Below are 226929 nucleotides of genomic sequence, written 5' to 3' on the forward strand. Positions count from 1 at the left end.
AAAGAGTTTCATCGCGTCCGGTGAGTACATCAGCGGCAATAGTTCGCTGCGGGCGCGGCCGTCCCCGTGCTCACCGGACAGCGATCCGCCGTAGCCGGCGACGAGTGTGCTCGCCGCGACCAGGAAGTCCCGGAAGATGCCGTCGCCGCCGGGCTTGTCGAGCGGCCAATCGATGCGCACGTGCATGCATCCGTCACCGAAGTGCCCGTACGGCAGGCCGGTGACGCCGAATTCGTCCATCAGGGCGTCGAAGTCGCGTAGGTAGTCGCCCAGCATGGCCGGTGGCACGGCCGCATCCTCCCATCCTGCGTGCGCGGGCAGGCCGGCAGGACTGCGGCCGGCCAGTCCGGCACCATCGGCGCGAATCCGCCACAGCTGGGCGGTACGGCCCTCGTCGGTGACCACGAGGCTGTCCACGGCTCCGCAGTCCCGTCCGACCTGCCGGGCCCTGGCGATCGTCTCGTCCAGGTCGTCGCCGACGACCTCGACGAACAACCAGGCCGCCCCCGCAGGCAACGGCGGAACCGCATCCGGGCCGCGGCGCTCACGCACCACCTCGACGATCCGGGAATCGATACCCTCGCAGGCGGTCGGATCGAACTTCAGCACCAGCGGGGTCGCGTCACCCGCCGACGCGATGTCGGCGTACCCCAGCACGACCAGGACGCGGTGGGCGGGCTCGGACACCAAGCGGACCGTCGCGCGGGTTGCCACCGCGAGGGTGCCCTCCGTGCCGACCAGCATGCGGGTCACGTCGAACCGATTTTCCGGCAGCAGGTGTTCCAGGGCGTATCCGGACACCTGACGGCCGAATTGCCCGAGCTCGGTGCGAATGGTCGCCAAACCGGCGCGGGTGACCTGCTGTAGTGCACTCAGCGCCGGGGAGGCCGTCACCTCGCCGGCCGAACCCAGTTGCAACGACTCCCCGGTCCCGGTCAGAACGTGCAGGCCCTTCACGTTGTCTGAGGTCCGGCCGTATCCGAGCGTGCGCGAACCGCAGGCATTGTTTCCGATCATGCCGCCGATGGTGCAGCGAGTGAACGTCGATGGGTCGGGCCCGAATCGTAGGCCGTGCGGTGCAACGGCCTGCTGCAGCACCGTCTGAATCGTGCCCGGCTCGACGGTGGCGGTCTGTGCGTCCCTGTCGATCGACAGCACCCGGTTCATGTGCCGGCTGAAGTCGAGAATCAGTCCCGTCCCGACGGCGTTACCTGCAACGGAGGTGCCGCCACCGCGAGAGGTCAGCGGCACGCCCTCTCTGCGGCACACCGCGAGGGCGGCAGCGACCTCGTCGGCGTGGCGCGGCCGCGCGACGACCAGCGGTCGCACCCGGTACAGGGACGCATCGGACGAATAGGCAGCGCGGGTGGTGCCGTCGGAGAGAACGTCGCTCACTCCCGAACTGCGCAGCTCAGCGGCCAGTGATTCAGCGGAGATCATTCGTAGCATGCTACATGCACCTAGCATGCTACGAACAGCCCCGTGTTGTTACAGTGATCGGGTGGCAGACGAAGCGCTCGAACTCGAACCGCTCACCCCGTTCGCGGGACGACGGATGGAGCAGGCGATCGCGGCGGTGCGGGCGGCCATCGACGACGGCCGCATGAAACCGGGAGTGAAGTACTCGGTCTACCAACTCGCCGAGGGTCTGGGCATCTCCCGAACCCCGGTGCGGGACGCTTTGCTGCGCCTGGAAGAAGTGGGAGTCATCAAGTTCGAAGCACGCCAGGGCTTCCGCATTCTTCTCCCCCAGCCGAAGGAGATCGCGGAGATCTTCGCAGTCCGGTTGGCCCTGGAACTACCCGCGGTCCGCAAGGCCGCAGCCGTGGCCGACCCCACGCTCTCGGATGCACTGCAGCGGCAACGACGCCTGATGCAGGACGCCGCCGCCGGCGGCGACGAACACGAGTTCGCCCATCATGATCTCGGGCTTCACGACCTGATTCTCGACGCCGCCGACAACGCCCGAGCCCGCGCGATCGTCAAGACCCTTCGCGAGACCACCCGGCTGCTCGGGGCCAATACCGCCGACAAGACCAGAACACTCACCGACATCGACGACGAGCATGCACCCATCATCGATGCCATCATCGCCGGCAATCCAGTCGAGGCAGAGGCGGCAATGCGGGCACATCTGGAGAACACAGGAAGACTGCTGGTGACACAATCTATCCGCAGCGTTGGCGACCCGGGCCTGTCCACGGAAGAGATCTGGGCTACCGTCAATTCCTGACGGTAGCCGTCCCCAGACGGGGCCTACCGTCCCGCGACCGTGCCCGGTCTGGCGCATGATCGCGTGCGCGGCGGCGCCGGTGCGGAAGGCCTGGGTGACGAAACCCGGCCCGCAGCGAGTGCCCACCGAGTTGGGCGACGATGTTCTCGTCGTACCCGGCCTGGGCGGCGCGGCGGCGGATTGCCGCATGCAACGACGCCCGGACAGGGCGGTGCCCCCGAGGCTGCCATTCTTGCGGATCGACCGGAACAACGGCGACCGGGCCCTCATCCGCGGCAGCGCGCCGCGGCAGACTTGGTTGTCGAACGGCGGTGCGGTGCGCAGCAACCGGATCACCCCGGGACGGTTGGCGGTGTCGAAGGCGGCCCGACCTGCGCCCACCGGAAGTGTGCGCACGGTGGGCCACTGGGGCGCGAGGTGGTGAACGGCAGCGCCTTGACCGCTCCGGCGCCCTCCTGGTCGGTCTTCGATTGGCGCAGGCGGATGTCGATACCGTCGAGCCGGTGCACGCTGATGTCGCCGCAGTTCAGGGCGACGAGTTCGCTGCGCCAGAAGGCGCCTTCGAACCCCACCAAAATCAGGGCACTGTCACGCCGCTCGTACACCTCGGCCGCCCAGCCGGTAACAGCCCGCCGGACCGCGGAGACGATGGTGACGATGTCGTCGCCCAGCAGCGGCGCCCGCGGAATAGGTTGTGAGCGTATTGATTCGAGGATGCGCTCCTGCGCGACGAGCACGGGAGAGGGGCGCACACTCGCTTCACCGGGGATGCCTACCGCAGAAGCCGGTGAGCGCGACCTCTCGGACTGCGTATCGGATCGTCGGACCTCAGTTTCCTACTTTCGGCAGGGGGAGCGCGATGCGCAGTTTCGAGTCGATCGTCTGGCTGAGGGCGAGTGATTGGTCGAGCAACGGGCCCAAGGCTTGAACCTTCGTATCGGCCGCGGTCAGGGTGTTCACGATGTCCGCGGCCGGGGCGGCCGCCGCGTTCGCCTGATCGGTCGCGGACTGGCCGGCATCGATGATCCCGCCGAGCGGGGCGTCCGCGGACTTCAAGGCGTCCCCCAGAGACTGCAAGTGATCACCGAGCGAACCCAGAGTCTGGTCGGCTCTGGCGAGGGAGTCGAGTACCCCCACCACCTGGGGTAAACCCTCGTGGAGGGCCTGATCAGCGGGGGGCAACTGCTGCGCACCGTCCAGTGCCTGGTCGGTGGTGCCATCGACGATCTTCGCTTGTACCACTCCTTCTTTGAAGATGTCGTTCGAGATACTCAGATCGCGCGTCACGATCAGAATGCCAGCGAGAACCGCAATGGTAAAGGACAGGGCGATCGCCCAGGAGAGCCGAAACATCAAGTTCTACCTTTCACTCGCTCAGTGGTCGGCCACAAGCCGGTGCGGGCGGTCATGAGGGCGGTGCGGGTGCGACACCAAGGGCGGGGAGGTTCAGGTCATTGACCGGGGGGCCGATTACCGCGAGGAGGGGGCCGAACTCCTGCACGTGTGCGGCCTCTTCCCGAACGATTGCGAGGGTCGCAGAGATGGCGGAGGCTTTCGGGCCGAGCGCACCGAGGGATCCCTGGACGGTGGTCAGTCCGTGGTTGATCGCCTCCAGCTGGGTGGTCACCGATCCCACCGCAGTGGACAATCCGGCCACCGTCGGGCTCGCGGTGTCGGCACGACCGGTCACCTTCACGATGAGGTCGGGCAGAGGCGCCGCGATCTCGCTGACGGTACCGGTGGAGGCGTTCAGTGTCTTGGCTTGACCGGAGAGTTCGCTGGCCTTGTCGGTGAGTCCTTCGAGATCGTTCGCGAGCGGCGTCAGGGTCTGGATGTCGGAGGCCAGACGCGCGTGCTTGGGGACGAGAATCCCGGTCAGGGTGTCGAATTGGCCTGCGGAATCGATCAGCTCGAGACTGAGTTTCGACGGCCGCCCCAGCGGATCGCTCACATCACGCAGCGCGGGAAAGAACCCGTTGAGGGCGCACAGAACGACCGCCGACCCCGCACCCAGCACGAGTACGATCGCGGTCCACAACTTTTTGGTGATCATCGGTTCCCTCCGGGGGCAGGAATGAAGGCGTCGGTGGCGGGAACGAGCGCGAGCTTGTTCGTCGTGCGGGTGAGTTCCGCGTTGAGCTGGTTCACCAGGTCGAGTGCCTGGGTGAGTTCGTTGTCGACGCCGGTCACGGTCGTGTTCGCGCCTGCCGATATCTGGTGCAGGGAGGCCGCCGAGCCCTGCAATGTGGTGGCGACCCCCTCGAGCTGGCCGGCGATCTGTGTGTCACCTTGGCCGGCGGCGAGCAACGTGCGCGCGTTCGGCAGGAGGGCGTCGAGGTGGTCGACGTCGGTCGCGGTCGCAATGTTGAGCTGGGTCAAGACTCCTGTCAGTTCGTCGAGTTGTTTGCGGGCGGTGGCGGGCGCGGTCAGGTCCGCGCGTTGGGCGAAGAAGTCGTTGGTGAGGCGGAAGTTGTCCACGACGGTGCGCGCGCTGTGTTGCACCTGCAGCCCCTTGTGGATGGAGGCCACCACCAGTGCGAACAGGACGACGGCGATGACCGCGGCGAGGCGGCCCAGCCACTCGGTTGCCACCGAGAACCCGGTCGCGTCGGGGATCGCGGGCACCAGCACATCCGGCCGATGCGGCTTGGTGCCTTTCCGGTAGGGCAGCGCCGCCGCGGGCACATCGAATCGCTGATATCTGGTCAGGCCTCGGGGTGGGAAGGCGTCGGGAGGTAAATCGTTGCGCTGCTGCATATCACGTCCAGTGGAAGTAGTGTCGGATCGTCGACGGTGAAAGGGTGCTCAGCCGGGAAGTGGAAGCATCTGGTTGATCGTTTTCGCCGCCTCGACCGAGACCCTCAGGTCACTCACCAGCCCCTGCACGATCACCAGCAGCTGGTTGCCTTGCTCCCCGAACGCTTCCGCGGAGGACACCAACGGGAGCACGGTGTTCTGGACCTCGCCGAGGATGGACTGGATGTTGGTGAGCTGATCGTTGGTCATCTGGGCACCCGAGGTGCTGCTGGCCAGCATCGCCGCCGCCGGGGCGATCGCCTCATCCAACTTCGTCAGCAGTGGACCGAGCGCGGAGGTGGCATCGAGCGCGGTCTGTGCCGTGTGGGTGAGCTCGGTCAGTTGCCGGAGTTGGCCGGTCACTTTGTCGTTGACGTCGACGATGTCCTGGGAAGCGGCGATGCTCGTCACGTTGGCGCGCTGCTGGTTGTCGAGGCGGGTGTTCAGGTTGAACACCACGAACGTGAGCAGGCCGAGTACACCGACCGCCACGATCGCCAGAACCATCCGGGCGGGACCGCCGCGGCGTCCGAAGAAAATCACAGAACTTCTCCTATTTTCCTGACAGGTCGTTCGCGGATTCCTCCGCGGAGACCCGGGCATCGTGCACCTTCGCCGCTGTCGAACGGGCGTCGTCGAGGATTGCCCCCAACGTGGCGCTGTCGGCCGCGAGGGCCGCGGTAGCGCCGTCGACGGGAGGCTGCAACGAGTTGATGTGCGTTGTCAGAGTGTCGAGGGAGGCGACGAGGTCGGTCACGTTCGCGCCGGCCTGATCGAGCGTCGCCTGCACATCGCCGCTGATCTGACCGGTCAAGGTATGGAGCTCGGTAGTGACGGTCGCATCGGTGATGAGAACACTCGCGAGCGCGGTCTTCATCTTCTCCAGCGACGCGAACGCGGACAGGGTCACCTTCTCGTGCTCGACGATCTTGTCCAGCGCAGGGTTGTAGTTGCCGGCGGATACCACCGCCTGGTCCAGGCGGTAGGGGGTGGCGGTCAGGTTGTAGATCCGCGGGCCCAGGTAGAACACCGAGACCGGGATCAGGGCGAGCAGGAGCAACCCTCTGACGATGTTCGTGGCCTTCGACGCCCGAGGCGGTCCCCCGCCCTGCACGACGTCGTCGTCCGCATAGGGCAATTCGAACTGCATCGTCCGGTCCTCGGAGGCGTGACTGGCCGGGCGGCTGCGGCCCGAGAGCGAGGTCATGGTTCGATCACCGAGACCAACGCAATGGTGCGCAGCGCGGTCACGGTGTGGGTGAGCAGACCCTTCACGACGAGCTTGTGCTTCAAGATTTCCCCGAGCACCGTCATGCCCCGGCCGGTGAAGAAGCCCACCGGGATGAGCCCGCCGGCCTTCATCGGCAACTGTGACACATCCAGGATCTGATCGACGGTGGCGATGACGGTCACGGCTGGTTTCCCGACGACGTCGTTGTAGACGACCGCCTCGTCGGTGCCGAACACGATTGTGCAGGCGCTGTCGGTGTCCGTGCTGATAATGGAGACCGGTCGAGCGATCTTGCGTGCGAACTTGATTCGCGACGGAAAGTTCTCGAGGTTCTGCCCGAGCAGCATCCCGACGATGTTGGCGACGCCATTCGCGTCCTCACCATCGAACAAACTGACTGGGTACGTGCCGGATTTAACAGTAGTCATGAGGTGGGCCTTTCAGAGCAGGGTGACGGCGTTTCGTGCGGTCCTGCACGGACGACTCACCCGGATGAGGGGTCGGGCGCGTGCCCCGTGCGAGAGTTTCGTGGGATCAGACGTCCCAGTCGGTGGGGACCTGACCCCAGGTAAGCAGGAAGTTGTTGAGTGCTCCCGCGTTCTCGATCGCCGCGGACATCGGGCCCTTGGCGAACTTGATCTGCCCCTTCATCAGCAGCTTTCCGCCTTCTTCCTTACCCGCGGCGGCGGCCTGCCAGGTCTCGAGGCTGCCGTTGATGATCAGCCACAGCTCACTCTCGTCGAACGTCCGCGGCGTAAACGAGACGACCTTGCCCTCTTTGAATTCGAGATGGCAGGCGACATCGTCCCGGCCGATGACGCCGAATTCCAACTTGTTGGTGAACGTGTCAGGATCCTTGAAACCCTCGTACACCGCATCGTTGGCATTGACCGCGTCGAGTGCTGCGTCACACCACTCCTGTGAGAAGAGCTTCAGCTTGTCGGTCATCGATCCAATCTCCTTGTCCTTGATGGCCAGCGCGGCAATTACGCTGGTCGTGCTGCGCGGATTGTGCGGACCTGCCGTGCCACCGAAGGGGAACACGGCGCCTCCCTGGACCCACCGTTCAATCACCCTGAGACCGTTCATACCAGCGGAGGCATCACGGCCTCGACCTTCTCCGTCCAGCTTGAGCATCGCCGACCAATTGTCGCGATCCAGGCAGTGGTCGGCGTACTGGGTCGTGCTGTTCGAACTCGGAAGGTCTATCTCTCAATCGACGATGGACACAGGGCCCTCCTGCTGTTCGCTCGCAGCCATGGCCACCCATCTCGTAGTGGCCTGCGCGATCGCGATATTCGTGAGCATGCGTTGGATCGTCTCCGTGAAACGGCGGGGCGTCAGCAGTCTGGCGCATGCGATCGCAGCATGAAGGATGAGTACGGGCATCTATCGAACCTTCCAGGCTTTCGGCGAGGTCCCGAGTCGAGGCATCGGTTACGTCGCGAACGCGGTATCTGCTGGGGGAAGCTGGACCAGGCGTACCATTAAAGAACCTCTAGCACGGGCCGCTAGTTCGTGGTGGTGATTTCGTCGACGAGACGGCGCCACCGACGTCCGTTTTCGCGCGCCCCCTCGGCATAGGCCTCGGGTGCTGTCAGAAATGGGGGACGGGCGGGCCCGGCGTTGATGTAGCCAGCCTCGTCGAAGCGGAGCTTCTCCAGGGTGACGTTGTACTTGGAGAACTCGGGGAAGTTGGTACGGGCGAGGAACGGCTCGTAGGTCCAGTCGATCCGATGGGTCAGATGTCGCGCCTCATCGAGGTTTCCGGACGCGAGTGCGTCCCGGAGGGCGAGCACGGGCTCCGGGCCGCACAGCGCGCTGCTGCTCCAGCAACCAAGCGCCTCGTCCGGGTAGAGGGTGTGGGTCGCCAGCCAGTCGCTTTCGAGCGGCAGCAGCCGCATCTTGCCGTCGACCGCGGCGATGTCCACCGCGAATTTCGGGGTGACCGCAATGTATTTCGCGCCGATGACCTGGGGCAGCGTGGCGAGCTCGGCGTAGACCGGTGATGGGATCGGCCCTTTGAATGCTTCAGGGTTGTCGTAGAGCACGATCGCCATGTCGGGGAACGTGTCGGCGATATCGCGGTAGAAGGCGGCCATCGTGTCGGCGCCGAGTCCGCCCCACATCGGACGACCGAGGAACACCCCCTGGATCCCGAGACCTTCCAGGAAGCGGATCCGGTCGACGGTGTCACGGGTGTTCAGTGTGGTCGCCCCGATGAACAGCGGCAGGTCGGGGGCGACCTCGGACACGACTTCGGACACGCGCCGTGTGAATGCCTGCCACTCGGTGAGGGTCAGGGTTGCCATCTCGCCGAGCGTGCCGTTGGTGATGATGCCGTCGACGCCGTCGGCGATCAGCCGCCGGATCATCCGGTCCGTCTCCTCGAGGTCGACCGTGTCGCGCCCGGTGAGCTCCCCCGCGCCGGGGAGGGCCGGGGTCGGCGTGACCGCGACGACGCCGCGCAGGTCATTGACTCCGAACTTTTGTGCCATGCCATCTCCGATGTGAAGGTGTCGTTTCCAATGTCGTCGTTGACGTCCTAACGGTTCGGGACGCGCCCCTCCACGGTGGCCGCTGAAGGTCAGGAACGGCCGGGCTGGGCAGGAATGATCGCAGCGGACACCAGCCCGACGGCGGGGACCGTCGCCGGGCTGGTGGACGTCCGAACCCGTCACGGCGCGTGGGAGGAGTGGCCCGCCCACGCGCCGACCCTCACGGCGCGAGACCCGCCATCCGCGTCATACCGCGGACCCCGAGACCGCCGTCGCTGTTGATGATGGTGCCGGTCACCGCCGGGGTACGCTCCCGCGAGGCGAGAAGCGCGTATGCCCATGAGTGATCCTCAGGCTGGGCGACGATGCCCAGCGGATTGATGCCCTCGATCAAACCCTCGATGTCCGGCACGTCCTTGAGACGTTGGCCCTCGTTGGCCAGAGCGGGGATGCCGCGCAGCTCGGTGATGGTGCCGCCTGGTGCCACGCCGTTGACGCGCACCTTCGGCGCCAGCTCGTACGCGAGCTCGGTCACGAGGCCGCGGACGGCGAACTTCGACGACACATACAGCGGGCCGCCGCCACCGGGGTAGAACGCAGCGTTGGAGAGGGTGAGGATGATGTCGCCCTCGTTCTCGATCAGCTCGTCGAGCGCCGCCTTCACGCTGAGCAGGTTGCTCTTGACGTTGACGCCGAAGAGTTGATCGAACGCCTCGCTGATCTTGTCCTTGGGCAGTTGCGGAATCTCGGTGAAGTAGTCGAATACGCCGACGACGCAGACGAGCGTGGTGAGCGGCCCGAACGCGTCCACGACGTCGGCGACGGCGCGTTCGTTGTCGGCCATCGACGTGGCGTCGCCTTCCGTCACCACGACGGCGTCGACGGGCAGTGCGTTACGCAGGTCCTTCACCTTCTCCGGGGAGATCTCGAGGATCCCCACTTTTGCGCCCTGTTGCACGTAGAGCTCGACCACAGCGCGGCCGATACCCGATCCGCCGCCGGTGACGAGCGCCACCTTGCCGTCCAGGAATCCCAAGGGAATCAGTCCTTTCTGAATAGAGCCGACAGGGGGCTCGCTTTGAGTTCCGAGCCCGGTCCGTAGGGCGTGTCGAGCAGCGCCGAGTACATGTCCGGCGTCTGCCAGGTGAGGCTCTCGAGTTGCAGCGGATCCAGATGGGTCTGGAATCCGAGGCGCGGCGAGGTGATGACGAGACGCTCACCACTGCCGGTGCGGGTGTAGCCGACCTGGATCACCGTGAACTCGTTGGCGATCTGGATTATCGGTTCTCCGCGGTCGTTGTGGATGATGCTCATGTAGGCTCCTCCGTCACATGATCAGGGCGAGGTTGTGTGTCATTATCGTGGTCTGATCAAGCAGCACAACACGTTTGGCGAGACGGAAGCCGTCGCCCGCGCGCCGGAGCACGTCCTTACGCTCGCCCGAGAGGACGTCGTAGGTAGCAACGTCACCGCGGGTGCGGTAGAGCAGCAGGTTCGAGGTGACCTCGAACTCGTCCTCGCTATCGCCCGGCGCGACTTGAACGTTGGTGACGAAGTGCCGTGAGCGCGACGGCGGGTCCTCTGCCCACGCGTACTCGGTCTCGAGGCGCAGCACCCGCATCTCCATCGAGTCCGCGTCGTCGTCCATGTGGGCCATTCCCTCGACGACGTCGGTCACGGCCTCACGCTCCCGGGTGACCCTCAGGGGCACAATGTAGCTCAGGTCCTCGGCGACGAGGTCCAGCCATTCCCGGTACTTACCGGCGTCGAGCAGCCCGGCCTCCATGTAGAGCCATTCGGTGATCTCACGGACGGTGGTGTCCGAGATCTGTGTCTGCGTACTCATGGCCTACGCCTCCGCTTTCGCTGGGGTCTTGGGGGCGGCCGGCGCCGACGTCTCCGCCTTGCCGTTGCTGTTGCTGTTGCCGGCGTGCAGCGGTGTGTCCGCGAGCATGAGCTGCATCCAGTATTCGAGGAAGTTGCGCTGGTTGGCCTCGGCGTAGTCCAGCGGGTAGGCCTCCCCGGGTCCGGGCCAGTTCGGGTCGGGCTCGAGAACGCCGCGCCCCATCTGGTAGTTGAGCTCCCCTGTCTTGGCGAACTGACCACCCAGAACACGGGTGATACTGCGCCAGTTCTCGGCGTCGTCCTGTTCGAAGGCGCCGGAGATCCCGAAGGTGCGCAGGTAGGCCTTGTAGCTCTCGTCCTTGAACCAGTCGGGCGCCTCCTTTTCGACGAGGAAGAACGACATCACCTCCATCTTGTCCGGTCCGAGCGGGTGCCACAGGCGCAGCGTCAGGAACGGCGTCGGCGGGGAGAGGTGATCCTTGGCCATCAGGAAGTTGCCGATCGACAGATTCGGGAACACGGTGCCATGGATGAAGGCATTGGGCCGGAAGATCTCGACCTGCTCCGGCGTGAGCCGACGCCCCATTTCCTCGACGATGTTCTCCGGCATGCCCATGAACTCCGGCAGCGGCATACCCGGCGGCGGACCGATGATGCCCAGGCCGTGACCGTGCTCGGTGTGGACGTGCTCTCCGTAGAGCGCGAACTGCGGGTCGGGCGGGGCGAGCCCCAGCTCGACCATCGAGCGGTGGGTCATCATGGTGTGGTAGGCGTCGCCGACGAAGTTGTCTGCGCCGAGCTTCCAGTTCGCGTCGACCACCCACCGCTGCGGGGCGCCGACGACCTGCAGCCCGGCGTCACTGCGGTCCAGAACAATATCGAGGTAGAACTTCATATCGCCGAGGTAGTCCTCCAGCGAATCGGCGTTCGGGTCCAGCGAGCCGAAGATCAGGCCCTTGTAGGTGGCCAGGTTCGGCATCGGCCGCAGGTTCCAGTCGGACTTCTTCAGCTGATTGCCGTACGCGTCCTTGCCGGCCGGCACGCCGACCAGACTTCCCGTGTTGCTGTAGGTCCAGCCGTGGTACGGGCACCGGAAGTGCGAGGCGTTCCCCATCTCCGCGCGGCACACCTGCATACCGCGGTGGCGGCAAGCGTTGAGGTGCCCGCGGATTTCGCCGTCCTCGTCGCGGCAGACGATGAACTGATCCTCGGAGATGTACCGCACGACGTAATCGCCGCGCTCGGGGATCTCACTCTCGTGCGCGAGAAAGACCCACGCGTGACCGAAGACCCGCTCGCGCTCGACGTCGTGCACCTCGGGATCGTTGATGATCGAGGCGGGGACGGTCCAGTCGGACTTCACGTCGTGCAAACCCTTCTGGAGGGTCTGCCGGAGTTCGTTGCTCAGCATGCTTTCGGCTTTCTCGAGTCAGACATTCTCTTTCTCCTTCTGGAAGTGCAGGCCTACGAACCCTGAAAGTGCGAGCCTGCGAAGCTAATTCGATCCCGCGCAAAGCCAGCTACTTGACTGACGTTCTAACATGTTAGTATCTTTGCTCACATCGGTCAACATAATTTTGTGTCGCAGGTCACCGACGACCGGATTGTGTGTCGTGGGCCACCAACAAGGAGAGCGCAACATGACAACACCCGTCCTTTCACCCGAGTGGATGCAGACATATGGCGAGCTGTGGAACAACACCGAGGCGACACGCCAGGGACTCAAGAAACTGAGCATGGTCATCGAGTACCGACTCGCCGAGGACGAGAGCCGCGCAGGTCAGATCCAGGTGGTCCTCGGCGAGGTCGTCCGGGCGGGCGCCCCGGCTGACGGCGTCAAGCCCGAGTTCGTGCTGACAGCCAATACGGACACCTGGCAGCGCCTCGGCCTGGGCGAACTCCCGGCAGCCAAGGCGATGGTCACCCGCGAGGTCAAGTTCCGCGGCCCCATGGCGGTCGCTATGGCGAACCTTCCCTCCCTGGAAGCAGCGATGAAGATGATGGGCCAGATCGACGGCACCGACTGGTCGGTGTAACCGGAAAGCCTCGCGCACGAGGGTGAATGTCCGCCCTGCATCGAGCATCCGACGCCGCCGCGGAACAACAGATGAGGACCGTCCCGGTCGACGTGCGACCGGGACGCCGCCCTGGGCTTGGTCACATCATCAGCATTGGACATGCGCGGGTCGTGTACGGACGGCACTCCACCGATGATGCCGAGGGCGCGTTTCCTCGCCCTGCCGCAGCGAGATTGGGACCCGCTGCCGCCCTTGATCATTCCAACCTGAAGCGACGGGCGGGCCGTGCGGACCTCTCGTGGCGTAGCGCGTGCCCGTGCTCGTCGGCTGTCCACATCGTTCGTCTTTCCCTGGCGCGCGCCGCGGTTGGACGCTGCTGCGTCAGGGTGAAAGGGGTGTGGTCAGCGCAGTACTCAGGGCTCGCATGAACTGTGGCGCACGCAAGGGGGGCGCCGCTCGTCGGCCGGCGACCTTGCCGAACTCGTCGTCAGGCGGACGAGGCGCGGGGCATACTGGCCGGCATCACTTTGTACTGCTTGGTCGGGCGGTGCAGGCGCGGATCGCGCATCCACAGCGACACACGATCGCGGTGGGCCATCGCGAAGCGGCAGTACGACACACCCTCTGCCCGACAGGCGATCTCTTGCACATCGATTGGGAGCCCTGTCGCCTCCGAGGCCCAGCCCGCCGCGTATCCCGCCTGGAGATGGCAGGCCCGGCCGCGGTGCCCGTCGTTCAGCACCTCCCGCGCACTGAACGAGTTGTCCGACTCCCACAGCACGAGGAAGTCCTCGTCGAGCTTGGGCTCCCATAGCAGCAGTTGCACGTCTCCGTAGCCCGCCCATGCGAAGTGAAACGGGCCGGTAAGCACGCGATACTGCGGTTCGGTCATGCCGATCTTGCGGTCCGCGAAGAACGCCGCCGCGTGGCTGAGCCCGATGAGACGACCGAACCGGTACATCACCGCGGGTGCCAGCTCGGCACCGAGGATCTCGACCAGCTCGCGCGGCAGGTCGCTGGCCACGACGTGGGTCGGGACCAGGGCGTGTGGAACGCCGGCGAGCGACACCTGGGCATGGCCCGGGTCGCGCGTGAAGCGCTCCTGGTATTCACACATGTCGTCGAGGGCACGAGCGATCAATGCCGACAGCTGTGTCATGGCTTCTCTCCTCCTCGCTGCGGGGCGGCACCCTCCAGGTAGACGACGAAGCGGTCGCCGCACCGACGGGTGTGCTGCTCTGCGAGGGTCCGGGCACGCTTGGCGGTACGTCGCTCGAGCGCCTCGAAGATGGCCCGATGCTCGGTTCTGGATTCCGTCATCGACTCCCCCATCTGGTCGCCCGTGAACGGAAGCCGCGCAAGCTGATAGCGCAGCAGTGACCACACGCCCTCGACGGTCTGGATGAGCCGCGGCATGCCGCTACCCTCGATGATCTTCAGGTGGAACTCGTAGTTGAGGTCACCGTAGGCCACTTCGTCCCCATGATCAATGGCCGCTTCCATCCGCTCGAGCACGCCACCGAGCTCAGCGAGCTGCTTGGCGCTCATCGCTTTGGCGGCCACCTCGGCGGCAAGGCCCTCGAGCACGCCACGTATCGCGAACAGCTCGGTGACGGTCGTGGAACTCGGCCGAACAACGCGACACCCGACCTGGGGGATGATCTCCACGAGTCCCTCTGACTCCAGCCGCTTGAGGGCCTCGGACACCGGCGTGCGACTGATCTGCAGCTCCTCGGACAGAGCGTAAGTCGAGAGCGTGTCGCCCGGCTGCCAGCGACCGCGGAGGATCTCCGCGGTGAGCTGCTCATACGCTTGACCGCTTCGATTGAGGCGCTGACTGACCATGGGATCCTAGGTGTGCGAAGTGATCGATTCACTCCAGTGTATTGCACCGGTGGACGCGCAGCCGATCCGACTGGAATGTTACTACGCTAGTTGGGTACGGTTGATGCCACTGCGGTGTGGTGGATTACCCGAACCCATGCCGACGGCTTGGCCGACACCATGAACGGAACACGCGCCGGAACATCAAGCTCTGCAACGCTTCTTCGATAGGCCGCGCCGCTACGGACAACCGAGCCGAGGGTGCGTGGCGGGGTGTGATCTCGCCGAGGCCAGGTGATCGAGGGCCCCCCGGGTGATCGACGTCCGCGAGCAAGCATCCGTGCGCCCGCCGGCACCGCCGCACGATGCCTGCCGAGTCCCCACCCCCGATCCGTGGACCAGCCGTGTCCACCGATGGGGAGGTCTGTGGCAAACCGCCTTCCACTATGTCCAATAGCGCGCTAGCATACTAGTATCAAACGCACCGTGGAGGGTTCATGAAGATTCTGATCGCGACGGACGAGACACAGGCGGACCCGGCAACCGAGCTCTGGATCTGCGAGGTCTGTGAAGACGTGTACGACCCCCAGCTGGGTGACCCGGACGGTGGCATCCCCCCGGGAACTGCCTTCCAGGACATCCCCGACGACTGGGTCTGTCCGGTCTGTGGGGCGCGCAAGAAGGAATTCCGGAAGCTCAGGCCGGGCGAGGAATACCAGGATGTGAGCGAAGACCTCGTGACGGGAGAGCAGGGATGAGCACTTCCGGCCGCGTCCTCGTCTGCCTCAAGCAGGTACCCGCCCCGGGGGTGGTCGCCTTCGACGAACGCACCAAGCGCATTCGCCGCGATTCCGGCGCCGCGATCACCAACCCCGCCGATCTGTGTGCTCTCGCGCACGCGCTGTCGCTTCGCGACGCGCTCGGCTGGGAGGTGGCCGTCGTCACCATGGGGCCGCCCGCCGCCCAGGCCACCCTCGTCGACGCACTCCGCCGAGGCGCCGACCGCGCCGTCCATCTTCTCGACCGGCGTTTCGCTGGCGCCGACACGCTGGCGACGGCGCGCGCGATCACCCGGCTCGTCGAACGTGAAGCGCCGGACCTCGTCCTCACCGGCCGCTGGACGCTTGACGGCGCCACCGCACAGGTCGGGCCGCAGGTCGCCGAACTGGCCGGGCTGCCGCAACTCACGCAAGTCGTGGCGCTGCACACCGGCGACGACGGTCGCCTCCGGGCCGAGGTGGAAACCGACGTCGGCACGGAGGACTGGGCCATCGAGCTGCCGGCGTTGGTGTCGGTCGGACGTGGAATCGAGCCGCCCTGGGTCGTCGACGCCGCCGACGCCACGGCCATCGAGACGGTCACCGCCGATGATCTCGGAGGAGGGCCCCGCGACTTCGGGACCCGCGGCTCGCCGACCTTCGTCGTCGAGATCCGTCCCGGCCGCAGCATGCGCTCCACGGAGCACGGCGCCGACGCCCCCGCCGCCGCCAGCATGCTGGCCGCCGCGTTCGCGGCGGCCCGCGAGGACCTCTGGCCCGCGACCTACGCTGCCGGTCCGGCATCCCCGGCGCGGGAGATCTGGGCGGTCGCCGAGCCGCTGCCGGGTGGCGGGCTGCACCCCACCAGCCTCGAGGCCCTCGCCTGCGCCCGCTCGATCGCTGCCGAGCTGCACTCCACGACCGTTGCCGTCCTCCCCGGTGCGCACAGCAGCGACGCGCCGCGCGTCCTGCACGCGCACGGGGCGGACCGGGTGATCGTGCTCGGTGACGCCGGGCTCGAGGAGTACGCCACGGAGCCGTTCACGAGCGCCCTCAGTGCGGCGATCATCGCCGGCTCGCCGTTCGCGGTGATCGCCCCGTTCAGCGCCCGGGGGCGCGACTACGCGCCGCGCGTCGCGGCCCGGTTGGGCCTCGGGCTCACCGGGGATTTCGTCGCGCTCGAGGTACGCGGCGCGGACAGCGACGACCCGGACCTGCTCTGGCTCAAGCCGGCGCTCGCGGGGAGCGTGCTCGCGCCTGTCATCGCGCACACCACCCCATCGATGGGCACACTGCGCCCCGGATCCTTCCCGGTCGCCGCCGTCCGAGACGAGGGCGATCCGCAGGTCGAGGTCCTCGAGCCGGCCGCCAAGGCCGCCGACGACCGGTGCACGCCGATCGAGCGGCGCGTCGAGAATCCCGACGCTCCCCATCTGACAGCGGCGCGGGTGGTCATCGGCCTGGGCCCCGGGCTCGACGCGGCGACGCGCCGGGCGGCCGAGCGGTTGGCTCAGGCGACTGGCGGCGCGGTGGCGGCCACCCCAGCGGCGGTGGCCGCGGGCGACGCACCGCGGCAGATCGAGATCGGGCCACTCGCCCGCACGATCGCCCCCTCGATCTATCTGGGCCTGGGGAGACACGACCCCGGGACCCTCCGTGCGGTGACCGGAGCCGGGCAGATCGTCGTGGTGGACCCCGACGCCAAGCTCGACGAACTGTCCGGCCTCGCCGACGCAGTCGTCACCGCGGATATCGAACCGGTACTTGGTGATCTGTTGGAGCTTGTCGCGGCGGTGCACTAATCCCTCCTCCGGAACTGGCTCACCGTCCCGGTCGGCGCCGGTGAACGGATCGGGCAGCATCGCCAGCCACTTGCGCAGCAGCGCGTCGAGCCGTGCCCCGGTGAGCCGGTCGCAGATCGCCTGCAGCGCGGCCGGGTCGTCGACCGCGGCGAACGCGTTGTCGAGTGCAAGTGCGGTGAACCCGAGCCCGGCCCTCGCGGCCTGACGCTGGGCCCAGTGGCGGCCGTTGATACAGAGTTTGGCGTTGCAGGGGAAGGACGAGCAGAACTCGAGGAAGAACGGGCCGAAGTCGGCGGCGACGCAGTAGAAGTAGTAGTGGTTGACCATGCCGGTGGACCTGACGATCCACGGATAGCTCCGACCGTCGGCGTCGCGGCTTTTCTCGGTGATGGTGGGCTCCGGTGGGTCGGGCGGCCAGTAGGCCCACCAACCGCTACGACGATTCATACACCCAGATCGCCACTACGACCAGGGTCACCACCCCGACCCGCCGGTGCCCCTGAGCGCAGCCGCCATCACACGACTCGTCGGGCGGGCGAAGCCCCGTTAGGTCCAGGCCGAGAGGTCGAGTGCGATGTCGACGATCATGTCTTCTTCACCGCCGACGAGTCCGCGCCGCCCGACCTCGACGAGGATTTCGCGGGTGTCGAGTACGTAGGTGGTGGCCGCACGCTCCGCGTGCCGGAGGAAGCTGGAGTAAACGCCCGAGTAGCCCAAAGTGAGTGTCTCCCTGCCCACTTGCACCGGACGGTCCTGCAGCGGCCGGACGATGTCGTCAGCCGTGTCCTGCAACTTGAACAGGTCGCCGGTGTGCTTCCATCCGGTCAGGTCTGCGACGGCGATGAACGCTTCGATGGGGGTGTTGCCCGCTTCGAACTCCTTGCCCGGCCAGGGATGCGTCGACCCTGGCAGCTCCTTCCTCGACCGCAACCACGGAGTTAGCCACGGACAGTGTCAGATTCTGGTGTGCGTGGATTCCGATCTCCGTCTCGGGATCGAGGACCTCTCGGTAGGCGCGCATCCGCGCTCGTATGTCGTTCATGGTCAGACGGCCACCCGAGTCGGTGATGTACACGCAGTGCACGCCGTAGGCTTCCATCAGCTTGGCTTGCTCGGCGAGGTGCGTCGGTGACGCCCTGTGGCTCATCATCAGAAACCCGGAAACGACCATGCCCAATTCTCGTGCCGCGCTGATGTGCTGCGCGGAGACGTCCGCCTCGGTGGCGTGTCTGGCGACGCGGACCGATCTCACGCCGAGTGAATGCACGAGCTTCAGATCGTCGATGTTCCGATACCAGGCAGCAACAGTGTGGTCAGCCGCGCCGTCGTGACAGCTTATTCCCGTACCCGGCGAGTCTTTCTGCGTTCGCGATGTGCGCTACAGCTGAGGTGACGTCGAAGACGATGTCGATGTCTTCGAAGCCGGGCATGCCGATGAGACCGTCGACACCGGCAGCGGTAGCGGGCACTCCGAGACGGGTAGCCCGGGCCAGTCCGCCGGATCCGGCCCACGGCGGCTGCAGCATCCTCGATGGTGAGGCCCGGGCCCGCACGATCCTCCTGGAGGATGCTGGAGGATGAATGCCTCCTCGGGTTCCACACGTGGGGTGATGAATCGGTCCGCAGGAACGCACCGATCGGACTCGACGATCATCTCGTCGAGCAGGAATCCGAAGTCCGGCTGGTCGACCCCGAGCTGACGCTGCATCACCTGCGAGGTCAGCCCCACTTTGTGCCCGCGCAGCACGCTGCCCGAGCCGAGCAGGTGAGCGCGCAAGCTGGTCTGGATCCAGGTAGGCCCCGTCGATGGTCAGCCCGGACAGCGTTCGGAGAGCGGGGAGATCGGGATACGCCTGCTTGCGGCAGCGAGGAGATCGCGGCGAGAGCGCCGAGGTCGGCTGGCTGCGCCTGGTCGATGGTGTTCCGGCGTGTCGGCGTCATTCAAGCGCGCACCGTTCCGGCAGTGACCGCTGTTTACGTGAGGCCGGCGGTCGTGTGAACGGGTACGGCCGTGGTCACGGCGAACCCGGCGATGTACTCGGGAATGGGCCGGTAGTACTCGGAGGTCACCGTGTACTGGCCGGCGGCCGCTTTCAGGGCATTGTGGGCCGCGACCCAGGTGCGCACTTCGTGGGCGGAGTTGCCTGCCGTGGCGGCCATCTCCTTGGCGGTCCACGCATCGAGCCGTTCCAGCTCCCCGGAGGCCAGGATGTCAAGAAGTTGCCGGTCCCACTCCGGGGCGAGGTCCATGATGCCGGCCTCACCCCTGGTGAAGGCCTTGGCGGTGTCGATAACCCGCTGCTGGCGGACCGCTCGCGCCGCGGCGGTGGGGTGGCGGCCACCCAGCAACATCTTCCTTTGTTCCCCGGTCGCTGCCTCGAGCCGCGGTACCGGCGGGTCGTGGGACAGACCACCGGACCCGAGGAGCAGAACGTTCCCGTCGAAATTCTTCAGGAATGTGCCCACGGCCTCGCCGAGCAGGCGGATTCGCTTCATGGGCGCGAACGGTTCCGCCACGGAATTGACAAAGATCGGGATCACCGGCTTCGTCGCGATGCCCCCGAGCAGGATTTCCAAGGGCTGGACCGCACCGTGGTCGACTTCCATCGCCAGGGAGACTGCAATGTCCACGCCCTGGTCCAGCACCGACTGCGCCATCTGCTCGGCAAGCGCCGAGGGCACGTCGAGCCGGCCGGCGGAGCTGCCGAAGTCACCCACGCCCGAAGCCTCGAAGCCGATGCAAAATGACGGCATGAGCTTGTAGAAGAACCCGTTGTAGTGATCGGGGGCGAAGGAAACGACGAGGTCGGGGTCGTAGTCTTCGATGAACTTCCGGGCCTGCGCGAAGGCCCTGTCCACCTCTGTGCGGACCTCGGGCGGGGGGTCGTTGAACTCCAGCAGCGGACTGTGTGACGTGCAGACTAGCGCGAGCGTCATTATTGGTTCCCTTCGGTGAACAATATGGTCTTCGCCTCAGCGGCGGGCCAGCACTCAGCTGGCGAGGGTGAGCGGGCCGGTCGGTTCGAGGCAGAAGCCGGACCAGGCGTCGGAGTATTCGGTGTCGTGCGCTGCGCGCAGTAGGTGCCGGTAGCCGCCGGAGTAGAAAACGAGTGGGTCGCCCGGGGTGTCGTCCAAATGGTGGACCTTCCCGATGAAGAGGGTGTGGTCCCCGGCGCGGTGGGCGTCGACCACCTCGACACTGATGCGAGCCAGGGCGCCCCGTACCAGGGGGGCACCGGCGATCTCGTCGAAGCTGAAATCTGGAAGGAGGTCGGGGCGCCCGCTGAAGTGCCGGCTAACGGTTTCCTGGTCGGCACCGAGAAAGCTCACGCCGTAGCGGCCACTGGCGAGCAGCATCTCGTGCATCTTCGCCTTGGTAGCAATGGACACCATCGCCAGAGCGGGGTCCAAAGACACCGACATGAATCCGTTGGCGGTCATGGCGTGGATGCCATCGGCGTGTTTGGTACCGATGATCGTCACTCCGGTGGTGAAGCGCCCCATGACATTACGGAAACGCCGGGGTTCCACAGGGGGCGCCGCGTCCGGGCCGGTAGTCGTCGATGTGCTCATTGCTCCGCCTCTCGTACTGAGATCTTAGTATGTCAGCTTAGGGGTGTGTGATCGACCTGACAAGCCTCTCCGTCAAAGGCGACCGGATAGCTGTTCCAGTCCACCGGCGATCTACGTCGTCGTCGACCGCCGGTAAGGCAGCCCCACGGCCGGCCGCATTCACATAGCCCAGAGGGCGTTTTGATGGATCCCTCTGGGCGCCATCTGTTCCGTCGCCGCGCTCGGTCGGACCGCATCATCGAGCGCCTCGAGTAAGATCGTTTGAGCCGTATTCTCGAGCGAGATATGGTATTGAAATACTAGAATCTAACAGGGTCAATCCTCATCGGTTTGGTCCCGTGCAGTGATCGTCGAGAGGCTGGATGTTCCATGACCATGACCGCGTCGGGGAGCAAGACGGACCAGATCTACGACGCCCTCCGCACCCGGCTGATGCAAGGGCATTATCAGTTCGGGGAGGTCCTGAGCACCTACGAACTCGCTCAGGAGTTCGGCGTGAGCCGCCGGCCGGTCATGGACGCTGCGATGCGGCTGGCGTCCGAGGGATTCATTTCCATCATCCCCCAGGTGGGGTGCCGGGTGATCATCCCCGACGAAGACAGGGTCCGTGAGCATTTCGCCCTGGCCGGAATCCTCGAAGGTGCGGGCGCCAAGCTGGCAGCCCTCAACGCCACCGAGGTGCAACTGGCCGACATCGATGCTGCACTTGGCCGCTGCGCCGGCCCAGCCGAGGCGGACGATGCGGCGGCCTTCGCGGCCGCGAACCGCGACTTCCACTCCGCCGTGCTGGCAGCCAGCGGCAACCAGCGACTGACCGAGCTCGCCAAACACGCCTGGGATCTGAGCGATTTTTACATCCAGAAGAACCGAGTCAGCACGGACCTGCGCAGATCTCAGAGTGAACACTCCGACATTGCAGGGGCGATCTCGCGCCGGGAACCAGGGCTTGCGCGAGAGCTCATGGAAGGGCATCTCTCGCGATTCTGGATGGGCGTTCACATCTAGCCACTCGCCGGTCACGTCCCGGCAGGCGAGGCAGCGGGTCACCCTCGACAGGGTGTAAGCCCGCGGCCCAGCCGTAGCCGGGCGGCGAAGCGCCATCAGGCTCCGGGGTGCCCGAGAAAGACCGACCCGAGCGGCGTCCCCGCCCCGTGAGTTGAATCCGGCCCCAATGGCGCGTGCCCGTCAGGGCGAACACGGGGAGATCGACGGCGATGATCTCTGAGGCGACCGCGTAGATCGTTTCGAGAGCAGGACGCGAGTAGCGCGCACACTGCCCCGTGCGCCGCATCCGCCCGCGGACACCGAGCCGGGGCAGGGCACGGAGCCGCTCCGCTCTCTGCACCAGCATGTTTGGGGCATCGCTATGTCGGTCACCGCATCCGCCTGGCGGCTCCACGCGACACTGCGGCGGAAAAACAGCATCTTGTCATTGAGATCTTAGTATGCCAGCATGTTACGTGTGATCGCAGTCACTGGTCGGATATCAGTCAGGTACCGGGGATAGGCATCCGGCCGGCGAAATGTATCGAGGCGGCATGACTGCCGCCGAGCCGGCTGCAACAGGAAGGATTGCCGTGGAAGAGCATGTGAGCATCTGGGGAGACCTCGCGGGTGTCGACCTGGTTCAACGAACGGTCGATGTCGACGGAGTCGCCACGCGGGTCGTGGAGGCCGGGAGCGGACCGAGCCTGATCCTGGTGCACGGGACGGGCGGGCACCTGGAGGCGTACGCGCGCAACGTGCGGGATCTGGCCAAGGATTTCCATCTGGTCCTGTACGACATGCCCGGGCACGGTTACTCGGACAAGCCCGACCGGCCGTACACCATCGACTATCTCAGCGATCATCTCGTGGCGTTGATGGACGCGCTGTCCATCGACCGGGCCGACCTCTCGGGCGAGTCCCTTGGCGGCTGGGTCGCGGCCTGGACGGCCGCGCACCACCCCACTCGCGTCCGCGGGATGGTCCTCAACACACCCGGGAACATCACCAACAAGCCCGAGGTTATGGCCGGCCTGAAGGAATCGAGCATGAAGGCGGTTCGTGAGGCCAGCCCGCAGACCGTGCGAGCCAGGGTCGAGTGGCTCTTCCACGACACGTCCCTGGTCACCGACGAACTCGTGGGCCTGCGGCTGCGGATCTATTCCCAGTCCGGCTTCGAGACGGCGATGGCCAACATCCTTGCGGTGCAGGACTGGGAGTACCGGCGCCCCTTCGTGTGGTCACCGGCATGGTGTGACCGCATCCTCGCCCCGACCTTGCTGCTGTGGACCGACCACGACCCGACCGCCGCCGTCGAAGAGGCCTCCCTGCTCGAAACACTCATCTCGGGAAGTCGACTGGAAGTCATCGAGGGGGCCGGGCATTGGCCGCAGTGGGAGAAACCGGACGAGTTCAACGAGGCACACATTCGATTCTTGAAAGGAAAGTCATGACCGCACGAAACGGCGGAGCGTACCTCGAGAGGTTGCGCACGCACAGTCCCGAGTTGTGGGTGGGATCCGAGAAGATCGTCGATGTCGTCGGGCACCCGGCCACGGCCGGTGCCGCCGCCGAGATCGCCCGCCTGTACGACCTCCAGTTCGAGGACGGCAACGAGGACATGCTCTTCGAACCCGCCGACGGCGACGGCCCGGTCGGAGTGCAGTTCCTCGAGCCGCGCTCCCGCGAGGACCTGGAGCAACGACACGCCATGCACAAGAAGTGGGCGGATTCCACCCTGGGCATGATGGGTCGCACCACGGATTTCGTGAGCGCCATGCTGATGGCCTGGAACGCCAATGCCGACTTCTTCGGCGACAACGCCGACAAGGTACGCGACTACTTCCGGCACGTGCGGGACAACGACCTGTTCCTGTCCCACGCGATCGCGGACCCGCCTGTGGACCGGTCCAAGCCGGCGTCACGGCAGCCCGACCCCTACACCTATCTCGGGGTCAAGGAGCAGACCGCGGAGGGCCTGATCGTCAGCGGCGCAAAGATGCTGGCGACGGCCGCACCCTACTCCGACGAGATCCTCGTCTGGCCGTTCTCGCTGCGCAAGTTCGCCCCGGAGGAGAAGCCCTACGCCATCGCCTTCGCCATCCCGACCGACGCACCCGGCGTGCGGCTGATCTGCCGGGAGCCGTTCGGCGGCGGCAACGCGTTCGACCAGCCGCTGTCGAGCCGGTTCGACGAGATGGACGCGGTGGTCGTCTTCGACGACGTGCTCGTGCCCTGGGACCGGGTCTTCATCAACCAGGACTACGAGCGGGTCAACCGGATCTGGGAGATCAACTCCAACGCTTTCACCGGAGCCCAGACCTCGGTCCGCCTGATGGCGAAGCTGCAGTTCGTCGCCGGGCTGGCGAAGCGGGCCACCGAGGTCGTCAAGACGGACCAGTTCCCGCAGGTCCGGGACGCCCTCGGGGAGATCAGCACCTACATCGAACTGACAAGGGCCGCGATCCTCGCATCCGAGGCCGGCGCCACGCCCAACCAGGACGGTGTCCTCTTCCCCGACCTCCGGCCGCTGTACGCCATCCGCAACTCCGGAAACCGCTGGTATCCACGGGTGCGCGAGATCCTCCAACAGATCCTCGCCGGCGGACTGCTCTATCAGCCAGCCGACGTCAGTGCGTTCGACTCCCCCATCGCGTCGGACCTGGCCAAGTTCTACCGCGGCCCCGACAACAGCAGCGTCGAACGCATTTCCGTCTTCAAGGTGGCAGCGGATCTGGCGGTCTCCGCCTTCGGCGGACGCCATGAACTCTATGAACGCTTCTACGCCGGCGATCCGATGTTCCTGCGCATCAACACCCAGTTCAACCAGTACGACTGGACGGAACCGCTGGGACTGATCGACGGCCTGCTGGCCACCTCGGCCGAACACGCACGGACCGCCGGCTCCGCAGAGCCGGACCGCACCGATGGGGGCGCCGCGGCATGACCGTCACGGGCAAGCGGGCGCTGGTGACCGCCGGGTCGAGCGGGATCGGTGCCGCCGTCGCGGCATCGCTGCGGGCGGGCGGCGCGGAAGTCTTCATCACCGGAACCCGACCGCACACGGCCGACGTCGCCCGGGACCTCGGGGCGGCGGGCTGGGCGATCGCGGACTTCACCATGCCCGGCGCCGCCACCGGCGCGGTCCGGTCTGCCCTCGACACTCTCGGCGGTGTGGACATCCTCGTCTCCAACACCGGCGGCTCGCGGGCCGCTCCGGCCACCGAACTCGCACAAGCGGACTGGGAGTCGGCCTACCGGTTGATCCTCGACAGTGCCATCTCGCTGACCAACGCGGTCCTGCCGGGCATGTTGGCCTCGGAGTGGGGTCGGCTGATCTACCTCACCTCGGTTGGTGTGGTGCGGCCACTGCCCCGCCTGCACACGTCCAACGTGATGCGTGCCGGCGTGGCGGCGCTGGCTCGGTCCCTCGCGGGTGAGGTTGCGCCGAACGGGATCACTACCCACGTCATCGCCCCGGCGCACGTCGATACCGCGCGGCGGAGGGCGTTGGTGGCGGCGGCCGCCACGTCGGCGGGTACCTCAGTGGAGGAAACGGAGCGGCGGCAGCTCGCCGCCGAGCTCCCCGTCGGCCGCTGGGGGCGTCCGGAGGAGGTCGGTGAGCTCGTGGCCTATCTCTGCTCGGAGCGCGCCAGCTTCCAGACCGGGTCGACGCACGTCGTCGATGGCGGAATGACCTCGATCTAAGGCGGAAAGAATGACGAATTTCGACGTGTGGATGGAAAAGCTGCACGACATGAAGGATTTCGACCCGGAGCGTTCGCTGCCGGACGGCCTGGTCACCGGCCCGGACAGCGCGCGCTGGCTCGAGGAGGAGATCACCGGCAACCCCTGCCGGGTCGGGGTACTCGCGGACGTGCCGGCGAAGTCCATGGAGTTCTACCTCCAGGAGATTCCGGCCGGAACCGCGACCGACCTTCAGCGGCACTTGCACGAATCCGTGCACTGCGTCGTTGACGGCAGCGGCTACTCCGAGATCGGCGGGAAGACCCTGCGCTGGACGGCAGGGGACTTCGTCTACACCCCGCCCTGGGTCTGGCACCGGCACTACAACGACGGCACGACGAACGTCCGAATGATCCTCGTAGAGAACTCGCGGATGCTCGACAGCCTCGGCATCAACCGGCGGGAGAGCGCCGGAAACATCCCCTACCACGACAACATCGACAGGAGTTGATCCAATCATGGGAATCTCACAGGTGTCCCACGCCGAACTCGCCGTAGGCGACCTCGAAGTAGCTGTCGGCCTTCACGTCGACGTGCTCGGTATGAAGGAACTCGGCCGGTCCGACGGTTCCGTCCGCCTCACCGCGGGCGTCGACGAAAGGTGCGACCTGGTACTGACCTCGGGTGGCACCGGCGTTCGCCGGTTCGCGCTGAGGGTGGACTCGCGCGACGATCTCGAGTACTACGGCAAACGCCTCGCCAACGCCGGCGTCGAACACAGCACCCGCAGCGACGAGGATCCCGGCGTGAGCCAGTCCTTGCAGTTCCGGACGCCGACCGGCCACGTGATGGAGCTGTCACTGCTCACCGACGCTGAGGGGCCGCAGTACATTCATCCGGCGCGAGCCGCCCATCGCGGCGGGATCCGGGCACTGGACTTCGACCACATCACGCTCCAGGCGCAGGACCCGAAACCGTTGGTCGAGTTCATGGTCGACATCCTGGACTTCCAGATCTCCGACATCTTCGCTCCCGCACCCGGCGTGATGGGTGCTGCCTGGCTCCGTGCCAGCGACCTGCACCACGACGTGGCAATCATCTCCACACCCGAGCCCGGAAAGTCGCTGCACCACTACGCCCTGGGAATGGAGTCCTTCGACCACCTCAAGGTTGCCGCTGACGAACTCGCACGACACGGTGTGCCGATCGAGACCGGACCCGGCCGTCACGGTGTGGGCGCCAACCTCTACACATATTTCTGGGTCGCGGGAAACCGTTACGAACTGTCCGCCGAAATGCCCCGGGTGCGCCCCGGTGCACCCGGAATGTGGGACAACTTCCCGAAGGCGTTCAGCCCCTGGGCCTGACCCCACCCGAATCGTTCGGACACGCCTCCTAGGCCCAGGGAACCGGTGCCGCCGTTGACCTTCCCTGTCAGCGGCGGCACCGGCACCAATGCCTTATACAGGTCAATCAATACATCAATGGGCGGATCCCGATCCGCCCATTCCACGGTGAGGAGACCTGCGAGCTGGCGGACTTCTCGATCCAAGGATTATTTACCGCGGTAAACCACTACTAACGATATCCGACCGACGTGCTGGATCGCGTCAAACAACTATTCACGGTGCACGCGTCCGGCCATGATGGCCCGTAAATCTCCAGCCGGTCGACCATCTGGGCCCACTGATCGGGGCGACGATGCCACCGTCAGGCTGCAATAGATTTCCCTACTCGCTCATGTGGTGGTGCCAGCGCACAAAGCGCTGCCGCCTGTAGGTCACCGACCACGGAGCGAATCAGTTCTGCGATCTCGAACGAAGTACGGTCCACCTCTCAACAGTGAACGCACCTGACCCCGGCCTGGACCTGGCGATGCTCCGCGGCCTGCGGGCACCGTCGGCGAAGGCCGGCCCGGGCGCCGTCGCAGACATCCTGACCCGGATCGAGGCGCACCTCGCACGGCACGACGGCTACGTCGCGTTCTCCGGTGGCAAGGACTCCCTGATCGTCCTCGCCCTCGCCCGCCGCGTCGAACCGGATGTGCCGGTGGTGTTCTTCGACTCCGACCTCGACTACCCCGAAACCTACGACTACCTCACCGAACTCGCCCGCACCAGGAAGCGCGTCTGAATAGTTGGTTCGGTGAGGTCGAGGGACTGCAGACCAGTCTCAACGCCGCGGCCGCGCAGCTCACGGCGGTTGACCGATCCGCCTTCCCAACGGCTGAACTGGGCATTCCAATCCTCGGCGGAAAGGAGTGAAGAGTCCGGCCGCGAGGAAATGATGGGGTCCACGCCGATCATGTGGGTGACCGCCATGCGACCTCGCTATGCCACGGTGCCGCCCGGCCGAGGTATGGGTGCCAAGTGCACCGAACACAGCGGACGCGGTCGGCCCGGGGATCACTCAGCTCGCCGCACTATCCGAGTTCGTGGCGAGGAGGTCGAGTGTGATGTCGACGATGAGGTCCTCCTGTCCGCCGACGAGGCCGCGGCGGCCGACCTCGAGGAGGATGGTGCGCACGCCGATGCCGTACCGCTGGGATGCGGCTTCGGCGTGCCGGAGGAAGGACGAGTACACGCCGGCGTAGCCGAGGGTGAGGGTTTCCCGGTCGACGCGCACGGGCCGGTCCTGGAGCGGCCGGACGAGGTCGTCGGCGGCATCCTGGAGGGCGAACAGGTCGCTGTTGTGCTTCCAGCCCTGCAGGTCCGCGACCGCGATGAACGGTTCGATCGGGCAGTTGCCGGCGCCGGCGCCGTGCCCGGCCAGCGAGGCGTCGACCCGGGTGACGCCCTCCTCCACGGCAACAACGGAATTGGCGACCGACAGCGACAGGTTCTCGTGGGCGTGGATGCCGATCTCGGTGGCCTCGTCGAGCACGTCCCGGTAGGCGCGGACCCGGTCGCGGACGCCGTCCATGGTCAACCGGCCACCGGAGTCGGTGACGTAGACGCAGTGCGCGCCGTAGGACTCCATGAGCTTGGCCTGGGCGGCGAGCTCGGGTGCGGTGGTCATGTGGCTCATCATGAGGAAGCCGGAGACGTCCATGCCGAGTTCCCGGGCTTTGCCGATGTGCTGGGCGGCGACGTCGGCTTCGGTGCAGTGGGTGGCCACCCGCACGGACCGCACGCCCAGTTGGTAGGCGTGTTCGAGTTCGGCGATGGTGCCGATGCCGGGCAGCAGCAGGGTGGTCAGCCGGGCGTGGGTGAGGTTGGCGGCGGCGGCTTCGATCCATTCCCAGTCGGTGTTGGAGCCGGGACCGTAGTTCAGCGATCCGCCGGCGAGTCCGTCGCCGTGAGCGACCTCGATGCCGTCGACACCGGCGGCGTCGAGCGCGGCCACGATGCGGCCGACGTCGTCGGGGGTGATGCGGTGGCGGACGGCGTGCATGCCGTCGCGGAGGGTGACGTCTTGGATGAACAGCCTGGTGGTCATCGGGTGGCTCCCTGGGTTGCCGTCGGCGCGGCGATCGTGTCGGCGACAGACTCGGCGTAGCGCACTGCGGCCGAGGTCATGATGTCGAGGTTTCCGGCGTAGGCCGGAAGGTAGTGGGCGGCGCCTTCGACTTCGAGGAACACCGTCACCTGGTGGGTGGGGGCCGCCGTGTCCCCGGAGGCGAGCAGGGTGTGGACGGGTTGGCCGTCCGGGACGGGGGTGATCTGGACGTGTTGCTTGAGTCGGTAGCCGGGCACGTAGGTTGCGACATGGTCGACCATGGTCTGGATCGAGTCGCGCACCTTGTCGTGGGTGGCCGGGTCGGGGGCCGAGATCAGGCACAGGACGGTATCGCGCATGATCAGCGGCGGGTCGGCCGGGTTGAGGATGATGATGGCCTTGCCGCGGCGGGCGCCGCCGACGGTTTCGATGGCGTGGGAGGTGGTTTCGGTGAACTCGTCGATGTTCGCGCGGGTGCCCGGGCCCGCGGACTTCGAGGCGATGGAGGCGACGATTTCGGCGTAGGCGACCGGTGTCACGCGGGAGACGGCGGCGACGATCGGGATGGTGGCCTGACCGCCGCAGGTGACCATGTTGACGTTGGTGGCGTCCCGGTGTTCGTCGAGGTTGACCGCCGGCACCACGAACGGCCCGAGGGCGGCCGGGGTGAGATCGATCAGCCGTTTGCCGAGCGGTTCGAGCAGGGCGGCGTTGGCGGCGTGTGCCTTGGCGGAGGTGGCGTCGAAGATCACGTCGATGTCGTCGAAGTTCGGCAGCTGAAGCAGGCCCTGGACGCCGTCCGAGGTAGTGGGGACGCCGAGGCGGCGGGCGCGGGCGAGCCCGTCGGAGTCGGGGTCGATGCCGACCATCGCGCCCATCTGCAGGACGTCGGAGTGGCGGATCACCTTGATCATCAGGTCGGTGCCGATGTTGCCGGATCCGATCACCGCGACGGTGACCTTACGGGTGTTCTCGCTCATGGTGCTCACTCCTGGGTGAAGGTTGCGGTGACCGATCCGAGACCGGTGATGTCGGCGCGGACGGTGCCGGTGGTGCCGATGACGGCCATCGGCCCGAGGGCCCCGGACAGGATCACCTGTCCGGCCAGCAGTGGTTGGCCGAACTCGCGTGCCGTGCGCGCGAGCCAGGCCAGTGCTCGCAACGGGTCACCGAGGCAGGCGGTGCCGGTTCCGGTCGACACCTCGGTATCGTCGATGAACATCTGCATCTGCGCGGCGACCGGGTCGAAGGAGTCGAGGGTGCGACGATCGGCGCCGAGGACGAACAGCCCACTCGACCCGTTGTCGGCGACCGTGTCTCCGAAGGTGATGTCCCACCCGGCGATTCGGCTGTCGACGATCTCGAGGGCGGCCACCGCGTAGTCCACAGCGGCGCGAATCTGGGCGTCGTCGAGCGGCCCGTCCACCAGATCGCGGCCGAGGACGAACGCGATCTCCGCCTCCACCTTCGGCTGCAGCAGCCGAGACAGCGGAATCGGGCCGACCTCCTGGCAGCGCATGTCGTCGAACAGCACCCCGAAGTCCGGTTGGTCGACGCCGAGCTGCTTCTGGACCGCCGGCGAGGTCAGCCCAATTTTGCGTCCCACCACCGTCGCTCCGCCGGCGACCCGGTCTGCCACGATCCGCTCCTGCACAGCATATGCAGCCTCTACGTCATCGGAGCCAATCAGGTCTCGAACCGGAGCGCAGGGCGTCCGGGTGTACGCGGCGGTGCTCAACCGCTCAGCGGCGGCCACACGATTAGCCGCGGTGACGGGCGGCGCGCTAGTGCTATTCGATGGACTCATCTGACTTCCCGACTGGTTGGAGAGGAAACGAATGAGATCCACTGTCGTCCGCGGGTCGATCCATCACCAAGCACAGCGTTCCACTGAGCCGAACGCGACGCAGTATCGTGGATCCTGCCGCTAGAAGAGAGCGGAGGAGGCATCTGCAGTGTCAGATCGAGAGTTCGACCAAACAACAGTCCTGGGCAAGGTGATGGCGGTGCTACACGCCTTCACCATCGACGACGCCACTCTTCCTCTGGCCGAGTTGGCGCGACGCACGTCTATTCCCAAAGGAACCCTGCACCGAATCCTTTCCGACATGGCGGCTGTGCGGCTGTTGGACCGGAGTGGCACCAACTACCGGCTCGGCGGCGACCTCTTCGAACTGGGCATGCGGGCATCGGTCGAGCGGAGCCTGCTCGAGGTGGCGATCCCGTTCATGGAGGACCTCTATGTGCGCACTCACGAGACGGTGCACCTGGGGGTCCTCGACGGTACCGAGGTGGTGTACCTGTCGAAAATCGGGGGGCACCGGCAAGCGACCGCACCGTCAAGAATCGGCGGCCGTATGCCGGTGCACTGCACCGCCATAGGAAAAGTGCTGTTGGCTCACGGCGACAACACATTGCGGGAGAAAGTGCTGTCCGGTTCACTCCCCCGCCACACCCCGCGCACCGTCGTCCTACCCGGCCCGTTGCGCACTCAGCTCGACCGGATCGCCACCGAAGGCGTCGGTTACGAGTACGAGGAATCGGCCGCCGGTATCGTGTGCGTGGCCGCACCAGTCCGCGAAGGCGACGACGTTGTCGCCGCGATCAGCGTCACCGGCCCCTCGCACCGCTTCCGGCCCGACACCCACGCCGCATCCGTTCGCGCAGCGGCAGAGGGGATAGGGGTCACCCTCGCTCGACGAAATCGCCTCCTAGTCAAATGAATGACGAGCCCACCACCAAGCCCCTTCGTTCGCCACACACCGACGATGTCGGTCAGTAGGGAGTCGAGGTCGGGCCATCGCGATGTCGGGTAATACTGTGACGTACGCGAAATGCACGTACGCCCCGAACTCCTCAGCGCCAACCACGACCAAACGCTGCCAAACTTGGCCACCTGGCGTCTCGACGGATCCGCACATCATCACAGCTGCGGCGCGCACCGGAACGGACATCGAGCTGCGGAATCACACGTCCGTCGCACCGTTCGACGTTGCGGTCGAGGAGTGGTTTCCCGCGGCTGCCGAGTTCGCCGTCACGGTCGATGCTGCCTCTTTGCACACCCTGATGCATGCATGGGCGGGGCCTCCCGCTCCACATGTTCCCGGCGAATGTTGGGATCTCAAGGTCCATCCTGGCGTAGGAGCACCTCGGGACGATTAGTGGGAAATCAGATCGTCGAGAATCGATCTGCACGGGCAATAGGTGATTGCCACGGGTAGAGCGGTTCCGCGTTCGCCGGCACCGGAACCGCCATTGCGAGGACGAGGACACCGAGCACCGCCGCCATCAAGACCCGCACACCACGATCGACGGGTCCGCGGCCCGTGCCCGTGTCTCGGCAGTGTGGGGTGCGGTCGCTTCGCATGCCATCCGGCCACCACTCGAACAGTGCGGCCATGGCCGCATCCGAGGAGCTCGTCCTGCAGGTTCGATCACTACCGCCCGGTAATGTGACACACGCCACAGCTAGGGTTGCGGAGATGCCTTACCCTGCTGAGAAACACGCCCCCACAGGTTGCCCCCACGAATCGACACACAGAGTGAGTCGGAACCCGCGCCCACTCGAGGAGGTGCGGTCGCCATGACCACAGAACAGCTGGTCCGCAACACCATCATCGCGGGCCAGGTCGCTGCCGATATCGCCAGCCAGTCGCCCCGAGACATTGTCGGGGCGCTGTTCTCGTTCGGCCTCGACGACGGGAACGTCGACCTCGACGCGGTCGAGCGGATCCGAGCGGGCGACTTCGACGATTGGGTTCTCGCCGCCACCCGGTCCGGCCTTTTTGCTCCGCGTGAGATCGACGCGCTGGCCAGGTCATGGCACGCCAACCCCCGGTCACTGTTCGAGGCGCTCCTCGCCGACGCCGACGACCTGACCCGCAGGCGCTACGAGAACGTCTGGGACTCGCTCGACGAGGCAGACTCACGCGAATACGCCTGGCGGTGGCCACCGACGGTGCAACGCCTGACAGTCAACGCACCCGCCCGCAATGAGCAACAAAGCGGAAGAGAGCAGCATGGGAGGACGACACCCGATGACGAACTCGACCGTTCCAGACCAGTTGCTGCACGCCGTACAGGACCGCACCACCGAGATGCGCCGATGGTTGGACACCGACAACAACAGCGAAACGCTGATGGCGCACCTCCAACACGAGCCGGTCGACGCAGCGTGGCTGCGCACCTATCAGCGCCTGGGTCGCGACCTCATGTCGGCCGTCGGAAACGCGCAGGAGCAGTTGCCGCGCCGTCGATGAACGCCGACCAGGCCTGTGCGCTCGAACGGGTACGGGACACGCGCGCGGTCTGTCGAACTGTCACGCCCGCCGAGCACACAACGGTTTTCAGTTGGGCCGACTGACAACCACCCCTCAGCAACGGCCGAGACCTGAAGTCCCGTTCATCAATCCATCGGGAGTCGGGCGACCACTGCTCAAACTCTGTCAAGGCGAGGGTGTCGTGTTCGTCGTAGTCGGCGAGCAGTGTGATGAAGTCCCACTCCCGGCCCTCGCGTCTCCCGGAACTAGTGGTGTGTCTCTGATTTAGCTGATCTTTTCCAGTGCGACGCGGCCGCGCGCAACCTTGGCGAGGATGGATTCGGCGGTCGCGGTCCATTCGTACGGTCGGGGGCTTTCATTGTGGGCATCGAGGTATTCCTCAATGGAGACGATGAGGTGCGGTACGGAGTGAAAGACCCCGCGCCGCAGAGCTTTATCAGTCAGCTCTCGGAACCAACGTTCGACGAGATTAAGCCACGAGGAGGAGGTGGGAGTGAAGTGCAGGTGGAACCGTGGATGCTTATCGAGCCAAGCCCGGACCTTCTCGTGCTTGTGGGTGGCGTAGTTGTCCAGGATCAGATGGATCTCCAAGTCCTTGGGCACCTCACGGTCGATGGTGCGCAGAAATCTCAAGAACTCCTGGTGACGGTGGCGCGGCAGGCACTGGCCGATCACCTTGCCGGTAAGGACGTCGAGCGCGGCAAACAAGGTGGTGGTGCCGTGACGCTTGTAGTCGTGGGTCATCGTCTCGCCGCGGCCCTTGATCATCGGGAGCGAGGCCTGGGTCCGGTCGAGGGCTTGCACCGACGACTTCTCGTCCGCGCACAACACGATCGCCCGCTCGGGCGGGTTCAGATACAGACCGACGACGTCGACGAGCTTGTCCTCGAATCGCGGATCATTCGACAGTTTGAACGTCTCGACCCGGTGCGGCTTGAGTCCGCGAGCAGACCACACGCGCTGGACGGTGTCCTTGGAGACCCCGACATACTCTGCCATCGTCCGGCAACTCCAATGAGTCTCGCCTTTCGGGCGGTAGTTCTGCGTCAGGTCCACGATCTCCTCGATCTTCTCCTGCGGGATCGAGGGCTTGCGACCACGACCCTTGCGCACCTCACCCAACCGCGCCATGCCGTCCTCGGCGAACCGCACCCGCCAGTTCGCCACCGATCCCGGCGATACCGACAACGCCTGCGCGATAGCAGTGTTAGCCATGCCCTCGGCCGCCATCAACAACGCCTTGGCCCGCACCACCTCCCGATGTGCACCCGACTGCGAGCGCGCCAACGACTCGAGTACAACGCGCTGCCCATCGGAAATCTCCAAAGCTGGTACCGGGTTCCTCATGTACGGATTCTATCGAATCGATCAAGAATTATTTGCGAGACACACCACTAGCGGGGCGGGTCATCGGTGAGCCCTCCGATGTCGGGGCGCCGACACCTTGCGCCTGAATCCCCCGTTCCTGGGGTGCGCTGGGGACGACGTCCTGGGGCCAGTCGGCCTCAGAGGGGGCCACGCCGAACATCATGCGACGAACCTCCACATCGGGTATGCATATGCAGGGCGTCGTTCAATCCCATTCAGGACGGTTCACGACAGCCGTCCCGTCGATGATCTCGGTACTCGAAGGGCAGGCGAATGGCCACCCAGAAGCGGGCGGAAGTCACTCGTCGCGCATTGCTGTACGCCGCGGCCGAGGTGTTCACCCGCCACGGCTACGCAGACACGAAGCTGAGCGAGATCCTCACCCAGGCCGTGGCCACCAAGGGGGCGCTGTACTTTCACTACGCCTCCAAGGAAGAACTCGTCCGCGCCGTCATCGAGGAAGGCACGAGGCGGTTCACTGCCGTGTGCACCCCGTATCTCGACTCCGCCACGCCGGCATTCGAGGCCATGCTCGGGATCTCCTTCGTCACGGTCGACGCCGCCCTCAACGACGCGGTGATGGGGGCAACCTTCCGCCTCATCACCGAAATGGGCGACTACCGCAGTTCCGAGACGGACACCTTCGCGACCTGGATATCCACCTACCAACTCCTGGCCCGCCGAGCAATCGACGAGGGTGACCTGCGCGAGGACACTGATCCGGACGCTGTCGGTCAGCTCCTGGTGGAACTCTTCGCCGGGGCACGCCTCCTGGCGACGGCCACCGACAACCCCGCCGCCCTGCCGACGCGGACGGCGATGGCGTGGGATCTGCTGCTCCCGGTGCTGGTGACCACCCCGAAAGTCGACTACTTCCGACAATTCCTCACCCGGAGGCTGCCCACGGTAGGCCTGCCATGAAGGGTGCTGCGGCAGGAAGCTTCGTCTGAAATGCGGCCTGACCGCCACCGAACGCAGCCACGGCAACCGCAGACCGGACCTCGCGCACTGGTCCGCGCCACCCGACGCGGGGTCAGTGGCCGCGTTCGCATTGATCCGATTTTCTCCCCACCGCGATCACTCGGATATTCCTGTGGCACACCACCGTCTAACAAAGTCCTACTGGGAAGGCACGCCGGGTCCCGCATGTGGTCGGCTACATCCCGAACCGGCCTGCCGGCAAACTAGTGGAATTGGATCGCTTCCACGACATCGCCGAACTGTTCTTCGACATCGTCGAAGGTGAAGAACAGGCCTGGATTTCCGAGCCCTGGACAACCTCCCTCGCTTCCGATGCGCACTACCTACTCGCCGTGGACAAGGGCGGTCCTCCATCGTCGACTCGTGGTCACGTCCGTCCGCGACGGCCGGCAGCTCGACTATCGTGTGGTCGCCTTCGGGGACAATCCCCAGAATCTTCCGGAGCGGACCGGTTCGGCATCGGTCCGACACCCGGCAGAGGCCGCGGCGATCCTCGTCGACCCGCCGCTCCCAACGCACGGTCGGGACGACGCCGCGTGAGCCACGGAGATGCACCGTGACCCACGCGCCCACACTTCGGTCAGTTCGTCTCGAAGGCGGCGTAGCCGTTGGCCTTGATCTTGTCCCACCGCGCGAAGTACTGGGGAACACCGCCCGAGTAGTTGAGCATCTGCGCAGGCTTACCGGGCACATTCGCGCCCCAGTACCACGAGCGGGCTTTCGTGAACATCGAGTTGACGAACAGTTCGTCGACGTGTGCACGCCACTGCTTCTCCGATTCTTCGGTGTTCTCGAATCGTGTAATGCCGTTGTCGCGCAGGTGCTGGAGGAACTCGACGACGATCTCACCTTGGTACTCGGCGGAGGTCGGGCCGTTGCAGAAGCCGGATGGACTCTGGGGGCCGTAGAGGAACATCATGTTCGGGAACCCGCGGGTGGACAGGCCCATGCAGGTGTCGACGCCGGACTTCCACTTGTCCTGGATACTCAATCCGTCGACGCCGGTGATGTCGATGGCCATGATGCCGCCGCTGTTGTTGTCGAAGCCCGTGGCCAGTACGAGCAGGTCGCATTCGATGACGCCGTCGTCGGTCTCGATCCCGTGGGGCAGCACCCGGCGGATCGGGGTCAGGTTGGAGTCGATTACCTCGACGTTGCTCTGGTTGATGACGTCGAAGTAGTCCTGCTCGAGGGAGGGGCGCTTGACGCCGTAGGGGTGCGGCGGTGTCTCGGGCGCCACGATCGCGGCCTTCTTCGGATCGGTGACCCGCTCGAGGACCTTATTGCGCCAGAAGTCGTAGAACGTGCGGTTGGCGTCCTCGTCGACGAGGATGTCCTGGAAGTTTCCGAGCCACATCTCGAAACCACCCTCCGCCCACATCTTCTCGTAGATCGCGTCGCGTTCCTCCATGCTCAGGTCGGCGGCGTTCTGCGGCAGAAAGTCGAAGTCGAATCCAGCAAAGGCCTTGTAACGTGCCTCGAACCGCTCGGGCAGTCCCTTCCGGAACTGTTCGTTGTCGTCGTGCGTGAGTGCACGTTGTTGCATAGGAATCGCCAGGTTCGGGGTGCGTTGGAACACCGTGACGTGTTCGGCGACGTGACCGGCTTCCTGGACGACCTGCACGCCGCTGGACCCGGTGCCCATGACGACGACCTTGCGGCCCGTCATGTCGACGCCCTCCTGCGGCCAGCGAGCGGTGTGGTAGCAGTCGCCGGCGAACGAGTCGAGCCCCTCGAGGTTCGGATACAGCGGCTTGGCACCGAATCCGGTCGCGACGATCACCTGACGCGCATTCTGCACCTTGCCGTCCGCGGACCGCGCGGTCCACTGCCGGGTCTCCTCGTCCCATGTGCAGGACTCGGCGAAGGTGTCGAACACGACGTCGCGGGTGAGATCCAGTTGTGAATCGACATATTCGAAGTAATTTCGGACTCCGTCGTGCCCTGGATACAGTTCAGCGAAGTCGTACTTCTTCCACAGGTCTTTGTGCGAGAACTGGTAGATCTGCCCGGTGCTGTCGGTGCGCGCGCCGGGATAGCAGTTCCACCACCAGATTCCGCCGAGTCCGCCAGCGGCGTCCCAGACCTTGGCGGTGAAGCCGAGGTCACGAATCCGGTCCAGCGCATACAGGCCGGAGAAGCCTCCACCGATGATCAGGACGTCGAGCACGTCGTTGTTCGAGTGTTTGCCGGTGCGGGTGGCCGTGTCGGCCTGGGATGCCGTCATGTCGTTCCTCCTCGAGATTTCCCGGGACGTGTATTCCCGCCCGGACACTTAAGACGTTAGAAGCGATCGTGTGATGTGAAGTGTCCGAAATCGAATCACGGACACACGCCAGGTTGCATCCACATATTCAGTGCCAGAACGTTATCCGGGTTCAGAATCCGAGATCGCGGCCGATCAGTTCCTTCATGATCTCGTTCGAACCCGCCCAGATCCTCGAGACGCGCGCATCCCGCCACGCCCGCGCCACCCGATACTCATTCATGTAGCCATAGCCACCGTGCAGCTGCACGCAGTGGTCAATCACCCGGTTCTGCACGTCGGCGGTCCACCACTTCGCCTTCGCCGCATCGACGGAGGTGAGCTCACCGGCCGCGTGCGCCGCGACGCACTGATCGACATACGCCTGCGTGACCTCGATCTGCGTCACCAGGTCGGCGATCAGGAACTTGTTGTGCTGGAAGGTTCCAATCGATTGGCCGAACGCCGTTCTCTCCCGGCAGTAGTCGACGGTCTCGACGAGGATCTGCGCAGCATGCGCGAGGTTGGAGACGGCACATCCCAATCGTTCCTGGGGTAGGAACGACATCATGTGAATGAACCCGCGATCGAGCTCACCGATCACGTGGGCGTCGGTGACCCGCACGTTGTCGAGGAACAATTCTGCGGTGTCCGCTTCGTCCTGGCCGACCTTGTCGAGTTTACGGCCACGCTCGAATCCGGGCAGGGACGTCTCAACGCCGAAGAGAGTGATGCCCTTGGCCTTCTTCTCCGGCGAGGTCCGCGCCGCGATCACCACCAGATCCGCCGAATACCCATTGGTGATGAACGTCTTCGCACCCGACAGCAACCAGCCGTCGCCGTCGCGAACTGCAGTGGTCTTGAGCGCAGCCAGGTCCGAACCTCCGGCGGGCTCGGTCATGCCGATTGCAGTGAGCACCTCACCCGAGCACACTCCCGGCAGCCACCGAACCTTCTGCTCGTCGGTGGTCAGCTGCACCAGATATGGCGCCACGACGTCACAGTGGATACTGACACTCGACGCCAGAGCTGCGTTGACCTTGGCCAACTCCTCGATGAGCACCGCGTTGAAGCGGTAGTCGCCCGCGTCGCCACCTGTGTACTCGGCCGGGACTTCGAGACCGAGCAGATCGTGTTTGCCGGCTTCGAGCCAGAAGTCCCGGGGCAGCGCTTTATCGGCCCGGATGTCCTCGGCGCGCGGTTCGAAATACCGCACCAGGAACTGACGGACGGAGTCCCGGTAGGCCTCGTGGTCGTCGCCGTAGACTGTGCGTTTCATCGTTGATCATCCCTTCGGGTCGGTCCGACGTCACCGCCTGATGAGGTGGCGCGAGGAGCCGGGTAACCGAGGGTCGCCCGTCCTGCGCCCATCGTGTCCGCTCCGAGCCGGACTGGGATGTCCCGATATGCGACAGGGGCTCCCGAGGTCAGGATCCGAAGCGTTCGTTCTCCAGACCGAGCGCGCGAATCTCGCGGTACAGCGTCGACCGCGCGACCCCGAGCCGATCTGCGGCGAGGGACTTGTTGCCGTCGGCTTCGTCGAGGGCACGCACGATCGTTTCCCGCTCGCTGCGTTCGAGGGAGGTGAGCTGTCGACCCGACCCGAGTGCGCGATAGTCGTCAGGGAGGTGCTCGAGTCTGATGTCGAACCCCATCGACCTCGAGACAGCCGTCGACAGCACGGCATCGAGCTCGCGGACGTTGCCCGGCCAGTGGTGGGCGATCAGCGCTCGATGCGCGGCCGGCTGCAGTTGCGGCGTGGGACGCTCTGGGAGCTGGGCGGTGAGGAGCTCCCGCGCGAGGTCGTCGAGGTCCTCGATCCGCTGCCGCAATGGCAGCACGGACACGCTCCGGCGCACGTGGGTGTGGAGCTGGTGGCCACCGCCCGGTGCGGTCGCGGTCGCAGTCGCGACCGGCGGCGCGGCCATCTCGGCGGCGGCGTCCAGCAGCCGGCGCGTGGGAGCGACCGCGTCGCCCGATACCTCGTCCACGTGCTCGACGATCCACGGGGCATTGTTTGACAGGCGTGCGCGCAGGTCCGCGACAGCGGTCGGAGTCAACGTGGAACCGTCGATCACGAAGACATCGCCACCGCGCCCCTACCGCTGCTGGATGTGCCGGGCGACATGCGACTTGCCGACCCCGGACTCGCCGGTCACCAGGACCGGACCCACCGTGCCCGCGATCTCGCCGATGCGGCTTTGCAGCCGGTGGCCAGACTACGGCCGACGATCCGCCCCACGGGCTCGACGGAAGGACCCCGATGCGACGCGGGAGCTACGGCCGTCCGAGGGCGGAAGTGCGCGGAGGAAGCCATCGGACGCAGTTCGAGAATCGCACTGAGCGAATCTCCCGATTCGCCTACCCGACGGGCATGAACCCGCACGTCGATGCCCTCAGCGAAGCGCAGTGGGCCCTCCCATTCCTGCCTGGTGCCCAGGTGGCTGCTGATCCAGTCCCAGATCATCATCTGGTCGGTCGAGTCCATCAGCCGCGACGCCGTCGGAGTCGCGATCACGGTGTCGCGGCCATCGCCACCACCGCGGCGTTGCCGCGCACCCGGAAGGCTTTGCGTTCCTCGAGCGCGGTGCCGATGCCGTTGGTACCCGCGTACTGTTCGGAGAACATGAAACCCGGCGCGACCTGGGCGCGGTCGAGACGCCCGAGCAGGGACCTCACCCCCGTGCGCCGGTCGACGATGGTGGCGTCCTGATCGGCCAACAGAATCGTCACCGGCACATCCGCGAGCTGCTCGGCCAACCGATCCACCACGGGGCGTGCAGCACGGACGAGCTTCGAGTCGGTGCGCGTGTCGTCGACGAACCGCAACCGAGAGCCGTCCGCCGCCGCCCCGATCGCACGGCACCGGCGCCACGACTGCTCGATCTCCGGCCGCAACCCCAATGGAGCACCCTCGTGCGCGTCGATGTCACGATCATCCACCAGCGCGCGGATCCAGTCGGTCACCACACATCACCATCTCGGAACACATCACAGCCAGTAGACCCATCATGTAACCGAGGTCACATCAGTTGTGAGTGTCCCAGACCGCTACACGTCGACGTCCGCGCACCACATTTGCCGCATCCGCGTCTTGTTGAGCTTGCCCACCGACGTCTTGGGGACCTCGTCCACCCGTACGAACATGTCCGGAAGCCAGAATTTCGGCAGGGTCGCCGCCAGATGTGCCCGCAGTCCGTCGTCGGAAACGTCGTCGGTCAGCCGGACCCACGCGACGGGACGTTCCTGCCACGTCTCGTGCGGCACCGCGATGACCGCGGCCTCGAGCACGGCCGGGTGCAGCAGCAGCTTGTTCTCCAGCTCGACGGAGGAGATCCACTCCCCGCCGCTCTTGATGAGGTCCTTGACTCGATCGCGGATCTCGACCTGACCGTCGGGGTGGATCACAGCGACGTCGCCGGTCCGCAACCAACCGTCGTCGAACGCGTCGCCGGCATGGTCGTCGTCGAGGTACGTGCCGGTTACCCAGGGTGAGCGAGATTCGAGCTCACCGGTGGTGAATCCGTTCCACGGCAGACTTCGACCCTCCTCGTCGACGATGCGCACCTGGAACAGCGGCAGGGGCCGCCCCTGGCTCGCCGGGACGTGACCGAAGGTCCCCATCGGCGAGGTCTCGGTCATACCCCACCCGTTGACGGTCGAGACTCCGTGCCCGGCCCACCAGTTCACCAGCCCCGACGGCGGTACCTGACCGCCCAGCCACAGAGTGCGCACGCTCCCAAGGTCGTAGCGGCCGGGATCGGCGTCGAACCGCTCGCGCATGAGCGCGGCAACGGCCGGTGCACCGACGACCACATCCGGGGTCTGCTCCGTCGTGATCCGCAGCAGCTCGGCCGGCGAGGGGTGCGGCCCGGGAAGGACGAGACGGGCGCCCTGCAGCACCCCCGCGTGTGGAACACCCCAGCTGTGGACGTGGGACATCTGCGTGGCCAGCAGATACGAGCGTGACCCCTCGATCGCGACACCACCGGACGCACTGATCGCCAGGGCATGCAGCACGGTGCTGCGGTGGCTGTACACCACTCCCTTAGCTTGTCGTTTAACCTCTGCCGTGGCGTGGGGCAGTTGGTGCTGGTGTTGTTCGGCGTGTCGCAGCGGCATGAGGCGACCACCGCCTGATCATCTTGAAGTTCCTTCCAGAGAACTTTCGAGACGAAGACAGGCGGTGGCCGTGAGTATCAGTGTGCCCGATCGGCGGGCGGTCGGGGAAGAATCGGTCCCCGATCCGCGTGTCGACCTGGTGTCGTTCCGCGAAGAGTTCTACCGGTCCCTGCCGGCCCGAGGTGATGCTTTGTTCGAGTTGACCGATGCGCTGCTGTGTTCCGGCACCGCGGTTCGCACCCTGGTCGAGTTGTCACTGGCCGCCGAGCATCGGCGCGGTCACGGCGCCTTGTACGACGCAATCAACTGCGGCCGAATAGATTACACTCGGCTGCGCCGCGCCCTCGGCGGGCTGACAATCCCGCGTGATCGCGGCGGCCGGATCGTGTTGGCCGTCGACATCAGTGCCTGGTTGCGCCCGGATGCACCGACGAGTCCGCAGCGGGGGTTCTGCCACGTCTACGGCCGCGGGAAGAATCAGGCACAGCTGATCCCGGGGTGGCCGTACTCGTTCGTCGCCGCCCTCGAGACCGGCCGTACCTCGTGGACGACGGTGCTCGACGCGGTCCGCCTACGCCCCGACGACGACGAAACCGCTGTGACGGCCACCCAGGTGCGTGAAGTGATCACGCGGTTGCGCGACGCCGGGCACCACCGCGACGGCGACCCGGACATTCTGCTGGTGTTCGACGCCGGGTACGAGCTGGCCCGGCTGGCGTTCGTGCTCGCCGATCTCCCGGTGCAGGTGCTGGGTCGGATGCGTTCGGACCGGGTGCTGTGCTTCCCGGCGCCGCCACCGGGCCGTACCGGGCGCCCACCCCGGCACGGTTCCGACTTCAAATTCGCCGACCCCCAGACCTGGCCCGAACCCGAGACCACCACCAGCACCGACACCGATCGCTACGGAACAGCCACCGCTGCGGCGTGGAATCGGTTGCACCCGAGGCTCGTCCATCGTGGCTCGTGGGCGGACCACCCGGGACCGCCACCGATCGTCGAAGGCACGGTGATCCGGCTGACGGTCGATCACCTGCCCGGGGACCGGCATCCCAAACCGGTGTGGCTCTGGTACTCACATCCTGGTGCGGGAACCGCCGATATCGACCGATTGTGGCAGATGTTTCTGCGGCGCTTCGACCTCGAACACACCTTCCGTTTCTTCAAGCAGACGTTGGGGTGGACCGCCCCCGAAGCTCCGCAGTCCCGAGGCGGCCGACCGCTGGACCTGGATCGTGCTGGTGGCCTACGCCCAACTCCGGCTCGCCCGTCCTCTGGCCGAGGACCTACGCCGCCCGTGGGAACGACCCGTCCCACCAACACGATTGACGCCGGCACAGGTTCGTCGAGGGTTTTCGCGCACCCGCGCGACGATGCCTGTTCCGGCCAGTGCACCGAAACCCAGTCGACCCGGACCCGGACGCCCACCCGGATCGAAAAACACCCACCGCGCACCGCATCACCACGTGGGCAAACGCGCCGAAACCAAAGCTAGAAAACCCGTCGGGGGCCGCCTGCCCAGGTTAAAGATCAAGCTAAGAAACATGGCCCAAGTGGATCACCGAGGATGCCCTATGGCCCGGTCTGCCGGGCCGCCTCAGAAGTGCCTGCACGGCCACGGTGCCGCCGATTCCTCCGGCGAGCAACCCCAGCAGCAGTGCCACGTTGGTGTACATGTCAACCTCCCTTCGGGTGTGGTGATGGTCGGACACTGTTTCGGCGGGCTTGACCCCGTGCTCACGTACGCATAGTCAGATGACGGGCGGAGCCGTCTCTACTTCGTTGTACCCGCTGTCGTCACGGATGCCTCTGCAAAAGAGGGCGGGCGTCGGCGCGACTTAGCTTCGCGAGCGTCGGCGTTGGACCGCAGGGGGTTGCCTGTCTTGGCCACACGATGTCCGACAAGAGTCAGTATCGGTCGTGGAATCCCGAGACCCTTCACCGGCATGCCTGTCACATAGCCTTCCGTGAAGAGATAGTTCGCGGCGTCGTACACCTCGTCGTCGCTGAGCGCCGACGCGGCCCACCCGACTTCTCCTCCGATGGCATCCGCGTCCAAGATCGGGCTGCGATAACCCTCCGTTGTCTTTGCAAGAAGCCAACGCAGGACAGCGTCACGAACCGCCCACTGACGATCGGTAGCTGCACTCACATTTCAGTCCTCCGGTAGATGCCGTTGATGCCTCCATGCACCATAGCCGTCGGCAAGGAATAGACAAGTATCGAACTATTCTGCGCGTCTTAGGATTTCAGAACAGCCCCGGTCGATGCCGCAAGCTCGTCGGCGCGGGCGCGACTGAGGCGCAGGGCATCTCGCGCGGCAAACAGACCCGTGACAACGTTCTAGCCGATCCCGTCGTCACCATCGACGCACTCCGAACCGGCCCTTTTGCGCGTGACTCGGTAGACGTGCCCTTCCCCGAATATACCACTGAACTGGACTTATTTCTTTATTTGGGTATGGTCGAGGTCAGTTCGCGGTTGCCGATTCGGAAAGGACCGACAATGGCCGACAAGTCCGCCGTCAAGAGTTCAAAACAGTCTGCACGTGCTCTCAAGGAGCGCCGGGCGGAGAAGAGAGCGAAGGCCCTCGAATCGACTCAGTTCATTCGAAAGCGTAAGAGCTGACGTCATCCTGGAGCATCGCCACCTACCTGCCATCCTCGTCACTGCCTGAGGGTTGGAATGTCGCACCCGACGCTCGGCCAAGAGAAAAGCCGACTCGCCCCATCACGGACTAGCAAATTTCGGGTTCCAGCTACGTGGGGTGAGGACCTCGCCGGGCTTCCCTCCTTTCCGCTCATAAACAGAATCGGAAAAGGCTCACGGAGCGCTGAAGAGTGTTCTGGAAACACGGCGAATGTCATCGGCCTGCATCCGCGTGAGACCTAACGGGGGGCCAACTTCCGGCGCAGTTTAGTGCTGGGTGCCGGATCGACTGAAACGAGTGGTGACGATGCGAGTGTTGAACGTGATGCAGCGACCGGTTCGAGTGGTGCGCCAATCCGACAGTATGCGCACGGCCGCAGTGCTACTGGCCGAGTACGGGTTCGCGGCGGTGCCGGTGGTCGACGACCACGACCGGTTGGTCGGGATGTTGAACAGCGGAGACGTGTTGCGGGCCGGACAAACGTGCTCGGAGACGGTGGGCGAGGTGATGACTGCACCCGCCGTCGCTGCGCCGATGTACCACTATTTGGCCGATGTGAGCCAGATGCTGCTTCAGCAGGGACTACGCAGTCTACCGGTCGTGGATATCGACGGGCGGGTAGTGGGCATCCTCAGCCGCAGTGACGTGGTGCGGTTGATGCTCAAACCGGACGAGACGATCGCCGTGGGCGCGCAACGCTGCCTCGACGACTATACCGGGGACGGACGCTGGCGCGTGACGGTCGAGGAGGGCCGCGTCACCCTCGCAGGCCCCTTCGCAGACGAATCCGAACGCCGCATCGCGATCGCGTTGAGCAAGACCGTACCGGGCACCCGCACAGTGTCCATTGCCACTGAAGAATAGGTGGTGGTCGATCAGGCACAAGCTGTTGGCAACAGCGCGCCACGGTGATCACTGCACCGCCGCGACTCAGTGCGCGATGAGGGTGTTTCGGCATCGCCCCGACGGCCCGAGTGATCAGTCCGCGGCCACGCCACCTGGCTGTGGCCGAAGGCACTCTGATCGCGTCCCCCGTCGTGACGCTGCGCCGCACGCACGGCCACCCTGCGCCGGTAGCGGCCCGGAGGCCGAGAAAGAGAGAGAAGAGGAATGTACCGATCGCGCACGCCCGCCGCGGCAATCCATCGATCCTTCGCCCACGGCGGATCGATGAGCACGCGCCAGATCAAGGCCCATCTCGAGGTGATGTTCGCCCCCGAGACCGATCACGGCGCCCCGGGAGGAAACGCCGGTTCAGTGCTCGCACACCGGCTCAGCGAGGTTGAGGAGAACACGGTTCCGCTTCTCGCAGGCAGTGCCTGAGAGCGCAGAGCGCCGGACACCCCGCAGCACACGTGAGTACCGAACTCACCGACGGGCACGATCCCCCACCACGCCGACAGCACAATCGGGACAACATCGGCCTGGACGACCACACCAAGGACCCCGACACCGACCTACGAAAACGTCAGGAGCAACCATGACCCCTACCCCCATCACCACCGCCCTCGACGCCGAGCAGCAACGGATCGCCGGCAAGGCACTGCAGGGCACCGTCGTCGACCTGATCGACCTGAGCCTGATCGCCAAACAGGCCCACTGGAATGTCATCGGACCCCACTTCCTGGCGGTCCACCCCTCCCTCGACGAGCTAGCCACCGTCACACGCAATTTCACCGATGAGGCCGCCGAGCGCGCCACCGCGATCGGTGTCAGCCCGGACGGCCGCGGGGCCACCGTGGCCGCGGACGCGGGTACCACGGGATCCGCCGCAGGGTGGACACCCGACACCGAGGTGGTCGAGACGATCGTCGCGAACCTGGCCGCCGTCATCGAGCGGTTCCGGGCTCGCATCGAGTCCACCGAGAAGGCGGACCCGGTCACCCAGGACCTGCTGATCGGCATCACCGCCCGACTCGAGCAACTGCACTGGATGTGGCAGGCCCAGAGCGCACAACCATCTGCCCAGCGCCGTCGACTCGGACAGTTGCTCAGCGGATAGCTCCACCAGACGGTGAGCAAAAGAGGAGGCGGCCGCGCCGAACGATCGGCACCGGCGGTCTCGGCCATCAATGCCATAACGATCGCGTTTGCATGCCGCACTCCAATCGCCCCAGCACGGGAAGCCCGAGTGCGACGACAGTCCATGCCGCCCAATGATCGGTTGCGGGTCATTCCAAGCGGCTGCGCCACAGTGTGTGTGAGAACTCGAACTGGCACGCTTTGTGCCTCGCCGAGAATCGAAGAAAGTGGGCTCCTGGCTGGGTCGGTGATCACCAGATCACCGACCCAACAGGAGCCCACAATCTCATCATCGCCGATTTCGTTGTGCCCGGGGGGACATGGTTGCGCGGTGTACTCGTCGTCGGTCACCGACGCAGAGTGGGCGCCCCTCGAATCGCGATTGCCTGCACCGGTGGCACGGCAGGTCGCGGGAGGCGACCCGAGAAGAATGCCGCCGTGGATAGTGGATGTCACCCTGTACATCGTGCGCGGTGGTACCGCGTGGCGGGAAACCGCTGGTGGAGTTCCGGTCAACCGGGACGGTGTACGCGGTCTTCGCCCGCAAAATACCTGTGCACGAAACTCACCCAGAAACTCATCGCAATGGTCTGCAGATCTGGATTTCGACGAACACCGTCTGCACTCCACAGGACACCGGAATCCACACGATCAAGTGCAGCCTGCGGTACCCGTTCGGCTCTGTCGACGATGCGTGAAAACTCGATCTCGAGCCGTCATCTGACTGACCTTCGGGCCGCCAGGACGATGCCGGGGTCATGCCCACGGTGCTTCCGTGCCTCGCCGAAGCGTCCGACGGTACGAATCGGCCCGGTCCAGGTCGGCGTGGCTGTCACCCGGTGGTGGGGCGACCCCTCGACGCCCCACCGGTGTACGCACGGTCGAACGACCCGGTGAACGCGGCCCGGCGTACCCCCGACGCAGCGCCAACAGGCCGCTCATGGAAAGACCCGAGCGGTCGACGCTCACCGCGGCGGGCACGGTGGGTGTGCTTTCGTCGGTCCGACTCGGTCATGCCACCCCACACGCCATAGGATTCACCCACCGTCAGCGCGTGATCGCGACACCGCACCAGCACGGGGCACACCTGACAAATCTGCCGGGCCCGCGCTCCACGCCGATCGCGAGCGCCGCGCCGTTCGCCGTCGGGGGAGAAGAACACCGACAGATCGGCGCCGCGACACGCGGCACGCACCCGCCACTCACCAGAATCAACGGTGACCGCCACCAAGGGCGGATCCTTCGGGATCGACAACGGCGGATTCCTATCCATTGACACCACCGCCGCCGTCGCGGCGCGGCAGATGCGCTGTTGCACGGGGATGTTGCTCACGGCCACCGCGATCCGCAGACGGCCGCGACAGGACTCGTACAGCTGCGGTGGTGACGCTGACGTGGCTACGGCGCGCCACATCGAGGAGAGCATCGAAGCCGGCGTCATGGCTGCAGGCGCGCTGCTCGGCCAGAACTGCAGCCGCGGCGGACAGCAACTGTGCGTCCGCGGCCTGCGGCGAAGGCCCTCGTCCGGGTACTGCGGAGGTGTCGGTCGGCATGAGAGTCCTTTCGCTACATCGGGCGGTACTGCGATACAGGTGACGTCGGCGCGGTGGGGCGATGTCTCGCGTCTCACTGTTGACGGCCCGGTATCGTCCGTGGCTCCAGCTTCCATGAAGGGACATCCAGAGACCACCGGCCTTTACCTAGTCCTTACCTAGGTAAAGCACGGGTGTCGTGGGTGAGACCGTTGATGGGGTGCTCGGTCTTGTGTCGCGGACCACGCACGGCGGCGTGGCCGATCTGCGACCCGACACCGATACGCGGCGTGTACGCGCGGTTCAATTCGGCGAATGGTGCGGATGACTCTGGCTGTGCAGGGGTAAATCCGATGAGGCCTCCGGCCTCTGTGATAGCTGACACCACTAGCGAACGATCCATCGCACGCCTTTCGCCGAGCGGTGCCTGATTTGACAGTGTTCGTCGCAGTGGTCGACTCCTGCGCGCGGCACCCACTCCGAACGGTGCGATGCACCCCCTGCCGGGTCGATCGGGACGCTCTCGACCCGAGGAAGGAACCGGATTCAGCCTCCGGCCGACAGATCTCAGCCGCGATAGCATGCACCACAGCCATCGACGACGAATGGGCAGCTGAGTCATCCTGCGTCTCTCATACTCTCAAGGTGAGCGTGCGGTGATGCACCAGGATCGAGGTTGATGTGGTCGAGGTTGCGGTGCGCATAGACATCGGGTGTGCGGCGGATCTGGTGCCCGTCGTCGCGGCGAACATCCAGCGGGGCGTAGACCAGGTGTACCGCGCACACCAGGGTGCATCAGCGTCGACGGTGCGGGCAGCTCTCAAACGCAAGTTCGGCAGGGCGATCGGGACAACCGCAATCGAGGACCTCGCCGGATGCATCTCGGACGGGAACACTCCGGTGATCACACCCTCGTCCCCGTGGCGATCGGGCCGGCAGACGAAAGGAGGACCCGAGCGATCCGAACGTCCTGGTCTCCATCACCGCCACTCACAGCCGCAGCCTGCACCGGCGGTCACACGGGACGCCCCCATGCGGCTGCATCCGGAAGACCAATCCAAGAGCGGACTGGCGCCGAGGGTAGTGATCAAACGGTCGTCGGCGACTGGCCACCGCCGAAAACTTCGGGCGCCGGCACCCTCGATATCGTCGCCATAGACGACGTCGCCAGGGATCGGCCTGATCGTGCACCTCGACGTCGTGCAGGGCCCTTTCGACACCACGGCGCCACTCTCCGCGCAAGCCGTGTTCGCCATCCTGGTGGGATCCGCAGTGCCGTGGGTTGACGAAGTCGGCCAGGCATCTGCCCGGGCCCACACGCACCCGGCGGCACGGACATGCGAATGAAAGTGGGCCGGCACGGGATGCGCGGCAGCGCCCGTATCAGACCCACCCCCCATCGCGGGATCGCTCATCCTCTTCCCTTCGCGGCCCCCGGGGGCCCGGCGCCGAGAAGGATTGGTCAGCCGTTGACGTGGAACACCGCACGCCGGCCGCGATCGGCGCCGCGGCGCAACGCGGCCTGGACGGCGGCGGTGCCACCGATTCCGCCGGCGAGGACAAGTAGCAGCAGGGCGACATTGAGGTTCACGGGACAGGTCCTCCTCGGGGCGGGCCAAATGCGGCGGCCGGTGCGGATCGTAATGTGGTGGGGCTCAGTTCACTCGCAGCCCGCGGGGTCGGTACTGATCGACCCGGCACCGGCGAGGATCGACGGAATCCTGTGGTCGGGTCTCACACTCATGATGAACGCCACGAGAAGGCCGCGAAGTCATTGCCGACCGTTACACCCTCACCAGCGAACAACGTGCCCGCCGCCGCGCGAACGGCGACGGGCAGGCGAAACTGTAGCTCGCCCTGCGCACCTTGGCCGATCCTTCCAGCGCCCACGCTACGATATTCGGAGCACCCTGTCATCCAGTAGGACCGCAATGAATTCTGCTATCCTTCCGAAGTTTTCGGTGATGCACCCTGGCCGCCCGGCGCCGACATACGGTCCAGGCCGTACCGATCGCTAACCAATGAAATAGTCGACCGATGGGTCGGTCCTTCGCGACGGAGTGTGCGTACGCGGATACGACACATACCTCGCGGCGCGACCGGACTGGGTAACCTCGTCGGTGCCGGCGTGGTCTGCGCCGACGACGGCGCGGACCGCACAGGTTCCGCGCTCAACCCCGTGCTCACGTACTCATCGTCGAGTGACCGGTCGAGTCATTCTCTCTTTCACTTCACTGCCGCCGTTGTCGCGGATGTCTCTGCGAGCGGTGCCGCCAGACGCCGGCGCACCTTCGCCTCGTGAGCGTCGACCTTGTACCTCAGCGGTTTGCCGGTCTTGGCCACCCGACGTCCCGCGACAGTCAGCATCGGTCGTGGAATCCCGATCCCCATCACCGGCACGCCTGTCACATAGTTCTCCTTGAACAGGAACATCGAGGCGTCGACGACTTCGTCGCGGGTGAGCGGCGAGGCCACCCACCCGACCTCTGATCCGATGGCATCCGCGTCCAGAATCGGGCTGCGATAACCCTCCGTTGTCTTCGCAAGAAGCCAACGCAGAACAGCGTCACGAACCGCCCACTGACGATCGGTAGCTGCACTCACATTTCAGTCCTCCAAATAGATGCCACTAATGCTGCCCTGCACCATAGCCATCGGGAAGAAATAAGCAAGTCCGTGAAATTTCCTGCGCGCCTTGCACCTCGGAAACTCCCGGCGGACGTCGCACGCGACCGGATCGGACGCCACAGGGGGTGAGAGTACCTCGGATCGGGGAACAGCCCGCCGACGCACCAACCGACGCCGTCGTCACGGCCCGCGCATCATCGAACCGCCTCTAATCGGCCGCTGAACTGGACTTATTTCTTTTGTTGGGTATGGTCGAGGTCAGTTCGCGGTTGCCGATTCGGAAAGGACCGACAATGGCTGACAAGTCCGCCGTCAAGAGTTCGAAACAGTCCGCACGAGCCCTCAAGGAGCGCCGGGCGGAGAAGCGAGAGAAGGCGATCGCGTCCATTCTACTCACCCGAAAGCGGAAGAGCTGATGCGACACTGGCGTCAACACCGCACCCCGCCACCCTCCTCGCTGCCTGAGGATCGATGATATTCCCCCGGGAACTCGGCCAACAGCCCTGACCCGCGCCCACATCAGATGTAGCAGCTTCGGAAGAGAACGGCTCGGAGCGTGGAAATATCAGCGACTGCACTCTCTTCCAATTTTCTACAACGGTGAAAGCGGCTCACAAAACCCTGCCGAGTTCAATGGAAGCACACCGCAGTCTTATTGGTCCGCCCCGCGTGTGACCACCCGATCGGGGGGCCAACTTCCGGCCTCTGACACGCCCGTCCCGGCCCCTCCACGGCCGGGACGACGTGTTTCCCAAAGAGTTCAGGGTGAGCGAGACAGGGGCACTCCCACAACATCCGGTGAGATGACCGTCTCCCCTGCCGACCTATGGGGTCGGTGCAGGAGTACCGGATGTGTCGAGAATTGATGGAACAGAAATGAATCGTCCTGGACTCGTTACCCGTCGGCCGAACCAGGCTTCGCTGTCGTCGAGGAGACGCCGGGCACTGTTGCGGGTCATCCTGCTGCCCTTGGACATCGTCGAAAGCGCCGACCCGGTCCCGGTACCCGCGGTCGACGAGGTCGAACCGTTCCTGCCGGCCCGCATCAGCGCCCCCTCCGCCACCGGGGACGATGGACCGCACGCACAGTTGCTGGCGTTCCGGCACATCGTCGATCGCAGCAGTCCGCCGGTTACCTTCGGCCTCGCACTCGATGGACAGCGCGCACCTAACGGCCCGCAACGCCGCTACGTCGGCCCCCCGGCGACGTGCCTGTCACTGTGGGAGGTTCCCGGCAACGGGCTGGTGCTGGCCTGCGAGGAACTCACCCCCGACCGCACCGGCAGCCTGATCGACCGGCACAATGACCCGCTCCGCGGCGGCGGTAGCCCCGAATTCTGGGCCGCTATCGAAGCATTTCTTCGTCCCTTCGGGCTGACGACCGAGGCGAGCCCGATCGACGTCTTCCCGCGGCTGGACACCCGACTGCCCAGATCTGAGGTCTACCGGCCGCTACGCAGCCTGACAATCCACGGCCCTAATTGGACCGGGCGGGACACCCTCGAGGGCCTGATCATCGAGGTCCACACCGACGGGGTCGATACGGTACAGCGACTGGTCGACGAACCGGGCACTACACCCAGCGCAGGGGCCGCGTCCCGCTCCTACCGTGGACTCTTGGGCTGGCACCGGGTCCCGCTGATCGACAGGGCGTCACGTCTCGGATCGGGGATCGCGATTCGCGAGGACGCCCGAGCCCTTGCCGTCGACCTCGGTTCCCCCGCCACCGGTCCCGGCCATCTCGATCGGGGCACCCGTGAGATGGTCTACTGCCTCATCGGCTGGGTCGCCCTCCGCGCACAGCACTCGGCGGACCACCGACGAGTACTGTCGCTCCTGCGCAACCGCCGCCAACTGAGCGAACGCGGCGCCCTCGCGGGCCTCGGCGACATCGCGGCGGCCCGCAGACGGATGATCGAGACACGGCTTCTGCAAACACACCCCGCGGGTGCTCACCGGCCTCCGCGGATCGAATCGACACACCTTCGATCAACGCTGGCGAACCGCACCGCCGACGAGATCGCCGTCCTGCATACCGAACTCGGTAAGCTCTGTGACAGTGCTGAAAGCTGTCTGCTGCCCCACACGCTCGCCTCCGCCCGAGACCGGCGGTCCACGCTCGTATCGGTCGCGGCCGCCGGTGCGCTGTTCGCCACCTCGCTCCACGCGGCCGTCGCGGCATCACCGGAGTACCTCCAGCGCTGGGGGTTCACCGTGGCGGTTACCGCCGCGATCGGCGCTGTCGCCCTACTCGACGTTGGGGCACGTCGTCGCCCCGGCGGGACACTGACGAAACCGACACCGGTCGCGCCGCCGCGGGCCTCGCCCGCCGTGACACCTGTCAGGGACCTCGAACGTCGACGGCGGGAGTCGATCTTCCCCTTCGAGACGCAGGTGTGGCGCACCGCTCCGAGTCGCCGCGGCAAGACGCCCACGTTGCGAGAGTGCCTCGAGGCCAACGACCTTTCCGGCTGCGCACCTTCCAACCCACCGTTGGTGGCGGCAAGTTCGTCGTCCCGTCCAGCACCAAAATGGACCTGACCTTCAGAACAGGCACCCACGCTTGCAGCGTCGAAGTCGAACTTGAACTGTAGGGAACCGCGAACATGAGCGAACTGATGACGCAACTATCGGTCCTCGACCGCGTTGCCGGAGTCCATTGGCGAAGACCCACCCGAATAGGGGCGCTCCGCCATCGACTCGGGCCGGGTAGCGGTGAGGGAAAGGAAATACGATGACCGGAGACACGGCAAAGGTGAATCGGATGGTGACCTTCGCGCTTCGCTGGTTCCCGCATGGCGGCGGCCCGGCGGAGGAGATTATCGCTGTTTTCGGTATGGATACCGGCGAGTTCTTCCGCTGTCTGCACGCGCAGCTGCACCCGAACCCCCCGACTCCGCTTCGGCCGACGATCGTGGAGAAGATGAAGGCAGTGGCACGGCGGCGTCTGTGGCTCGCGGGTTGAGATCCACGGCTCGCGGAACGCTTGGACGCGCTCCGGTTGCATACCGGCAGCTGGCGCTAGTGGGAACGCTGTGCGTGGGGCAGGCACGGCTCCGGGAGTTTTCCACAGGACTGCCGCAGATCATCTGTGGGAATGCAGGCGCGCCGCTTGCCGGTCGACAATAGAGCGTGCCGTGTCCTCGAACCCGTCGGTGATGATCTGCGGGGCCTGCTGGCGAAGAAGGCCGTACAGCGGGACCGCCGCAAACCGTGGGCGACGACGTCACTGCCTCCGGGAGCGCGTGTGGTCACCGAATACGGCTGAACGGGCCGGACGGCTCCCCCAGCTGGAACGACTCGGCTTCGGACTCGTCGGCTACGGCTACACCACCTGCACCGAAAACTCCGGCCCGCTGGCCGGGCAACGCGAGTGTGAGCAGTTTCCCACCGGATGAGCGGCGGGGCGATCATGGCGACGAGGAAAGCCGTGTCACTCACTCCGTCGTGGTCATTGGTCTGTTGCCGCTGCTGACAGCGGTGTGATGAGGAACGCGAGCCGGAATTTTCCGATTTTGATCTCGTCACCGTCGGCGAGCAGTGCGGTGTCGACCGGTGTCCCGTTGCGGTAGGTGCCGTTGAGGCTGCCGACATCGGTCACCCGAAATGTGTCGTTGTCGCGCCGGATCTGGGCGTGGCGACGGCCGACGGTCGTGTCGTCGAGGTAGATGTCGCTGTCGATGTGGCGACCGATCGTGGTGACCGTCTGATCGAGCAGGAACCAGTCACCGCGGTTGGGCCCCCGGGTGACCACGAGCAGTGCCGAACCGGACGGCAGTGCCTCGACCTCGGCACGGTCCCAAGGCGGGTCGCTGGGGGCCGGATGCCGTCGACGGCGGGCGGTGGGGAGGTTCACCCCGGCACACGTCTTCGCCGACAGTGGGCCATTGAGTGACAATTCGGTCACCAGTGCGGCTTTCGCTCGATACTCGCGGAGCAGACGGTGAGCGTCGTCTCGGTCGATTTTGGTGTCGGTGATGTCGAATGGTGCGGTCACGACGAGGTCCTCTCTCTGCGCGAGGAGAGCAAGCTAGCACTACCTCATACAACAACTATTATTTACTATTAGATTAGTGCAAACTCATCGACCGACGGTAGGTGCAATGCATGTGACGCGCATCACTAGCACCGTGTGACCTCGAAGGATCCGACGCTCGACCCCGCGCTGAGTTCCCTCGCCGATACGGATGGTTTCTACTAATAGTCTCGGCTAAAGTAGGCACTATGAGCGAGCAGACGTTGATCGACCCCACGCTGCCGACCGCGCTCGGCGAGACCCGGAACCGGGTGCTGGACCTGTTGTGCGCCGCGGCGGAACCGATGGGCGTACAGGACATCGCCGACCGGGTCGACCTGCATCCGAATACGGCCCGGTTTCATCTGGACGGATTGGTCGACGCGGGCCTGGCCGAGCGTCGCGCCGAGGACAGCCGCCGGCCGGGTCGGCCCCGGATGGTCTATGCCGCTACCCCCTCGGATGCGTCCACCGGACAGCGCAGCTATCGGTTGCTGGCGGAGATGCTGACCGGTCTGATCGCCGACACTCTGCCGGAGCCCGGCCGGGCTGCCGAGACGGCCGGGGAGGCGTGGGGTCGCTACCTGGCGGAGCGGCCGGCCCCGTCGCAGCGGGTGGACGCCGCCGACGGGGTCCGCCGGTTGTCGACGGTGCTGGCCGAGTCCGGCTTCGCCCCGGGCGTGGTGGAGAACCTCGATCGACCAGTGATCCCGTTGCGACACTGCCCGTTCCGGGAGGTAGCCGAGCGGCACCGGGACGTGGTGTGTTCGCTGCACCTGGGCTTGATCCGCGGGGCGCTGGCCGAGGTGCGGGCACCGCTCGCGGCCGATCGACTCGAACCGTTCGTCGAGCCGTCGCTCTGCCTGGCGCACCTGATCCCCACCCCCGAATGAGAGTTACCTCCACCTCGTGTGATTAGCGAGTGGTTGTTTCCCGGACAACCTCCCGGACAACCGATCACGCCGTAACCAGATATCGGTCATTGTGGCAGCCACCGAGAACGTCGCTTGACGGATTCAAGAAGACATGATGCCCTGAGGGGTATGCGGCACCACACATCACGCGATGTGGAATTGCGGTTGCGGGAAGTCGACCTTCGGCTCACCAGCCCGCGACGGGGCTGTGCTCGAGGTTCTCGATGATCACCCACACCTCACTGCGAGAGACATCGCCCATCTGGTCCGCGAGCAGATCGAAACAGGTGTCTCAAGCAAGCGATACCGAGGTCGTCTTCTGAGGGCTGTGTCCGCAACGTCGAAAGAAAGAAGGGCATGATGGTTGAGAACAACTACACCACCGATGATGCGGGAATTCCGGTACCGAGCGACGAGCGTTCGCTCACCGTCGGCGCGGACGGTCCGATCTTGCTGCACGACGCCTACCTCATCGAAAAGATGGCTGCTTTCAATCGCGAGCGTGTACCCGAGCGGCAGCCTCATGCCAAAGGAGGAGGGGCGTTCGGCACATTCGAGGTGACGGGCGATGTCAGTGCGTTTACCTTGGCGGACCTGTTCCAGCCTGGCAAGAAGACGGAGATGCTCGCACGGTTCTCCACAGTCGCCGGCGAACGTGGCAGTCCGGATACCTGGCGCGACCCGCGCGGTTTTGCCCTCAAATTCTATACCGAACAAGGCAATTTCGACATGGTCGGCAACAACACTCCGGTCTTCTTCATGCGGGACCCGATGAAATTCCAGGATTTCATCCGTTCGCAGAAGCGGCGTGCCGACAACAATCTGCGCGATCATGATATGCAGTGGGATTTTTGGACGCTGTCTCCGGAGTCCGCGCATCAGGTGACGTGGTTGATGGGTGACCGCGGAATTCCGCGCACCTGGCGGCACATGAACGGCTATTCCAGCCATACGTACATGTGGATGAACGCCGCGGGCGAGAAGTTCTGGGTGAAGTACCACTTCATCACCGATCAGGGAATCGAGTTCTTCACGCAGGACGAGGGCGATCAGATGGCCTCGATCGACACCGACTACCACCTTCGTGACTTGTGGGAGCACATCGAACAAGGTGATTATCCCAGCTGGACACTCAAGATGCAGATCATGCCGTTCGAGGATGCAAAGACGTACCGGTTCAACCCGTTCGACCTCACCAAGGTCTGGCCGCATGCGGACTATCCACTCGTCGAAGTCGGCAAGATGACGCTGAACCGCAATCCGAGCAACTACCACACCGAGATCGAGCAGGGGGCATTCGAGCCCAGCAACGCCGTGCCCGGAACCGGGCCGAGTCCGGACAAGATGCTGCTCGGCCGGTGGTTCTCGTATCCCGATTCGCATCGGCACCGCATCGGCGCCAACTACAAGGAGCTGCCGGTCAACCGGCCACACGCGACCACCGTGCGGTCGTATTCGAAGGATGGCCACATGCGCCACGAGAATCCCGGAGACCCGGTGTATGTACCCAACTCCAAGGGCGGCCCGCATGCGGATCCAGCGGTGGCGGGCGAACCCATCGGCTGGTACAGCGACGGGGACATGGTGCGGCAGGCCTACACACTTCGCCAGGACGACGACGATTGGGGTCAGGCGGGCACGATGGTACGCGACGTTCTCGACGATGCGGCCCGCGGACGCTTGGTCGACAACATCGTCGGGCACCTACTCAACGGCGTGAGCGAACCTGTCCTGGCGAGAGTGTTCGAGTATTGGCGCAATGTGGACAAAGGCCTCGGCGACAAAGTCGCGCAGGGGGTGCGCGCCAAAAAGGATGAACTCGATCCCAAGGCCGCGGGACAAGACAACCCGTCGCGTCGATCCGCTCAAGAGAAGGCCTGAGGACTTCGTCAGATCGTGATCACCTACACCGAGACCCCTCACTCCGTCTGCACCGGGTCGATGCGCTTCTCGGGTGGTTCCACTGGTAGCTGATCCGCCAACCACACATGAATACGCCTGTCGCTCAGTATGGATTAAACGACAGGCATATTCGGATCTATCGCCACCCTCGGCCGACTGCTTAGAGGTTGTCTCATGTGGGGAGTTTCTTGAAGCAAGTGAGCGCGGCCGCGAGATGGAGGAATCCGGCAAAGTGCTCGGCGCGGCGTTCATAGCGGATGGTCAGGCGTCGGTAGCCGGTGAGCCAGGCGATGGTGCGTTCGATCTTCCACCGGTACCGGCCCAGCCGGTCGTTCCTCTCGATTCCGCGACGAGCGATGCGCGGGACAATGCCCTCTTCGCGCAGCCACCGGCGGTGCTTGTCGTAGTCGTAGCCCTTATCGGCGCGAAGCTTTCCGGGTTTGCGACGGCGCGGCCCACGTCGGGACTTCACCGCCGGGATCGCGCTGACCATCGGTTGCAGCAAGGTGCTGTCGTGGGTGTTCGCCGCGGACACATCGACGACCAGCGGGATTCCATTCGACTCGGACAGGACGTGGATCTTCGACCCCTTCTTGCCGCGATCGACCGGACTCGGCCCGGTCAGCGATCCCCTTTTTTCGCCCGCACGCTCGCGGCGTCCAGGATCGCTGCCGTCCAGTCGAGTTCACCGGCGCTACCGAGCCGGTCGAGCACCTCACGGTGCAGTCTCTCGAACACCCCTGCCGCCGCCCAGACGGTAAATCTTCGGTGCGCGGTAGGAACTGTGACCCCGAACGAGGGCGGCAGATGCCGCCACGCACATCCACTGGTCAGCACGTACACGATCGCGGTGAACACCGCCCGATCATCCACCGGCGCACTGCCACCTCCCTGCGGCCGTGCGGCGAATCGCGGAATCAACGGTTCGACGATCTCCCACAACGCATCCGGCACCAACCGCAGTGACAACCCATCTAACACGCGTCACATTATGCCCCACACGCCACTTCATCCACATGAGACACGCTCTTAGGCGGGCCGCCCCCTCATGAAGAATCGCGCGAGAAGGACTGGTATTGAATCGAGCGTGGTTGCACACTGGATAGATCGGCCTACGAGCGAACGAGAAGAGCATGCCCGTGTTCGTCGTTGAATACACCTACAGCCCCGAAACATCCTCCGGTCGTGATGATCACCGAACCGACCACCATGCGTGGCTCGCCGAATTGGTCCGCCGCAAAGTGGTCCTGTCATCGGGTCCCCTCGCCGACCATACCGGCGCCCAGTTCATCGTCGACGCCGCCGACGAAGACACCGTCACACGTCTGTTCACACACGATCCATTTGCTCAAGCAAACCTCGTAGCAAAGGTTCTCATCGGCACATGGAACCCCGTGGGTGAAATCCGCGCCTAGATGCTGATCCACGCCAGTGTCAGGATCGGGCATCGTCAGCGGAATTGACCGAACCGTGCACGGTATCTCTTGAAGGCTCGATGACCTCTGGTACTCGACGGTTCTCGTCGAACGGTCATAACCTCGACGCCGGGGATCCGTTGTGCGTAACTCGTCGTCTGAAATAGCCAGACCGCGGCACGGTCGCATTCGATAACAAGGCGCTCGTCTTGCCAGCGTGGCGGATGCACCACCGCCTGTGGTCACCCGCGGAATCGTTGCGCGATCAGCTCCCGCGGTAGCTGCTCGGGGCCCGGGTAGGCGACGATGACCCGGATGCCGTCCGGGTCGCAACCATCCACGAAGGTCACCCCACCGACCGTCTGCGTGTATGTGGCCGCGTCATATGTGCGTAGTCGCTCGGTGATCCGCGCCAACTCGTCCTCGGTGTCGGCGGCCCACATGACGTAGTGGACGCCGATAACGCTTACCCCGCGACGGGTCGATGCCCCCTTCTTCGCGTACATGTAGATCTGAAAGTTGTCCGGCGTCAGAAGGAGTGCTGCATCGGGCTCGCGCACAGCGACACGGCAGGCGAATACGTCGCAGTAGTACTTCACCGACCGATCCAACTCGGCCACTTGCATCACCGACGAGGCAACCTTGGCAGCGCACATTTTCATCTCCTACGCCCGGGCGGTCCATGATCTTCAACCGCTCACGGCGCGGGGTGGACCCGTCGCTCAGATCGGAACGCACGCATCCAATATTGTCCTCCGACACCATCGCGCCGCGCAATGCGGCAAGCGAATCGGGCCGATGACTAATCGTCCCACACTGTCCTGCAGATCGCCCCACTCCGTCTGCACCGTTGAGCCACCGGATCGGTCGTGGAGGTGGGGACATTCGGCCCTGGCAATTTGATGCGGACGGGCTATGGTGGCGGGCAAGGTCCGCGCTGCTGCTGCGGTGTCTGTGCTACGGCTGGCAACGCTGAAACAGGAGGACAGCTGTATGCCCGAGTCGCTGTATCAGCCCACCACGCCGGAGATTTCGGAGCGCCGCAAAACGCTCGCACCCGGGATTCACGAAGCCTTCGAGAATTTCAGTCGCTCCGTCTTCGCCGACGGTGCGCTGCCGGAGAAGACGAAACAGCTGATCGCGGTCGCGGTCGCCCATGTGACGCAGTGCCCCTACTGCATCACCGGGCACACCAAGCTCGCCCGCCGCACGGGCGCCGAACCGGAGGAAATCATGGAAGCCATCTGGGTCGCGGCGGAAATGCGGGCCGGTGGTGCGTTCGCGCACTCCACGCTGGCCCTGAACGCGATGAACCATAGTGGCCACACCACTACCGGGGAGCCCGAACCGTGAGCGGCAACAGTTTCGGTGCGCGCTCCACACTGACGGTCGCAGACCAGACGTACGGTATCTACCGGCTGGATGCGATCGAGACCGACGTCCAGCTTCCCTACAGTATGAAGGTGCTGTTGGAGAATTTGCTCCGCAACGAGGACGGCCGCCTGGTCACCCCCGGTCAGGTCTCGGCCCTGGCCTCGTGGTCACCGCGCAATCCCGGCCACACCGAGATCCAATTCACCCCGGCCCGGGTGCTGATGCAGGACTTCACCGGCGTGCCGTGTGTGGTCGACCTGGTGGCGATGCGGGACGCGATGACGGCGTTGGGCGGCGACCCGCGAACGATCAACCCGCTCATTCCCACCGAATTGGTCATCGATCACTCGGTGATCGCGGACGTCTTCGGTCGGCCCGACGCCTACCGGGTCAACGCCGACCTCGAGTTCTCCCGCAACAGGGAGCGCTATCAACTGTTGCGGTGGGCGCAGCATGCCTTCGACGATTTTCTGGTCGTGCCACCCGATACCGGCATCTGCCATCAGGTCAACCTCGAATACCTGGCCCGCGTGGTGTTCACACGGGACACACCGGACGGCCCCCTCGCCTACCCGGACACTCTCGTGGGCACCGACTCGCACACCCCGATGATCAACGGCCTCGGCGTGCTCGGTTGGGGAGTCGGCGGAATCGAGGCGGAGGCGGCCATGCTCGGCCAGCCGATGAGCATGCTCCTGCCGCAGGTCCTCGGGCTCAAACTCACCGGCGCCCTACCCGAGGGCACCACCGCCACCGACCTCGTCCTCACCATCGCCGAGTTGCTCCGCAAGACCGGTGTCGTCGGCAAATTCGTGGAGTTCTACGGCCCTGGCGTCGCCAACGTCCCGTTGGCCAACCGGGCGACCCTGGGAAACATGAGCCCCGAATACGGTTCGACCTGCGCCATCTTCCCCATCGACGACGAGACCCTCCACTATCTGCGTCTGACCGGGCGACCCGAGCAGCAGATCCGACTCGTCGAGGCCTATGCCAAAGAACAAGGAATGTGGCACGACCCCGATCAGGAACCGGCCTACAGCCACACCGTCGAGCTCGACCTCGCCACCGTCGAGCCCTCCATCGCGGGCCCGAAACGACCCCAGGACCGCATCCCGCTGGCCAGCGCGTCGCACGCCGTCGGGTCCTTGCTGGCGGGCCAACCACTGCCGACTGCGCTGGAAGCCGGCCTCGACGAGGCATCCGACGAGTCATTCCCCGCCAGCGATCCGATCGCGATCGACCACGACCGCGCCTCGGACGGACCGGCGGCACCGTGCCGGTGCGGGAAGAGCCATGAATGGCCCTCCGACCCGGTGGAGGTGGTCCTCGACGGCGAGGTGCACAGTGTCGATCACGGGCACGTGGTCATCGCCGCCATCACCTCGTGCACCAACACCTCGAACCCGTCGGTGATGATCGGCGCGGGCCTGCTGGCGAAGAAGGCCGTGCAGGCGGGCCTGACCCGCAAACCGTGGGTGAAGACGTCGCTGGCCCCGGGATCGCGTGTGGTCACCGACTACTACGAACGGGCCGGTCTGACCCCCTATCTGGAACGGCTCGGCTTCGGACTCGTTGGCTACGGCTGTACCACCTGCATCGGTAATTCCGGTCCGCTGATCCCCCAGGTCAGCGACGCGGTCACCGGACACGATCTGACCGCCTGCGCGGTGCTGTCCGGGAACCGCAACTTCGAGGGCCGCATCCACGCCGAGTGCAAGATGAACTTCCTCACCTCCCCGCCGCTGGTCATCACCTACGCACTCGCCGGGACCATGCTCGCCGATGTGCGCCGTGACCCGCTCGGGACCGGGTCGGACGGGCAGCCGGTGTACTTGCGTGACATCTGGCCGAGCACCGAGGAGGTCAAGGCAGTCATCGACGAATGCCTGCAGTCGCAGATGTTCACCGACGGCTACTCGAATGTTTTTGCCGGTGACGACAACTGGCGCGGTCTCGATGTCGCCTCCGGCGAGATCTTCGAATGGCACGAGGACTCCACCTATGTGCGGCAGCCACCGTACTTCGACGGCATGCAGCCCGAACCGCAACCGATCTCCGACATCACCGGCGCCCGGGTGTTGGTCATGTTGGGGGATTCGGTGACCACCGACCACATCTCACCCGCGGGCACGATCCGCCGCGACAGCCCGGCCGGTATCTACCTGCGCGAGCATGGTGTCGAACCGCCCGACTTCAATTCCTACGGATCCCGGCGCGGCAACCACGAGGTGATGATCCGCGGTACCTTCGCCAACATCCGCCTGCGGAATCTGCTGGCCCCGGGCACGGAGGGCGGCGTCACCCGCCACCTCCCCCGCGGGGAGGAGATGAGCATCTTCGACGCCGCGAACGCCTACGCCGCCGAGGGCACTGCGCTGATCATCCTCGCCGGCGCCGAATACGGATCTGGGTCCTCGCGCGACTGGGCGGCTAAGGGAACACTGCTCCTCGGGGTCAAAGCGGTCCTCGCGACGTCGTTCGAACGCATCCACCGCTCCAACCTGATCGGCATGGGGGTGCTGCCCCTGCAGTTCCCGCCCGGTCGCACCCGCGAAAGCCTCGGGCTGACCGGTGAAGAGGAATACTCGATCACCGGACTCGAAGGCGGCGACCCGGGCGCGGACTTCCCTACCGAGGTCACCGTCCGAGCCGACCACCATGGTCAAGTACAGGAATTTCCGGCCACGGTGCGGATCGATACCCCCGCGGAGGCGGGATACTTCCGGCACGGCGGGATACTGCAATATGTGCTGCGACAGCTCCTCGTCACCTGAGCGGCTCGCCATAGAGCACCCATGCGGAAACAGCGTCTCTCGAACAGCCCCCGCTCCTCCGCCTCCGTCACCGTCCGGTGGAGTGAACGGTGCCAGGCCGCCCACGTGCATCGGATGCTCGCGGGACTCACCCCACAGCATCAGTGAGTCGGTCAGGGAAGCAGCAGGGTGACACCTTTTCGTTCCCCGACCAGGGCCGGAGACCCCTGTTCAAGGCCTGGCGGTGCAGAACTCGTGCGGCTACCGCATTACTGCCTTGCGGTTGAACAGCAACGCGCGTTTGACTTCGGTGATCGCTTGCGTCACCTTGATTCCGCGCGGACAAGCGTCGGTGCAATTGAAGGTGGTGCGGCAACGCCAGACGCCGTCGATGCCGCCCCAGAATGTCCATCCGCTCCCCGGCGCCTTCGTCGCGGCTGTCGAAAATGAAGCGATGGGCGTTGACGATGGCGGCCGGCCCGAAATAGCTACCATCCGCCCAATACACCGGGCACGACTCGGTACAGCACGCGCACAGGATGCACTTGGTGGTGTCGTCGTACCGGGCACGATCGGCCTGGGATTGGGTCCGCTCGCGGGTGGGCTCCTGACCCGATGTCATCAGGAACGGTTTGATCTGGCGGTACGCCGAGAAGAACGGCTCCATGTCGACGACGAGATCTTTCTCGACCGGGAGTCCCTTGAGGGGTGCGATCGTGACGGTGGTGTTCTTACCGTCTTTGTTCGGCATGTCGCGCATGAGCACCTTGCACGCGAGCCGGTTGACTCCGTTGATGACCATCGCATCCGATCCGCACACGCCGTGCGCGCACGAGCGGCGGAAGGTCAGGGTCCCGTCGAGATACCCCTTGACGTAGGTGAGCAGGTTGAGCAACCGATCGGTGGGCAGGCACGGAACCTCGAAGCTGACCCATCCGGCCTTGCCCGGGTCCTCGGGGTTGAAACGGCGAATCTTCAACGTGACCATCACGGCGCCTTCGGGGACCGGCGGTAGCGCGACGAAACCCGGGCCCTCGTTGTTCATGGTGACAGACATGGTTATCGACTCCAACCTCGTCAATTGCGTTTTCGGGGAGCTCGTCTCGGATTGTCCACAGGTTAGCTCAGTGGTCGGTTGTCGGATCGGAAAATCGGTCCGGACCCTCTCTCGCGCCGGGGGCCGCGTGATGTGCGGACGCGACACCCCTCCTAACGAGGGCCACGAGCACCGACAGTCCGTGCACGAGCATCCCGAGGGACATCGTGGCGTGGCCGGCGAAGGCGCCTGCCGGCACCACGACACGGTTGCGGGCGCGACACCGATGTTCTGCCGCATCACGGCCACGGTGCGCTCGCCAGGTGGATCGACTCGGGCAGCTTCAGCAGGTTCTCACCCATCAGTGCGGTGTCCGCGGTCTTCACCGCCACCGCCACAGTGCACCGCGGGTTTGTCATTCGTTGTGGGCACCGTCATTTCGTGAAATGATCGATCTATGGGCCCGATCGAGTTGGTGCGAGCCTATGACGCTCGCGGCACCAAGAAGACATCGCCAACCTTCTTGGTAGATCGACTGTGGCCACGGGGCATCGCGAAAGCGGACCTCGACTGCGACGCCTGGATCAAGGAGGTGGCACCCAGCACGCAGCTGCGGACCTGGTTCGGCCACCAGGCGGATCGCTTTCCGGAGTTCCGCACCCGCTACCTTCAGGAACTCGACACCAATCGCGCTGCCGCCCAACCGATCGTCGAGGCGGCGCGTAACGGGACTGTGGTGCTGCTGTATTCGGCGAAGGACCTCGAGCACAACCAAGCCGTGGTCTTGCGCGAGTGGATCTCGAATCAGTTCTGACATCACCGTAGGACGGCCTGAATACTCATCGCATCCATGAACCCTCGGCCTTGCACCTCGAGCCGTGCCGGTCGGCCGCGGTCAGAACGGGGCCGTGGTCCGCGGGCAGTTGTGGGTCGGTCGCAGGCCAGTGCGGGCAGTCAGACCCCAAGGCCCGCAGGGCGACATCCTGGAAACCCGGAAGACGCGGGGTGACGGTCCTGCCCCCTACCCGTAAGTCCCGCCGCAACAGAGGTCACCGTGGTGTCGGGGTGAACCACCGCTCCCGACACCGCCCGCGGCCCAGGCCCCCCGAACGGAACCGGCGGGCACCGCTCTGGAACCTGCAGGGTCTATTGGCCCTATCCGAATCGTGATTGCTCGAGGGCGAATCCGCGGGCGTCGACGGGCCTGTGTTGTGTGTGCCGGGTCGACGGTTCGTCGTTTACGTTGGCAGGAGTGGTTGTGGTTGTAGGTTCGGCTGTTCGCGTCGGAACATGGGCGGTGTGCGGTGTCGCTCGTTCCAGAAAGCGGAGCAACTCGACCGGGAACGGCAGCACGAGGGTCGAATTCTTCTCGGCCGCGACTTCCACGACGGTTTGCAGGAGCCGCAGTTGCAGGGCGGCGGGATGTTCGGTCATGGTCTCGGCGGCCTGGGCCAGTTTCGCCGAGGCTTGCAGTTCGCCGTCTGCGGTGATGATGCGGGCCCGCCGTTCACGTTCGGCCTCGGCCTGGCGCGACATCGACCGCTTCATCGAATCGGGGAGGACCACATCCTTGATCTCCACCCGGTCGATCTGCACACCCCACCCCAGCGCGGGGCTGTCGATCATCAGCTCCAAGCCCTGGTTGAGGCCCTCCCGGTTGGACAGCAGGTCGTCGAGTTCGCTCTTGCCGATGATCGACCGCAGCGACGTCTGTGCGACCTGACCGATCGCGGAGACGTAGTCCTGCACGTCCACTGCCACTCGCACCGGATCGGCGACGTTGAAATAGACGACCGCATCCACCCTGACGGTCACGTTGTCGCGGGTGATGCCGTCCTGGGCGGGCACCGGCATCGTGATGATCTGCATGTTCACCTTCTCGAGCCGGTCGGCGATCGGGATCAGCAACATCAGGCCCGGTGCGCGGACGGCGGGCTGGACGCGTCCGAACCGAAACACGACGCCGCGTTCGAACTGTTTGACGACGCGAATGCTCGAGCTCAGGCCGAGCAGGCCGAGTCCGACCAAGACGGCCACCGCATAGAGAATCATGGTGTTCTCCCATCCGCCCGTGGCCTCTACCGATACCCGGTCACCACGGGCTTGCTGCCAATCGATGAATTAACCCACGTCCCCGCGTTGACGGCTCCTCGGAGCAGCGCCTCGATTCGTAGAGGCGCCCAAACCTGCGCGAGGCGTTGGATTTCCGAGTTCGCCAATCAGTTCGGTGCCGGCACCTCGCGGGGCGGCCACGGTATGAGCACAGCACCGGACGCGGTCGACGGATCGAGGATCCGGACGGTGTCGGTATTGACCGGAATCGCGCTCGCGGAATGGGAACCGCCGACGGCCAGACGGTTGCGTGCAGGCACCGCCCGTGTTGTACGTGGCGTCGGTGAACTCTTCCGGACGGTGATCTCGGCGTCGTTGAAAACGCGGGGCCCCCGCAGTGCAAACATGCCGAACGTCACCGCGAGCACCAGCACTCTCAGCCGGACCCGCACACTGCGATCGTATGGTGGGCGCGGTGTGACGCCGTGAAACACTCGGACCAGCGTCGGGCTGCTTGCGAGTAGCCGTTGTTCGATCTCGCACAGAGCATTTCGTTCATCGTCGCTGAGCACAGCGCACCTCCCGGACTCCCCCGGCGAGGTCTTGGTGCCGGGACGACCACTTTTTATATCGTATCACGATAAAAATGTTTCGCCAGTAGCACGGGAAGGCGCGGCGTCGGCCACCCGGTTGACTGCGCTCCTCGCCGGTGGTTCGGTAGTGGACCTTCTTCGTGCGCGAAGGCACTCGCGCCCAACCACATATCCGGTCCCATCGCTCGATCCGTATGCGACTTTCGCGAAAATCACGGTCGACATCCGGCACCGCGGTAAGCCCGGCCCCTGCCGGACACGAAGGTGATTGCGCGCCAGTAAAGGTGGGGATGCCGCCGCTACCCCCTTTTCTAGCAACGGTCGGGGATTGGTGCGGTCGGTGATGTCGCCGCATGGGCGCCGGTCCCGCACCGCGCGAATAGGGGTTGCGGTAGAACTCGCCGGGAATCGGGCGGATATGCCTGGGTGGGCTTTTCGAGCTGTACTTCTCGTTCAGTACCGGGAGTAGTGCTGTCCAGTCGCCGGTTCGCCAGCGCAGATGCACTTTCGGCCGAGGTTTCGGTCCGAGGTCGCGGCGCAAAACCGAATACCGAGCGCATCGTGGGAATCCGGGCTGTGCGGACATGCCGTGCAGTACGGCGTTGATTCCAGTGCCCGTTCAAGGCTCGACACATTGGTCGCGTTCGACGCCATGGCGGCGCTCCAGTTCTCGGCCCTGCGATCGGGCCGGTTCGGGCGCCGAGGACGACATGGCTTGACCGCGCATGTTCGGGCCCTCGGCACCCTCAAGGCTACACGTGCCCGCCGGCCCCTGTGGCTCCGCGGGTGAACGACCCTCTCCCGGAACCTATTGCGATGACGCGTCGAGGGTTCACAACGTCCCGACGACCCTTCCTCGGCCCTCGGCGATCCTGTCGCAATTGCACCCGAACGAGTCCTCGATGCTTTCGTTGCGGAATCGTCCGCCCGTGCTCATCGCTCCGCTGCACGGGGCAGTGCGGGTGCTGATGCATGATGTGTTCCTGTGCGTCCTTCTTCTGAGGGAATCGGAAATCGTCTGCGCTGGAATCACGACCGCCAATCGGCGATACTTTGTCGACATTGCCGCGTCGGTGGCCGATCGCACGGCGGGGCGTTACGCACTCGTCGCCGTGGCATCGACGTCGGCGCTGTCTCCAAGGACTCGTCGCACGATGTCGGGCAATGCCCCGTTCAGGCGTGATGACCACGAGAACATCCCTGGTGTATCGTATGACGATATATAGTGCGGCGGTTCTGACGACTGAAGGGGCGAGGTGCCGTGACTGCAGAGGAGCACGTGGAGTCGGAGCCGTTGACGAAGCGGGATTTCGAGGCACTGGCACGTTTCCGCTTCGGTATCCGCCGCTATGTGCGCTTCAGTGAGGATACGGTCCGTGACCATGGCCTCACCCCGCAGCACTACCAGCTGCTGCTCGCACTCAAGGGATTTCCCGGCCGCGAATGGGCCACCATGCGAGAGTTGGCCGACCGCCTGCAGCTGCGTCATCACAGCGTGGTGGAGCTGGTCGACCGGGCGCAGAAGCAGGGTCTCGTGGAGCGCGCGCCGCACCCGTCCGACGCGCGGGCGGTACGGGTGGAGTTGACCGAGCACGGGCAGCTGATCCTGGCACGTCTGAGTGCGATGCACCGCGACGAATTGCTGCGCCTCGGACCCGCCCTCGAGTTACCCATCTGGGACGACCCTCCCCAGGATCGGTGACGTCGCGTCCGTTCGTCGACCGCCCGGGGCCGTGATCGGTCGCCCGCACATCAATCCCGGTTCCCATCAGCTGCCGGTCGGCGAAGATGCGATTGCCCGAGGGTCGGTAGGCACCGGGCGAGGAGCTGGTGCAGGCGGATCCCGGACATTGGGGACGTCGCGCTCGTGGGCGCAGGTTCTGCGGTAGGTGGTGCGAAGTAGCCGGCCTCGGCGGGACTCGGGCGAACAGCACAGACTCCGGCGATGCCGTCAAAACCTTGACGAGTCGGCGTTTGTCCAGTCGCGGAGCCAACTTGTCGGGGGGTCCTCTGTGAGCAGGTCGCCTGGTTGCAGCCACTCGTGTAGGTCCGCGTAGGTCATCGTGCGGTGCCCCTGGATGCGCCGGTTGAGCATCGACGGATCGAGGTCGCAGAAGTCGTCCAGCCCCATCGATGCCAGGATTTGTTGGGCGCTCGCGACGGTGGATCTCTGGAGGTTGTACACCCGGGTGGTCTTGTCCGGAACATTCAGTGCGCGGGCCCGGCGGGCGTCCTGGGTAGTGACACCGACGGGGCACCGGTTGGTGTGGCAGCGTTGGGCCTGGATGCAGCCGACCGCGAACATCATCGCGCGGGCGGCGAGGGTGAAGTCCGCTCCCTGGATCAGGCGTTTGATGATGTCGATTCCGTTGGCGACCTTGCCCGAGGCGCCGATCTTGATCCGGTCCCGCAGCCCGGTGCCCACCAACGCGTTGTGCACCAGCATCAGGCCTTCGGTGAGTGGCATCCCGACGTGGTCCTCGAATTCGAGTGGGGCAGCCCCGGTTCCGCCCTCAGATCCGTCGACGATGATGAAGTCCGGGGTGATGCCGGTCTCGATCATGGCCTTGCAGATGGCGAGGAATTCCGTGCGGGAACCGACGCACAGTTTGAAGCCGATCGGCTTTCCGCCGGACAGTGCACGAAGTGTGGTGATGAAGTCGATGAGCTCGAGCGGTGTGCAGAACGCGCTGTGGGAGGGCGGCGAGATCACGCTCTGCCCGACCGGCACCCCCCGGGTTCGGGCGATCTCGGGGCTGACTTTCGCGGCGGGCAGTACGCCGCCGAGCCCTGGTTTCGCCCCTTGGGAGAGCTTGATGGAGATGCATTTGACCTGCGGAAGGGCGGCCTTGGCGGCGAACTCGCCGGGATCGAAGTGCCCGTCGGCGTCGCGGCAGCCGAAGTAGCCGGAACCGATCTCCCAGATCAGGTCGCCGCCATGCTCGAGGTGGTAAGGACTGATACCGCCCTCGCCGGTGTCGTGGGCGAACCCGCCGCGTGCCGCGCCCCCGTTGAGCGCCTCGATGGCGTTGCCCGACAGGGCGCCGAAGCTCATCGCCGAGACGTTGTACAAGGCGATGTCGTACCCCATGGTGCACTGTGGACCGCCGATCCGAACATGTGGTGTGTCATCGGAGGCCGGATGCGCGCGCAACGAGTGGGTGACGAACTCGTATCCGGTGGCGGTGACGTCCCGTTCGGTTCCGAACGGTTCCACGTCCTTGGTGCCCTTGGCGCGTTCGTACACCGTGGTGCGGGTGTCGCGGTCGAACGGTGTTCCGTCCGTGGATCGTTCGATGAAGTATTGTTGGATCTCGGGGCGTATCCTCTCGAGCATGAACCGGGCGTGGCCGATCACCGGATAGTTCCGCAGCACACTGTGCCTACGCTGCAGCAGATCCCAGGCGCCGACCATGGCGATCGCCGCCACGATCACCGTGACGAGCAGCCACCACGCCGAGACGAAGAAGACCAGCGGCAGCGACGCCGACCCCAGCACCCAGGCGCCCGCGATGACCAGCCACCGGATCATGGGAATCCCTCCCGGCGCGTGGTCGCGGACGCACCCACCCTCCGTTGCGGCCCCCGCGCACCCGATCGAGCAGGTCCGGGCGAACAGGAAGCGCCATCGGTAAATCCAGGAAACCCCGACGAGTTCGAACAGGGCCGACACCACCACCACTGGGGCGGGGGCGGTGTCTCGGGGGTTCGGGACCGTGCCTGCCGGGGCATGAGCGTCACCGCGCACCTCCGGGCACCCGATCGGCCAGGTACCTCAAGAGCTCGTCCGGGTCGGCCAGTTTCGCCGGGTCGACCCGCTCACCGGAGCGCACCAGCGCATCGATGGCATCGGTGACACCCCAGGTGTTGACGTTCATGCCGGCCAGCACCCGCCCGTCCTGCATCCAGAAGGCGATGAACTCGCCGGCGGCGACGTCGCCGCGGAACACGACCGAGTCGTAACTACCGTGCGGGACGTAGCCGGAATACTCCATCCCGCTGTCGTACTGATCGGAGAAGAAGTAGGGCACCTGGTCATAGGCGGTGACCCGGCCGATCATGTTCTCCGCCGCCACCGGTCCCTGGTTGAGGGCGGCCGACCAGTGCTCGAGGCGCAGATGAGTTCCCAACAGCGGGTAAAAGGTGTTGGCGACGTCCCCGGCGGCGAACACGTCGGGGTCGGTCGTGGCCAGGTGTTCGTCGACGACGATCCCGTTGTCGACCGCCAGCCCGGCCGTCTCGGCCAGTGCGGTGTTGGGCACGATGCCCACCCCCACGACGATCGCGTCCGCCTCGACCACCGTGCCATCGGTGAGGCGGATTCCGGTGGCCCGGTTGTCCTCACCGACGATCTCGCGCACCCCGGAGTTCAGGCGCAACTCCACACCGTGGTCGCGGTGCAGGGCGGCGTAGGTTTCGGCGACCTCGGCGCCGAGCACCGCCAGCAACGGCAACTTCGATCTCCCCACCACCGTGACTGCGCAGCCCGCCGCTCGGGCGGCGGCCGCGGTCTCCAAACCGATCCACCCCGCCCCGACGATCACCACCCGGTCCGCCGCGGCGAACGCGGCCTTCATTGTCTCGCAGTCGGTGACCCGGCGCAGGTAGTGCACCCCGCCCAGATCGGCGCCGGGCACCTGCAGCCGGCGGGGCGACGAACCGGTGGTCAACAGCACCTTGTCGTATCCGAGCCGCTCGACGCCGTCGATGACCACCTCGTGTTCGGTCCGGTCGAGGGCGGTGACCGGGGTCCCCACCCGCAACTCGATGTCGTGGTCGGTGTACCACCCTGCCGGGTGAAGGTAGATCTTCTCCCGCTCGGTGGTGCCTTGGAGGTAGGCCTTCGACAGTGGGGGTCGGTCGTAGGGGCGGTCGGTCTCGTCGCCGATGAGAACGATCCGTCCGTCGAACCCGCCGGTGCGCAGCGCCTCAGCGGCCTTCGCACCGGCCAGTCCGGCGCCCACGATGACGAATGTCTGCTCTGCAGTGGCCATGTCATGTCCTTCTCTGATGCGAGGTGTTTCAGGTGCGAGGACCGATCTCATGCGTTGCGGTTCAGGTCGCGGTGTCCTGTTCACCGCGCGCCGTCCGTATCGCGCGCCCGGTCGGGTCGGGTCGGCCGGCCGTGCCGGTCATCGTTGCGCCAACTGGTGGGCTTTGGCACGGAGTTCGGTGAGCAGATCGGCGAACGACCGGTGAAAGGCGGCGACACCCTGGTCTTCGAGGGTGCGGCCGACGTCGTCCATGTCGACGCCCACCGCGGCGAGCTCGCCGAGGACGGCGGCCGCGCCGGCGGGGTCGGTGTCGATGGAGCGCGTGAGGGTGCCGTGATCCTCGAATGCCGTGATGGTGGCCTCGGGCAGCGTGTTGACGGTGTCCGGACCGATGAGACTGTCGACGTAGCGGGTGTCCGGGTAGTCGGGGTTCTTGGTCGAGGTCGATGCCCACAGTGGCCGTTGCACCCGGGCGCCGCGGGCGGCGAGTGCCTCCCACCGCGGACCGGTGAAGCGGTCCCGGAAGATCCGGTAGGCGAGGCGGGCCTGGGCGATCGCCGCCCGACCCCGCAACCCTGGGGCCTCGGGGTCGCCGCTGTGCTCGAGTCGTCGATCGACCTCCGTGTCGACGCGGCTGACGAAGAACGATGCGACGCTGCGCACCGCGGCCAGTTCCCCGCCCCGTGCCGCCAGCGCCTCCAGACCCTGCAGGTACGCCTCGATCACCTGTTCGTAGCGGGCGAGGGAGAAGATCAAGGTGATGTTGATGCTGACGCCCTTGCCGATCATGTCCGCGATCGCCGGTATTCCCTCCGCGGTCGCGGGGATCTTCACGAACACGTTCGGTCGGGCGATCCGTTCGTGCAGTCGCCCGGCCGCGGCGATCGTGGCGTCGGTGTCCCGTGCCAGTTCCGGGGCGACCTCGATCGAGACGAACCCATCGGTGCCGCCCGAGGTGTCGTAGACGGGCCGCAATATCGCGGCTGCGTCGACGACATCGGCCGCGGCGAGCTCCCAATACGCGTCCTCGACCGCGAGTCCCTCGGCGATGAGCGCCGCGAACTGTGCGTCGTAGGCATCGGAGCCGGCGATGGCCCGCGCGAAGATGGTGGGGTTGGCCGTCACCCCCCGGATCCCGGCGGCCACGAACCCGGCGAGGGTGCCATCGCGCAGGTAGGGGCGGGTGAGGTTGTCCAACCAGGGGCTTTGTCCCTGCTCGCGGTACAGGCGATGCAACCGGCTCGCCGTTACCCCTTCCGGTGGGGGTGGGAATCTGTTCATCGTCGTGCCTCTCGCCGTTCGGGCGTCTCATCCACGCCCACTTGGCTCCCCGCTCTGCCGGTGTGTGCACCGTGTCACTGCCGGTCGGTCGGTGGTGGTTCTCGTGTGGTGAGAAACTTCGATGGATCGCTGCCCGCCCGGGCCCCGGCGGTGAACCACGCCGCGAATCCCTGGGGATCGCGGCGCTCGATCTCGTCGAGGTACTGCTGGCGGATCCGGGCAAGTCGCAGTCGGTCGGTGACCGACCTGGCGTTCTGCAGCTCCGCGAAGCTGGTGCGCCAGCCGCGGCACAACGCATCGCCGGACAATTCCGCACAGCTCGGCGGCGGTGCCGGCGGGGAACCCGGAGCGCTCGCCTCGTCCGGATCACACAGAGCCGAGGGCTGCGGGGAGAGTAACTGCGCCAACGGCGGCCAGCTTCGGAGCCGCCGCGCCACCGGCCGGGCGGTGACCGTCAGCACGAGCACCAGCGGCACGGCCGCAGCGCCGGACAGTGCGATCAGGCCGACAATGCCGATCAGGGCCGCGCCCGCGGTGGCGGCGTTGAGTGCGGCGGTCGGCAGCGATGAACGCGGCGTGGCGGTGGCGGACCTGTCGGCCACCATCGCGGTCAGGCCGCCGCCGGTCAGTGCCGCGGCGAATGCCGCGGACACGAGGACGTCGGGGTGGACGGTGAAGATCGCGACCGCGAAGCCGACCAACCCCAGTGGCACGGTCACCACCCACCAGAGGATTCGGTAGACACCCATGGGATGTGATCCCTTGCAGAGATATGGCTTTGAGCGATGCGGACCGCCCTGGACCCACTGTGTCACCGAAAAGAAGATGACGAGCGGTGAGCGTCATGGGTCCCCGATTCGGGGGTTTCCAGATGCGGTCCCGATGGTTCGCGGTGTGATGCGCGACGAGCGCTTCCTGGCATGCGGCGGGTGCATGGAGGTTCGCGGTCCGCGATGCGCCGGAATGCCGGGTCGGTTGCGCGGGTCCTTCGATCGACGCGCGAGCCGATCCGGCGCCTCGCCCCTGCCGGTTCGTGTCCGTCAGGGACGGGCGGTGGTGCCCGGGGGCGAGTGTGCGTGTGCGGACGCTGCGTGGTGGACCACGACACAGCACCGGTCCGGTCGCGGGTCCAGTTCTGCGTGCGCGTCGTGTTGGGTGCTCCCGGCGATCGCGCCCTCGACGAGGCGTAAGTTCAACCCGCACACCACGTCCAGGTGGTCACGGGCGACATGGTGAAAGGGGCAGTTGCGTAGGTCGATACGGCCGTCGTCGGCGACCTGGGGCAGGTATCCGCAGCCGCGGAGCGCCGCCAGGAGATCTCCCCCGGTGTCGGCGACGGCCCGCTTGCCGGCGTCGAGCGCGGCCTCGTTCACCGCCGCCCGCACGGTTCCGCTGGTGTCCTGTTCGACCGAGGAGACGAGCAACCGGGCGAGCAGTTCATAGTCCCGGGGCGGCACGCTGACGGTCATTTCCGTCGTGGCCCGGGTGTAGAGCTTCGCCGGGCGGCCGGCACCGGGTCCGCCGCGGCCGGCCGGCCGCTGGTAACTGACCGTCACCAGGTCGGCATCGGCCAGCTTGTCGAGGTGGTAGGCCGCGAGGGTCCGGCCGACGTCGACGGCGGCGGCCGCCTGCTCCCGCGAGACCGGTGCGTCGCTTTCGGTCACGTAGTCATACAGCCTGCGCCGCAACGGATCATCGAGGTTGCTCAACGCCGCCAGCACCGCCGGCGCAGCGGATCGCGGAGTGGACATACCCCGACTGTAACACCAAAAAGTATTGACAAATAGGTGCGGAGGGAAGATTCTAAAAATGAGTCCTATTACTTTTACAAAGGGGTTTCTGATGACTACTCCCACGCCCGACTCGGCGGCGACCGCACCCACACCCGGCACAGCCCTGCAACGCGCTCGCAGTGACCCCGCCTACGGCGCGTTCCTGTTGCTGCGGATCGGATTCACCGTGCTCCCGATCGTGATGGGCATCGACAAGTTCACGAACGTGCTCACCACCTGGGAGGACTACCTGGCGCCGTGGATCGTCGACCTCAGCCCGTTCAGCGCGCACCAGACCATGCTGGTCGTCGGAGTGATCGAAATCGTCGCCGGCATCGCCGTCGCGATCAAACCACGCTATGCGGCCTACATCGTCGCCGCCTGGCTCGCCGGAATCGTGATCAACCTGCTGAGCTACCCCGGCTTCTACGACATCGCACTGCGTGACTTCGGACTGATGCTCGCCGCCCTCACCCTCGGCCGGTTGGCCTACGTGTACGACCCGGCCTGGCACCGGCGGACCGCACTCGCCCCGAAACTCAGTGCCGCCTAGCCGACACCGACGTGCGTCCCCTCGTTCCGGGGCGCGCGACGTCGACACCCTCATCATTTCGTCCACCCGCCCGAGGCCGCTGCGCTTCGCCGGGTGGACGCCGCACCACCACCACTGCGGAAGGAACCCGGCATGCCGTCGACCGCGACACTCCACGTTCTCCATCAGGCACCAGGACGAGACCTGGCTGCGGCCGAAGAGGCGGCAGCGGCGTTCCTGGAGGCACTCGGGATCGACCTGGACTCGGAAAGCCTGCGCGAGACGCCCCGCCGCATGGCCCACGGCTACGCCGAACTGTTCACCCCCGCGCCTTCGATCTGACCACCTTCCCCAACGACGAGGACTACGACGAACTCGTCCTGGTCCGCAACGTCCCGCTGCGATCGGTGTGTGAGCATCATCTGCTGCCGTTCGCCGGTACCGTGCACATCGGGTATCTGCCCGGCGAGCGCATCATCGGATTGTCCAAGCTCGCCCGCGTGGCAGAGCATTTCGCCTGTCGCCCCCAAGTTCAGGAACGGCTCACCAAGCAGATCGCGGGCTGGCTCGACGAACACCTGCATCCTCGGGGTGTCGGGGTGGTCATCGAGGCCGAGCACAGTTGCATGACCCTGCGCGGGGTGCAATCGGTGGGATCGGCCACCGTCACCTCCGCTCTGTTGGGAGCGTTGCGCGATGATCCTCGTTCGCGCCAGGAATTCTTCGCCCTCGCCGGCGTCCGCGCCTGACCGGGTGGGTGGACGACCGACGGCCCGTCATTGCTTCGGCCGGGCGGCACGCCGAGCGCTGCGCCGCTCCGCGTTGCGGTCTCGGCCCGGTGCCGGGCCGGAGCGGACGTCGGGCACGAGTGCGGGCCACCGGGGCTGCCGATCAGGACCTCGCCCGGGGGCGGTCCCAGACCACCTGGCCGTCGGCCCGCACCCGAGCGCCGTCCGCCGGGAGGTGCGGGGTGCGCCGGCCGTCGTGCATGAGGTGCTCGACGCGCACCCCGCGCCGCAGGACTGCGACGTCGGCGACGAGCCGGCGGTGGCACCGCCACCACACGCTCTCACTGCACATCATCGCCGTTTTCTGCCGCGCCGCCCGATCCAACAGCTCGGTCAGTGCCGCGGCGAACTCGGTGGTGCGGGTGTGTGCGGCATAGGCGGCGAACTGATCGACCTGCCACCACGGGTCCTCACGCGGCTCGCCGGGCGGCAGGCGGCGGCGACCGCCGAGTCGCGGCTCCCAGCGATAGCCGATCCCGGCGGCCGGCAACCAGTGCGTCATCATCTCGCTGCCGACATCGGGGTTGCGGCGACTGCCGGGATACCGGCGAATGTCGACCACCGCGTCGACGCCGGCCGCGGTCAGCAGCGTGGTCAGCTCCTCCCGACCGAGCCGGCCGTGCCCGACGGACAGCAACATCGCCTCACCACCTCCGCCTGCCGGAGACCACACCGCCCCCATGTGCGATCGAGGTCGGCGCCGGGCATACCGGCCGGCTAGCGTCGCGCCAGGTGGGCGACGCAGGTCTGGGGTGTTTCCCACGGGATGAGCCGATTGTCGGTTTCCGGTGCGCCGAGCCGGTCGAGGACGCCGCGCATCAGTCCGAGATGCAGCGCGCACACGACGTTCGGGCTCTGCCGGGCGACCGACTCGAACGGGCAGGCATGCAACCGGATTCGCATTTCCTCGGATGTGGACTCGAGTTCGGGGTCGAATCCCATCTCCGCGAACAGGGTGGTGAGGGTGCTCGCGGCGTCCTCGATCGATCGGGGTGCCCCAGGGGTGCCGGTGAGGTCGTCGAGTGCCCACGCCCGGCCGGCCGCCTCCGCCCGGCCCACGGGGTCGCCGCCGTCGGCACCGGCCCAGTGCGCCGCCAACACCCGAGCCAACCCCTGGTATCCGGAATCGGCGTGCCCCGGTTCGAGGGGGGCCAGCGCCCGGTAGAGCCGACGCGGGCGGCCGCGCGCCGGATTCCGCTCGGGTTCGGCCGAGACCAATCCGGCGCCGGTCAACGCGTCGAGGTGGAAGCGAACCGTGGTCACGTGCAGCTCGCACAGCGCCGCCAGTTCCCCGACGGTCATCGGCGTCGGACTGGCCCGCAAAGCGTCCAGCAGCTGGACCCGCCTGCGCGAGGCCAACACCGCGTGCGTCCCGGCGCGTCCGGCACCGGTTCCTTTTCGTATCGCCATACTGTATGACTTTAGAGGAAGGGATTCCTCTAAAAAAGGGTTAGCTTCCCGGAGGTGGCCATGACCTATGTGATCGCAGAGCCGTGCATCGATGTGATGGACCGGGCCTGCGTCGAGGAATGCCCGGTGGACTGCATCTACGAGGGCGGCCGGTCGCTGTACATCCACCCCGACGAATGCATCGACTGCGGCGCATGCGAGCCGGTCTGCCCGGTGGAGGCCATCTACTACGAGGACGACCTGCCCGCCCGATGGGAGGCGTTCACCGACGACAACGCCCGGTTCTTCCACCGCCCGCTCCCCGGCGCGAGTGCCGCACTGGGGATGCCGGGAGGGGCGAACAAGCTCGGTCCGCTCGCCGCCGACACCGAATTGGTCAGTGGGCATCCACATTCGGACCCCACCGCTACCGGCGAGGGGTCCCCCTGCGGCGGCGGCGCATCGTGACTCCCCTCACCGTGGACGTCGTCCCCGTCCGCCCGTACCCACAACGGCGCGGGATCAAGGGGACGTTCCTCTACCAGGCCGCCACCACCACCGACCCCAAGATGCTGGGTCTGATGTACATGGTCACCTCGTTCGTGTTCTTCATGGTCGGCGGGTGGATGGCCCTGCTGATCCGCACCGAACTCGCGGTCCCCGGTCTGCAGTTCCTGTCCAACGAGCAATACAACCAGCTGTTCACGATGCACGGCACCATCATGCTGCTGCTGTACGCGACGCCGATCGTCTTCGGATTCGCGAACTACATTCTGCCGCTGCAGATCGGCGCCCCCGACGTGGCGTTCCCCCGGCTGAACGCGTTCAGTTACTGGCTGTACCTGTTCGGCGCGATCATCACCGTGTCCGGGTTCCTCACCCCCGGAGGGGCCGCGGACTTCGGCTGGACCGGGTATTCCCCCCTGACCAGCGCGGTGCATTCGCCGGGGGTGGGCGGCGACCTGTGGATCACGGGACTGACGTTGGCCGGTGTGGGCACCATCCTCGGCGGCGTCAACATGATCACCACCGTCATCTGCCTGCGGGCGCCGGGGATGACGATGTTCCGGATGCCGATCTTCACCTGGAACATCTTCATCACCATGATCCTGGTCCTGATCGCCTTCCCGATTCTGGCCGCGGCACTGTTGGGCCTGCTCGTGGACCGGCACCTCGGGGCGCACCTGTTCGACCCGGCCACCGGCGGCGCCCTGCTCTGGCAACACCTGTTCTGGTTCTTCGGTCACCCCGAGGTGTACATCGTCGCGATCCCGTTCTTCGGCATCGTCTCGGAGATCTTCCCGGTCTTCAGCCGCAAGCCGCTCTTCGGCTACACCGGCCTCGTCTACGCGACCATCGCCATCGCCGCACTGTCCACCGCGGTGTGGGCGCACCACATGTTCGCCACCGGTGCCGTTCTGCTGCCGTTCTTCTCGCTGATGAGCTTCTTCATCGCGGTGCCCACCGGGGTGAAGTTCTTCAACTGGATCGGCACGATGTGGAAAGGGCAGCTCACCTTCGAAACCCCCATGCTGTTCTCGCTCGGTTTCGTGGTGACCTTTCTGTTCGGTGGCCTGTCCGGCGTGTTGCTCGCGAGCCCGCCGCTGGACTTCCACGTCACCGACTCCTACTTCCTCGTCGCGCATTTCCACTACGTGCTGTTCGGCACCATCGTGTTCGCCACCTACGCCGGCATCTACTTCTGGTTCCCGAAGATGACCGGACGGCTGATGGATGAACGGCTCGGCAGATGGCACTTCTGGACCACGTTCATCGGTTTCCACACCACCTTCCTGGTCCAACACTGGCTCGGCGCCGAGGGCATGCCCCGCCGCTACGCCGACTACCTCCCCACGGACGGGTTCACCTCCCTCAACACGGTCTCGACGATCGGCTCGTTCGTCCTCGGCGGGTCCGTGTTGCCGTTCGTGTGGAATGTGTTCAAGTCCTACCGGTACGGCCAGGTGGTCACGGTCGATGACCCCTGGGGTTACGGGAACTCGCTCGAGTGGGCCACCAGTTGTCCCCCGCCCCGGCACAACTTCACCGAACTGCCCCGAATCCGTTCCGAGCGCCCCGCGTTCGAACTGCACTACCCCCACATGGTGCAACGGATGCGCGCCGAAACGTACGTCGGCCGACGACCCAAGTCGGTCACGGTCACCGCCGGCACACAGTCTCCGAACCCGAGCGAGAAACGGGCCGGCGATGAGTGACACCGCCCACCGTTCCCACAGTCTCCTGCGGTGCCCCGAAGCCGAGGCGGCCGCGAAACATGCACGGTCCTGGCCGGTGAACGGCGGCGACCGGCCGACCCCGCGGGACGACTACTGCTGCACCCATCCACCGGACCGTCCGGCGAACCCGAACCCGAGCCCGCGTCGCAAGGTGGGTGGCACATGACTGAGGTGGCGCGCTACACGCAGTTGATCCTGCCGGTGTTCTGGCTCGGGATGGTCGTGGCGATTTCGTTTCTCGAGGCGCCGATCAAATTTCGGGCCCCGGGCGTGACCCTGGCCATCGGGCTCGGGATCGGCCGGAAGGTCTTCCTCGCGCTCAATGCGGTGGAATTGGTGCTGGCACTCGCGTTATTGGCGTCGTGCGTCGCCGCGCCACCGGACGCGACCGCGTTGACGGTGCTCGCGCTTGTCACGGTGGTGCTGGTGGTGCAGATCGCGGTGGTCCGCCCGCCCCTGAGTACACGATCGGACCGGATCCTCGCCGGCGAGGACCTGCCACGATCGAGGGTCCACCTGGTCTACATCGGACTGGAAGTAGCGAAGGTCGCACTGCTGATCGCGTTGATCTTCGAACTGTTCCGGGCGGTGGCCTCATGCCTTCACTGACACCAGACGAACCTACGCGCACGGATCTGGCCACTCGCGCCGACATCGAGGACCTGCTCCGCCGCCTCTACGGGCGCGTGCTCGTCGACGACCTCCTCGCCGGCCCGTTCGCCGAGATCCGCGAGAGCCGGGCTCGAATCACACCTGCCGATCATGGGCGACTTCTGGGAGACCGTCCGGTTCGGGGCCCACGTCTACCAGGGCAGCGCCCTGCGGGTGCCCCGGGCGGTCCACCTCGCGGCGCGGGTCGTCGGGGCGTCACAGCAGGCACTGCGCGACGCGGGCGCGCAGATCGAGCTCGCCCCAGCGCGGGACTGCGAGTGGAGCTGACGTGAGCACGAGTATTGATTCGGAGGCACGGCACCTCCTACGCTGGCTCACCCTCTGGTCCACCACGGTCGGGCAGCTGTTTCATGGTCCGATCGCGGCACACGCCACAGCCCACGCCGCCAGGATCGCCCGGGCGATGCACCGCAACCTGGCCGGCACCGACTCCGCCCGAACTCGATGCCCTCACCTCGGCGACTTCACCATCGGGTCCGCGAGGATATACCCATCTGATCGCTCCCCCGGCGGCGACCTCGACAACGGAACGGCGTCCCATCGCCGGGCGCGTGAGGCCACGAATCTCACCGGAAATCAACACAATCCGCGCCGAAAGGGCAGACAGTGGCCGCAGACAGGCCCACCGGGGTGCCAGCGTCGAGGTCGGATTCGTCCGCGACGGCAGAATCCGAAAGGAAGTGCATCAAACCGTGAACGAGAAGACATGGTCGGTGACCATCGTCATCGACGACTACAAATCGGCGGAGACCGGCGCCCAGACACGAGCGAGGGCCCGTCTGCGTACCAGCGGCCGGGCCGCCTTCGTGGGAACGGGACTCGCACGGCGCAATCCGCACCATACCGACGTCCCGGAGGTCAGCGATGACATGGCCGCTGCCCGCGCCCTGGCAGACCTGTCGCATCAACTGTACGAAGCGGCCGCGCAGCGGGAAGCGGTCACGCGCAGCGCGCTCACCTCCGCCCGCGCCGCCGACTTCGGCCTTCGACGTTTCTCGGCCTGAACCGGCCCGCGCACGAAATCCCCCGTCGACCCGATGGCGCGGGCCGGCGCCCGACACCTGCATTTCCACGGACACTCCTCCACAAGGACATCATGATGAGCGAACACATCTTTCACATAGCCCTCGCCGACGACTGGGAAGGCGCCGCACGGTTCGGAGAATACGAAGCGTCCACCCGCGCCCACACGCTCGATCAGGTGGGATTCATCCACGCCGCGACCGCGGAGCAACTCGAGCACGTCCTCGCCACCGTATACGGTGACGTCACTCTTCCCCTGGCGGTGATTGTGATCGACCAGGAGGCACTCCGCGATGCCGGCGTCGACGTTCGCTGGGACGAGATGGCGGGACCGTCGGGTACTCACGGTCGGTGGGTTCCGCGGATCATGGGAGCGGTGCCGCTGGATCCGGACATCGTTGTGGCGACCATCCCGCTCGAGAAACACGGTGAGAATTGGGCCGTCCCCGACCTTTCCGGGTACAGCGTCGGCGAGGCGGCGTCGTAGCAATCCCCCGCGCGCAAACCCAGATCGCCGCTGTCTCCACACGGCGGCCGAAGTGGAGGACAACTGTGCAGATTCACGCGCGGTCGCGCCGGTAGAGGTGGGTGCACAGTGCGGCTCGGGCGTGCACGAGTGCCTCACATCACCAGATGCGGTCGAAAGAAATCCGGAGAATGCAGATTCGATGCCTGTCGAACATCATCCACAGCGTCACTCTCGGAAACAACGTGTCACAGAGCGTTTCGGAGAACGATCGCCACCATCACCCCGACATCGCCACCATCACCCCGGCCCATACCCCGGCACCAGCGGCGCCGCGTTTCGGGCAACCCGACTCACCCCGCCACCAGCCTGGCCACACACAGTTCGGGTTCGACGAACGGCTCGAGGTGAGCAGACAGGGCCGGTCGCTGCGGCTTTCGGTTTCCCTCGGCCCCTGACGTGTCCAGCAGACCCTGCAGCAACCCCCGATGCACTCCGCACACCACCTCTGGATGCGCCCGGGCCAGATCCCGTACCGGGCAGGCGTGCAGGCGAATGATCCGTTCATGTTCGCCCGCGGGGCCGCCGCTGTCCGCCGCCGGCGGTGTCGACGGTCCCGGCGCCGAGACCAGCTCGGGGCCGAACCCCATCCGCGCGAAAGCATCGGTGGTGCGCGCCGCCGCGTGATTGAGCGCATCATCGGCATCCGGCTCCGGGGTGTGCCCGCCGTCACCGGTGCCTGCGCTGCGGGACGCCGCCATCCGCGTCGCCCATTCGTGCCCGGCGTGCTGCGCGCGGCGAGCCCGCGTTTGCACCGTCTGGCCCAGCTCCCTCGCGAGGACGTCGGCGAGAGTCCGGTAGTCCACGCGTTCCTCGATCGCCAGATAGCCGGTACGGGGCCGGCCGGCGCCCGGCCGATTCATCCGGGTGCGCGTGATCGCACCGTCGTCACACAGCGCGTCCAGATGGAACCGCACCGTCGTCACGTGCACACCGAGCTGTGATGCCAGCTCGACGGCGTCCACCGCACCCTCGTGCTCACGCACCATCCGAAGAACACGTTCCCGTTGCCGGTTGCGCGGCAGGACATTTCGGCGTGGCCCCCGGGTATCGCTGTCCTCGTTCACCTCGTCACCTTACATTCGACCAATTTAACGGATATACTTCCGTTAAATATTAGCCGCTTCAGAACAGCAGAGGTAGGGCATGACGGTCGACAGCATGTGCGGTCCCGACTTACCGATGACGACGCAGTTCGAGCTCTTCGGTCCCGGATTCGCCGAGTTCGTGTTGCCCTACCAATGCGCAATCGCGACGTTGACCACCAAAGTGCACATCCTGCGACAGGGTTTCACGCACCTGGATCGCCACTGCCCGATCGAGCATGTTTCGGCACGGGTGAAATCCCCCGACAGCGTCATGGCCAAAGCGCAGCGCCTGCGCTGCCCGCTCACGGCCGCCGACATTCGCCAGAACATCCGCGATATCGCCGGAGTCCGCATCACCTGCGGTCTCATCTCGGACACCTACCGCGTTGCGGACCTGATCGGCGGTCAGCCCGATGTCACCGTGTTCGAGGTCGAAGACTACATTTCGAAGCCGAAATCCAATGGCTACAAGAGTTTGCATGTGGCCGTCGAGATCCCGGTATTCTTGAGCGACCGAGTTGTCCAGGTACCCGTCGAGCTGCAAATCCGGACCATCGCCATGGACTTCTGGGCCAGCCTCGAGCACAAGATCTACTACAAGTACCAGCGTTCCGTGCTCCGCCGATTGTTGCAGGAGCTGACCGAGGCCGCCGACGTCGCACACCGACTCGACAGGAAGATGGAGCGGCTGCACAACGAAGTTGCCGGTCTGAAGTCGCCGGTGGACTCCGACGACGGTCCACTGCGCCTGGGGGCCATCGACCACGAGCATGGCGATCGCTCACAGAACCGTTGCGGGAAACCCCATAACTCGACCGCCGGGCCGCTCGTGCGATACCCGCCGGCGGATGGTGTGGATGTCTGCCGAAACACCACACATCTCACTGACCCAGTGCTGCTGGGCAACACCCGAGAATGACCCAGCATGCACCCACGCCATGCCGACGAAACCCCAATCCGTAAATCCCACGGCACCAGTTTTACCAATCATCAACAGACAGGAGGCCACTCATGTCCACACCAACCTTGCATGTGGATGCCTCGAAGGCGACACCCTCACCCGGTCGAGGACTGCGCTTGCGGCTCAAGCCCGCCCAGTCCCGCGGATTCGTACAGGGCGCCTGGTGGCCACGATCGACTCACCTCACCGATGAGCTTCCGGCCCTACTCACGGCCCTCTCCCGACGGCTGGGCCCCATCGACCGGATCGTCTACGACGAGAACGGCTGGGCGCCAGCACCATCGTCTATCGACCACGCAGGCAGCACGGTGGCTCTGCGACACTCCAGCGACCAGTCGAGCAACACACTGGCGATCACCGGCGAGAAGTTCGGGCGGCTGGTCCTGCTGGTGGTTCCTCCCTACACCGATCCGATCCTCGCCTATGCGACCATGATGACGGCGGCGAGTCCGCGCGACGTCTCCACCGCCGACGAACTGCTCGCGATCGGTGCGCGCGAGGCCGCGGATCGCCGGCTGGCACTGCTCGCCCAGCACCGCTGGGAGTCCGAAGGCGGAGCACTACGCCACCGTGGAGACCCGCCTGCGCCGCCCCGCCGCACCGGCGACCGCGACGGGGTGCGACGCTGAGTGACATCCAGGAGGAGACACGTTCCTTCCGGCCACTCTGCCTCCGCCACAGCGATTTTCACTAACGTCGGTCAGGGCGCCAGCACCGAGTGACTGTTGGACAACCCGCGCGAGAGCAGCCCGTCGAGCCACGCGCGAAACGTTGTCCGCCGGACGCGAGGTTCCGCATACCCCAAGTCGTGCGAGTGGCGGCGTGGTCATCGTGTTCCACCATTCGCCTGTTGATGAGCGACCCCACGGCACTGAAGCGTCCACAACCGCTGAGTGTATTCGTCACGTGCTTGCAGGAACGCAAGACAATGGGGTCAATGACTTTCCATGTCGGCGGGTAGCTCGGCGCATGACCGACGGCCTCACCGAGGAGGGAGGACCCCCAAGTTCGACTTCCCCAGGATGGCCCACCGTCTGGTGCTCGTGCTTGCCCTTTTCAGTGTCGCTCCTCCTGCCACCACCAGTCGCATAGCCGAGAGGCACTGTCGTTCCGGCCCACTCACACTACCGCGCGCACAGGGGAGTCCGCCGGTACAGGTGTTGCTTGATACAATCGTCGTGCACACCACGGCACGGGACTTGATCCACGGGACCAATGTCGTTTGCGTGCCGTGGGACGCGAAAAGTGCTCCTCCGATGGGATTCTCACGTCGAGGTTCTGCCTCAGTGGAAGTATGATGCGTATGCGAAGGCGCTGGCCGGCCGCACCCCCACCCGCGTGGCGCGGGGTGGGCATTGTTCACGGGCGTCCTATTCTCGCTGCCGACCTCGGGATCACCGTCGAACTCGTCGGCCTTCTTCGCTACCCGGCCGGGGTGGAACTGCGTCTTGCCCTCACCGCCTACGGGCACGCGGCCCAGCAGGCACGCTATGAAACACGACCGCTGACCGACCCCGGGGACCCGTCGCCGCGGTGGTCGTTCCTCCGAACGCACGTGCGCGCCAGGGATCTCACAGGCGAGGCCGACCCGTACCAGGCCCCGATCCTGTCGACCGGAACGACGCGGTCAATCGACTTCCGCACCACGCCGCGGTATTGGATAGACGGCATCCCCGCGCCGGCGTCGCTCACGGTGACCGTGGAATGGGCCCGGATCGGTCTGGCGGCGATGTCGTCGACCATCGAGATCGGACCCGTACCCCACGCCCGCCCCTGGTAGGACTGCGCCAGGTGGTGCGGTGGCACGGTCGGCAGGTACCGATCCAACGAATTAGTGCGCGTGGACGTTCGCGGGCGGTGGCGTAGCGGGCCAGTCCTGCCCAGCCGCATGTGGGTGAGCCAATCGCAGGGTGGCGAGGAAGAGGTGGGCGACGGTGACATGGCGGCGTCGCGGTGCCCGCCGAGCCAGGAGGGCTCGACATAATGGTCGCAAATGGCCAGTCCGGGCCCGGTTTTCGACGTTTCCGGCAGTCGTGCTCGATGCGCCATCGGATCGGACGTCGTGGCGTAGCGCACCAGCCGGTCACCACGGGAGCGGGCAGTTCACCGCAACAGCGAACTGAGCGCGGGGGGTGTCGACGTTCCGTCGAGGCACTCGTGTATGCGACGGAGGGTGGCCGCACAATCGGACCGCTCGGTGGGGTCGAGTTGGTCGAGGACGCGACGCAGCTCGTCCTGCCGTCGAGCATTCACCTGCTCGACGACGGCGCGCCCCCGCGCCGTCGGTTCCAGGGTGACGACGCTGCGATTCGATCGATCCGCGCCTCGGCTGAGGTGTCCGGAGGCGAGTAGACGATCCGCGAGGCGGGTGATGGTCGAGGCGGCAACACCCAGTGCTCGCGCCGCCTGACCCGAACTCACTGTGCCCTCCTCGCTGAGCACCATCAGCAGCCTCAGCTGCGGCAACGTGACGTCGACGTCGTCGCCCTCGATGCTGCGCAGCGCCACACCCACGAGATCTCGGGTGGCGACTTCGAATGCTCGCAGATCCTCGGAAGTCGTGGTCGCCGACTCGTCGTCACCGCCGTGTTTGTGCATAGCTCAAGTATTGCAGAAGCTAAGTCTTGCATGATGCAAGAACTTGGGTAGTTTGGTGGGTACTGGACCGCCGCGCCGCGCTGAGCCGTGACCTCGTCAGTAGTGTTCGAGCTTCGCCCCGATCCGGGCCCGGCGTAGCGACACGAGTACCCAGCCCGCTCGAGAGGAAATGAGGCCTCATGCACAGAGATTCTCCGCACCCTATGAACCCCGCGTCCGCATGGAAGATTTTGCGGCAGGGAAACGAGCGATTCGTCAACGGAACCCCACTGCATCCCAACCAGGGGATCGCGGACCGCGCGACGCTCGTCAACCGGCAGCACCCCACCGCCGTGTTGTTCGGATGCGGAGACTCGCGAGTCGCCGCCGAGATCATCTTCGATCAGGGTCTCGGTGACGTGTTCGTCGTGCGCACCGCAGGCCACGTCCTCGACGACGCCGTTCTCGGCTCGATCGAGTACGCCGTCGAAATCGTGAACGTTCCGCTCATCGTCGTGCTCGGCCACGACGGCTGTGGTGCCGTGAAGGCGACGCTCGACGCGCTCGACAACGGCGCGGTGCCGGACGGATTCATTCGCACCGTCGTCGAACGCGTGGCACCGTCGGTCATGACGGGACGCCGCGAGGGGCTCTACACCGCAGACGAACTCGAAGCCCATCACGTCGTGGAGACCGGCGCACTTCTTGCGCAGCGCTCACGCATCATCGCCGGACGCATCGAGGCCGGTACCTGCGCCATCGCGGGCGTCACCTACAAGCTGTCCGACGGCCGAATACACCTTCAGGGGACGGTGGGAGACATCGGCGAGCCCGGCGACCGACTCCCCAGAGCACCACGACTTCCGAGACCACATCACCTACCACCGGCGGATAGTGCGGGCGGGGCACCGGCGCGGCAGGGCGGCGCAGCCTGACCCGTCGATGCCCGAGAAGGGGGCAGCGTCGCACCGATCGGAGGATCCCCAGTGAGCACCGCGCTGTACTTCGCCGGACTCAGCCTCATCGGTATCGGAGGACTGGGCGACGGCTTGATCCGGGGATTGAGACCGTCCGCTCACCATGGCGCACACAAGATCTCGATGGGCCTGGCCCTGGCCGGCGTCCTCTGCTGGACTGTCGGGGCCGTCGTGCCCGATTAACCGCTATGGTGGAAGATCGTCGCCTCCGTCTTCGTGTTGACGATAGGCGTTCTCCTGACCATGCGATCACGGTTCCTGCCCAGTCATCAGTGCTGCGAATCCGACGAGTGACGGAATCCTTCCCGTGCACCAGTAGTCACCACCGACCGGTCGCCGACATCGGACAGCGTAGGGGATCGTTGACCAGCGCGGTCGGCCCGGTTCCCCTCGGTGGCGAGGCACCTGCCGCGACGCGCGGTTCGCGGGAGCCAGCTTCGGGATGCGTGGCCGGAACGGGCCCTACAACACGAATCCAAGCAACTTGCTAAGATTCGCAAGTAACACACCCTGCGGGAGCTGTGGGTTGCAGGCGAGGCAGCAGGCCCGGCGCCGCATCGAGAGGCCCAACACATCTCGCCGGCACCGGATCGGCCCGGACGACAGGAGAGGCCATGGCCGCGAACTCGCGTCAACCGCTGTATCAAATGAAGGCGGACTTCTTCAAAACGTTGGGGCACCCGGCACGCATCCGGGTCCTCGAGCTTCTCAGCGAACGCGAACACGCCGTCTCCGAGATGTTGCCCGAGGTGGGCATAGAGCCGGCGAACCTGTCCCAGCAGCTGTCGATCCTCCGACGCGCAGGCCTGGTCACCGCCCGCCGCGAGGGCCTGTCGGTGTCCTACGCGCTGACCTCCCCCCGCATCGCCGAGCTGCTACGCGTCGCACGCGGGATTTTGACGGGGGTGGTCGCCGGGCAGGCCGAGATGCTCGAGGACCTGCCCGAACCCCCTGCCTTAGTGGGCGAGACCGGGGGCTGACGGGCCCACCCAGCCAGAACCCGACAGCACAAGTATTAGTTGCGAATTTTCTAAAGTACATACATTGGAATCATGAGCGGCGGAAATTCGTCTCTCGGATCCGGAAAGAGAAGTGGACGGTGACGACCAATCACGACGGTCACGCCAGCGGGCCGCCCGACAGGCCCGCGATGGCGTTGACGGGAATCGCTGTCGCGGTACTCGCCGTTTCCGCCACCCGCTCGCCCAGCACGACCGGGTCGGCGCGGACGCGGACCCCGTGGGCCGCGATGGAGGATTACGCGGCCCTCATCCGGGACCGGACTCCGATGCGCGCGCTCAGCGTTCCGGTGACCACGGACGACCCGCACGTGCTGACCGAGCGCATCCTGGGTCTCCCGACGGGGGTGTCCGCGGTGTTCGTGATCGGGTTGAGGCACCGAGAGTCCGCGGCGGTGGCGCGTGAGGTGACCGAGCGCGGCGGGCCCGTGGTCCTCACCGAACTGGACGTGCTGACGGCGGCGGTGGCGGCCGCGACGATCACCACCCTGCGCCGACGCAGCGTCCCACCACGCGCGGGCCGGGTCGTCATCACCGGCGCCTCGTGGGCACCTTTGCTGGCACCGGTATTGATCGCCTCCGGGGTCGGGGACCTGAGCAGCTGGCACGAGCGTGATGCCGAGGCATTCCCGCTGCGCCGGTTGATGGACCACAACGACGTCCTGATCGATCTCGCCGGCTGCGCCCCCGAGGGTGCGGCAGTCGGCCGCACGGTGACGGTTCCCACCGACACCTTCCCGTACGGCGCGCTGGTGCTGCCCGGACTGCTCGCCGCCCTGTGTGGACACGAGGTGCGGACCTTGACCGTCGAGGCGGTGGCCGCCTGTGTGCGGGCGCTGGCGCTGATCACCCCCGCCGACCAGATGCTGCCGTCCGCCGGTGACCGGCGGTTGGTGTCCGCCATCGCCCGCCACGTGAGCCGGGCCCTCGGCCATCCCGTCCCCTATCGCGATCAACGGTGATCCTACGCACCGCGCCGCAAGCAGCACATTCTGAGGAGAACACCCGTGAACACCCCCACCGCCACCGCCCCCACCGCACATCCCGCCGTCGTGTCCTGGGTCGATGAGATCGCCGACCTCACCGCCCCCGACAGTGTGGTGTGGTGCGACGGCAGCGCCGACGAATGGGACCGGCTGACTACACAATTGGTGGAGAAGGGCACCTTCGTGCGACTGGAGCGCAAACCGAACTCCTTCTGGTGCGCCTCCGATCCCGAGGACGTCGCCCGAGTCGAGGATCGCACGTTCATCTGCTCCCAGTTCCGGGCCGATGCCGGTCCGACGAACAACTGGATGGACCCGGTCGACATGAAGACGATGATGACCGAGCACTACCGCGGGGCGATGGCCGGCCGCACGATGTACGTCATCGCGTTCTGTATGGGCCCCCTCGATGCGGCCGAGCCGAAGTTCGGGGTCCAGATCACCGACTCCGAGTATGTGGCGGTCTCGATGCAGATCATGACCCGCTCCGGCACCGCGGTGTGGGACAGGCTCACCACGGGCACCGCATTCGTCAAATGCCTGCACTCGGTCGGCGCCCCGCTCCACGAGGGGCGGACCGACACACCGTGGCCGTGCGATCACACCAAATACATCTCCCACTTCCCCGAAGAGCGCACCATTTGGAGCTACGGCTCCGGCTACGGCGGCAACGCCCTGCTCGGCAAGAAGTGCTACGCGCTGCGGATCGCGTCGAAGATGGCCAAGGACGAGGGCTGGCTCGCCGAGCACATGCTCATCCTCAAACTCACCTCACCCGAGCAGAAGGTGCACTACATCGCGGCGGCGTTCCCCTCGTCCTGCGGCAAGACCAACCTCGCGATGCTCGACCCCACCCTCGACGGATGGACCGCCGAAACCATCGGCGACGACATCGCCTGGCTGCGGTTCGGTGAGGACGGGCGGCTTCATGCGGTCAACCCCGAGGCGGGGTTCTTCGGCGTCGCCCCCGGCACCGGCCTCCTCACCAACCCGCACGCCATGGACACCATCGAGCGGGGAAACTCGATCTTCACCAACGTCGCCCTCACCGACGACGGCGACATCTGGTGGGAAGGGTTGACCGGCACGCCGCCGGCGCATCTGACGGACTGGAAGCGACGGGATTGGACTCCGACCTCCGGGGAGCCGGCGGCGCACCCGAATTCGCGGTACTGCACCCCGATCGCCCAGTGCCCGACCGTCGCCCCCGAATGGGATGATCCCGCGGGGGTGCCGCTCTCGGCGATCTTCTTCGGCGGCCGCCGCGCCACCACCATCCCGCTGGTCACCGAATCATTGAGTTGGCGGCACGGGGTGTTCCTGGCCGCCACCCTGTCCTCGGAAACCACCGCCGCCGCCACCGGAAAGGTCGGTGTGGTGCGCCGCGACCCGATGGCGATGCTGCCGTTCCTCGGCTACCACGTCGGGGACTACTTCCAGCACTGGCTCGACATCGGCGAGAAAACCAGCCCGGAGCTGCTGCCGAAGATCTTCTACGTCAACTGGTTCCGCCGCGGCGATGACGACGAATTCCTCTGGCCGGGTTTCGGGGAAAACTCCCGGATCCTCGAGTGGGCGTTGCGGCGGATCGAGGGCACCGCCGAGGCCGCGGCGACCCCGCTCGGCCACGTGCCCACCCCGGGCGCCCTCGACCTGACCGGCCTGAAAGTCGACCCCACCACGATCGGCGCCGCGCTGCGGGTGGACCCCACGGAATGGGTCACCGAACTTCGGCTGATCGACGAGTTGTTCGCCACCATCGGCGGAAACAGGCTGCCCGACGTCCTGCGCGAGGAACTCGCCGCCCTCCGCCAACGCCTCGCCGCCGCGTCCGATTACGCTGCCCCCACCGATCCCCCACGCGACCCCGCACCCGGGGACGGAGAATCCCGGTGGGCGCAGCCCCGCTTCTGACAACGACCGCGCAATCGGGGCGCTCGTCACGCTGCCGCGCACCGGTAGCTCCTCGAACTCGCCGACCCGCCGAGGTGACGGTGGCGATCCTGCGCATGTGGATCATCGCAATGGACGCCACCGGCGTCATCGTCCTCGAGGACGTCATCACCACACTCGAGCACCGGCGCATCACCGTCCTGACCTCCGGAGCCAAACCCGAACACCTACGCCCCCTGGAGCTCTCCGGGTGTTTCACCACCACAGACAGCGAAGACCACCGCCTCTTCGACACCACCCCGCGCGCCATCGCCTACGCCCGCATGCTCGTCCTACCCGAATCCCACCACACCTCCACCACGAACGAGGACCGATCATGACCGAGAACACCGCAGACAACACGACCCCCACCGCCACACCCGAACCCACTGCGCGGCAACGCCTCGGCTACGTCCTGGGCAGAACACTGCCCACCGAGTTGCACCCATGGGTCGTGGGCGACACCACCGGCCCCGGCGCCACCCGCCGCTACGCCACCCGTTGCCTCATCCCGCTGATTCCCATCCTCGCCGGACTCCTGCTGATCCCCGGACCCTGGATCATCCGCACGGGGATGGTGCTGCTGCTGTTCCTGCCGTTCGTGTACTTCCTTCTCGCCCTGAAGAACATCTACCTCCGCCACCGGCTGGTCAGCCACGGCCTCGACCCCCGCCTCCTCAACGTTCACCAACAACGCCGACTCGACCAACAGCAGGCCTCCTACGAATCCCGTTACCGGTCGGCCCCCTGATCCGGCAAAACCACGGCTGCAGCCCATATCCTGGGGTGCACCCCGTTCACGACCAACCGGTGAATTGCGGTGCCCTGGCAAGGGTCGCCATCTTGTAGCCAAAAATGGAAGTGCCGGTGGGCTGAGGTGGGCCATGCGCCCTCCCGGATCGAGCGACGGGGAACCGGGGCTCACAACTCAGGCTGGGCCGACGCGCATGTGGTGGTGGCGCCTCAAATCCGTCCGGCAGTGCGCCTGGTCACCGGCCACGTCCATGATCCTCATGCCACATTTTCGATACGTCGGCACCCACTCGAGAATCCATACCCCTCATGCGAGCACGAGACGATGACATTGCGCTCCGGCCGGTGGTCGGCGGGAGAGTCGGTGGTTCGTTCGTCGGCCCGAGACTTCGAGGTCGATCGGGCTGAGCGTGCCACGTCGAGGTCGGCCTGGGTGCACTAACCGAGGCATCGGCCGCGGTAACTCGAGTCCCCGCAGAGGGTGGTCGGCGCGACTGCCCTGCCACCGTTCGGCCCTGATCCGTGCCACCGCGACGGTTCCGAACTCACTTACGGCGGCTGTGCAGCCGGCGACATCCACCACCACTGCGGCTGCCGGCCCTGACCGGTGGTTGCGGTCCGGTACCGGCGGGGCGTTCACTGGAGTGAAGCCCAGATTCCCCGTGCCCCCGGTTCGGCACCGGTGTCGAGACGCCACAGGGTGATCAGCACACGCTCAGGAGGCCGTCATGAAGCGGGCAACACCATCGACAAGATTGAGGATCTACGACGTGCTGCCGCACGAGGGCGATCCCGCGCAGCGCTGGGAGATGCACCAGCACGGTACCCGCCAGCACACCTACTTCGGTACCCAGCGGGAAGCGATCGCCGCCGCCCGCGAACAGGCGCAAACACACCACCCGGCGAGGGTGGTGCTGCACGCACCCGACGGTTTCGCCTACCGCGAGTTCACCTGCTAGCGCCCGCATCCCTGGCCGGACCGGGAGGTCCCGCCCTCACGCCGGCGAGGACCCGCCCGCGTGAGGGCGCCATCACCGCGGGACTGCACCGCTTCCGCGGTGCGGCCGAGGCCCCGCTTCACCACGGTTCCGGAGACCCGTCCCCGAGGAGCATGCCGTGACCGGATGGACGCCGGGGGCCGTTGGCCACCACCGCTGCGGCACCGGGGCCGTCGGCCCGGAATGGATCCACCGGTGCTTCCCCCGCGTCGTCACCGGCGCGGGCAGCGAAGAGTCCACCCGCTCTCGGGTGACGACCCATCCGGGTTCACACACTTCGTCGAGTTCGGGCCAGGGGAAGATCTGGTCCGGTAATGCTCCCACCCGCAGTGGGGCCTTGTCCGATTCCGGCCGCCCCGCCTGCACGTACTTGCCCCGGATCGGCACAGGGGGGTGTTGAGGGTGCCCAAGCCGATTCCCCGCTTCGTCACGGCCACAGTCTTCGAACGTCACCGGCTGCGCTCACCCCGCGTGCGGGAGATATCCCGGAACGATTGGACCTGGGCGTGGCCCATCCGTACTTGAGGGACCTCACTTCCGCGCCGCCAGAGAGGAGCGAAGTAGCGTGGGCATGGCAGAGGTCGGGAGCCATAGCTCAACCGAGGCAAACGACCGGCCATTTCTCAGTCACGTCGACGACCCAGTTGGGATCGTCGCCTCCGCGTACACCTTCGCGCCCATGGCGGAGACCTTCGGGAACGGCAGGGTCGCCGGAGGACAGCCCTGCCCTGGAGAATGCGATCTCGCAACTGCGGCCGATCCATCCTCGATACTGGTGACCTTCGGACACGGCACCGCCAGCCAACGAGAGCTCACAGGGTTGCTCGACTCGGCGAGGGTACGTCTCGTCGTCGACGTGCGGCGATCCCGGGGAGCCGCCGCCACCCACACGTAGCCAGGGACGAACTGGCGCAATGGCTGCCCGACCATGGCATCGGGTACCGGTGGGAACCACGGCTGGGCGGCCGTCGAAAAGTACCGAAAACTCACCCAGACTTCGACCCGTGGTGGAAGGTGGAGGCCTTCCGCGGTTATGCCGCGCACACCCGCATCGATGAATTCCGAGTTGCCCTGACTCGACTCCGAGACGCAGTCATCGGGCAGCCTCATCTGGTGGCCATGATGTGCAGCGAAACCTTGTGGTGGCGCTGCCATCGCCGACTGATCTCCGACGTGCTGGTCTTGGTGCATCAGCTCCCGGTGGTACATCTCGGTCACGACGGCAGTCTGACCCCGCATGTTCCCGCTCCCGGCGCTCGGGTCACTCCTGACGGTCTGCGCTACGACAAACCTCCATAAGCGGACCGAGGGCAAAGGAAGTTGCAGGCTGTGCCCGAAGGTGAACTCGCGCAGGAAGATCCCCAACGTCGACGGCGCATACACCTGGTCGAAGAGAATCGGGGTACCGCCGGCGCGGATCGTGTCCACATCGTCGATGCTGTCCGCTCCGGTGAGCATCCCGCCGATGATCGAGGTCAGTTTCCCCACCGGGTTCGCCGCACCCGAGGCCACCCGCGTGGAGGCGAGGTCGACATGGCCGTCGATCAGCTCCGACAGTCCGGCCTGCTCGCCCAGTTCGAGGACCGGAACCAGCCCGGCCGCGGACACGAGATCGTATTCGTCGAACACCGCGGACCCAGCCGTGAACGTGTGCGATGATTGCACTGAAAGTGCCCTTCCGTATGTGGACAGTCGTGACGTGAGAATCTTGATTGCCTCACTACGGGAGGCGGTTTCGTCATTTACACGCCGTTACGGCCGACGAAGTCTCCACGGATTGAGGCTGATATGTTGGGCGATTTGTCAAGTAGGGCACGCCGAACTGGTCCTGAAACATCCATCAGGACGGGCAAATTCCGTCCCCCGGTAGTTGCCGATGGGATGGCGCCCGCAGTCGGGGTCATGGCTGGGCCGGAGGTCCACGCGGAGCGCTCGGCCTTGACCCCGGCGAGGAGCGGCGTCACGCTTGGGGCGGCGTCGGGGGAAGGGGGAGACCGTTGGTGGGGCGAGTCCGAGGTCAGCGTGTCGTTGCACGACGCGTGGTCAAAGCTGATATGCGCGGGTTGGTTACCGCAGGACCATGTGTTCGGCTGGAGCAGTGCGCTGATCTAAGGACGAGCGTGGCCGAAATCGCTTCGCGCGCTTCGGTTGCTCAATAGCCTGAGGGCGCGTTGCTCCTCGCGCTGCGGTTCCTCGCCTCGTGACCACCAACGGTCAGTTCGGGGTGGCCGGTTCAGTCGGGCATCACCGCCAGCGACCAGCACCAGCCGGCGAGCTCCCGCGCAACGGCGACGTTGGCGATCACCGGCCGTTTCCTGCGGAGGTTCAGGTTGACCCAGCGGGTGTGCAGGCGCTGATTTCCGGCGTGCCCGCGAGCTCGTGCCGCGGCCGGGCCTGGTCCCAGCGGCGCCGCAACACCACACCCGGTGGTAGGTGGTCCGATGGTGCCAGGCCGCCTCGACCAGCACCCGCCGCACGTGCGTGTTGCCGGTCTTGGTGATCGCGCCTTGCGAGCGGCTCTGCCCGGAGGAGTGTTCGCTGGGTACCAACCCGAGGTAGGCGCCGATGCCGGCACCGGTGAACCGCTGCCAGTCACCGATCTCGACCGCGAGCGCGAAGCCGGTCAACGTCGCGATGCCTCGCAGACACCCCAGCCGCCGCGTCAAGGCGGTGAATTCGCTGTCCCCGGCCAGCGCGATGATCTTCTCGTCCAACCGGGCGCGGCGGGCGGTGGCCAACACCACCGTCTCGTAGGCGTCGTCGAAGGCCGCCTGCGTCGGCGCCTGGTCGAACCTCTGTTGCCGCAGCCACCGATCGCGCAACTCGGTCCACGCCTTGCCGCCGGAATAAACGATCCCGTTCCGCAGCAACAACTTCGACACCCGATGCCGTGACCGCATCAGATCCTGCCGCGCGGCCTCACGGGCGCGGACGAGATCGCGGGCGGATTCCTCGGCCTGGGTCGGGACCCGGACCGGCACCACCTCGTCCAACCGCAGCAACCGAGCCAGGTGCAGAGCATCTCGCGCGTCGGTCTTGATTCGATCGCCGGCCGGGCGGTGCAGCTTCGACGACGCCGCCACCTCGCAGCGCCACCCCGTCGACCTCAGGGCGCGGGCCAAGCCGAAACCGGTCGGTCCGGACTCGTACACCACCGCGCACGGGCCCGGAAGTTTGCCGACCCACTCGAGCACGTCGGTGTGCGAGGGCGTCAACCGCGTCCTGAACACCTCGCCCGTCTGTCCGTCGATCGCCGCCGCGACGACCGAACGGGCATGCACATCCAACCCAACACTCGTACGTTCACAAAACACCGGGGCCTCCTCACACCTGTCGGAAAGGCCGAGCACGGAAAACATCGCTCGGTAACCCATGAGGTTGCGTGAGCGAGGTCCCTGCCAGCAACTACTCCGCTCCGCGAGTAGTCACTACATACGGTCTAAGCGCGCACAACGTCACACCACGTCCACGACACGCCGGGCCGCCGCGAGCATGAGCCTGGCGTACCACTCATCATCCTGGGAGCAAAGCCATTGAATCTGGCCGAGAACATGCACAACGCTGTTGCGTCCATCCCTGTTGGACGCGTAGCCACCTACGGCGACATTGGCGTGAGCATCGGGGTCGGCGCACGGCAAGTAGGTCGAATGATGCTCTGCTCGACAGCAGCGTCCCTTGGTGGCGCGTTGTCCACGCCGACGGTACCCCGCCCTCCTGCCACGGAGGTGCCGCACCACGATTGCTCCATGCCGAGAGGACCCACATGCATGGACGACGCGTCGACATGACAGTCGCCCGATATCGTCCCGAGCCGACCACATAGAAGCGCACCGGGCAAATGAGTCACAGGATGCCCAACTACCCTGACGAACATTGTGGGCCGACTCCAGACGGTACGGAGCGGGGATATTGTCCTTGCATACTCTCGACGGTCCGACGAATCCGCTAAGGACAAAATGATGGACTGGGCCGGCTGGGCGATCTTCGGACTGATCGCGACCGCAGTGTTGACCGCCGTGATGATCGGCGCTCAACTTGCCGGTCTGACCCGTTTGGATCTGCCGCTGATGCTCGGGACGATCGTGGTTCCCGATCCCGATCGAGCCCGTGTGGCGGGCTTCTTCATCCACCTGGTCAACGGACAAATTTTCGCGGTGGGTTACGCTGCCGCGTTCGCCACCTCTGGTCGCGCAACGTGGTGGAGCGGTGGGTTGTTGGGAGCGCTGCACGGGGCAGTGGCGTTGTTGGTCATCGTGCCCTTGCTGCCGGGGATCCACCCCCGTATGGCGTCCGAGCGCGCGGGGCTGCGGGCTGGGCCAGTGCTGGAGCCGCCGGGAGTGTTGGGTCTGAACTACGGGCGGCAGACTCCAGTGATCACCCTTGCTGCGCATGTCGCCTACGGGGTCGCCTTGGGAATGCTGCTGGATCCTTCCTGAGCGCCTCGAATCGCCAGGGCAGCCTGGACGAGCGTTGCATGGGTGAGGGCTTGAGGATAGTTGCCCAATAGGTGGCCGCTCGCGGGATCGACTTCCTCGCCGAATAGGCCCAACGGCTTGCCCATTTCGATGAGCTCGGTGAACATGGCGGTCGCGTCCTCGACCGCACCAGTGGCGGCGAGGGCTTGGACGAGCCAGAACGAGCAGGGCAAGAACGCACCTTCGTCACCGACGAGCCCGTCGTCACCGCCCCGATACCGGTAAAGGAGCGGACCACCGGCGGACAGTTCCCGACGGACGGTGTCGATGGTGCCGCGCAGCCGAGGTGAACCCGCGGGCTCGATCCCGATGACGGGCAACAACAGGAGGGCGGCGTCGACATCGGAGCGCTGGTAGGTGCGCATGTAGCTACCCCGGCTGATGTCGAAGCCGTGGCCCATTACGTGGACTGCGATGGCGTCGCGCTCGCTCTCCCAACGGCGCCGCCTGCGGACGGAGGTTCGGTGGTGATCAGCGATGCGCAGCGCCCGGTCCAGAGTGAGCCACGCCATGAGTTTGGAGTGCACGTAGTGGGCGGGTTCCCCCCGAACCTCCCAAATCCCGGCGTCGGGTTCGCGCCAGCGTCGCACGACCTCGTCGGCGAACGCCGCACCAGCCCTCCAGGTCTCACCGTAGAGGCGGTGGCCGGCGCGTTCGAGGAGCCACATGGCATCGAGAACCCACCCGTAGTTGTCGAGCTGGTGCTGGTCGCGGGCACCATTGCCGACCCGGACAGGTCGGCTATCGGCGAAGCCGGGCCAGTCCAGCTCGCGCTCGCGGGGTGCGGGTTGGCCGTGGATGGTGAGCAGGACCGGCAGCCGGGGACGATCGAGGCGGCTGGCGTGCAAGAGCCAGTAGAGGAACGCACGTGCCTCGTCGACGAGACCGACGCCCAGGAACGTCCCGACCCCGATGCTGGCGTCGCGCGGCCAGGCATAGCGGTAGTCCCAGTTTCGGCTGCCGCCAAGACTTTCCGGCAATGACGTAGTAGGGGCGGCGACTGGAGCCCCCGAGGGCGAGTAGGTCAGGAGCCGCAGCGTGATGAGGCTGCGGATGACCGTCTCCTTGCCCGGGCCCTCGTAGTCGATGGCGCCGGACCAGTTTCGCCAACCAGCCGCGTCCTGGGCCAGGGTCGCCCAGGCGTGCTCGGGCTGGATCAGCGTAAGGGGACCATGGTGCGCGGCGCTCAGGATCAGGGTGAGCGGATGTCCGGGACGGACGTCGACATCGATGGCCGAGCCAGGCGTGATGTGGATCAATGGATCCGTTGACAACGCGACGGCGGTTGCTCGACTGCTGCAGATCACCCCCAACGGCCCGGCTCGGCTCCGCATGGGCCGACGGGCGGCGCCAGCTCGCGGGTCGAAAGACACAGTGACCCGCACTGGGGCGCCGCGGCTCTCGAGCCGGCGAACCAAACACAGGGTCGGGAAGACCGTGGAAGGAAGTTCGCTGACCATCCCGTCGGTCAACAGCAGCCGGCCGGCACCGGCCTGCCACTCGGTTTCCAGGACTGCGGTTCCGGGCTGATAGCGCCGACTGATGACCTCGGCGGGTCCGGCTGGCCCGACGGCGAAGTGGCCGCCGTCAATACCGGCTACCAGACGAGCGAAGACGGGGTCACCATCGAAGTGGGGCAGGCACAGCCAGTCGATGGAGCCGCATTCGTCGACGAGCGCGGCGGTACGGGTGTCTCCCAGGAGGCCGTAGTCGGCGATCCGATCTCTACTACTCATAAGCTTTGACTTTAGAACCTTCGGATGGTCGGCTGTGAATATGAGCATTCTCCCGCTCAGCCGGTTCGATCGAGATGACGCCGCACACCGGTGGTCACGGGAGGAAGCCTTGGTGGCATAGCGGCGGCCGCCTCCGCCGGACGCTATCTGGGTCAGCGGATCGTCGGGGCGGCCGCGGACCGCCGCAACTTCACGGTTCCGGCGGTGCCGGCCGCCCAGCTGGCACCGATGATCCCCGCCGGCACTGATATCGGTATTCGCGGCGCCACCCCGTTCGTCACCTCGAACGAGGACTTTTACCGCATCGACACCGCACTGCAGGTACTGACCACCGAGCAATGGCAGCTGCGCATCCACGGCATGGTGGACCGTGAAATCGCCCTGGACTGGGACGATCTCATCGCTCGGCAACCCATCGAACGGGTGATCACCCTGACGTGTGTGTCCAACGAGGTCGGCGGCAACCTCGCCGGAAACGCCACCTGGATCGGATACCCGATCGCCGAGATACTCGACGAGGTCGGCGTGGCCGCCGACGCCGACATGCTGCTCTCCCGCAGCTCGGACGGATACACCGCCGGAACCCCACTCGAGGTGCCACGGGACGGGCGCGACGCGATCCTCGCGGTGGCGATGAACGGCCAGCCGTTACCCTTCGAGCACGGATACCGGTCCGGCAGGTCGTCCCGGGGCTGTACGCATCCAATGGACTTGGGAAGAGTGAACCCTCGGTCCGCCTGTAGTTGCATCGGATTAAGGCTGAGTCTGCACTGTCTGCCCGCACGAGCTGCAGAAGTGCGTGCGGCGACCGCCTTGCTGGCCGCGGTGTCGCACCCGCATATCTTCCCACCCCTCCCACCTCGGCGATCCCGCACACGGGGTGTGTCCGCACCGCGAGGGTCAAGCGGCGGTGAAGTCCTCGCGGGTGGGTGGGACGTCCTCGCCCGGCGCCCACACGTCGACGGGCACCGCCACGGTGCCCGTGCCGGCGACCTCGAAGACGAAGGTGAACGGTGTCGTCAACCCCGGGCGCAGGCCACCGGAAACGCTGAGCGCCACGGTGATCGGCTCATACGGGGCGGCCGGTTCGATCAACTGCTCGATCGGTTGCCCGGCAGCCAACACCGTTCCCGGCGCCAGCGTGAGCGCGCCGGGCGGCGCGAGGATGTTCACGGCGGCGGCCGGGGATTCGATGGACACCAGCCGGTCGGTCACGCTGCCGCTGGTGTTGACGACGGTGAACGCCAACCGGGCCCGCTCGGCGGGATCGCCCGGATCGTGGTCGAGGTAGATGTTGTGCACCTGAATGTGCCCGATCTCGAGGCTGCTGCCGTTCACCGCGGACACCTGCTCGGAGGTTTGGGTGATCTTGCCGGCACCACAGCCGGCCGCGGCGAGAGCGGCCACGATCGCGAGCAGGCGCAACCACCGGCCGCGGACGCGGTGGGGTGCCCGGGGTCGAGGATGCATCCGGTCCATGTCAGGTGGCTACCCCACCCCCCGTCAGGTAAACACCAAGTAAAAGAAACGGGCACCTACTGTTCTTGCTTCAGGCGTCCGTATAGCGGCGAAGCATTCGGTGGCCGGGGGTGAGGTCCGGTGCGAGAGCATCATCGAACCGGGCTGATGCTAGTGGCCTTACGTCTCCTGGCGGTGAGGGTCTGGTCGTGGTCCGTACGCGTCATCAAACCCGAAAAGCCGCTGCCCACAGTGGGCGCGGGATTGGAAGGCCGCGGTCGCCCCATTCAACGGGCCCCGGAATTGGTTGCGCCGACTATCTCGATAGATCCGTACGCATTCTCCACTCGACCGCTGCTCGAGGTCTCCAAATAATGAGATCGTTCGCTCCGTCGATCCGTCACTGGACCGACCCCTCACGGACATCACGGGTCGAGCGCGACCGGCTGGGGTACTGCGCGGATCGGGCGTGTCCGGTAGTCCGGAGTGCCGGTCGTGTTCAGGCTGCGCCGGTTCAGCAGTGAGCCGGCGCAGCACTCTCCATTGCCGGAGCCGGGTCAGTGCTCAGCGTCGAACGCTTCCTGGATCCGGCGGGGATGCGGCCGCGTGCGGGGTATGCGGATTAGCCCTGGGTCGCACGTCGCCTGCCGCCCGACCCTCCGGGTACTCCCGTGTCTTCCCCGCGCTATGAACTGTGGAATCGGCACGTCCCCTTTTAGATCAGATCCAGTCGATGTGGACGGAGTCGATGTGGTCGAAGTGGAATCCGAATTGGTCGCTGTATCTGTCGAAGCCCTTGTTCTCCGGGTAGTCGAGGGTGGCGTGCCGCTCGAGCAACGCCACGACCCGGGCGTGATCGTCGTCGGCCAGTGCGGCGGCGAGTTCGCGGGACTCGTCAGGGCTGAACGGGGTGTCGGAGTTCGCGAAGTCCAGGGTGCGGACCCGGTAGTCGTAGCCCTCGTCGGCGCCGTTGCGGACCATCACCCCACCCTTGACCCGGATGACCGCGGTCTTCGGTGTTCCATCCGGGCGTAACACCCCGGCACGTTTCATGATGTCCTCTGCCCGCACGTTTTTGAGTTTCTTGCTCGCATCGGCCCGTAACTCGTTCGTCTCCCCCGACCGGTACCGGGACACCGCGGAACGGGACCGGCCGATCTTCGCCGCCACCGCATCGATACCACCCAATCGCTCGATCGCCGCCCGCCGCTGGGCCCGCTCGAGCACATCCGCATGCGGGATACGCCCTTGCTGGGCCCACCGGCGCAGCGTGCGGTCCGACGGCGGGGTGCGGCCGGCATCGACCGCCGCCTGACGTAAACCCTCGTTACCGAGTTCGGTGCGCAGTTGTGTGACCGTCACCTTGCTGGTCAGCCCGGCCAGTCCCCCGGTTTTGACCTGCTTCGACTTCTCCACCCCGCTGGTCGCGGCGTTCGCCACCGAGACCTTGAGGCCGTCGAGACCGACCGCCTGTTGGGCCGGCTTCCTGGTGCGGGGTTTGGGAAGATGCAAAGCCATCAGAGCACCCCCTCCCCGTCGACGTCGGCGGCGTCCTCGTCGTCGGCGAAGGCGGCCTTGATCGCCAGATTCACCTCGTGCACATCCGCAGCCGACGCCACCGCGTCCAGGAGGGTGTCGGTGAGGACCACATCCTTTTCCACCGTCATCTTCCCCAGCGCCTCACTTTCGTCGGCAATGTCCTCACCACCTGGGAGGAGGTACACCCAGGAGTCGGTGACGGTGCGGACCGGCCAACGCTGGTGTTCGCGGGCGATCCGCATCGCGACACGGCGGCCCCGCCACCGGCAATGCGCGATGATCGACGCCCGCCACAACGGTTGATGATGATGTTGCATCCGGGTCGCGGTCCACATGTCCGGGTTCACCATCCGCCCGATGTACCCCTTGTAGCAGGACCCGACGAATCCCTTCATCGCCGCATCCCGGGTGTCCACCGCGGTTTTGCGGGCCTCGCGCAGGATCTTCGCCCACTTGTCCAGCACCCGCCCCTGCCGTGGGTACACCCACGCCTCGGTGATGTCGAGGTCGTCGAGATCGGCGCCGATACCCCCGTCGGCCACCGGTGCACACAACCCGTCGATACTGACCGACGTGACCCAGGTCTGCACCGGCTGATCGGCGAGCATGTGCGGATGCGGCAACGGCAGTTTCTCCGGCAGTGACAAGGTCTGCCCCGCGGGCAGGGTGATCCGCCACAACCCGAACGGGGCGCCCTTCTCCCCTGATGCTGCGGCGGCCGCCGCCCCACCGGTCAGATGCTTCGGTTGCCCGTAACCGAGTTCGAGCATCCCCGCCGAGGCCAAATAGGCGGCGCGTTGGTCGATCGACACCAACCGGCACACATTATCGAGGTCACTTGCCTCCGGTACCCGGGTCCAGCCGACCGCGGGCTCGAGGTCCCCACGCGGCGCCCCATCGAGCGGCGGCACCGGTCCCGGGGTGGTGACGACGATGCCCTTACCGCTGCGGCTGCGTTCTCGTTTGATCTTGTCGATGATCGCCGCGCCGGTGCGGGCCGGGGTCGGCCCGGGAAGCACCCCGAGATGCTGCGCGCACCACGCCAGCCGGCGGCCCAACTCCCGGGCGGCGAGGAGGTCGTCGTCCGGGAGATAGGTGCCCGCGGCCGGTGAGCCGAGGACACCCATATCGCCGACCCGGTTGTGCCAGCCGAAGTCCTTGTTCCAATAGGTCCACACATACGGTTCGATCACCACATCGACCATCGAGGTGAAGTTCCCGATCGTGCGGGACAAATGCACCACATGCCCGGGTTCCCCGCGCAGCTCCCACCCCGCACCGAGCAACGGGGGCAGGGTGGCATGCAGGGTCGCGGTCAACTCGGTGGCGGCGCGGGTCCGCAACGCTTCCATGTCGTCGACGTCGTCCTCACTGCCCGGATCGATGACCCACCCGAGTAGCTCGCACGCGGCCAATCCGACGACCCAGATCTGCGCGGGTGCCCCCAACGGGGTCAGTGAGGCCCAGCGAATCAGCTTGTCCAGCTTTTCGAGTGAATCGACCGGACCGGTCAGCTCCCGCCCGGACGGGGTGTACGTCCCGGCCGCGGTCACGATCACCGCATGACCATCCGCGGCCTCCCCCGCCGGCAGCGCCTCCCACACCGGCGGATCGACCGCGACGCTCCCGGCCTCGGTGGTGTTTACGTCGGCGGTGTCCACGTCGGGAGACTTCGGGCCCGTGGGAATTTCGGCGATCGTGGGAGTTTCGGCGACGTCAACTTGCGCGTCCGACTCAGCGTCCCCCTGCTCGTGTGAGTCGGCGTTCCCCGGCTCGTGTGATTCAGGGTGTGTGGCGACGGTGGGTTCCGGGCCCGACTCGTCGGTTGCATCCGCCTGATCGGTTGAGTTGGGGGAACCGTCTTTTTCGCAGGATTCGGGGGGCGTCGTCGGGGTGGTGTCGGGCAGTGTGAAGAGGGGGATTTGCTCCCACGGGGAGCTCATGACTCCTGCTCGGCGATCCGGCCGTCGAGATCGGCCGGTGGGACGCGGTAGCGGTCGAAGAATTCTTGCAGGGCGACGTCCACGACGTTGGTCACCGTGGATTGGCGGTGGTTCACCAGCCAGTTCAACCGGGCCTCCGTCGAGGCCAGTACCCGGGTGTTGAGCGGAACTTTCGTCGGCCCCTTCCTCGGCTCCAGCTTCGCCGTCAACTCCGGACTCGGCATTCCCGACCCGGAGACACCTTCCGCACCGGAACCTTCCTTCCCCGACCGGGCGGCACCGCCGCGCCCGCCCCCGGTCGGGCGGCGGGCGCCGCCCCCGGCAGTTCCCGTCTTCGCCATACCCACCCACTCGTCTCCGCCCGTGTTACTTCGGTTGACTCATCCTACCCACTACACGCCTACTTGCGCGCATCTACGCGCGCACACTTGCGTGCATATTTGTGCAGAGTTGGTGCGGAACACTTGCGACGGCGGCATTGACGGCTTTTGCCCGCCGCGGGTCGGTGGCCGGTTACCGTCTGTCGGTATGGGGACCACCTTCCACGGGCCGAGCCCGTGGCCGCACATCACCCGCGCCATCCGCACCCGGGGTGCCCGGTACGCCGCGATCGGCTATCTCGGGCAGGACGCACCCGAGTTGCTTCCGCTGCGCGCCGGGGACCTGTTGGTCGTCAACGCCTCCAAGGCCGCCATCCGGGCGCACGCCACCTCCCCCGCCGCCCTCTCCTACTATCTGAACAAGGGGGTGCGGGTGCTGTCGTCACCGACCCTGCACGCGAAAGTGATCGCTACCAGCACCCGGGCGGTGATCGGGTCGGCGAACGCGTCCGAAAACTCCACCCTCGCCGACGACGCCGTGGTCATCACCGACGACCCCGACATCGTCGCCGGTGTCCGCACGTTCATTAACAGCCTCGACGAGATCACCGAGGTCGATCAGGTGTTCCTCGACGACGCGATCCTCGAGTGGGAGATCGGCCGCGCCGTCCCACTGCCCGGGGTCACCGGCCGCGTTCGCACCGAAATAGATTTCCTGCCCGCGCCGGTGCGCCGGATGTTTATCAAACACGCCGTCGAGTATCAACCCACCGACACCGAACAACAGGTCCTCGACAACCAGCGGGGCCGGCATTCGACGGCGGGCGGGCCGGTGGTGAAGTACCAGCTCGAGTCGCTCCGCCTCGACACACGCGGCACCATTCGGCGCGGTGACGTGATTGTCTTCGTCGACACCGGCGACGAGTGGATCTACCCGCCGGCCGTGGTGATCTCCGATCCGATGCCGATCCCGCGGTCGGGCGGAGCGGTGTTGTTTTTCCTGCGCACCCGCACCGACCTGCCACCCGTGCCTCTCACCGACGCCGAGAAGGCGCTCACCGACCTCGGGCACCCCGGGTCACGGCTGCGGACCGATCACTACGTCCGCTCCCCCCACCTCCGCACGGCGCTGCTCGCACTATGGGACCTCTGAGCGGACACGGACACGAAATGAGCCGCGCACCAACACCAACCGCCCATTCTCCTCGAAATGCTTCGAGGTCTGCACCGAACTCGTCGGCGCTCTCTCCCACGAGATCCCATACTCGACAATGCCTGGTGTGTAACTGCCGCTTTCACCCTCAACGGCGAACACAGTCTCTGTCGATGCCACCGAACCGATTCCACCACTACCCACTCCCCACGAGAAGTCACTGCCTGGGTGGGTTGATACCCATGAGCCACCAGACGCGCGCCGCGACTTGCACAATATGTCGCCCCCGACTTGCGTTGCTAGCTAGCGTAGCGTGGTTAGCTATCCTCGCCTTGTAGTCTCGGCCGCAGAGCGTCTGGACGCTCCTTGACGGAGATGCCACTTCTGCGGCAGGCCATTCTATTTCGTCGGAGAAGAAGACAACCGGGCCGCTCGGGCACTTACGTCACGGTGATGAAAATTGGCTCTCCCCCGCCGCAAAGACGGCACGACATCCAATCACCAACCGCTCAGCAACTTAACGTCATCACCGCCCACTTCGGGATCGTGTGGCGGAATGTAGGTCTGCGGTGAGTGGCGGCTTCACCAGGGACCTCCGAGGAGATCGCGACGAAAGCTCGACGGATAAACGTCGCTGCATCGTGCGGGCTGTTGGTGTTTATTTGCGGCGACGGCGGACTCGATACGACACCGCAGGTTTCGTCGTCCAGGTGTGGATCGTCGAACCCGGTCACCACCACCAGCGCGGTTACAGTGCGGATCGGGGGTCTTGTCGACCACCGAACCGTCGTAACGGCGCGCCAGCTCGCGCCCAGCGGCGAGGACCTGAGCCATGGCGTCATCGCGATCGGACGCACGCTTCCCCGCGCACCCTCCGAGCTGTCCGGGTCACCGATCGTCGCCTACGTGGTGCCGCCCCCAGCCCGTACCGGCGGTCGAACTCCTGCGTGGACATCCAGCACGGACACCAGTCCCGGCGTCGGCCCATCCGGGCGCAGCAACTCTTCGAACGGCTGGGGAGGCGCGACCGCCGGGCCGGATCGTTGTGGTCGTGGTCCGACTTTTAGGAAACCTCACAATTCTCGCCCCGGGTCATGTCTTACGGTCGGTGATCCTTGTCGTCGGTGGGGTGTTGAGCTTGCAATTCGGTGAGGGTGGCATCGAGTGCGGAGGCCAGTTCGTTGTCCGTGGGTACGACCTCGCGAAGCTGGTCGGGCAGGGTGTCGTAGGTGTAGTTCGCCACCGCCAGCGGTGCGGGTGCCCCGGCGAGGGAGTATCGGACGGTGTTGTCGTTGCGGCCGGCGCACAGCAGGATCCCGATGGTGGGGGCGTGCTGGCCGTGGATCCGCAGGTTCTCGTCGATCCAGGCGACGTAGAAGCCAAGCTTGCCGGCGTATTCGGGTTGGAACCGTCCGACCTTGAGCTCGACGACCACGAACCGGGACTGAGTCCAGTTGAAGAACAGCAGGTCGATGTAGAAATCGTCGTCGTCGACGGTGAAGTGGTACTGCCGACCGACGAAGGCGAAGCCGTGGCCGAGTTCGAGCAGGAAGCGTTCGAGCCGGGTCATCAGCGCGGTCTCGAGTTCGCGTTCGGCGACCTTGGTGGTCAGGCCTAGGAAGTCGAAAACGTATGGGTCGCGGACCAGTTGTTGGGCCAGATCCGAGTCCTCGCGGGCAGGTGGTCGGAAAAGTTCGACGGCGCGGCCGCGATCCGCTCGTGCAGACGCCCGGCGATCTGGTGGGCCAGGACGTCGCGGGACCAGCCGTGTTCGGCCGCTTGGGCGGCGTACCACTCACGGTGCGGCTGAGTGTCGAGCTTGTCGAGCAGGACAGTGACGTGCCCCCACGGCAATCGTGCAACGGGGCGTTGCACGATTTCATCGGGCCAGGCCGCAGCGAACGAGCGCATATAGAACAGGTTGCGCCGGGACAGTCCGCGCATGTCCGGGAAGGCGGAGCGCAGGTCCTTCGCGAGCTGGTCGATGACCTTGGTGCCCCACCCCTGTGCCTGTTGCCGCTCCAAGATGGCCCGGCCGAGGTCCCAGTACAGCAGCAGGAGCTCGGTGTTGACGACCCGTGACGCCCGGGTCCGGGACCGGCTCACCTGCGCCTTGAGCTGCTCGAGGAACCGGGGGTAGTCGTCGGGCAACATCAACGCAGGATCTGTCACCGCCCCATCCTTGCGCATGGCTTTTACGGGGAGGACACCCGCCGCCGACGTCGTGTGTCACTGATCGAGGTCTCATCAACGGTCGAATGGGAGACGACGAGGAGGGCCTCACCGGTCGAGTGCCACGGGACACCGCAAGGGGCCTGGTAACCGCGGAGGCGAATACATCGCAACGCCCCCGCCCGCGACCCACTGACCAGCAGCCGCGGTCGATCAGTTCGTGTGGGTGAAGAGGTCGTCCGGTTGATCAGTCCGGCTGCGTCCGGCGTCGCGCCTGACGGCGGACGTGGCGGGCCATGAGATACGCCCGGTTCTTCTCGCCGCGGAAGATCTCGCGATTAACCGCCTGCTCGATCATTCCCGGGGCCTCGAGCACACGCTGCGCGGCCAGACGCATCAACTCGGCACGATCGGACCCCACCTGTGCGGCCAAAGTGTCGAGCCTGTCCCGCAGCGGGGCATCGAAGTGCACATTCACCCTGGCGGAAAAGATTTCGGGCCGAAGATCGCGCAACGGTGCGATGGCCTCCAGGTCCGCGGTGAGATCACCGGGCTCATCGAGGAGGCGCCGCAGGGCAACCCGAAGAAGCGCGGTGCTGAGCTTGTCCCCGTGTCGGCCGGCGAGGCCCCAGATCTGTTGCCTGCTGGACGGGTTGACCATGACCTCGACCTTCTCGGACAGTCCGGTCCGCCCGGTCTCGCGGAGCATCGGATGTTTGTAGCGGCCGGGGGTTTCCAGGAATCGGTGCAGGGCAATCCGCATGAGTGCGCTGACCGTGGTGTCGTACCGGGCGGCCAGCGCCGTGAACTTCTGTACTGTGTCCGGTTCCAGTTTGAGCGTGAGCATGACCAGCGGGATCGCCCGCCGAACTGCCGAGAGTCGCCGCGCCTCCTCGAGACGATTGCCGACCGCTTTGGGCTGGGTGACCAGTCGTCGGCAGGCTACGCGGATCAGCGCCCCGAACCGGCGCGGTCCGATGCCCTCGGCCATCTCGTCGAGTCGGTTTTTGGTCTCCGGGTCGAAGCGCAGCGCGATGGGATCACCCACCGGGATCCGCCCTGGCCTCGACTCCGTCATCCCTCGATCTTCCCGTCCTTCTCGTCCGCCGGTGCGCATCAGTGTGCCCCGGCATCGGCCGGCCGTTCCATCACTCGCACTCGGCGGTGATCGCCGATGCAGGACACCACTGGGTGATTTCGAGACTCCCCCGCTTGTTACCGGTGGGAATTGCGAACGTACATGCCGCCAGCCATTCGCCCCGGGAGGTACGCCCCCAAGCCCGGAGCAGTCCGCGGACTCGAACATCCAGGTCGAGCCCTTCGGCTCGCACTCGAAGGGGCAGGTCATTCGCGGATCGTCCGCCGTCATGAGCGATGGCGGCCGAGACGTCGACCATGACCCGCTGAGGTGGGTCGACGACCCGCCACGGCTTCGGGTCGTAGACCGGCTCCCATTGTTCGAACACACTTTCGATCTTAACTGTTATCGTGATGGTCGCCGCCAGCGGTCGGCGAGGGAAGCGCGGGCCGCTGGCGTCGCCCTTCGTTTCCACGCCGAGTCGGCGCTCTACCTGGCACGATAAACCCGAAACCCGCCCCATCGTGGGCGATGAGAGACACCGAGGAGACCCGCATATGGCATTGCCCCTCATGACCCCCGAGCAGCGTGCCGAAGCACTGGAGAAAGCCGCGGTAGCACGGAAAGCACGGACCGAACTGCTGTCCGCGGTGAAGGCCGGTGACCTCACGGTCGCAGGAGTCCTCGCGAAGGCGGAGACGGACGACATCGTCAAGAAGACCAAGGTATCGGCCCTGGTCAAGGCCCTGCCTGGCGTCGGGAAGGTACGGGCAACGCAAATCCTCGAGGAGCTGTCGATCGCTGACACCCGCCGAATCGGTGGCCTGGGCACGAACCAGCGTCAGGCACTCCTCGACATCACCGCCTGACCCGGCAAAGACCGGAATATCAGCGGCCGCGAGGCCGTTGAAAGACGCGACGGTGTTCGACCCAGTGCCCCGGGTACCACATCAGAATCGTCGCTTCGAGCGACCACTTGCCGAGAGGCGCACTGGCGGGCACCGTCACCCTGACCGGGTCAGACCTACAGTGCGTAGCGTGCCCCGGGCAGGATACGAAGCCGCTGACACCACCAGCTGCCGGCGGCTTCCCACGGAAAAGGCCCTCGAAGGGACAGGTCGAGACCGGCTTGCCGCCCTGCGTCAGCTCCGCCGATTGACACTGCCCGAACCCTCACGTCGACACGACGCGTCGAGCGGGACCGACTAGGGTATTGCGTGAATCAGGCGTGCCCGGTAGTCCGGAGTATCGGGCGTGTTCAGGCCGCGCCGGTTCAGCACGGAGCCGCCCAGGCGAGGGAAAGCCACCGGCTTCAATCCCCGCAGGAAGTGAACCACCACGGCCCGGCTCGTCAGGGCGGACAATCGGCGGGTGGGCCATGCTCAACGTGGGCTGATTGCCCCGATGTTGGCGACCCTGGGCACTTTGCCTGCGGGTGAATCCAGTGGATCCTGGGCAGCGGAAATCAAGTACGACGGCTGCCGACTGCTGGCCTCTGCCGGTGGCCGAAGCGATCCGGTTCTGTGGTCGCGGAATCTGAACGTGGTGACGTCGTCGTATCCGGAACTGGTCGAGGCCTTGGCCGACGCTTTTGGCGGCGGCCGCCGGGTGGTGCTCGACGGGGAGGTCGTTGCGTTGGGAGCCGATGGGCGGCCTTCGTTCGGCCGTTTGCAACGACGCATGCATGTGGCGCGCCCGTCGACGGTGCTGCGCCGCCAGGTCACGGTCAACTTTTTCGCGTTCGACCTGCTTGTTCTGAACGGCAAGGATGTGATGTCGGTGCCGTATCTCGATCGCCGGTCGGCACTCGCCGAGCTTGTCCCCTCACACGGTGCGGGTCTGCCGGTACAGGCACCTCCGCATTGGCTCGGACTGAGCGCGGACACCATGCTCGGTGTGGCCCGTGAAACCGGGATGGAAGGTGTGGTTTTCAAGAAGGTGTCCTCGATCTACCTGCCGGGCAGGAGAACTCGTTCGTGGGTGAAAACTCTTGTGAGACAGAGAATGTCGGCCATCGTGATTGGCTGGGTCGCGGGCGGTGGGGCGCAGCGGAACGTGGTCGGATCGCTCATCCTTGGCGCCTATGACACCGAGGGAGTCTTGAGGCACATCGGTCATGTAGGGACCGGTTTTACTGCCTCGATGCGCCGGCAACTGCGCGACCAACTGGGGAAACTTGAGCGCCCGACCAGCCCCCTTCCAGCCTCGTCAACACATGGTGACGCGCCTCGTGGTGTGTCTTGGGTCGAGCCTCGGGTTGTCGTTGACGTCGAGTTCCGCGAGTTCAGCGAGAGTGGCGGCCTGAGACACTCGTCGTTCAAAGGGCAGCGATCGGATATCCCGCCCGAGGACGCCACCCTGCCCGAGCAGCGCTGACGGGAACGCCATCCGCTGCAGAAACCGCCGCTGGTGGGTCTGGGAGAATGAAGCTCTCCGAGCTAGAGGATCACGTGGAAGTCGGGGAGAGAGTTAGGCATGGCGTATGACTGAGAATCCGGCAACCCCCGCTGCTGTGACGATCGGCGACACGGTACGGCTGCACCCTCAGGGGGTTTCGAGGTTCAAGATCCTCGATATCGAGGACGGCCGAGCACTGATCGAGGCCGTGGTGCAAAGCCCAGGCACCTACCCGTTCAGCGTCCAGGTGAAATATCTCGTCCCAGCCGATTCCTAGCGCCCCACACCCCCGGATCAGGCTTTCTGTCACGCGCCCGGGCCATCCGATCAGCCAAGCGGCGCACCGCCCGCTCGTCGGGGATACCGACCATCCTGGCGCGCTCGTGGGCCGCAAGGAACGCCGTGATCTCTGCGTTCCCGTGCTGGCGGTCTCGGTGCTGGAACGCTCGGCGCGCCTCGGCCAGGTCCTCGAGGACCAACCACTGGAAGCGATCTAGATTGGCGGCGATCTCGGCCATCCGCGCACGCTGTGATCGAGCCTCGCGCCACCGGTGGGCCAGGGACGCCGCGGACAGCAGCGCATCGACGACGACACCGCGGAACTCGCTGATCACGGAGCGGCCGTTTCCTCATCACCGGCCACGCTGGACACAGTCCGCCCACTCCTTGCCTGGTCTTCCCGTAAGGTCGCGCGGGCGAGCATCTGCTCCATCTGCGGCCACCCGAACCGGAGATCGGCAGGTGTCATCCCCGCGCGGGTATCCAGGTCCGGCTCGAACGCAGTGAAGACCACCCTCGCCGCCGGTGCGAGAACATCGCATTCAACGGCGTGCACGGTCTCATAAGGCCACCGTTCCTCGTTGCCAGCGGTGTCGGGCTCTCCGAACAGCTCGGTCAGTCGGTGCCGAACGTAACCGAGCTGTTCGAGTTCGGTCTCGGTGCAAAAGTCAGTCAAAACTCCCCCTCGTGCGTTGTCGTTGCCTTGTTCAGGCTGTCGGCCTTTCCCCAGCTACGCAGGATTTCGGCTTCGTCGCCTGACAGTCCCAGTATTTCAGCAACTTTGCGCTCTTCGTCTTCCCGGTCGGCGGCAACCACCTGTGCGCTGTCGGTCGCAGTAATGTCTCAACGGTGGTCGGAGGGTGGGTTGACGGCGTAGTGAAACATCGCGGTTGCATCCCACGCTGAGGGGCCGGGTAGGCGATGAAATTCCCCACTGCTGCGCAGGGTGATGAGCAGAGGCACCCGCTCACTGACGTCGGCGCGGGCAAATGTGTAGGACAGGACGACTTCGTTTCCTGTGGCCTCGTCGGTCTGACTGTCCTGACCGGCAGCGTTGTTGCTGAGCTGCCAGTGCAGCTCTCGGTCCTCGGGGTCAGTGGCGCGGCAGGTGAACGTGACCGTCTCGCCGATCTCCATCCGCACCCCGGTTTGGGTAATCGCGTTCGTGACGCCGTCATGGATGTTGCCGAAGTTGTCGGTGATCGAGTCGACGACGGGATAGTACATACTCGACTGCTCCTTGGTGTTGCGGTAGATCGCGATGCGGTTCCGGAGTTCGCCAGAAATTCCGAGAACTAGGTGCTCCTCGAAAGGATGCAGGACACGGGCGTGCATCGTGGGGTTGCGGAACCCGGCGATCTTCGACAGATACGTCTCGATGTGCTTCTTCGTGCCCAACGCTGGAGCGAACGCACCCCATCGCTTCTCCAAGATCAGGACTTGGAGCTGGGTGAAATCGGTGTAATCGATCAAGTCGGTGCTCACCACCGTTGCAGGGCGCCGGCCGCGCTCATCAGCCATCTTTGCAGCGAGCTTCGCCTCGTCTACAACCCCACCCTCGCGCGCCGCCTCCAGCCAGGACGACCCCAGCACGACGCGAACCAGTTGGCGCAGATCAAGTTCGACTAAACGCACCGCCTCATAGGGATTCACGACATCCATTGTCTCAGCCCGACCGATACCTCAGCCACACCGCTGGCGCGGGCGATCGAGGGTGTGCAGGCAGGCTCTGAAAATCTGCGCGCATGATCGCTCGGCGCGAGACGGGAGTCGGGCGACAGCCGGTCGGAGCCGTGGTCAGGAGAGGCCTTCTGGTGCGCTCGGCTTCAGCAAATCCTCGCCGTTGTTCCTGACGTTGTTGACGGCCTTGGACACCGGATAGGTGTCCACGCTGCCCGGTTGCGGTGGCGCCATCAAGGATCGGGCGTAGTCGACGTCCGTGTTCGTCGGGTCGAGCCAGTCCGCCCAGTTCTCTTGGGCCACACTCATCGGCATCCGATCGTGAATATGTCCCACGTCGTCGGTGGCATCGGTGGTGATGACTGCGAACGTGACCACCCACGCGTCCGGGTCGTCGTCGGGGGCGTCGGGGTTGCGCCAGAAGTCGAAGATGCCGGCCAATGGCAGAATGCCACCGTCGGCCGGATGGATGTAGTACGGCTGCTTGAGCGGTTTCCCGGACTTGCCGACCTCGTCGGTCGGGAACCACTCGTAGAACCCCGAAACCGGCACAATCCCGCGCCGCGATCTAAAACACTGCCTGTATGCAGGCTTTTCGTGCACGGTCTCGGCGCGAGCATTGATCATGCGTGAGCCGATCTTCGGATCCTTTGCCCAGAATGGCGTCAAACCCCATTTGAGGTTGCGTAAACTGCCGCTGGGACTGCTCGTCGCCCGCCTTCGGCACGCGTGCAATCACGACCGGTGAGGTCTTCGTGGGCGCGAGGTTGTAAGTCAGGCTCCATCTCGGGGTCGGCCAGTTCGGGTTCGATCTCGAAAGTCTCGAGCAGCGTCGTCCTACTCGTCGTCGATGCGTAGCGACCGCACATAATGAACCCTGTCCCTGGTTGCCGGTAGCGGATGCATGCCGTTGATTTCACTCAAGTACATCCGCGATGACACGCGAGGATCGTATGGGAGGCGCGCTCCATCGGTAAAGTGACTATGACGGTGAATTAGTCATGCAAGGCGACTGCTGGGCAAGTGGCGAATTTACTAGTTGGATGCCGTGGTTGGAGGACGAAGGCATAAGCGACTCGCATGCGAGCATTACATACTGGACGTCTGAAGCATCAGTATTTTATTGATCAACTGTCAATCCTCGAACTGTTCGATGTCCTTTCTATGATCACGCACACTAGCGATGACAAAGAACGTTGGTATAACGAGAAATGGCACCGCAAAGGCCGCCCCGAGCGACAAGTTCGCCAGTGACGTGGAGTCTGTACCTAAGAGGTTGTCTCATGTGGGGAGTTTCTTGAAGCAAGTGAGCGCGGCCGCGAGATGGAGGAATCCGGCAAAGTGCTCGGCGCGGCGTTCATAGCGGATGGTCAGGCGTCGGTAGCCGGTGAGCCAGGCGATGGTGCGTTCGATCTTCCACCGGTACCGGCCCAGCCGGTCGTTCCTCTCGATTCCGCGACGAGCGATGCGCGGGACAATGCCCTCTTCGCGCAGCCACCGGCGGTGCTTGTCGTAGTCGTAGCCCTTATCGGCGCGAAGCTTTCCGGGTTTGCGACGGCGCGGCCCACGTCGGGACTTCACCGCCGGGATCGCGCTGACCATCGGTTGCAGCAAGGTGCTGTCGTGGGTGTTCGCCGCGGACACATCGACGACCAGCGGGATTCCATTCGACTCGGACAGGACGTGGATCTTCGACCCCTTCTTGCCGCGATCGACCGGACTCGGCCCGGTCAGCGATCCCCTTTTTTCGCCCGCACGCTCGCGGCGTCCAGGATCGCTGCCGTCCAGTCGAGTTCACCGGCGCTACCGAGCCGGTCGAGCACCTCACGGTGCAGTCTCTCGAACACCCCTGCCGCCGCCCAGACGGTAAATCTTCGGTGCGCGGTAGGAACTGTGACCCCGAACGAGGGCGGCAGATGCCGCCACGCACATCCACTGGTCAGCACGTACACGATCGCGGTGAACACCGCCCGATCATCCACCGGCGCACTGCCACCTCCCTGCGGCCGTGCGGCGAATCGCGGAATCAACGGTTCGACGATCTCCCACAACGCATCCGGCACCAACCGCAGTGACAACCCATCTAACACGCGTCACATTATGCCCCACACGCCACTTCATCCACATGAGACACGCTCTAAGTCGGACGCAGAACGAATGTAGATCATAATTCCCGCAACCACTCCGACCGCCATGACGGAGATACCGGGCAGAATATCCCTTAAGAACCCAAGCCCATAGCGGCGGCCATGTCGGGGTTCACGCATGTAGGCAGCAAGCATCGAGATCGGTTTTGTATTTTTGACCTTGCCGGTGTTGTAAAAAGCACTGGCCGTGCGAGCCCTTTCGAGCAGATAATGTTCGTAGGTGCGAAAAATCATCCCCAGGACCGGAACGTACGCCAGCGTAAAGAAAAGCGTCGGGGTATCGGAACCGAGCACTTCATAGGCGAAGGTGTCCAGATCGAACGGGTTCCCCTCCTCGACGTATCGACCCAGATTGAAGCCCGCTTGCGCTGTGATAGCGGCAGTGATCAACCATGCCATCCAGGGCCAGATGAACTTCCATACACCATGCTCCTGGCGGGCGACGAGAGTTGCCACGGTGGCACGATGCAGTTTAGAGATCGCTGTGTACTGGGGTGTCCCCTGGCCAAACGAGGATTTGATCTCTCGTAGGGTCTGCTCCCGCCGCCGCAAGATGGCACTCTTGCTGAACGTAAAGGCAAGTGCGCCGACCGCCGATATGCCGGCGAGAAGCGGACCGGCCGTGACTATGTTGCTCCACATGTCACCCATTCTGGATGCAGGCCAAGGCAGTTAGTCGGACCGGCGCGGGGGTGCCTCTCTATTTGTCAAGCAGCCCTTTCGGATTCTTCCTCGCGTTGTCGGTGGCTGCGTTTTTCGTCGGCGAGCATGATGCGCCAGACGTGATCGGACAGGTGCCGCTTGAGGCTGCGGTTCGCTGCGCGGCCACTCTTGCCCTCTGCGATCTTCTTGTCGTAGTAGCCGCGGCCGGTGCTGGCAGGCATCCGGATCTGGACCATCGCGATCGTGTAGAGCGCACTGTTGAGTTGCCGGTCTCCGTACCGGGACAGGCGGTGGCGATCAGTGTCGGCGCTGGCGATCTGCACCGGTGCCGAGCCGTTGTAGTTTGCGAAGGCCGCGGCGGTCGGGAACCGGCTGACGCGCCCGGTTCGGCCGATCAAGCGGGCGGCGGTCACCGGACCGATCCCGTCGACCTCCCGCAGACGGGTGCCGTGCTCGTCGAGAGCCTGGGTCATCTGTTTCTCGTTCACCGCGAGCCGGTCGTCGAGGCGCCGGAGGTCGGCGATCAGGTCGCGACACAGCCCGACGCGGGTTCGGTCCACCTCGCTGCGGGCACGGAAGCCCGCAGCAGTGCCGTGGCCGAGGCGGCAGTCAAGGAGGTTGGCGCCCCGCCGGCCAGCAACTGTCGTAACAACGCGTGCAGCTGATTGGCGATGCGAGTGCGATTGTTGCACAAGTTTGTTCGACGTTCGTCGAGCAAGGCCAGGACGTCGGTCGGGCCTTCGGGGACGACCGGTCGGGCGTCGCCCTGCAGGGCGGCCACACACGCGGCCGCGGCGGCGTCGATGCGGTCGTTCTTGCGCCGGCCGCCGCGGGAGAGTTGCCGGACCCGGGCGGTGGCGGTGGCCGGAACGTCGAGGACCATCTCCCCGAGGACGACTAGCCATTGCGCCAGGTGATGTCCGAGCCCCCTCGGCATTCTCGACTGCCCACTGGCGCTGTGGCCAGGCCTTGGCCCAGGCGATCAGCGTCTTGTAGTCGGCGAGGGTGGCGTCGATGCGGATCGAGCCGAGATCGGTGTTGGTGACGGGGTCGACCGCGGTGGCGGTGTGGGTGGACTTGTGGGGATCGATGCCGATGACGATCATGGAGGACGGTTCCCTTCTCTGCTGGGATGGGGATCCGCGGAGGACAATCCGACTTCAAGTACCTCTCACAGCAGCTTGGGGTCACGCCTCTCTCCAGTCACTCCGCGAACGCAGACCGGAAGGGGCGACAAACCCCCGCAAAGTCAACCCCGCTGGATGGGGGGTGACAGGAACCTCAGGAGTCAACCCTTCCGGTCTGCTACGGCACATTACGGGCAGCTAACCCGACCACGTGCCGCTCTCACGAACATAAGTCGGAACCTTGTCACCTGGAAACGTTCTACCTGGCCGACCAGACCGGCCGAGGTGACGAAACAGCCTGAGCGCCATTCAGGCGCTACCGGGGTCCGTTTTGGCCATGACCAAAACGGAAGCGAATCCGGAAAGGCGTGCAAGTGTCGGCTCTGAATGCGAACCTGTGTGCTGTGACCGCCTCTGGGCTCGGCCGCCTCGAGATCGTTGCCCCACGAATGATATGGCCAAACGAAGCTCGCGACTTCACGCCTTGGCTCCTACAGAACGTGGACGTCCTGAGCGACCTCCTAGGCATGGACCTCGTTCTTGACGTCGCAGAACACCCAGTGGGTAGCTTCAGCCTGGACTTGAAGGGCTACGACGAAACGACAGGTGAGGTCGTGATCGTCGAGAACCAGTTGGAGCCGTCAAATCACACCCACCTCGGCCAGATCATCACCTATGCCGCGGGAACCGATCCGACCACGATCGTGTGGGTAACCACGGGCTTTCGGCCGGAGCATCGCGCTGCCATCGACTGGTTAAACCAGCGCACGGACGACAACACTCGTGTCTTCGGAATCGTCATCCGCGTGGTCAAGATCGGAAACTCGCAAGCAGCACCAAACTTTGAATTGGTAGCGCAGCCAAATGACTGGGAAAAGCAAGTCAAGAAAGCCACCTCATCGGCCCACGGTGAAGCGTCGGCGATGGTCCGCCAGTACCGAGATTTCTGGGAGGCGGTCCTAGAGCAGATCAGGGCCAATCATCCCGAATGGACGCGGGCTCAAACCAGTGGAGCGCCGTGGTGCAACACTCCACTGGGGCTCAGCGGCGTTGTGCTCTCGATGGCTTGGGTGAACGGTTCGCTGGTCACCCAGATTTACTTCGACTCGCGCGACGCTGATCTCAACAGGGCACGATTCGACTGGCTTCGCGAGCACCGCAGCGCGTTCGAGACGGCACTCGGCCAGACACTTTCCTGGGACGAGATGTCGGGCCGGAAGGGCGCACGTATTGTGCTGAATTCTACCTTCAATGACATCTCCGCCACTGAACGTTGGCCTGAGATGATCACCTGGCTCATTGAGCAGCAGACACTCTTTCGTGGGACACTCTCCGCGGTCGGCGGAGTCGCCGCCCTTCGCGACATAAGGCCGCTGTGACAACAGCAGTGTGAGCGCAGGCGGGTGGACACACTCGGGCACAAACCATTCTGATCAGTCCTGGCTCGGAATTTGGGGCGTGTGACCTTTGGGACCTTGTCGTCAGCTGTTACCGAGCTGGGCGGGGAGGCGAAAGGGGACTGAGCGCCTCCCTGCGGTTCGAGGGTCCGTTTTGGCCTTGGACCAAACGGACCGGGATAACTTCGGTCAGCTGGTCAGCTGGTCAGCTGGTCAACGGCACGGCGCCGCGCCCGGGTTAATGTGCGCCGGGGGTTGAGGGTGAGGTCCTCGGTGTCGGCGAAGGCCAGGCGCCCGTCGTCGAGAGCGATGGCCCACCGATGCACGGGCGCCCACTCGTGCCCACGCCGGGAGTCGGTCAGGGCGGCGTAGTCCTCGACGACTTCACCGGTCTGCGCCTCCTCGGATGCTCGGCGGACCAGCACCCGCACGCCCACCGCTACCGCCGCAGGCGCCGGTTTCTTCGCACTCATGTTTTTGGGCATGCTCGCACCCTTTCGCTCGGCGGACCCCCCGGAGCATAGGCAGGAACCCGCATGAGCGCCGAACGATCCCCAGACGCGTGACGGTTACCGGAGGGTAGGTCGGGGTAGTCACGGGGCGGTGCACCCTGCGCCGAACCGAAGCCGTCCATGTCGAAGGGGTAAACACGTATGAGCACATCCGATACCGCCACACTGCTGACGCAGCTGCGCACCATCCTGGATCTGACCAACACTGAGATCCAGGTCGCCGAGACCCGAGTCGCCCAAGCCAGAACCGAAGCAGTCCGGCGGGAACTTCTCGAGAACGCCGAGAACGCCCGAGCCCGGGCCGAGGCCATCGACGCCGCGATCCGCGACCTTGGCGGAATCCCCGAGCTGATCGGACCGTTCCTGGGACGTGCCGCCGCCGCGGTGAAAACGGTGGTCGAGCAGGCCCAACCGTTCGACGAAGCCCTACTCGGTGACTTGGCCCTCGAACACCAGCTCCTCGACCGCGCCCGCTACATCAAAGCCCTCGCCACCGCCGCGGGCCGCAAAGACATCGAGAATCTCGCGTTCCGGCTGATCACCGCCCACCAGGCCACGGTGGACTGGCTGACCACCGTGTTGGCCGAGGACGCGCTCGGTGGGCCGGCCGCGTTGCGCCGCACCCCGTTGCAGGCGGCCACCGGGACCGCGGTGCGGTTGATCAACGTGCCGGTGTCCTGGTCCGCCCGCGGCCTGGACCGGGCCCTGGACACCGTCCGCGTCACCCCACCCTCGTTGGAGGAGCTGTTGAGTCGGGGCGCGCACGCCGGGGATGTCGCGGTCAAAACCCTGACCGCGAGCCGCGACGCGGCCCTCGAGACCGCCGAAAGGGTCACCCGCCAGCAAGGTGAATCGTCCCGAGTTTGATGCACACCTTCTTTCTTGGGAAGGTGATCCTTATGCCGAATGTCTATCCAGCCGAGGTGCGGGAGAAGGCCGTGCGCCTGGTCCTCGAACACCGTGACGAGTACGCCTCGGAGTACGAGGCGATCCGTACGATCGCCGAGCGGATGTCCCTGAAGACGGAGACGGTGCGGGTGTGGGTCCGCAAGGCCGAGGCGGCGGGTGGCGGCACCCCGGCTGCGTCGGCATCGGAGGCTGAGGCCGAACTGCGGGCTTTGCGGCGGAAGAACGCCGAGCTCGAGAAGACCATCGAAATATTGAAGGCTGCAACGTCTTTCTTCGCGCGGGAGTGCGACCCGCCACGCAAGTGATCTGCCGGTTCATCGCCGAACACCGCGATCAGTTCGGGGTCGTACCGATCTGCCGGGTGCTCACCGAGCACGGGTGCACGATCGCCCCGAGAACCTTCTACGCCTGGCGCAGCCGGCCGTTGTCGAAACGGGCATTGTGGGACGCCACCATCACCGCGGTGCTGGCCTCCTACTACGTCGAGCGGGACGAGCACGGTCGACGCAGGCCGGAGTCGCTGTACGGCTCGTTGAAGATGTGGGCCCACCTGCGCCGTCAGGGCATCGAGGTGGCCCGCTGCACCGTCGAACGGCTCATGCGCGTCAACGGGTGGCGCGGTGCCAGCAGGGCGAAGAGGGTCCGCACCACCGTGCCGGAGCCGTCGGCGCCGCGGCCGCCGGATCTGGTCGACCGGAACTTCCGGGTCGATCGGCCCGACGCGCTCTATGTCGCGGACTTCACGTACGTCCGGATGGTGTCCGGCTTCGCGTACACGGCGTTCGTCATCGATGCGTTCGCCGGCACGATCGTCGGTTGGGAGGTGTCGACGTCGAAGGAGACCGCGTTCGTGCAGCGGGCGGTGAACCAGGCCTGCACCTTGCGGACGATGCAAGGTAACCCATTGCGCGGAAACACTATTCACCACAGCGACGCGGGGTCGCAATATACGGCTCTGCGCTTCGGGGAGACCTTGTTCCTGCAGGGACTGCTGCCGTCGATCGGGTCGGTGGCCGACGCCTTCGACAACGCCCTCGCCGAGACGACGGTCGGGCTCTACAAGGCCGAGTGCATCGCCGACGACTCCCCGTTCCGCATCGGGCCGCTACGCACCGTCAGCGACGTCGAGGAGGCCACCTCGGCGTGGGTGCACTGGTACAACACCGACCGGCTGATGCACCGCCTTGGGCGGATCCCACCCACCGAGTACGAGGCCAGGTACTACGCTGCAGAACGTGCCGATCAACCGGTCGCACACAAATAACAGTGTGTGCATCGGACCCGGGATGGTTCAAGGTGCGGAAGGTGTCGCCGACGCCTTGCGTTCGGTCCGCACCGGCACCGCCACCGGTGTCCCGGAATCGGACGAGTTGCCGATCGAGGACTTCGACGAGCTCAACGTCTCCCAAGCTGTGGCGGCGGTGAAGGAACTCACCGATCCTTCCGATGTGCGGGCGATCGTTGCCTACGAGGAAGCGAACAAGAACCGGCACGGGGTCGTCTCGGCCGCGCAGACCCGGCTGGCCGCGATCGCCAAGGAAGTAGCCGGAATCACCTAACCCCGGTCGCCCCGGGTGCCGCCCGTCAGCAGGCGTGGCGGACCGGGGCCCCGGTTCACGGGAATACCCCCCGCAGCCTCGAAAGGTTTGCGGGGGTATTCCTCTGCAACCAGGGTCGAGCCGTTGCCGGGCCGACCCGGGCGCGGGGGGTCTATTCGGCGAGTTTCGCGACTGCCTGCGCCCAGAGGAAGAACTTGTTGGTACCCAGGTCCGCAACGGTCTTGATGTTGAACGCCGCCTTGAGGTGTTCGGCGTCGGACTCGCTCACCCCCTCGAGCGCGGCGACCGGGGCCTGCGCGAGTTCCTCGATCGGACGGGTTTCGTAGGCCTTGTCGAACTTCGACACGATACCTGCCATGTGCTGACCTCCACTACTCGTTTTGGTTCCATGGTCGAGCCGCCGCACCCGTGTGTTGTTGCGCCGGCCCGTAGGCCAGTTAATCCGCTGCTAGCGGACATGCCAACCTCCCTGTAGGCGGACACGTTCGTCCCTGCTGACGGACAGCTGATCTCCCTGTCGATGAATACGGGACCGGCGGTGTGTCGGTCCTGAAACAGGCGCCCCTCCGGGGTTTTGCTCGAGGTCTTCGACCACCTTGAGCGACTCCCACCGGAGGGACGCATGAAGAAGTCTGACAGGGACATCATGGAAATTCTCGAGGCATACGACGCCACCGGCAGCGCGCACTCCGCGGCGCAGCTGGCCGGGGTAGATCCGAAAACCGTCCGCCGCTACGTCACCGCCCGTGACGCCGGTATGTCGGTGACCGGCCCCTCGCGGCGACCGCGCATCATCGACGACCATCTGCCCAAGATCGAGGAGTGGGTCGAGCGCAGCAAAGGCAAGGTCCGCGCCGACATCGTCCACGAACGACTCCTCGAGCTCGGGTTCGAGGGGACCGAACGCACCACCCGACGCGCGGTGGCGGATGCGAAAGCCGCATGGCAGGCCGGGCACCGCCGCACCTACCGGCCTTGGGTGTGTTGACTGAACTACCGGAGTGTGGGTTCGTGTTCTTCGAGCTGGTCGCTGTGAGGCCCGGCTATGTTGCCTGACCATGTCTGAATCACGAGATGGAAATCGGAATCTGGAGTCGTTGAGGGTCGAGTTGGTCGGGTCGTTGGTGTCCACCGGCGATCCGTGGGAGCCGTTTCGGTTGGTCGATGCTTGTGGTGAGCCGGTGGGCGCGGTGACGGCGTATCTGGCCGAACTGCAGGCGGCGGGCCGGTCGACGGCAACGCAGCGTTCCTACGGGATGGACCTGCTTCGGTGGTTCCGTTTCCTGTCGGCAGTGGAGGTCGCGTGGCAGGAGGCGACGAGGGCCGAGGCGCGAGACTTCTCCCGATGGATTCAGATGGGCACCAAACCCGTTCGGCCGCATTGGCGTTCCTCCGACAAGCCTGCAGCGGCGACGATACCGACGCTTAACCCGGTGACCGGCAAGAGCTCGCCGGGTCGCACCTACGCCGTGGCGACCGTGGCGCACTCCGAAACGGTGCTGCGCGGCTTCTACGCGTTCCACGTGGAGGCCGGTACCGGGCCGTTGGCGAATCCGTTTCCGCTGGCCCGGTCCGGTCGCCCGAATGCGCATCACAACCAGATGGACCCGTTTCAGCGGCAGCGCGCCGGTCTGTATCGGCCCCGGCAGGTCAAGCGGATCCCTCGGCAGATTCCTGACGCGCTGTTCAATGAGTTGTTCGCTCGCTTGTCGTGTGATCGGGACCGGGCGTTGGTCGCGTTTTGGGTGTCCACCGGAGTTCGAGCGTCGGAACTGCTGGGAGTGCTGCAAGGCGGCGTCGATCCTGGCGGGCAGTTGATCACAGTGGTGCGCAAGGGGTCACGGGCGATGCAACAGGTCCCCGCGTCGCCGGACGCGTTCGTGTGGTTGCGGCTCTACCAGCAGCAGACACACGGCGTGGTGCCCGCCGGGCCGGATGACCCGGTGTGGTGGACGCTGAGACGGCCGTATCGTGCGTTGAACTACCACGCCGCCCGGGCGATGTTCGGCCGTGCGAACGCGCTGCTGGGGTCGAATTGGTCGCTCCACGACCTGCGTCACACCGCGGCCTATCGGCTGGCCCGCGACCCGCAGATGCCGATCACCGACGTGCAATGGGTGCTTGGCCACTCGTCGCTGACCACAACTCAGATCTACGTCAATCCGACTCCCGAAGACGTCGTCGAGGCGGTGCTGGCCCACCACCGACGACGAACCGAGCCGCTGCCCGAACCCGAGCAACCGCCGCTGAGATATCGGCAGGACAGCCTGGACGTGCTGTTCGGCCGGGGGACGTCATGACGACGGCAACCGTTTCCAGCGCCGGGAACACGAGAACATGGCAGCTCAGCCGGGAAGCGGAGGTGCTGCGTGAGAAATTTCCGCCCCGGCCGGCGCCGACCTCGTGGCCGGCAACCCGGCAGAGCCGCGGCACCGTCGAAGCCCGACTGGCGGGCGAACCATTTCGGGCCGAGGACTCGAACGCCCGCTATCACCGCAAGAAGTCGCTGCAGACGGTGCTGGACTGGCTTGAGCTGTATCCGGGCTCGTCGTGGCAGCAGCGGTGGAACGCCACCGGCGCCGGGATCGACGGTCACCGGGACTGGCGCGTCAAGCTGCTTGCCGACCTGGACGAGGCAGGGCTGCTCGGCGAGCAGCCCGGCTCGGTCCACAGGCTGTTGGGTATGGGGCTGATCCAGCTCATCGGTGGCGACTACGTGCGCCCGTCGCTGGGCTGGCTGATGGCCACGTCCTCGCCGCTGCGCATCGCCAACGAGATGGCCAAAGTCCGCGATCGTCATGGCCTGGCGCAGCTGCGGGCGGTCCGCACGTCGAGCACGGTGGGCGATGCGACGATGGTCCCGGCCATCGAGCGGGTGGCGCTGATGATGGCCGCCAAGGGCGGCACGGTCGCCGACGTCACCCCCGGCGACTGCATCGAATTGATGCAGACCAGCCGAGAGGTGTTCCCCGGACCCAACCGCTCCGGTCGGCACAGCCCGCTCTTCTACCAGCTGCTGCATTCGATCGGGGCCTTCCCCGCGGATGCGCCGCCAACGGTGCGCATGTTCAGCAGCCTTTTCGCCGGCAGGCTGTCGGTCGAGCAGCTCGTCGACCGCTACGACCTGGCCTGTCGCCCGGTGCGTGAGCTGTTGGTGGACTACTTGCGCGAACGGCAACCCGCCGTCGACTACAGCACGTTGACCAACCTGGCCACCACGCTGACCCTGTGGTTCTGGAAGGACCTGGAACGACACCATCCGGGAATCGACTCGCTGCAGCTGACCCCCGAGGTCGCCGCCGGGTGGAAACAACGAATCCGCACCCGCACGGTGCGGTCGAGAAACGAACACGGCGACGTCGTCGAGACGACGGTCGAACGCGACTCCGCGGCCGACATCCTGATCACCGTGCGCTGCTTCTACCTCGACCTGGCGCAATGGGCCGTCGACGACCCGGCCCGCTGGGGACCGTGGGCGGTGCCGTGCCCGATCCGGGCCGCCGACGTGCAGCACCGGAAGATGACTTCCCGCCGCAAGTCTCGCATGGACCAGCGCACCAGGGAACGCCTGCCCGCACTGCCCGCGCTGGCCACTGTCGTCGAACGAGAACGAAAGGCAGCCGCGGCCCGCCTCGCGGCAGCCCGGACGGTCGGACCTGGCGAGCAATTCACCGTGGAGGGCCTCACACTGCGGCGCGCACGCCTGAAACGGCACTCGCCCCGCATCTGGGCCGAAGAACCCGACACCGGTCGACGACGTGACCTGAACCGTGAAGAGGACAACGCCTTCTGGGCGTGGGCCGCCATCGAAGTCCTGCGGATGACCGGCATCCGGGTCGAGGAGCTCACCGAGCTGACCCACCCCAGCCTGGTCCAATACCGCACACCTCACACCGGGGAACTCATTCCGCTACTACAGATTCCGCCGTCGAAGACCGATCAGGAACGCCTGCTGGTGATCTCACCGGAACTGGCCGATGTGCTGTCGGCGGTCGTCTGTCGCGTCCGCGGCAGCGACGGCAGTGTCCCTCTGGTGGTCGCCTACGACCACCACGAGAAGGTTTGGAACCCACCGATGCCGCTGCTGTTCCAACGCGCCATCGGCCTCGAGACCCGGCCGATCCCCATCGGCGGTGTCCGCGACCTGATCAGCGGCGCCCTGGCCCGCTCCGGTCTCACCGACACGGCGGGCCGACCGTTGGACTTCGCGCCCCACGACTTCCGCCGCCTGTTCACCACCGACGCAGTGATGAACGGGATGCCGCCCCACATTGCACAGCTGATACTCGGCCACCGCGACATCAACACCACCATGGGCTACAAGGCCGTCTATCCCGAGGAAGCTATCGATGGACACCGCGCCTTCATCGCCCGTCGCCGAGCCCTGCGGCCCAGCGAGGAATACCGCAGACCCACCGACGCCGAATGGGAGGAGTTCCTTGGCCACTTCGAGCGGCGACGACTGGCGCTGGGTGACTGCGGCCGCGCATATGGCACCGGCTGCATTCACGAGCACAGTTGCGTTCGCTGTCCGCTGCTGAGGGTCGATCCAGCCCAACGACACCGCCTGGTCGACATCCGCGACAACCTCATCACCCGCATCGCGGAAGCCGAGCACAAAGGCTGGGTCGGGGAAGCCGAAGGACTCCGGGTCAGCCTCGCCGCGACTAGGGAAAAACTCGCCGAGATCGGCACCGCCATCGCCAGAGGCAATGCCACAGTCGCACTCGGTATCCCCGGCTTCCGCGAACTCGCCGGCCGCACCGCGACAATCCCACACCACCCGACCACTCCCATCAGCCGGGAACATGACCAATAGTCGCCACCAACAGCAGGAACGGCACCTGGCCGCTAGTTCAGAGAAGATCACCGAACCCGGATTGTGGATGCAATTCGACTGGGGCAACGGCCCGAAAGTGCCCGGACCGGGCGGGATCGTGCGCTCGACCCTGTTGTTCTGCGCCTGGCTGGCGTGGTCACGCTTCCGTGTGGTGATCCCGGTGTGGGATCAAACGTTGCCGACGTTGATTGCGTGCCTCGATGCCACGGTGCGTCGCTTCGGTGGAGTGCCAACCTACGCGCTGACCGACAATCCCCGCACCGTGAGCATCGACCACATCGCCGGGATACCGGTACGCCATCCGCAAATCGTCGAAGCCGCCCGCCACTACGGCATGGCCGTGCACACCAGCGCGGCTGTTCGACCCCGAATCGAAGGGTGGCAGCGAGGCGACGGTGAAGATCGCCAAAGCTGATCTGGTACCCACCGACGCGAACCTGCTGCCGGCGTATGCCTCGTTCGGCGACCTCGAGACCGCCTGTGAGCGGTTCTGTGCCACGGTCAACGCGCGTCGGCACCGCGAAAGCGCCACCCGCGGATCGACCTGGCGCATTACCCCGGTCATCCGCAGGAACCGGGTGGGGCACCGAAGCCGCCGGTCCCGAAGGCCCGCTCCGCGGCCGAGGCCCGCTTCCTCGACCTCGGGCCCGGCGCGCACACCTGGTTGGTCGCCGCGTCGGCGGCCGGCACGGTCCGGATCCGGGCGAAGATGACCGCCGCGGTCGAGTTGGCCGCATTCGTCGGCGCCGCCACCGTCGACTCGGCTTTGTCGAGAGCGGCCGAATCCGGTCGGTTCGCCGAGGGGGATCTGCCGGCGATCGTCGCGCACCACACCGCCACCGCAGCCGAGACCGGGCTCGTCGTCGCCGACGAAAGTCATTCGGCCCAACCCGGTACTGCCGCCTGGGCCGGATTCGGCAGCACGAGTGCGGAGGCAAGCTCGTGAACCCCACCGCGCCACCACTACCCGACGACCTCCTCGCCGTCCTCAAACGGATGCGCCTGCCCTACCTGCGGGCTGCCGCACCGGAGGTGTTGGCCACTGCGAAAGCGCAGCGGTGGGATCCCACCGAGGTGCTCAAGGTCCTTCTCGACGAAGAGGTCCGCGGCCGGGACGAGGCGACGAAGGCGATGCGCCGCAAAACCGCGGGGCTTCCGGCTGGGAAGACGTTTTCGTCATGGCGGGAAGAGGATTCATCGATCCCGGCTCCTACCCAGCACGCCCTGAGCACGTTGGAGTGGGTGCACCGCGCCGAGAACCTGGCGGTCAGCGGACCGTCGGTTATCAACGGGTGTTCGTCGACTCTCATTAACGTCTTCGACGAGGTTTGTTGCGCCAGTGCTTGAAGTCTTCGGTCAATCAGGTCACCTCATGCATGCGGTCGGTTGTCCACGAGACGGCGGGCTTTGCCGATTGAGCGCTCCAGTGCTGCGGGCGGGAGAACGGTGACGTTGACGCTGACCCCGATGCGATCCTTGACCAGTTTCTTCAATGTCGCTGTGGCAATGGGGTGGGCCTCGGGGCCGGCGTCCGGACGGGCTTCGACCAGCACTGTCAGCGAATCCATCCGTCCTGCGCGTTCGAGGACGCACTGGAACTGTGGTGCCAGCGTGGGGACGGTCAGGATCAGTTCCTCGATCTGCGTCGGGAAGAGGTTGACGCCGCGGAGGATGATCATGTCGTCGGTGCGGCCGGTGACCTTCTGCATGCGGCGCATCGATCGGGCGGTGCCGGGCAGCAGGCGGGTCAGGTCGCGGGTTCGGTAGCGGATGATCGGCATGGCTTCTTTGGACAGCGAGGTGAAGACCAATTCGCCTTCCTCGCCGTCGGGGAGGACCTCGCCAGTCACGGGGTCGATGACCTCCGGGTAGAAATGATCTTCCCAGATGTGCAGCCCGTCCTTGGTCTCGACGCATTCCATCGCGACGCCGGGACCCATGACCTCGGAGAGCCCGTAGATGTCGACGGCGTCCATGTCGAGTGTCTTCTCGATCTCGCGACGCATCTCCTCGGTCCACGGCTCGGCGCCGAAGATTCCGGTACGCAGGGACGTCTTGGACGGGTCGATGCCCTTCTTGATCATCGCGTCGACGATGGTGAGCATGTACGACGGCGTCACCATGATCGCGTCAGGCTGGAAGTCCTCGATCAGTTGGATCTGGCGATCGGTCATTCCGCCGGACATCGGTATCACGGTGCAGCCGAGGCGTTCCGCGCCGTAGTGCGCGCCGAGTCCACCGGTGAACAATCCGTACCCGTAGGCGACGTGCACCTTGTCCGACGGCGTGACGCCGGCGGCGCGGAGGCTGCGGGCGATGAGGTCGGCCCAGTTGCTGATGTCATTCGCGGTGTAGCCGACCACCGTGGGGCGGCCGGTGGTACCCGACGAGGCGTGGATCCGGGACACCTTGTTCTGCGGCACCGCGAACATTCCGAAGGGGTAGTTCTCGCGCAGATCCTTTTTCGCGGTGAACGGGAATTTCGCGAGGTCGGACAAGTCCTTCAGGTCGCTGGGGTGCACGCCGGCGTCGTCGAAGGCCTTCTTGTAGTGCGGGACGTTGTCGTAGGCGTGCTGAAGCGACCACTGCAACCGCTCGAGCTGGAGTGTGGAGATGCGGTCACGGCTCGCGTTCTCGATGTCGGGTGTGTCGGTCGGGGTGGGCAGCACGCTGGTCATGAGTGTCTCCGATGTTTCACGATGTCCGGGGTCAGGCGTCGAAGTCGACGGTCACGCTGTCGCTGACGGGGAATGTCTGGCAGGTGAGGACGAAGCCGGCGGCGACCTCGTTGTCCTCGAGTGCGTAGTTGCGGCGCATGTCCACCTGACCGCCGGTCACCTTGGCGCGGCAGGTGCCGCACACTCCGCCCTTGCAGGCGAACGGGAGATCGGCGCGCAGTTGCTCGCCGGCGTCGAGAATCGACTCGTCCTGTGGAAGGGCGCCGGTCACGTTCCGCCCGTCGAGGATGATGGTCACCTCGCTGCTGGGTCCGGTTACTCCCGGCTCGCGATGCTTTTCTTGTTGCGGCGGGACGTCGTCGACGTAGAACAGCTCGTGGTGGATATTGCTTTTCGGCACACCGAATTCGGCGAGCACGGTCTGCGCGTCGGTCACCATACCGAAGGGGCCGCACAACCAGAAGTGGTCGATGTCCGGGGTCGGGACCACGGCGTCGAGGATGTTGCGGAGGCGCTCGGCGTCGAGCCGGCCGCTGAAAAGCTCGACTTCACGCGGTTCACGGGAGAGCACGTGGATGACATCGAAACGGGGGCCGTACTGATCCTTGAGGTCCGCAATCTCCTCGGCGAACATCACCGACCGGGTGCGCCGGTTACCGTACAACAGAACGACTTCCGACTCCGGATTTGCGAGGACGGAGCCGGCGATCGACAGCATCGGCGTGATGCCGGAGCCGGCGGCGATGAGTACGTGCCTGCCACCCGCGGAGGGGTCGGCGTGAAACGTTCCGGACGGTCCCTGGACGTCGATGCGATCACCCGCCTTGACTTCTTGCACGAGCCATGACGAGAACAGGCCGTCGGTGACCTCACGGACGCCGACGCGAGGGCGCGCACCGGCGGGGGCGCAGATGGAGTACGAGCGCCGATGCTCGACACCGTCCACCGTGCGGCTGAGCATCAACGATTGCCCAGGGCGAAAGCTGAATTCGTCGCGAAGGTCGTCGGGCACGTCGAAGGTGACGGCGACGGCATCGTCACACAACGACTCGACATCCGCGACGGTCAGCGTGTGAAACGCCTTCTTGCGACTCGGGGTGACGACGGGCTCATCTGTAACGGTCATCAGATTTCCTTCACATGGTCGAAGGGTTCGAGGCAGTCGTCGCAGCGGTACTGCGCCTTGCATAAGGTTGCGCCGAACTCGGAGGTGAGCCGGGTGTGCGACGATCCGCACTGCGGGCATTCGAGCTCACGGGGCTTTACGGTCAGCGTCAACGGAACCGGACCTGGCGTGCGGGCCGGCGCGGGACCGGGCACCGAGTACCCCGTGTCGCGGAGTTTGCAACGACCCTCGTCGGAGATCCAGTCGGTGCTCCACGCCGGCGTCAAGCTTGTGGCGATCTCGATCGACGTGTAGCCGTTGTCGCGGAGCTTGTGTTCGATGTCGTCGCGGATTGTCGCCATGGCCGGGCATCCCGAGTAGGTCGGGGTGATGGTGACGAGCACGCTGCCGTCGCCGCGCACCTCGACGTCGCGCAGGACACCGAGGTCGTCGAGAGTGAGTAGCGGCATCTCGGGGTCCATGACGGATGCCGCGATCTCCCGGGCCGTGCGCTCGATGGTCGTCACCAGACTCCCTCCGGGTGGGCGCGCGCCACGACCTGCATCTCTGCGATGAGCGGGCCCAGGGCTTCGGTGTGGATGCCGCGCCGCCCGCCGCGTCCGCCGATGGTGCCGACGCTCTTGCCGGTCGGGGCTTCGAGTTCGGCGGCGTGCAGAACCTGTGCGATGACGGAGTCGAATTCGTCGCGCACTTTCCTGGGGTCCACGCCGACGCGGACCTTCGCGAGCGCTATTTCCTCGTCGGTGGGGACGAACAGTTCGGAGACGTAGGGCCAGATGTGGTCGAGGCCGTCGCGAACGCGACGCTTCGACTCGTGGGTGCCGCACCCGAGCGTGACGACCCAGCGGGCAGCGTAGTCGCGATGGTAGGTCAGCTCTTTGACGCCCTTGTTCGCGACCGCGGCCAGAACCGGGTCCCGTGAGGTCCGCAGGCGGTCGAAGATTGCCAGACGCCACGTCGCGAACACCAGCAGGCGTACCTGTGACATGGCGAAGTCGCCGTTGTCGAGTTCGGTCAGTCGGACGTTCCTGAACTCGGAGTCGGTGCGGAAGAACGCCAGTGCATCCTCCGATGGAACAGGAGTCGTATCCGAGATATACGGCACCACGGCGCTATCCGCTGCGGCGGCGCGGGCGAGCAACAGACGTGCCTGTCCGAGAAGGTCGAGTCCGACGTTGGCCAGAGCCACCTCTTCTTCGAGCTCTGGTGCCCGTGTGCTCCATTCAGCGAGTCGCTGCGAGCTGATCAGCGCGTCGTCGCCGAGCATGAGGCAGTACGCAGCAAGAGCCTTCAGGTCGACGTCGTCCGGGACGGTGGTGTCGACACCGGCGAGTGGATCGTCGAAGCTGGTACCGAACGCCCACTGGCCGTGCGAATCCTCGTCGACGAGGCCTTCGTAGGCGTTGTCGTGATCAGTCATCGATTTTCAAGCCTCACATGTGGGGGACGTTGTCGGGGATCTCGTAGAACGTCGGGTGGCGGTACACCTTGTCACCGCTGGGCGCGAAGAACGGATCCTTCTCCGACGGCGACGACGCGACGATCGCATTGGACGGCACCACCCAGATGCTGACGCCTTCGTTGCGGCGGGTGTAGACGTCACGAGCGTGGCGCAGTGCCATGTAGTCGTCGGCGGCGTGCAACGATCCGACATGAACGTGGTTCAGCCCACGCTTGCCGCGCAGGAACACCTCGTACAGAGGCCAATCCGCTTTGACGGACTCCCTTTTCGGCTCGGTCGGTACGCCCTCTGTGGGAATTGCGTCGTGGCCGCCCTCGGCCGTGAATTCACTCATGATGCTACGGTCCTCTCCGCGAATGCGGTTGCTGCCTCGCGCACCCAGGCGCCGTTCTCGTGCGCTGCGCGGCGGTTGGCGATGCGCTCGACGTTGGATGCGCCGTTGCCCTTGATGACCTGAATGAACTCGGACCAGTCCGGCTCACCGAAGTCGTGCGACTTGCGCTCTTCGTTCCACTTCAGGTCGGGGTCCGGGAACGTGACGCCGAGCGCCTCCGCCTGCGGGATGGACATGTCGACGAAGCGCTGACGCAGTTCGTCGTTGGTGTGACGCTTGATGCCCCACTTCATGGACTGCTCGGTGTTGGGGGACTCGTCGTCGGGCGGGCCGAACATCATCAGTGCCGGCCACCACCAGCGGTTCACCGATTCCTGGACCATCCGGCGTTGTTCGTCGGTGCCGCGCATCATCGTCGCGAGTAGTTCGTACCCCTGGCGCTGGTGGAACGACTCCTCCTTGCACACGCGAATCATTGCGCGGGCGTAGGGACCGAAGGAGCTGCGGCACAGCGGAACCTGGTTGCAGATCGCGGCGCCGTCGACGAGCCAGCCGATGGTACCGACGTCGGCGTACGTCAGGGTCGGGTAGTTGAAGATCGAGGAGTACTTCTGCTTGCCCTCGATAAGCTTTGCCGTCAGGTCGGCGCGGTCGGCTCCGAGTGTCTCGGCGGCGGAGTACAGGTACAGTCCGTGTCCGGCCTCGTCCTGAACCTTCGCCATGAGGATGGCTTTGCGGCGCAGCGACGGCGCGCGGGTGAGCCAGTTGCCCTCCGGCTGCATTCCGATGATCTCGGAGTGTGCGTGCTGCGCGATCTGGCGGATGAGCGACTTGCGGTAGCCGTCGGGCATCCAGTCGCGAGGTTCGACGCGCTGCTCGTGGGCAATGGTTTCGTCGAAGGTTTCCTGCAGTGCTTCCAGGGTATGTGACGTGGTCATCAGTCCTACCTCTATTACCGAATGATCGGTTAGTAATTAGTATGCGCGAGAGCGACGCGGGGCGCAAGGAAATTCTCGTCAGCGTCCCGTGAAGACCGGCTTCTGCTTCGATAGGAATGCGTCGACCGCGGCTTTGTGGTCCGTCGTCTGCCCGAGGTGCTTCTGCGCAGCGAGTTCACGATCCAGAGCGTCCGACAATCCGGATGCCGACGCCCGGACCAGCGACTTCACCTGCCGGTAAGCCTCGGTGGGTCCTGCTGCGAGCTTCACAGCCAACGCTTCGGCGGTCGCGAGAACCTCATCGTCTGGGACGACCCGGTGTACCAGACCCCAGTGCAACGCCTGTTCGGCCGAGATCTTGTCGCCCAGCAGGATCAGTGCGGAGGCACGGCTGGCGCCCAGAGACTCCACCAGCGAGTGGCTCAGGCCGGAGTCACTGGCCAACCCAATGCCGGTGAACGCGGTCGCGAAAGACGACTTGGTCCCGGCGACGCGAATGTCCCCGACCAGAGCGATCCCGAGTCCGGCACCCACGCAGGCGCCGGGAATCGCGACGACGACCGGCACGGCGATATTCTTCAGCGCACTGATGAGCGGGTTGTAGTGCACACCGACGGTGTCCATCGCCGTCGATGGGTCGGCCTCGAGCGCGGTCACGTGCTCGCCGAGGTCCTGGCCGACGCAGAAGTTCTTACCCTCGGCCGTGACGAGCACTGCCCGCACGGTCGAATTCCCGGCCGCGGTGTCGACCGCCCCCTGGAAGGCGACCTTCGTTGCGGCATCGAGAGCGTTGTGCGCGTCGGGTCGAGCGAGCGTGATGGTGGCGAGCCCGTCGGATACATCCAGTCGTACGGTCATTTGCTCTCCCATTCGTGAAACCCCTTGCCTGATTTGCGCCCTAGCTCGCCGCGCGCAACCTTGTCGCGAAGCAGCTGCGGTGGGGTGAAACGTTCACCGATCGTCGATGCCAGGTGCTCGGCGATGGCCAGCCTGACGTCGAGTCCTACGAGATCCGTACTTCGCAACGGACCCATCGGATGCTTGTAACCGAGTTCCATCGCTCGATCGATCGATTCGGCGTCAGCGACACCCTCCTCGAGCATGCGGATGGCCTCGAGCCCGAGGCAGACGCCGAGGCGGCTGGTGGCGAAACCGGGGGAATCGTTGACGAGTACTTCGGTCTTGCCGAGCAGTGACACCCATGCGCGCACGCGCTCGACCACGTCAGGCGACGTCGCAGGCGCCCGCACGATTTCCACCAGCCTCGACGCCGGAACCGGGTTGAAGAAATGCATTCCGATGAAACGGGCGGGGTCGTTCACAGCGGCACCGAGTTCGGCGATGGAGAGGGAACTGGTATTGGACGCGATGACCGTCTTGGCAAGAACCGTCTTGTCGATGAGCGAGAGCACCTCGACCTTGAGCGACGGAATCTCCGGAACAGCCTCGACGACCAGGTCCAGCTCGGACGGAAGGTCGGTAGGCCCGGCGACGGTGGTGACGCGAGCCAGAACCTCCTCGGGGCTGGAATTTGCCAGTTTGCCGCGTTCGTGGGCACGAGCAAGACCCGTTTCGACGCGCCCCAACGCTGCCTTCTGATCGGCGGCCTCGGCGACGACGACGGTCGAACCCAGCGCCGCAAAAACCTGCGCGATGCCCGCGCCCATCCGCCCGCCGCCGACGACACCTACATGCTCGGGAACTGTCATTTCTTCTCCAGGAATGCCGTCATGCGGCGTTGTTTGTCTTCGGTCTCGAACAGGACGGCTTGGGCGATATCGTCAGCCCACGGGTGCGATCCCGGTGCATCGACGATCTTCTTGGTCAGCTTCAGCGCCAGCGGAGCCTGCTTTGCGACACGATCGAGCAGTGCATGCGCAGCGGCCAGCGGATTTTCGACGACGTCCATCACCAAGCCGGAACACAGCGCGGCTTCCGCGTCGAGTGTGCGGCCACCGAGCAGGACCTGCTTGGCGACGGAGACACCGACGAGGGTAGGCAGCCGATAGCTCGCTCCGGCCGCGGCCATGATCCCGAGACCCGGTTCGGGGTTACCGAACACCGCGGTGGACGAAGCGATTCGAATGTCGCAGGCGTACGACAGTTCTGCGCCGCCGCCGAGTGCATAGCCGCGAATCGCTGCGACGGTCGGAAGGGGGAGCGCGGCGATGCGGTCGAACAGGTTGCGGTTGATTCCGCGCAGCGCGTCGTCACGTGTTCGCGCGCGGAGCTGGCTGATGTCCGCGCCGCCGGCGAAGTGATCGCCCTGGCCGGTGAGAAGGAGCATTTTGGGATCGTGTTCGACGCGGGCGCAGACCTCGTGCAGCTCGGAGATCATCTCCGCATCGATAGCATTGCGCTGCTTCTCGCGAACGAGCGTCACGACGACGCGGTCCGCGAGTTCCTCTACGACGAGCGTGTTCACGGCGCCTCGATCAGCATCGACACGCCCTGCCCGACTCCGACACACAGGGTCGCGAGACCGCGCGAAGCCTTCTCGCGTTCCATGCGGCCGAGAAGCGTGAGCAGAATGCGTGCGCCCGACGCGCCGAGAGGGTGTCCGAGGGCGATGGCGCCGCCGTCGGCGTTGACGATGGAATCATCGAGCTTCAGTTGACGGATGACGCCGAGCGACTGCGCGGCGAACGCTTCGTTGAGCTCGACGGCACCGACGTCGTCGATGCTCCACCCTGCACGGGCAAGAGCCTTGCGTGTCGACGGAACGGGTCCGAGCCCCATGACGTTGGGTGCAATGCCGGCGCTCGCGCTGGTGACGATGCGCCCGCGAACCTCGAGTTCATACTTCTCGACGGCCTCCTCGCTGGCGACGACGAGCGCTGCAGCGCCGTCGGTGAACGGCGAAGCCGAACCCGCGGTGACGACACCGCCTTGCCTGAAGACGGCCTTCAGCTTGCCTAACTTCACGAGTGTGGTTCCCCGGCGCGGGGTTTCGTCCTCGATGACGTCGCCGCTCGTGGTCGGCACCGACACGATTTCGTCGGCGAACCGGCCCGCGTCGACGGCGGCGATGGCACGCTCCTGGCTGCGCAGCGCGAACGCGTCACTCTCCTCGCGGGTGATGCCCTCGCTCAGTGCGACCTCTTCAGCTGTCTCACCCATCGACAGCGTGATCTTACGGACGCCCGGTCCGGAGCCGGCCGGAATCGCGGCGTCGTGAGCAGCGAACGTCGGGTTGGTGAATCGCCAGCCGAGCGAGGTGTCGAAGATTTCACCGGGCTTGGCCCATGCGGTGCCGGGCTTGGCCAGGACCCACGGCGCCCGCGTCATCGACTCGACGCCGCCTGCGACGATGATGTCGGCTTCGCCGCTGCGAATGGTCGACGCAGCGTTGGCAACGGCGGTGAGACCGCTCGCGCACAGTCGATTGACGGTGTATCCGGGGACGGAGTCGGGCAGGCCTGCGAGGAGTACTGCCATGCGGGCTACGTCCCGATTGTCCTCACCGGCCTGGTTGGCGGTGCCGAGAATTACTTCGTCGATCGTCTCGGCCGGGACGCCGGCGCGCCTCACCGCCTCTGCGACGACGATGCCGGCGAGGTCGTCCGGCCGAACGCTCGACAGCGCGCCACCGTATCTCCCCTGCGGTGTTCGTGCGCCCGCCACCAAGAAAACTTCGCCCACTCTTTGCTCCTCTACCGCGGTTCAGTAGGTACATTAATAACCGAACATTCGGTCATTTTGCAAGAGCTGGGCGGCGCGGTGCTGTGTGATCGGAGAACACCTGGGAAGATGTCGCCATGACAACCGCACGTGCTCCGCGCAGAACAGGGCTTCCAGGACGCCCCGGATACGACCTCGACTCGCTGTTGGCCGTCGCGGTCAAGGTCTTCAACGACAAGGGGTACGACGGTACGTCGATGGAGGTTCTCGCGAAGCGGCTCGGCATTACGAAGTCGGCGATCTATCACCACGTGTCCGGTAAGTCCGAACTGCTCGAACTGGCGCTCTCGCGCGCGTTGAACGCACTGTTCGCCGTCACCACCGAGGAGCAGGCAACCGCGGGCCGTTACATAGACCGGCTCGAATACCTGGTCCGGCGAAGCGTGGAAATCCTCGTCGCCGAACTGCCCTACGTCACCTTGCTGCTGCGCGTCCGTGGCAACACCGACGTCGAGCGGCGGGCGCTCGCTCGCAGGCGCGAATTCGACGCCTTCGTCTCGGCGCTGGTCGTCGCTGCTGCGGAAGAGGGCGACCTGCGCGCCGACATCGATCCCGCGCTCGTCTCACGTTTGCTGTTCGGCACCGTCAACTCGCTGATCGAGTGGTACAAGCCCCGAACCGGTGGCTCTGCCCAGGCCTTGGCCGACGCTGTGGTGGCGCTGACGTTCGACGGGCTCAAGCGGCAGCCGAAGTAGTCCCTCTTGACAAGAGGCCTTCACTCACGCCATCGTAATTACCGACCGAACGTACGGTGAGATGGAGATGTTGTGAGCAGACTGCTGGAGAGCTACGCACAAGGACGATGGTTCGCTGCAAGCGACGAGGGCACCCCGTTGCTCAGCGCAATCGACGGCAGCGAGGTCGCTCGAATCTCGTCGACGGGTCTCGACGTCACCGGAATGATCGATTACGCCCGCACCGTCGGTGGCCCAGCGCTGGCCGCGCTGACGTTCCACGAGCGCGCCGCCCTTCTCAAGCAGCTCGGCCTCACGCTCATGGCCGGCAAGGAAGAGTTCTATGAGCTCGGGGTGCACACCGGCGCAAACCAGCGCGACTCCGGCATCGACATCGATGGCGGATTCGGCACCATCCTGAGCTATGCCAGCAAGGCTCGACGGGAACTCCCCAACGACACTGTGTACCTCGACGGCGCGGTCGAGCAGCTCGGCAAGAGGGGCACCTTTCTCGGCCAGCACATCTACACCTCGCGTCGCGGCGTTGCCGTGCAGATCAACGCGTTCAATTTCCCGGTGTGGGGCTTCCTGGAGAAGCTGGCTCCCGCTTTCATCGCCGGTGTTCCGACGATCGTCAAGCCCGCAAGTCAGACCGCCTACCTCACCGAGCTCGTGTTCCGCCGCATCATCGAAAGCGGCGTCCTCCCGGAGGGCTCCGTGCAGCTTCTGTGCGGAAGTGCACGCGGCATCATCGACCACCTCGGTGGTCAGGACTCGGTGGCATTCACCGGTTCGGCCGACACCGCGGCGTCGCTGCGTGCACACGCGAACGTCGTCGGCGACGGCGTGCAATTCACCGCCGAGGCCGACTCGCTGAACGCGTCGATCCTCGCTTCCGATGTCGCACAGGACGATCCCGAGTTCGATCTGTTCGTCAAGGGGGTTTTCGCCGAGATGACGGTGAAGGCCGGCCAAAAGTGCACGGCCATCCGTCGTGTTCTGGTACCTCAGGCGATGGTCGAGCCCGTCATCGAGGCCTTGAAGACGCGGCTCGCCAAGGTCGTCGTCGGCGATCCCCGCACCGAGGGCGTCACGATGGGCGCACTCGCCAGCATCGATCAGCGCGATGAGGTTCTCAAATCCATTCGTGCACTCACAAAGTCAGCAACCGTAGTGTACGGCGATCCCGAGAACGTCGACTCCCGCCCAGGTGCTTTCATGGCACCGGTTCTACTGAAGGCCGGGGACAAGGCAGCCCCCGAACCCCATGAGATCGAAGCTTTCGGGCCCGTCTCCACAGTCATCGGATACGACGACACCGCCGATCTGCTGGACCTGGTCGCACGCGGCAAGGGCTCATTGGTCGCGTCGCTCGTCACCAAGGACTCCGCGATCGCGCGTGAGATCGTTCTGGGCTCTGCGCCGTACCACGGCCGAATCCTCGTGCTCAACAATGAGGACGCGAAGGAATCGACCGGACACGGCTCGCCGCTTCCCGTCCTGGTGCACGGCGGCCCCGGTCGCGCCGGTGGCGGTGAAGAGCTCGGCGGTATGCGCGGCGTGCTGCACCACATGCAGCGCACAGCGATTCAGGGAACCCCCGACGTCCTCACGGCTGTCGGAAACAAGTGGGTGACGGGTTCTGTCCAGACGACCGGCGACGTACACCCCTTCCGGAAGAACCTCGGCGAGTTGAAGCTCGGCGACACGATCGTCAGTGGACCCCGTCAGGTGACCCGCGCCGACATCGACCACTTCGCCGAGTTCACCGGCGATACGTTCTACGCACACACCGATCCCGAGGCAGCAGCAGCCAATCCGCTCTTCGGCGGCATCGTCGCTCACGGCTACCTCGTCGTCTCGCTCGCGGCGGGCCTGTTCGTCGACCCGGCGCCGGGCCCCGTGCTCGCGAACTTCGGCGTCGACAACCTGCGTTTCCTGACACCGGTCAAGGCCGAGGATTCGCTGACGGTGACCTTGACGGCCAAGCTGATCACCCCTCGTCAGAGTGCAGATTACGGCGAGGTCCGTTGGGATGCGGTGGTCCTCAACCAGCAAGGCGATCCTGTCGCCACCTACGACGTCCTCACGCTCGTCGCGAAGCCGGAGAAGAAGGCATGAGCTTCCGCGTCGCCGTCTGCTACGGCAAGCCCGAAGACCCCACCGTGTTCGACGAGTACTACACGTCCACGCACGTTCCGCTGGCGAAGGCCGTACCCGGTCTGACGGATTTCACGTGGGGCAAGGTCCGCTCGATGGATGGCTCGGAGCCGCCGTACTACGCGGTCGCCAACCTGTACTTCGCCGACAAGGCATCGCTGCAAGCCGGTCTGGCATCACCGGAGATGAGGACAGCGGGCAAGGACGTCCGGAACTTCGCAACCGGCGGTGTCACGATGTTCACCCAGGAAGAAGTGCGTCCGGCGTGAAGCACCAGATCGCACGGGAAATGTTCGCCGTCGATGCAGCGTCGCAGAAGCTCGGCATCGAGTTGATCGAACTTGATGACGGGCACGCGAGGATGTCGATGACGGTCACCGAGGACATGGTCAACGGTCACGCCATCACCCACGGCGGCTACGTGTTCATCCTCGCCGATACGACCTTCGCGATGGCCTGCAACAGTTACGACGATCCGGCTGTCGCGGCACGTTGCGACATCCGGTACCTACGCCCGACCAAGGCCGGCGACGTTCTTGTCGCCGACGCAGTCGAGCGTGCCCGCTTCGGGCGCAACGGCATCTACGACGTCACCGTCACCAGTGGTGACGAGGTGGTCGCGGAATTCCGAGGTGACAGTCGTACCGTGAGTCGGTGACCTCGGACTACCTGTCAAGCGCTACAGTAATCACCGCTCACAGATGGGCACTTTCACCGAGCAAGACGGAGCACTTTCGCCGAGCGTCATCACTGTCCTAACGTCAGGCAAGATCTTCCCGGTCGATATCTGTGAAACGCCGTTGACGTTGCACAATGACCCAGTTCTCTGGTATGTCACCGAGGTGTTGCGGCCAGATGGTGCTCTGGCTGTACCTCGCGCACAGCCCGTCGGGTAGTTCGGCCATGCTCGTAAGGTTCGCGCCAACGAACGACCAGATTACGCCGTCAGACAGGATGGGGGTGAAGTTCGTTCGCGTACTGGTGAACTGTGCCTCGTCGAAGGACGCATGCCCGCCGGCGAACTCCGCTCCACCAAACGACACCTGATCGCCAGTGAAGTCCGCCCCGTTAAACGACACCTGCTTACTTTTGAACTCCGTCCGATCGAACGACATCTGATTGCCGGTAAACCGGACCTTGCTGAACGACACCCCATTGCCGACGAATTCCGCCCGATTAAACAACGCCTGTTCGACGGCGAACTCCGCTCCGTCGAACGACACCCGATCACCGGTAAACCGGACCTTAAGCCGATCGATCGCGGCCGGGCTTGCGCCGATCGACGCGAAGTGAGGATCGATGTCGCAGGTCACGCACCACGTGCGATCGGCTGGCCACACGAACGCGGGGGTAGGTGCTTCAATGTCATCCAGCAGTGTCTTGATCTGGGCGTCCCAGTCGGCGACGTCCTCAAGGGTTCCGTGGAACAGGAAGTAGTCGCGGCCCGGGATCGAGATCTTCGGTGTCGGATCGTCTGCGGTGAAGCTCGGCCACCCATCCCAGATGCAGAAGTAGCAGTCATCAGGCGTGCCGGTGTAGTGGGCAAGCTCAGCCAGGACGACCCCAAGTTGTTCGTTGTCCGACAGCCCCTCCGGGTCGCGTTGGGCATCACCTTCCGTTTGTGCCGGATAGGCCGGGTCTGGGATGAACCGTAAGCGTGCGTACTTGTCGAAGGCGACCGGGTCGCGGGCCGCCAGCCGCGACCAGTTCTCGTCTCGTTGTTCGAGCCAGCGCGCGGCCGACAGATCGACACACCGTGTGATGCTCATTCGACCAGTGTGACCGTTCTGGCGTTTCGTGGTGTCACCTGCGACACCACGGAAGCGTCGAGAACGTGCCAGACCTCGATCGCTGACCGGACGAGGACTCGTCACTGCTGGTTGTGTGGCTGCATGTGTTTTGCAATGTTGCAATCGCAATCGTCTGGCGAAGGGCGCGTTCACCATACGCACATTGCTGGAGGCCAGAACGACCGACGCCGGTTGCCCCGGGCGGTGTACGCCTAGCTACTTCGACCTGAAAAACGAGGCGCCCCGGTGAGCATGATTCGGCCGTTCTCGGCCGGTCGGGATTGGGTTGGCCGCAATTCCCCCCGATCGGCGCCTTTCACGCTGCCAGGGTGCTGATCTTGACCAGGTTGTGCGCCAGGACCCCGTGGCCGACCCAGATCTTGGCGCCTTCGGTGCTGTCGATGCGGGTGCGGTCCCAGCCATATCCACGTTTGAGGGCGCTGATTCTGCCTTCGACTCCGGTGCGCCACTTGATTGTTCGTCGGAACGCCGGGCGGTGTTCCTCGGCTCGCCGGTCAGCTGAGGGTTTGCCCTTGCGGGGGATGACGACGTGGCGCACGCCGAGGTCACGGAGGTCGTCCTCGACGGCTTTCTCGCCGTAGCCGCGGTCGGCGGTGACCGTGCGGGGTGGCCGGCCGGCGCGTGTGCGGACCCGATCCACGGCTGGGGCCAGCTGGGGTGCGTCGGCCGGGTTGCCGCGTTCGACGTTGTGGTCCACGATCACGCCGTCGTCGCCTTCGACGAGCTGGGTCTTGTGGCCGAACTCGACCGGTTTGCCGAGCCGTCCCTTGGCGATGGGCCGGGCGTCGGGGTCGTGCAGGCTGACTCGCCGGGTGGCTCCGTCCGGTGTCTGCCCGGCCAGCCGCTGTCGGGTCTGCGCGGTGATCTGCCGGGTGGCGGTGACCAGGTCCTCGAGGTCGTCGATGGCGCGGGCCAGGCGTCCGCGCCGGCGGCCCGCGGCCCCGTCGTGCTCGCCCTGGGCCTTCCGGGCTGTGGCCTTGGTGCGTGCCCGGCGCAGCGCTTGTTTCGCGTTGGTCAGCAGCCGTTCGGCATCGGTGGCGGCGGTCTCGGCCAGGTCGGCCAGCTCCCCGGTGGTGCGCCGGACCGCCGCCAGGGCCTCGTCGCGTCCGGCGGCGCTGCGCGACCGCAGCTTGAAACCGATCGAGTGCGCCCGCTTGCCCGCTGCACGGGATCGGTCCCGGACCGTGGTGCGTGTCGCTCCACCGGCGGCCTGGATCCGCTTGCCGGTGGCCGCGATCCGTCGGATTGCCTTGGACAGCAAACCGGAGTCGGTGGGGTAGGACACGTTGCTGGGCACCACGGTGGTGTCGGCCCGCAACGTGGTGGTGCGCAGCACCTTGGCCTCGGTGGCCTTGGCCAGCAGCGCCTCGTTCAGCCCGACCACCGCCGCCGGGCCACAGCGGGTGGTCAGCTTCATCAACGTCGTCGGGTGCGGCACCGACCCGTCCAAGGGGATCCGGCAGAACCGGCGCCAGGTGAACGAGTCGCTCACCTCGCGGCACAGGCTCTCGTAGCCGAGCCGGTAGCGGAACTTGAGGAACATCAGCCGCAGGTAGGTCTCCATCGGCGTCGACGGACGACCGATCCGCGGGTCGAAGTACGGAACGAACGGTGCGAAGAACGCCGGATCATCCAACAGCGCATCCACTCGCTCGAGCTCCGCGGGAAGCCGCAGCAACTCCTGCGGCAGCACCGACTCGAACAACGACGGTTGATCGCCTACGGTACGGAACACGATGGCCTCGATCCCTTCTAGCCCAACGGGTTGAGGCCATTGTTCCGGTTCAGGACTGGCTGATCACGTACCGCCACACCCCGACTTTTTCAGGTCGAAGTAGCTAGCTGCTCTGGAAGAAATCGCTTCGTGCGGCATCGCAGAGATCGCGATAGTCCATGCCGTAGACGGTCGCGGCGAAGCGAAATGTCTCGATTGCCAGCGCGAGCGGCCTGTCATCATCGTACGTTGCGCGGGCATAAGTGGTGAGTGCCTCGTATTGCTGGACTTGCTCTGTCGTTCCAGGCAATCCCGACACGATGGTGCGGCTGATTCGAGGATCCTTGTCCAGTCGTGCTCGCGCTGGCCAGTAGTCTCGTTTGTCGAGTTCGGCGGCCTGCTCGGGATCTCGGGTGCGAAGTACCCGTTCGGCAGCCCCGGCAGACTCGGCCGCGACGCGCCCCATCTGGGCGAGGAGTTGTTCGGCTTCCCCGGAGGCGACGTGCTCGGGGTGGCGGCGGCGCACGCTTTCGGCCACATGTTGGGCCAACCCACCCATCCGGCTCAGATCCGCTACCAGATATACACCCGTGATGACCTGGCGTAGGTCCTGAATCGTCCCGAGTTTGATGCACACCTTCTTTCTTGGGAAGGTGATCCTTATGCCGAATGTCTATCCAGCCGAGGTGCGGGAGAAGGCCGTGCGCCTGGTCCTCGAACACCGTGACGAGTACGCCTCGGAGTACGAGGCGATCCGTACGATCGCCGAGCGGATGTCCCTGAAGACGGAGACGGTGCGGGTGTGGGTCCGCAAGGCCGAGGCGGCGGGTGGCGGCACCCCGGCTGCGTCGGCATCGGAGGCTGAGGCCGAACTGCGGGCTTTGCGGCGGAAGAACGCCGAGCTCGAGAAGACCATCGAAATATTGAAGGCTGCAACGTCTTTCTTCGCGCGGGAGTGCGACCCGCCACGCAAGTGATCTGCCGGTTCATCGCCGAACACCGCGATCAGTTCGGGGTCGTACCGATCTGCCGGGTGCTCACCGAGCACGGGTGCACGATCGCCCCGAGAACCTTCTACGCCTGGCGCAGCCGGCCGTTGTCGAAACGGGCATTGTGGGACGCCACCATCACCGCGGTGCTGGCCTCCTACTACGTCGAGCGGGACGAGCACGGTCGACGCAGGCCGGAGTCGCTGTACGGCTCGTTGAAGATGTGGCCCACCTGCGCCGTCAGGGCATCGAGGTGGCCCGCTGCACCGTCGAACGGCTCATGCGCGTCAACGGGTGGCGCGGTGCCAGCAGGGCGAAGAGGGTCCGCACCACCGTGCCGGAGCCGTCGGCGCCGCGGCCGCCGGATCTGGTCGACCGGAACTTCCGGGTCGATCGGCCCGACGCGCTCTATGTCGCGGACTTCACGTACGTCCGGATGGTGTCCGGCTTCGCGTACACGGCGTTCGTCATCGATGCGTTCGCCGGCACGATCGTCGGTTGGGAGGTGTCGACGTCGAAGGAGACCGCGTTCGTGCAGCGGGCGGTGAACCAGGCCTGCACCTTGCGGACGATGCAAGGTAACCCATTGCGCGGAAACACTATTCACCACAGCGACGCGGGGTCGCAATATACGGCTCTGCGCTTCGGGGAGACCTTGTTCCTGCAGGGACTGCTGCCGTCGATCGGGTCGGTGGCCGACGCCTTCGACAACGCCCTCGCCGAGACGACGGTCGGGCTCTACAAGGCCGAGTGCATCGCCGACGACTCCCCGTTCCGCATCGGGCCGCTACGCACCGTCAGCGACGTCGAGGAGGCCACCTCGGCGTGGGTGCACTGGTACAACACCGACCGGCTGATGCACCGCCTTGGGCGGATCCCACCCACCGAGTACGAGGCCAGGTACTACGCTGCAGAACGTGCCGATCAACCGGTCGCACACAAATAACAGTGTGTGCATCGGACCCGGGATGGTTCATCCCGCGCGACCGGTGCCTGCAACGCCAGCAGCGCCAGCGCCTGCTCCTCGGACGGCACCCGCAACTGCTCGATCTGGTCGTTGAGATCGAATACCCGCTCGGCCAGCGGAAGGTCCGCGTGTACCAGGGCATCGGTGGCCACCGCGATGGCCTCCCCCGCCAGGTGACACATCATCGCCAACCGGTCGGTCAGCTCGTCGAGGCGCTCGTGAAACTTCGTCCGCATGTGCATCATCGTCATACACCCTGCTGGCCCCCGCCAGCCCGGGCCAGCCATCCGCCGATCGGTTCAGGGAACCACAGGTTCGCGATCTGCAACGGGCCGCGTTGCGGACCACCGGCGGAAAGGGGCGGTTGGACAGTCGTTTGGTCTGTTCGACTGATCATCGACCCGCGCCAGCCTCATCTGGCAGAAGTAGATTGAGCGGATGAAACGCAGCCGCGGGACAGGCGGACACAGATGACGTCGCCCGCTCAGGACTCGATTGGCACCACACGGTCGGTGAGCCGCTCGCTTCCGCTGGCCGTCGACGCCGGCGCCGTGATTGGCTACTCGAAGGCATGATCGGGCTCGCCCAACAGCGGTGTTCTCGTTGCTACCCACATGCCGAATTCTCGGTCGAAGTCTGACCGGCGGTGGTCGGGTGATGCGCCCAGCCAGGACCGATCAGCGTGGCCAGTCGTTCCGCGGGGGTGTCCCACCCGAGGATCTTCCGGGGTCGATCGTTGAGTTCGGCGGCCACTTCGTCGAGGCGGGCACGGGTGTGCCGGGACAAGTCCGTGCCCTTGAGAAAATACTGTCGCAGAAGCCCATTGGTGTTCTCGTTGGTTCGTCGTTGCCAAGGTGAGTGTGGCTCGCAGAAGTACACGGGTAGGCCAGTCGCGGTGGTGAATTCGTGGTGGCGCGCCAGTTCGGTGCCATGATCCCATGTCACCGAGCGGGCAAGCTGCGTCGGGAAGGCTTGCATGGTGGCGATGAGGACGTCGCGGACGATGTCCGGGGTCCGTCCGTGAGGTAGGTCTCCCAGTGGGCCGGGCACGATCCGGTCGGCGACCTCGTCCGGACGCTGGTCGACCATCACCATCGGCGCCGTGAACCGGGGTTCCGGGTCTGGGTTTGGCGGCGCGGCCGTCGCAGGATGCGACCCGTCCGCAACAATGGTTTCTTCCCGCGAGACAAACCGCCACGGGACGGCTGGTAGATCGTTTCCGGTGCGAGATGCATGTCGGTGTGGGGGTTTGCAGCGTCAATCGGAAGCATCGGGGACTGCGACAACGCGTTGGCGGAGACGACAATCGGATTGTTCAAGACCGAGGTGATGGCCAAGAACAACCCGTTCCATGTGGGGCCTTACAAGTGCATCGAGGACGTCGAATACGCGACGATGGAGTGGGTCGACTGGTTCAACGGCGGCCGACTCCACCGTCGACTCGACTACGTCACACGGCGAATACGAGGCGGCTTACTACGCTCAACAGTCGACTCTCCAACCGGAGCCGTCACCAGCAATAGGAGCGACAAGAAATCCGGCACGGTTCAGTGACCTTCGGGGCGGTCACCCGGTACTGGCTCCCGTCGACGCCCGCTTCGGGCGGTGTCCGCTCTTCGAATCGTCGTTCAGCTGGCGGGTCGGTCTGTCACGGTGACCGAAATCTGCTGGGTCTCGCCGCCGCGGAGCACGGTCAGGTCGACTCGATCGCCCGGATCAACGGCACGGAGCGCCGCGATGAAGTCCTCCGCCGACTCGGTGTCGTGACCGTTGACCGCGGTGATGACATCGCCGGGCCGGATACCCGCCGTCGCAGCCGGACCGAGCGGGACAACCTCGAGGACGACGACACCGCTGGTGCGGTCGACCGCCAATTGTTCGGCGATCTGCGGGGTCAGCGTGCCTGGCTGAATGCCGACGTACGCATGCTGGGCGGTTCCGGAGGCCAGCAGCTGATCCGCGACATCGACGACATCCGCCGCGGGGATGGCGAAACCCAGAGCCACCGCACCCGCCGACGGGGGAATGTAGGCCTGGCTCATCCCCACGACCCGCCCTTGTCCGTCGATCAGCGCACCCCCGGAGTTACCCGGCGAGATCGCAGCGTCGGTCTGGATCAGGTCGACCAGCGGCGCCCCGGTGGAGGCCGACCCGGGGATCTGGCGGTGCAGTCCGGAGATGATGCCCGAGGTGACCGTGTCCTCGAATCCCAGCGGGCTGCCCATGACCACCGCGAGCGCGCCGACCTCCGGCAGCGCTGTCTCGAACGTCGCCGCAGTCAGACCCGTGCGGTCCGCGTGAAGGACCGCGACATCGGCCACCCGATCGACGGCCCGCACGTTCGCAGACACCTGTTGCCCGTCCGCGAAGGCCACGCTCACCTGCCGGGCACCCTCGACCACGTGGGCATTGGTGAGGATGGTGCCGTCGGCTTTGTAGACGATGCCGCTGCCCACACCGGACCCGGTGAGCACGGTGACGACCGAGGCCTCCACCTGCCGGACCAGTGCCGGCAGGTCCACGGCGGGCGCGGCGGCGGGGGTCGAGGTGGTGGGAGCCGAGCCGCCGCATCCCGCGAGGAGGACCACGATCGCGACCAGCGGCGCCCAGATCGAGGAGCGTACGGTCGACGGCACCTGCATCAGCGACCGCCTCCGTGAGGAATCGGTCTCATACAAGTACCTGCCGCCAGCGGGCCCACCAGATCAACATACCCTGGCGCCGCCCATGGTCGGCGACTCCCGACCCGCGACGAATACCCATCGCCAATCGACATCGACGACCGCAGTGCACATGTCTCCACTACTGCGAGCCAAGCCGCTCCGTATCATATGGCGCTACTGGTAGTTTCAAACCCACTAACCTTGGACGCGACCGATTCGGGCGCCGTCCAGCGGAATCCGGTCTGGATGGATCCAATGGATGGATAAACCGACAGTCGGAAAATGAATTTCGCCGCTGGTTCGCTTCTGCACCAGGAACTTATGGTTCCATCACCGAGCACCTGCCGGTACGTGAGGAATGAAGGACCTGGTCGAGGCAGCGGCACCTGTCAGGTCCGTGGGGATTCACGATTCTCGGGCGCCGATGCGGGGCGAACCGGTCACGGTCCGCTCGTCTTCGCAACCACATCCTTGGCCGGCATGTGAGTCTCCATCTCGCACGACCGTGCCCTTGCCTTGGATCGCTACGAAGGCTGATGGCCGTTTTGCCCGCCGCGTTGTGCACGAGCCGGACGAACGCACAGAAAAGGTGGGATCCCACTACCCCCGACGGCCGTGTTGGGCTGATGGGATCCGGTCCTGACCGAGTGCAGTCGGGTCGAAAGGTCACCGTACGCGCGCTCGCGGCGTCCGGGCTCATTTGTTGCGCGGCGTGTCCGACACGGCGGGCGACTCGAACGTCTTGGGCGCCATGCAAGCCTGTTTGCGCGTACATGAAATGCGGATTCGGCAGGAGGCATGGGCTACGTGACCTTGACGCTCCCGGTGAAGAAGAACGGGGCCATATTTCCGAAGCATTAATTGATCCCAGTCCGCTCGATTAGACCGGGCCATGTATCGATCCGACGCGGACTGGAGGACGAGCACATGGCAGGTATCGCGTCGAACTTCGACAAGGCCTACGAGACCCTTTCGGTCGACGAGCTCGCGCAGGCCCCGATCGCCGCGCTTCAGGGTGTGAGCGAATCCGACGCCGAACACCTCGAGGCCGCCTTCAACATCAAGACGGTGGCGGATTTGGGCAACAACAAAGTCCTTCCTCTGGGCGCAGGCCGTCGCCGACCTGGCGGAATTAAGGGCACCACCAGACTGCGGGGGTATTTCGTTTGATGAGTACCACCCCGCTCCCTGCGAAGGTGTTGTGTCCGCCGGTCGATTCAGCCTCGGTCGCCGACGCAGAAACACGTCGCAGACCGAACCATGCTCAGCACCAGCCATGTTCGCGATGTACGTGCGGCCAGAGCCGGTCGGTTGTCGCGGCGTCGGACGAACCGGATTGGCCGGATCCACTTCCCTACACGTCGATTCGGGAACCCATGATCACCGTCCGCTCCCCTGGCAGGCGGAAGTACTCGGCAGCGTCGCCCGTGATGTAGGAGGCGGCGATGAACAAGTGCTTGCGCCATGTTGCCATCGTCGGTGCCGTCCCCATCGCCAGCTCGATCTTCGACAGGAAATAGGACGCATCCTCGATCGCGATCGGCCCCTCGGTGTCGGCGGGGTCGAGCAGGCGCAGCGCGTCCGGAATGTTCGGCGTTTCCATGTACCCGAAATACGCTGTCACGAGGACGATCCCGTCTTCGGCATAGCCGAGAGCGTCGACCTCCGTCCGTTCCGTGTCCGGTACGCGCGGCACCGGCAGCGTGTCGATCGACAGGATCACCACGTGTTCGTGCAGCACGCGGTTGTGTTCGACATTGGCCCGCATCGCCAACGGCGCGGTCTGCTTCCCGCGGTTGAGGAACACCGCAGTGCCGGGGGCCGCAGCAGCGGCGGCCGACAATCGTGCAGCTGGTCGACGAACGCGCGCAGTGGTCCTTCCGCCTGTCCCCGCGCGCGTGTGAGGATGTCCCGGCCGCGCTGCCAGGTGGTCATCACCGTGAACGCCGTGAGCCCGATCAGCAACGGCAGCCACGCCCCGTGCACCAGTTTGGTCAAGTTCGCCGCCAGAAACAGCAGATCGACCACCAGCAGACAGCCGGCGCCGATCACGACCAGCCACAACGGCGTGCCCCACTTGGTGCGGGCGACGTAGAAGAACAGCAGCGTCGTGATCGTGATCGTCGCGGTCACCGCCATGCCGAACGCGTACGCCAATGCCGCCGAACTGCGGAAGGCGAACACCAGCGTGAGCACCGACACCATCAGCACCCAGTTGATCCACGGAACGTAGATCTGACCGATCCTCGACTCCGAGGTGTGCACCACCCGCAACCTCGGCAGGTAACCGAGCCTCGCCGCCTGCGACGCCACCGAGTAGGCGCCGGTGATCACCGCCTGGGAGGCGATCACCGTCGCAGCGGTGGCCAGTAGCACCATCGGCAACCGCGCCCAGCCCGGGGCGAGCCGGAAGAACGGGCTTCCCACCGCGCCCTGGTCACCGAGAAGCAGCGCACCCTGGCCGAGGTAGCTCAGTACGCACGCCGGCAAAACCAGCAGCAGCCAGCCCTGGGTGATCGCCGGCCGTCCGAAATGGCCCATATCGGCATACAGCGCCTCGCACCGGTGACCGCGAGAACGACCGCGGTTAACGCGAAGAACGCGATGCCGAAGTGCCCGAACATGAAGTTCAGCGCATACGTCGGCGAGAGCGCCCGAAGGATTTCCGGATGTCGGGCAATGCCGGTCACACCGCACGCACCGATCGACACGAACCAGACGAACATCACCGGCCCGAACAACCGACCGACCGCCGCCGTGCCGCGCCGCTGCACGGAGAACAATCCCACGATGATCACCGCCGTGATCGGCACGATCAGCTCCTCCAGTCCCGGTTGGACGACCTTCAGGCCTTCCACCGCGGACAGCACGGAAATCGCGGGTGTGATCACGCTGTCGCCGAAGAACAGCGCGGCGCCGAAGACACCGAGACCGGCCAACACCGCGGTCACGCGACGGCCTCCCGCGCCACCGCGGCGCCGCAGCAGCGTGATCAGGGCCATGATCCCGCCCTCGCCGTCGTTGTCGACGCGCATCACCAACAGAACGTAGGTCACGGTGACGATGATCATCACCGACCAGAAGATCAGCGACACGACGCCGTAGACGTTGTTCGTGCTGATCGGCACCGGGTGCGGGTCCTTCGGGTTGAACACCGTCTGGATGGTGTAGATCGGGCTGGTCCCGATGTCACCGAACACGACACCGAGAGCCCCAACCACCACGGCGGCCCGAAACGTTTCCCGACCGTCCACCGCACGAACCGGCGGACTACCTCCGGACTCAGTGGCCACGGTGTGCTCCTCGTCTGCAGGTCCGGCTCCCATTGTCGTCCCGGACGCGCTAACCGCGGAATATCGAGCACCTCTCCCTGCGCGTCGCGGAAGCCAGGCACGCGCACAGCGCGCGAACTGGTGGAGTTGTCCGGCACACAGTCCCACTCAGCTCACCTCGGCCGCCCAGGCGATCACCGCCTTCGACACCGGTTTGCCCGAACGCGGGGCATTCAGGACAGCGCCTCGTCTTCACGGTCGCTGACATCCACCACCACGCGGTCACCGCGGGGGCGGCCTCGAACATGACCATGACGCCGGCAAACCGATCCCTGTGCCGCGCGTATACGCGGCAAGCATGTCCTCGACGCGCGGATCGCCGGCGGCCCGATCTCGGGTGCGGTCGAACAGCGCCGCGAGGGGACGCTCCCCGGGAGCCGGTCGTGAGCCCGCTACCGGGGCACTGCATCCAAGCTGATGACCACGAACGTTTTTCAACGCGAGATTGATGCGTGCTCAGAGATCGGTCGCGAGTCACTCCAGGTGCCACCGCCACCACCGTGGGCCACGTCCGGACACTTGTGTCTCGCGGCTACTCGTCCAGGACTGCCAATGACCAGCACCAGCCGGGCACGTTTCACGGGCTACCGCGGTGTTCGCGAGGTAGGGACGTTCCGTGCGCGCTCAAAGCGAAGCCAAGGAAAGTGCAGTCGCCGGTTGTCCTGCTGACCGCCGGCGGCGGAGTGGCCTTGCCCACCGTCTGCGCAGCTCCGCACTTCGGTGGTAGGACGGGCGGTGACGCCATGCAGCCTCGATCAGCAGCCGGGTGTTAACGGACTTGGTGATCGACTCCGGGACACGCACTGTGCCGAAAGAGTGTTGGGCAATCCGAGTAAAGTACCGATGGCGCACCCGGTCAGCCGCTGCCAATCCCCGATCTCCACGGCCAGCCAGAACGCGGTCAGGGTGGAGATCCCGCGCGCGGGTAGGTGCTGCCGAGCACTACCTGCGTGATCACCTGCGGGTTTAGGATTTCTTGCATGGCACATGCGACTGGCGACCCGGGCGCCGCCGGTAAGCGCGGTGAACTCAAACGGGTTCTGGGGCCCGGGTTGCTACTCTTCTTCATTGTCGGCGACATTCTCGGTGCGGGGGTCTACGCGGTCACCGGAAGCATGATCGAGAACGTTGGCGGAATGGCCTGGCTTCCGTTTATTCTCGCGTTCATCATTGCAACGCTGACTGCCTTCTCCTACCTCGAACTCGTCACGAAATACCCCCAGGCCGCCGGCGCCGCCCTGTACGCGCACAAGGCTTTCGGCATCCATATCGTCACGTTCATTGTTGCGTTCGCCGTCATCTGCTCGGGCATTACGAGTGCGTCGACGTCATCGAACGTCGTCGCAGGTAACCTACTAGCCGGGCCGCACGAAACATTCAGTGATGCAGAGGGAGTGGGCTGGTTCGACATTCCGACCGGGGATACCGCACAACTCGTCGTCGCGCTGCTCTTCATGAGCCTGCTCGCTGTGATCAACCTCCGTGGCGTCGGCGAATCCGTGAAGTTGAACGTGGTATTGACCCTCATCGAGATGACCGCGCTCGCAGTCGTCATCGTCATCGGCCTCGTCGCGGCCGGCAGCGGCAGCGCCGAAGGCGACATCGGGAATCTGGTGGTATTCGAGGACCCGAACGAGAAGGGATGGTTCCTCGCGGTCACGGTTGCGACCGCCATCGCCTTCTTCGCCATGGTCGGATTCGAGGACTCGGTGAACATGGTCGAGGAGACAAAGAACCCCGAACGCATCTTTCCCAAGATGATGCTCACCGGTCTCGGAGTCACCTGTTTGATCTACATCCTGGTCGTTGTCGCGGTCATCGCCGTGCTCCCGCTGGACTACGACTCCGGAAGTGAGGGGATCCCGTTGCACGTGGTCCGGCTCGGGGCACCCGGGCTGCCGATCGATGAGATCTTTCCCTATCTGACGGTGTTCGCGGTCGCGAACACCGCACTCATCAACATGCTGATGGCGAGTCGACTGATCTACGGGCTGGCGAAGCAGCAGGTGCTCCCGGGTGTACTCGGGTTCGTCCTGCCGGCGCGCCGCTCGCCCTGGGCGGCCATCGTGTTCACGACAAGCATGACTCTTGTGCTCATCGTCGTGGTCAACCAGATGTCCGGGAATTCGGTGGTCGGCGCCCTGTCAGGGACGACCGGGCTGTTGTTATTGTTCGTATTCGCGGTCGTGAACATAGCGTGCCTCGTGCTCAAACGGCGGGCGGACAAAACGTTCTTCCGCGCTCCCGTCTGGGTGCCGGTTATCGCGGCGGTGCTGTGTCTTTTCCTCGCCGGACCGTGGGCACGTACCGAGGAGCAGATGATCCAATACCGGATCGCCGGAGTGATGCTGGTCGTCGGCATCGTGCTGTGGGCGATCATCTTCGTGATCAACAAGCGCAGCGGGCTCGACACGAAATTCTCCGACATCGACCACCTGGCCGCGGACGAGGGAGCCTGATCCCGCCCATCGCTACGACCGGTAGAACGAAGTCCGATCCATTCGTCCCCTCCGTCGTTTCGTCGCCGGTCGCGACCGTGCCGTCCGAATCGTGCGAGCAGGTCATACTCTTACTCCTGCGACCGCCGCACCTCGCAACTCGTCGGCCCCGAAACCCGGGGGCTGATGTTCACCAAGGGCCATCGTGCTGTCCCACCCACTCCCGTCCCCGCGTGGGTCGAGGTCAGGCATGGATCGCCTTCCTCCCTCTGCTGCTGCTGATTTCGTGTACGGTGTGGCCTTCTCCGCGACGGGATGGGTCAACCGCAGTACCCGGCGTCGTACGTGGCGTCGATCTTGTCGGTCTCGAGATTCCCGCCCGGGAACAACTGTCGACCACGCCTGGTCTCCCGGCGACACTCAGTCACATCGCCTGCCAGGCTCTGGCCACCGGGGGCCCATTGCTGTGCTGGCCGCAGTCACAATGGCGGTGGCGATCGGTAGACGCCTGCGATCCTCGATCAAGGGGATCATCGCGATAGACTCGCAGACGGTGCAATCACTTTCGACTCGAAGGCGGCCGACGATGAGTGTCATCGTAGTTGGCCGGTTCACCGTTTCAGATCTGGAAGCGGTCAAGCAGTCCATCAGAGATGGACGCTGCGTTACTCGACGAGATCACCGACGGTACGAAACAGGCTGGTATACAACATCATCGAGTTCGCCGAGGTCATTGGTGAGCTCGTCGTCACCGACGAGTGGGACAGCATCGAGTCCTTCCAGGAAATTCTTCGAAGGCAATACGAAGATCGCCGAGGTCACCGAGCGCGCAGGGGTCCAGGCCCCGCCTGCCATCGAGTTCCTCGAACCGATCGCCGCGGCCGGCACGCTCTAACCCTCCCCGCGGGGCGGCGTAGCCCTCCACTGCCATTCCCGACAGTTGGCTGCGCTCAACGTTTTTCTGGTCGATTATCCTGAGGTGGTCCTCCGTGGGATAGCGGATCTTCTCACCGTGGACCCCGAACTGACCATGATCGGGGAACCGGCGACGTATTCGCGGGCGCGCTGGCTCGAACCCTGGCACTGATACCCGACGTTGCCGCGCTCGATGTCCGGCTGCCCGGCGGTAGCGGCATCGAGTTGTGTCGTGAGCTGCTCTCCCGCATGCCCGGCTTGCGTTGCCTGATGCTGAAGTCCTACACCGACGACCAGGCGATGCTCGACGCCATCCTCGCCGGGATGTGTCGTCAAGAACATCCGCGGGATGGAACTGACCGGGGTAGTCCACGAGGTGGGTGCGGGCAAGTCGCTGCTCGACAGTCGTGCCGCCGCCCCGTGGATGGCGAAGCTCCGCTCGGGCGCAGACGCGGAGGACGACCCTTTCGCGGGGCTCGCCGACCAGCAACGGACACTCCTTGCTCTTGCCCGCTGCTCATCGTCCGCTAATACGCTCGGCGCCGCACCCGGTTGTTGCGGCAGTGCGCGAGTTCGCGCAGTACATCCGTGACAGCGCCGGCGATGGCGGGGGACAACCCGCAGCGGGGGCCCGAGGTCCGCGGCCCCCACGGTGAGCGTCGGATGTCACTGCGGCCGAGGACTTGCGGCCCTTTTCCGGCACTCCTGGTCGAGGTTCGATGGAGACGTCCGAGACGCACGTGAAGAAGAGATCGCAGCATCCGGCGACGACGGGAGTGGATGTGAACGGGGAACAGTGGTCGGTGAGCATCGTCATCGACGGGCACAAACCGGACGACGCGGACATGTCGGTGTCGGCGCGGGCCCGCCTACCGAGACCGGACGACGCCGCACTCGAGGGCACGGGATCTGCGCGCCTCCATTCGACCCATTTCGACGTGGTGACGATCGGCAAGCAGTTGGCCGTCGCCCGCGCACTGGCCGACCTGTCACACCAGTTGTTCGAATCGGCCTCCGAGTACGAGGCGATCACCCGCAGCGCACTGCGGATCCGACATCGAACGTCCCCGGCTCCCCCTCGCGCCTGGTCCCCGGCGACTCACGGCGTCACCCGGGCAGCGACGTAGTCTGTCACGTCGGTGAGGGTGACGAGCCTTCCGTAGTCGGCCTCCGGCATGTCGATCCCGAAGGTCGAATGCAGCCCGACGAGGAAGTCCAGCCAATCCAGCGAATCGAGATCCACCTGATCCCGAACGGGCGAGTCCGCTCGAGACGCAACGATCGTTGCTCGGACCCCCCTGCCTGAAGGTGACTGGCCGGGCTCGCCGCATGATCTGTAAGCATTTTGGCCGACACTGGCCACGAACCGCTGCCCAGACCGTAAAATTGTCAGCCTTGTTGTTGATCCGTGTCGCCCGATCGGACTATTATGCACTTCCGGCACATCACGATCAGTGGTGAACCGGGAAGCGGGAAGAGTTCCGTCGGGCGAGAGCTTGCGCGGATATACGGCATGGATATTGTCAGCACTGGTGCACTACAGCGAGAATTGGCAGTTCGCTGGGCGTATCAATTGTGGATGTCAACAAGAGAGCTGAACTTGATCAGTCGATTGATTCGCGTATAGATAGCATTCTGCAGAGGAAGGGCGCGCAGACTACTGCATTGATATTCGATTCTCGACTGGCTTGGCATTTTGTTCCAAATGCATTCAAACTACATCTCATCATAGACCCGACTGTAGCCGCTGAGAGATTGCACCGGACTCGCGAATCAAATGTCGAAAGTTACACGTCCGTGGAACATGCCGCGCAGGATGCGCGTACTAGAAGTTCGAGTGAACGTTCGCGTTTTAGGGATAAGTACGGCGTCGATATCTTCAGGCTGCGGAACTACGACCTGGTGATTGACACTTCTGACGCACCGTTGGACATGGTCGTATCCGAAGTTCTTCAGGTAGTGAACGGCCCGCCGACGGATGGCCTCCAGCTGCGGGCGAGCCCACGTCGTGTTATCCCAACAATCGAACCAGTCCGGGAATTGGCTGCGATTGAGTCAGGTGCCGCACCGGGGTGGGAGCAACCTGTTGTCGGATACAGCTCGCCGGAAGTATTTGCGCTGCGAGGGCACGATGCTCTTAGCAGAGCGCTGATCGCAAAGCAGGTGTTGGTGCCAGCTTTGCTTGAGAGCGAAGGCGGAGAAGAGGTCACCGCAGGGATTACTGCGGATGAGTTTTTATTCACGGAAGCGCAGCGAAAGTGGATGTACGATTGGGAGCATATTCACGGATTTCGTTTTCCCTTATATCCAGACACGGCTGACCAGGTAGGGCGTAAATAAGCAGGCTGTGTCATTGGAAAAACATCGGGCAGCGAATGTCCACCAACCGAGCCCGGAACCCGCCACTTCATCTGTCAGCTATTTCTTCAGCCATACATCTGCGGGCTCAGACCCTGGCCTTGTTTCCGCCCCGCGGAGCCCACCGCATGCGACAAACAGAACGTCGCGCAGATCTCGGGCTGGACGGGCCTCGAATTCAGGTCCCGCCGCGCTGGGTCGACGTCGACGGACAGACCATGCTCGATATCTCGAGAGGCATTCCTCCGGCATCCCTGCCGGGTTGGCAGGCTATCTATATCCTTGGCTGCACCACCAGCGGACTCCACGACCCGGCGGCACACACACGAGAATCAAAAGGGCAGACGATCATTGGCCATATTCCGGGCGCGGAACCGCCCTCCGATGATCCTCCCCTCCCCCGAGCCAGGCCTGGCCACCCGGCGACACCGGGGAGCAGGAACATACCCGCTCCCCGCGCCGCCGTACGACCCGTAGGGCGGCAAGCAGCGCAACGTCCCCGCCACGGGACCTGGATTACCTCGGCCTCAGCCCCGAACGAAGGCACGCGAGAACCACACGAACGCCGGCCCCGCGGGTCCACGACCAGCTCCATCAAAGGCGACCGGCACGACGGTGAATGTGCACACCGGTCACCGTTGACATCGTCGGAAGTGTCGGGACTGGCAAGGCCGCGGTGGACCTCCGCCCCGAAGGCGACGACCATGGATCTCAGGACAAGCCCCCCACCGTGCCACCACCCGCCAAGAAGGTAGGGACAACATGGCCGCCGACCGTCCGATCGTCGTCGGAACAGACGGATCACCGTCGGCGCTGCAGGCAGTGTCGTGGGCCGCGAAGGAAGCGGCACTGCGGAACGCTCCCCTGACGGTGATCACCACCACGTTCGTTCCGGGCGCGTACGGGTTTCCCGTCGGCCTGCCCCCCAGCTTCTTCGAAGAAGAGGAACTCGAAGCCAAGAAGAGGTTGGCCAGGGCCGCCGAGGCCGCAGCCGACGCAGTGCCCGGTCATTCGCTCGAGATCCACACCGTCCTCGGCACCGAGACACCCGCCGGTGAACTCGTCGAGCGGTCGAAAGCTGCGCGCATGGTGGTCGTCGGTGCGAACCGGCAAGGAATCATCGAGCGAGTGCTCCTGGGCTCGGTCAGCTCGGCCGTTGCCACCCACGCACACTGCCCCGTCGCCGTCATCCACGGCCTGCCCGACACCGACATCAACGCCCTCGCAGGACCCGTCGTCGTCGGCGTCGACGGATCCGCGCACACCGAACCGGCCGTCTCCATGGCATTCGAGGAAGCCGCACTGCGGCACACCGAACTCGTGGCCGTCCACGCCTGGTCCGACGTCGATCTTCACCTCGCATTCGAGGGCGGCGCCGACCCCACGTGGATGCAGGAGGTCGTGAAGAACGAAACAGCCCGGTTGTCGGAAAGACTCGCCGGTCACGCCGAGAAATACCCGGACGTGAAGGTCCGCACAGTCGTCGTCATGGACCAACCCGCACACGGCCTGCGTGAGGAAGCCGAGAATGCGCAGCTGCTCGTCGTGGGTAGCCGCGGTCGGGGCGGGTTCACCAGCTTGCTGTTGGGGTCGACCAGCAGGGCGTTGATGCACTCGGTCAACTGCCCACTTCTCATCGTCCGGTAGCCGCCTCTGGCATGGCGCGGTCCAGTACGGTGAGCGCTCGACGGCTCGGCGGCTGGTTCTCCGTGCACAGCGACGGCAACACCGGCGGGGATCTACTCGCGCTCGATACAGTGGCGGATTGGCTCCGAGAACGACGCGTGAGCTTCAGCGTTGCCGTCAGCGAGATCGCCCGCTACGCCGACCTGATCAGTTATCCGATGGTGCGGGCAGACACTGTCCACCCCGCCGATGCCGACATCTTGGTATGGATGCGTGGTCCACTATCTGTCGACGCGGAGACGCCGCTGCTCGCGGTCTTCGCCGGCAAACCCCGAATCGCGTGGGGTGTATCCACCACTCCCCCCGATGCTGAGGGCCACTTCGATACCGTGATAGCCCGAGACCGCCCGGGCGAACCCGGTCGCCTGGACCTCAGCTTCCGCAGCCGTACGGCACCCGTCCCAGTCGTCGGCCTGATCTACGCCGGTCCACAGCCCGACTACCGCACCCCATGCGAACCGGTGGTGCGCACCGTCGTACGCGATGCTCTCGCTACCCGAGATAACGCCAAGATCGAGATCGCTACCCGAATGCCGGTCGAGGGAAATCGGCTCCAGACACCGGCGCAGCGCGAAGTGCAGAGGTAGATGTTTTTTCGTCGCGGTCCCCGAGGACCGCCCGACAACGAGGAGTGAATATGGCAGGCACCGAAGATCACCCACACGATGAGGGGCGAACCATGCGTGAGCATGCCGGAGAGGCCATCATCGATCGCCGTAACTGGCCGGGATTCCTACTCCTCGGGATAGGGATCGCGTTACTCGCAATGGCTCTGGTGGCCGCCGGCTATGGCATGGAGGGTTGGGCCGTGGTCGCCGGTTCGGTCTGTGTCCTTTGCTTCCTCTCCGGCATCGTCCTGGTCCTTCTCGAGCACCGACGGGTCAAGGCTCTCGAGGGTAAGACGTTGTCGGACCAGGAGGGGAATTGACTGGCGGCCGGCCGAGAAGGTCGTTGATCCTGGTCCTGACCGGACCGACGGGTGCGGTCAGGACCGGCGAATCCTCAAGCACGGCAAGGGCCTCGCCAGTGGGTAGCCTCCACGACCTCGTCGGGTTCACCGTCGAACCGCTCTCAGTTCGGTGCGCGTGCCGACGGACGCGTCGCGCGGAGACTGCTCCCAACCGGAATACAACGAAACCCGTCGGCGCCGGAGGCAACCTCACTCCCGGTCGGCCAGCTTGAAGAAAGTACTGTCGTCGCCGCTAGACTTTTGCTCCTGGTAGAGGAACGCCAGACCGGCCTCGTCGAACTTCTCGAACCACTCGTCCCAGCTGATTTCTTCTAGGCCAAGATGCAGATGTAGGGCCCAAGGTCATTGACCTGGTCAGCTCTTCGAGGACTTCGGTCCCCTCCTCGCCTGATGAAAGACTGGATCGCGGCGGCGTACTAGCCGTCGGTGCACTGTCTAACGATGAGGAGGCGCACGTAGTGGTGTGCAGCAGGGCCGTGCTGGTCGAGTCGAGCGTCATCCCGGCGAAGCCGCCGCGCCCCCGTTTCCGACGACAATCAGCTGGGCCTCGTCGGCCAGTTCGAGGAGGTGACGCACCGGCCGGTCCCGGACGAGGTCTGCCGCACCGAGACGTAGGGAAACGGTCACGCAACCCGGCCAGAATTTCCGTCAGGACCGCCCGCTCCGCAGCCTCCGCCGTCAGCCGGGCTTCGTCATCTACGGAGAAGGGCAGGCCATCCGGCGCCGTGCCAGATCGGCCAGGTCTGCCGACGCCCGCCACGCCGCGTAGGCGCGCACGAATGCCCCCACACCCGAGCAGCAGGATCAGGGTCGGCGCGAACACCAGCAGGTAGCGGGCCGGGTCGGTACACACCAGCGAGGTCGGGTCGGCGCACTGGTCCCGGCTCGCCGCCGCCCAGCCCACCGCGGCGCCCCATCACGACCAGGACCGTACCGACCACGTCGGCCGAATACCATCCGGCGGTGCGCAACACCGACCGGTCGGATCACCGTTTCTCCACGTCGCGGGTCATCACCGAACCCTCCTCCGATCCTCCCGCCCGCCCAGGTCCGACACCGAGATCCGCGCGGTTTCTCCAGGTCGGCTCCGCCGGCCGGACGGGTTCGGTGCCGGCGTCGACGCCGTCGTGGAGATGGTTTTCATCCCACTGCGCACTGTCCTGCGTGCTTCGACGAACAGGGGAAGAATGACCGCGACCGCGGTCGGAGGCGTCCAGCATGCCGTGCAGATGGGCGGCCGCCGCCTCGATGTCGTCGTGCTTGTACTGCGCCACCCGCGACTCTGCGGACAGCACCCCGCACCTGTGCACGTTCTCGAAGTCGCCGTAGGGGAATTTGTACCTGCCCTTAGTGTCCGGGTCGTGCTCGTCGTCGATGCCGAGATACCAGTGGGCATACTCGGTGTGCCCGTGTTCGGCGATGTACTCGTTCTCCTGCTGCGTCGACGGCCGATGCTCGCTCCAGGCATCGCGGTCGTCGAGAACGCGGTGACCGGACTTGATGAGGCGTTTTGCGTGTTCGTACGCGGTGTTGTTGAGCTTGATCGACATCATTTCTCCATCCACGCTCTTATTCCTTCTGATCGGTACTTCCGGCGAGCAGCCGGATGGCTTCGTCCGCAACCCCGATGTCGGCGAGGACCTCGTAATAGCGAGGTCGCAGTGAGCTGACGGACGCGAAATCACGCCGCCCCGCTGCAGCGCGTACATGACCAGCCCGAACAGGGCACCGACGAGGGCACCGACAATCAGCCCGTAGCAGGCGAGCGTGATACTCGCGAGCAGCGGCCGCACCCAGTCGACTCGCGGAACGGATCGAAACGCATGAGAGCCATGATCTTTCCTCCTTCTGAAGGGAACCTGGATTGACACGGGAGCAGCGGTCACCTGCTCGGAGCGGTTCCGCCGCCGCCCGAGTTGCACTCGCCGTTCACATCTCCCGGTCCCCCAAATCCTTGCAACCAGACAACGGAGATGACATGCTCCGGCAAGTCAAGAGCGCGACCCCGATCTATCCGGTCAGGGCCACCCCCGCACTCGAGTCCACAGCAGCGGCGCCGGTTCGGAGAGAACTCCTCCGATCGCTACGGTTCGAGTCTTCCGCCTTGCCCGCGACCGGTGTAGGGCACAAGGTCAATGACACCTGTTGTCCGTCGGAGGGCCTCCGGCCCCCACCCGACCCTTTCGCGGACGATGAACAGGGGTACGGCATGGCTTGTTGCCGTGCCGGGCGAATCGCACCGCGCGACATTCACGCCGCCCTCTCCCTGCTTTCGATGACTATCGGACTGGGCTTCGTCCGCACACACCAAATGAGTTGCCGCACCACGATGAACCGGTAGCGCACGCGCGTGGCGAAATGCGCGCGAGCGTTGTCACTGTGCCGCCGTGAATTTGTCGTCAGGCCGCGGGTGGACCTCCGACCCGAAGGCGGTGACCTTCTGCCCTACGGCGACGATCTGCTGGCGGCGACCATCGAGATCACCGACAGGCACTTCCGCGTTCCATCACTCGTCGAGAAAGGTAGGAACACAATGACTGCCGACCGTCCGATCGTCGTCGGAACCGACGGATCACCGTCATCGCTGCAGGCTGTGTCGTGGCTCGCCGGATCCCTTCAGGGATCGACGAGCCAGAACCTCCTGCACCATGCCCTCGGCCCTGGTCATGATCTGCCGCATGCCGGCTAGTCGCGACAGACGGTGTTTCCCCCGATCCGCTCTTCGGGCCTCCACCGACGGCCGGGGTCGAGGTCGTCATACCCGCGGCGAGAAGGGCTTTCGGCTCAACCCCCATGCTCCGTTCCCGATGGACGGGGCCAGTCCGGTCACGCGCCGACCTCGCCGAGGGGAAGCGGGCCTGGTGCGCACCCACAAGAGGAGATGAGAACCATGAGCCGGCCGCTTGCGCTCGTGCTGGCCCCGAAAGTGGCCTTCGACCCTGTCACCCACGGGCCGAGGACGACACGATCGACAACGACAACGACACCGCGCGGTGCGACGCCGGGCGGTCAGCTCGGGAGGAGGGCCCGATGAAGGATTCCGGACAAACATCGACGGACAGACCGGAACGCATCTTTCGAGACCGGCGAGAAGCTGGACGCGTTCTGGGCGAGTTGCTCGAGGCGTACCGGGGAGACCCACGCGTCGTCGTCCTCGGCCTCGCGCGCGGAGGTGTACCTGTCGCGTGGGAGGTGGCGGCTGCCCTGGGTGCACCCCTCGATGCCTTCGTCGTACGCAAGCTCGGGGTTCCCGGCCGCGAGGAGTTCGCGATGGGGGCACTGGCGAGTGGCGGCGTGGTGGTCCTGAACGACGACCTGGTGAGAGATCTCGCGATCACCCCGGAACAACTGCGTCGGGTCGTGGACCGGGAGGGACGCGAATTGGTCCGCCGTGAAGCGGCATACCGGGGAAACCGGCCCCCGACCGACGTCGCGGGAAAGATTGCGATCCTCGTCGACGACGGTCTCGTGACAGGAGCCAGCATGCATGCGGCGGTCGACGCGCTGCGTGAGCAAGAGCCCGAACAGATCGTCGTCGCGGTACCGGCCGCGCCGGAATCGACGTGCCGCGATCTCCGAGCGGTGGTCGACGACGTCGTGTGTGCGACGATGCCGTTTCCCTTCCGCGCCGTGGGGGACTCGTTTTGGAACTTCGCCCAGGTGACGGACGAGGAGGTGCGGACGTTGCTGCGCACACCCACCGTCGGCCCGGGGACCCCGAACGCCCGGATACTCGAATTCAACTCGGCCGCGGGAATCGTTCGCTTGGCATCTCGTGAGGCGCCCGACGGTGTGCCGGCACCGCAGGACCTGCTCGACCTCGTCGGTGACGCGCGGATCGTGCTGATCGGCGAGAGCTCGCACGGAACACACGAGTTCTATGCCGCACGCGCGGAGATCACCAGGAGATTGATCGAGGAGAAGGGTTTCACCGCTGTTGCGGCGGAGGCCGACTGGCCCGACGCCTATCGGGTCAACCGCTACGTGCGCGGACACGGCAGCGACACGTCGGCGGAGGAGGCGCTGCGCGGATTCGAGCGCTTCCCGGCCTGGATGTGGCGTAACACGGTGGTCCGCGACTTCGTCGCGTGGTTGAGGGAGCACAACGACCGGTGCGCGACGGACGGCCGAGACCAGACAGGCTTTTACGGACTCGATCTCTACAGCCTGCACCGCTCCATGCGGGAGGTGATCGACTACCTGGACCGGGTCGACCCGGCGGCGGCCCAGCGGGCACGCGCCCGCTATTCGTGCTTCGAGCACGTATCCGGGGAAGACGGTCAGGCGTACGGCTACGCCGCAGCGTTCGGTGCGGGGGAATCCTGCGAGCAGCAGGTCGTCGACCAGCTCGTGGACCTGCAACACCACGCCCTCGAGTACGCCCGCCGCGGCGGTATCCTCGCCGACGACGACCAGTTCTACGCGGAACGGAACGCGTGGAGTGTGCGCGACGCCGAGGAGTACTACCGCACCATGTTCGGTGGCCGGGTGTCGTCGTGGAACCTACGCGACCGTCACATGGCCGACACGCTCGACGCACTGATCGCTCATCTCGACCGCCGGCTCGGGAGTACCGCCCGCGTGGTCGTCTGGGCTCACAACTCCCACGTGGGCGACGCGCGTGCCACCGAGGTCGGAACCCAGGGCGAACTGACGGTGGGCCAACTGGTGCGCGAACGGTACCGCGACGACTGCCGCCTGATCGGATTCAGCACCTACGCGGGAACGGTCACCGCGGCCAGCGAGTGGGGTGGACCGGCGGAACGGAAGGTGGTCCGCGCCGCGTTGCCCAGCAGTGTCGAAGAACTCTTCCACGAGGTGGGAAAGGACGCGTTCCTCGTCCGCACCGACCACGACCGGAGGACCGCGGACACCCTTCGGGTCGCGCGCCTGGAGCGGGCGATCGGCGTGATCTACCGCCCGGAGACGGAACGGCAGAGCCACTACTTTTACACGCGGCTGTCCGATCAGTTCGACGCGGTGATCCACATCGACACCACGCACGCCCTCGAACCGCTCGAACGCACCAGCCTGTGGGTGGAAGGCGAAATGCCGGAGACCTACCCGTTCGCTCTGTGACCTGCTGCGGGACTCGAGATGGCAAACACAAGTAGGACGACCGAGAGGTGCCCTGGCCGTGACGACCGAGAATTCCTCGACCCGAGAACGTGTACTCATCGTCGGCGCAGGCTTCGCCGGCTTCGAGTGTGCCCGCAGACTCCCGCATCTCCTCGCGAAGGACCCACGGAACCAGACCGAGGTGATATTAGTCTCGACACACGACTACATGCTCTACACCCCGTTGTTGCCGGACGTGGCCGGCGGCATCCTCGACCCGCGGTACGTCTCGGTGCCGCTGGCCGGCTCGCTCCCCGGCGTCGAGTTGATCACCGGACGGGTGACGTCGGTGAACTTCGATTCACGCACCATCACGCTGATGGACTGTGACGCGGATGTGGCCCAGTTGCACTGGGATCGACTGGTACTCACCCCCGGCTCGGTGACACGGACGGTCGACATTCCGGGCCTGAAGGAGAACGCCTGTGGCCTGAAGACGGTAGGCGAGGCACTGTACCTACGGGACCAGCTGCTGACACAGCTCGAACTCTCCACCCACGAAACGATCCCGTGCAGAGGGAAGCGCAGCGGACGGTGGTCGTGGTCGGAGCTTCGTATGCCGGCACCGAACTGGTCGCCCAGCTACGTGCGCTCGCCGACGAGGTGGCGCGTCAACGCCGGTTCGATCCCACGCAGGTCCGGTTCCTGCTGCTCGACAGAGCCGACCGGGTGATGCCCGAGCTCGGCGAGAAGTTGGGCAGACAGGTACTGGAGGTGCTTCGCCAGCGCGGCATCGAGGTGCGCCTCGGCACGACTCTCGATGCCCTCACCGGCGAACACGTGGTGCTCAGTGACGGCACGACGATTCCCACCCGCACCGTCGTATGGGTCACCGGTGTCACGGCCAGCCCGCTGATCTCCACACTCGATCTCCCTCTCACCGAGGGCAGGCTCATCGTCCAACCCGATCTCAGTGTGCCGGGGGCTCCCGACGTGTTCGCGGCCGGGGACGCCGCAGCGGTACCCGACCTGAAAAATCCCGGGCACATCACGCCGCCGACCGCACAGCACGCCGTTCGACAAGGCCACCTGCTGGCCCGAAACGTAGCGAGCAGCCTTGGAATGGGTCGGCCGGCACCGTACAGGCACCGCAATATGGGGCTGGTCGTCGACCTCGGCCCTCGTTTCGCGGTCGCGAATCCGCTGGGCATCAACCTGTCCGGCCTACCCGCGAAGATAGTGACCCGCCTCTATCATCTGTATGCGCTGCCGCGGACCGCGAACCGGTTCGCCGTCGCGGCGGCGTACCTCCTCGAGATGGTCGCCCCCCGCCCGCTCGTCTCGTTCGGCCTGGCCAGCGCTGAAGAGACCCGCTTTGCGGCGCAAGACCTATAGTGACACATCAGTTTCTGCTTACTACCAAGGCCGTTCGGAAGCCTCGCGCCCGATCCGCAGGACCGTTGGGCCGAATGCTGCCAGTATGAAGCCACCGGAAGGAGTGCGTTGCCGATGTTCACGGTCCGCCGCGGCAGGTGTTGGTGGCGACCGACCTGTCCGACCCGGCGGGCCAGGCAGTACGGCGGGCAGCACAGCTGGCCGGTCAGCACGGCGCGCTGGTCACCGCGCCAATTTGAAAACCATTGGGCAATCACCCCGTCCACGACCAGACATAAACACCGCGGACTGACCGGACGCCGCATCTCGGGCACCGAGACGGCTCAATTCGGCGTTCATCGGCGGATCGTCGCGTCATCCGGGTCTGACGGAGGAGTCCCATGCTCTGCATGGTCGTCACGCAAAGCACGCACGCGTGGCGATCAGTCCAGACGAATCAATTCGTCGAGTGACGAACCAGATACTATTGGCGCCGATTCTGAGTAGCCACGGGCCGTATCCAGCGGGGTCTCGGGTCCAGCCCCGCGCGAGGATATTGACCCGGATGACAAGCGCGGCGTTTTCCATGATCGCCACCCGAGTCAGACCGTGCGCCCCGTGTTTAGACGCCGCACTCGTAGGGAATCAACACGCACGTGTCTCAAGTAGGTTGACAATTACCGTCGGTACCCACGATTGGCCTATACCGTCGCTGCGCGTGCGACCTCGTGTCGCCAGACTGCGCCGGTGTTGAAGTTGGCGCCGAGGTCGGGAAGATCCTCCCAATCGGCGTCGTCGATGTCGACGAGCGTGCCACCCGCGCTCACGACAGCCAAGGACATGCGCGCCAGCTCTTCCAGGCTGGCGGCCTGCAGAACCGACTGTTGCACCGACGACGCGACGGAGGTGATGCCATGTCCGCGGCAGATGACGACGGGTCGATCGCCCATCGCCGTCACCATTTCCTTGCCGAGTTGGGTGCGATGAATCAACACTGCGCGGCGGTACACCGGCACCCCACCCCGCGCGAGAACTGCACCGGGGATGTCGTAGGCCCCGTAGATGGGCCGCAGCGAGATACCCGCTAGGTCGGCTGCAACAATCGACGGGGGGTGCAGGTGCGCTACAGCTCGGATGTCGGGCGAGGCCCGCATCGACTCGACGTGAACGGGCAACTCCTTGGGTACCTGATAGCCGTTGTCGAGTTCACCTGGAGCGCCGGCTGTTCCGTCGAACCGTACGAGTCGAATGTCGGACGGGCGTGTATAGGCCACGCCGGTGTCGTCTGCACTGCGACACCTGATGAGCAGAAGGTCAGGGGAGACTCTGAAGCTGATGTGGCCCAGGATGCCCTCCATCAAACCCCGGGCAGCGGCAACCCTGCACGCCTCGGCTACGACGACCCGTGCACCCTCGATGTCCGTCTCGTTCACGTGGTTTCCTTGACCGTGGTGCGGGCTGACACCGTCATTGCCTCGAGACGTGCCGCAAACTCGGCATATTCGACCCCGAGTGCGATCGCTTTGCGGGCGGTGACAAGCGCTTTCGGCCAATTGACGACGACGACCCCGGCCAGTCTGCCGTTCTCGTCGGGGTAGCAGACCGCGAACCGAGCCTTGTTCGTCACCTCGCCGATGACAGTGTGCGTCGACGAGCCCGCCAGTCCGACCGTCTGTATCTTCCAGTCGTACTGATCGCTCCAGACGTATTCGACCGGTTCGTGGCGCATCTTCTTGTCCGGGCGAGCGATGTTCCGGGCGACCACGACGGCTTGCTCCACCGCGTTCGTCCAGTGCTCGAGCCGGGTCGAGCCGCCGCGTCGGGTGTTGTCGAACCGGCACACGTCGCCGACTGCGTAGATGTTGTCGTGACCGATTGCACGGCAGTACACGTCACACACCACACCATTGCTCACCTCCAGACCGGAGGACTCGAGCCAGTCGTCGTTCGGTATCGCCCCGATTCCGACGACCACCGTGTCGGCGGCGAGCGTCGACCCGTCGGACAAGCCGATCGCGAAGGACCCGTGCTCACCGTGCACGGACTCGACACCGACCCCGAATCTGGTGTCGACGCCGCGACGCCGATGGAGGTCGATGAACAGCTCGCCGATCTCCGCACCCATCACGCGTGCCATGGGCACGGGTTCTGGATCCACCAGCGTCACGCGCATCCCGAGTTCGACCGCGGTTGCCGCGGTCTCCGCGCCGATGAAGCCGCCGCCGATAATGACGAGGTGGTCGGTGGTGCCGAGATGGCGGCGTAGTGCGCGGGCGTCCGCGGCTGTTCGTATCACGTGTAGGCCGTTCGGCGTTCCCCATGGTGACGGCCGGGCGCGAGCGCCGGTGGCGAGCACCAGGTTGTCGAATGCGACCCTCGTACCGTCTGCGAGTTCGACATCCCGGTTTGCCGTGCTCAGCCGTATGGCTGGTTGGCCCAACCGAAGCTCGAGATCGAGTTCCCGAGCCTGTTCGGTGGTCAACAACGTAATCTCGGCCATCGTAGAGTCACCTGCCAGGATCGACTTCGACAATGGCGGCTTGTCATAGGGCAGTTCGCCTTCGGCACCGATGAGAACGATGGCGCCCGGATACCCTTCCGACCGCAGTGCCTGCGCAGTTCGGACACCACCGATCGATGCACCGACGATGACCGTGGTCGATTCCGGCATCAGTCTTCGATCCAGAGCGCGGAGACCGGGCAGGACCGGGCAGCACTGTCGACGCGTCCCCGTTCCGATTCGGGGACCTCCACACTCAACAGTTCGACGACACCGTCGTCGTCGATGTCGAAGTAGTCGTCGGCAGCGACGACGCAATTGGCATATCCCTGACATGCACCAAGATTCGCTTTGACGACAGCCATCGCGGTTTCCTCTCTTTCCGAACTGGTCGAACTCGTATCAGCGGGTCGAAGGTTTGGGGGCTCCGATTCCGAAGCCGCCGTCGGGATGCGTCGCGCCTGCGGTGATTCCTCGGGATCTGTCGGAAGCGAAGAACACGAAGCTCCACGCATGGTCCTCACCTGAGAGGGCCACGTTGAGCGGTGTCCGCGCCGCCAACTCGCGTGCACGATTCGGATTGTCGTCGAGTCGATCGGCGTCGCGTCCCAGGCTCGCCAACCCGCGCAGGTCGGTGTTCAACGTGCCCCCCGGGGCGACTCCGTTGACGCGAATATCTGGGGCGAGCTCGTAGGCCAGGGTGGTGACCAGCCCGCGTACGGCAAATTTGGAAGACACGTAGAGCACTCCGCCTCGTCCGGGATAGAACGACGAGGCAGACTCCGCCAGCACGATCGACGATCCGCGGTGCTTGCGCAGCTCCGGTACGGCGGCCTTGACCGAGTGCATGTGGCTGAGCACGTTGGTTCGGAACATCTCGTCGAACGCCACGTCGAGTGTGTCCGCGGGGATGTCCTCTATGCCCTGGTAGAAGTCGAAGATCCCGACACAGTTGACCAGTGTGTCGAGCCCTCCGAACGCGGCGACCGCAGCCGCGACGGCAGCGTCGTTGTCCGCCGCGCGTGTGGCGTCACCTTCGATGACCGGTACCTGGGGTAGGTGTTCGCGCAGCACTCGACACTTGTTCGGGTCACGCTCGAGTACCGCGACGCACGCGCCTTCGGCGAGGAACGCATCGACGACTGCTCGCCCGATCCCCGAGCCCCCGCCAACGACAAGTGCCCGCTTGCCGTCGAGCCAGCCAGTCATTCGTTGTCTCCCTCTGCGATCAACGGAGCAAACATGTTTCCCACCATCGCGGCGAAGGTGGCCGGGTTCTGCCAGGTCAGCGCCTCGAGTTCCAGCGGGTCCACACAGACCCACTGTCCGGACTTCGGGGCGTGCACCAGCAGCCGTACGCCGTTGCGGGTCGCCACCTTGTGCACGTTGACCTCGGCGAATTCGTTGGCGATGGTCAGCGGATCTCCGACGGCACCAGCCAAGAGCTGCGCGAACTCGTCTGTGGCACGGCGCGCGGCGCGTGCGTCCTGCTCCTCGCCGTCCCACTGCAAGCTCATAGGAACACCGCGAGATTCTGCATCCGCATCACGGACTCGTCGACAAAGATGGTGCGTCGTGCGAGCTTCCATTCGTCACCGACGCGCCTGAGCAGATCCTCGCGTCCACACGAGACGAGTGCCGACTCATTGACATCGCCTCTGCTGCGGAACAGCAATTCGGCGCTTTCGACGACGAGGTGGTCCTCGGCGTCGGTGAGGAAGGTCCGGATGTTGGTGATGTAGTGGCGCAGTCGTGACGGGGGATCCTCGGTCCACGCGTGCTCGGTGACGAACCGCGCGACCCGCCGGCTCAGCGAATACTTGTTCTCATCGAAATGTGCCATTCCTGGTGAGGTGTCGAATCCCGAGTTGAGCGCCGTGGTTACCCGAACCGGCATGAGGTAGTGGATATCGTCGGTGATGTTGTCGAGCCAGGTTTGGTATTCCTGTGCGTCGAGCAGATATGCCTCGTCGATCAAGAATTGGTGCGCGTCCAGGTGCCGTCGATCGTCGAATCGCAGCGGAGTTCCGGTGCGCGTGACGCGCGATGCATGGTCGCCCAGCACGGCTTGTTCCGAATAGGTCGAGCCTTCACCTACGCGGCTGTAACCGGTATTGGTAGCTCGCACAGAGGTGGTCATGCCAGCACCGCCCCGTTGACAGTCGCGTCCTTGCTGTGGTCGCAGCTGCCGTTCGTCGGAGTCAGCGGCCTGATTCCGTCTGGATTGTCGGTTCCCACCGATGTCGGCCCCACCTCCAGTGCCGGCTTTTCGAGGTAGTCCGCCCACATTTCGAGAAGTTTGCGCTGGTTGGCCTCGTTGTATCCGACCTGCGCCGTCCCGGGGCCGTGGAACTCGTCGGCGGTGAGCTCATCGGAGACGCGTGTCCCGTCCTCGAGCAGACCCATGCGACTGTTGAGTAACAGGCGCCGCGCCATCGATCCTGCGGAGGTGTTCGTCAGCGACACCCAGTTCTCGACATCGTCCTGTTCGAACATGCCGGTGGATCCGAAGCACATCAGGTATGCCTTGTACGACTTCTTCTTGAATTCTTCCGGCGCGCTCCGGTCGACCGCGAAGAAGGACAACACCTCGGTCTCGTTCTCACTGATCGGTTGCCAGAGTCGAATGGAGATGAACGGCAGAACGTCGTCGCCGTCCTCGACCTTCGGCCAGTTGTGCACGAAGCTCAGGTTCGGAAACACCGATGCTGCCGAGATCATGAAGCCGTCTGCGCCGATTACTCGCTGCTGCTCGTCCGACCACACCTCCTTGGCCCGGTCGGTCATCTCCGCGGTGTATCCCACGTACTGCATGCGCTCGTCGAAGGTGCCGTCTGGCAACTTGTACGTCGTTCCCCCACCTGGTCCTGCCCAGTAGGTTGCTCCGTCCTTGCGCTTCTCCGCTTTCGGTTCGCGGAACAGGCCGATCTCGACGACCGAGGTGTGTGTCTGCGGCGTGTGGTACATGTCGCCCGCGAAATTCTCGGCTCCGATCTTCCAGTTCGCTTTGACCCTCCAACGCTGCGGGCCCCGTACCTCGAGCCCCGACTCGCTCTGCTTGGTGTAGTAGTCGAGGTAGAACTTGAAGTCACCCAGATAGTCCGACAGCGATTCCGCGTTCGGATCCATATTGATGAAGATCATTCCGTTGTAGCTGTCGAGATTGGGTGCAGGGAGGAGTGTCTGGCCCTTCTTCTTGAAGCCCTCCTCGCCCCCGTACGCCTCCTCGTGGAACGGCAGTCCGATGATGCGGCCGTCGTTTCGGTACGACCAACCGTGATAGGGGCAGCGAAAGTTCGACGCGTTTCCCATTTCCGCGCGACACACCTGCATCCCGCGGTGCAGACACATGTTGAACATCGCCCGAATCCCCCCTTTGGAGTCGCGGGAGATGATGAACGAATCCTCGAGCACCCGGCGGACAACGTAGTCCCCCGCCTGCGGTACCTCGGATTCGTGCGCGACGAACAACCACGATCGACTGAAGACGGTCGCCTTCTCACGCTCGAAAATCTCTTTGTCGTTGTAGATGTGCGCCGGGATCATGCCGCGGCGAATGTCTTCCATCGCTTGTGTGTGGTGGGTCGTCCGGGGTTCCAAGGTTCATTCCTCTTCGATCGACGATGGCAGTCTCTCTGCTATGCAGAAGCGCCTTCTGTTAGCTAGATGTTGCTCTCTTCAGCCCGACGAGTCAACCCCCTGCGCGTACGCGGATTCCACCCGCTGGCAGGTCGACCGCACACCCGACCTGACACGTATGCTCTCTGCTATGCAGAACCACGGTCCACGGCAACAGGCGCCGGAGGCGACACCACCGCAGTACCCGATCGAATCCGTCGACAACGCACTTCGTCTGCTGTTGCTGCTCGGTGAACAGACCGAAATTCGGCTGACCGAGGCGAGCCAGTACCTCGGAGTTGCGTCGTCGACGGCTCACCGACTTCTGGCGATGCTCCAGTACCGGGGCTTCATTCGGCAGGATCCGGCCAGCAAGGCCTATCGTCCGGGCCCAGCGCTGACGGGGGTCGCGTTTGCGATTTTTGCCAGGCTCGACATTCCTCAGACGGCGGCACCGATCCTGCGCACCCTCAGCGAGGAACTGCGTGAAACTGTCCATATCGGGGCACTCGACGGTCGAACCGTGCGCTTCATCGCCGCCCTGGAGAGCCCATCGGCAGTCCGGGTTGCGTCCCGGTTGGGCAAGGTCATGCCAGCGCACTGCACGTCCACCGGGAAGGCCATGCTGGCGGAACTTTCCCTCGACGAACTGCATCAGCTGTACCCGACCGAGGAACTGGAACAGGTGACTCCCCAGTCCATCAGCACGCGGACCGAGCTCGAAGCCCAACTGGAAGAGGTCAGAAGGAACGGGTACGCGGTCAACCGGGAGGAATCCGAGGAAGGCGTTGCCTCCGTGGCCGTCTCGGTCCCGACGAACGCCCCCGGCATGCGCCTGGCAATGAATGTTTCAGCGCCCAAGCACCGCCTGCGCCCGGCACAGGTACGCAGCATCGGCCGCGCCCTGACGGACGCGGCTGATCAGCTAGCGGCAGCGCTCGGGTGAGTGTCCGGTCCACCCAGCGAGGTACGTTCTCGCGGGCACTGTGACCGTCAACTCGACGACCGAACGCTCTCGAGGTAGGCGCTGGCCTCGTCGAGTCCGACGACGTCCCCGTATTTGGCGTCGATATCGAAGAGGCTGGCAGTGTGCGGTAGTGCCGCCCGGTCCCCCACTGCGTCCTCGACCACTATGGTGTGGAACCCGTACGAGCAGGCGTCTACCGCGGTGGCACGAACACATCCGCTCGTGGTGCAGCCCACGATGATCACGGTGTCGATCCGGCGGCTGATCAACCGAGCGGCCAGGTCGGTGCCGAAGAAGCACGATGCGTACTTCTTCACCAATGTCGTCTCACCTGGCTGTTGTTCGAGCCGCTCGTCGATCTCGACCCATTGACTGCCCTCGACCAGATACTTGTTCGAGGGGATCTTGCCGATCCAGGCGCCGGCCTCTTGGAGTTCCGCGTCGTAGGCCACTGTGGAGAAGATGATCGGCACCTGGGCCTTTCGCGCGAGCGCGAGGAGAATCGTCGTTGCGTCGATTTGGGTATCGAGGTCACCTGCGAGCGGCGAACGGCGATCGGTGAAGCCCGTGATCAAGTCGACCACCACCACTGCCGGCCGCACGCCGAAGCCGATGCGGCCGCCCAGACCTTTCTCCCGGAATTCGGTGCGCAACCGCTGGTATTCCTCTGCTGCGGCAGTCAGGGCGCTCATCAGTGTCCTCCGGAAAATGGGTGTGGGCATGGGCCGGAAAGGCCCACTGCCGATTCGAATAGTTGCGTGCGGCGATCAGTTGACCGCGTCGGTGATCTTCCGTTCGATGGCCCACAGGGCGATGTTGCCCACCAGCGCCATCGAGACCAGCAGCATGATCACTCCGTACATCGTCGGCAGATCCAACTTGCCGTACGCAAGCATCGCCATCTGCCCCAATCCTGCTCTGGTCGCGAAGAACTCGGCGATCAGTACATTGATGAAGGCAATGCTGAAGCCGATTCGGATACCGACCATGAGAGAGGGCGCCATCGCGGGCACCACGATTTTGCTCATTGCCTGAAGCGGACTTGCACCGGTGGCCCGGCCGAGTTTCAGCAGGATGGGGTTGATGGCGCGTACTCCCGCCGCCGTCGAGACGATGATGGGGAACACCGCGGCCAATGCGGCCATTGCCGACTGTGCTCCGAGTCCCAGGCCGAAGATCTGCAGCAGGATCGGAAAGAAGATTACCCGTGGTATGGCGAAGGCACCCGCGATGATCGGATCGAACACATCACCGAGAAACTTGCTTCGCCCGATGATGTATCCAGTCGGGAAACCCACCGCTGTTGCGATGACGAATCCGAGTCCGACAGCACTCATCGTGGCATTGAGATTCCTGTAGATGGAACCGTCTGCGAACAGTCCCCATACCGCCGACATCGACGCGCCCGGGGACGGCACAAGTTCGCTGGTCGCTGCAATAAGCGCCCAGACACCGATCAACCCGATGACGATGAGTATTCGCAGGACGTTGTCGGCCCACCGCTGTGACAGGCGGAACCGCTGTTCCGTATTCTGTTTGCCTGCTTCACCTTCGGTTCCGGCGCTGAGCGTGGTGGCGTTCACAACATGTCCCTTCGAATGGCTCGTTCAGCCAGGCCGAGTGCACTGTTCACTGCGATGCTGAAGACCACGACAATGGCAATGTAGGCCCACATGTCCGCGACGTAGAGTTCGCGGTACATAAAGCCCGCACGAAACCCCAGGCCTTTCGAGGCCAGAATGAACTCCATCGCGATGGTGCCGATGACTGCATAGATGAATCCGAGCTTGATCCCGGGAAAGATGAGCGGCGTGGCGGCCGGGAACAGCACCTTGAAATATTGCTGCCGGCGCGAGGCACCGACCGATCGCGCCAGCTTGTGCAGCACCGGTTTGACGTCTCCGAGCGCCACCATCGTGGTCAGCGCTATTGGAATGAGGGCCATCGTGCTCGCGATGACGATGATTGGTCCCGCGTTGAGTCCGAGCACCGCGACCAGAATAGGGTAGAACAGCAATGTCGGCATCGCGTACCCGGTGACGATGAATGGCTCGAGGACTCGGCCGACGACCCGGACCCTCCAGAGCAATACCCCCAGGGGCACCCCGCCGAGCACGCCCAGTGCGAACGCCGCCAGTATGGTCACGCTCGTCCGCGTCAGATCGGTGACGAAGTGGGTGCTCGGGATGATTGCCGCGACGTGGGCGAGTATCTCGGACGGCGCGACCATCTGATTGCGGTCGATCCAGCCGGTTCGCGTTGCCGCCTCGAGCAACAACACCAGAGCAACCAGCATCGTCCAACGTACGACGCGTGCCCGATGTTTCGCTCGTCGGAATCCCGACCTTGGCGTTTCGTGGAGGGCCGCCTGCGGCGAGGTCACAGTCATGCGGCATCCGTCCCGTGCCCCAGTGTCTTAGCGGCCTCTTCCTTGATTATCGACCACAGGTGATCCTCGAGTTCCTTGAATCTGGCCATGGCGTGTGTGCCGCTCGGGCGTGGACGAGGGAGCCCGACGTCGATCACCTCTCGGACCACCGATGGACGTGCCGACATCACCCAGATCTGATCCGACAGATAGATCGCCTCTTGGATGTCGTGAGTAACGAAGAGCACCCGATTGTGGGTCTGCTCCCAGATCTTCAAGAGCTCGCGCCCGATGAACTGTCGCGTCTGCTGATCCAGAGCGCCGAACGGTTCGTCCATCAACAGAATTCGAGGATCCGTGGCGAGTGCACGGGCGATCGCCACGCGTTGACGCATACCTCCGGAAAGCTGCCCGGGCCGGTGCTTCTCGAAACCCTTCAACCCGACCAGTTGGATCATCGCACGCGCTTTTTCCAGGCGCTCGTCCTTGTCGACGTGCTTGATCTCCAACCCGAAAGCCACATTGTCGAGAACACTCCGCCAGTGCAGCGTCGAATCTTCCTGAAACACCATGGCGGTGTCCTTACGGGGCCCTGTGACAATCTCCCCATCGATGGTCACCCGTCCACGTGAGGGAACAAGTAAGCCACAGGCCATGTCCAGCAAGGTGCTCTTTCCGCATCCACTCGGACCGATCACCGATACGAACTGGCCCTCCGCGATCGATGCCGTGACGTTACGCACGGCCTCGGTCCGCCCGGTGTCGGAATCGAAAGTCATACCGATACCGTCGAAAGAGACGTTCTTCGATTCGACTTGTGTAGTGGTCATGTTCTCTTCCCGCCTTATAGTTCGACTACAACTGAGTCAATATCGACCTTGCCGCCGAGTCGTCCGGCCTCGACGCCCGAGGCCACGACCGCTTCGAGTTGCGGGCGCGCGAAGTCGAGACTGAAGAAGCCTCGCGAATTCTCCAACGCCGCCAGAGCGATCTCGGGCTTGTACTTGATTGTGCGGCCATATATTTCGGCCGCTCGCTCGAGATCCGTATCGATCATCTCGATACCGCGACCCACAGCACGCATCCACCCCGCCAAGACGTCCCGATTCTTTTCGATGAACGGGGTGGTGGCACACAGGCAGGTGTCCGACCAGTCCTGGACGTAGTCCCGGGATCGCCAAATCACCTTCGCGCCGGTTTCGGCGATGATGCGCTCGGACAGCGGGGACGCAGTCCACGCGACATCGACAACGCCCTGGGAAGCGACGGTCCACGAATCGCTCGCGGATCCGACGCTGAGCAGCTCGACGTCGACGCCGGGTGTCAAACCCGCCAATCGAAGCGTCTTCTCGGCGAAGTCGGTCGAGTTCGATCCCGGGCTGCTCACACCGATGGTGCGGCCCCGAACATCTTCGATCGTGTTGATCGGGGAGTCAGCGGGGGCGATGAAGTCCACAGATGCCGCGGTGTAGACGTTCCCGAACGCCTTGACATCGAGTCCGCGCTCCACGGCGATGAACACCGGAATCGTCGCCGAAGTGCCGAATCCGATCCCGGAGCCGATTCCACGCACGGTGTCCAGCCCACCCGGGAACTGAACGTTCTCCAGCGCCAGCATCTCTTCTTCGTAGTAGCCCTCGGACGCTGCGATCAGAAACGGGGCCGAATGGATCAGGCTCGCCAACCCGGTGATGGCGACGTCACCTCGATAGACGCCGTCCCTACCTCGCGACTGGGTAGCACACCCTGCGCCGGCTCCCACAGCGAGGAGACCCCCCAGAGCCGCCGTCACTCTCATGAAATCCCGCCGACTCAGCGAACTACTGCCCATATCGACCCGATTCCTTCTGTAGTCCCGTCACACCTGGCCCCGAAAGTGAAGCACATCACGCGACTGTTGTACAGAAGCTAACTCTGGTCTGCAGAGAGACAGTGTTGCGGGTGTCCCCAAATGCCACACTGCACCGTGGGTGCGCAGAACCTCGCGCTTTCACGATGATTGAGCGGAAGTCCGCCCCTGCGACACAGCCCCGTTCCCAGCCAGACCCAACGGGTCACGGCTCCATCCCCGAGGTCTGGTGGCGGAAAGGCTGACCGTGGTGTTCCTGACGGCGTCGGCCGACTCGATGTACCCGATCGGCAAGTCCCGCGAACCTCCGAAGCACGTGGGGTCCTGGCGCTGCTCGGTCTCCCGGTTCCGATCGCCGTCGATCATCGCGCTCGGCTCCGTCGTGTCGCCTCCGTACCCGCATAGGTCCTGAAAGGCTCGGCCCTCCTGTGCGCGCTCATGGCCGCCTCGCTGTTGCCCGCGTCGGTTTCGCCGCCCTCATGACGTCATCGGCCACGACAGACAATGACTCCAGCACAACCGAAGTCACCTCCCGCAGGGGAGCCCCGCATGCGTCGACACAGACACGCTGGGAGCGTCGCATCCCTCTCCGTACCGCGTGGGTGCGAGTTGCCGTCTGGGTGGGATCTCACAGAAGCCGGCCGAGTCTTGCTGCGTACTTGTTCAGTACGGGCACGGCTGCCTCACGGATGTCGTGCAGGGTAGTTCTGGCTGTGGACGCACTGACACTCATTGCCGCCACGGTTTCGCCCCGGGCAGTCCGCACCGGTACGGCTATCGACAGCATGCCGAGTTCGATTTCTTCGTCAGTGCAGGCCACGCCGCTCTCCCTCGCCGTCAGGATTCGCTCGCTGATGGCATCGACATCGGTCAGTGTCTTGGGTGTGCGCGGCTGCGGGTGGCATTCTCGGAGGTAGTCGTCGAGTTGCGTATCGGGAAGTCCGGCCAGCAGTACTCGACCGGTCGCGGAGCTGTGGGCGGGCAGTTTGGCGCCGACCCGGACTCCGGTCGCGACGATCCGTGCGGCCTCGGCGCGGGCGACGAACAGGGACCACCCATCTTCGAGAACCGCGAGCGACACCGACTCGCCCAGCGCATCGCGGGCGTCGGCCAACTGCGGCTGGGCAAGTTGCGGCAATGGCGCGGTGTCCAGATAGGCCCCGCCCAGCCGAAGCATCCTGGGTGTCGGTCGGAAGTTTCCGTTGTCGTGGGTCAGGTAACCGAGCTCGACGAGAGTGAGCAGGCAGCGGCGCGCCGCGGCGCGGGAGGTGTTCGTCCGCTGAGCGGCGTCGGTGACGGTCAGTTGCGGGTGGCGGATGCCGAAGGCCTCGATGACCGCCAGGCCCTTCGCCAGTCCGGCCATTCCCTCGGGAGCGCGGGCAGCACCCTTGACACTGCCCTTATCGTCCGGCTTAATTGTTCGAGAATTGCTCATCTGTTCGTTATACGAACAGCCATGGGGCTTGTCAAGTCCCGGCGAGCGAGTTCTCTGATGTCCCGACTGGTTGTCCAGACTGAGGAGAAATTATGGAAAGCAGCGTTGTCGACACGGTCCGCGAGACCCCGGTGGATTGGACCGACGACCTCACCCGGGTGCCGTATCGGGTGTTCCAGGGCGAGGACGTCTACGCGGCCGAGCAGACCAAGTTGTTCCACGGCCCGTATTGGAGCTACCTGTGCCTGGAAGCCGAGGTAGCCGGCCCGGGAGACTACTGCTCCACCTTCGTCGGTGAGACACCGGTGATCGTGGCGCGCGACCGAGACGGTGAGCTCTACGGCTTCGAGAACCGGTGCGCCCATCGCGGCGCCCTACTCGCCCTGGACGACCGCGGAAACACGAAGGACTTTACGTGCGTCTACCACGCGTGGAGCTACAACCTGCAGGGCGATCTGACCGGAGTAGCATTCCAGGACGGAGTCAAAGGCAAAGGCGGAATGCCTGATTCGTTCTGCATGGAGGACCACGGACCGCGCAAGATGCGCATCGCCGTACTTCACGGCCTGGTTTTCGGGAGTTTCTCCGATGACGTGCCCGACATCGAGGACTATCTCGGCGAAGAGATCACGAGTCGGATCGCCCGTGTCCTCGCGGGACGCACCCCCGAGATCATCGGACGCTTCACACAGATCCTTCCCAACAACTGGAAGCTGTACGTAGAGAACGTCAAGGACTCCTACCACGCCAGCATCCTGCACCTGTTCTTCACGACCTTCGAGCTCAACCGACTGTCGCAACGCGGTGGGATCATCGTCGACGAGAGCGGCGGCCACCACGTCAGTTACTCAGCGATCGACCGAGACGCCGAGAAGGACGTCGCGTACTCGGATCAGAACATCCGGTCCGAAAGCGCCTACAAACTGGCCGATCCAACGTTGCTCGAGGGGTTCAGCGAGGTCGGTGACGATACGACGCTGCAGATCCTCTCCGTCTTCCCGGGCTTCGTGCTGCAGCAGATCCAGAACTCCGTGGCTGTGCGCCAGATCCTGCCGACCGGGGTCGAACGAACACGGCTGAACTGGACGTACCTCGGCTTCGAAGAAGACACGCCCGAGCAGCGGGAAGTACGACTCAAGCAGGCCAACCTCGTGGGCCCCGCAGGCTACATCTCGATGGAGGACGGCTGTGTCGGAGGCTTCGTGCAACGCGGAATCGCAGGTGCGGCAAGCCAGTCCGCCGTGCTCGAAATGGGAGGCAGTCTAGCCGAATCCAGCGAAAGCCGTGTCACCGAAGCATCGGTCCGCGGCTTCTGGAAGGCCTACCGGGCCGCCATGAACCGACAGGAAGAGGCATGAGCGTGAACGACTTCCACCGAATCGGCCGCGTGCAGGCCGACTACTCCCGCTGCATCGACGAGGGGCCGCTCGAGCAGTGGCCGGACTTCTTCGTCGAAAACTGCATGTACCGGATCACCACCGCACAGAACTACAGCGAAGGCCTGCCCGCCGGACTGGTGTGGGCCAACACTCGCCGGATGCTGGTCGACCGCGTATCGGCGCTGCGTGAAGCCAACATCTACGAGCAACACACCTACCGTCACATCCTGGGCCAGCCCTCGGTCCTGGAAGAGAACGGTGACGGTATCCATGCCGAGACCAGCTTCCTGGTGGTGCGGGTGATGCGCGACGGCCAATCCGACATCTTCGCCAGCGGGCGGTATGTCGACCGCTATGTCGACGTGGACGATCAGTTGAAGATTGCCGAACGAGTCGTGGTGTGCGACAGCACCAACATCGACACCCTGTTGGCGCTCCCACTATGAGTGGGTCCCCCCCACGGGTCCTGCTCACGATCGGCGATCCGAATGGAATCGGCCCCGAGCTCGCGGTGAAGGCCGTCATGGCAGCGCAGGAGCATCCCGCATTCAATCCGGTCCTGGTGGGCGATCGATTCGTCGTCGAGCCACTCGCCCGCCGGGCAGGCATGACGGTCCGCGAGACAGCCGACGGCTTGGCCACGCCCATGGCCGATGTCGTCGACCTGCTTCCGGTACACTCGCTGCCCGCCGGGGCCTTCGCACCGGGCCGGGTGACAGCAGAGGCTGGGAAGGCGACGGTGGCGTACCTGGAACGGGCCGTGCGCTGCCTGCAGGGCGGCGGAGCCTGCGGCATCGTCGCATGCCCACACTCGGAAACCGCGGTCAACGCCGCCGGCATCTCCTTCGACGGATATCCGAGCTTGCTGGCCGAACTCGTCGGCGCGCGGCCCGATCAGGTGTTCTTGATGTTGATCGGTGCCGGTTTGCGCATCGTGCACGCAACGTTGCACGAATCGCTGCGGGATGCGCTTCGGCGCCTCACGCCCGAGCTGGTGCACGGGGCGGCACATGCCGCGGTGGAGACGCTACAGGCGCAGGGCATCCCGTCGCCGCGCATCGGCGTCTTCGGCATCAATCCACACGCCGGCGAGGGCGGTTTGTTCGGCGACGAGGACCTGCGGGTGACAGCGCCAGCGGTGGAGCGGCTGCGCGCCGCAGGGATCGACGCCTCGGGACCGGTCGGGGCCGACCTCATGCTGGCAGACCCCGGCTTCGACGCGTTCGTCGCCATGTACCACGATCAGGGCCATATTCCCGTCAAACTCCTCGCCGGGCGCAGCGCAGCCGCGATGACGATCGGCGCCGGAGTGCGGTTCTCCAGTGTCGGCCACGGCGCGGGGTTCGACATTGCCGGCAAGGGAGTAGCCGACCCGGATGCGGTAGTCGGGGCGCTGCGACTCGTCGGCGCCGCCGAAACCCACATGTCGGCACCCGGCACCTTTGGAGCTACCTCATGACCTACACAGTAACTGTCACCGGAACAGACATCAGCTTTCCGTGCGAGCCCGATGAGAGCGTGCTCGACGCGGCGGAACGTTCCGGATACGCGATCCCGTACTCGTGCCGCAAAGGCGTGTGCTCGAGTTGCGAAGGCGCACTCGATGCCGGCCGCCTCGATGTGCGCGGCTGGGGGATGTCGCAAGGCCCTCAGAGTGGAGTGCTGTTCTGCCAGGCCCGGCCGAGCACCGACACCTCGATCACGCCCAAGCGGATCACCAAGCAGGACACGGTGATACGCAAGACCCTGACCGCAAAGGTCCATCGGATCACCCGTCCGGCGCCCGATGTCACGGTGGTGCAGCTGCGTCTCCCCACCGGGGTGCGTGCGAAGTTCGCTGCCGGGCAGTACCTGAAAGTCTTTCTCGACGACGGTGACAGCCGGAGCTATTCGATGGCGAATCCGCCGCACGAGAACGACGGAGTGCAGCTGCACATTCGTCGGGTGCAGGGTGGACGCTTCTCCGATGAGATGCTCGGCGGGCTCGAAAGGGGAACCAGACTGAGGATCGAGCTGCCCTACGGCGAGTTCTCACTGAACCCCGACTCGGACAGGCCGGTCATCTTCGTCGCCAGCGGCACCGGCTTCGCCCCGGTCAAATCGATCATCGAGGACCACCTCAAACGTGGTGGAGAACGGTCCGTGCACCTCTACTGGGGCGCACGAGAACAGGGCGACATCTACCTACCCGAGTTGCCCGCGAAGTGGGCCTCGGATCCGGGTCGTGTCTCCTTCACTCCCGTCCTGTCACATCCCGCGGAGGACTGGACCGGACGCACCGGGCTCGTTCATCGAGCGGTGCTCGAGGACTACGCAAACCTCAGCGACCACGAGGTCTATGCATGCGGAAGCCCCGCAATGACCTCGGCGGCACGCGAGGATTTTGTCCACGAGGCCGGTTTGGCGCCAGACAATTTCTATTGCGACGCCTTCGTACCGTCGGGCGAGCCCGTTGTCACCGCGTGATCCGCTACCACGACCACATCATCCGGGCAACCGGGCATCAGATATTGTGAGGCAATCATGTCCTTAGCACCATCGCGCGTGACACTGCCGGATTTCATCGATTCGCGGCCAGTGAGTCGATACCAGTACATCGTGATCGCCCTGTGTGGGGTGGTCATGTTCATCGACGGCTTCGACACCCAGAGCATCAGCTACATGGCGCCCCACATCGCCGAGGAGTGGGGCCTGTCGAAACAGGTGCTCGGGCCCATCTTCTCCGCCGCTCTCGCCGGTCTCATGGTCGGCTATCTGGCGCTCTCGCCGCTGTCCGAGCGCTACGGCCACCGCCGGATGATCCTCACGAGCACGGTCATCTTCGCGCTCGGCACGTTGGCGGCGGCCTGGTCACAGAACGTCACCGAACTGATGGCGTTGCGCTTCATCACCGGAATGGGGCTCGGTGCCGCCGCGCCGAGTGCCATCGCACTGACGGGCGAATTCAGCCCCAAGCGTCTTCGAGCAACCTTCGTCCTGGTGATCTATTGCGGCTTCTCCCTCGGATTCGTCGCGGCAGGGCTGGTCTCCGGTTGGCTGATCCCGATCCTCGGCTGGCGGTCGGTACTCGTCGTCGGCGCAGTAGCACCGCTGCTCCTGCTCCCGGCGTTGCTGCGCTACCTGCCGGACTCACTCACCTCAATGATCAACCGAGGCGCGGAGCCCAACAGAATCCAGGCGATCTTCCGCAAAATGGATCCCGCCCTCGCCGTCGGCCCCGACATCACCTACGAGGCCGAGAAGCGTACCGACGGACAACGCACTGCACTGAGGAGCCTGTTCACCCGTGACCGACTCTTGGGAACCCTGCTGCTGTGGCTGGTCTTCGTCATCAACCTCGGCGAGTTCTACGCGCTGCAGAGCTGGCTACCGTCGATCATGACGAGCCTGGACTACAACATGGGTACGGTGGTCACCGCCACCACCCTCACCACGGTCGGCGGCATCGCCGCTGCATTTGTCACCGGGCCCTGTATGGACCGACTCGGCGCGTACGTCACCCTCGGAACCGTTTATGTCGTCGGATTCGCATTCGTTGCGCTGACCGGTGTCGCCTTTACGGCGCCGTTGTGGGTCCTATTGACGGCCAATTTCTTTGCGGGGGTCTGCATCAGCGGTGGACAGAAGAGCCTCATCGCGCTGTCCGCGGTGTTCTATCCGACACCGATGCGGTCCACCGGGGTTGGATGGGCGTTGGGTGTTGGCCGCCTCGGCGGCATCGTCGGGCCGATCGCGGTCGGAGCGGCACTCGGCATGGGCTGGTCCGCCAGTGCAGTCTTCTACGCAATGTCAGTCCCCATGCTCGTCGCCGGAGCTGCGGTCTTCCTCCTCGGCCGCTGGGTCCGAAGCGACAATCACCCCGATCGCAAGTCGGCAGAAAGTCATTCGCTCGCCCGCAAGTAGTGTGGATCGGCAACACCGGCCGGGTGATCTCAAGGCCTGCGATCTCCAGCCGGGTCGGCTACCACGACCGCGGTGCACAGGCAACGCACTGCCACCCCGCCTGGGCGATGTCACCCCCTTCGTGATCTCGCGGCCGTCCAGTCCGAGACCGAGCTCGCCGAACCGTGGGACGGCGGTACCGTGGATACCGAGGACATTCTGGGCCGAAACCCAAAGACCCGGCCTCGGCGTCGAACCTCGGATTTCGCGTTCACCGCCACACCCCAAGGGCGAAGATCTGCAAACTGTTCGGCCGCCCGGCCTGGACGGCACCCGGCGCTGTTCCAGGCCCTCGACGGCCCGAGTTCTGGTGGGTCATCGCAAAAGTACAAGACGTCAACCTTTTGAAAAAGTGGAGTCGGCGGACGAACTCCATGGAACCCGCAATTCGTCAAGTCAAATGAGCACCCAGTTCCGTTCCCGGGACGCCTCGCAGGCCTGAAAATGGGGTCGGGTCGCCCGCCGACGCCGACGTTTTCTTGGGAGTGTAAGCCCGTAAATAAGCCTGGCGCCGGGGCCCGACCTTGGAAGGGTCACGCACTGTTGCTTCGAGCACGCCGGTCAGAATTTCGGATTCCCTCGACCGAGGCCCCAGGCGGCCCGCCCGTGGAGAGTGCCGACGCGACTGGAGGACAAACAAAGTGAAGCCGGAACCGGAAGAGATTCCCGACGATGATCACGAGTTGGTGATCGATCGGGTTGCTGCGATCGATGTGGCCAAGGCGGCGGGCAAGGTGGTGGGACGTCAGCGCCGCCCGATCCCGTCGCCGGCGCACACGTGACGGTCGCTTCAGCGCGTCGAGGACGGCGACGTCCTCGATGGTGGAGGGCACGGTATTCCTCGTGGTCGGCGATCTGCCGCATCGTCTTGCGCAGGATCTTGCCCGAGCGGGTCTTGAGCAGCGCCTGCACTACCGTCAGCGACGCGTCCGGGAACCACCGGTACATTCGCCTCCCCCTCGTATGTCGCTTGCCAGGGTGATGGGACCACCTCGTTGCCACGAGCATTGGACCATCCGTAGGTGTCATCGAGCATCGCCTTCTGAACTGCCAATGGGACTGCCCCGGCTCTGGTTGACACCCGCGCAACCACCGAAGCCAGATCCACAAGAGCAAAAAGCGCGCATTGCAATATTGAGTGCGATCCGGAAGCGCCCTCGGGGAGACCAAAATCGCTGGGCGGGTTGCCGATTCGACTTGTCATCTGCAGACCTACCATCTGCAGACCTGTCCGGCGCGGACCTGCTCAAGGCAACTTTGACCCACGCGGACCTGACTGACGTGTTTTAGAGCGCATCTGAAAACTCGGGGTGATCGGCGTGTGACTGGTGAGGAATGGGTGAACTCCTGGTAGGTCAGTAGGTGCTTACGCCACGACCCGACCAGGAGTTCACTTGCCATCATCGCTCATCGCACTGTGTCCGTCATGCCCTACCCCGGATCCGGGGATCGGGCATCGGTGCGCGGTCTACTCGTCATCCTCGGTGACCGACGCTCAATGGGCGATTCTCGAACCACTGCTTCCTCCACCCGGCAACACCACCGGCAGCGGTGGTCGTCCCGAAAAGCACTGCCGCCGTCTGGTACTCGATGCGATCTTCTATGTCGTTCGAGGTGGGATCGCCTGGCGGCAGTTGCCGGCGGAGTTTCCTCCCGCGACCACGGTGTACGCGATCTTCGTCCGCTGGGTCCGCGCGGGAGTATGGCAGCGGATCCACGACGCGCTGCGCGATCGAGTGCGGGTCCAGGGCAGCCGCCACCCGTTGCCGTCCGCGGCGATCGTCGACGCCCAATCGGTGCAGGGCGCCGACACCGTGCCCCGGTCGAGTCGTGGATACGATGAGGGAAAGAAGACGAACGGCCGTAAACGGCACATCGCTGTGGACTCGAACGGGCTGCTGCTGGCGGTCGTGGTGACGATGGCCGGGATTCAGGACCGTGACGGCGCGTTCCGGCTGCTGGCTGCGTTGCGCGCCCAGTTCTCGACAATCAGCCTGGTCTGGGCGGACGGTGGCTATGCCGGACGGCTGATCGACTGGTCGAAACGAGTTGTGTCACTGACGGTTCAGGTCGTCAAGCGCACCGACGATGTCAAAGGGTTCAGGGTTCTTCCCCGTCGGTGGGTGGTCGAGCGGACCTTCGCCTGGATCTGCAAACACCGCCGATGCGTCCGCGACTACGAGACTCGACCCGACCACCACGAAGCCATCGTCTACATCGCCATGATCGCGACCATGTCACGCCGACTCGCCCGCACAGCGTGACCCGAGCCAGAGTTTTCAGATGCACTCTTACACCGACGAAACGGTATAGCCAGCCGGTTTCCCTCCTCCACCGAGCCGCGTAGCACCGACCGAACGTTGGGGCGATCGGTTCCCGGTAGCGGAACGGCGGATTCTGGCGGTCATCACAACAGCAGTTGTTCCATCTCTTCGATGGGTGTGCGAAATTCTAACCGTTTCCGGGGACGCTCATTGAGTTGCCGTGAGACCCACTCCAGGTCCGCTTTCGAGTGCACACTCAGGTCCGAACCTTTGGGGAAGTACTGACGGAGAATGCCGTTCGTATTCTGGTTGGTCCCGCGCTGCCAGGGTGCGTGTGGATCACAGAAGTAGATGTCGATCCCGGTGGCCGCGCTGACGCTCTTCCAGTCCCGCATCTCCGATCCCTGGTCCCACGTCAAGGTCCGGCGCAGGCTCGTGGGCAGCGTCTCGAGCTGTTCGGTCAACGCGGGCGCGGTCTGCTCGGGCTTGTATCCGTCGGGCAGATGAACGAGCATGACGGTGCCGGTCGAACGTTCGACGAGTGTGCCGATCGCGCTCAGATTCCGTTTGCCGACAATGAGGTCACCCTCCCAATGTCCCGGTACTGCACGGTCTTTCACGTCTTTGGGGCGATCCGCGATGTTGGCCATGTCGGGGATCCGATTCTTGCGCTGGCCGGCCTTCCGACTGGGCCGGCGCAGCCCACGTCCGGTCCGCAGCGATCGGGTGAGGGTGTGTTCGAGTCCGCCGCGGGAGGGTTGGTAGAGCGATTGGTAGATGGTCTCGGTGCTCACCCGCATCTGTGGATCGTCGGGGAAATCGAGTCGGAGGCGGCCCGCGATCTGCTCGGGTGAATGGCGCTCGGTCAGGGATTTCTCGACCGTCTCGCGCAGCGGCGGATTGGTGGCGAGCTTGGACGGCTTGGGCCGCGAGGCCCGATGGTAGGCGGCTGCGTGAGCCGATCTGGCTCGGTACCGCCCGGACGGCTCACGATTGCGGGCGATCTCGCGTGAGATCGTCGACGGACTCCGGTTCAGGGCTTTCGCGATGTCACGCAGCGTGTGACCTGCGGCGATGCCGATGGCGATCTCTTCACGTTCGGCGAACGTCAAACACCGGCCCTTGAGGTTGCGGCCACGCCGGGGACGCACCCCACCGCATGCCGCAAGCCACCGAGCACCCTGTTTGCGATATGAGCCGGCCGCCTCGGCCGCGTCCGTGATGAACTCACCCGCGGCCATTCCCGACCAGAACGTCTTAAAGATCTCCGGAACCATCCGATGAGAATATTTCGCCATGTGCAACACCCTTTGATCAGTGGTGTTGCGATCACCGCACGAACCCAAGGAACGCCTACCGGGGCACCGTCCCGGAAAGGGGCGTTCACCGGCATAGGCAGTAGCTTCCGAACACGGGCCTACCGAACTGTCCGAAGCTGGGACAGTTGGCGGTGGCGGTTGTCACAAAAATGACTTCTCAGTGACCTGAACCACAGAAAGGTATGAGATGTCGACTACGGCTTCTGCGCCCACGGAAACTTCGGCAACGGAATCGCTCGAACTGGATGCGCTGATCATCGGCGCGGGGGTTGCCGGTCTGTACCAGCTGCACCAGCTCCGCGAACAGGGTCTGCGAGTGCGGGCCTACGACACCGCCGGCGACGTCGGCGGCACGTGGTACTGGAACCGCTATCCCGGTGCGCGCTTCGATTCCGAGGCGTACATCTACCAGTACCTGTTCTCGGAAGAGCTGTACAAGAACTGGAGTTGGAGCCAGCGTTTCCCCGGCCAACCGGAGATCGAGCGCTGGATGCATTACGTCGCAGACACCCTCGACCTTCGCCGCGACATCCAACTGTCCACCATGATCACCAGTGCGCACTACGACGAGCGGGCCGACAAGTGGATCGTGCGGACCGATCGCGGCGAGACGATCACCACCCGGTTCCTGGTCACCTGCAGCGGAATGCTCTCGGCTCCGATGTCGTACGTGTTCGAGGGCCAGGAAGAATTCAGCGGGCCGATCTTCCACACCTCCCGCTGGCCGAAAGAGGGCGCCGATCTCGACGGCAAACGTGTCGCCGTCATCGGCGTCGGTGCCACCGGCATCCAGGTGATCCAGACCGTGGCCGACAAGGTCGAACATCTGAAGGTCTTCATCCGCACACCTCAGTACGCCCTCCCGATGAAGAACCCCACCTTCGACGAGTCGGACGTGGCGGCGTACAAGAGCCGGTTCGCCGAGCTGAAAGAAACATTGCCGAATACGTTCAGCGGCTTCGAGTACGACTTCGAGCACGTGTGGGCGGATCTGACACCGGAGCAGCGCAACGATGTACTCGAGGAGATCTACGAGAACGGCTCGTTGAAGCTGTGGCTCGCCTCGTTCGGTGAGATGTTCTACGACGAGGAGATCAGCGAAGAGATCTCGGAGTTCGTTCGGCGCAAGATGCGCGCACGGCTCCAGGATCCCCACCTGTGCGACCTGCTCATCCCCACCGACTACGGCTTCGGAACACATCGTGTGCCGTTGGAAACGAACTACCTCGAGACCTATCACCGCCCGAACGTCGAGGCCATCGGAGTCCGCGACAACCCGATCACCCGGATCGTGCCCCAGGGCTTGGTCCTGGCCGACGGAACGCTGCACGAGGTCGATGTCATCGTGATGGCCACGGGCTTCGACGCCGGCACCGGATCTTTGACGCGGATCGACATCCGTGGGCGCGGCGGCCGGGCACTGAAGGACGACTGGAATCGCGACATCCGCACGACCATGGGCTTGATGGTGCACGGCTACCCCAACATGCTCACGACCGGTGCCCCTCTGGCGCCTTCCGCGGCACTGTGCAATATGACCACCTGCCTGCAGCAACAGACCGAGTGGATCGCCGAATGCATCCGGTACATGCGGGCGCACGACCACACCGTCATCGAGCCGACGCTGGCCGGTGAAGACGAGTGGGTCGCCCATCACGACGAGACCGCGAACGCCACGCTGGTCTCGAAGACGGACTCTTGGTACAACGGCGCCAACGTCCCGGGCAAGCCTCGGCGAGTGTTGTCCTACATCGGCGGAGTCGGCACCTATCGGGAGAAGACCCTCGCCGCAGCGGCCGCCGGGTACAAGGGTTTTCAACTGAGCTGATCCGACATCCATTTCATCGGCCCAAAGGAGGACGACAATGATCGAGAACCCGTACTACACAGACGAATTTCATGGCGATTACGAACTGATCGGCATCGGACAGCTCGACTTGGAGGAAGGCGGTTCCATCCCCGACTGCCAGCTGGCGGTGGCAACCTTCGGCGTATTGAACGAGGCCAAGGACAACGCGATCCTCATCCCGACGTGGTATTCGGGTACACACCAGATCTGGCGGGATGTCTACATCGGCCCCGACCACGCGCTCAACCCGGAGAAATACTTCATCGTCTGCATCGACCAGATCGGCAGCGGGCTGTCGGTCTCCCCACATAATGCCGCCGGCGCCAACGCCGGTATTGCGATGTCGAAGTTCCCGCACGTCCGCATCGGCGACAACGTGGTCGCGCAGGAGCGACTGCTGCGTGAGCACTTCGGCATCGAACGCCTCGCCCTGGTGACCGGCGGGTCGATGGGCGCCCAGCAGACCTACGAGTGGGCGGTGCGCTTCCCCGACAAGGTGCTGCGCGCCGCGCCGATTGCGGGCACAGCACAGAACACGCCGGGCGACTTCCTCATCGCCGAGGCGATGCGCGAAGCGATCCAGTCGAGTCCGGGCTGGAACGGCGGGGAATACACCTCCAACGAACAGGTCGTCGACGGGCTCATCCGGCAGGCCCACATCTGGGCCATCGTCGGATTCTCCACCGAGTTCTGGAAGCATGAGGTGTGGCGGGCGATGGAGTTCGACTCCAAGGAGGCGTTCCTGAGCGGATTCCTCGAGCCCTACTTCACTGCGATGGACCCCAACGCGCTCCTCACGCAGTCGTGGGCGTGGCAGCGCGGTGACGTCGCCCGCCATACCGGCGGTGACCTGGCGGCAGCACTCGGCCGCATCACCGCCAAGACCTTCGTCATGCCCATCGACGAGGATCAACTGTTCCCGGTCCGGGACTGTGTCCCGGAGCAGGAATTGATCAAGAACAGCGAACTGCGGGTCGTCGAGGACACCCTTGGTCACTTGGGTCTGTTCGGTGTTTCACCGACCTACATGCCCCAGATCGACCGGCACCTCGGGGACCTCCTCGACATCGAGGTCTGAAGCCGGGCCGGGCGCGGCGTCGAGCTTGATCGACACAGCCAGCTCATCCGCCGCGAACCACCCGGTCGCCCGGGTCCAATAATCCTGCTGTCTGACAACCCTTTCGGAGAAAATCGATGCATCATCTGATCGTCTGTTACGGCCACCCGGACGAACCCGCGTCCTTCGACCAGTACTACAGCACCACCCATCGCCCACTGGCCGACAAGATCCCCGGTGTTCGCACCTGGCACGCCGGCAAGGTCAGCGCCCTCGACCAGTCGCAGGCGCCCTACCACCTCGTTGCCGTCTTGAGCTTCGACTCCCGGCAGGCACTCGACGACGGACTCGCCTCACCCGAAGGGCAGGCCGCCGCCGCCGACATCGGAAACTTCGCCACCGGCGGAGCCACCCTGTTCGTCACCGACGACTTCATCCCCTCCGCCTGACCTGAGGCCGCGCACATCCCGGACCGTGAACGCCCCGCGGTCCGGGATGCGCCGTTCGGTGGCTCCGCCAACCACCCGTCACACGCAATGTCCGCTCTCTGGCGGGTCATTTCCGAATACGGAGCGAAAGCCCTGTTCACCGCCCCTACCGCGCTGCGCGCGGTCAGAAAGGTGGATCCCGAGGCGGCCGAGGTGGCGCACTACGATCTGTCGAAGTTCCGGTCGTTGTTCCTGGCCGGTGAGCGGCTGGACCCGGAGACCTACCGGTGGGCGCAGGCCAAGTTGGGTGTACCGGTGGTCGACCACTGGTGGCAGACCGAGACCGGATGGCCGATCGCGGCGAACCTGCGCGGGTTGGAACCGATGCCGATCAAGGCCGGTTCGCCGTCGGTGCCGGTGCCCGGGTACGACGTGCGGATTCTGGACGAGGACGGCAGCGAGATGGGGCCCGGTCAGGAAGGCGCGGTCTGCCTGAAGCTGCCGATGCCGCCGGGCACCTTGCCCACCCTGTGGGGCGCCGACGAACGGTATGTCGCGTCCTACCTGACGCGGTTCCCTGGCTACTACCTCACCGGTGACGGCGGATACCTCGATGAGGACGGCTACCTGTTCGTGATGGGACGTACCGACGACGTGATCAACGTCGCCGGGCACCGGCTCTCCCCTGGGTTGATGGAGGCGGTGCTGGCGGCGCACCCGGCGGTGGCCGAGTGCGCGGTGATCGGCGTGGCCGACCGGTTGAAGGGTCAACTGCCGCGCGGGTTCGTGGTGCTCAAAGATGGAATCGACATCGATCACGACACGCTGCAGGGCGAGTTGATCGCCGCGATGCGTCGAGACATCGGCGCCGCGGCAGCCTTCCGGCAGGTGACCATCGTGGAGGCACTGCCGAAAACGCGGTCGGGCAAGATCCTCCGCAAGTCGATGCGGGCCATCGCCGACGGCCGCGACGAGCCGGTCCCCTCCACCATCGAGGACCCTGCGGTGCTCGACGCGCTGAGACCGGCGCTCCGCGGCGAATAGCTCGGCGCTGCGAATCCGCAGTGCCGGCATCCGCCCGGACGGTCGGTCGCGGGTCGACGCAGGTTTCCGATGTCCTATTCTGGGACACTCAGGGAAAGTGACCTGCGACACAGTAGTGGGGTGCGTCGGAGACACCAGGACGGAGATTTGATGGACAGCGACCCTAGGCGGCGGCGAGTGACTACCGATCGTCGCCCCGCTTCATCCCTGTCCGCAACGGACGAGGTCTCCAGCTTCATCGCCCAGTCGTGGCAGCGATCTCGTCAGGCGGGCGTGGTGCCGGACGGTTCGAGCCCTCCTCGTCTCCAGTTCGTCGAAGACCTCGACCTGCGTCGCCGGCTGGTGCAATGCGCCTCACCGATCCTCGATCGCCTGCACGACGACCTGTCCGGAATGTCACTCAGCGTCGCGCTGACCGACGAGCATGCCCAAGTCATGCTGCGGCGCGACAATGATCCTGTCCTTGCCGCCAAGCTCGACAGCGTCTATTTCGCGCCAGGGTTCAACTACTCCGAGGAACTCATCGGCACCAATGGCGTCGGCACCGCCCTCGAGACCGGCATGGCCGTCTACGTCGACGGCCGCGAGCACTTTCACGAGGCAATCCACGATTTCACCTGCGCCGGCGCGCCCATCCACAACCCGATCCTCGGACGTGTCGAAGGATTGATCGATATCAGCGGTCTCGCCCGAGAGGCGAACCCGCTGATGCGTCAACTCGCGCTCGGGGCTGCACGGGACGTCGAGTCGGCACTGCGTTCGACAGGATCGGCGAAACAACAGCTCGTGCTGGGAGAGTTCCTCGCAGCCTGTCGACGTCGACAGGTCGCGGTGTACTCACTGAGCTGCGGCGTCTTCATGTCGAACACCATCGGTTCTCGCCTGCTCGATCCGATCGACGAGGCGTTCCTCCGCGAGGAAGCACATTCGCTGCTCGGCCCCTCGCGGATCACCCAGCTCGCCCTTCACCTCCCCTCGGGCGGCACCATCACGGTCAAGCGCAACATCATCGAGGACGGTGCCGAGGTCGCGGGAGTGATCCTCGAAGTCGAACGGCCTCCGCACCCCAGGTCCTCGACCACGCACCACCGCAGCCTTCCTGCGCTGCCCGGATCGACCGGATCCTCACCGCAATGGACCCGGTGCAGCAGGGAGCTGATCTCCCTGGCATCCACCGATGCCAACACGATCCTGCGGGGAGAAGGTGGAAGCGGCAGGCTCACCCTTGCGCGCGGGGCACATCTGTACAAGAACCCCCAAGCACCGATTGCCGTCGTGGACTGTAACCCCACGGAATCCGTCGAGGAACGCCTGAGAAGCGCGCTGGATTCCGCCGCCACCACCGTCGTTCTCCGCGATATCGACCTGCTCGACGCACGCCTGGACCAGGCCGTCTCCGATGTGGTGTCCGCCGATCAGCGCAGCTATCCGGCACGGTGGATCGTTGCCACCTCGTCCACCGACGGAGATCGGCTCCTGCACTCCGCCCTTGCTCGCAACTTCACCACGACAATCGATGTCCCCGCGTTGCGACACCATCCCGGCGACGTACCGGCAATCATTCGAATGTGCTTGGGGCAGCTCGCACCTCACCGCGACGCCGACATCCCCGACGACGTGTTACGGGTGCTGAAGAAATACCACTGGCCGGGCAACATCACCGAACTCGTGGACACGCTCAAGCACGCTCTGCGCGCCAAGCCGGCGGGGGTGATCACCGCAGTCGACCTGCCACCCGCACTCAGTTCGGCGCCTCGGAGAACGATGACGGCGATGGAGAGCGCCGAACGCGATGCCATCGTGGTGGCGCTCCGCGAATGCGGCGGCAACCGCGTGGCAGCCGCGAAATCACTGGGGATCGCCCGGTCGTCGCTCTATCGAAAGATCGACACCTTCGGCATTCACCTGTGACCTCCTCGGCGCAGGCTCATCGGTCCAGACATCCGGTGTCTCGACGCCGGAAGTCGACGATCACGACCGAGGGTGTCGTGAATCTTCATAAACCTGTCCCGCTGGTTCTAGTTTCGCCGCACCGCCGGGCAGAGAGTGTGACAGCAGCGCTCAGCAGATCGCAGACCGCGACGGCAGGGCAGTACCGTGGATCACCTGATCCCGGGTGGGCAATGCGCCCCGCGGAATGGAGAAGACGATGACAGCACGAGACGACGAATACCGGCTCCCGAACTGGCGGACGACGAAGCCGCAGGCGAGAGGGTGCAGCGGTGGGAGCAGATGCTGTCCACGACCCACCTGCCGTGGTCGGTGACCGTTCCTGACGACACCTCGCGGCCGTTCGACGCCTACGTTCGGCGCTGGTGAATCGATGATCTGGCGCTCGTCGATTGTGAATGCGATCCCTGCTCGGGCACTCGGCAGCGCCGTCAGGTGGCAGACACCGACGGGGAGTTCTTCGTCGTTCTGATCAACCGGGCCGGCCGGGAAACCGTCACCCAGGATGACATCACCGTCAATGTCGGACCAGGCGATGCCGTGGCCTGGGACAGCACCAAGGCCGCCCGATTCGTGTGGGAAAAATTGTCCAACCGGAGTTTGATCATTCCCCGGGCCGCGCTCGATGAGGTAGGCGGCAAGGCGTGGGCGCATCCCGAGCTCACGCTGAACCATCCCGGGTCCGATGCACACACTGTTATTTGTGTGCGACCGGTTGATCGGCACGTTCTGCAGCGTAGTACCTGGCCTCGTACTCGGTGGGTGGGATCCGCCCAAGGCGGTGCATCAGCCGGTCGGTGTTGTACCAGTGCACCCACGCCGAGGTGGCCTCCTCGACGTCGCTGACGGTGCGTAGCGGCCCGATGCGGAACGGGGAGTCGTCGGCGATGCACTCGGCCTTGTAGAGCCCGACCGTCGTCTCGGCGAGGGCGTTGTCGAAGGCGTCGGCCACCGACCCGATCGACGGCAGCAGTCCCTGCAGGAACAAGGTCTCCCCGAAGCGCAGAGCCGTATATTGCGACCCCGCGTCGCTGTGGTGAATAGTGTTTCCGCGCAATGGGTTACCTTGCATCGTCCGCAAGGTGCAGGCCTGGTTCACCGCCCGCTGCACGAACGCGGTCTCCTTCGACGTCGACACCTCCCAACCGACGATCGTGCCGGCGAACGCATCGATGACGAACGCCGTGTACGCGAAGCCGGACACCATCCGGACGTACGTGAAGTCCGCGACATAGAGCGCGTCGGGCCGATCGACCCGGAAGTTCCGGTCGACCAGATCCGGCGGCCGCGGCGCCGACGGCTCCGGCACGGTGGTGCGGACCCTCTTCGCCCTGCTGGCACCGCGCCACCCGTTGACGCGCATGAGCCGTTCGACGGTGCAGCGGGCCACCTCGATGCCCTGACGGCGCAGGTGGGCCCACATCTTCAACGAGCCGTACAGCGACTCCGGCCTGCGTCGACCGTGCTCGTCCCGCTCGACGTAGTAGGAGGCCAGCACCGCGGTGATGGTGGCGTCCCACAATGCCCGTTTCGACAACGGCCGGCTGCGCCAGGCGTAGAAGGTTCTCGGGGCGATCGTGCACCCGTGCTCGGTGAGCACCCGGCAGATCGGTACGACCCCGAACTGATCGCGGTGTTCGGCGATGAACCGGCAGATCACTTGCGTGGCGGGTCGCACTCCCGCGCGAAGAAAGACGTTGCAGCCTTCAATATTTCGATGGTCTTCTCGAGCTCGGCGTTCTTCCGCCGCAAAGCCCGCAGTTCGGCCTCAGCCTCCGATGCCGACGCAGCCGGGGTGCCGCCACCCGCCGCCTCGGCCTTGCGGACCCACACCCGCACCGTCTCCGTCTTCAGGGACATCCGCTCGGCGATCGTACGGATCGCCTCGTACTCCGAGGCGTACTCGTCACGGTGTTCGAGGACCAGGCGCACGGCCTTCTCCCGCACCTCGGCTGGATAGACATTCGGCATAAGGATCACCTTCCCAAGAAAGAAGGTGTGCATCAAACTCGGGACGATTCACGCTGCGCGGAGACTCGCCGGCAAGCCAGCTGCTCACCAGCTACCTCGACACCCTCGCCAGCAGCCTGCCCCGGTTGAGCCAGTCCGCCGTCGCCGCGGCCCGCAACGCCACTCTCGAACTGCTGATCGGCGCCGTCCGTCCAGACACCGTCGACACCTCTCCCCGGGCAGCGGCCCGGCTCTGCGCGACGCCATCGACCGGTTCATCGAACAGAATCTGCTCGACGAGCACCTGAATCCCGGTGCGATCGCCGCCGCTCACGGAGTGTCCGTGCGCACCGTCAACCGCCACCGGCCAGACCGTCAGCGGCACCATCCGCATCCGCCGCCTCGCACGCGCTCGCGGCGAGCTCATGGACCGGGCAAGCCGATCGGTGCCATCGCCACCAAATGGGGTTTCTCGGACGGCCCCCACTTCACCCGCACCTTCAAGTCGACCTACGGCACCACCCCAAAGGAGTTCCGGGAGGCGTACCTCGCCAAAGGTGGCGCAACGATGCAACAAGATGTCCCGCGTGTTCACGGTCTCACTGACGGACTGATTGAGACTGGAGTCCCACCAGCCCAACGGTGAGCTGCAGTACTGCTTCTGGGCTGGGATTCCACCCACTGAAGGAGATCAACGATGACGCGCCGTGATATCGAGTTCAGCGCAGAAGGCACCACGCTCCGCGGATGGTTCTACACCGCAGACGATTCCGTCGGTGCACGCCCGACGATCGTGATGGCACACGGATATTCCGCGGTCAAGGAGATGTACCTGGACCGGTACGCCGAGGTGTTCGCCGCGGCGGGACTCAACGCGCTCGTCTTCGACAACCGCAACTTCGGTGCGAGCCACGGATCGATCCCCGCCAGGAGATCGATCCGTGCAGCAGATTCGCGACTACCGGCACGCCATCACCTTCGCCACCACCTTGGCCGAGGTCGACTCCAACAACATCGGTTGTGGGGCAGCAGCTATTCCGGCGGCCACATGCTCGTCGTGTCCGCGCTCGACCGCCGCGTCAAGGCCGTGGTGAGCCAGGGGGCCCTGGTCGACGGCTACCAGAACCTGCGTCGTTTGGTGCGCCCGGACTTCATCGAGGGTTTCCGTGAGCAGTTCGACGCCGACCGCCTGGCCCGATTCAACGGTGAGGCGCCGGCGATGGTGCCGGTGGTCGACGCGGACCCGCACGCTCCCTCCGCGCTGCCGACTCCGGACTCCTACCAGTGGTTCACCGAGGGCCACGAGACGATTGCGCCGTCCTGGCGCAACGAGGTGACCCTGCGCAGCGTCGAGATGCTCGGCGAATACGTGCCCGCCGACTACATCGCCTACATCAGCCCGACCCCGCTGCTGCTGTTGCCGGCTGTCAACGACGTGCTCACCCCGACCGATCTGGCGATCGCCGCCTTCGAGAAGGCCCGCGAGCCCTAGCGGATCGAGATCCTGCCCGGCGGGCACTTCGACATCTACACCAAAGGATTCGAGCAGTCGAGCTCCCTGGCCCGGGACTGGTTCGTCCAGCACCTGGCCCACTGATCCGGCTCTGACCCACAACATTCGAGGAGTGCAGTGATGGGAAACCGTCTGCAGAACAAGATCGCCGTCGTCACCGGATCCAGCTCCGGCAACGGCCGCGCGATCGCTTTGGCGCTGGCCGCCGAGGGCGCGACCGTGGTGTGTTCGGACGTCCGCCGTGAGGCCCGCGAGGGCGGCTACGAGGAGAACGCCAACGTCCCCACCGACGAACTGATCGTCGCCCAGGGCAAATCGCAGTATATCGACGCCGACGCCGGGAATTATGCGTCGATGGACAACCTGGTCACGACCGCGGTCAACAGCTTCGGCCGTCTCGATGTGATGGTCAACAACGCCGGCATCTTCACCGGGCTGCACACCATCGTCGACGAGACCGAAGAAGACTACGACCGCACCATGCGGATCAACTCCAAGAGCGTCTGGCTCGGCAGCAAGTTCGCCATCGCTCAGATGCTCACCCAGGATCCGGTGGACGGCTCCCGCGGATGGGTGGTCAACATCGCCTCGATCGGTGGTCTGGTCGGCCTGGCCGCCGAATCCGGCTACTGCGCCGCCAAGGGTGCGGTGGTCAATCTGACCCGCCAGCTGGCCGTCGATTTCGCCGCCGAGCGGATCAACGTCAACGCCGTGTGCCCCGGCTTTCTGGCCACCGCCATGGTGCGCCCGTTCCTCGACGACCCGGAACTGAACAAGGCGCTGCACGCGAAGTCGCCGTGGCCCGAACTCGGCACCGCCGAGGATGTCGCGCAGGCCACCGTGTTCCTCGCCTCCGGTGACGCCCGCTGGGCCACCGGATCCCTGCTGACCATCGACGGAGGCTACACCGCCCCCTGATTGGAGAACCATGAACCGCCTACAGAACAAGGTCATCGTTGTCACCGGATCGAGTTCCGGTCTCGGCCGCGGCATCGCCAAGGCCTGCGCCACCGAAGGCGCCAAGCTGGTCATCAGCGACATCCACGAGCAGCCGACCACCGGAGGCTTCGAGGACGACGCGGCACCGACCACCGCGGAGTCGATCCAAAAGTCCGGCGGCGAAGCGATCTTCGTCCAGGCCGACGTCACCAAGTCCACTGAAGTGGCTGCACTCGTCAAGCAGACCGTTGCCGAGTTCGGCCGCCTCGACGTCTTCATCAACAACGCCGGGATCTTCCGCGCCGGCAAGCGGCTGCACGAGTTCAGCGAGGCTGACCTCGACGTGTGCTTCGACGTCAACGCCAAGGGCACGTTCTTCGGCGCCCAGGAAGCAATCAAGCAGTTCCTGACCCAGGGCGACGGCGGCAACATCGTCAACATCGTCTCCACCGCCGGGCTGCAGGGCCACCCGAATCAGTCGGTGTACAACATCTCCAAGGGCGCCCAGGCGAACCTGACCCGGTGCCTGGCCATCGAGTACGGAAAGGACCAGATCCGTGTCAACGGCATCTGCCCGACCTACGCCAAGACGGCACTGACCCGGGAGTTGTTCGACGACACGGACTTCGACACCTCCTTCACCGATTCCATCCCGCTGAAGCGGTGGGGAGAGATCGAAGACGTCGCCAACCTGGCCGTCTTCCTCGCCTCGGACGAGTCCAGCTACATCCACGGTGACCTGATCAAGATCGACGGCGGCGAAACCCTCTGCCGCTACTCGGTCTGACAGTGATCGGCGGGAACACGGGCCCGATCGTCGACACCTGGTGGCAGACCGAGACCGGCGCGATCATGATCTCCCCGCTTCCCGGGATCACCGCCACCAAGCCCGGATCGGCGATGGCACCCCTGCCCGGCATCTCCGCGAAGATCGTCGACGACGACGCCAACGAACTCGGCGCCGGCGGCTCCGGCTACCTCGTGCTCGACAAGCCCGTTACCTTATTTACGGTCCTTCACAGAAGGGCTACGGTCGCCAGACCCGGTATGACTCCTTGCCCCTGTCTCACGCATGATCCGGGGGGGGTGGTGTCGCCGGGTGTGGTGGCGTCGACGGACCGCTGATAGACCTCCGATCTTGTTATCGGGTCAAGCGGCGGCAGGCTCTGGCGTTGTTCCGTGACAGGGAAATGCTTTGATCGCGTCGTACTTCTGATCGGTTTGCAGGCACTGATCGAGCTGACCGAGCGTACGGTTGAACAGATGCCGGAGTGCAGCCGCGTGGCGATCACCATGTTCGCGCCGGGCAAGGTAGTACGCGCGGGCTGCACCTTCCTCGGCCGGCGGCGACGAATGCCCAGACAACCCCGACCGCGGCGAGCCGGTTGTATTTCACGTGGCGGTGAGTGACTGCGATACTGCGCCCCGATGCGCGCGTGACCGGTGCCGACCCAGCAAATGCCTTCAGCCCACGTGCGTCGGCAAAGCGGTCGCGGTCGTCGCCGATCTCGGCCAGCACCCGGGCACCGGTGACGTCGGCAAGTCCCGGAAAGCTTGTGATGACCGCATGGCCAGGGGGCTGCCGAAATGATTCGGACGCAGCCTCATTGAGTTCCTGCGCGTTCTTGCACTCGGCGTCCAGCGTCGCGACGAGGGCGCGAGCCTGGCGCCCCATCGCCTGCTCCACCAAGGGTGGCTGGCGCAGTTGCCGGCGGCGCAGCGCGTCCTGGATTCGAGCCGCGGCGTCATCGAGGCGCCGCTGCCGCCCCGCCCGACGCAACACCGCAAGGATACGGCTCTTGGTCAACCTCGCGCCCTGCTCGGGCGTCGGCGCCACCGACAGAATCGCTCTAGCTTCCACGGTGGCGAGGTTGGTGTGCACACCGTCCCCGAAGGCGTCGAGCAAGCCCGGGTAGTACTCACGCAATAAGGCTCGTAGTTCTTGAGTGGCCCTGGTGCGCCGCCAGATTGCATCCTGAGCAGCGCGGGCGAGCACCGCGATCGCCCGCGCGAGGTCGCTATCGCCCGGTAGCCGCCGATGAGCATGTGCGTCGGTCCGCAGTATGTTAGCCAGCGTCAGCGCGTCGATTTTGTCCGACTTCTTGCGGGCCACCGAATGTCGCTAGGTGGACGGGCCGATCGACAACCCAGGGCGTCCACATACCCTGCGTCAGTACGCTATCCGAATCTCCTCGACCATCGGGCCCACCAGGTCCCAGATCGCGTCGCCGACCCTCCCGGACGAGTCCCCGGAAGGTCCACCGCCCGACGGGAGAGCGGGAAGGTGACCGTCCTAGACTCGCATCGAGCCGGACTCCAGGTACCGCTGGTGGAACGAGAACGCCTCCCCAAGCAGGTGCGGCGTCTGGCCGGCTCCCGCAGTGGCCGTCGCCCGCTCGATGTAGTCGGTGAGCAGCGGCCGGAATTCCGGATGCGCGCAGCGCTCGATGATCACCCGTGCCCGTCGACGCGGCGACAACCCCCGCAGGTCGGCGAGGCCCTGCTCGGTCACCAGCACTTGGGTGTCGTGCTCGGTGTGGTCGACGTGCGGGGTCATCGGGACGATCGACGAGATCGCTCCGTTCTTCGCCGTGGACGGGCTGAGGAACATCGACAGGTACCCGTTGCGCGCGAAGTCCCCGGATCCGCCGATGCCGTTCATGATTTTGGTGCCCATCACGTGGGTCGAATTGACGTTCCCGTAGATGTCGGCCTCCAGCATCCCGTTCATCGCGATGATTCCCAATCGGCGGACCACCTCGGGGTGGTTGCTGATTTCCTGCGGACGAAGCCGGATGTGCTGCCGGTAGAAGTCGATGTTGGAGGTCAACTCCTCGATCCCGGCCTCCGAGAGTGCCAGCGCGGTCGCCGACGCAAACCGGACGGTGCCGTGCTTGATCAAGTGCAGCATCCCGTCCTGGATGACCTCGGAATAGCAGGTCAAACCCCGATACGGGCCGCGCTCGAGTCCCCCGAGTACGGCATTGGCCACGTTTCCGATGCCCGCCTGCAGTGGCAGCAGGGTGTTCTCCGGGAGTCGGCCACACTTCACCTCGTGGTCGAAGAAGTCCAGCACGTGGGCCGCGATCGCCTCACTGACCGCATCCGGAGCGGTCAGCGCGCTCGCACTGTCGGGGGCGTTCGTCTCCACCACCGCAACAACCTTGGCCGGGTCCACCCGGTAGTGCGGTTGCCCGATGCGGTCCTCGACATCGGTGAGTTCGATCGGCCGGCGGTGCGGGGGCAGGGCTGTGCCGTAGTAGATGTCGTGGATACCATCCATGGCGTCCGGGACCCACGAGTTGACCTCGAGAATGACTTTCTCCGCGACGTCGAGCCAGGTCTTGTTGTTTCCGACCGACGCGGAGGGGATCAGCTCACCGGTCTCGGTGATGCCGGAGACCTCGACGACCGCGACGTTCACCGCGCCGTAGTAGCCCTCCCACACCTGCTGGGCCACGTGCGAGAGGTGGATGTCGACGTAATCCATGCGCCCCTGGTTGATCTTCTGCCGTGCCGTGGATTCCGCCTGGTAGGGCATCCGCAGGGCGATTCCGTCGATCTCGGTGAGCATCCTCTCGGTCTCCGTCGACACGGACGCCCCGGTCAGCAGGTCGATGGTGAAATTCGCGCCGGCCGCGCGGGCGGCGTGAATCCGGTCAGCCAAGGCCGGGATGACCGCCTTGGGTGTCCCGGCACTGGCGAAACCGCTGACAGCGACGGTGTCCCCCGGACCGATGGCCTTCACCGCTTCCTCCGCCGACGTCACCTTCTGCTGGAGGGCCGAGTGTCGAATCCGGCTCGACTGCACCGGGGACGCGGGATCACTGATCTGGAGGCTCACGGCGGCCAGTGTAGGAGTGGGCCACGTGACGTGAACACCCCGAAAGGTCGTGATGTTCACCGGATCACATTCGGTGTTCGCCACTGCCCGCCGTCCTCGACCGTTCGTCGCGGCCGGGCCGCCGCTCGTCGGCTCCGTGAGGTCGCCCGTCGAGTCGCGCCCGAATGCGCCTCGAAGAGTGATCCTGCTCACTCCCCCGAGCTTCCCGGGTGAGAGCCGGGCGCACATGACGCCGACGGGTCTCGATTCCTGGCCTCCCGACAGCGGTCCGTCACCGCTATGGCGATGGCAGCACCGGACGGTGCCGGACACATCACGCCGATCAGCGATCCTGTGCCCTCCGCCAGGCCATCTCGGAACATCCGGCGCCGGACCCCGGGAATCGGGTTGGGCGCCGTGGGCGAGGGATCGGGCGGCGACGACGCGAGGGTACGTCGCGCGCCCCCGGCACCCCGATGACCTGGGCCCAGGATGTCCGGATGCGTGTACAGGAACTCTCGATCCCGCGAGAACAGCCATGTGAGAGCGGTCAGTACCGAGGGAGAACAGCTCCGCCGGTGAGATGGGGGATTCTTGCGAACCGCGTCTGCAGTTGATGGACGATCGCATTCCGAAGCAGGTCACGATACTCGACGAGGCTCACCCCGACTGTGCGGCAAAATGTCTCGGCGCGGGCGGTTCTTCCGAACGGGGAGCACACGATCGCGAGGCCGGGGATCTCGTTGTCCTCGACATGTTGCGTTGCGGTCGAATCTCTCTCCGCGCGATTGGTTGGTCCGATGGGTGGTCATCGTGCGGTCAGCGGCACCCTCGGTGGTGGTCCGGTGCTCTCCTGGTCAGAAGGCTGACATGGTTGGATCGGGAGCGCGCTCGGCTTCGGCTTTGTGGTAGTGCAGTTTCCAGAGCAGCACCGCGCCCAGCCAGGATGCAACAAAGAGACCGACGATGACGTATCCGAACAGTTCGAAGTGATCGGCGAGGGCGCCGTACCAGCCGATCCAGCCGGTGGTCACCCCGAAGTGGTCGGTGAGGGCTCCGGCGAGGTAGACCGAGGCCACGAACAGTCCGATGACGACGGTCATCGCGGTGGTGGCCAGGTTGTAGTACAGGCGACGGCCAGGGCTGCGGTAGGCCCACGAATACGCCCGGGTCATGAGCAGACTGTCGGCTGTGTCCATCATCGACATGCCGGCCGCGAACAGCAGCGGCAGGGTCAGGACAGCAGCGAACGACATACCGCCGTTGACCGCGGTCGTCGCCGACAGCGCCAGCAGGGTGACTTCGCTGGCGGTCTCGAGACCGAGCCCGAAGAGGAACCCAAGTGGCGCCATGTGCCAGGAAGACCTGATCAGGTTGCGGGCGCGGGAGCCGAGAACGCGGTTGACCAGACCTCGGTTCAACAGTTGCAGGTCGATCTGTTCGGCGCGAAGAATGCCGACGCGATATTGGCGCCACAGGCGGGTCAGCCCCGTCAACACGACGGCGTTGAGCGCGGCAACGAGGGCGATGAAGCCGATCGCGACCAGGATCGATATTGTGCCGCCGACGCCGCGTATCCCGTCCAGGCTGGTGTCGCTGAGGTTGTCGCCTGCGAAGGCGACGAGAACGGCGAGGACCAGCACGACGGCGCTGTGGCCCATCGCGAAGAAGAATCCGACACCGACGGGCCGTCGTCCGCGCACGAGCATCAGCCGTGTGGTGTCGTCGATAGCGGCGATGTGATCGGCGTCGAAGGCGTGACGCATGCCGAGGATGTAGGCGAGGGTCCCTGCTCCCGCGAAGCCACTGGCGGCCGCGAGGTTTTCACTCTGCCATAGGTAGAAACTCCACCCGAGGACGTGCAGGACGGCGATGGCCGCAACGATCGCGGCGAGGCGCGATCGCTCGGCGCTGGTCCATCGGGTGGTGAACGAGTGGGCTACGGACGCCATGGTTGTCCTTTGTGTCTACAGCGATAGTTCGCTGGCCGCGAGGGTGGATACGGCTGTCGGCGTCTGGTCCGGGGTGCCGCTCAGCCTCAAACGCTCCGTCGGATCGGATATGTTGTGGCACTACGGACTACTGTGCAGTCCGCTGGTGATTCAGGCAGACGCTGAACCATTTCGATCTTCGGGCGTCTTCGAAGGATAGGAGCCGCCGATACATAGCACTTGACCCTCAGTGACAGTCACTTTTACTTTCAGCGCCATCGTCCGCTTCGCGGGCGATCAGCGACCTGTCCGGCCGCCGATCCGGTACCACGAGTCGTGGTCCGCGATGCTTGAACGGATGGCGTGAATGTGCAGCGCCCATCAGGAGCGCCGATGTAACTACTGACGTGCCGGCGCTCGGCGGATCGACTTTCACGCCTCGATCATCGGTGTTGTTCGCGGTACCGGCTCGGACTGATGCCGTGGGTCGCTGTGAATGCCCCGCTGAAGACCGACAGATCGACGAACCCGAACTGGGTTGCGATGTCGGTTAGGGATCGGGGGGGTGTTACGTGGGGCCACCATCGCCTGGCGGCAGGCCTCGAGTCGGTGTTCACGAATCGTGGCGGCGGCGGTGGCGTCGAAGCCGATGCTTGTCCTGCCGAGAGTGTGGCCATGGCATTTTCTCCTAGTCAATAGCCGTGTAGGTGTGTGGATCCGGGACTTGTCGGGAACTTCGGGGGCATTGCCGCGGGCCGTAGCGCACTGCGCCGGGCGGGTGCGCTGACCACGCGGGTGCGCGGGGGAAGGCTTTGTTTACGGTGTGGGGACTACCGTTTGGACCGGTGCTTCCATGGCTGCGGTGGTGAGCTGCACCGCGGTGGGGAACCTTGTGACATCGCCGCGCAGCGCGGCGTAGGGAATGTCCAGTTTCCATCCGGTGGCCCCGGCAAGGGGCTTGCCGCACAGGCCTTCGAACTGTTCTGATGGTTCGGATAGCATGACGCCGAGCTCGAGCAGCCATGCGTGGGTTTTGAGACGCTCACTCGGGGAGAGCGCGTCGTAGGCGTCACGGGCTTCGGTGAAGGCGGTGAGATCGGCCTTGGCCGCCCCCGGTGATGATGACGTTCGTGTAGAGGGTTAGTTCGTCGAAGAACTCGCCCTCTGTCGTTCGGAGCGTTCCGCTGTCTCCGGGCAGGAGGAACTCGGAGAGCGTGTCTTCGAGCTTTTTCTGCAGGGTGGCATTCCATTTGGCGCGAGCGGCGAAGGTGTGGGCTTCGATGTACTCGGTCTTGAATCCCGGTCGCAGCCCGCACCATTGCGGGATGTACCCGATCCAGTCATTGATAGCTTTGCGCCACTTACCGATCGGCTCGCCGGGCAGGACTTGCACTCCCGGGTGCGTCAGCTTCGCAACGTCTACGTCCCCGGTTTGCAGTACGCCCCGGGCCTGGTCGCCTACGTGCACCGACAGCTCGGGTTGCCGATCGCCTCGACCGCCCCGTTGGCCAGGATCACCGACCGCTTCGCTGCGGCGGTGCACCGTTTCGCCGACACCCGCCGCATCCCGTGGGTCGACTTCGTCAAGGGTCAGCGCAAGGACGATGTCATGCACGAGTATCTCGAGCATTTTGCTGCGCCCGAGGGGGTGGTGTTCATCGGACGGGCGCAGGAGAAGACCCCGTTGTTCCGCACTGAGAAACGCCGCGACGCGGACGGCAACAGCTACCCGTGGATCGTCAAAACCACCGGCATGGTCAACCATTACTACTTCTACTGCGTCGACGCGGACTTCGGACCTTTCTTCCTCAAATTCTGCTCGTACTTCCCGTACAACGCCAAACTCTGTATCAACGGCCACCATTGGGCCCAACGTCAGGCGGCGAGGGCCGGGCTCGGGTTCACCGCGCTCGACAACGCCTTCGCCGCCGTCGACGACCCCGACGCGCTGCAGGCGATCTGCGATCGGCTGACCGGTCCCCGGATCGATGCCCTGCTCCGCAAGTGGCTGGCGATTCTGCCGGATCCGTTCACCGACGCCGATCGGGACGCCGGCTACCGCTACGACCTGTCGATCCTCCAGGCGGAGTTCTCCCTGACCCAGATGCTCGACGCCCCGGTCTCGGGGCGGGTGTTCTTCGAGCAGGTCATCCGCGACAACCTCGATCTCGGTCGCCCCGATCAGGTCCAGCTGGTGTTCGACCGGCGGTTGATGCGCCGGGGGCCGCGTGCCACCCCGGGACGATTCCGCACCCGGGTGATCACCGAAGGCGTCATCCCCAGCCTGCACGTCGACTACAAGCACACCACCATAAAGCAGTACCACAAGGAGGGACGCGCCCTGCGTACCGAGACCACCATCAACGACACCCGCGATTTCCACCTCGGGAAACGACTGACACATCTGCCCGCCCTGCGGGAGATCGGCTTTCACGCCAACCGACGCCTGCTGCGCGCCGGGCGACTCAGCCACGACCCGATCACCGGCGCCGACGTCCTCGCCGCCATCACCGGCCCGGTCACCACCGCCACCGGCACCCGAGTGCCGGGCTTGCGGTTCGCCGACCAGCGCAGCCACGCCCTGCTCTCCGCGCTGCTGGTCTTCCGGCTGCACCCGAACGGTTTCACCAACAAGGACTTGCGCAACCTCACCGGCGAGCTGCGCGGACTCGACCCGGGCACGGTGTCCACCGGGCAGATGACCTACGACCTGCGCCGGCTGAAGACCCGCAACCTCATCGTCCGGATCGAGGGCACCCACCGCTACCAGGTCACCAACCACGGACTCGACACCGCGAAGTTCCTCACCTGTGTCCACGATCGGGTCCTACGCACCGGTCTGTCCGAACTCGCCGCCGGACAACCACGCCCGGCCGCCTGCGATCAGCTGCCACCGCCTACCGCATCGCCGTCGACACCCTTACCGACACAGCGCAACTCGCGGCCTGAAATATCAAGCAGTCGAACATGACCCGAACACCACAAAACTTGACTCCATAACCCGGCTACGCCGCTCTTAGCTACCTAGTACTGCAACGACAGTTTGTGACTAACGGGACTATTGTGGTAATTGATCTTGTGTGCAGTCAGAGGTGCTGGAGTGGTCAGCGGGGTTCACCGCGTTCTGTGCGCGGTTCGCCCACCGGTTTTCGCGGGTGGAGTCGCGGCGGCGGATGGCCGCGTATGTGCGCGGACTACTCGGTGAGGTCGAGCGCAAGAACGGATGGACACTGGCCGAGGCGGCCGGTGATGCGGGCCCGGAGGGCATGCAGCGGCTGCTGAACTTCTACTCCTGGGACTGCGAGGGCCTCCGCGACGACGTGCGTGAGGTCCTGGTCGAGACGATCGGTGACGCCGACAAGGGCGTGTTGATCGTCGACGAGACAGGATTTTTGAAGAAGGGCACCCGCTCGGCCGGGGTGGCCCGCCAGTACTCGGGGACCGCGGGCCGGGTCGAGAACTGCCACTTGCTCCTCTGTCAAGCAGCCGTCGCGGTGCCCATCAGTGGTCGGTCCGCGAGCATGGCGCGATAGACGACATCGGAAAGTCTGCGCTTGAGGATGCGAAGGGCTTCCATGCCACCGTCACCGCCCGCTTTGCGCCGGGCCAAGAGGGCTCGGGCGTCGGGATGGCAATGAGCCTGGGTGAGTGCGATGATATGGATCGCTGCGTTGATCCGCCGGTTCCCGGTGCGCGAGAGACGATGTCGGGCATGGTTCGACGACCACACCGGCAGCGGTGCGGTTCCGTTGTGGCGGGCGAAGGCATCCTTGGACCGGAAGCGATCGACACCGGCGGTCTCACCGAGCAGCTTCGCCGCCGTCAGTGGCCCACATCCGGGGATGGCCAGCAATGACGGTGCCAGCACCGTGGTTCGGACAGTGATCTCGGTGGTGAGTTCCTCGATCTCGGTGGTGAGTTCCTCGATCTCGAGGGTGAGGCGCCGGAGATGGTCGACGAGGCGCGTCGCCAAGTCCGACACGAGCCCCGACAACTCCGACAAGAACACCTCGATCTTGTCGTAGGCGCTGGCTCGTTCCAATCGCTTCGGCGGTGTCCAGCCAGGATCGAGTTCGTGCAGATGCCAGCGCAACCGCCCGATGATGCGGGTGCGCTCGGCGACGAGATCGTCCCTGTGATCGACCAGAAGTCGAATTTCTCGTTCCATACCCTCGAGCCGGGCTTCCGGTAGGTTCGGTTCCCGCAGGGCGGCCCGAGCCACCGCGAGCGCGTCGATCGGATCGGACTTTCCATAGGTACGAGCACCGTCACGCGCGTTCGCCATCAGCTTCGGCGGCACCCGCACGACCCGTTCACCGGCGGCCAACAGGTCCCGCTCCAGACGGCGGCTCAGGTGCCGGCAGTCCTCGATCGCCCACATGCGATCGTCGCATTGTTCTGCGCCCCATCGCAGCAGCGCCAGATGGTCCTTGCTGGCGGTGCCAGTGGTTTTCGTCGACAGCTGGCTCCCGTTCTGATCGGCGACAACGGCCGTATGGGTGCGCTTGTGCGCATCGATCCCGATGACGATCATGGTGGTATGTCTCCTGCCCTGCTAGTGGGTGGGACGGCATGGACCGGTCGATCGGCATATCCCAGTCGGGGCGACGCCACGCTCCTCTCAAGCCAGGTCGGCCGGTCCTTTTCGTGTGTCGGCCGGCCGCAGAACTGGCAGAAGCCACGAAGGCAGGTCGGATGGTAGAGCGAACCGGTCGACACGATCAATCGTGACACTGGGATCGGGGTGTTTCTCGCCTACGCCTCCGACCGGGGTCGGGCGCTGATCGATCGCGAGTTGTATCTTCCGAGGGCCTGGACCGAGGACCGCGATCGGTGCCGGGCTGCCGGGATCGGCGACGAGGTAGCTTTCGCGACGAAACCCGAACTGGCGCAGATGATGATCGAACGGGCTCTCGATGCCGGGGTGCCGTTCGGGTGGTTTACCGGCGACGAGGCCTACGGGCAGGTCGGCAAGCTCCGGCTATGGCTCGAATCCCGTGGTGTGGCCCATGTTCTCGCCGTTCCGAAGTCGCAGATGGTGATCTCGATGGAGTTGCGTCAGCGCCGAGCCCACGCCGTGATCGCCGACCTGCCAGCGACCGCGTGGCAGCGGATAAACTGCGGCGACGGCGCCCACGGACCCAGGCTCTACGACTGGGCGGTCGTAGACATTCGGCCACTGCGCGAACGGGGTTGCGGCCACTGGCTGCTGGCCCGCCGGTCGATCACCGACCCCGACGAGATTGCCTACTACATCTGCTATGGCCCCGCCGACACCGAACCCGCCGAGCTGGTCCGGGTAGCTGGCAGTCGCTGGGCGATCGAGGAGTGCTTTCAGACCACCAAGAACGAGACCGGACTCGATCACTACCAGGTGCGTGGGTACCCGGCCTGGTACCGGCACATCACCTTGTCGATGGCCGCGGCTGCCTTCCTGACGATCCTGCGCCGCGGCGCTCAAAAAGGGGATCTGAAACCGGTACCCGAGAATTAATTCCTCTGACAATCAACGAGATCCGGCGATTGTTCAACCGCGTCGCCTGTCCGGTGCGACACGCCCTCGTCCACGTCTGGCACTGGTCGAACTGGCGCCGAGCCAGCCAGGCCAGGGCCCGCGCCAGCCACTACAAACATCGACATCACAAACTGTCGTTGCAGTACTAACGGGGCTGCGCCCCAGCCCGACAAGGCATGTCGTGGTCAGCTCTCGTTTTGACGCAGGCTCACGCAGGGACTCGCGGTCAGAGTGGCCGACCGCCACCACTCGCTACGCCGATGAATGTTGACCATGACGCGAAGTGCGTATCGGCAGGTCAGGTGCGCTGTGTTTGCGCTGTGGAGCGAGCACGTTCCACGCTACGCGTTCGAAGCCGACCCGAGAACAGCGAACTTGACTTCAGATACCAGCTTCGCCGGTCCAAGATTCCTAGGGCGTGTCTCCCAATGATTTGGGGTGTTGTGCTGCAGACTCTTCGCTGTGGCAGACGTTGTTAATCGGTTTGAGGTGTTGACGGACAAGCAGTGGGCGTTGCTTGCGCTGCTGTTGCCCAGTTCGGATGGGCTGCGGGGGCGGAAGTTCCAGAACAGCCGGCTCGTGGTGGAGGGGATGCTCTACCGGCTGCGTACCGGGCTCCCGTGGCGGGATCTACCTGCGCATTTCGGCCCCTGGAAGACGGTGTGGAAACGGCACCGACGCTACGCCGGGGATGGAACGTGGGATCGGGTACTCATAGCCCTGGCGGCGATGGCCGATGCCGGTGGCGACCTGGATTGGGCGGTGTCGGTGGATTCCACCGTGGTGCGGGTGCACCAGCACGGCGCCAACGCCGCGCGTGACACAGGGGGATCTGCCGAATTACACGAATCTGCTTGACGAACCGGTCGATCACGGCATCGGCTGGTCCCGCGGCGGGCTGACCTGCAAAGTTCACCTGGCGTGCGATGGCGACGGACGTCCCTTGTCGGTGCTGGTGGGTCCTGGCCAGGCAGGCGACAGCCCGATGTTCGGCCCGCTCCTGGAGGGCATCTGCGTGCCGCGCATCGGTGGCGGCGCACCCCGCACGCGCCCGGACGAGGTCCGTGCCGACAAGGCGTACACATCCAAGGCCAATCGAGAACTGCTACGCAGCAAGGGCATCAAGGCGGTCATTCCCGAGAAGTCCGATCAGGTGGCCAACCGCAAGAACAAGGGCAGCGCGGGCGGTCGGCCACCGAACTTCGATGCCGAGTCGTACAAGGGCCGCAACGTGGTGGAAAGGGCCTTCAACAAGGCAAAACAGTGGCGAGCGGTGGCAACCCGGTATGACAAGCTTGCGCTGACTTACCGGGCTGGATTCCTTCTCGCCGGCATCGTCGAATGGCTCAAACTATTGGGAGACATGCCCTAGTGTCCCGCGTCAGAAATTCGTGAGATATATTTGGCGAGGGAATCGAGGATCTCCTCGGCGGTCTTGTGCCAGACGAACGGCTTCGGGTCGTCGTTCCAGGTTTTGACCCAGTTGCGAACGTCTTTCTCCAGTGCTGCAACGCTTTTGTGTACACCACGGCGGAGCAGCTGGTCGGTCAGGAATGCGAACCATCGCTCGACCTGATTGATCCACGAGGACCCGGTCGGGGTGAAGTGGACGTGAAAACGTGGGTGCTTGGCCAACCAGTCGCCTACTGCCGGCGTCTTGTGGGTGGCCAGGTTGTCGCAGACGAGATGCACGTCCAACTCGTCGGGGACGGCCTTGTCGATCGCGGTGAGGAACTTCTTGAACTCCACGGCCCGGTGACGTCGGTGAAGCTCGGAGATCACCGTGCCGTCGGCGATGTTGAACGCCGCGACTCCCCCAAGGACTACGTCCAGGGAGGTACCCCCAGGCTGGTGACGCCGCTGCGGACGTAGTCGTGACTGCGTCGTTCCGGCATGCCGGGCATCATCGGCAGCACCGGCTGGGAACGGTTCAAGGCCTGCATCTGGCTCTTCTCGTCCACACACAGGACGACGGCACGCTCGGGCGGATTATGGTAGAGACCAACAACATCGACGACCTTGTCCACGAACTGCGGATCCGTGGACAGCTTGAAACCGTCGGTCAGATGCGGTTTGAGTTCACACTTGCGCCAGATCCGGCCGATCGTCGACGGTGACAGGCCGGTGCGCTTGGCCATCGAGGTACGCGACCAGTGCGTCGCATTGGCCGGGGAGGTTTCCAGTGTCGCGGTAACCACGCCTTCGACCCGGTCCAGCAAGATCGAGGGCGGACGACCCGGTCGAGGTTCGTCGACCAAGCCGTCGAGGCGTCGGTCGACGAAGCGCCCGCGCCATTTGTTGACCGTGTTGGCGGATATCCCTAGGTTTGCCGCAACTTGCTTGTTTGTCATCCCCGGCTCCGCGCAGGCCAACACGATCCGCGACCTCAGTGCCAACGACTGTGGGGTTTTCGCTCGCCGCGACCATCGAACGAGTTGTTCGCGTTCGTTATCGGTCAACATCAACTCAGCCTTCGGGCGTCCGGTTCGAGGCATGCCTCAAGATATCAAGTTAAAGCACGAATTTATGGCGTACGACACTAGTACTATAGGGCTATCGGTCGGCGTGTCTGACTTGATCTTGGGGCAGCGCGGGGGATCTTGCAGTGGTGGCTGCGCGTGCTGAAAATGGTCCGGTGCTCGATCCTGATGCGGTGTCTGTTGTAGATCTGGAGGAATGGGCGTCCGAGTTCGACAAGGTTCTTACCCGCATCGAGCCGTTGTTTGTTCACGAAAACTCGCTCCGTCATGCCGGGCAGTATCTTCGGGGGCTGCTGGCGCCGATCGAGCGGAAGAACGGCTGGACCATCGCCGAGTATGTCGGGGAGAAGGAACCGAAGGCGATGCAGCGGTTCCTCAACCTTGCCTTGTGGGATGCTGACGCGCTGCGCGACCTGGTATGCGACTATGCGATCGAGCATCTCAATGACCCGCGCGGAATTCTGGTCGCCGATCCGACGGGGTTTGCGAAGAAGGGCAAGAAATCTGCTGGCGTGCAACGGCAATACTCCGGAACCCTGGGGCGTGTCGATAACTGCCAGATCGGCACCTTTCTGGCCTATGTCACCACCGGCCGCGACCGTGTCCTGATCGATCGCGAACTCTATGTGCCCGAGGACTCCTGGTTCGGTGACCCGGCTCGGTGTGCCGAAGCCGGCATCCCGGACGACCTGACGTTTGCGACCAGGCCGAAGCAGGTCATGGCCATGATCGAGCGGGCGCGGTGGAGCGAGTTGTTGTTCGAGTGGTTCACCGCCGACGAAGAGTTCGGGCAAAACCCGGGGCTGCGCGCCTACCTCGAGGAAGCCGAGATCGCCTATGTGATGGCGGTACCGAAAGACACCGCGTTCACCGACCACACCGGCCGGCAGGGCGCCATCAACCAGCGCGCCGCACGGCTCGCCGCCAACGACTGGCAGCGGCGCGCCCGCGGCATCGGCTCGAAAGGCTTCCGGGTCTACGACTGGGCGCTGATCAATTCCGACGACCCCGAGCACCAGTACATGATTCGCCGCTCGATCGATGACGGCGAACTCGCTTTCTACCATTGCTTCAATCCGCGCCGCGAAGGTTTCGGAGAGCTCGTTCGAGTCGCCGGAGCCCGCTGGCCGATCGAGGAATGCTTCGAGGCCGCCAAAGGCGGTGTCGGACTGGATGATTACCAGGTGCGGCTTTATCACGCCTGGTATCGGCACGTCACGTTGGCGATGCTCGCCCACGCATTCCTGACTGTCTGCGCCCGCAAACACAAGAACAAAAAGGGGTCGCCCGATCCGCTGCTGAAAGACCTGAAAACCCAAGATCAACAATAGCGAAGCCTGGCAGGCGGCACCCAACCGAGGCCACTGTCCGGCCCCGACGCAAGATTCCCCTCACCGTCGCCGAAATCAGACGGCTATTCAACGTCCGCCAATTGGCCAAAGACGCGATCGAGCGCGCACTGCACTGGTCATGCTTCCGACGCGAGCACCAAGCCGATGCCCGCAGACTCCACTTCAGACGCCGACTCAAGATCCAGGCATTAGCCCTGTAGTACTAGCAGGTGCACGCGGACCTGAAGAACTCCGCCCTCGCGCATCTGCCCTCGGGCCGGTTCGCCGCGAACGCCGCCTGGCTGGTCTGCGCGGTGATGGCGTTCAACCTGACCCGTGCCGCCGGCACCCTCACGGCTGACCCGAAGCTGACGAAAGCGACCACCGGCACCATCCGGCGCACCCTCGTCTCGGCCCCGCCCGCATCGCCTCCTCCGCCCGACGGCTGACGCTGCACCTACCGACCGACTGGCCGTGGGAAACACCATGGAACACACTGTTCGACAGAGCGTTCGGCCGCAATCACCCGATCATCGTCTAACGTCCGCGACACCTGCCCGCCCTCGACGCGAAAGAGCCAGTGGAACAACCCGACACGCAGGTCGGACGATCACCCACGCCCGTAACCAACTCGCTGCCGCACAACGAAACTCAGCACGGACACATCAGTCCATCGGTGTATTTAGGCTTATTCATGCCGGTGCGCGTTTGGGCTTACGCCGGCGGTTCGAAACTGGTCCGCAGGCTGCCCGTGAGCTCTTCCACTCCTTCAGGTCTACAGTATGGGTGTCGAGGGGAAGAGGAACGGCACTAAACCTTGTGAGGCTATCAGCCCCAGGGCGAGTTCTTTCGCCTGCAGTTCGATCTCCCATTCTTTGAGGCCTGCTCCGTAGCAACCCGTTTAGTTCGAAATATTGTCCGGATCGGGCTCCGCACAGAGCGCCTGGGGTGAGATGCATTGCGGCGTCTAATCGACGGTATGACATGCGCTGAGTTCGCGTATCAGTTGCCTGCGGGGAAGTGCACCATTTCTGCGGTTCTCGCGTGGGCGCCGTCTGGACGGTCGACGACATCCAGAGCGGCGTAAGAGTACTTCCCGTTCGAATATTCGCGGGGTGTGACCGCGTATCGGCGCTTGAACTCCGTAATGAAGTGGGAGGCGCTCGAATAGCCCACGGCGTGTGCAACTTCGCTCACACTGATGCCGGATCCGGTGATGAGCATGCGTCGAGCAGCGTCCAACCGCTCGGATTTGAGGAACTGGTACGGACTCACGCCGATCGTCGCACGGAAGGTATGCGCAAACGCCGACTCACTCAACCGGACCTCCCGCGCGATGTCGCTCACGGTCATCGATTCAGCGAGGTGAGACCTGATGTACTCGATCGCCGCCCGCGTAGGATCGACGTCGGACTCGCGTGAGGCAACCTCCAGCGGATCTTGGCAGCAGACGATCTGCAGAAGGCGATACACGATCTCCTGCAAACAGATCGGTGCGAGCACTCGCTCGTCCAACTCGCCATCGAGAGCTCGAAGGAACCGCAGAACAGAGTGGAGTAGTCGTGCGTCGACACTGAAGGTGCCGCTGCACTGATTGCCACTGGTACGGCCACGCCGGGCCACAGGCACCGCCGCGACATCGCTAACCAAGACATTTGTCGATATGCGGCGAATGATCGCCGCGTCGATCTGCAGAAACATCGCGAGGAAGGGATGATCGGTGGAGGCCGCGACTACGTCGACCGTGGGGCACAGACGGTCCGTGAAGACGACTCCCTCGAGGGGGCCGCAACCGTGAGCGGTGCGACCGATATCCACGGACAGCCGCCCCTGGGCGACGAGACCGAAGGTGACGCCGTGGGCCGGCCCCCACGAATACGGTCCCGGCGCATCGAACCGGCAGACGGTCAGCCCCGGCCGCACCTCCCGGGCCCCGACCCCACCTGCCCAGCAGTTCAGTTCGACGAGGAGGTCCTCCATTGGCATCGTCTGGGTCGCTGTCCACGGCTGCGCCTTTCGTCCGAAACGGCGCCGATTCGGCGCGGTCACATCCGATCCGACAAGCGGCGTGCGGCGAGCTGAATCGCCTCCCGCACCGTTGCGAATGGTGGGGCATACGAGAGATCTATCGCGGCAAGATCGTCGATGCTCATCATCGTCACGCCACAGCTGCCGGTGTCCGTGGGCATAGTCAGGGTGTCGACGTGCTCACCGGTGTGCATGGCGTCGAAAAGGTGGGCGGTCATCCAGACAGGGTTGCGGAACGCCGGATGCGTGGTGACGTCCTTCACGCGTTCTCCGTGCGGCCAGATCTCGCGGTCGTCGCGCATCGGCTCGATGTACTCGTCACCGGTCATCGGGAGCGATGCGAAGTTGGCGGTGCGGTTGGCTTCGCAGTCTGCGGCGGTGTTGACCTTCGTACGGTCGACAGCGATCTCAGGGGCAACTACGGTGGTGGTCATGGTGTTCCCTTCGGTCAGGACAACGAGGCAGCCTGGACGAGCTGCAGGTGAAGCGGAGTGAACGATGCGGCGGCGGCGAACCATCCGCTGACGGGGTCGTCGAGGCAGCCGTTCCGCGCCGTGGTGCCCGAGACGGGCACCGAGATTGGCCACAGCCGTCATAGGACTCCGAGGGCGAACACGTCAGCGTTGCCGCATGGCCGGACAGGGCGGGAGCGATCGGAGCGCCCGTGTCGATCGAGTCCGACCATCCGGGTGCGTACATACGGCATCGACATCCCCTTGACCGGTCGCATCGTGTCCATCACCGGCGGCAGGCAAGTGATCTCGACGTCGAGGCTGGCGACAATCTACCGCCCGGCACCTGTTCGACAGAACTATCGGCCGCAATTACCCGACCATCGCCCAAAACCGCGACACCTGCCCGGACTCGATTCGAATGCCCTAGTAAAACAACCCGACACGAGAGGGCGGATGATCAACCACGACCACGCGCCGTCCCATGCCGTGCACCGAGGCTCGCAGCGACTAGAGCAGTAATCGGTGTATTAGGGCTTAGCCACTCACTCTGCGGCACAGTACAGGCTCGGGTCTTGCGCCACCCTCCGAGTTTGGTCGCTCTGACGTGCCGAGAGTTCTGTCCTCCTGTTCTTCAGGGGATTCGTTGGCCGCGGTCCTGCGGCCTGATGCCGTCAAGAAAGCGCGGACCGCTATCCTGCGTTTTGTACGCGTCGGCGCCACCGTGACCGTCTGGCGCAGTTACGGCGTTATCAACGCTTTGAGGAATCCTTCTTCACGCGTGGTGAACTGTTCAGCTGCAGAGGGTAATTCGGACAGGCTTACGCGATGCGTGAGCACCGCGGTCGGGTCGATCACATTGTTTTCGATGAGCTGCATCGCATGCCGTTGAGCGGTGTGGGCATTGGCGAATCCGTTGAGCACCAACCTTAGGTTCTTGAAATGCATGTCGAAGAGCGACACCGGGTGATCGCGCTCGAGGTAGACGCCACCGCCGCTGATCGTTCCGCCGGGCCGCGCGAGAGCCACTGAGAGATCGAAAGCGTCACCACGGCCTGCAAATTCAACTACTTTGTGCACTCCGAGCCCATGTGTTGCATCGAGGACAGCCTGGATTGACGTGTCTACAGCGTCCGCGCTGGCATCCATCGGCACCGCACCGAGTACTTCGGCCCGTTTGCGGCGGAAGGGCACGGGATCGAACGCATACACCGTTGCGTTGGTGTGACGACGGATCAGGTCGAGTGCCAACAGGCCCGTGGCCCCGCAACCGACGACCGCGACGGTATCGGTCAGTTCGATCTCTGCCGCGTGTACCGCGATTGCGGCTGCGGGCAGGTTGCATGAGAGGAACGGAACGACGTCATCGGGGAGCGAGTCGGGAACGTGCTCGAGGTGGTCGTCTGCCAACGGTGACCGTACATATTCTGCGTGGCTTCCCCCCAGGTCTCCGAATGCTGTGCCGAAGCCGTAGATCGCCTTGCCTGAGGTCAGGCAATGCGCGGTCTGGCCTACCCTGCAGGACTGGCAGCGACCGCAGCTGACCGAGTAGGGAAATGTCACCCGGTCCCCGACGGCGAAGCGGTTGACGGCCGATCCGACTTCGACCACTTCGCCGCAGATCTCGTGCCCTAGAGTTGTGTGACCGGGCGCAACAAGTTCCTCGACCTCGCCGTTGTAGAGGTACAGATCGGATCCGCACATGGATGTGGTGATCATCTTGATGATGACGTCGCCTGGCTGTTCGATGCGTGGATCGGCCACCTCCTCGATCCTGACGTCCTTGGGTCCGTGGTAAACGGCTGCTCGCATGTCTGCCTCGTTTCTCGGGTAATGAGTCGCTTACCCGAAACGGTCGTAGTGGATGGTGTCGATTGATTGGCCGCCCGCACTCAGTAGCTTCAGAACTGCGTCTACCATGGGCGGCGGTCCGGCTAGGTAAATCCGCGCACCGGCGAGGCTGTCAGCATGTGTGGCGAGCGCGTCGGTGACGTAGCCGCTGGACGTTGAGACGTCCGCGGACGGAGTCGATGTGGTGGCGTGAAGGTGGCCGTCGGGCAGTCCGGCCAGGAGGTGGGCCAGTTGCGACCGACCGACCAGTTCGGTGACGGAGGTTGCGCCGTAAAAGGCCCGCACGGGACGGGGGTCGTTGGTCGCCGCCAGTTGGTGCGCAAGGGCGAGTATCGCCGACACTCCTGTGCCGCCGGCAATCAGATAGATGGGTCGCTCGTCCTGGCGTAGCCACATGTCGCCGTAGGGCAACTCGATGGGAACAACCGACCCCAGTGGCAGGGAGAAGAGACGTTCGCTACCTCGACCACCGGCGTAGCGCTTGGCGATGAACTCGACGTGACGTTCTCCGGACGTGGCCGCCATCGAATAACATCGCCGCAGATCCGGGCCGAGTTCGAGAACCGCGAATTGGCCTTCTCGGTAGTCTGCCGGCCGATCGAGCCGGAAACGGAACCGGCGGATGTCGGGAGCGAGCTCGTCCACCTGCGCCAAGTGCGCGGTGTAGTCGCCGGTGCCGAGATGAGTCCGCGGGGACTCATCGGTCCGGGTCGCCTTGACCACAAGGTCTGAGCCGGCCGCGCTTTGGCACGCCAAGATTCGTCCCCGCCTGGCGTCCCGCGGATGAATCGCTGGTGCAGTGTCGAAGAGCGTGTCCGTCTGGCCCTCGATGAGCGTGAGCTTACAAGTCCCGCACGCTCCCCAGCCGCACTCGAAGGGCAGCCAGACGCCGGAGCGCCGGGCAGCGGCGAGAATCCGTTCCCCCTCGCGGATTTCGAACTCCCCACCGCCCGGCGTCACCCGTACTCGATAGGCCGATGTCACCGTTCGTGGCCCCCGGACGGCATCCTGAGGCCGCACGCCTGCAGGTGCTGATGCTGTGCAGATGCGACGGCCTCGGTCAGGTCGACGGCCGCCATCGGCTGTGGCGCCTTCTCGAACATCTGACCGAGACTGCTGACGGCCTCGAGCATGAGCGGTTGCCATTGCCCGATCCAGCCGACGAGCACGTCCGCCAGCTGCGGGTCACGCTCGATGCAGTACTGAACGAGGGCGGCTGACCAGGTCTGACTGCGAGTGCTGTCTTCGCCGAACTCTGTGAAGAGCATCCGCAGGAACTCGTCCCCGTTCTCCCCGGCCAGAGCCGCGAGCTGCACGTTGAACACCGTGTCGAGAAGTGGCTTGATCACGAGGTTCAAGGCCGCAAAGCTTTCTCCCCAGTCGTACGCGATCAGGAGCCGTTCCAATGCCTCGCGCGCCGGCTGCCATAGGGGATCGTGTTCCCAGCTGGTCCGCGCGACGTCCGTGGATGCGAGCCGGTCCCCATGGGCGTTCGCGAGAACCTTCGTCCAGTAGGCCACGCGCTGGATACGGCGCATCTCATCCGCGGCCTGGAAGTTGGCGCAGTTGGTGATGAAAGATGATGGGGCCATCTGGCCTACGTACAGTCCCGTCATCTGCAGGATGTGCAGCGGAAAGCGTAGTGGTACGAGTAGCCGTTCGAGCGTCGCCACCCACTCCGGAGTCAGGCCCCGGGCAGACTCCCCGCGTTCGTGTTGGTCGATGAGTTTGTCGACGAACACTTCCCGCTCGTCCTGCACTGCAACGTAGTCCCTATAGGTGAGCTTGTAGGGGTCGCGGAACTGCTCCCAGTCCTCTACCTGGAATGGTGAGCCTTCCCGGTACTGCAGATACCAACCATTGAGGGGCATTCCTGCATGTTCGAACGGTTGCGGATCGCGACGGAAGTGGGTGTGGAACTTCGATGTGACGACCTCGTACGGCGTCGGCTTGCGCCGCACATCCCCCAAGAGGCTCCATGTCTTGGGTTTGGGCTTGATCCTCGTCTTGGACGCCATCTCAATCTTTCCTTTCCAGAAACCAAACAATCTCTTCGTCGTTGACCTGCTTCATGCGACCGGCGAATCCGCTCAGTGCCGGCTCGAGTTCCACCAGTGGAAAGGCCCGCCCGAGTTCCCGCTCCAGGCTGAGTTGGGTGAGCCGGCAGTACTCGGGCACCTGAATGCGGACATACCCTCCCTCGTCGTGTACTTGGACATCCGAGTCCGGGTTGTCAGCGATGATCGCGTCCGCAACGGCATCGGCCAGGTCCATGTCGAGTCCGCGCATGAGCGGTCCCACCATCTTGAGTCTCACGTCTGCCATCTCCGCCTTCTAGCTGTCATTCGCTCGGTTGTGATGTCGTACGCCGTCGCTCGGTATGCCAACTTGGATCTGTTCATCGGCGACGCGGACGGGGAACCGGTAGAGCCGGCAGCCTGTGGGGTTGAGTCCGTTTCCGGTTCGCATGTCGAACTGCCAGTGATGTCCGGGACATTCGAGGACACCCGATTCGTCGTTCCAGTTCCCGTCGGCGAGCAACACTTCCTGGTGCGGACACATGCCCTGGAAAGCCAGGATCTCGCCACCGACGTGGTGCACCAGCAGAATCTGCTCCCCGTGCAACTCCACGTCGATGATGTCGCCTTCCCACAGTTCACCGAGTTCGAGTGCGTCGGCCCATCCGTCCTCCACGTGACTCATCGATACCCCACCTGCAGCACATCGAGCGGGGGCCACCCCCGCATCGGCCACGGTGGCGGTGTCCGCGAGTACCTGGCCGTGGAACCGGACTCGCAGAGGCCCGGGCTGGGGCGCGACGCGTCGGCCGGCGGCGTGGTGTGCCACCTTCTCCGCGACGACCGACATCGGGTCCGCGTCGTCGATCGGTATGAGCATGACGACGAAGTCATCGTCGAATATCCCTTGCACTGGAAATAAAGCCATCTCGAGCCTCCTTCTCAGCTGGCCCCGGTCGCTGCCGGGTTGCCCGGCGAACGCCCATGCGTAGTTCGTTGCGTCCTGTCCTTGTTCCTCCGGCGACAGACTCATGTAGTCCAGGGCGCCGTCGATAGTCGGTGGTTGGATGACCCCGCTCAAGAAGCGATCAATGATCGTGAGTTGCCCGGCGAAGCGCTCCGGGTTCTGCTCATAGACCCACTTGCATGGTTCTGAACAGAAAAGGAGGCGGCGATCGGCCGTGTCCACTATCAGCGGCTCGGGAGTGTCCAACTTGCCGGCCAGGAAGCCGCTGGGTTGACGAGCGGGATCTGGCACATGTTGCAGACCATCGGAAACGTTTCGGGCAGTGTGAGTTCGGTCTTTCCGGCGCGGACGTTCTCAGTGATTACGTCCCATACCTTGCCGAACGTATCGTTCCAGCCGGGTACTTCTCCTCGAGCCATACGCGTTCCTCAGGCGAGACACCTGCATCAGGGTTCCACCAGACGGTCGGTCGCCACGTCCATACGCCAAGATGAAGGCCGTGGTGATACCAGTCCAACTCCTCGAGGAAATGGTCTTCCCAATACCACGGAACCTCGAGCCCGAAGTCTCGAAACTGATCCATGAACTGTTTGATCACCATCTCGCTCATGAACTCCTTGAACGAATGCTTGCGGTGCTCGAGGGGCGTGTAGTAGTCCATCGACAAACCGGTCAGCAGAGCGAAGATATGCCAGGTGCGCCAGAACATATGATCGACGAGCTTTTGCGCGACGTCCGCTCGGCCGTTGGCGATGAGGACCTTGATCGTCGGTTCCCCCTGCTGCGCATGCCGGGCCTCATCCGTCTGGATAGACGAGATCAATGACGCGAAATCGACGTCGCCGACCTTCATCGCGTCGGCAGCCATTCCAAGGAACTGCAAGTTCGTGAATCCGGTCTCGAAGGTGAAGGTCAGCTGGATGGCCGTGGATACAGCGTCATTAGCCGTGAACATGTCGTCGAAGAGGCTGCGTGCAGCGACCGCACCCCATTCGTTGGTATGAAACGCCTTGTGCGCCCAATCTGCTCGAGGTTCCTTCGCCAGCAGTCCGTGGGGAACGAAGGTCTGAATCTGGCCGTGCCTGGTCTCGTCGAGCGTCCCGTAAGTGGCCATGTTCCGCCACGCCGCACAACGGCCGAACCGCCCCATGCGGGCTTCACCGAGACCGGCGAGATACTCGGGAACTGCGATGGCACCGTAATGCGCCAGGATCGCCGACTTCCAACCGGGGTCGAGGCTTTCGTACATCGCCGACCGGGCGAGAATGGAATTCACCGCGTATACAGATACGTCCTTGTCGACCTGATTGTGGACGTACTCCGGGTATGTGATTTTGTACGGTTCGTCCCAGATCCACCACTTCTCCGCCGGTACTCCGTAGCTGTTGGACTGAATCTGCGGCCACACCTGATCTTCCTCGACATATCGGAGTGTCCAGTTCATGTCCCGCGTCAGGTCGTACCATTCGGATCGCGCCAACTGTGGCATGTTGTCTTCCTTACCCTTGTTCTTGGTGTGCGGACCGTGCCGTGCCGCAAGCCGCGGCCGCTGTCGAAGTCTCATGTCCCGGCCCGGTGGCCTGCACCGGACTCGCAATGGTGAATAAAACGCTCGCCGAATGCGTCCGAAAGCCGGCAACAAGGTGTTTCGTATGCCTATGAGGCCGGTACTCGTACGCTCCGCTGTCAAAATCGAGCGCAGGGCCGCGGGCGACTTCGATCACTCGAGGTGCCCGAATGCGCACTCGGCAACTCCCGCCGATCCGATCCCTCTTATCCGAGCGTTCGATGCAATTCGAAGGTGTGCAGCACAACGAGCGTGCCGTCCCCGAGGCGAGACGGCCGAATTGCAACCTCGCCCTTGCCGATCGGGACGGTGTCGTCCACGACCAGAGAGAACTCGCACCGGTCGTATCCGGGCGCGTTCACGTGTATCTCGATCGCATTGGTAGCAGCACATGAACCATGCGCCAGTATCTCGAAGACTCCCCCGGGCTCGGCGTCGAGGAGTACCCCCCATACTCCGACAACGGCGCCGGTCACTGCGGTGCCATCCTCGCCGACGATCTCACCCGCCAGAAGGAGTTCAGTGGTCCCGATGCCAAATTCACGCATCGTGAACGCCACGGGCGAGGCGAGATGTGTCAAGCTCGCCCCGGGGGGCTCGACGCTGGTGACAGCCATATGAATCCTCTCCTCCTTATCCGGACGGCCGGTAGTCCTACCGAGTCCGATCCATGCGGGAATGCCGGTAAAGCACATGAAACACATCGATTACACAGGGATGCAGGGTAATTGGTTCCCTTCGGCAGTCGCGCCGCGGATCGGCGTCCAATCAAAATGGCCCTCGTCGCGCATACCGGTCCTCCGCCGTCGATCAAGTCCTCCGCGGACAGCACATTGGTTCCAGACCAGGCGGCCCACGCCGTTCAAGAAATGCGTTCTCCGTCAATCCATGACCGGAAGGGGCGTTGGTGCGCCGGCGCGGCGTTTTGTGCCGTGTCGGGGCTTGACGAAATACCGCCATGACGCTCGACCTTCTTTCATGGCTACGCCTCAATGGGGGCTGGCTCCTGTTTGGCAAGACGTTAGATGCATCACACGTCGGTGACTGTCCACCCGGCGCAGAGACTGTCCAGATTGCGCAGAGACTTCGGAATCGCGCGGATTGCGTTACACGTTCGTAGTAGGGGTTTGCGACCGCGGTTGCCCGTCTCGCCCTCGATAGTCGGCGGCGGCAATCGGCCGAGGTGTCGAAACCCAGCGATAGGCCACATCGGCGACCGCATCGTGGAAATGGTGCAGTCTTGCTGCACTATCGAGCTACCAGCGTCCCCTGCAATTCGGTCGAGCTGAACGTCCAGTAGTGGTGGCAGACCCGGCCTTCGTTTGCCGTTGGGCGACCCGCGTTGTCGCCGCTGTATACGCTCCGTCATCTGCCGGTGCGGCGGTCTTCGTATGAAATCCTACTGAGGCCGAAAGCAGTTGTCCCCGAACCGGTCGACGCCCTGCGAGTCCTCCCCCAGCCGACCGCGGCAGGATCAGATCAACAGCCGATTGCTCTGCGGCGGTCGCTGTGCGCACCTCTGCGGCCACTGCACCGCCAAGTCAGTTCGATCATTCCTGGTCCCAGTACGACGAGCCGTCCTGTGGACCGTCGTCGTCGAACAGAGGCCACCCACCGAAAGCGGCGCCGCTCAGAGTGAGAATTGCGGTGAAGAACTTCTCCAAGAAGAACATGAAATCTGCTTTCTGTCTTGATTGAGACCATCTGTGTGACTACTACCGTGAGGCGCCACCGCACGCGCGCCACCGCAATGCTTCATCGGATTTGGCAGCGAGAATTCCAGTGCGCCGTCCCGGTTGCAGATAGCGGGCCGTGGACTGGTGGGCTTCGGATCGGTGAACAATCGCGTTCATAATCAACGAGGCATGGTGTACTTTAGGCGGTTTCGAGTTCCGCTGTCGACGACTCCGGCGTGGAGTGTTGTTCGGCGACGCGTTCCTTGGCGGCGATGACCCCCGGCGCCCCGATCCACGGCGACCTGTTCCGCGTGGTGTGGCCACAAAACCCTCTTGAGGACTGAGGAGGTGACGACAGCATCATCCGCCGTTTCCCAAGAAGCACCATCCGGCCGCCGAACCTTCTGACGCGGGTCACCTCGTCTTGGTGTCGTGTCAGTTGCCGATGACCGGCAGGATCAGCGCGATCCGCAGCTTCTGGTCGGTCGTCTGTCCGACGGCGAGTGATTGGTCCAGTAAGGGGGCCAGTGCTTGGACTTTCGCGTCCGCGTCCGCGAGGGTGTGCACGATCTGCTCCGCTGGAACGGCGGCGGCGTTGGCCCGATCGGTTGCAGACGCACCGGCGTCGATGATGCCGCCGAGTGGGGCGTCCGCGGACTTCAGGGCGTCACCGAGAGCCTGGAGTTGGATGCCGAGATCCCCGAGGGTGTGGTCCGCGCGGGTGAGGGAGTCGAGCACTCCGATGACTTCCGGGAGGCCCTGGTTGATTGCGGCGTTGGCGGGGGGCCGATTCCTTCGCCCCGGACAGTGCGTCGTTGGTGGTCTTGTCCACGGTTTTCGCCTGATTGACACCGTCTTTGAAGATGTCGTTGGTGATGCTCAAGTCTCGTGTGACGATCAGGATGCCGCATAAGAGTGCGATGGTGAATGCCAGGGAAATCGCCCAGGAGAGCCGAAACATGGTGTGTGTTCTGCCTTTCACTCGTTCCGTGGTCAGTGCCCGACCCGTCCGAGTGTTATGGGTTGGGGGTGGTCGCGACGCCGAGAGGGGGGGAGGTTCAGGGAGTTGACCGGGGGACCGACCACCGCGAGCAGTGGCCCGAGTTCCTGGATGTGCCGGGCTTCTTCCTCGATGTTTGCCAGGGTCGTGGCGATGGTGGTGGCCTTGGGGCCGAGCGTTCCCAGGGTGCCTTCGATCGTGGTCAGTCCCTGGTTGATGGCCTCGAGTTGCGTGGTGACCGAGCCGACCGCGGTCGACAGTCCCGCCACCGTCGGGCTCGCTTGGTTGGCGCGGTCGGTCACGTTCGCGACCAGGCCCGGCAGGGGCCCCGCGATCGTGCTGACGTCGCCGGTGGAGGCATTGAGTGTCTTGGCTTGTCCCGTCAACTCTCCGGCCTTGGTGGTCAGGCCTTCCAGGTCGTTGGCCAGCGGGTCCAGCGCCTGGATGTCTCCGGCGAGCTGGGCGTGTTTGGGGACGAGGATCCCGGTGAGGGTGTCGAACTGGCCGGCGGAATCGATGACCTCGAGACTCAGCTGCGACGGTCGTCCCAGCGGGTCGACGACGTCGTCGAGTCCGGGAAGAAACCCGTTGACGGCGCAGAGTAGCACCGCGGGCGCGAGCCCCAGCCCGAGCACGACCCCGAGCCATGCCTTCTTGGTGATCATCAGTTCCCTCCCGGTGCCGGAATGAAAGCTCCCTGTTCGGGAATCAGCGCGAGTTTGTTCGTCGTCCGCGTCAGCTCCGCGTTGAGCGCGTTCACCAGATCGATCGCCGTGGTGAGCTCGTTGTTCACGCCGGTGACGGTGGTGTTCGCGTCCGCCGAAATTTGATGCAGCGACGCCGCCGAACCCTGCAACGTGGGCGCCGCGGCGGGCGGTGGTGCACTGGGCGCGCACCGGGCAGGGCGCGCAGGTCGTGGTGTCGAACTTGATCACGATCGCCTCGGTGCCGCGCTGTCGACACGGGCTCCACGAGGAGCTGGTGTGGCCCTGCGGGCAGCGGGCGGTGCGGGTGTCGAAGTCGATGCAGAAGGCGGCCCGGTCGAACCCGGTGCCGGCCCGGGCCTGGGCGGAGACATCGGCCAGCAGCGGGCTGATAAGCGTGACCCCGTAGTCGCGGCGGGATGCGGCCACCAGCGGCATCGACGGGTAACCCGAATCCACGTAGTGCTCGCCGGGCAGCAGATCGCGGGCCTCGAGCGCCTGGTGGATCGGTGCGGTCATCGCCACGTCCGGCACGGCGGCGTGGGTGACCGCCACGTTCGTGATGATGTTGGGCACCTCGCCGTCCTCGCCACCGGGGTCCTCGCCACCGGGTGCGCAAAGCTCGGGCGGTGTGCCGCAGGTCTCGGAGTAGTGCACCTTGTAGCCACACCAGAACAGGTCCTCGCCCTTGGCGGCCCAGCGGGCGTCGAGGTCATAGGGGGAGGCCACCCGCAGTCTGCCCGGCGGGAGACCGTCCTGCTCCGCCTCCCGCCGCGTGATCACCTCCCGCCCGTTGCTGGTGAGGGTGCGGGTGTAGTTCTGCAGCAACACCACCCGCAACACCTCCACCGCGGGCAGCTCGGCCAGCCAGCCCGGTGCGTCGGGTGCGTAGACCGCGCGCAGCAGCGCGTACCCGTCGGTACCATAGGCGCCGGCCAGTTCCTCCCGCTTGGTCTTGGAGGACGGCATCCGCCAGGAATCGACGCGGCGCCCGTAGCGGGTGTTCCAGTCGCTGACGTCGGGGGCGGTGGCCAGCCAGCCCGGCGCGGCCACCGCGAGCGCCTCCAGGGCGGCCCGCACCGTCTCCCCGGCCAGCTCGGTCCGGTTCAGGTCCCGCACCGCGGAGATCACGTGGGTGGAGTCGGTGCGCTGCTTGCCACCCGCGGCCACCAGCCCCTTGTCCTGCAGCGCCGCCAGCAGCAGGTCCAGTGCCAACTCCTCCAGCCCGTGGTCGAGAAGACGGGTACGGAACTGGGAGAGCACGGTGAAGTCGAACCCCGGATCGTCCAACTCCAGCGCGAGACAGTACTTCCAGTCGATGCGGGCGCGCACCGCCTCGGCGGCCTGCCGGTCGGTGAGGTTCTCGGCGAACTGCAACACCGTCACCATCGCCAGCTGCGCCGGCGAGATGCCAGGCTTGCCGCGCACCCCG

The 226929-nt window shown here is 65.1% G+C and carries 201 protein-coding genes, 51 pseudogenes and 3 other annotated features (1 of these 255 only partly in view); of the genes and pseudogenes, 115 read left to right on the forward strand and 137 right to left on the reverse strand.

Annotated features, from left to right (window positions below; genetic code table 11):
• Positions 1–1449 (reverse strand): annotated as a pseudogene (locus CBI38_RS30685) (FAD-binding oxidoreductase); the annotation flags it as partial.
• Positions 1450–1501: 52 nt separating this feature from the next.
• Between CBI38_RS30685 and CBI38_RS30690 the strand changes: the two are divergent.
• Positions 1502–2233, forward strand: coding sequence for a GntR family transcriptional regulator (locus tag CBI38_RS30690; RefSeq protein ID WP_007298117.1), 732 nt, complete (start codon positions 1502–1504; stop codon positions 2231–2233).
• A 39-nt stretch (positions 2234–2272) separates the two neighbouring features.
• Here the strand turns inward: CBI38_RS30690 and CBI38_RS30695 are convergent.
• From CBI38_RS30695 to CBI38_RS30755, 14 genes and pseudogenes are all read right to left on the reverse strand, one after another.
• A pseudogene (locus tag CBI38_RS30695) lies at positions 2273–2919 on the reverse strand (site-specific integrase); the annotation flags it as partial.
• A 142-nt stretch (positions 2920–3061) separates the two neighbouring features.
• Positions 3062–3586 carry a hypothetical protein gene (locus tag CBI38_RS30700; RefSeq protein ID WP_007298119.1) on the reverse strand — a complete coding sequence of 175 codons (525 nt, stop codon included), beginning with the start codon at positions 3584–3586 and terminating at the stop codon, positions 3062–3064.
• Between the two features lie 52 nt (positions 3587–3638).
• Positions 3639–4286, reverse strand: a complete 648-nt coding sequence (locus CBI38_RS30705; RefSeq protein WP_007298120.1) for a hypothetical protein — start codon at positions 4284–4286, stop codon at positions 3639–3641.
• Entirely contained in the window at positions 4283–4990 is a 708-nt protein-coding gene (locus tag CBI38_RS30710; RefSeq protein WP_039951640.1) for a hypothetical protein, read from the reverse strand. Before CBI38_RS30710 ends, CBI38_RS30705 begins: the two co-directional genes overlap by 4 nt.
• Before the next feature lie 48 nt (positions 4991–5038).
• Entirely contained in the window at positions 5039–5572 is a 534-nt protein-coding gene (locus CBI38_RS30715; protein WP_007298122.1) for a hypothetical protein, read from the reverse strand.
• Positions 5573–5582: 10 nt separating this feature from the next.
• Positions 5583–6236 (reverse strand): hypothetical protein, encoded by a 654-nt coding sequence (locus CBI38_RS30720; protein WP_007298123.1) that lies wholly within the window; start codon positions 6234–6236, stop codon positions 5583–5585.
• Positions 6233–6688, reverse strand: a complete 456-nt coding sequence (locus CBI38_RS30725) for a hypothetical protein (RefSeq protein ID WP_109335492.1) — start codon at positions 6686–6688, stop codon at positions 6233–6235. Before CBI38_RS30725 ends, CBI38_RS30720 begins: the two co-directional genes overlap by 4 nt.
• A gap of 106 nt (positions 6689–6794) precedes the next feature.
• Positions 6795–7208 carry an SCP2 sterol-binding domain-containing protein gene (locus CBI38_RS30730; protein WP_005253633.1) on the reverse strand — a complete coding sequence of 138 codons (414 nt, stop codon included), beginning with the start codon at positions 7206–7208 and terminating at the stop codon, positions 6795–6797.
• A gap of 264 nt (positions 7209–7472) precedes the next feature.
• Complete coding sequence (locus CBI38_RS38580; protein WP_204165031.1) at positions 7473–7649, reverse strand: hypothetical protein; 177 nt, start codon at positions 7647–7649, stop codon at positions 7473–7475.
• Positions 7650–7771: 122 nt separating this feature from the next.
• Positions 7772–8758 carry a dihydrodipicolinate synthase family protein gene (locus tag CBI38_RS30735; RefSeq protein ID WP_007298126.1) on the reverse strand — a complete coding sequence of 329 codons (987 nt, stop codon included), beginning with the start codon at positions 8756–8758 and terminating at the stop codon, positions 7772–7774.
• 220 nt (positions 8759–8978) lie between these two features.
• Positions 8979–9794: a 3-(cis-5,6-dihydroxycyclohexa-1,3-dien-1-yl)propanoate dehydrogenase gene (gene hcaB, locus CBI38_RS30740; protein ID WP_007298127.1), complete on the reverse strand. Its 816-nt coding sequence runs from the start codon at positions 9792–9794 to the stop codon at positions 8979–8981.
• A gap of 5 nt (positions 9795–9799) precedes the next feature.
• Positions 9800–10072 (reverse strand): hypothetical protein, encoded by a 273-nt coding sequence (locus CBI38_RS30745; protein ID WP_005253629.1) that lies wholly within the window; start codon positions 10070–10072, stop codon positions 9800–9802.
• 13 nt (positions 10073–10085) lie between these two features.
• The gene (locus CBI38_RS30750; RefSeq protein WP_007298128.1) at positions 10086–10604 is read right to left on the reverse strand and encodes an aromatic-ring-hydroxylating dioxygenase subunit beta; all 519 of its coding nucleotides are present in this window, start codon (positions 10602–10604) and stop codon (positions 10086–10088) included.
• 3 nt (positions 10605–10607) lie between these two features.
• Positions 10608–12014 carry a Rieske 2Fe-2S domain-containing protein gene (locus tag CBI38_RS30755; protein WP_109335493.1) on the reverse strand — a complete coding sequence of 469 codons (1407 nt, stop codon included), beginning with the start codon at positions 12012–12014 and terminating at the stop codon, positions 10608–10610.
• A 229-nt stretch (positions 12015–12243) separates the two neighbouring features.
• Here CBI38_RS30755 and CBI38_RS30760 point away from each other — a divergent pair, with 229 nt between their 5' ends.
• The gene (locus CBI38_RS30760) at positions 12244–12639 is read left to right on the forward strand and encodes an SCP2 sterol-binding domain-containing protein (protein ID WP_007298130.1); all 396 of its coding nucleotides are present in this window, start codon (positions 12244–12246) and stop codon (positions 12637–12639) included.
• A gap of 469 nt (positions 12640–13108) precedes the next feature.
• Here the strand turns inward: CBI38_RS30760 and CBI38_RS30765 are convergent, their stop codons facing one another.
• Both CBI38_RS30765 and CBI38_RS30770 read right to left on the reverse strand, forming a co-directional pair.
• A complete protein-coding gene (locus tag CBI38_RS30765; RefSeq protein ID WP_109335494.1) occupies positions 13109–13780 on the reverse strand; it encodes a V4R domain-containing protein in 672 nt (223 codons plus the stop codon).
• Positions 13777–14466, reverse strand: a complete 690-nt coding sequence (locus CBI38_RS30770) for a GntR family transcriptional regulator (protein WP_007298132.1) — start codon at positions 14464–14466, stop codon at positions 13777–13779. Before CBI38_RS30770 ends, CBI38_RS30765 begins: the two co-directional genes overlap by 4 nt.
• A gap of 476 nt (positions 14467–14942) precedes the next feature.
• Here CBI38_RS30770 and CBI38_RS30775 point away from each other — a divergent pair, with 476 nt between their 5' ends.
• Together CBI38_RS30775 and CBI38_RS30780 are read left to right on the forward strand one after the other, a co-directional pair.
• Positions 14943–15203 (forward strand): rubredoxin, encoded by a 261-nt coding sequence (locus CBI38_RS30775; protein WP_007298133.1) that lies wholly within the window; start codon positions 14943–14945, stop codon positions 15201–15203.
• On the forward strand, positions 15200–17005 hold the full coding sequence (locus CBI38_RS30780) for an FAD-binding protein (protein WP_007298134.1): 1806 nt from the start codon (positions 15200–15202) through the stop codon (positions 17003–17005). Before CBI38_RS30775 ends, CBI38_RS30780 begins: the two co-directional genes overlap by 4 nt.
• Before the next feature lie 24 nt (positions 17006–17029).
• Here CBI38_RS30780 and CBI38_RS39465 read toward each other — a convergent pair.
• From CBI38_RS39465 to CBI38_RS30810, 5 genes and pseudogenes are all read right to left on the reverse strand, one after another.
• Positions 17030–17392 (reverse strand): annotated as a pseudogene (locus CBI38_RS39465) (hypothetical protein); the annotation flags it as partial.
• 159 nt (positions 17393–17551) lie between these two features.
• Positions 17552–18337, reverse strand: a pseudogene (gene dmpG, locus CBI38_RS30790) (4-hydroxy-2-oxovalerate aldolase); the annotation flags it as partial.
• Entirely contained in the window at positions 18319–18531 is a 213-nt protein-coding gene (locus tag CBI38_RS39470) for a hypothetical protein (protein WP_007298137.1), read from the reverse strand. The gene CBI38_RS39470 and the pseudogene dmpG (CBI38_RS30790), both read right to left, overlap by 19 nt.
• Before the next feature lie 448 nt (positions 18532–18979).
• Entirely contained in the window at positions 18980–19942 is a 963-nt protein-coding gene (locus CBI38_RS30805; RefSeq protein WP_007298138.1) for a 3-carboxyethylcatechol 2,3-dioxygenase, read from the reverse strand.
• Positions 19943–19996: 54 nt separating this feature from the next.
• Entirely contained in the window at positions 19997–20509 is a 513-nt protein-coding gene (locus tag CBI38_RS30810) for a flavin reductase family protein (RefSeq protein ID WP_007298139.1), read from the reverse strand.
• Between the two features lie 438 nt (positions 20510–20947).
• Between CBI38_RS30810 and CBI38_RS30815 the strand changes: the two genes are divergently transcribed.
• The 7 genes and pseudogenes from CBI38_RS30815 to CBI38_RS30845 all read left to right on the forward strand — a co-directional run.
• Positions 20948–21583 carry a GntR family transcriptional regulator gene (locus CBI38_RS30815; RefSeq protein ID WP_007298140.1) on the forward strand — a complete coding sequence of 212 codons (636 nt, stop codon included), beginning with the start codon at positions 20948–20950 and terminating at the stop codon, positions 21581–21583.
• Between the two features lie 572 nt (positions 21584–22155).
• Positions 22156–23016, forward strand: coding sequence for an alpha/beta fold hydrolase (locus CBI38_RS30820; protein WP_007298141.1), 861 nt, complete (start codon positions 22156–22158; stop codon positions 23014–23016).
• Entirely contained in the window at positions 23013–24509 is a 1497-nt protein-coding gene (locus CBI38_RS30825; RefSeq protein ID WP_007298142.1) for a 4-hydroxyphenylacetate 3-hydroxylase family protein, read from the forward strand. The genes CBI38_RS30820 and CBI38_RS30825 overlap by 4 nt, the downstream gene beginning before the upstream one ends.
• A complete protein-coding gene (locus CBI38_RS30830) occupies positions 24506–25270 on the forward strand; it encodes an SDR family oxidoreductase (protein WP_007298143.1) in 765 nt (254 codons plus the stop codon). The genes CBI38_RS30825 and CBI38_RS30830 overlap by 4 nt, the downstream gene beginning before the upstream one ends.
• 10 nt (positions 25271–25280) lie before the next feature.
• Positions 25281–25760, forward strand: a complete 480-nt coding sequence (locus tag CBI38_RS30835; RefSeq protein WP_007298144.1) for a cupin domain-containing protein — start codon at positions 25281–25283, stop codon at positions 25758–25760.
• 7 nt (positions 25761–25767) lie between these two features.
• A complete protein-coding gene (locus tag CBI38_RS30840; protein ID WP_230990371.1) occupies positions 25768–26616 on the forward strand; it encodes a VOC family protein in 849 nt (282 codons plus the stop codon).
• Between the two features lie 508 nt (positions 26617–27124).
• Positions 27125–27367 (forward strand): annotated as a pseudogene (locus CBI38_RS30845) (phosphoadenosine phosphosulfate reductase domain-containing protein); the annotation flags it as partial.
• A gap of 291 nt (positions 27368–27658) precedes the next feature.
• Here CBI38_RS30845 and dmpG (CBI38_RS30855) read toward each other — a convergent pair.
• From dmpG (CBI38_RS30855) to CBI38_RS30865, 3 genes are read right to left on the reverse strand one after another with little or no spacing between them, the layout of a single operon-like run.
• The gene (dmpG, locus tag CBI38_RS30855; RefSeq protein WP_109335495.1) at positions 27659–28687 is read right to left on the reverse strand and encodes a 4-hydroxy-2-oxovalerate aldolase; all 1029 of its coding nucleotides are present in this window, start codon (positions 28685–28687) and stop codon (positions 27659–27661) included.
• Positions 28684–29667: an acetaldehyde dehydrogenase (acetylating) gene (locus CBI38_RS30860; RefSeq protein ID WP_007298148.1), complete on the reverse strand. Its 984-nt coding sequence runs from the start codon at positions 29665–29667 to the stop codon at positions 28684–28686. Before CBI38_RS30860 ends, dmpG (CBI38_RS30855) begins: the two co-directional genes overlap by 4 nt.
• Positions 29668–29672: 5 nt before the next feature.
• Positions 29673–30494 (reverse strand): 2-keto-4-pentenoate hydratase, encoded by an 822-nt coding sequence (locus tag CBI38_RS30865; protein WP_039951648.1) that lies wholly within the window; start codon positions 30492–30494, stop codon positions 29673–29675.
• A 148-nt stretch (positions 30495–30642) separates the two neighbouring features.
• On the opposite strand from CBI38_RS30865, the gene CBI38_RS30870 reads away from it, so the two are divergent.
• On the forward strand, positions 30643–31410 hold the full coding sequence (locus tag CBI38_RS30870; protein ID WP_007298150.1) for an IclR family transcriptional regulator: 768 nt from the start codon (positions 30643–30645) through the stop codon (positions 31408–31410).
• A 446-nt stretch (positions 31411–31856) separates the two neighbouring features.
• On the opposite strand, the gene CBI38_RS30880 is transcribed toward CBI38_RS30870, so the two are convergent.
• Positions 31857–32087, reverse strand: coding sequence for a hypothetical protein (locus CBI38_RS30880; RefSeq protein WP_007298151.1), 231 nt, complete (start codon positions 32085–32087; stop codon positions 31857–31859).
• A 637-nt stretch (positions 32088–32724) separates the two neighbouring features.
• Here CBI38_RS30880 and CBI38_RS30890 point away from each other — a divergent pair.
• On the forward strand, positions 32725–32946 hold the full coding sequence (locus tag CBI38_RS30890) for a hypothetical protein (RefSeq protein ID WP_007298152.1): 222 nt from the start codon (positions 32725–32727) through the stop codon (positions 32944–32946).
• Between the two features lie 285 nt (positions 32947–33231).
• Here the strand turns inward: CBI38_RS30890 and CBI38_RS30900 are convergent, their stop codons facing one another.
• Positions 33232–34314 (reverse strand): IS630 family transposase, encoded by a 1083-nt coding sequence (locus tag CBI38_RS30900; protein ID WP_109335496.1) that lies wholly within the window; start codon positions 34312–34314, stop codon positions 33232–33234.
• 294 nt (positions 34315–34608) lie between these two features.
• On the opposite strand from CBI38_RS30900, the gene CBI38_RS30905 reads away from it, so the two are divergent.
• Together CBI38_RS30905 and CBI38_RS38030 are read left to right on the forward strand one after the other, a co-directional pair.
• Positions 34609–35256 carry a ScbR family autoregulator-binding transcription factor gene (locus CBI38_RS30905; RefSeq protein WP_007298977.1) on the forward strand — a complete coding sequence of 216 codons (648 nt, stop codon included), beginning with the start codon at positions 34609–34611 and terminating at the stop codon, positions 35254–35256.
• 372 nt (positions 35257–35628) lie between these two features.
• Positions 35629–35856, forward strand: coding sequence for a hypothetical protein (locus CBI38_RS38030; protein WP_204165032.1), 228 nt, complete (start codon positions 35629–35631; stop codon positions 35854–35856).
• 40 nt (positions 35857–35896) lie between these two features.
• Here CBI38_RS38030 and CBI38_RS30910 read toward each other — a convergent pair whose 3' ends face one another.
• The 7 genes from CBI38_RS30910 to CBI38_RS30940 form a co-directional block, all read right to left on the reverse strand.
• The gene (locus CBI38_RS30910; RefSeq protein WP_109335497.1) at positions 35897–37543 is read right to left on the reverse strand and encodes a flavin-containing monooxygenase; all 1647 of its coding nucleotides are present in this window, start codon (positions 37541–37543) and stop codon (positions 35897–35899) included.
• Positions 37544–37694: 151 nt separating this feature from the next.
• The gene (locus tag CBI38_RS30915; protein ID WP_007298975.1) at positions 37695–38840 is read right to left on the reverse strand and encodes an acyl-CoA dehydrogenase family protein; all 1146 of its coding nucleotides are present in this window, start codon (positions 38838–38840) and stop codon (positions 37695–37697) included.
• A gap of 148 nt (positions 38841–38988) precedes the next feature.
• Entirely contained in the window at positions 38989–39639 is a 651-nt protein-coding gene (locus CBI38_RS30920) for an AAA-type ATPase lid domain-containing protein (protein WP_039952089.1), read from the reverse strand.
• 21 nt (positions 39640–39660) lie between these two features.
• Complete coding sequence (locus CBI38_RS40685) at positions 39661–39735, reverse strand: sigma 54-interacting transcriptional regulator (RefSeq protein ID WP_237737289.1); 75 nt, start codon at positions 39733–39735, stop codon at positions 39661–39663.
• Complete coding sequence (locus CBI38_RS30930) at positions 39717–40049, reverse strand: hypothetical protein (RefSeq protein ID WP_162603325.1); 333 nt, start codon at positions 40047–40049, stop codon at positions 39717–39719. Before CBI38_RS30930 ends, CBI38_RS40685 begins: the two co-directional genes overlap by 19 nt.
• A 26-nt stretch (positions 40050–40075) precedes the next feature.
• Positions 40076–40528: a hypothetical protein gene (locus tag CBI38_RS30935; protein WP_162603326.1), complete on the reverse strand. Its 453-nt coding sequence runs from the start codon at positions 40526–40528 to the stop codon at positions 40076–40078.
• Positions 40529–40612: 84 nt separating this feature from the next.
• A complete protein-coding gene (locus CBI38_RS30940; protein ID WP_230990372.1) occupies positions 40613–41605 on the reverse strand; it encodes an AMP-binding protein in 993 nt (330 codons plus the stop codon).
• 142 nt (positions 41606–41747) lie between these two features.
• Here CBI38_RS30940 and CBI38_RS30945 point away from each other — a divergent pair.
• Positions 41748–43155, forward strand: a pseudogene (locus tag CBI38_RS30945) (NF041680 family putative transposase); the annotation flags it as partial.
• Between the two features lie 299 nt (positions 43156–43454).
• Here CBI38_RS30945 and CBI38_RS30955 read toward each other — a convergent pair.
• Entirely contained in the window at positions 43455–43832 is a 378-nt protein-coding gene (locus CBI38_RS30955; RefSeq protein WP_011599159.1) for a hypothetical protein, read from the reverse strand.
• A 35-nt stretch (positions 43833–43867) separates the two neighbouring features.
• On the opposite strand from CBI38_RS30955, the gene CBI38_RS38040 reads away from it, so the two are divergent.
• From CBI38_RS38040 to CBI38_RS30970, 5 genes are all read left to right on the forward strand, one after another.
• On the forward strand, positions 43868–44308 hold the full coding sequence (locus tag CBI38_RS38040) for a hypothetical protein (RefSeq protein WP_011599160.1): 441 nt from the start codon (positions 43868–43870) through the stop codon (positions 44306–44308).
• Between the two features lie 328 nt (positions 44309–44636).
• Positions 44637–45194, forward strand: coding sequence for a CBS domain-containing protein (locus tag CBI38_RS30960; protein ID WP_007300345.1), 558 nt, complete (start codon positions 44637–44639; stop codon positions 45192–45194).
• A gap of 306 nt (positions 45195–45500) precedes the next feature.
• The gene (locus CBI38_RS30965; RefSeq protein WP_225857940.1) at positions 45501–45653 is read left to right on the forward strand and encodes a hypothetical protein; all 153 of its coding nucleotides are present in this window, start codon (positions 45501–45503) and stop codon (positions 45651–45653) included.
• Between the two features lie 32 nt (positions 45654–45685).
• Entirely contained in the window at positions 45686–45814 is a 129-nt protein-coding gene (locus tag CBI38_RS40165) for a hypothetical protein (protein WP_257226535.1), read from the forward strand.
• Entirely contained in the window at positions 45811–46332 is a 522-nt protein-coding gene (locus CBI38_RS30970; protein WP_007300343.1) for a Dps family protein, read from the forward strand. Before CBI38_RS40165 ends, CBI38_RS30970 begins: the two co-directional genes overlap by 4 nt.
• A gap of 852 nt (positions 46333–47184) precedes the next feature.
• Here the strand turns inward: CBI38_RS30970 and CBI38_RS38585 are convergent.
• The 4 genes from CBI38_RS38585 to CBI38_RS30990 form a co-directional block, all read right to left on the reverse strand.
• Positions 47185–47625 carry a WhiB family transcriptional regulator gene (locus CBI38_RS38585; RefSeq protein ID WP_230990373.1) on the reverse strand — a complete coding sequence of 147 codons (441 nt, stop codon included), beginning with the start codon at positions 47623–47625 and terminating at the stop codon, positions 47185–47187.
• Positions 47618–47905 (reverse strand): hypothetical protein, encoded by a 288-nt coding sequence (locus CBI38_RS38590; protein ID WP_167332392.1) that lies wholly within the window; start codon positions 47903–47905, stop codon positions 47618–47620. Before CBI38_RS38590 ends, CBI38_RS38585 begins: the two co-directional genes overlap by 8 nt.
• Positions 47906–49346: 1441 nt before the next feature.
• Positions 49347–49475 carry a hypothetical protein gene (locus tag CBI38_RS40170; protein ID WP_039952787.1) on the reverse strand — a complete coding sequence of 43 codons (129 nt, stop codon included), beginning with the start codon at positions 49473–49475 and terminating at the stop codon, positions 49347–49349.
• A 635-nt stretch (positions 49476–50110) separates the two neighbouring features.
• Positions 50111–50488 carry a hypothetical protein gene (locus CBI38_RS30990; RefSeq protein WP_011599166.1) on the reverse strand — a complete coding sequence of 126 codons (378 nt, stop codon included), beginning with the start codon at positions 50486–50488 and terminating at the stop codon, positions 50111–50113.
• Positions 50489–50805: 317 nt separating this feature from the next.
• Between CBI38_RS30990 and CBI38_RS40175 the strand changes: the two genes are divergently transcribed.
• The 4 genes and pseudogenes from CBI38_RS40175 to CBI38_RS39480 form a co-directional block, all read left to right on the forward strand.
• Complete coding sequence (locus CBI38_RS40175; RefSeq protein WP_007300339.1) at positions 50806–50928, forward strand: hypothetical protein; 123 nt, start codon at positions 50806–50808, stop codon at positions 50926–50928.
• 460 nt (positions 50929–51388) lie between these two features.
• Positions 51389–53053, forward strand: a complete 1665-nt coding sequence (locus CBI38_RS30995; RefSeq protein WP_039952786.1) for a hypothetical protein — start codon at positions 51389–51391, stop codon at positions 53051–53053.
• 193 nt (positions 53054–53246) lie between these two features.
• Positions 53247–53477, forward strand: coding sequence for a hypothetical protein (locus CBI38_RS31005; protein ID WP_007300337.1), 231 nt, complete (start codon positions 53247–53249; stop codon positions 53475–53477).
• A gap of 178 nt (positions 53478–53655) precedes the next feature.
• Positions 53656–53880, forward strand: a pseudogene (locus CBI38_RS39480) (aconitase family protein); the annotation flags it as partial.
• 83 nt (positions 53881–53963) lie between these two features.
• On the opposite strand, the gene CBI38_RS31010 reads toward CBI38_RS39480, so the two are convergent.
• Positions 53964–54509 (reverse strand): FHA domain-containing protein, encoded by a 546-nt coding sequence (locus tag CBI38_RS31010; RefSeq protein WP_007300335.1) that lies wholly within the window; start codon positions 54507–54509, stop codon positions 53964–53966.
• Positions 54510–54736: 227 nt separating this feature from the next.
• On the opposite strand from CBI38_RS31010, the gene CBI38_RS31015 reads away from it, so the two are divergent.
• The gene (locus tag CBI38_RS31015) at positions 54737–55420 is read left to right on the forward strand and encodes a helix-turn-helix transcriptional regulator (RefSeq protein ID WP_007300334.1); all 684 of its coding nucleotides are present in this window, start codon (positions 54737–54739) and stop codon (positions 55418–55420) included.
• A gap of 381 nt (positions 55421–55801) precedes the next feature.
• Positions 55802–57322 (forward strand): catalase, encoded by a 1521-nt coding sequence (locus CBI38_RS31020; protein ID WP_011599170.1) that lies wholly within the window; start codon positions 55802–55804, stop codon positions 57320–57322.
• A 193-nt stretch (positions 57323–57515) separates the two neighbouring features.
• Here the strand turns inward: CBI38_RS31020 and CBI38_RS31025 are convergent.
• A protein-coding gene (locus CBI38_RS31025) for an IS5 family transposase (RefSeq protein WP_204164786.1) occupies positions 57516–58324 on the reverse strand; the annotation gives its coding sequence in 2 pieces (ribosomal slippage) (positions 57516–57976 and positions 57976–58324; 810 coding nt in all).
• A 152-nt stretch (positions 58325–58476) separates the two neighbouring features.
• Between CBI38_RS31025 and CBI38_RS31030 the strand changes: the two genes are divergently transcribed.
• Positions 58477–58758, forward strand: a complete 282-nt coding sequence (locus CBI38_RS31030; RefSeq protein ID WP_007300332.1) for a YciI family protein — start codon at positions 58477–58479, stop codon at positions 58756–58758.
• Positions 58759–59000: 242 nt separating this feature from the next.
• Here the strand turns inward: CBI38_RS31030 and CBI38_RS31035 are convergent, their stop codons facing one another.
• A complete protein-coding gene (locus CBI38_RS31035) occupies positions 59001–59414 on the reverse strand; it encodes a VOC family protein (RefSeq protein WP_039952789.1) in 414 nt (137 codons plus the stop codon).
• 337 nt (positions 59415–59751) lie between these two features.
• Here CBI38_RS31035 and CBI38_RS31040 point away from each other — a divergent pair, with 337 nt between their 5' ends.
• Both CBI38_RS31040 and acnA read left to right on the forward strand, forming a co-directional pair.
• The gene (locus CBI38_RS31040; RefSeq protein ID WP_007300330.1) at positions 59752–60111 is read left to right on the forward strand and encodes a carboxymuconolactone decarboxylase family protein; all 360 of its coding nucleotides are present in this window, start codon (positions 59752–59754) and stop codon (positions 60109–60111) included.
• Positions 60108–62906, forward strand: a complete 2799-nt coding sequence (gene acnA, locus CBI38_RS31045; protein ID WP_109335502.1) for an aconitate hydratase — start codon at positions 60108–60110, stop codon at positions 62904–62906. The genes CBI38_RS31040 and acnA overlap by 4 nt, the downstream gene beginning before the upstream one ends.
• Before the next feature lie 69 nt (positions 62907–62975).
• Here the strand turns inward: acnA and CBI38_RS40975 are convergent.
• The 3 pseudogenes from CBI38_RS40975 to CBI38_RS39490 form a co-directional block, all read right to left on the reverse strand.
• Positions 62976–63047, reverse strand: a pseudogene (locus CBI38_RS40975) (wax ester/triacylglycerol synthase domain-containing protein); the annotation flags it as partial.
• 99 nt (positions 63048–63146) lie between these two features.
• Positions 63147–63942: pseudogene (locus CBI38_RS31050) on the reverse strand (succinate dehydrogenase iron-sulfur subunit).
• Positions 63943–64009: 67 nt separating this feature from the next.
• Positions 64010–64316 (reverse strand): annotated as a pseudogene (locus CBI38_RS39490) (heavy metal translocating P-type ATPase); the annotation flags it as partial.
• 62 nt (positions 64317–64378) lie between these two features.
• On the opposite strand from CBI38_RS39490, the gene CBI38_RS31060 reads away from it, so the two are divergent.
• Positions 64379–64735: a DUF488 domain-containing protein gene (locus CBI38_RS31060; protein ID WP_007300326.1), complete on the forward strand. Its 357-nt coding sequence runs from the start codon at positions 64379–64381 to the stop codon at positions 64733–64735.
• 341 nt (positions 64736–65076) lie between these two features.
• Here the strand turns inward: CBI38_RS31060 and CBI38_RS31065 are convergent, their stop codons facing one another.
• The 3 genes from CBI38_RS31065 to CBI38_RS38600 form a co-directional block, all read right to left on the reverse strand.
• A complete protein-coding gene (locus CBI38_RS31065; protein WP_109335503.1) occupies positions 65077–65973 on the reverse strand; it encodes an SPFH domain-containing protein in 897 nt (298 codons plus the stop codon).
• Between the two features lie 167 nt (positions 65974–66140).
• Complete coding sequence (locus CBI38_RS31070; RefSeq protein WP_109335504.1) at positions 66141–66545, reverse strand: DUF3040 domain-containing protein; 405 nt, start codon at positions 66543–66545, stop codon at positions 66141–66143.
• Positions 66546–67019: 474 nt separating this feature from the next.
• Positions 67020–67220 carry an RGCVC family protein gene (locus tag CBI38_RS38600; protein ID WP_230990374.1) on the reverse strand — a complete coding sequence of 67 codons (201 nt, stop codon included), beginning with the start codon at positions 67218–67220 and terminating at the stop codon, positions 67020–67022.
• Between the two features lie 248 nt (positions 67221–67468).
• Between CBI38_RS38600 and CBI38_RS39495 the strand changes: the two genes are divergently transcribed.
• Both CBI38_RS39495 and CBI38_RS31085 read left to right on the forward strand, forming a co-directional pair.
• A complete protein-coding gene (locus CBI38_RS39495; RefSeq protein ID WP_230990375.1) occupies positions 67469–67792 on the forward strand; it encodes a hypothetical protein in 324 nt (107 codons plus the stop codon).
• A 35-nt stretch (positions 67793–67827) separates the two neighbouring features.
• Entirely contained in the window at positions 67828–68268 is a 441-nt protein-coding gene (locus CBI38_RS31085) for a MarR family winged helix-turn-helix transcriptional regulator (RefSeq protein WP_011599175.1), read from the forward strand.
• A gap of 249 nt (positions 68269–68517) precedes the next feature.
• Here CBI38_RS31085 and CBI38_RS31090 read toward each other — a convergent pair whose 3' ends face one another.
• The 5 genes from CBI38_RS31090 to CBI38_RS31110 all read right to left on the reverse strand — a co-directional run bounded on the left by CBI38_RS31090 (position 68518) and on the right by CBI38_RS31110 (position 74592).
• A complete protein-coding gene (locus CBI38_RS31090) occupies positions 68518–70098 on the reverse strand; it encodes an FMN-binding glutamate synthase family protein (RefSeq protein ID WP_109336065.1) in 1581 nt (526 codons plus the stop codon).
• A 205-nt stretch (positions 70099–70303) separates the two neighbouring features.
• Positions 70304–71560, reverse strand: a complete 1257-nt coding sequence (locus CBI38_RS31095) for an NAD(P)/FAD-dependent oxidoreductase (RefSeq protein ID WP_109335506.1) — start codon at positions 71558–71560, stop codon at positions 70304–70306.
• Positions 71561–71698: 138 nt separating this feature from the next.
• Complete coding sequence (tal, locus tag CBI38_RS31100) at positions 71699–72841, reverse strand: transaldolase (protein WP_204165034.1); 1143 nt, start codon at positions 72839–72841, stop codon at positions 71699–71701.
• A 74-nt stretch (positions 72842–72915) separates the two neighbouring features.
• Entirely contained in the window at positions 72916–73590 is a 675-nt protein-coding gene (locus CBI38_RS31105; protein WP_109335508.1) for a hypothetical protein, read from the reverse strand.
• Between the two features lie 291 nt (positions 73591–73881).
• The gene (locus CBI38_RS31110; RefSeq protein WP_109335509.1) at positions 73882–74592 is read right to left on the reverse strand and encodes a helix-turn-helix transcriptional regulator; all 711 of its coding nucleotides are present in this window, start codon (positions 74590–74592) and stop codon (positions 73882–73884) included.
• A 91-nt stretch (positions 74593–74683) separates the two neighbouring features.
• On the opposite strand from CBI38_RS31110, the gene CBI38_RS31115 reads away from it, so the two are divergent.
• Complete coding sequence (locus CBI38_RS31115) at positions 74684–75166, forward strand: DoxX family membrane protein (RefSeq protein ID WP_109335510.1); 483 nt, start codon at positions 74684–74686, stop codon at positions 75164–75166.
• Positions 75167–75298: 132 nt separating this feature from the next.
• Positions 75299–75894: pseudogene (gene folE, locus CBI38_RS31120) on the forward strand (GTP cyclohydrolase I FolE).
• A 142-nt stretch (positions 75895–76036) separates the two neighbouring features.
• On the opposite strand, the gene CBI38_RS31125 reads toward folE, so the two are convergent.
• Together CBI38_RS31125 and CBI38_RS31130 are read right to left on the reverse strand one after the other, a co-directional pair.
• Entirely contained in the window at positions 76037–76573 is a 537-nt protein-coding gene (locus CBI38_RS31125; RefSeq protein WP_109336066.1) for a DUF488 domain-containing protein, read from the reverse strand.
• A 77-nt stretch (positions 76574–76650) separates the two neighbouring features.
• Entirely contained in the window at positions 76651–77343 is a 693-nt protein-coding gene (locus tag CBI38_RS31130) for a helix-turn-helix transcriptional regulator (RefSeq protein WP_109335511.1), read from the reverse strand.
• 60 nt (positions 77344–77403) lie between these two features.
• Here CBI38_RS31130 and fdxA point away from each other — a divergent pair, with 60 nt between their 5' ends.
• The 6 genes and pseudogenes from fdxA (at position 77404) to CBI38_RS31165 (ending at position 81741) form a co-directional block, all read left to right on the forward strand.
• Positions 77404–77790, forward strand: a complete 387-nt coding sequence (fdxA, locus tag CBI38_RS31135; protein WP_109335512.1) for a ferredoxin — start codon at positions 77404–77406, stop codon at positions 77788–77790.
• Positions 77787–79538, forward strand: a complete 1752-nt coding sequence (ctaD, locus tag CBI38_RS31140; RefSeq protein ID WP_109335513.1) for an aa3-type cytochrome oxidase subunit I — start codon at positions 77787–77789, stop codon at positions 79536–79538. The genes fdxA and ctaD overlap by 4 nt, the downstream gene beginning before the upstream one ends.
• A gap of 183 nt (positions 79539–79721) precedes the next feature.
• The gene (locus CBI38_RS31145) at positions 79722–80168 is read left to right on the forward strand and encodes a hypothetical protein (RefSeq protein ID WP_109335514.1); all 447 of its coding nucleotides are present in this window, start codon (positions 79722–79724) and stop codon (positions 80166–80168) included.
• Positions 80156–80412: pseudogene (locus CBI38_RS31150) on the forward strand (globin family protein); the annotation flags it as partial. The gene CBI38_RS31145 and the pseudogene CBI38_RS31150, both read left to right, overlap by 13 nt.
• Before the next feature lie 511 nt (positions 80413–80923).
• Positions 80924–81235, forward strand: coding sequence for a dsRBD fold-containing protein (locus CBI38_RS31160; protein WP_109336067.1), 312 nt, complete (start codon positions 80924–80926; stop codon positions 81233–81235).
• A gap of 92 nt (positions 81236–81327) precedes the next feature.
• Positions 81328–81741, forward strand: coding sequence for a DUF952 domain-containing protein (locus CBI38_RS31165; protein WP_230990376.1), 414 nt, complete (start codon positions 81328–81330; stop codon positions 81739–81741).
• A 332-nt stretch (positions 81742–82073) separates the two neighbouring features.
• Here the strand turns inward: CBI38_RS31165 and CBI38_RS31170 are convergent, their stop codons facing one another.
• Positions 82074–82769 carry a helix-turn-helix transcriptional regulator gene (locus CBI38_RS31170; RefSeq protein WP_230990425.1) on the reverse strand — a complete coding sequence of 232 codons (696 nt, stop codon included), beginning with the start codon at positions 82767–82769 and terminating at the stop codon, positions 82074–82076.
• Between the two features lie 157 nt (positions 82770–82926).
• On the opposite strand from CBI38_RS31170, the gene CBI38_RS31175 reads away from it, so the two are divergent.
• The 3 genes from CBI38_RS31175 to CBI38_RS31185 all read left to right on the forward strand — a co-directional run bounded on the left by CBI38_RS31175 (position 82927) and on the right by CBI38_RS31185 (position 85609).
• Positions 82927–83787, forward strand: a complete 861-nt coding sequence (locus CBI38_RS31175) for a GTP pyrophosphokinase (RefSeq protein ID WP_109335517.1) — start codon at positions 82927–82929, stop codon at positions 83785–83787.
• 158 nt (positions 83788–83945) lie between these two features.
• Complete coding sequence (locus CBI38_RS31180; protein WP_109336068.1) at positions 83946–84458, forward strand: DUF5994 family protein; 513 nt, start codon at positions 83946–83948, stop codon at positions 84456–84458.
• 719 nt (positions 84459–85177) lie between these two features.
• Positions 85178–85609 carry a hypothetical protein gene (locus CBI38_RS31185; RefSeq protein WP_109336069.1) on the forward strand — a complete coding sequence of 144 codons (432 nt, stop codon included), beginning with the start codon at positions 85178–85180 and terminating at the stop codon, positions 85607–85609.
• A gap of 323 nt (positions 85610–85932) precedes the next feature.
• Here CBI38_RS31185 and CBI38_RS31190 read toward each other — a convergent pair whose 3' ends face one another.
• Positions 85933–86427 carry a MarR family winged helix-turn-helix transcriptional regulator gene (locus tag CBI38_RS31190; protein ID WP_109335518.1) on the reverse strand — a complete coding sequence of 165 codons (495 nt, stop codon included), beginning with the start codon at positions 86425–86427 and terminating at the stop codon, positions 85933–85935.
• Positions 86428–86630: 203 nt separating this feature from the next.
• On the opposite strand from CBI38_RS31190, the gene CBI38_RS31195 reads away from it, so the two are divergent.
• The 9 genes and pseudogenes from CBI38_RS31195 (at position 86631) to CBI38_RS31240 (ending at position 94370) form a co-directional block, all read left to right on the forward strand.
• Positions 86631–87341, forward strand: a complete 711-nt coding sequence (locus CBI38_RS31195) for a carbonic anhydrase (protein ID WP_109335519.1) — start codon at positions 86631–86633, stop codon at positions 87339–87341.
• Positions 87342–87392: 51 nt separating this feature from the next.
• Positions 87393–87566 (forward strand): hypothetical protein, encoded by a 174-nt coding sequence (locus CBI38_RS39500; RefSeq protein ID WP_230990378.1) that lies wholly within the window; start codon positions 87393–87395, stop codon positions 87564–87566.
• Between the two features lie 431 nt (positions 87567–87997).
• Positions 87998–88363 (forward strand): ArsR/SmtB family transcription factor, encoded by a 366-nt coding sequence (locus CBI38_RS31205; RefSeq protein ID WP_109335520.1) that lies wholly within the window; start codon positions 87998–88000, stop codon positions 88361–88363.
• 119 nt (positions 88364–88482) lie between these two features.
• Positions 88483–89364: a hypothetical protein gene (locus CBI38_RS31210; RefSeq protein ID WP_109335521.1), complete on the forward strand. Its 882-nt coding sequence runs from the start codon at positions 88483–88485 to the stop codon at positions 89362–89364.
• A 45-nt stretch (positions 89365–89409) separates the two neighbouring features.
• Positions 89410–91302: a phosphoenolpyruvate carboxykinase (GTP) gene (locus CBI38_RS31215; RefSeq protein WP_109335522.1), complete on the forward strand. Its 1893-nt coding sequence runs from the start codon at positions 89410–89412 to the stop codon at positions 91300–91302.
• 30 nt (positions 91303–91332) lie between these two features.
• A pseudogene (locus CBI38_RS31220) lies at positions 91333–91661 on the forward strand (sodium-independent anion transporter); the annotation flags it as partial.
• The gene (locus CBI38_RS31225) at positions 91658–92071 is read left to right on the forward strand and encodes a DUF5313 family protein (protein WP_109335523.1); all 414 of its coding nucleotides are present in this window, start codon (positions 91658–91660) and stop codon (positions 92069–92071) included. The pseudogene CBI38_RS31220 and the gene CBI38_RS31225, both read left to right, overlap by 4 nt.
• Before the next feature lie 730 nt (positions 92072–92801).
• Complete coding sequence (locus tag CBI38_RS31230; protein WP_109335524.1) at positions 92802–93032, forward strand: DUF2188 domain-containing protein; 231 nt, start codon at positions 92802–92804, stop codon at positions 93030–93032.
• Between the two features lie 808 nt (positions 93033–93840).
• Positions 93841–94370: pseudogene (locus CBI38_RS31240) on the forward strand (DUF488 domain-containing protein).
• Between the two features lie 18 nt (positions 94371–94388).
• Here CBI38_RS31240 and CBI38_RS40690 read toward each other — a convergent pair.
• Both CBI38_RS40690 and CBI38_RS31255 read right to left on the reverse strand, forming a co-directional pair.
• Positions 94389–94736: pseudogene (locus tag CBI38_RS40690) on the reverse strand (IS1380 family transposase); the annotation flags it as partial.
• Between the two features lie 568 nt (positions 94737–95304).
• Positions 95305–96385 (reverse strand): annotated as a pseudogene (locus tag CBI38_RS31255) (IS110 family RNA-guided transposase).
• A 237-nt stretch (positions 96386–96622) separates the two neighbouring features.
• On the opposite strand from CBI38_RS31255, the pseudogene CBI38_RS31260 reads away from it, so the two are divergent.
• Both CBI38_RS31260 and CBI38_RS31265 read left to right on the forward strand, forming a co-directional pair.
• Positions 96623–96894: pseudogene (locus CBI38_RS31260) on the forward strand (MGMT family protein).
• Positions 96895–97030: 136 nt separating this feature from the next.
• Positions 97031–97507 (forward strand): hypothetical protein, encoded by a 477-nt coding sequence (locus CBI38_RS31265; RefSeq protein WP_109336070.1) that lies wholly within the window; start codon positions 97031–97033, stop codon positions 97505–97507.
• Here CBI38_RS31265 and CBI38_RS31270 read toward each other — a convergent pair.
• Positions 97468–99282 (reverse strand): glycoside hydrolase family 15 protein, encoded by a 1815-nt coding sequence (locus tag CBI38_RS31270; RefSeq protein ID WP_109335527.1) that lies wholly within the window; start codon positions 99280–99282, stop codon positions 97468–97470. The genes CBI38_RS31265 and CBI38_RS31270 overlap by 40 nt on opposite strands.
• A 78-nt stretch (positions 99283–99360) precedes the next feature.
• Here CBI38_RS31270 and CBI38_RS31275 point away from each other — a divergent pair.
• Positions 99361–99980, forward strand: a pseudogene (locus tag CBI38_RS31275) (molybdopterin-dependent oxidoreductase); the annotation flags it as partial.
• A gap of 202 nt (positions 99981–100182) precedes the next feature.
• Here the strand turns inward: CBI38_RS31275 and CBI38_RS31280 are convergent.
• The 4 genes from CBI38_RS31280 to CBI38_RS31295 form a co-directional block, all read right to left on the reverse strand.
• Complete coding sequence (locus CBI38_RS31280; protein ID WP_109335528.1) at positions 100183–100752, reverse strand: copper chaperone PCu(A)C domain-containing protein; 570 nt, start codon at positions 100750–100752, stop codon at positions 100183–100185.
• Positions 100753–101460: 708 nt separating this feature from the next.
• Positions 101461–102258, reverse strand: coding sequence for a hypothetical protein (locus tag CBI38_RS31285; protein ID WP_109335529.1), 798 nt, complete (start codon positions 102256–102258; stop codon positions 101461–101463).
• The gene (locus CBI38_RS31290) at positions 102258–104222 is read right to left on the reverse strand and encodes an ICP22 family protein (protein WP_109335530.1); all 1965 of its coding nucleotides are present in this window, start codon (positions 104220–104222) and stop codon (positions 102258–102260) included. The genes CBI38_RS31285 and CBI38_RS31290 overlap by 1 nt, the downstream gene beginning before the upstream one ends.
• Positions 104219–104563 (reverse strand): hypothetical protein, encoded by a 345-nt coding sequence (locus CBI38_RS31295; RefSeq protein ID WP_109335531.1) that lies wholly within the window; start codon positions 104561–104563, stop codon positions 104219–104221. Before CBI38_RS31295 ends, CBI38_RS31290 begins: the two co-directional genes overlap by 4 nt.
• A 187-nt stretch (positions 104564–104750) precedes the next feature.
• Here CBI38_RS31295 and CBI38_RS31300 point away from each other — a divergent pair, with 187 nt between their 5' ends.
• Positions 104751–105695: a phospholipase D family protein gene (locus tag CBI38_RS31300; RefSeq protein ID WP_109335532.1), complete on the forward strand. Its 945-nt coding sequence runs from the start codon at positions 104751–104753 to the stop codon at positions 105693–105695.
• Between the two features lie 1099 nt (positions 105696–106794).
• On the opposite strand, the pseudogene CBI38_RS31310 reads toward CBI38_RS31300, so the two are convergent.
• The 3 genes and pseudogenes from CBI38_RS31310 to CBI38_RS31320 form a co-directional block, all read right to left on the reverse strand.
• A pseudogene (locus CBI38_RS31310) lies at positions 106795–107885 on the reverse strand (PDDEXK nuclease domain-containing protein).
• 229 nt (positions 107886–108114) lie between these two features.
• Positions 108115–108945 (reverse strand): ribbon-helix-helix domain-containing protein, encoded by an 831-nt coding sequence (locus tag CBI38_RS31315; RefSeq protein WP_109335533.1) that lies wholly within the window; start codon positions 108943–108945, stop codon positions 108115–108117.
• A gap of 70 nt (positions 108946–109015) precedes the next feature.
• Positions 109016–109333, reverse strand: coding sequence for a hypothetical protein (locus tag CBI38_RS31320; protein ID WP_109335534.1), 318 nt, complete (start codon positions 109331–109333; stop codon positions 109016–109018).
• 169 nt (positions 109334–109502) lie between these two features.
• On the opposite strand from CBI38_RS31320, the gene mihF reads away from it, so the two are divergent.
• The 3 genes from mihF (at position 109503) to CBI38_RS31335 (ending at position 111619) form a co-directional block, all read left to right on the forward strand.
• Complete coding sequence (gene mihF / locus CBI38_RS31325; RefSeq protein ID WP_204165036.1) at positions 109503–109814, forward strand: integration host factor, actinobacterial type; 312 nt, start codon at positions 109503–109505, stop codon at positions 109812–109814.
• Between the two features lie 535 nt (positions 109815–110349).
• Entirely contained in the window at positions 110350–111321 is a 972-nt protein-coding gene (gene ligD, locus CBI38_RS31330; RefSeq protein WP_109335535.1) for a non-homologous end-joining DNA ligase, read from the forward strand.
• A 106-nt stretch (positions 111322–111427) separates the two neighbouring features.
• Positions 111428–111619 carry a hypothetical protein gene (locus CBI38_RS31335; RefSeq protein WP_109335536.1) on the forward strand — a complete coding sequence of 64 codons (192 nt, stop codon included), beginning with the start codon at positions 111428–111430 and terminating at the stop codon, positions 111617–111619.
• On the opposite strand, the gene CBI38_RS31340 is transcribed toward CBI38_RS31335, so the two are convergent.
• The 7 genes and pseudogenes from CBI38_RS31340 to CBI38_RS40370 form a co-directional block, all read right to left on the reverse strand.
• On the reverse strand, positions 111579–111956 hold the full coding sequence (locus CBI38_RS31340; RefSeq protein ID WP_109335537.1) for a hypothetical protein: 378 nt from the start codon (positions 111954–111956) through the stop codon (positions 111579–111581). The genes CBI38_RS31335 and CBI38_RS31340 overlap by 41 nt on opposite strands.
• Complete coding sequence (locus CBI38_RS31345; RefSeq protein WP_109335538.1) at positions 111953–112297, reverse strand: hypothetical protein; 345 nt, start codon at positions 112295–112297, stop codon at positions 111953–111955. The genes CBI38_RS31340 and CBI38_RS31345 overlap by 4 nt, the downstream gene beginning before the upstream one ends.
• A gap of 167 nt (positions 112298–112464) precedes the next feature.
• Positions 112465–113283, reverse strand: a complete 819-nt coding sequence (locus CBI38_RS31350) for an immunoglobulin domain-containing family protein (RefSeq protein ID WP_109335539.1) — start codon at positions 113281–113283, stop codon at positions 112465–112467.
• Positions 113284–113418: 135 nt separating this feature from the next.
• Positions 113419–114036, reverse strand: a complete 618-nt coding sequence (locus tag CBI38_RS31355) for an SOS response-associated peptidase (RefSeq protein ID WP_335743645.1) — start codon at positions 114034–114036, stop codon at positions 113419–113421.
• 546 nt (positions 114037–114582) lie between these two features.
• Positions 114583–115391, reverse strand: a protein-coding gene (locus tag CBI38_RS31360; protein ID WP_204164786.1) for an IS5 family transposase whose coding sequence is annotated in 2 segments (ribosomal slippage) — positions 114583–115043 and positions 115043–115391 — 810 coding nt in all. Because the reading frame shifts where the segments join, the coding sequence is not laid out codon by codon here.
• 27 nt (positions 115392–115418) lie between these two features.
• Entirely contained in the window at positions 115419–116090 is a 672-nt protein-coding gene (locus CBI38_RS31365) for a hypothetical protein (RefSeq protein WP_162603330.1), read from the reverse strand.
• Between the two features lie 65 nt (positions 116091–116155).
• A pseudogene (locus CBI38_RS40370) lies at positions 116156–117217 on the reverse strand (IS110 family RNA-guided transposase).
• A 548-nt stretch (positions 117218–117765) separates the two neighbouring features.
• Here CBI38_RS40370 and CBI38_RS31375 point away from each other — a divergent pair.
• Positions 117766–118617, forward strand: coding sequence for a DUF4268 domain-containing protein (locus CBI38_RS31375; RefSeq protein ID WP_230990383.1), 852 nt, complete (start codon positions 117766–117768; stop codon positions 118615–118617).
• Between the two features lie 215 nt (positions 118618–118832).
• On the opposite strand, the gene CBI38_RS31380 is transcribed toward CBI38_RS31375, so the two are convergent.
• Positions 118833–119120: a hypothetical protein gene (locus CBI38_RS31380; protein WP_109335541.1), complete on the reverse strand. Its 288-nt coding sequence runs from the start codon at positions 119118–119120 to the stop codon at positions 118833–118835.
• A 168-nt stretch (positions 119121–119288) separates the two neighbouring features.
• On the opposite strand from CBI38_RS31380, the pseudogene CBI38_RS31385 reads away from it, so the two are divergent.
• The 3 genes and pseudogenes from CBI38_RS31385 to CBI38_RS31395 all read left to right on the forward strand — a co-directional run.
• Positions 119289–119996 (forward strand): annotated as a pseudogene (locus CBI38_RS31385) (ferritin-like domain-containing protein); the annotation flags it as partial.
• 50 nt (positions 119997–120046) lie between these two features.
• Positions 120047–121320 (forward strand): IS3 family transposase gene (locus tag CBI38_RS31390; protein ID WP_109325563.1). Its coding sequence is split into 2 segments (ribosomal slippage): positions 120047–120323 and positions 120323–121320, totalling 1275 coding nucleotides; the frame shifts between segments, so codons are not numbered across the junction.
• Positions 120319–120450: a sequence feature (AL1L pseudoknot), on the forward strand. It overlaps the preceding gene by 132 nt.
• 28 nt (positions 121321–121348) lie before the next feature.
• A pseudogene (locus CBI38_RS31395) lies at positions 121349–121615 on the forward strand (DUF8129 domain-containing protein); the annotation flags it as partial.
• Between the two features lie 151 nt (positions 121616–121766).
• Here CBI38_RS31395 and CBI38_RS31400 read toward each other — a convergent pair.
• Positions 121767–121973, reverse strand: coding sequence for a hypothetical protein (locus tag CBI38_RS31400; RefSeq protein ID WP_109335542.1), 207 nt, complete (start codon positions 121971–121973; stop codon positions 121767–121769).
• Between the two features lie 264 nt (positions 121974–122237).
• On the opposite strand from CBI38_RS31400, the pseudogene CBI38_RS31405 reads away from it, so the two are divergent.
• The 6 genes and pseudogenes from CBI38_RS31405 to CBI38_RS31425 all read left to right on the forward strand — a co-directional run.
• Positions 122238–122597, forward strand: a pseudogene (locus CBI38_RS31405) (IS21 family transposase); the annotation flags it as partial.
• 76 nt (positions 122598–122673) lie between these two features.
• Positions 122674–123915, forward strand: a complete 1242-nt coding sequence (locus CBI38_RS31410; RefSeq protein ID WP_109335543.1) for a tyrosine-type recombinase/integrase — start codon at positions 122674–122676, stop codon at positions 123913–123915.
• Positions 123912–126434 (forward strand): tyrosine-type recombinase/integrase, encoded by a 2523-nt coding sequence (locus CBI38_RS31415; protein ID WP_109335544.1) that lies wholly within the window; start codon positions 123912–123914, stop codon positions 126432–126434. Before CBI38_RS31410 ends, CBI38_RS31415 begins: the two co-directional genes overlap by 4 nt.
• A gap of 46 nt (positions 126435–126480) precedes the next feature.
• Positions 126481–127185 (forward strand): annotated as a pseudogene (locus CBI38_RS31420) (IS21 family transposase); the annotation flags it as partial.
• Positions 127165–127401: a hypothetical protein gene (locus CBI38_RS40695; RefSeq protein WP_418328372.1), complete on the forward strand. Its 237-nt coding sequence runs from the start codon at positions 127165–127167 to the stop codon at positions 127399–127401. The pseudogene CBI38_RS31420 and the gene CBI38_RS40695, both read left to right, overlap by 21 nt.
• Positions 127398–127736, forward strand: a pseudogene (locus CBI38_RS31425) (ATP-binding protein); the annotation flags it as partial. The gene CBI38_RS40695 and the pseudogene CBI38_RS31425, both read left to right, overlap by 4 nt.
• A gap of 89 nt (positions 127737–127825) precedes the next feature.
• Here the strand turns inward: CBI38_RS31425 and paaK are convergent.
• From paaK to CBI38_RS31475, 10 genes are all read right to left on the reverse strand, one after another.
• Complete coding sequence (paaK, locus tag CBI38_RS31430) at positions 127826–129133, reverse strand: phenylacetate--CoA ligase PaaK (RefSeq protein WP_109335545.1); 1308 nt, start codon at positions 129131–129133, stop codon at positions 127826–127828.
• Between the two features lie 31 nt (positions 129134–129164).
• Complete coding sequence (gene paaE, locus CBI38_RS31435; protein ID WP_109335546.1) at positions 129165–130259, reverse strand: 1,2-phenylacetyl-CoA epoxidase subunit PaaE; 1095 nt, start codon at positions 130257–130259, stop codon at positions 129165–129167.
• Positions 130259–130720 (reverse strand): 1,2-phenylacetyl-CoA epoxidase subunit PaaD, encoded by a 462-nt coding sequence (paaD, locus tag CBI38_RS31440; RefSeq protein ID WP_109336073.1) that lies wholly within the window; start codon positions 130718–130720, stop codon positions 130259–130261. Before paaD ends, paaE begins: the two co-directional genes overlap by 1 nt.
• Positions 130721–130761: 41 nt before the next feature.
• Positions 130762–131679: a 1,2-phenylacetyl-CoA epoxidase subunit PaaC gene (gene paaC, locus CBI38_RS31445; RefSeq protein WP_109335547.1), complete on the reverse strand. Its 918-nt coding sequence runs from the start codon at positions 131677–131679 to the stop codon at positions 130762–130764.
• Between the two features lie 13 nt (positions 131680–131692).
• Positions 131693–132055, reverse strand: coding sequence for a 1,2-phenylacetyl-CoA epoxidase subunit PaaB (gene paaB, locus CBI38_RS31450; protein WP_109335548.1), 363 nt, complete (start codon positions 132053–132055; stop codon positions 131693–131695).
• Positions 132052–132993, reverse strand: coding sequence for a 1,2-phenylacetyl-CoA epoxidase subunit PaaA (gene paaA, locus CBI38_RS31455; protein ID WP_109335549.1), 942 nt, complete (start codon positions 132991–132993; stop codon positions 132052–132054). Before paaA ends, paaB begins: the two co-directional genes overlap by 4 nt.
• Before the next feature lie 78 nt (positions 132994–133071).
• Complete coding sequence (locus CBI38_RS31460; protein WP_109335550.1) at positions 133072–133851, reverse strand: enoyl-CoA hydratase/isomerase family protein; 780 nt, start codon at positions 133849–133851, stop codon at positions 133072–133074.
• A complete protein-coding gene (locus CBI38_RS31465; RefSeq protein WP_109335551.1) occupies positions 133848–134702 on the reverse strand; it encodes a 3-hydroxyacyl-CoA dehydrogenase family protein in 855 nt (284 codons plus the stop codon). Before CBI38_RS31465 ends, CBI38_RS31460 begins: the two co-directional genes overlap by 4 nt.
• Positions 134699–135418, reverse strand: coding sequence for an enoyl-CoA hydratase/isomerase family protein (locus tag CBI38_RS31470; protein WP_109335552.1), 720 nt, complete (start codon positions 135416–135418; stop codon positions 134699–134701). The genes CBI38_RS31465 and CBI38_RS31470 overlap by 4 nt, the downstream gene beginning before the upstream one ends.
• Positions 135415–136635 carry a thiolase family protein gene (locus tag CBI38_RS31475; protein ID WP_109335553.1) on the reverse strand — a complete coding sequence of 407 codons (1221 nt, stop codon included), beginning with the start codon at positions 136633–136635 and terminating at the stop codon, positions 135415–135417. The genes CBI38_RS31470 and CBI38_RS31475 overlap by 4 nt, the downstream gene beginning before the upstream one ends.
• A 116-nt stretch (positions 136636–136751) precedes the next feature.
• Here CBI38_RS31475 and CBI38_RS31480 point away from each other — a divergent pair, with 116 nt between their 5' ends.
• The 4 genes from CBI38_RS31480 to paaI all read left to right on the forward strand — a co-directional run bounded on the left by CBI38_RS31480 (position 136752) and on the right by paaI (position 140166).
• Positions 136752–137369 (forward strand): TetR/AcrR family transcriptional regulator, encoded by a 618-nt coding sequence (locus tag CBI38_RS31480; protein WP_109335554.1) that lies wholly within the window; start codon positions 136752–136754, stop codon positions 137367–137369.
• 72 nt (positions 137370–137441) lie between these two features.
• Positions 137442–139469: a phenylacetic acid degradation bifunctional protein PaaZ gene (paaZ, locus tag CBI38_RS31485; RefSeq protein WP_109335555.1), complete on the forward strand. Its 2028-nt coding sequence runs from the start codon at positions 137442–137444 to the stop codon at positions 139467–139469.
• Complete coding sequence (locus tag CBI38_RS31490) at positions 139466–139777, forward strand: EthD family reductase (protein ID WP_109335556.1); 312 nt, start codon at positions 139466–139468, stop codon at positions 139775–139777. Before paaZ ends, CBI38_RS31490 begins: the two co-directional genes overlap by 4 nt.
• 20 nt (positions 139778–139797) lie before the next feature.
• Positions 139798–140166 (forward strand): hydroxyphenylacetyl-CoA thioesterase PaaI, encoded by a 369-nt coding sequence (gene paaI / locus CBI38_RS31495; RefSeq protein WP_109336074.1) that lies wholly within the window; start codon positions 139798–139800, stop codon positions 140164–140166.
• A gap of 103 nt (positions 140167–140269) precedes the next feature.
• On the opposite strand, the gene CBI38_RS39520 is transcribed toward paaI, so the two are convergent.
• The 3 genes and pseudogenes from CBI38_RS39520 to CBI38_RS31515 all read right to left on the reverse strand — a co-directional run.
• Complete coding sequence (locus CBI38_RS39520) at positions 140270–141277, reverse strand: hypothetical protein (protein ID WP_230990384.1); 1008 nt, start codon at positions 141275–141277, stop codon at positions 140270–140272.
• A 337-nt stretch (positions 141278–141614) separates the two neighbouring features.
• The gene (locus CBI38_RS31510; RefSeq protein ID WP_109335558.1) at positions 141615–143054 is read right to left on the reverse strand and encodes an ISNCY-like element ISRjo3 family transposase; all 1440 of its coding nucleotides are present in this window, start codon (positions 143052–143054) and stop codon (positions 141615–141617) included.
• Between the two features lie 352 nt (positions 143055–143406).
• Positions 143407–143646: pseudogene (locus CBI38_RS31515) on the reverse strand (phosphate signaling complex PhoU family protein); the annotation flags it as partial.
• A 49-nt stretch (positions 143647–143695) separates the two neighbouring features.
• On the opposite strand from CBI38_RS31515, the pseudogene CBI38_RS31520 reads away from it, so the two are divergent.
• Positions 143696–144968: pseudogene (locus tag CBI38_RS31520) on the forward strand (IS3 family transposase).
• Positions 143968–144099, forward strand: a sequence feature (AL1L pseudoknot). Its footprint overlaps the pseudogene before it by 132 nt.
• Before the next feature lie 29 nt (positions 144969–144997).
• On the opposite strand, the pseudogene CBI38_RS31525 reads toward CBI38_RS31520, so the two are convergent.
• Together CBI38_RS31525 and CBI38_RS40700 are read right to left on the reverse strand one after the other, a co-directional pair.
• Positions 144998–145225 (reverse strand): annotated as a pseudogene (locus tag CBI38_RS31525) (PhoU domain-containing protein); the annotation flags it as partial.
• Between the two features lie 370 nt (positions 145226–145595).
• Positions 145596–145949 (reverse strand): annotated as a pseudogene (locus CBI38_RS40700) (IS30 family transposase); the annotation flags it as partial.
• Between the two features lie 285 nt (positions 145950–146234).
• Between CBI38_RS40700 and CBI38_RS39525 the strand changes: the two are divergent.
• Positions 146235–146441 (forward strand): annotated as a pseudogene (locus tag CBI38_RS39525) (integrase core domain-containing protein); the annotation flags it as partial.
• Positions 146442–146617: 176 nt separating this feature from the next.
• Here the strand turns inward: CBI38_RS39525 and CBI38_RS31540 are convergent.
• Positions 146618–147631, reverse strand: coding sequence for a S1C family serine protease (locus CBI38_RS31540; protein ID WP_109335561.1), 1014 nt, complete (start codon positions 147629–147631; stop codon positions 146618–146620).
• Positions 147632–148579: 948 nt separating this feature from the next.
• On the opposite strand from CBI38_RS31540, the pseudogene CBI38_RS31545 reads away from it, so the two are divergent.
• Positions 148580–148784 (forward strand): annotated as a pseudogene (locus CBI38_RS31545) (hypothetical protein); the annotation flags it as partial.
• A gap of 222 nt (positions 148785–149006) precedes the next feature.
• On the opposite strand, the pseudogene CBI38_RS31550 reads toward CBI38_RS31545, so the two are convergent.
• Positions 149007–150978 (reverse strand): annotated as a pseudogene (locus CBI38_RS31550) (potassium transporter Kup).
• Between the two features lie 986 nt (positions 150979–151964).
• On the opposite strand from CBI38_RS31550, the gene CBI38_RS31555 reads away from it, so the two are divergent.
• From CBI38_RS31555 to CBI38_RS31575, 4 genes and pseudogenes are all read left to right on the forward strand, one after another.
• Positions 151965–153443, forward strand: a complete 1479-nt coding sequence (locus CBI38_RS31555) for an APC family permease (RefSeq protein WP_109335562.1) — start codon at positions 151965–151967, stop codon at positions 153441–153443.
• A gap of 715 nt (positions 153444–154158) precedes the next feature.
• Positions 154159–154317 (forward strand): hypothetical protein, encoded by a 159-nt coding sequence (locus CBI38_RS38055; protein WP_162603332.1) that lies wholly within the window; start codon positions 154159–154161, stop codon positions 154315–154317.
• Positions 154318–154362: 45 nt separating this feature from the next.
• Positions 154363–154845: pseudogene (locus CBI38_RS39530) on the forward strand (response regulator); the annotation flags it as partial.
• A gap of 211 nt (positions 154846–155056) precedes the next feature.
• Positions 155057–155464, forward strand: a complete 408-nt coding sequence (locus CBI38_RS31575) for a dsRBD fold-containing protein (RefSeq protein ID WP_230990385.1) — start codon at positions 155057–155059, stop codon at positions 155462–155464.
• Here the strand turns inward: CBI38_RS31575 and CBI38_RS38060 are convergent.
• Positions 155437–155580: an acyl carrier protein gene (locus CBI38_RS38060; protein ID WP_162603333.1), complete on the reverse strand. Its 144-nt coding sequence runs from the start codon at positions 155578–155580 to the stop codon at positions 155437–155439. The genes CBI38_RS31575 and CBI38_RS38060 overlap by 28 nt on opposite strands.
• Positions 155581–155766: 186 nt before the next feature.
• Between CBI38_RS38060 and CBI38_RS40705 the strand changes: the two genes are divergently transcribed.
• The 5 genes from CBI38_RS40705 to CBI38_RS31600 all read left to right on the forward strand — a co-directional run bounded on the left by CBI38_RS40705 (position 155767) and on the right by CBI38_RS31600 (position 159309).
• Positions 155767–155964, forward strand: a complete 198-nt coding sequence (locus CBI38_RS40705) for a (d)CMP kinase (RefSeq protein ID WP_109335563.1) — start codon at positions 155767–155769, stop codon at positions 155962–155964.
• Entirely contained in the window at positions 155913–156677 is a 765-nt protein-coding gene (locus CBI38_RS38065) for a cytidylate kinase family protein (protein WP_162603318.1), read from the forward strand. Before CBI38_RS40705 ends, CBI38_RS38065 begins: the two co-directional genes overlap by 52 nt.
• Before the next feature lie 780 nt (positions 156678–157457).
• Positions 157458–158342, forward strand: a complete 885-nt coding sequence (locus CBI38_RS31590) for a universal stress protein (protein WP_109335564.1) — start codon at positions 157458–157460, stop codon at positions 158340–158342.
• Positions 158343–158371: 29 nt separating this feature from the next.
• Complete coding sequence (locus CBI38_RS31595) at positions 158372–158968, forward strand: hypothetical protein (protein WP_162603335.1); 597 nt, start codon at positions 158372–158374, stop codon at positions 158966–158968.
• Between the two features lie 50 nt (positions 158969–159018).
• Positions 159019–159309 (forward strand): hypothetical protein, encoded by a 291-nt coding sequence (locus CBI38_RS31600; protein WP_109335566.1) that lies wholly within the window; start codon positions 159019–159021, stop codon positions 159307–159309.
• A gap of 537 nt (positions 159310–159846) precedes the next feature.
• On the opposite strand, the gene CBI38_RS40710 is transcribed toward CBI38_RS31600, so the two are convergent.
• The 3 genes and pseudogenes from CBI38_RS40710 to CBI38_RS39535 form a co-directional block, all read right to left on the reverse strand.
• Complete coding sequence (locus CBI38_RS40710) at positions 159847–159978, reverse strand: adenine nucleotide alpha hydrolase family protein (RefSeq protein WP_007297293.1); 132 nt, start codon at positions 159976–159978, stop codon at positions 159847–159849.
• A gap of 581 nt (positions 159979–160559) precedes the next feature.
• Positions 160560–160901, reverse strand: a pseudogene (locus CBI38_RS31615) (hypothetical protein); the annotation flags it as partial.
• A gap of 19 nt (positions 160902–160920) precedes the next feature.
• A pseudogene (locus CBI38_RS39535) lies at positions 160921–161150 on the reverse strand (general stress protein); the annotation flags it as partial.
• A 641-nt stretch (positions 161151–161791) separates the two neighbouring features.
• On the opposite strand from CBI38_RS39535, the pseudogene CBI38_RS40715 reads away from it, so the two are divergent.
• The 4 genes and pseudogenes from CBI38_RS40715 to CBI38_RS40375 all read left to right on the forward strand — a co-directional run.
• Positions 161792–161959, forward strand: a pseudogene (locus CBI38_RS40715) (universal stress protein); the annotation flags it as partial.
• Positions 161960–162381: 422 nt separating this feature from the next.
• On the forward strand, positions 162382–164430 hold the full coding sequence (locus CBI38_RS31635) for an erythromycin esterase family protein (protein ID WP_204165041.1): 2049 nt from the start codon (positions 162382–162384) through the stop codon (positions 164428–164430).
• A gap of 58 nt (positions 164431–164488) precedes the next feature.
• A pseudogene (locus CBI38_RS31640) lies at positions 164489–165804 on the forward strand (NAD(P)/FAD-dependent oxidoreductase).
• 143 nt (positions 165805–165947) lie between these two features.
• Entirely contained in the window at positions 165948–166043 is a 96-nt protein-coding gene (locus CBI38_RS40375; protein WP_335743649.1) for a hypothetical protein, read from the forward strand.
• A 441-nt stretch (positions 166044–166484) separates the two neighbouring features.
• On the opposite strand, the gene phtC is transcribed toward CBI38_RS40375, so the two are convergent.
• The 7 genes from phtC to CBI38_RS31685 all read right to left on the reverse strand — a co-directional run bounded on the left by phtC (position 166485) and on the right by CBI38_RS31685 (position 171850).
• The gene (phtC, locus tag CBI38_RS31655; protein ID WP_109335569.1) at positions 166485–167216 is read right to left on the reverse strand and encodes a 3,4-dihydroxyphthalate decarboxylase; all 732 of its coding nucleotides are present in this window, start codon (positions 167214–167216) and stop codon (positions 166485–166487) included.
• On the reverse strand, positions 167213–168454 hold the full coding sequence (locus CBI38_RS31660) for an NAD(P)/FAD-dependent oxidoreductase (RefSeq protein WP_109335570.1): 1242 nt from the start codon (positions 168452–168454) through the stop codon (positions 167213–167215). Before CBI38_RS31660 ends, phtC begins: the two co-directional genes overlap by 4 nt.
• Positions 168454–168648, reverse strand: coding sequence for a ferredoxin (locus CBI38_RS31665; RefSeq protein WP_005256000.1), 195 nt, complete (start codon positions 168646–168648; stop codon positions 168454–168456). The genes CBI38_RS31660 and CBI38_RS31665 overlap by 1 nt, the downstream gene beginning before the upstream one ends.
• A gap of 37 nt (positions 168649–168685) precedes the next feature.
• Positions 168686–169492 (reverse strand): 3-(cis-5,6-dihydroxycyclohexa-1,3-dien-1-yl)propanoate dehydrogenase, encoded by an 807-nt coding sequence (gene hcaB, locus CBI38_RS31670; RefSeq protein WP_109335571.1) that lies wholly within the window; start codon positions 169490–169492, stop codon positions 168686–168688.
• Positions 169489–169800 carry a hypothetical protein gene (locus CBI38_RS31675; RefSeq protein WP_007297300.1) on the reverse strand — a complete coding sequence of 104 codons (312 nt, stop codon included), beginning with the start codon at positions 169798–169800 and terminating at the stop codon, positions 169489–169491. The genes hcaB (CBI38_RS31670) and CBI38_RS31675 overlap by 4 nt, the downstream gene beginning before the upstream one ends.
• Complete coding sequence (locus CBI38_RS31680; protein WP_007297301.1) at positions 169797–170348, reverse strand: 3-phenylpropionate/cinnamic acid dioxygenase subunit beta; 552 nt, start codon at positions 170346–170348, stop codon at positions 169797–169799. The genes CBI38_RS31675 and CBI38_RS31680 overlap by 4 nt, the downstream gene beginning before the upstream one ends.
• 71 nt (positions 170349–170419) lie before the next feature.
• Positions 170420–171850, reverse strand: a complete 1431-nt coding sequence (locus tag CBI38_RS31685) for an aromatic ring-hydroxylating dioxygenase subunit alpha (protein ID WP_007297302.1) — start codon at positions 171848–171850, stop codon at positions 170420–170422.
• A 202-nt stretch (positions 171851–172052) separates the two neighbouring features.
• Between CBI38_RS31685 and CBI38_RS31690 the strand changes: the two genes are divergently transcribed.
• Positions 172053–172847: an IclR family transcriptional regulator gene (locus tag CBI38_RS31690; RefSeq protein ID WP_007297303.1), complete on the forward strand. Its 795-nt coding sequence runs from the start codon at positions 172053–172055 to the stop codon at positions 172845–172847.
• Positions 172848–172894: 47 nt separating this feature from the next.
• Here CBI38_RS31690 and CBI38_RS31695 read toward each other — a convergent pair whose 3' ends face one another.
• From CBI38_RS31695 to CBI38_RS31725, 6 genes are all read right to left on the reverse strand, one after another.
• Entirely contained in the window at positions 172895–173560 is a 666-nt protein-coding gene (locus tag CBI38_RS31695) for an N-carbamoylsarcosine amidohydrolase (protein ID WP_109335572.1), read from the reverse strand.
• Between the two features lie 75 nt (positions 173561–173635).
• On the reverse strand, positions 173636–174451 hold the full coding sequence (locus tag CBI38_RS31700) for an ABC transporter permease (RefSeq protein WP_011599105.1): 816 nt from the start codon (positions 174449–174451) through the stop codon (positions 173636–173638).
• Complete coding sequence (locus tag CBI38_RS31705) at positions 174448–175149, reverse strand: ABC transporter permease (RefSeq protein WP_109336077.1); 702 nt, start codon at positions 175147–175149, stop codon at positions 174448–174450. Before CBI38_RS31705 ends, CBI38_RS31700 begins: the two co-directional genes overlap by 4 nt.
• A 104-nt stretch (positions 175150–175253) precedes the next feature.
• Entirely contained in the window at positions 175254–176066 is an 813-nt protein-coding gene (locus CBI38_RS31710) for an ABC transporter ATP-binding protein (protein WP_007297307.1), read from the reverse strand.
• Positions 176067–176080: 14 nt separating this feature from the next.
• Positions 176081–177067, reverse strand: coding sequence for an ABC transporter substrate-binding protein (locus CBI38_RS31715; protein WP_011599107.1), 987 nt, complete (start codon positions 177065–177067; stop codon positions 176081–176083).
• Between the two features lie 646 nt (positions 177068–177713).
• The gene (locus CBI38_RS31725; RefSeq protein ID WP_109335574.1) at positions 177714–178448 is read right to left on the reverse strand and encodes an IclR family transcriptional regulator domain-containing protein; all 735 of its coding nucleotides are present in this window, start codon (positions 178446–178448) and stop codon (positions 177714–177716) included.
• A gap of 164 nt (positions 178449–178612) precedes the next feature.
• Here CBI38_RS31725 and CBI38_RS31730 point away from each other — a divergent pair, with 164 nt between their 5' ends.
• The 8 genes from CBI38_RS31730 to CBI38_RS31765 all read left to right on the forward strand — a co-directional run bounded on the left by CBI38_RS31730 (position 178613) and on the right by CBI38_RS31765 (position 186105).
• A complete protein-coding gene (locus CBI38_RS31730; RefSeq protein WP_109335575.1) occupies positions 178613–179878 on the forward strand; it encodes an aromatic ring-hydroxylating dioxygenase subunit alpha in 1266 nt (421 codons plus the stop codon).
• Positions 179875–180345: an aromatic-ring-hydroxylating dioxygenase subunit beta gene (locus tag CBI38_RS31735; RefSeq protein WP_109335576.1), complete on the forward strand. Its 471-nt coding sequence runs from the start codon at positions 179875–179877 to the stop codon at positions 180343–180345. The genes CBI38_RS31730 and CBI38_RS31735 overlap by 4 nt, the downstream gene beginning before the upstream one ends.
• Positions 180342–181358 (forward strand): PdxA family dehydrogenase, encoded by a 1017-nt coding sequence (locus CBI38_RS31740; protein WP_109335577.1) that lies wholly within the window; start codon positions 180342–180344, stop codon positions 181356–181358. Before CBI38_RS31735 ends, CBI38_RS31740 begins: the two co-directional genes overlap by 4 nt.
• Positions 181355–182365: a 2Fe-2S iron-sulfur cluster-binding protein gene (locus tag CBI38_RS31745; RefSeq protein WP_109335578.1), complete on the forward strand. Its 1011-nt coding sequence runs from the start codon at positions 181355–181357 to the stop codon at positions 182363–182365. The genes CBI38_RS31740 and CBI38_RS31745 overlap by 4 nt, the downstream gene beginning before the upstream one ends.
• A gap of 57 nt (positions 182366–182422) precedes the next feature.
• Complete coding sequence (locus CBI38_RS31750; RefSeq protein WP_109335579.1) at positions 182423–183802, forward strand: MFS transporter; 1380 nt, start codon at positions 182423–182425, stop codon at positions 183800–183802.
• A 680-nt stretch (positions 183803–184482) separates the two neighbouring features.
• A complete protein-coding gene (locus CBI38_RS38070; RefSeq protein WP_162603319.1) occupies positions 184483–184623 on the forward strand; it encodes a hypothetical protein in 141 nt (46 codons plus the stop codon).
• Positions 184624–184894: 271 nt separating this feature from the next.
• Positions 184895–185131 carry a pentapeptide repeat-containing protein gene (locus CBI38_RS31760; RefSeq protein WP_230990387.1) on the forward strand — a complete coding sequence of 79 codons (237 nt, stop codon included), beginning with the start codon at positions 184895–184897 and terminating at the stop codon, positions 185129–185131.
• Between the two features lie 158 nt (positions 185132–185289).
• Positions 185290–186105, forward strand: a complete 816-nt coding sequence (locus tag CBI38_RS31765) for an IS5 family transposase (RefSeq protein WP_109336078.1) — start codon at positions 185290–185292, stop codon at positions 186103–186105.
• A 143-nt stretch (positions 186106–186248) separates the two neighbouring features.
• Here the strand turns inward: CBI38_RS31765 and CBI38_RS31770 are convergent, their stop codons facing one another.
• Positions 186249–187403 (reverse strand): IS30 family transposase, encoded by a 1155-nt coding sequence (locus tag CBI38_RS31770; RefSeq protein WP_230990388.1) that lies wholly within the window; start codon positions 187401–187403, stop codon positions 186249–186251.
• Between the two features lie 208 nt (positions 187404–187611).
• Between CBI38_RS31770 and CBI38_RS31775 the strand changes: the two genes are divergently transcribed.
• From CBI38_RS31775 to CBI38_RS31795, 5 genes and pseudogenes are all read left to right on the forward strand, one after another.
• On the forward strand, positions 187612–189252 hold the full coding sequence (locus CBI38_RS31775; protein ID WP_007295824.1) for a flavin-containing monooxygenase: 1641 nt from the start codon (positions 187612–187614) through the stop codon (positions 189250–189252).
• A gap of 37 nt (positions 189253–189289) precedes the next feature.
• The gene (locus tag CBI38_RS31780) at positions 189290–190351 is read left to right on the forward strand and encodes an alpha/beta fold hydrolase (RefSeq protein ID WP_109335582.1); all 1062 of its coding nucleotides are present in this window, start codon (positions 189290–189292) and stop codon (positions 190349–190351) included.
• Between the two features lie 116 nt (positions 190352–190467).
• Positions 190468–190779 carry an EthD family reductase gene (locus CBI38_RS31785; RefSeq protein WP_005564687.1) on the forward strand — a complete coding sequence of 104 codons (312 nt, stop codon included), beginning with the start codon at positions 190468–190470 and terminating at the stop codon, positions 190777–190779.
• A gap of 93 nt (positions 190780–190872) precedes the next feature.
• Positions 190873–191802, forward strand: a pseudogene (locus CBI38_RS31790) (AMP-binding enzyme); the annotation flags it as partial.
• Between the two features lie 177 nt (positions 191803–191979).
• Positions 191980–193713 (forward strand): sigma-54-dependent Fis family transcriptional regulator, encoded by a 1734-nt coding sequence (locus CBI38_RS31795; protein ID WP_230990389.1) that lies wholly within the window; start codon positions 191980–191982, stop codon positions 193711–193713.
• Positions 193714–193863: 150 nt separating this feature from the next.
• On the opposite strand, the gene CBI38_RS39540 is transcribed toward CBI38_RS31795, so the two are convergent.
• The 3 genes from CBI38_RS39540 to CBI38_RS39545 form a co-directional block, all read right to left on the reverse strand.
• On the reverse strand, positions 193864–194427 hold the full coding sequence (locus CBI38_RS39540) for a hypothetical protein (protein ID WP_230990390.1): 564 nt from the start codon (positions 194425–194427) through the stop codon (positions 193864–193866).
• 22 nt (positions 194428–194449) lie between these two features.
• Positions 194450–195723 (reverse strand): IS3 family transposase gene (locus tag CBI38_RS31805; RefSeq protein ID WP_109325563.1). Its coding sequence is split into 2 segments (ribosomal slippage): positions 194450–195447 and positions 195447–195723, totalling 1275 coding nucleotides; the frame shifts between segments, so codons are not numbered across the junction.
• Positions 195320–195451, reverse strand: a sequence feature (AL1L pseudoknot). Its footprint overlaps the gene before it by 132 nt.
• Positions 195724–195814: 91 nt before the next feature.
• The gene (locus CBI38_RS39545) at positions 195815–196036 is read right to left on the reverse strand and encodes a hypothetical protein (RefSeq protein WP_230990391.1); all 222 of its coding nucleotides are present in this window, start codon (positions 196034–196036) and stop codon (positions 195815–195817) included.
• A 9-nt stretch (positions 196037–196045) separates the two neighbouring features.
• Between CBI38_RS39545 and CBI38_RS39550 the strand changes: the two genes are divergently transcribed.
• The 5 genes and pseudogenes from CBI38_RS39550 to CBI38_RS39555 all read left to right on the forward strand — a co-directional run.
• The gene (locus CBI38_RS39550; RefSeq protein ID WP_230990392.1) at positions 196046–196348 is read left to right on the forward strand and encodes a helix-turn-helix domain-containing protein; all 303 of its coding nucleotides are present in this window, start codon (positions 196046–196048) and stop codon (positions 196346–196348) included.
• A gap of 51 nt (positions 196349–196399) precedes the next feature.
• A pseudogene (locus CBI38_RS31815) lies at positions 196400–197299 on the forward strand (alpha/beta hydrolase).
• Between the two features lie 36 nt (positions 197300–197335).
• Positions 197336–198133, forward strand: a complete 798-nt coding sequence (locus CBI38_RS31820) for an SDR family NAD(P)-dependent oxidoreductase (protein WP_109335585.1) — start codon at positions 197336–197338, stop codon at positions 198131–198133.
• Between the two features lie 10 nt (positions 198134–198143).
• Complete coding sequence (locus tag CBI38_RS31825; RefSeq protein WP_011600037.1) at positions 198144–198941, forward strand: SDR family NAD(P)-dependent oxidoreductase; 798 nt, start codon at positions 198144–198146, stop codon at positions 198939–198941.
• Positions 198942–198943: 2 nt separating this feature from the next.
• Positions 198944–199150, forward strand: a pseudogene (locus tag CBI38_RS39555) (AMP-binding protein); the annotation flags it as partial.
• 153 nt (positions 199151–199303) lie between these two features.
• Here CBI38_RS39555 and CBI38_RS31835 read toward each other — a convergent pair.
• The 6 genes and pseudogenes from CBI38_RS31835 to CBI38_RS39565 all read right to left on the reverse strand — a co-directional run.
• Positions 199304–200276 (reverse strand): annotated as a pseudogene (locus CBI38_RS31835) (IS110 family transposase); the annotation flags it as partial.
• A gap of 171 nt (positions 200277–200447) precedes the next feature.
• Positions 200448–201965: an acetyl-CoA hydrolase/transferase family protein gene (locus tag CBI38_RS31840; RefSeq protein WP_109336081.1), complete on the reverse strand. Its 1518-nt coding sequence runs from the start codon at positions 201963–201965 to the stop codon at positions 200448–200450.
• Between the two features lie 869 nt (positions 201966–202834).
• The gene (locus CBI38_RS31845; RefSeq protein WP_109335586.1) at positions 202835–203929 is read right to left on the reverse strand and encodes a HoxN/HupN/NixA family nickel/cobalt transporter; all 1095 of its coding nucleotides are present in this window, start codon (positions 203927–203929) and stop codon (positions 202835–202837) included.
• 422 nt (positions 203930–204351) lie between these two features.
• Entirely contained in the window at positions 204352–204585 is a 234-nt protein-coding gene (locus CBI38_RS31850; RefSeq protein ID WP_230990393.1) for an AraC family transcriptional regulator, read from the reverse strand.
• Between the two features lie 139 nt (positions 204586–204724).
• A complete protein-coding gene (locus CBI38_RS39560; protein ID WP_230990394.1) occupies positions 204725–204910 on the reverse strand; it encodes a hypothetical protein in 186 nt (61 codons plus the stop codon).
• 67 nt (positions 204911–204977) lie between these two features.
• Positions 204978–205301 (reverse strand): hypothetical protein, encoded by a 324-nt coding sequence (locus CBI38_RS39565; protein ID WP_230990395.1) that lies wholly within the window; start codon positions 205299–205301, stop codon positions 204978–204980.
• 6 nt (positions 205302–205307) lie between these two features.
• Here CBI38_RS39565 and CBI38_RS31860 point away from each other — a divergent pair, with 6 nt between their 5' ends.
• Positions 205308–206879, forward strand: coding sequence for a hypothetical protein (locus CBI38_RS31860; RefSeq protein ID WP_230990396.1), 1572 nt, complete (start codon positions 205308–205310; stop codon positions 206877–206879).
• Positions 206880–206988: 109 nt separating this feature from the next.
• Positions 206989–207378: pseudogene (locus CBI38_RS31865) on the forward strand (IS701 family transposase); the annotation flags it as partial.
• Positions 207379–207386: 8 nt separating this feature from the next.
• Here CBI38_RS31865 and CBI38_RS31870 read toward each other — a convergent pair.
• Positions 207387–208442 (reverse strand): IS110 family RNA-guided transposase, encoded by a 1056-nt coding sequence (locus CBI38_RS31870; protein ID WP_109335587.1) that lies wholly within the window; start codon positions 208440–208442, stop codon positions 207387–207389.
• Between the two features lie 204 nt (positions 208443–208646).
• On the opposite strand from CBI38_RS31870, the pseudogene CBI38_RS31875 reads away from it, so the two are divergent.
• Together CBI38_RS31875 and CBI38_RS31880 are read left to right on the forward strand one after the other, a co-directional pair.
• A pseudogene (locus CBI38_RS31875) lies at positions 208647–209402 on the forward strand (IS701-like element ISRhosp2 family transposase); the annotation flags it as partial.
• Between the two features lie 483 nt (positions 209403–209885).
• Positions 209886–210795, forward strand: a protein-coding gene (locus tag CBI38_RS31880) for an IS5 family transposase (protein ID WP_109335588.1) whose coding sequence is annotated in 2 segments (ribosomal slippage) — positions 209886–210260 and positions 210262–210795 — 909 coding nt in all. Because the reading frame shifts where the segments join, the coding sequence is not laid out codon by codon here.
• Here CBI38_RS31880 and CBI38_RS31885 read toward each other — a convergent pair.
• A pseudogene (locus CBI38_RS31885) lies at positions 210792–211918 on the reverse strand (IS630 family transposase). The gene CBI38_RS31880 and the pseudogene CBI38_RS31885 sit on opposite strands and share 4 nt — an antisense overlap.
• 158 nt (positions 211919–212076) lie before the next feature.
• Between CBI38_RS31885 and CBI38_RS31890 the strand changes: the two are divergent.
• Both CBI38_RS31890 and CBI38_RS31895 read left to right on the forward strand, forming a co-directional pair.
• Positions 212077–213234 carry an IS701 family transposase gene (locus tag CBI38_RS31890; RefSeq protein WP_020476885.1) on the forward strand — a complete coding sequence of 386 codons (1158 nt, stop codon included), beginning with the start codon at positions 212077–212079 and terminating at the stop codon, positions 213232–213234.
• A 227-nt stretch (positions 213235–213461) separates the two neighbouring features.
• Positions 213462–213775 (forward strand): annotated as a pseudogene (locus tag CBI38_RS31895) (transposase); the annotation flags it as partial.
• Between the two features lie 461 nt (positions 213776–214236).
• On the opposite strand, the gene CBI38_RS31900 reads toward CBI38_RS31895, so the two are convergent.
• From CBI38_RS31900 to CBI38_RS40980, 15 genes and pseudogenes are all read right to left on the reverse strand, one after another.
• Positions 214237–215214, reverse strand: a complete 978-nt coding sequence (locus CBI38_RS31900) for a helix-turn-helix domain-containing protein (protein ID WP_109335589.1) — start codon at positions 215212–215214, stop codon at positions 214237–214239.
• 173 nt (positions 215215–215387) lie between these two features.
• Positions 215388–215696: pseudogene (locus CBI38_RS31905) on the reverse strand (4-hydroxyphenylacetate 3-hydroxylase N-terminal domain-containing protein); the annotation flags it as partial.
• 14 nt (positions 215697–215710) lie between these two features.
• The gene (locus CBI38_RS40180; protein ID WP_257792499.1) at positions 215711–215836 is read right to left on the reverse strand and encodes a hypothetical protein; all 126 of its coding nucleotides are present in this window, start codon (positions 215834–215836) and stop codon (positions 215711–215713) included.
• Between the two features lie 619 nt (positions 215837–216455).
• The gene (locus CBI38_RS31920) at positions 216456–217526 is read right to left on the reverse strand and encodes an alcohol dehydrogenase catalytic domain-containing protein (RefSeq protein ID WP_109335590.1); all 1071 of its coding nucleotides are present in this window, start codon (positions 217524–217526) and stop codon (positions 216456–216458) included.
• 30 nt (positions 217527–217556) lie between these two features.
• Positions 217557–218525 (reverse strand): 2Fe-2S iron-sulfur cluster binding domain-containing protein, encoded by a 969-nt coding sequence (locus tag CBI38_RS31925; RefSeq protein ID WP_162603336.1) that lies wholly within the window; start codon positions 218523–218525, stop codon positions 217557–217559.
• Positions 218526–218545: 20 nt separating this feature from the next.
• The gene (locus tag CBI38_RS31930; protein ID WP_109335592.1) at positions 218546–219583 is read right to left on the reverse strand and encodes an aromatic/alkene monooxygenase hydroxylase subunit beta; all 1038 of its coding nucleotides are present in this window, start codon (positions 219581–219583) and stop codon (positions 218546–218548) included.
• 1 nt (position 219584) lies between these two features.
• Positions 219585–219890, reverse strand: a complete 306-nt coding sequence (locus CBI38_RS31935; RefSeq protein WP_005568670.1) for an MmoB/DmpM family protein — start codon at positions 219888–219890, stop codon at positions 219585–219587.
• 9 nt (positions 219891–219899) lie between these two features.
• Positions 219900–220511, reverse strand: coding sequence for a toluene-4-monooxygenase system B family protein (locus tag CBI38_RS40385; RefSeq protein ID WP_335743650.1), 612 nt, complete (start codon positions 220509–220511; stop codon positions 219900–219902).
• Between the two features lie 48 nt (positions 220512–220559).
• Positions 220560–222039 (reverse strand): annotated as a pseudogene (locus CBI38_RS31950) (ferritin family protein); the annotation flags it as partial.
• Positions 222040–222323: 284 nt separating this feature from the next.
• Positions 222324–222734, reverse strand: a complete 411-nt coding sequence (locus CBI38_RS31955; RefSeq protein WP_109335594.1) for a hypothetical protein — start codon at positions 222732–222734, stop codon at positions 222324–222326.
• Positions 222735–223667: 933 nt separating this feature from the next.
• Entirely contained in the window at positions 223668–223790 is a 123-nt protein-coding gene (locus tag CBI38_RS40185; protein ID WP_257792500.1) for a hypothetical protein, read from the reverse strand.
• 438 nt (positions 223791–224228) lie between these two features.
• Positions 224229–224754, reverse strand: a pseudogene (locus CBI38_RS31960) (hypothetical protein).
• A gap of 55 nt (positions 224755–224809) precedes the next feature.
• Positions 224810–225458, reverse strand: a pseudogene (locus CBI38_RS40720) (hypothetical protein).
• Positions 225458–225658 (reverse strand): annotated as a pseudogene (locus CBI38_RS39575) (hypothetical protein); the annotation flags it as partial. The pseudogenes CBI38_RS40720 and CBI38_RS39575, both read right to left, overlap by 1 nt.
• 49 nt (positions 225659–225707) lie before the next feature.
• Positions 225708–226929, reverse strand: a pseudogene (locus tag CBI38_RS40980) (transposase) (its annotated part continues 158 nt past the right edge of the window); the annotation flags it as partial.

The organism is Rhodococcus oxybenzonivorans (assembly GCF_003130705.1).
Taxonomy (GTDB): Bacteria; Actinomycetota; Actinomycetes; order Mycobacteriales; family Mycobacteriaceae; genus Rhodococcus_F; species Rhodococcus_F oxybenzonivorans.

What these genes read in the sequence shown, in the direction of transcription:
- paaD (WP_109336073.1), bottom strand. Translation starts at nt 130,720, where the DNA reads ATGGACCCCGAGATGCCGCTACTCACTCTCGACGACCTCGGTGTCCTG.
- CBI38_RS30915 (WP_007298975.1), bottom strand. Translation starts at nt 38,840, where the DNA reads ATGAAACGCACAGTCTACGGCGACGACCACGAGGCCTACCGGGACTCC.
- CBI38_RS31920 (WP_109335590.1), bottom strand. Translation starts at nt 217,526, where the DNA reads ATGCGAGCAGCCGTTTACCACGGACCCAAGGACGTCAGGATCGAGGAG.
- CBI38_RS31540 (WP_109335561.1), bottom strand. Translation starts at nt 147,631, where the DNA reads ATGCAGGTGCCGTCGACCGTACGCTCCTCGATCTGGGCGCCGCTGGTC.
- CBI38_RS31350 (WP_109335539.1), bottom strand. Translation starts at nt 113,283, where the DNA reads ATGGATGTCGTGAATCCCTATGAGGCGGTGCGTTTAGTCGAACTTGAT.
- CBI38_RS31040 (WP_007300330.1), top strand. Translation starts at nt 59,752, where the DNA reads ATGCCCGAGTCGCTGTATCAGCCCACCACGCCGGAGATTTCGGAGCGC.
- CBI38_RS39560 (WP_230990394.1), bottom strand. Translation starts at nt 204,910, where the DNA reads ATGCTATCCGAACCATCAGAACAGTTCGAAGGCCTGTGCGGCAAGCCC.
- CBI38_RS31785 (WP_005564687.1), top strand. Translation starts at nt 190,468, where the DNA reads ATGCATCATCTGATCGTCTGTTACGGCCACCCGGACGAACCCGCGTCC.
- CBI38_RS31270 (WP_109335527.1), bottom strand. Translation starts at nt 99,282, where the DNA reads ATGAGTAGTAGAGATCGGATCGCCGACTACGGCCTCCTGGGAGACACC.
- CBI38_RS30775 (WP_007298133.1), top strand. Translation starts at nt 14,943, where the DNA reads ATGAAGATTCTGATCGCGACGGACGAGACACAGGCGGACCCGGCAACC.
- CBI38_RS30760 (WP_007298130.1), top strand. Translation starts at nt 12,244, where the DNA reads ATGACAACACCCGTCCTTTCACCCGAGTGGATGCAGACATATGGCGAG.
- CBI38_RS38030 (WP_204165032.1), top strand. Translation starts at nt 35,629, where the DNA reads ATGCGCACTACCTACTCGCCGTGGACAAGGGCGGTCCTCCATCGTCGA.
- CBI38_RS31780 (WP_109335582.1), top strand. Translation starts at nt 189,290, where the DNA reads ATGATCGAGAACCCGTACTACACAGACGAATTTCATGGCGATTACGAA.
- CBI38_RS31745 (WP_109335578.1), top strand. Translation starts at nt 181,355, where the DNA reads ATGACCTACACAGTAACTGTCACCGGAACAGACATCAGCTTTCCGTGC.
- hcaB (WP_109335571.1), bottom strand. Translation starts at nt 169,492, where the DNA reads ATGACTGGCTGGCTCGACGGCAAGCGGGCACTTGTCGTTGGCGGGGGC.
- CBI38_RS30700 (WP_007298119.1), bottom strand. Translation starts at nt 3,586, where the DNA reads ATGTTTCGGCTCTCCTGGGCGATCGCCCTGTCCTTTACCATTGCGGTT.
- CBI38_RS30890 (WP_007298152.1), top strand. Translation starts at nt 32,725, where the DNA reads ATGACGAACTCGACCGTTCCAGACCAGTTGCTGCACGCCGTACAGGAC.
- CBI38_RS30880 (WP_007298151.1), bottom strand. Translation starts at nt 32,087, where the DNA reads ATGGCCGCACTGTTCGAGTGGTGGCCGGATGGCATGCGAAGCGACCGC.
- CBI38_RS40705 (WP_109335563.1), top strand. Translation starts at nt 155,767, where the DNA reads ATGCACTTCCGGCACATCACGATCAGTGGTGAACCGGGAAGCGGGAAG.
- CBI38_RS31675 (WP_007297300.1), bottom strand. Translation starts at nt 169,800, where the DNA reads ATGAGCTTGCAGTGGGACGGCGAGGAGCAGGACGCACGCGCCGCGCGC.
- paaA (WP_109335549.1), bottom strand. Translation starts at nt 132,993, where the DNA reads ATGACCACGTCACATACCCTGGAAGCACTGCAGGAAACCTTCGACGAA.
- paaK (WP_109335545.1), bottom strand. Translation starts at nt 129,133, where the DNA reads ATGACCAGCGTGCTGCCCACCCCGACCGACACACCCGACATCGAGAAC.
- CBI38_RS31375 (WP_230990383.1), top strand. Translation starts at nt 117,766, where the DNA reads ATGGACCTCGTTCTTGACGTCGCAGAACACCCAGTGGGTAGCTTCAGC.
- CBI38_RS30750 (WP_007298128.1), bottom strand. Translation starts at nt 10,604, where the DNA reads ATGAGTACGCAGACACAGATCTCGGACACCACCGTCCGTGAGATCACC.
- CBI38_RS31195 (WP_109335519.1), top strand. Translation starts at nt 86,631, where the DNA reads ATGAACCCCGCGTCCGCATGGAAGATTTTGCGGCAGGGAAACGAGCGA.
- CBI38_RS31315 (WP_109335533.1), bottom strand. Translation starts at nt 108,945, where the DNA reads ATGACGGAGTCGAGGCCAGGGCGGATCCCGGTGGGTGATCCCATCGCG.
- CBI38_RS31020 (WP_011599170.1), top strand. Translation starts at nt 55,802, where the DNA reads ATGGTTGAGAACAACTACACCACCGATGATGCGGGAATTCCGGTACCG.
- CBI38_RS30905 (WP_007298977.1), top strand. Translation starts at nt 34,609, where the DNA reads ATGGCCACCCAGAAGCGGGCGGAAGTCACTCGTCGCGCATTGCTGTAC.
- CBI38_RS40175 (WP_007300339.1), top strand. Translation starts at nt 50,806, where the DNA reads ATGGCTGACAAGTCCGCCGTCAAGAGTTCGAAACAGTCCGCACGAGCC.
- CBI38_RS31115 (WP_109335510.1), top strand. Translation starts at nt 74,684, where the DNA reads ATGACTACTCCCACGCCCGACTCGGCGGCGACCGCACCCACACCCGGC.
- CBI38_RS31380 (WP_109335541.1), bottom strand. Translation starts at nt 119,120, where the DNA reads ATGCCCAAAAACATGAGTGCGAAGAAACCGGCGCCTGCGGCGGTAGCG.
- CBI38_RS31365 (WP_162603330.1), bottom strand. Translation starts at nt 116,090, where the DNA reads ATGTGGAGCAACATAGTCACGGCCGGTCCGCTTCTCGCCGGCATATCG.
- CBI38_RS31130 (WP_109335511.1), bottom strand. Translation starts at nt 77,343, where the DNA reads ATGGCGATACGAAAAGGAACCGGTGCCGGACGCGCCGGGACGCACGCG.
- CBI38_RS30720 (WP_007298123.1), bottom strand. Translation starts at nt 6,236, where the DNA reads ATGACCTCGCTCTCGGGCCGCAGCCGCCCGGCCAGTCACGCCTCCGAG.
- CBI38_RS31410 (WP_109335543.1), top strand. Translation starts at nt 122,674, where the DNA reads ATGTCTGAATCACGAGATGGAAATCGGAATCTGGAGTCGTTGAGGGTC.
- CBI38_RS39495 (WP_230990375.1), top strand. Translation starts at nt 67,469, where the DNA reads ATGCTTTCGTTGCGGAATCGTCCGCCCGTGCTCATCGCTCCGCTGCAC.
- CBI38_RS31415 (WP_109335544.1), top strand. Translation starts at nt 123,912, where the DNA reads ATGACGACGGCAACCGTTTCCAGCGCCGGGAACACGAGAACATGGCAG.
- CBI38_RS30810 (WP_007298139.1), bottom strand. Translation starts at nt 20,509, where the DNA reads ATGGGGCGCTTCACCACCGGAGTGACGATCATCGGTACCAAACACGCC.
- fdxA (WP_109335512.1), top strand. Translation starts at nt 77,404, where the DNA reads ATGACCTATGTGATCGCAGAGCCGTGCATCGATGTGATGGACCGGGCC.
- CBI38_RS31665 (WP_005256000.1), bottom strand. Translation starts at nt 168,648, where the DNA reads ATGGCTGTCGTCAAAGCGAATCTTGGTGCATGTCAGGGATATGCCAAT.
- CBI38_RS31090 (WP_109336065.1), bottom strand. Translation starts at nt 70,098, where the DNA reads ATGATCCGGTGGCTGGTCATCGCGGGCGCCTGGGTGCTGGGGTCGGCG.
- CBI38_RS31300 (WP_109335532.1), top strand. Translation starts at nt 104,751, where the DNA reads ATGGGGACCACCTTCCACGGGCCGAGCCCGTGGCCGCACATCACCCGC.
- paaB (WP_109335548.1), bottom strand. Translation starts at nt 132,055, where the DNA reads ATGAGTGAATTCACGGCCGAGGGCGGCCACGACGCAATTCCCACAGAG.
- CBI38_RS30710 (WP_039951640.1), bottom strand. Translation starts at nt 4,990, where the DNA reads ATGCAGCAGCGCAACGATTTACCTCCCGACGCCTTCCCACCCCGAGGC.
- CBI38_RS30730 (WP_005253633.1), bottom strand. Translation starts at nt 7,208, where the DNA reads ATGACCGACAAGCTGAAGCTCTTCTCACAGGAGTGGTGTGACGCAGCA.
- dmpG (WP_109335495.1), bottom strand. Translation starts at nt 28,687, where the DNA reads ATGACCACCAGGCTGTTCATCCAAGACGTCACCCTCCGCGACGGCATG.
- CBI38_RS31685 (WP_007297302.1), bottom strand. Translation starts at nt 171,850, where the DNA reads ATGGAAGACATTCGCCGCGGCATGATCCCGGCGCACATCTACAACGAC.
- CBI38_RS30765 (WP_109335494.1), bottom strand. Translation starts at nt 13,780, where the DNA reads ATGACACAGCTGTCGGCATTGATCGCTCGTGCCCTCGACGACATGTGT.
- CBI38_RS30860 (WP_007298148.1), bottom strand. Translation starts at nt 29,667, where the DNA reads ATGAGCGAGAACACCCGTAAGGTCACCGTCGCGGTGATCGGATCCGGC.
- CBI38_RS31015 (WP_007300334.1), top strand. Translation starts at nt 54,737, where the DNA reads ATGAGCGAGCAGACGTTGATCGACCCCACGCTGCCGACCGCGCTCGGC.
- paaC (WP_109335547.1), bottom strand. Translation starts at nt 131,679, where the DNA reads ATGACTGATCACGACAACGCCTACGAAGGCCTCGTCGACGAGGATTCG.
- CBI38_RS30835 (WP_007298144.1), top strand. Translation starts at nt 25,281, where the DNA reads ATGACGAATTTCGACGTGTGGATGGAAAAGCTGCACGACATGAAGGAT.
- CBI38_RS31850 (WP_230990393.1), bottom strand. Translation starts at nt 204,585, where the DNA reads ATGGCCACACTCTCGGCAGGACAAGCATCGGCTTCGACGCCACCGCCG.
- CBI38_RS31110 (WP_109335509.1), bottom strand. Translation starts at nt 74,592, where the DNA reads ATGTCCACTCCGCGATCCGCTGCGCCGGCGGTGCTGGCGGCGTTGAGC.
- CBI38_RS31590 (WP_109335564.1), top strand. Translation starts at nt 157,458, where the DNA reads ATGGCCGCCGACCGTCCGATCGTCGTCGGAACAGACGGATCACCGTCG.
- CBI38_RS38040 (WP_011599160.1), top strand. Translation starts at nt 43,868, where the DNA reads ATGCACCATAGCCGTCGGCAAGGAATAGACAAGTATCGAACTATTCTG.
- CBI38_RS31825 (WP_011600037.1), top strand. Translation starts at nt 198,144, where the DNA reads ATGAACCGCCTACAGAACAAGGTCATCGTTGTCACCGGATCGAGTTCC.
- CBI38_RS30995 (WP_039952786.1), top strand. Translation starts at nt 51,389, where the DNA reads ATGAATCGTCCTGGACTCGTTACCCGTCGGCCGAACCAGGCTTCGCTG.
- CBI38_RS31955 (WP_109335594.1), bottom strand. Translation starts at nt 222,734, where the DNA reads ATGGCTGTCACCAGCGTCGAGCCCCCCGGGGCGAGCTTGACACATCTC.
- CBI38_RS30900 (WP_109335496.1), bottom strand. Translation starts at nt 34,314, where the DNA reads ATGAGGAACCCGGTACCAGCTTTGGAGATTTCCGATGGGCAGCGCGTT.
- CBI38_RS31460 (WP_109335550.1), bottom strand. Translation starts at nt 133,851, where the DNA reads ATGACCGTACGACTGGATGTATCCGACGGGCTCGCCACCATCACGCTC.
- CBI38_RS31280 (WP_109335528.1), bottom strand. Translation starts at nt 100,752, where the DNA reads ATGCATCCTCGACCCCGGGCACCCCACCGCGTCCGCGGCCGGTGGTTG.
- CBI38_RS31175 (WP_109335517.1), top strand. Translation starts at nt 82,927, where the DNA reads ATGACGGTCGACAGCATGTGCGGTCCCGACTTACCGATGACGACGCAG.
- CBI38_RS31695 (WP_109335572.1), bottom strand. Translation starts at nt 173,560, where the DNA reads ATGAGCGCCCTGACTGCCGCAGCAGAGGAATACCAGCGGTTGCGCACC.
- CBI38_RS30830 (WP_007298143.1), top strand. Translation starts at nt 24,506, where the DNA reads ATGACCGTCACGGGCAAGCGGGCGCTGGTGACCGCCGGGTCGAGCGGG.
- CBI38_RS31820 (WP_109335585.1), top strand. Translation starts at nt 197,336, where the DNA reads ATGGGAAACCGTCTGCAGAACAAGATCGCCGTCGTCACCGGATCCAGC.
- CBI38_RS40695 (WP_418328372.1), top strand. Translation starts at nt 127,165, where the DNA reads ATGACCGCCGCGGTCGAGTTGGCCGCATTCGTCGGCGCCGCCACCGTC.
- CBI38_RS31335 (WP_109335536.1), top strand. Translation starts at nt 111,428, where the DNA reads ATGACTGAGAATCCGGCAACCCCCGCTGCTGTGACGATCGGCGACACG.
- CBI38_RS38590 (WP_167332392.1), bottom strand. Translation starts at nt 47,905, where the DNA reads ATGCCGACCGACACCTCCGCAGTACCCGGACGAGGGCCTTCGCCGCAG.
- CBI38_RS30745 (WP_005253629.1), bottom strand. Translation starts at nt 10,072, where the DNA reads ATGAGCATCATCCACAACGACCGCGGAGAACCGATAATCCAGATCGCC.
- CBI38_RS31295 (WP_109335531.1), bottom strand. Translation starts at nt 104,563, where the DNA reads ATGGCGAAGACGGGAACTGCCGGGGGCGGCGCCCGCCGCCCGACCGGG.
- CBI38_RS30865 (WP_039951648.1), bottom strand. Translation starts at nt 30,494, where the DNA reads ATGAGTCCATCGAATAGCACTAGCGCGCCGCCCGTCACCGCGGCTAAT.
- CBI38_RS39520 (WP_230990384.1), bottom strand. Translation starts at nt 141,277, where the DNA reads ATGAGCATCACACGGTGTGTCGATCTGTCGGCCGCGCGCTGGCTCGAA.
- CBI38_RS31465 (WP_109335551.1), bottom strand. Translation starts at nt 134,702, where the DNA reads ATGACAGTTCCCGAGCATGTAGGTGTCGTCGGCGGCGGGCGGATGGGC.
- CBI38_RS31125 (WP_109336066.1), bottom strand. Translation starts at nt 76,573, where the DNA reads ATGTTGCTGTCCGTCGGGCACGGCCGGCTCGGTCGGGAGGAGCTGACC.
- CBI38_RS31660 (WP_109335570.1), bottom strand. Translation starts at nt 168,454, where the DNA reads ATGCCGGAATCGACCACGGTCATCGTCGGTGCATCGATCGGTGGTGTC.
- CBI38_RS38600 (WP_230990374.1), bottom strand. Translation starts at nt 67,220, where the DNA reads ATGGCGTCGAACGCGACCAATGTGTCGAGCCTTGAACGGGCACTGGAA.
- CBI38_RS30755 (WP_109335493.1), bottom strand. Translation starts at nt 12,014, where the DNA reads ATGCTGAGCAACGAACTCCGGCAGACCCTCCAGAAGGGTTTGCACGAC.
- CBI38_RS31750 (WP_109335579.1), top strand. Translation starts at nt 182,423, where the DNA reads ATGTCCTTAGCACCATCGCGCGTGACACTGCCGGATTTCATCGATTCG.
- CBI38_RS30825 (WP_007298142.1), top strand. Translation starts at nt 23,013, where the DNA reads ATGACCGCACGAAACGGCGGAGCGTACCTCGAGAGGTTGCGCACGCAC.
- CBI38_RS30780 (WP_007298134.1), top strand. Translation starts at nt 15,200, where the DNA reads ATGAGCACTTCCGGCCGCGTCCTCGTCTGCCTCAAGCAGGTACCCGCC.
- CBI38_RS31205 (WP_109335520.1), top strand. Translation starts at nt 87,998, where the DNA reads ATGGCCGCGAACTCGCGTCAACCGCTGTATCAAATGAAGGCGGACTTC.
- CBI38_RS30735 (WP_007298126.1), bottom strand. Translation starts at nt 8,758, where the DNA reads ATGGCACAAAAGTTCGGAGTCAATGACCTGCGCGGCGTCGTCGCGGTC.
- CBI38_RS31730 (WP_109335575.1), top strand. Translation starts at nt 178,613, where the DNA reads ATGGAAAGCAGCGTTGTCGACACGGTCCGCGAGACCCCGGTGGATTGG.
- CBI38_RS31690 (WP_007297303.1), top strand. Translation starts at nt 172,053, where the DNA reads ATGCAGAACCACGGTCCACGGCAACAGGCGCCGGAGGCGACACCACCG.
- CBI38_RS31845 (WP_109335586.1), bottom strand. Translation starts at nt 203,929, where the DNA reads ATGGCGTCCGTAGCCCACTCGTTCACCACCCGATGGACCAGCGCCGAG.
- CBI38_RS31105 (WP_109335508.1), bottom strand. Translation starts at nt 73,590, where the DNA reads ATGGGTGTCTACCGAATCCTCTGGTGGGTGGTGACCGTGCCACTGGGG.
- CBI38_RS40385 (WP_335743650.1), bottom strand. Translation starts at nt 220,511, where the DNA reads ATGGCTTTATTTCCAGTGCAAGGGATATTCGACGATGACTTCGTCGTC.
- CBI38_RS31600 (WP_109335566.1), top strand. Translation starts at nt 159,019, where the DNA reads ATGGCAGGCACCGAAGATCACCCACACGATGAGGGGCGAACCATGCGT.
- CBI38_RS39540 (WP_230990390.1), bottom strand. Translation starts at nt 194,427, where the DNA reads ATGGTTCAGCGTGAGCTCGGGATGCGCCCACGCCTTGCCGCCTACCTC.
- CBI38_RS31725 (WP_109335574.1), bottom strand. Translation starts at nt 178,448, where the DNA reads ATGGCCGGACTGGCGAAGGGCCTGGCGGTCATCGAGGCCTTCGGCATC.
- CBI38_RS30725 (WP_109335492.1), bottom strand. Translation starts at nt 6,688, where the DNA reads ATGACTACTGTTAAATCCGGCACGTACCCAGTCAGTTTGTTCGATGGT.
- CBI38_RS31735 (WP_109335576.1), top strand. Translation starts at nt 179,875, where the DNA reads ATGAGCGTGAACGACTTCCACCGAATCGGCCGCGTGCAGGCCGACTAC.
- CBI38_RS40185 (WP_257792500.1), bottom strand. Translation starts at nt 223,790, where the DNA reads ATGTTCTTCTTGGAGAAGTTCTTCACCGCAATTCTCACTCTGAGCGGC.
- CBI38_RS31490 (WP_109335556.1), top strand. Translation starts at nt 139,466, where the DNA reads ATGAGCTTCCGCGTCGCCGTCTGCTACGGCAAGCCCGAAGACCCCACC.
- paaE (WP_109335546.1), bottom strand. Translation starts at nt 130,259, where the DNA reads ATGACCGTTACAGATGAGCCCGTCGTCACCCCGAGTCGCAAGAAGGCG.
- CBI38_RS31290 (WP_109335530.1), bottom strand. Translation starts at nt 104,222, where the DNA reads ATGAGCTCCCCGTGGGAGCAAATCCCCCTCTTCACACTGCCCGACACC.
- CBI38_RS31060 (WP_007300326.1), top strand. Translation starts at nt 64,379, where the DNA reads ATGGGCCCGATCGAGTTGGTGCGAGCCTATGACGCTCGCGGCACCAAG.
- CBI38_RS31030 (WP_007300332.1), top strand. Translation starts at nt 58,477, where the DNA reads ATGCCCGTGTTCGTCGTTGAATACACCTACAGCCCCGAAACATCCTCC.
- CBI38_RS31035 (WP_039952789.1), bottom strand. Translation starts at nt 59,414, where the DNA reads ATGTGCGCTGCCAAGGTTGCCTCGTCGGTGATGCAAGTGGCCGAGTTG.
- CBI38_RS30770 (WP_007298132.1), bottom strand. Translation starts at nt 14,466, where the DNA reads ATGGTCAGTCAGCGCCTCAATCGAAGCGGTCAAGCGTATGAGCAGCTC.
- CBI38_RS30705 (WP_007298120.1), bottom strand. Translation starts at nt 4,286, where the DNA reads ATGATCACCAAAAAGTTGTGGACCGCGATCGTACTCGTGCTGGGTGCG.
- CBI38_RS31145 (WP_109335514.1), top strand. Translation starts at nt 79,722, where the DNA reads ATGACTGAGGTGGCGCGCTACACGCAGTTGATCCTGCCGGTGTTCTGG.
- tal (WP_204165034.1), bottom strand. Translation starts at nt 72,841, where the DNA reads ATGAACAGATTCCCACCCCCACCGGAAGGGGTAACGGCGAGCCGGTTG.
- CBI38_RS31770 (WP_230990388.1), bottom strand. Translation starts at nt 187,403, where the DNA reads ATGGCGAAATATTCTCATCGGATGGTTCCGGAGATCTTTAAGACGTTC.
- CBI38_RS31575 (WP_230990385.1), top strand. Translation starts at nt 155,057, where the DNA reads ATGGAGACGTCCGAGACGCACGTGAAGAAGAGATCGCAGCATCCGGCG.
- CBI38_RS31170 (WP_230990425.1), bottom strand. Translation starts at nt 82,769, where the DNA reads ATGGTGCGTGAGCACGAGGGTGCGGTGGACGCCGTCGAGCTGGCATCA.
- CBI38_RS31095 (WP_109335506.1), bottom strand. Translation starts at nt 71,560, where the DNA reads ATGGCCACTGCAGAGCAGACATTCGTCATCGTGGGCGCCGGACTGGCC.
- CBI38_RS30805 (WP_007298138.1), bottom strand. Translation starts at nt 19,942, where the DNA reads ATGACGCTCGCGCTAGTCTGCACGTCACACAGTCCGCTGCTGGAGTTC.
- CBI38_RS31715 (WP_011599107.1), bottom strand. Translation starts at nt 177,067, where the DNA reads ATGGGCAGTAGTTCGCTGAGTCGGCGGGATTTCATGAGAGTGACGGCG.
- CBI38_RS31165 (WP_230990376.1), top strand. Translation starts at nt 81,328, where the DNA reads ATGATGAGCGAACACATCTTTCACATAGCCCTCGCCGACGACTGGGAA.
- CBI38_RS31740 (WP_109335577.1), top strand. Translation starts at nt 180,342, where the DNA reads ATGAGTGGGTCCCCCCCACGGGTCCTGCTCACGATCGGCGATCCGAAT.
- CBI38_RS31555 (WP_109335562.1), top strand. Translation starts at nt 151,965, where the DNA reads ATGGCACATGCGACTGGCGACCCGGGCGCCGCCGGTAAGCGCGGTGAA.
- CBI38_RS31480 (WP_109335554.1), top strand. Translation starts at nt 136,752, where the DNA reads ATGACAACCGCACGTGCTCCGCGCAGAACAGGGCTTCCAGGACGCCCC.
- CBI38_RS31900 (WP_109335589.1), bottom strand. Translation starts at nt 215,214, where the DNA reads ATGGAGGACCTCCTCGTCGAACTGAACTGCTGGGCAGGTGGGGTCGGG.
- CBI38_RS31230 (WP_109335524.1), top strand. Translation starts at nt 92,802, where the DNA reads ATGAAGCGGGCAACACCATCGACAAGATTGAGGATCTACGACGTGCTG.
- CBI38_RS30960 (WP_007300345.1), top strand. Translation starts at nt 44,637, where the DNA reads ATGCGAGTGTTGAACGTGATGCAGCGACCGGTTCGAGTGGTGCGCCAA.
- CBI38_RS31400 (WP_109335542.1), bottom strand. Translation starts at nt 121,973, where the DNA reads ATGGCAGGTATCGTGTCGAAGTTCGACAAGGCCTACGAAACCCGTCCG.
- paaI (WP_109336074.1), top strand. Translation starts at nt 139,798, where the DNA reads ATGTTCGCCGTCGATGCAGCGTCGCAGAAGCTCGGCATCGAGTTGATC.
- CBI38_RS31265 (WP_109336070.1), top strand. Translation starts at nt 97,031, where the DNA reads ATGGACTGGGCCGGCTGGGCGATCTTCGGACTGATCGCGACCGCAGTG.
- CBI38_RS30930 (WP_162603325.1), bottom strand. Translation starts at nt 40,049, where the DNA reads ATGGACTCGACCGACCAGATGATGATCTGGGACTGGATCAGCAGCCAC.
- CBI38_RS38585 (WP_230990373.1), bottom strand. Translation starts at nt 47,625, where the DNA reads ATGGATAGGAATCCGCCGTTGTCGATCCCGAAGGATCCGCCCTTGGTG.
- CBI38_RS31065 (WP_109335503.1), bottom strand. Translation starts at nt 65,973, where the DNA reads ATGATTCTCTATGCGGTGGCCGTCTTGGTCGGACTCGGCCTGCTCGGC.
- CBI38_RS31930 (WP_109335592.1), bottom strand. Translation starts at nt 219,583, where the DNA reads ATGGCGTCCAAGACGAGGATCAAGCCCAAACCCAAGACATGGAGCCTC.
- CBI38_RS30840 (WP_230990371.1), top strand. Translation starts at nt 25,768, where the DNA reads ATGGGAATCTCACAGGTGTCCCACGCCGAACTCGCCGTAGGCGACCTC.
- CBI38_RS31870 (WP_109335587.1), bottom strand. Translation starts at nt 208,442, where the DNA reads ATGATCGTCATCGGGATCGATGCGCACAAGCGCACCCATACGGCCGTT.
- CBI38_RS38580 (WP_204165031.1), bottom strand. Translation starts at nt 7,649, where the DNA reads ATGCCCGTACTCATCCTTCATGCTGCGATCGCATGCGCCAGACTGCTG.
- CBI38_RS31710 (WP_007297307.1), bottom strand. Translation starts at nt 176,066, where the DNA reads ATGACCACTACACAAGTCGAATCGAAGAACGTCTCTTTCGACGGTATC.
- CBI38_RS31775 (WP_007295824.1), top strand. Translation starts at nt 187,612, where the DNA reads ATGTCGACTACGGCTTCTGCGCCCACGGAAACTTCGGCAACGGAATCG.
- ligD (WP_109335535.1), top strand. Translation starts at nt 110,350, where the DNA reads ATGTTGGCGACCCTGGGCACTTTGCCTGCGGGTGAATCCAGTGGATCC.
- CBI38_RS30910 (WP_109335497.1), bottom strand. Translation starts at nt 37,543, where the DNA reads ATGACGGCATCCCAGGCCGACACGGCCACCCGCACCGGCAAACACTCG.
- mihF (WP_204165036.1), top strand. Translation starts at nt 109,503, where the DNA reads ATGGCATTGCCCCTCATGACCCCCGAGCAGCGTGCCGAAGCACTGGAG.
- CBI38_RS30815 (WP_007298140.1), top strand. Translation starts at nt 20,948, where the DNA reads ATGACCATGACCGCGTCGGGGAGCAAGACGGACCAGATCTACGACGCC.
- CBI38_RS31225 (WP_109335523.1), top strand. Translation starts at nt 91,658, where the DNA reads ATGACCGAGAACACCGCAGACAACACGACCCCCACCGCCACACCCGAA.
- CBI38_RS30970 (WP_007300343.1), top strand. Translation starts at nt 45,811, where the DNA reads ATGACCCCTACCCCCATCACCACCGCCCTCGACGCCGAGCAGCAACGG.
- CBI38_RS30965 (WP_225857940.1), top strand. Translation starts at nt 45,501, where the DNA reads ATGAGCACGCGCCAGATCAAGGCCCATCTCGAGGTGATGTTCGCCCCC.
- CBI38_RS31935 (WP_005568670.1), bottom strand. Translation starts at nt 219,890, where the DNA reads ATGGCAGACGTGAGACTCAAGATGGTGGGACCGCTCATGCGCGGACTC.
- CBI38_RS39470 (WP_007298137.1), bottom strand. Translation starts at nt 18,531, where the DNA reads ATGCTGCAGCCGCCGTGGGCCGGATCCGGCGGACTGGCCCGGGCTACC.
- CBI38_RS31005 (WP_007300337.1), top strand. Translation starts at nt 53,247, where the DNA reads ATGACCGGAGACACGGCAAAGGTGAATCGGATGGTGACCTTCGCGCTT.
- CBI38_RS31635 (WP_204165041.1), top strand. Translation starts at nt 162,382, where the DNA reads ATGAAGGATTCCGGACAAACATCGACGGACAGACCGGAACGCATCTTT.
- CBI38_RS31190 (WP_109335518.1), bottom strand. Translation starts at nt 86,427, where the DNA reads ATGCACAAACACGGCGGTGACGACGAGTCGGCGACCACGACTTCCGAG.
- CBI38_RS31760 (WP_230990387.1), top strand. Translation starts at nt 184,895, where the DNA reads ATGGGACTGCCCCGGCTCTGGTTGACACCCGCGCAACCACCGAAGCCA.
- CBI38_RS31285 (WP_109335529.1), bottom strand. Translation starts at nt 102,258, where the DNA reads ATGGCTTTGCATCTTCCCAAACCCCGCACCAGGAAGCCGGCCCAACAG.